This window comes from Sodalis sp. RH20 (assembly GCF_047324205.1).
GTDB lineage: Bacteria > Pseudomonadota > Gammaproteobacteria > Enterobacterales > Enterobacteriaceae > Acerihabitans.
In genome coordinates, this window is sequence record NZ_CP178733.1 from 805,335 (window position 1) to 1,036,020 (window position 230,686).

Genomic DNA, 230,686 nt, shown 5'->3' on the forward strand with positions numbered 1-230,686 from the left:
TCACGCCCGACAGCGAAGCCCGCCGGCCGGAAAATGCGCCCATTGCGCCCGCCGGCACGCCCGACCTGGCGCCGCACTCAGGATGGTCCTACGATATCGCCAGTTTAAAGGTGACCGACAGCCTGCTTATCTGGCAACGGGAGCCAAACGAACAAATCAACCTGCGCGATTTCAACCTGGATGTGGAGCAAACGGCGGCGCGGCTGGCCAATATCACCTTCTCCAGCCGCATTAACCGCGATCAGCGCGACGTGGCGGTCTCCCTCAGCGGCAAAGCTGACCTGAGCCACTACCCGCGCCAGCTGGCCGCCAGCCTTGACCGTTTTAACTATGAACTCCACGGCCAGGGGTTACCGGCCGAGGGCATCAAAGGGCAGGGTAAATTCAGCGCCGACTATTCCGCCACCAACCAGACCGTCGAATTAAGCAACATGTCCTTCAGCGCCAACGACAGCGAGCTGGCGGGCCAGGCCAGCGCCAAACTGGGCGACGCGCCGGTTTATCAGCTCGACCTCACCGCCAAGCGCCTGAACCTGGACACGCTGCTGGGCATCAACGCCGGCGGCGGCAATGACACGCAAAGCCATCGCCACAGCGCCAAGCCGGTCATCGCCGCCATCGGTAAAGAGGAACAGCCGCTGGCGGTATTGAATGATTTCAACGGCCAGCTTAACCTCACGGCGGATCAGGTTATCTACCACGGGCTCAATATCACCGGCTTTAAAACCCAGGCGGATAACCGCCGCGGCCATCTGTCGATCAATACCCTGGGCGGAAAACTGGGCGACGGCGAATTCAGCCTGCCGGGCACGGTGGATACCACCGGCGCCAGGCCCCGTTTTGAATTAAACCCAAGCTTAAAACAGGTGGCGCTGGGACCGCTGCTGCAGGCATTTGCCCTGCCGCAGACCCTGACCGGACGGCTATCCGTGGACGGGCAATTGACCGGGCAGACCTTCAGTTTCCGGGATTTTGCCGAAAACTGGAGCGGCAAAGGCCGGATGCAGCTCGATGATGCCCGCCTGGAAGGATTGAATATCCAACAGCTGATTCAACGGGCTGTCGAGCGCACCAATAATAATGTCACGGCGCAAGAGCGCAACGAGACCTACTCAGCGGTAAAACAGCTTACCGCCGACGCCACGCTCGAGCGGGGCAATCTCCGGCTGAACAATCTGGCGGGAGACTCGGACCTGATGTCGCTGGCCGGCACCGGCGTGCTCGACCTGCCCGGCAGGCAGTGCGACGTAAACCTTAATATCCGGGTGCTCAAGGGCTGGCAAGGCGAGCCGCAGCTGACCGAGGCGCTGGTCAATACCGCCATCCCGCTGCGCGTCTACGGCCCCTGGGATAGCCTCAGCTATCAGCTGCACGTCGACCAGTTGCTGCGCGACCGCTTGCAGGACGAGCTAAAGAAACGCCTGGACGCCTGGGCGCAGAAAAACCAGGATCACCCGCAGAACAAAAACGTGCAAAAACTGCTGGATAAGCTGTAACGGGGCAGGGGACTAACGGAACGCGGGGGCCTAAGGCTTGTCATGGCTAAGCCCCCGCGCCGCCGCGTATTCTCAGACTTCGTATTCAGGTAACGTTTCGGGGGTGATGCGTACCTTTAATATCCGGTGGCTCTCTACTTCCAGAATCTCAAACAGATAATTATCAATACTCAAGGTATCGCCTTCCTTGGGGATCGCCTGCGTATGCTCCATCAGCAATCCCGCCAGCGTATGGTATTCCCGCCGCTCTTCCAGCGGAATACCGATATAGCCGACCAAATCCTCCAGCGGCAGGTACCCATTCACCGTCAGGGTGCCGTCATCATGCTGCACGATATCATGACGCGGGTCGATCTCTTCGTTTTCCAGCGGCAGGTTACCGGCAATGGTCTCCATCACATCGCTCAGGGTGATAATACCTTCCACCGACCCGAACTCATCGACGATAAACGCAAAATGGGTATGCGCCTCGCGAAACTGCTCCAGCGCCAGCAGCAGCGAGAGCTGTTCGGGAAACACCAGCGGCTGGCGGATCAGCGCGCGCAGATTCAGCGGCTCATTGCGCAACTGCTGGGTTAGCAGGTCGATAACGTGCACCACGCCCAACGGCTCATTGGACGCGCTGTCCTCGGTAATCACCAGCCGCGTATGCTGGTTATTTTCCAGCAGCGGGATTATCACCTCGGGCGGATCGCGCAAATCGATATGCTCGATATCATGACGCGAGGTCATCACGCTGCTCACGGTGCGCTGGGCCATGCCCAACACCCGCTCAATCATGCGCCGCTCCTGTTCGTTAAACACCTCCTGACCCTCGCCGTCACTGTCGGCAATCAGGGAGGACGTCTGCGCGTCCAGCTGCGCTTCTTCGTGTTTGCCGTTCAGCATGCGCAGCACCGCCTCGGCGGTACGCTGGCGCAACGGCACGCTGGAGGATAAAAACCGCCGCCGGTTAAACTGCGCCAGCTGGTTCAACGCCTCTATGGCCACCGAGAAGCCGATGGCGGCGTACAGATAGCCTTTGGGAATATGATAACCAAAGCCATCCGCCACCAGGCTAAAACCAATCATCAGCAGAAAACTTAAACACAGGATCACAATGGTGGGATGGGCGTTGATAAAACGGGTCAGCGTCTTGCTGGCCAGCATCATCACGCCAATGGCCACCGCCACCGCCGCCATCATCACCGCCAGCTGATCCACCATGCCCACCGCGGTAATCACCGAATCTATGGAGAACACCGCATCCAGGATCACGATTTGCGTGACGACCGGCCAAAAGCGCGCGCCCTTGCGCTGTGTCTGCGTCTCTTCATCCTTGCCTTCCAGACGCTCGTTAAGCTCCATGGTGGCTTTGAAGATCAAAAACACACCACCGGCCAGCATAATAAGGTCGCGGGCGCTGAAAGGGTGTCCGGAGACGCTAAACAGCGGTGCGGTCAACGACACCAGCCAGGACATCGACGCCAGCAGCACCAAACGCATCAGCAGCGCAAACGCCAGGCCCACTATTCTTGCCCGATCCCGCAGGCTCGGCGGCAGCTTCTCCGCCAGGATGGCGATAAACACCAGATTGTCGATGCCCAACACCAGCTCCAGCACGATAAGCGTCGCCAGGCCTGCCCAAATCGTCGGATCGGCGATCCATTCCATAATCGTTACTTTACCTATATCAAAGACTGTCTCAGGGGAATGATGGGAGGTAACGCGGCAAAACTCAACCGATCATTACATCCGGCGGCGATAACAGAGAGGTGATGGAGCTACAAAAGGATAAAAATGATATATGGACAAAACATTAGCGTCATTAATTAATATGCAACACCTATCACTGACTTGCAGGTTGAACTAACTCAAACTGGTTATTATCTAGTTGCTTTATTAATGTTAATAAGCTGCTAAATGGATGCGCTTCGCTTAAAGAGTATGCTGGATAAGAAATTGTTATTTCTCAAGCAGATCGCAAGCATAAACCGCGGAAGTGGTGAAATTATAGGCAATTGTCGTCTTGGCGCAACAAACCTGAGGGTAGTCTTATTCCTAAAACGTGGCGCAGGGGTCATCGAAACCTTGTAAAGAGATAATTAATAATTAGTATAACAATGATGAGGCATATGTTGTGCCAATTATATTGTTTTTGGTCAAAAGATAGGCATGGAAAGTGCGGTTTTGTGACTGACCGCGCACAAAGATACGTGAACCACTGCAGATTTTGACCTAAAAACGACCGGAACCCGATAAAAAAGACCACCAGTGCATTGGTAGCTACAAGCCAAGGGCGGTAGCGTGTTTTTACGTAACCAAGGCACAAGTATATCCCCCAGCCTCAAACGGACCGGTAATCAAACTGCGCTCTGGTCAGTCAACCGGTAAACGTGCGCGCCATGTCAATGTCATCAATAGGCAATGTGCCTATGGCTTCGGTTTAGCGGTAGTACTTAAAGACACAATATTGGCTAAAAAATGACCTGTCCTTTGACTGGAATTGAATGTTCATGGGTATCGGCCGATGGGATAAAAGCTTTAGCGATAAATAAATTTGTTACTCAGAAGAAATTCTGCTGTTTTTTGCTGACAAATCCAGCATTCCTCAAAAGAAGCGGCTATTCTCTATGCTGAACAGGGACAAGTGTAGCATCTGGCGGTTCGTAATTGATTACCGGATCAAATTTGAGTTAGAGAATAAGGTTTATAGTTGAATTTATCTGCTATTTTTGGTCAATTAGTTGTACCGCTATTTAAGTGCTGTGCGTTTCAAAGTGAGGCCGTGATAGCGAACAGGCAGGGCATAGTAAGTGAAAAGAGGAACAGCGCTAAGTTTTGGGGCTTTTTGGCATTAACATCCTTGCGTAAGGCGATAACCAAAGACATGGATACGCTTTTTACCCGAGCAACAGCGATAGTGATGATAACTCAATGATGAAAACAAAACTTAAGTTGATGCCGCTTTTGGTGTCGGTTGTGCTGATCAGCGGATGTACAGTTGTACCTGGTTCAAATATGACAACGCGTGGCAAAACAGTAATAAAATCAGATGATTCAGATTTTGATATCGGCAAGTACGTGAATGTTTTTCCCATGACCCCCTCTTTGATTGATCAGTTACGATCAAAGCCGGTCATTGCGCAAAACAACACTTCACTTGATCAAGAACTACAAAACTATGAGTATCGGATTGGCGTCGGTGATGTCCTGAGCGTAACGGTATGGGATCATCCTGAGCTAACCACCCCCTCCGGGACATATCGTAGCGCGAGTGATGCAGGGAATTGGGTGCATTCAGACGGCACAATCTTTTACCCTTATATTGGGAAAGTAAAAGTCGCTGGTAGGACAGTAACAGAGGTCAGAACCGAGATATCAGGAAGGCTTGCTCAGTACATTGAGAGCCCCCAGGTTGATGTAAATATTGCTACATTCAGGTCGCAAAAGGCCTACGTTACGGGTGAAGTAAGCAAATCAGGTGAGCAGGCTATTACTAACGTGCCATTGACTATACTTGATGCCGTTAATAAAGCTGGCGGTTTAACTACTGATGCTGATTGGCGAAATGTTGTATTGACTCATAACGGCAAGGAGCAAACGATATCTCTGCAAGCGTTAATGCAGAATGGGGATTTGAAACAAAACCATCTGCTCTATCCTGGAGATATCCTGTTTATCCCTCGTAATGACGATCTTAAAGTGTTCGTTATGGGAGAAGTGGGCAAACAATCCACGCTGAAAATGGATAGAAGCGGGATGACCCTTACTGAAGCTTTAGGCAATGCTAACGGCTTAAGTCAAACGACTTCAGATGCGACGGGAATATTCGTTATTCGCCCTATTCGATCTGGGGGACAAAGTACAAAACTGGCAAATGTTTATCAACTTGACTTATCAGATGCGACATCATTGATACTCGGCACTGAATTTAAACTGCAGCCTTATGATATGGTATATGTTACAACAGCGCCAATTACTCGCTGGAATAGAGTTATTGGGCAACTAGTGCCAACAATCAGCGGCGTTCGTAGTGTTTCCGATGGCACTCGCAATGCAGGTGTATGGTCTGAATGATATATGTTCGATAAAATACTGGTCGTTTGCACAGGTAATATATGCCGTTCGCCAATGGGTGAAAGATTGCTTAAAAAATACTTGCCTGATAAAACAATAAGTTCAGCGGGTGTTCAAGCATTGACCGGACAGGGAGCAGATGGAGTCGCAATTGAAGTGGCTTTCACTCAACAGCTTTCATTGGAGGGGCACTCTGCACGTCAACTTACCCAGAAGCTTTGTCAAGATTATGATTTAATTCTAGTTATGGAAAAAAGGCACGTAGACGAGGTTTGTAAAATAGCTCCTGAAGCGAGAGGCAAAGTGATGCTATTCGGTCATTGGGTTTCGAAAGAAATCCCTGATCCATACAAAAAAAGTCGAGAAGCTTTCCAGTATGTCTATCAACTGCTTGAGGATGCTGCACAGAAATGGGCTCAGGCACTAAATCGCTAATCAAGGACCGCAATGATTGATAAAAATAAACCCGCGTTATCAATTGGTAACAGCGATGAAATAGATATAGGACGTATTGTAGGTACTCTGGTCGATGGTAAGTGGCTAATCGTTGCTATCACGCTTCTATTTGCTGCGCTTTCCCTCATCTACATCTTAATTACTCCTCCTACGTATAGATCAGACGCCGTAATTCAAGTAGAAAAGGATCCCCAAGCTTCATTACTTGATTCTATCAGTGCAGCCTTACCTAACGCACCACCCACCTCAGCAACTGAAATCCAATTAATGTTATCCCGCATGGTCATTGGTAAGACAATTAATGATTTAAACCTTGACACTACGGTAACAAAAAATTACTTACCTGTCATTGGGTATGCTTACGCAAAAATCGCAGGAGATACCAGCACGGGACCGGCAATAAGTATATTCCAAGTGCCTGATACTTTGCTAAATAAACCGTTTACACTTAAAGTTGCTAACGATAAAGAATATATTCTTACTGATGGTAAGGGGAGTACCGTTATTCATGGTATTGCGGGTCAAGCAATAAGCGGCCAAGGAATAACTATTCTGGTCGATTCGCTAAATGATAGTCCTAATACTGAATACACAATTACTAAACGGCCTTTTCTAAGCATTTACAATGGCATTGTAGGCGTTCTGAATATAGCGGATAAAGGGTTAAATACAGGAGTATTAGGTTTAAGTTATGATAATACTGATCCTGCTCGCGCGACTGTTATTTTAGAAAGTATTTCGGAAAACTATGTTCTTCAGAATATCACCCGTAAGACCGAGGTGGCAGCAAAGAGCTTAGCCTTTATAAACCAACAATTACCTCAAATCAGCGATAAACTGAATACTGCTGAAAATAAATTAAATGATTTTCGGCGTAGTAATGATTCTGTTGACCTATCAATCGAAGCAAAATCTGTTTTAGATACTATAGTCCAGCTTGATGGGCAAATTAACGAACTTACTTTCAAAGAAACTGATATCTCTAAGCTTTATACGCCAGATCATCCAGCTTATCGCGCTTTACTTGAAAAGAAAGCTGTTCTTCTTAAAGAGAAAGAAAGACTTAATAAAAGAGTTGAGTCATTGCCTCAAACTCAGCAAGATATTTTGCGGTTGAATCGTGATGTGCAAGTCAATCAGCAAGTTTATATGCAGTTATTGAATCGGCAGCAAGAGCTCAATATAGCGAAAGCCAGTGCAGTTGGCAGCGTTAGAATAATCGACCCTGCGGTAACCCGTTTAAGTCCGGTTGCGCCACAAAAAATGATTATTTTGCTCGTCTTTATAATCTTAGGTGCTTTTCTATCTTCAGCATATCTCTTGGTGAGAAGAGCATTGCACAAAGGAATAGAAGGTCCAGAGGCTCTTGAAGCTAATGGAATAAATGTTTATTCAAGTATTCCTCTTTCAGAATGGCAAAAAAATGCGGATAAGAAGGTTTTAAGTCGCGGGAATAAAGATATAAAAAGTAGCGAACTTCTCGCAACCGGTAATCCTACAGATCTTGCCATCGAGGCCATAAGAAGTTTGCGAACAAGCCTACATTTCGCGATGATGGAGGCAAAAAACAAAACTCTGATGATATCAGGCATCAGCCCTGGAATTGGTAAGTCCTTTATTAGCAGTAATTTGGCAGCTGTTTTAGCGCAAGCGGGACAAAAAGTATTGCTGATTGATGCCGATATGAGAAAAGGCTATCTGCATTCGATCATGAATGTTGGCAGTAATAATAAAGGGCTTTCAAATTTGCTATCAGGTCAGTTTGCGCATACTGAGGTCCTTTACGATGTACCAAAAGTGCCAGGCCTAAGTGTTATACCACGAGGACAAATACCACCTAACCCTTCAGAGCTATTGATGAATAAACGCATGCAGGAGCTTTTGGAGTGGGCGGATAGTCGATATGATATCGTCATCGTCGATACCCCTCCAGTTTTAGCTGTGACAGATGCTGGAATTATTGGGAGTCATTGCGGAACAACATTGCTCGTTGCGCGCTTTGAAGAGAACACTGTTAAACAAGTAGAAGTTAGTATACGCAGGCTAGAGCAGAATGGCATTGAAACGAAAGGGGTCATCCTTAACGCAATAGTTAGGCGCGCATATGCATCATATGGAAATGATAATTACGGATATTATCAGTATTCATATGAAAGTAAAAAAGATTGATAAGCATGATATTGGCGGCCTATTGGCCGCTACAAACTCAGGTGCTAATCAGGTTACCGATCTGGAAATCGGACCGGTTTCATCAGATGATGAAAAGGAATTAGCGTGACAAATATAATTAAAATCATAGTTTTGCTTTCGGTAATTTTTTCGATAACAAATTATGTACCTGTCAGTGTTGCCGTAATTTTACTACTCCCCTTGGCGTTAATTACACTTTTTTATAAAAGCAACTACCCACAAATTTCAAAAATAGAATTATATTTAATTCTATTGTTTGTTTACGTTCTTTTATCTACTGCACTTTATGATCCAACCTCTTTTACAGACTTTGACTTTTATAGACGTGATGGAAATTTTATAATCAGCTATCTAGTCCTATTCGTTTTTATTTTTATGCCAATGAATATCAATTTTGATTTATCAAAAATCAAAAGGTTGATATTCCCCTTTTTTACCTTAATATCAGCTATAGCGTACGTAATTATGCCAACCGAAATTGGCGGAGTACATCACCTGCTATTTATTTCCCATAATGCTGCGGGCGGTTTTTACTCAGTGGTTGGTGGGCTGGCAGTTGGCTTTTTTCTTACAGAACGTAAATGGCCATATGCATTTTATACGCTAGTTTTTTTATTTTTGCTTAATGCAACTGATTCTCGAGGAAGTATTCTAGCCCTGATTTGTGCGGTGGGGTATTATTTTATAAAATTCAAAAGGCCAGCAGTTGTTTTTATAGCATTTTTATTCGTGCAAATTGCAATAGTAATGTATACCTATGATAGTTGGCTTTATACCGGGCAAGTTTATGCCAGCGACCAAGTCCCAGTGCAAGGATTAATGATTGATTTCCAAAGGGCTAATACTTTTATCACGCGGATATTTTATTTATGGCCAAGGGCATGGGACAATTTTTTACACTCTCCCATAGTTGGTACAGGATTTGGCAGCTATGACGATCGATATTATCAATATGTGACTGTAATACCACATTTTTTATCGATAAAGGAAGGCCAAGTTATTGCACACTCTGACGCCCATGCACACAACTCTCTGTTTAATATTTTAGGAGAATTAGGTATTGTAGGTCTGGGCTTGTTTATTCTTTTATTTAATGAAATAAGAAAAAAAATCGTAGAGATAACAATAGCTGATAATAAATTAGGTAATGCCTTAGCAATTGCTTTTTGGACATGTATTTTTTCGTCAGCGACAGAACATAGAATAACAACACCATCGCAAATGCTTCCTTTCTTTTTATTTTTCGGGATGGCATATGTTAAATACTGTAAAGAGAAAAGTATTAACTGAAGGTGATCAATTAATATTTAGAGGAGGGTTAATATGCAAGAAGCTGTCAGTGTCTATATACCAACGCATAACAGACCAGATTTCCTTGACCGCGCTTTAAATTCTTTGTGTGAACAAAATTATAAAAATCTACAGGTTCTTGTTTGCGACGACGGTTCTCAAAAAAGCTATTATCAAGTAATCGAAAAATATAAAAATAAATTCACTGACTTTATATGCGTTAAAAATGAAGAACCTAAAGGTGCATGTTTTTCTCGAAATCGTTTAATTGAGATGGCTGATGGAAAATATATAACTGGCCTAGATGATGACGATGAATTTTTGCCAAGCAGAATAGATATATTTGTTAACGCAACGGAGAAAAGTAAATATGCTTTCCTGTGTGCCGGACATGTTACTAAAACCAAGAAAGGAAAATTCAAACAACCAATGAAAGCGGGAGTTATTACATTAGATGACATGTTAAATAGGAATTATGTTGGGAATCAGATATTTACTGAAACTTCCTTGATAAGGGAATTAGGTGGTTTTGATGTATCCCTACCTTCATGGCAAGACTATGATGCTTGGTTAAGAATGTGTAAAGAGTATGGCAGCGGTTTTAAACTTGAGGCTTATACATATCAATTGAATATAGATCATGAAGAAGGCCGTATTAGCGACTCTCCAAAGGCCAAACAGGGTTATGAAATGTTCATAAAAAAACATGGCTACTTAATGAATGAAGCGAACCTTGCTAGCCTTTTTTTCCAAGATAAAGTAAATCGAAAACAAGATATCACCATTTCAGAACTATTATCGCATTTTAATGGCGATACATTCAAAATGTATTGTAAAAATAAAATTAATACTACATTTCCATTTATAAAGCAGATAATTTACCGGCCTTAATATGATCAAAAAAGATGAAACTATGAAAATAAAAATTCTTCATATTGCTGATTCAATTAATGGGGGTGGGGCTGAAGCAGTATTGAGGGATACCATTAAAGCAGCAAATAATTTAGGCTTTGAAAACAAGCTATTTATATCTAATGGCAAAACTTCTCCACTCAGCTATATATTTTCATTTAATAATTTTTTTAAGCTATATAAAAATCTCAGCGTCATTAAACCAGATATCATACACTTGCAAAACTATTATCATTATTTAAGTCCAAGCATTTTATTCGCGATTAAAAGATATAAGAAAAAAAACAATTGCAAAATAATATTCACTGCCCATGACTATCATTTAATTTGCCCAAATAGTGGCTTTCAGCACTTTAGGAACCATAAACGAATTAATATGAATGAAGAAGTGAAGGAACAAAATATTTTTTTTCGATATGATCATCGTTCAATTTCACATTCATTGCTTAAGATATTGCAATTTTATATAAACTATAAAATATTTCATTTGCAAGAAGTAATTGATGTCATAATTTCTCCCAGTAATTATTTGATTAAGTTATTTAGAAATTATGGAATTAAGCAAAATACATATTTGATAAGAAATCCAATTGATTTTTCATCCTATATTAGGAATGATAAAGATAATTATACTTACCCTACAGCATCAAATGTAACTACCAAATTTGTGTTTATGGGCAGAGTTACTGAAGAAAAAGGGATTTCAGCGTTCATTGATTTATTGAATGAAAATTCTGCTGGTAACTATGAGTTACACATATTTGGTGAAGGAGAAGAATTGCATTTGCTCAAGGAGAAAGGTTTAAGGCGAGGCGTTAAACTTTTTTTCCATGGCTTTAAAAAAAGAGAAGAATTGCCAACATTAATTACCCTCTACGATATATTTGTATTGCCTTCGCTATGGGTTGAAAATGCTCCTTTGTCAATTATCGAATCAGCAAAAGCCGGTCTGCCGATATTAGTTCCAGAATACGGTGGTATGAAAGAGATGGCTGCTCTTACCAAATATTATGCTTTTTTTTCTTATCAAAATAGTGACTTGATATATGAGTTTGATAACAAAATCGAAAATCTTAAGAATAATACTGGTAAAAATTATATTTTACATGAACAGGAGTTTATGTTCTGTACCTTCCAAAAGAAGCTGAAAGAAGTATATATGTCATAATAATTAGGGGAAGAAATGATTAATAAACGTAAAATAGCAATAATTCATGATTGGTTAGTAAATCCTGGTGGGGGAGAAAAAGTTTTAGAAAAAATAATAAGTATATATCCACATGCAGATTTATTCAGTTTGGTAGATTTTTTAGATGATAAAAACCGCGCATTAATTAGTAATAAAATCGTCAAAACATCTTTTATTCAGAGACTACCCTTTGCTAAGAGTAAATATAGAAGTTACTTACCTTTAATGCCATTAGCGATTGAGCAATTTGATATGAATGGATATGACCTTGTAATAAGTAGCAGTCATGCTGTTGCTAAAGGTATTATTACAGGTCCTAACCAATTACATATTTGCTATTGTCATACTCCAATACGCTATGCGTGGGACATGCAAGGACAATATCTAAAAGAAAGTAAGCTTGAAAAAGGATTGAAAAGCTGCCTTGCTAGATGGATATTACATAGAATCCGATTGTGGGATTACCGTACTGCTGCTGGGGTAGATTATTTTATTGCAAACTCAAAATATATCGCCAGACGAATTCATAAAGTTTATAACAAAAAAGCTGATGTTATATATCCCAATGTTGCAGTTAATGATTTTGAAAGCATCAATGAAAAAGAAAATTATTATTTCACAGCATCACGAATGGTTCCGTATAAAAAAATTGATTTAATTGTCAGAGCGTTTAACAAAATGCCGGATAAAGCGCTAGTGGTTATTGGTGAAGGGCCACAGTACGAAATGGTAAAAAAAGTTGCGGCTAAAAATATTACATTGCTAGGTTATCAAGATTTTGAAATTTTGAAAGAAAAAATGTCTCATGCTAAAGCATTTGTATTTGCTGCAGAGGAAGACTTTGGGATTATCCCTGTAGAAGCGCAAGCATGCGGAACGCCAGTTATTGCCTTTGGTAGAGGTGGGGCGCTAGAAACGGTAATCCCGGTTGGCCGTGAAGATCCTACGGGGATTTTTTTTGATGAACAAACAGAAGATTCGATTATAGATGCCGTTAACCGCTTTGAAATAGTGAGGCCAGAGATAACGTCTGAAGCATGCAGAAAAAATGCTAATAGATTTTCTGATGAAAGATTTATAAATGAATTTAAAGATTTTGTAGAAGATAAATGGGCGCAATTTGAAAATATGAAATTTACTTAAAATTAATTGTAAAACCATGACAATCCTTGCCTTCATAAGTTTAAATAGCTTATAACACAAAGAGATATAAAATGTCTGCAAAATATATAAGCCTAAAAACATATGGCTCCAAAGCGTTTTTGGCTGCGTCTGATTTCATATTTTTTAATCTTTCTGCTTATATAGCCATATGGATAATTCATCAGTTTTTTAAAAAAGATAATTTCCTTGAAGCATTTGAAGTTAAAACGTTTACCTCAATCCATTTACTCCTCTCAGTAGTTTGTGTTGGGTGGTTCTGGGTGCGCTTAAGACATTATACCTACCGAAAACCATTCTGGTTTGAGTTAAAAGAAATCTTTCGGACTTTGCTTATTTTTTCAGTTATCAGCCTAGCATTAGTTGGATTTGCAAAAGAAGAATTATCAAGATATATATGGTTGGTTGCATGGCTATTGGTAATGGTACTCGTCCCCTTAGGCAGATCTCTGGTTAAACGAGTTTTAAATATATTCGGTTGGTGGCTTAAACAAACTATTATTATTGGTAACGGAAAAAACGCTTATGAGGCATATCAAGCTTTGCAAAGCGAGGAAGTATTAGGCTTTAGGGTAGAGGGGTTTTATAGTATTGATGATAGCAAATCCTCGCCTGTGGATACTATCCCTCTTATTAAATCAGAAGAAGCATTATGGAATGCCACTGACCCCGCTAACACTCAATTCATCGTTGCCTTAGAATATGAGCAAAATTTAGTGAGGGATTATTGGCTTAAATTTTTAGCAAAAAATAACTGCCGTTCTGTATCTGTTATACCCACATTACGTGGAGTGCCGCTTTATGGCACAGATATGTCATTTATTTTTAGTCATGAGGTCATGATATTGCGAGTCAGCAATAACTTGGCCAAAAGGACATCGAGATTCATAAAAAGGGCCTTTGATATTTTTGGTTGTGTCCTAATACTTCTTTTTTTAGCACCAATACTATTAATAATAATGAAGATGGTGGCAAAAGATAAAGGGCCAATATTTTATGGACACGAGCGTGTAGGTATGAATGGCGCCAAATTTAAATGCTATAAATTTCGATCTATGGTCGTTAATTCAAAAGAAGTTTTAGAAAAACTTCTGGCGTCAGATATCAATGTCAGAACTGAATGGGAACGAGATTTTAAATTAAAAAATGATCCGCGTGTAACCAAAATAGGTGCTTTCCTGAGAAAAACTAGCTTGGATGAACTACCACAACTCTGGAATGTTTTAGAAGGTAATATGAGTCTTGTAGGGCCTAGGCCAGTAATTGAAGAGGAGCTGGAACGTTATGCAGGAGATGTTGACTATTATCTTATGGCTAAACCTGGAATGACTGGACTTTGGCAAGTCAGCGGGCGCAGTGATGTAGATTATGAAACGCGTGTCTATTTTGATGCATGGTATGTCAAAAACTGGTCATTATGGAATGACATTGCCATATTATTTAAGACTGTAAAAATAGTGCTCAAAAAAGACGGGGCTTATTAGATGTTTTAAGGAAGTATCTAACACAAATAAGAGATATATTATGCCTATAAAAAAATGGTTATCAATTAGTCTTTTTGCATCACTGATGTGCACTACAATACTCAGTCATTCTGCGGAATTATTCCTTAGAGATGCATCTGGCGTAAATTATATCCCGCCAGATGGACAGGCGAAAAAAATGGGCATCGGATGGGTCAGAATGGATTTATCCTGGTCTAATATTGAAAAAGAAAAAGGAACATATAACTGGGCTAAGTTTGATACATTTGTGACTCAGGCTAATAAGCAAGGTTTACAAGTTTTGCCGGTCCTTGCATATACGCCTGCTTGGACACAAAGCATTTCAAGAAAAATATCCTCTCCTCCAAATGATTATGATGCATGGTTGAAATTTGTTGATGCTGCAGTTACCAGATATTCTAACCCTTCATATGGAATTAAATTTTTTCAAATTTGGAATGAACCAACAATTAAAGCCAGCTATTGGTTAGGCTCAACAAATGATTTTATTGATAAAATTTATATCCCGGCTGCCAAAATTATACGCGGAAAAAATGCCAAAGTCGTTTTCGGTGGATGGCCATTATCAAATCCGATCCATGAATTCAAAAATGCCTTAAATCACAACGATGCATGGAAATATACTGATATTATAGATTTTCATTATGGCACAGATAAAGAATTTCAGTATTTATATGATAATTTTATTCAGAATAAAAAAGTTTATGGAATTTGGCAAACAGAATTTGGCTTTAGAACGACTCCTCTCTTTCTGTCAAAAAATTATATTCGTATGTTGGATTGGGCTCTCAAACATGACATGTCTGATAATCGATATAAGGTTTTTTGGTATCCAGCATGGGCAACAGGGAAAGATGGGGGAAAAGCTTTATTCACTGTTAACTCTAATAAACAAAATGTTTTGACTAGTCATGGTCAGGAGTTAACTGCGCTATATCAGGTTTTTGGAGATAATAAAATAAAATTATCAGAAAATTATCCGGTTGATAATTTATCACGAAGTAATTCTGGCCATAACAAAGCATCGCTTTTTGCTTTTAGTGTGGGGGAGAATAAACAAATTATAATACCTTTTATAAATGATAATACTGTAAATGATAAAAAATTCTCATTCAAAATGCCATATAAAGGCGCAATAAATTCTCTCACTGTAATGACAGCTTTAGGCGACAAATTGGACTCTTCGTTCAAATTGACAGGAACCGAATTGGTAGTGAATGTTGCTAACTATAATCCGCAACAAATTTGTCAGGTTTGCACGAAAGATAAGCCTGTTTTTATCATTATAAATTGAACGCCGACATTATTTTGCTTCAATGATCTATAACAACTAAATTTAGCTGATGATTATCCGTATACTATTTGTATCGTAAAAATATAAAATGACGATTTAAAGGTTTCTTAGGGGTAGTATAATAAGCCGTCTTTGACTATGTGCATAATTCATCACCCTAAGTTTGTAATGATGTTTTAAAATGCATATTCCTGCAAACTTGTATGCTAAAAGTAATATAAATGGGATTTTTTATGGATTTCAGAATTGCTTTTTATCCAAAAGCTAAAGGTGTAAATGACTATACAAAAAACTTTAGCAACATTCTTTCCTCGATAGGAAAAGTTTACGAATACGACACTAAATTCGAGATTTTCTCATTTCTAAATTTCAATCGCAATCGTTATAACTTAACCATAGTTAACTGGCTTGAATCAGATTTAATTGACATGGAAGGTAAAGTAACTGTCAAAAACATATGCAAAACATTTATTAAATTATTACTTATTAATATTAGATCAGAAAAAGTATTTTATGTCAAACATAACTTTTATCCGCATGAAATTAATGTAACTAATATTGAAAAAGCAAAAAAATGGATGCATATTTTAGTAAAGTATTGCGACTACGGGATAGTTCATTCTCCAATCGCTGCAGATGAGTATTATAAATATGTTCCGCATCCACTATATTCTAAGCCACTTGTTTCTGTTGCCTCACCCCATATGCAGACAAATACATTCATTGCTTTTGGAAGGATTGTACCTTATAAAAGACTTGAACGATTAATTGAAATCTTTCCATTAGGAAAAAAACTTTTAGTAGCTGGTGGCTACGAAGATACGCGTTACATTGATGAATTAAAGGAAATAAGTCCTTCTAATGTTACTGTTATGGCTGGTTTTATCAATGACGATGATGCACGTAAGTTAATTGCTTCCACTGAAGGTGTAATAATTTCTCATTCTGATCCAGATATGATAGTAAGCGGAAGTTTTTTTTATGCTTTATCAATGGGTGCTAGAGTGATTTCTGTTCAGACACCATTTTTAAAATGGGCTGAATCGGTTCTTGGTAAGAATGTAGTTGTATGTTTTGAATCAGTAACCGACATGTGTGAAGGTCTTTCGAAAATTCCAAATTTTATTCCTTATGATGAAGAGACCGTAAATAATATAATGAATCTTTTTGGCGATGATGTAATTAAAGAAAAATTAATTTCTTTTATAGATAAAAAGTAACGTTTCAATTTAGTATTACACACTAGTAACGATATTTTGAAAACTTGTTCCGAGTTTTTTCTTTTGTAAAATAAATATTTCAGCATTGATAATTCAATTATCTTATTGTTGGGGATTCTGGTTGAGATTGCGATGCCAAATTGCGCTTGTATCTTATCTAAAGTTAGTCATTTGGCATATTTTTTAGAATCATCTGGTATGAGAGAGTTAATCTTGAATAATAAAACCATAAAGATTGCTGCAATATGGGCAGCTATAGAAGCGCTATCCACCTCTCTATTGAGCATTCTTTCAATTGTCTTCTTGGCAAGGATTTTGCGGCCAGAAGATTATGGCCAAATAGCCACTGCGCAAATAATTGCATTCATTTTACAGCTGCTTTTAGGACTTGGCTTGACTGAAGCAGTTATTCAAAAGAAAGATATATCTAATTCACATATAGCATCTGCACTCAAAGGAAGTTTATTTTTAGCATTAATTACGTTTGTACTTTCTATTATTGTCGCAGTCTTTTTTTACTACTATTCTCATGAGAAAACGATTGCGCTAATATTGCCCTTCGAGGGGCTTGGCGCAGCTCTTAATATTGCCAGTACTGTTCCAACAGCATTGCTATTAAGAAATTTAGAAATGAGCGCTTTCACAAAACGAACAATTCTTTCGAGAATCCTTTTTTTTGCAGTCGCTATACCTTTAGCTCTGCATAATTATGGGGTTTGGAGTATTACATTTGCAAATTTATTCCAAGTGTCATTAGCGACAATTCTTATTTTTATTGCTGGGAAAAAATATATTCCAGCATTAACTAAATACTCTCATAAAGATTTTGTTGAGCTAATTAAGTTTGGGTTTTATGTGATGGTTGAAAACCTTTTGTGGATAGTCCTTTCTAGAGTATTTAGTCTTTTGATATTTACGTTTCATGGTACGTATGCGCTTGGATTATTTAACATGGCTTCACGTTTAACTGATGCTATCTTGAATATACTCAATACTGTTATAAGTCGGCTCGCATTACCAGTATTCTCTTCTGTTCAGCATGATTCCGAATTACTAAAAAAATCGTTTTGCAAGGTAACGGAAATTTTTAATTTGGTGTCCATGCCTGCGTTTGTTGGCGCTGCGTTTACTTGTTCTTATTGGACTCCATTAGTACTTGGTGAAAAATGGAACCCGGCAATACCTATAATACAAATAATATGTGTAATGAATGCAATCATGTTTAGCAGAAAATTTGTTGGTACGGCAATGAAAGCGGTAGGTGAATCTAAACGATTTATGTACCTTTCGGTAATTTCAGCTTCGACCACCCTAATTGCTGCCTTCGTTACTAAAGATCAAACGCTTCTTCTAACTCTTTTGGCTTGGTCTATTCTCCGAGTGATTGTTACCGTACCTGTCGGTGTTGGATTAATGAAACGGATCTTGAATATAAATATTAATGAACAATTCCGCCCAATATTTATACCTTCTGTTTCCACAATTTTAATGTCTTGTGTTATCTATTTGTCGATGAACTTTTTCAATAAACTTTTATTGCAGCCGATATATTCAGTTGTGTTCATGGTCATTGTTGGGACATTTGTATATTCAGTGTCAGCTTTATTTTTTATAAAGCGGAGATATGGTGGTATCCGTTCCTTTTTTTAACTTTCAAAGGGATAATTAATTGTATTAATTCCCAATTGTAAGAATAAGCAGTATTCTGTTTTTGTTTGATTGAATTGCTTTCAAAAATATATAAAATTATAAAATGCATTCTATCTTAATTGAAATATTATTAGTTAGCGCTTTAATTTTTTTTACGCATCTGAAATATAATAGAGGAATTTATTATCAAGATGGTCTGAAAGTATAATGGAAATATCTACTTGAGTAAGATGCACACTGATGCCTTAGAAGAAAGAATAAAATTTATAACTTAATTTTTTAGTTACATTGCACATTATCATTATGGAGAAAAGAAATGGCCCCGCAATCAAACCTGGATTTGATTAATAAACTCAAAAATATGACACATGATTGTCTAAGTAAATATATATCAAAAGAAGAACCGCTTGCAATTTTGGATTTCCCTGATATCAAAAACTGTGGCGATTCGGCAATTTGGCTGGGTGAGATGGCTTATCTCAAAGATAGATTTAATAAACGGCCTGATTATATTTCGCGCATGAAAGATTTTTCAAGAAGATCGCTTGAAAAATCGGTTCCTACTGGGCCCATATTCATTCATGGTGGTGGAAATTTCGGAGATATTTGGGAATCCCATCAGGATTTTCGAGAAAAAATATTGGAATTGTTGCCTAAAAGAAAAATTATTCAATTCCCGCAGTCCATACATTACAAATCTAGCGCAAGGATGGCTGAGACGGCAAAAATCATTAAAAAGCACGGAAATTTTGTACTTCTAGTTCGTGATGTCGAGTCGTTCGAATTTGCAAAAAATAATTTTGAATGTGAAGTGCACCTTTGTCCTGATATGGCTTTTTGTATAGGGGCAATTAAACCTGCCGCTCCTGAGTACCCGGTACTAGCAATGCTAAGGGAAGATAAAGAAAAAGTTGCTAATGTTGATACTTCTATACTTACTAATATACCTGTAGAAGATTGGATCACTGAGTCTGCGTCAAGTGTGCGTAATTCAAAAATTGAAGGTGCGATTACTGCTTTAAAAGGTCTAAAATTTAATGAATTAAGACTTAATACATTAGATGCCGCTGCTCATAATCGTTTTCAACGTGGAATTAGGCAAATATCGCGTGGTCAAGCTATTGTAACAGATCGACTGCATGTCCATATTTGCTCGTTGCTTATTGGTAGACCCCATGCCGTATTAGACAATAGCTATGGAAAAATTCAGCGCTTTATGTCTGCTTTTTCAGGCGGTACAGAATTATCTTATAAAGCAGAATCACTCAGTGATGGTGTCAATTGGGCACGCAAACAAGCAAAATCTTTCTCATGATTATTTCGTCAGTTTCATAAATTCAATTTATTTAGCAGAGCAAAATTATATGACTTTGGTAACATTTATAATCCCAGTTCGTCATCAAGATAATGCCCGAGACTGGCGGAGACTTATGGAGAATCTCTCACAAACCATACGCTCTATTTCTAATCAGAACCACCCGGATTGGCGGGGGATAATAGTTGCTAATGACGGAGCTAATCTTCCTCAACTCCCCGACAAGTTTGAAGTGGTTCGTGTATCGTTTCCTCCTAATGTTATGCATGAAAAAGCTGGAGGAGATAAAAATGATTTTTTAGATGCGTTTCGAGTTGATAAAGGGCGGAGAGTTCTTAAAGGCATGCTTCATGCGCGCGATAGCCGTTTTTTTATGATCGTTGACGATGATGATTTTGTGAGCTCCCATATAGTAGATCATGTCGCGAAACATCAAGATTCAAATGGGTGGACGATAGATAAAGGTTACGTCTGGGATGATGGTGGAAAATTTTTATATGAGCATAATGATTTTAACCACCTATGCGGTACATCTTTAATCATACGTTCTGACCATTATGGGTTGCCTGAAAGCTACGATGCAGCGTCAATTGAGTGGATTAAAACAATGTTGGGTAGCCATATTAGGATACGTGAGATTTTGAAAGATCGCCAAACCCCACTTTCTTCGCTTCCTTTTCGTGGCGCAGTTTATCGTGTTGCCCATGCAGGATCACATAGTATGACACCTAGTCTGCTCCACAAATATTTTCTAAACCGATCAGTACTTTTCCATCCATTTAGTTTGTTGAAAAATATTCTTAAGCTTAGATTCATTAGCGAGACCGCGAAACGCGATTTTTTTGGAAAAAAGTAATATTATAATTCTAAAATAATTATAAAAAATGTAAATATGATCTTTATTGACTCGTTTCTCTTAAAGGATCTTTTATTGAATGAGTTTTTGATTTAGTTGCATTTATAGTAACTATTCTAAGGTAATTATTAAATGGATTAAGGTTTTTTGTGCCAATTTATCACGGTTAAAATAATCATTGTCGATCGTTCTTCATTAAATTTTTAATATCAATCGGTTTTGTTTTTACATTAAATGTGTTTTATTTTTTTTTGATAGCATACATTCTATTTTTATGATTAATTTTTTTGCCCGAAGTGGAATTTTTGCTCTATATTACAATGTGTCGATAAGGTAATTAATGAAAATGTTTAAATTCAATTTCCATAGTAAAAATGATATTAAAAATAAAGTTTTTTGGTGGGAACCAGTAGATGGCCAGCAAAATGCTGGGGATCATTTGGCAAAAATAATTGTTCAACAAATGTTGATTCTCAAAGATAAGGAAATGATTGATAAAGTATCGGCCAAAAATAAACTTTTGTCGATTGGTTCCGTTATGCATTTTGCGCAAGATAATGATTGTATATGGGGAACGGGAATTAATGGGAAAATTCCCGCTAAAAATATTAAATTTTCGACATTAGATGTGCGTTCGGTACGAGGGCCATTAACTAGAAATTTTCTTATGTCTCGTGGGATACCGGTGCCAGAAGTTTATGGTGATCCAGGGCTTCTTTTACCACTATTTTTTAATAGAGAATTACTTGTTGATGAGACCAAGCGAAAAGACCTTTTGATTATTCCGCATATGAATGAGGATTTCAGTCGTTACTCTGCTTATAAAGATAATCTCTGTTCTCCGAGACAGGGTGCAATCAGTTTTACTACTGAAATTGTAAATAGTGGTTTTGTCATCTCAAGTTCGTTGCATGGTATTATCATAGCTGAAGCTTACGGAATTCCTGCAATATTTCTGAATTCTAACAGTGGTGAGTCAATATTCAAGTATAATGATTATTATAATGGCACATATCGCGAGGCGTATCCTATCGCTAAAACTATTGAAGAAGCATTCAAGTTGAATCCTTTACCTACCTTTGATTTTAGTAATATACAAAAGGGATTAATTAATTCTTTTCCATATGACTTGTGGTGAGCAAATTAGTTAAAATATGGTAATTATTTTTTTTCAAGTAAAAATAATAGCGGCTTTTTAACTTGCTTCTTCAAGTTATGATAATCTTAAAAAATATTAAATTATAATGTTAGTAATTTAGCCAGCCATTTAGATTTTCATTTTTTTATACTATTCATCAAAAATAAGCTTTTGTCTTTTTTCGCTAAAAAACCAATATTTGTTATGAATGTTTTTAATTCGCTTTTGACCATCTCTTTGATTCAGCAACATCTTCTTAGTGTGCTCTAAAGATGTTTATCTATCAATCGATTATAAGGAAAGTTAATGTTACTTCCTGTTATCATGGCTGGCGGTACCGGTAGTCGCCTTTGGCCAATGTCACGTGAGCTTTATCCTAAACAATTTCTAAAGCTGCATGGTAAACTTTCAATGCTCCAGGAGACGTTGACGCGATTGGAAGGGATGGATACTAGAGAACCGCTAGTAATTTGTAATGAAGAACATCGCTTTTTGGTTGCTGAACAGTTACGGCAGATTGATCACCTTGCAGGTAACATCATTTTAGAGCCAGTGGGCCGTAATACGGCACCAGCAATTGCACTAGCAGCTTTAAGCGCAACATCAAAAGGAGAGAATCCCTTATTGCTAGTGCTGGCGGCGGATCACGTAATTGAAGATATCGGCGCCTTTCATCAAGCGATAAATCTTGCGATTCCTTATGCGTTGGCAGGGAGTTTGGTCACTTTTGGTATAGTACCTACCGGGCCAGAAACAGGATATGGATATATTCAGCGCGGAGACTCAGTTAATAATGATGACCCGAATGCATATAAAGTTCATCGGTTTGTTGAAAAGCCTGATCTTACGACGGCACTTGAATATTTGGCTTGCGGTGAGTATTACTGGAATAGCGGAATGTTTCTATTCAGTGCAAAACAGTATTTGAGTGAGTTAGGTAAATACCGCCCCGATATTTTAGCTGCTTGTGAAAAAGCGATTGAAACACCCGAGCCCGATGTTGAACAAGATTTTATCAGGGTTAAGAAAGATGCTTTCTTAGCTTGTCCTGATGATTCGATCGATTATGCAGTAATGGAGAAAACGTCAGAGGCGATCGTGGTCCCGCTTAACGCTGGCTGGAGCGATGTCGGTTCCTGGTCCGCCTTATGGGAAGTGAACGAGAAGGATATCAATAGCAACGCCCTAACAGGTGATGTTTTTTTACATGACACAAATAATTGTTATATCAATACCGATGAAAAGTTGGTCGCAGCTATCGGTGTGGATAATTTAGTGATTGTTAATACTAAGGATGCTGTCTTAGTTGTTGATAAATCGAAAGTGCAGGATGTAAAAAAAATTGTTGAATATTTAAAAAGCAGCGCCAGAAGTGAATATAGGCGCCACCGGGAATCCTACAGGCCGTGGGGCCGTAGTGATATTGTAGTTAACGAAGCGCGATTCAATGTAAATCGTATTAGCGTCAAACCCGGCGGTATGTTTTCTCTACAGATGCATCATCATCGCGCAGAACACTGGGTAGTGTTGTCGGGTACAGCACGTATTACTCTCGATGAAAAAACTTATCTGATTACTGAAAATCAGTCTACCTTTATTCCAGTAGGTGCTATCCATATGCTTGAGAACCCCGGAAAGATTCCTTTGGAGCTCTTAGAAATACAATCAGGATCTTATCTTGGTGAAGACGACATTATACGAATAAAAGATCATTATAGTCTTTGATAAAAATTTGAGGGGATTTATGACAACACTTTCTTGTTTTAAAGCTTACGATATCCGCGGAAAACTCGGTGATGAACTCAACGAAGATATTGCCTACCGTATTGGCCGGGCCTATGGTGAATTTCTTAAACCTAAAACGATGGTAGTGGGCGGTGATGTGCGCCTGACCAGCGAGTCGTTAAAATTGGCATTGGCCAATGGCCTGCGAGATGCGGGTACAGATGTGTTGGATATCGGTGTCAGCGGCACAGAGGAAATCTATTTTGCCACTTTTCATTTAGGCGTCGATGGTGGCATAGAAGTTACCGCCAGCCACAATCCCCTTAACTATAACGGTATGAAACTGGTGCGGGAAAACTCGCGTCCCATCAGTGGTGATACCGGCCTGCGCGATATCCAACGTTTGGCGGAAGAAAATTCCTTTGCATCAGTCGAACCGGATACGCGTGGTAGCTACCGCCAAATATCCATCCTTGAGGCCTACATCGATCACCTGATGGGGTATATCGACCTGGCCAGTTTCACCCGCCCAATGACGTTAGCCATCAATTCGGGCAATGGTGCTGCGGGGCATGTGGTTGATGCTATTGAACAGCGTTTCAAGAGTGCCGGCGCGCCGGTTGATTTCATTAAGATTCATCACCAGCCTGACGGTAACTTTCCCAATGGTATACCTAACCCATTGCTGCCGGAATGTCGCCAGGATACTACTGATGGCGTTAAAAAAGCTGGCGCGGATATAGGCATCGCCTTTGATGGTGATTTTGACCGGTGTTTCCTCTTTGATGAACAAGGTAACTTTATAGAAGGCTATTATATTGTGGGCCTCTTGGCTGCCGCCTTCCTGGAAAAACACCCTGGTAGCAAAATCATCCACGATCCTCGCCTGAGCTGGAACACCATGGATATCGTGTCAAAGGCGGGTGGTACGCCTGTTATGTCTAAAACCGGGCACGCTTTTATTAAAGAGCGTATGCGTAAGGAAGACGCTATCTACGGTGGGGAAATGAGCGCTCATCATTACTTCCGCGATTTTGCCTACTGTGACAGCGGTATGATCCCCTGGCTGCTGGTTGCGGAACTACTGAATATCAAAAATAAAACCCTTGGCGAACTCGTCAACGATCGCATGTCGGCCTATCCGGCATCGGGTGAAATCAATAGTTCTATCAAAGATCCTAAAACGGCTATCCAACGCGTATTGGACGCCTATTCAAAAGAGGCGCTTAATGTCGACCATACGGACGGTATCAGCGTGGAGTTTGCGGACTGGCGCTTTAATCTGCGCAGTTCCAATACCGAGCCCGTGGTACGGTTGAATGTCGAGAGCAGGGGCAACCCAGGCCTTATGCGCGAAAAAACCGCAGCACTGCTCGATATTCTGAGAAGCGAGTAATCAGATCCTGGCAGCAGGTGCTATGATTGTTACTAACTTCAACGAGTGACGTCTCTTCTTATTCTGGGTAATTATTGAATGAAAACATTAAAAGCTGTTATCCCCGTTGCCGGTCTGGGTATGCATATGCTACCGGCAACTAAGGCCATTCCTAAAGAGATGCTGCCCATCGTCGACAAACCGATGATCCAGTACCTGGTGGAAGAGTGCGCGGCGGCAGGCATCAAAGAAATCGTCTTAGTCACGCATGCCTCAAAAAACGCCATTGAAAACCATTTCGATACCTCTTATGAATTGGAAGCATTACTCGAAGCGCGGGTAAAAAATACCTTGTTAGCCGAAGTACAGGCGATCTGCCCCAAAGGCCTGACCATCATGAACGTGCGCCAGGGGGAACCTCTGGGGTTGGGTCATGCCATCCTGTCTGCAAAGCCAATGTTGGGCGACTCGCCGTTTGTGGTTGTATTGCCGGATATCCTGCTGGATGACTCGACTTATAATAACCGTACTGAAAACCTGGCCTCAATGGTTAAACGCTTCCATGAAAACGGCCATAGCCAGGTGTTAGTGCAGTCCATACCGCGCGAACATCTGCCCGAGTATTCCGTTATCAGTTGCAATGAGGATGTCTCTGAACCGGGCGACCATGCGCTTATTCAGTCCTTCATTGAAAAGCCTCAAGACCTGAGCACGATAGATTCGGATTTGGCGGCGGTGGGGCGCTATGTGCTATCAGCGGATATCTGGCCATTGCTGGAAAAAACCGAGCCGGGCGCCTGGGGCCGCATCCAGTTGACTGATGCTATCGCCTCCCTGGTGAATCATCAGCCGGTAGATGCGCTTTACCTGACCGGTAAAAGCTTTAACTGTGGCAGAAAACTGGGCTATATGCAGGCGTTTGTTACCTATGGCCTGCGTAACGAGAAATGGGGCAAAGATTTCCGCGAGAAGATCAAAAGCCTGCTGTAGAATTTAGTGTTTAGCTGCACTTAAAGTTATCCAAGGAGATTGTATGGCGATTCTTGTCACGGGGGGAGCCGGCTACATCGGCTCCCACACGGTATTGTCGTTACTCGAGCGTGGGGACGACGTGGTGGTGCTGGATAATCTCTGCAACGCCTCCGAGATATCTCTGGATCGTGTGTCAGAACTGGCAGATAAAGATATTATTTTCTACCAGGGGGACGTGCGCGATCCTGATTGCCTGCAGCGCATATTCGATGATCACGACATTAGCGCGGTGATCCACTTTGCAGGTCTCAAGGCGGTAGGGGAATCATCTCGCATGCCGCTGGAGTATTATCAGAATAACGTCTCCGGTACGCTAGTATTGTTGGAAGAGATGCGACGTGCAGGCGTGCATAATTTTATCTTTAGTTCGTCCGCCACTGTTTACGGTGAAAATGCGCCGGTGCCTTATATCGAAACTACTCCGATCGGAGGCACTACCAGTCCATATGGTACCTCAAAAGTGATGGTGGAACAGGTACTAGCAGATTTTGCCAAGGCTGAACCGCAGTTTTCCATCATTGCTTTGCGCTATTTTAACCCGGTGGGCGCCCACGAGTCTGGGCGAATTGGTGAGGATCCAAACGGCATACCCAATAATTTGTTGCCCTTTATCGCCCAGGTTGCGGTAGGGCGCCAGGAAAAGCTCAAGATTTTTGGCAATGACTATCCCACCGAAGACGGCACCTGTGTACGTGACTATATCCATGTTATGGATTTGGCCGACGGGCACCTAAAGGCATTGGATCATCTGGCAGAGATTAAAGGTTATAAAGCTTATAATCTTGGCGGAGGGGTGGGGTCATCAGTGCTGCAGATGGTGCATGCCTTTGAGAAGGCCGCAGGCAAGACCATACCTTATGATATCGTGCCTAGGCGCGATGGGGATTTGGCGGCATTCTGGGCTGATGCATCGTTGGCTAAAAACGAGCTTGGCTGGTCGGTTGCTAGAGATCTAGATTGCATGATGCGAGATACCTGGAACTGGCAGGAAAAAAATCCTAACGGGTATAAACTCTGACTAAAATACGCCAAAACCATTGAGGCCTGTTTTTTTTGGCGGGCTTCAATTCCAATATTACTTTTTCTAAAATTCGTCGCCAAGAGAAAATATCGTTGAATATTATAATGAACGTATATGATAAAAATAATTTATATTAATGTTTTACTGTTTAAGTATTTTAATGAGTTCCATCCATTCTCTATTTTTCTAAAATAAGCATTCCCCTTTTTGTGATTTTGTTGACTATTTCTATTAAAATCAACCACAGTATTATAAATAAATGGTATCGGCATACAAATATTTATCTTCCTAAATGCTTTTCTTTCAAATAACTTCATGATAAATATCAGTATTTTTGTGTTTTGCTTATAGGGATATCTTTATAAAAGCTAGGAAATTCGAACAAAAACATGAAGTGATATTTTTTTGATATTTTATAAATAATTATTGGAATGACAATGCCTGCAAGCAACCCTAAGAGTAAATGAATATGGTAATTTGTTAGTGAAGTTAATTTTGTTAGCATAACTCTCGTTCCACTACCAGCAATAATATGGAGTAAATATATAGGCATGCTAAGCTCACCTATTAGAAGTAATGTTTTGCTCTCAAGAATTTCAGATAAGGATAATGAAATACTAATACAAGTGAAAATTCCAGCTAATGCTAAAATCAATGATGCTAATACGTCTCGTTCTAAATTTATATGGTTTATGTTATGAAAATAGTAACATAAAGCAAGGAATGCCAGCAAAGAAGTAAAAGCAACAACGAAGTTGATTTTAATTTTGGAAATATTTTCCCGATAATCTACTGCTACGATACCAAGGTAGAAGAAAAAAAGATTATTTGTGACGTAATTTAAATGATAATTGTTTGTGAGGTTGTTTTTTACTAAGTATAAACACAATGATAGTAATAATATAAATAAATCCACTCTTTTATTATTTGAGATAGATCTGAGTAACAGTGATACCATAAATACCATAAATAAAGCATAAAGAAACCAAAATTGGGCTCTTGGTTGAAAAAGATTAATTACATCCGAAATATCTGTTTTTGTATTTGTATAATGCGAAAGTAAAACTTCAATACCACCTTGTAATAAAGACCAAATAATATATGGGTACAATAGTACTTTGGCCTTATTAGCAACAAAACTGGACGGTCCACTTCTTTCGAATGATTTACTGAAAAAAAGTGCAGCTAAAAAGAAAAACAGCGGCATGTGGAATGAATAAATATAATTGTCAATCATTTTGCTTATATGCGTATTTGTATCAATTCTCGCGTTCATTAATCCTCTGTTTACATGGCCAATGACAACTAAGGTTATTCCTAAAGCCTTAGCATAATCGACCCAAATCTTCCGATTTTTCATTTGTAAGGATTCCGTCAAGAAATAGTTATACGCGAATCTTATACCCCCTGATTTATACGGTAAATAGTGTTTTATATAATTAAGAATAATCTTATGTTTTTTGGCGTCAATATGTGATTTTTTTGCGACTCTCAGTGTTAAGTAAAATTGATGACGATTCCAGACTAAATACTTAGAAGCTTTGGTTTTATTATCCTCTCAGTTTTTAGTAACATCTCCAATGAGGATTTCTGGCTAGCTTTTGCTGTGTGTAAATATCTGGTGGCATACCATATTTCTGTACGAGTAAGTAGTGTGGCCGTTCTTCATAATATTCTGTGCGCATGATTACGTTTAAAAATCAAACTTATGATATCGTCCGAAACAGATATAAATTAATTTTTTTTGCTTGCAGAATTTTATTAAATTGCTCGATAAATCCATCTCGCATTGGTCTGTCAGGCTGGGTAAAATCAAGCATAGCACTGTGATGCTCGGCCCATTCAGCTATGGTAACGGCGGTGAATTCTGGGACATCGTCACTTAGAATAAAGGCCAGATAACTTCTCTCACTGCTAAGTTGGTCCAACATTATACGTACGACACGTTGAGCCGGAATATTTGCATCATTTTCGATTGTCTGTGCCTCCCAATTTGAATCATCGACTACATTAAATCGACGGAACCTTCTCCCATTTATCAAGGCATTACGCATAAAATCAATTGGCCAGCAGTGGTTCATTTCTTGTCTTGTGTAATGACCAAATGTTGGAGATGCCTGTTAGGTAATCGTATTCTTTCCTTACGCCTGCGCCTAAGATTCAGCTTTAATAATCGGTATATCCGGTAAACTCTTTTAGACTTGCCAAGTCGACCTAAGTTCTTTTGTACAATATTAATCTTAATGAGATAAAATATACTCAGCAAATAAAGTTAAATAATTATGATAAATATGTGATTCGTGCGCTAAGAATTACACCACACCAGATAGTAAAGCTTTTCTTTTGGTCAACATGCGCATCAATGGTATTTCTATTTTTCGATAAAATATAGTGCCAGTTAAAAGAGCCGCCAACACTAGTAAGATTCCAACAATATCATGACTGATTCCAACAGTCGTTGTAAGTATTGGAAATAAAGGTTTGAATAAGTAATGAATTAAATATATACTATAAGAGGCATTACCTAATGTTATTAGAAATTTATTCATACCCATATCTATTTTACTTGTGTCAGATTTTATGAACATAAAGACAATTATAGATGCTGGTATTCCAAAAGTAAAAAATCTCCCAATCCCTGCCCCGGATAATAATGTCATTGATATGATTAGGGTTAATATAGCAAATATTACAGAATGTTGTATTTTGAAAACCACTCTGCTTGTTTTGTTTGCGATTATATACAAAACGCCTCCAATTATAAAATTTATGAGCAAGGAGTCCCCTAACATATAACTGAAGTTTACCCAATGTAGGCGCGCGCCTTTAAAACCAAAAATATTATCAAATGCAAATGTAAATAATATAAGAATTGAAGATATTAAGATAACGTCATTTTTTTTGCTTGATAATAAGATGGAAATTCCATATATTATATAAAAAAACATTTCATAACATAACGTCCATGCGACAGGAATTAACATTTTATAGTTAGGGTCATTTGTGAAAGAGGGTAAAAGCAAAATATTTCCAACTACCATATATAATGAAATTTCTGTACCGGATGTGATGCTTTTCAAAAAATATATTATAAGTAGAGGGATAGTTATCACCAAATAAATTGGATAGATTCGTGTGATCCTCTTTTTTATGAAATTTAAAGAATCTAATTTTTTGTTAACTATTTTTTCGCTTATAGTATGGCCCATTATAAAGCCGCTTATAATAAAAAATAAATCAACCCCTATGCCTCCAATATGGTTAAACCCAAGGGTTGACGATATTTTCCCCTCAGGCCATAAGTGATTTATTACTACTAATACTGCAGCTAACGCCCTTAAATATTGAAGACTGTCTATTTTTCTCAGCATATTCGTCTACCATAAGTTGATTGATGGTATATTATACTGCAACTTGCTACATATTTATGTTCTCTTGGTTAATCTCCTCTTGTCACTTGACAAAGTGAAGTTGATACGATTGTAGCCATAAAAAGTGAGATAAATAAACAGATAATTTACAATGTTTGACGTAAATTGACTTATTCGTTGATTTTGTTGAATAAAAATTTACATTTTCTCATCTGATCTTATGTATCTCGAAATCGAGGCGTTTTTTTTCCTCTTTATAAACAATGTGTTTCCCCATCTCAGGTAAGCATACGCCATTGCAGTCAGTTAATTATCCATCAGCTTGTTGAAGATGATCTCTGAATTGGATCTCCTCCCAGAGCATCTGAAGGAAATCCTGTTCCCCCTGGGCTTTTTGTCCACGTTAAAGCCCCTTGGTAGCTGTCAAGGAAGTTGTCACCCTTAATGAGTTTCCAGGCTGCTTTTTCTAATGATTAATGTGGTTTATACGGATTCAACATCACTACATCAACACGTTGGCATTGTCGGCATTGTTTTGACCATCTTCCAGATAGGTTTTCCTGGCTATCTTATCTCCTCATATACTGCTTTTCTGTTTGCCAGCAGGATAACTTCTTGTCCCCGAGGGCTTTATTTCGGCGTCAGATAGTCGGTGGCGCTATGCCGATGCTCTTGATTATACCATCGACTAAAGCGCCCGGCCCCGAACCATTGCCTGGCTTCTTCCCTATTGGCGAAGCCGGTTGACTGCCATGAGGGGGCGCATTTTAACGTTCTGAACAGCGACCCCACATACGGCTTAACGTTATTGACTGACGGCCGACTGTGCGAATTGGTGAGCAGTTCTTCCAGTTTTGTCTTTAACGTCTGAGACTTCATAGATGCACCGCTCGCGCAATACGGTACGATGCAATAAAACTAAGGCATGTTCGCCATTTCCTGTTCATGGACTTCGGAACCAACCATTTTTCTATTAAAAATGTCGTCTATCAGGGACGAATAAAAATAACGATCATGGACTCACGGCGCTGACCACGTCACATGTCAGGTTCAGACCTGGCATTCCGCTAAGACATGTGAGGGGGCGGCGTGCTGTTGATCACCGATGCTCGGCTACGGTCACGATTATAAATCTGAGCAGGGCGGAAAAATTGTTAATTCGCTAGCCTGAGATACTCCATTATCCGCCAGACACGGAGCGGTCCGCGCGGGTGTCGGGCTGGCATATTCCGGCTGGTTGCATACCGTCAGTATCTGCTGATCCTTTGGTCTGGTTGAATTTGTTAGCGGGTTACGGTCACGCGACGGTAAGCCACTGATTTTACCTGCCTGTGCCATCGTTTCCAGAGCATAAGGCTGATACTAACTTCATGACAGGCCGGAGTCAGATGCGCACCCAGATCCATCGCTTAACGTATCCCTTAGATAAATTGCATAAGTTTTCTGTCAGATGTTAGTCGTTCTCCATCTAGTCGTAGCGATTGAGCGTTTTTCGCAATACCAGCAAGGCTTCGACACCTCACAAGCTTTATCTTTTCGCTCCAACTTGCGTTTAAGTTTTTTGTTGTCTTTAGAGTATTGATTTTACTAGAGTTTATTTGTGTGGCTATCGCGATCCTGTGCAATTAAAGCCAGATTGTACTGCGCGATTTGCCGCGGATAGAATCCTTTGTGACGACAGAATTCTCCTAATTCTGCTTCACTTAGCGTTGCAATTTCAACAATGACAGCGAAACGGGGGCCGCTCAACTTTTATTCAGTGATTTTATTGGCTTCCGGGAACCAATTTTCCCGTCCAATCTAGCGTGATTACGCAAATTATACGTGGTTGCGTAAGAAACCCCTTCCTGTTGGGCCAAAGAGGAGACTGTCATATTGTAAGGCGACAGTAATTTTGCCAATACAACGGTTTTACCTTCCGGTGAATAACGTTTCGTATCAGCCTCCATCACCTTCATTCAAATTTTCAATATGGGGTGGCAATTGTTAATACATAGAGGAAAATGCTGAATAAGTAATTTATCCAGTCACTGAATCAGAGGATGGCTCAAAGCACCGATGATTGCTATTTTTGATCTTAAAAGAAAATCAATGATTTATTGATATATGAAAATTTTATATGATCAGGGATCTAATAATTTGTTTTTAGTGCGAAGTCTAAATTAGAAATTTTTATATTTGGTCATTATATATGGAATTGGCTGGTGCTCTTTTTTCGGTAATATAAACAAAATATTCCATTCCTCAAGTTAGTGTTTTTATGAGACACTTAAAACATGGCTAAAAAAATTAAATAATTCGATCACCCCCCAGAAAATAGGAATTATTGCATCCATGTTCTCAGGAAAAATAAAGGATAAGGCTCATCATCATCGCGTGGAGTATGTTCCAATCGGTGGTACATGTACCGCTTCTCTAGCGTTCACAATAGGTGGCAATGGCTCGCGGAATACGGATTTCTGACTGGCGATCAGATAATAGTATCGGTAAAATATGGGGTTTTGGTAATAAAATCTGCTCAATTATGTTCGGATATATATTGGCCTATCAGCCCTTTGTTATGGGAGAAAAGATACAAAGACTAAAATACCCAACAGCATACATTCCAGTCAGTTGCCCTTAAACGTCTGATCCAACTGCGCCATCAATGTCTCAAGCCGGCTGACGCTGCTGGTCGTCTGCTGATTGATCGCCGCAATCAAAATGCCATAACCATCGGGAGCATTGGTGACGTGGACCACGTAGCTTTTATCATGATCGTCAGTGCTGGTGGCGATGCCGGTCCAGTTTGGCAGGCCGCCCGTATGGCCGTAGGTGCCCTGATTGATAAAGCGTAAAGCTGATTCATTTGTCTTAAGATAATTAACCAGGGTATTTAAAGTTTGATTTTTGGCTTCGGCAACACTGAAATTGACCACCGCATTCTCGCTGACAAACGAGCTGGCGACGCTGCCTTTGCCGGAGGACAGGGGCCTGACCGTCCATCCCGCTAAATCGGCTTTTTTTAAAGTGACGGGGTTTTGCCATTGGGTGTCTTCCGTGGCCGCATCTGCAAACCCGGGTGTTTTGGCGGACGACGGGCCGTTGAGGGATGAGGTAAAGGTTTTGGCCCCAAGCATTATTTGGGTCATGCGCGGCAGCGGGAAAAAGGAGTATGCCGCAAGTGCTAAACAGCAGGCTGGCAGCGCCCAACTTAGCCAATGTCTGCGCTGACGTGTGCTGGGCGTAAGGGAAACATTGGACCGACCTGCTTGAGACCATGTTTTGACAGCGAGCGCCGTATTGTTTACCCGGGGCAGGGGCGGCGGAGTCGCCTTAAGCAAAGGTTTTAACTCAGGCGTGGCGTCCAACCGGGTCCAATGATTAAATCCCTCGCGCCAGACAATACTTTGCGCGCAAAGCACGTGGCGTTTTAACAGCCGTTTTAGCGTCGGTAAGGTTACCGGACCGTGCTGGATATCGTTTGCAATGTACCACCACCTGGTCATAACGATGTCCATGTAAAAAACGGTAGGGTATTTTATCACCAATCCAGACTGTTAAAAGTAAGAATCATATGGGGAATGATGTATTAAGGCTTACTTTTCAACATTTCAGAATTTCTGTATAGGTGAAGACGCAATGCATGATCGCTTTTCCGCATGCAGCTCCCTGGGAAACGCCATGGCGTAACATTAACCTGACTTCGGTGGGTATGATAATATTACGCATCCCGTTGCCGGGCTTTATGGAATGTTGCGACATGAAAATTTTAATTACCGGCGGAGCCGGTTTTATCGGTTCCGCCGTCGTACGGCAGATTATACGTCATACTCATGATCAGGTCATTGTAGTGGACTGCCTTACCTATGCCGGCAATCTTGATTCCCTGGCACCTGTCAGCAATGACTCGCGCTATGCATTTGAACGGGTAAACATCTGCGATCGCGCGGGCCTGGACCGGGTTTTTGCGCAATATCAGCCGGATGTGGTGATGCATTTGGCGGCGGAAAGCCATGTGGATCGCTCCATCGACGGGCCAGCTGCGTTCATACAAACCAATATTATCGGTACCTACACCCTGCTGGAGTCCGCCCGACAGTACTGGCTGGGATTGAGTGTTGCCCGCCAATCCGCTTTTCGCTTCCATCATATCTCTACCGATGAAGTCTACGGTGATTTGCCCGGCGGCGATGAGCCGTTTACCGAAACCACACCTTATGCCCCCAGTAGTCCCTATTCCGCCTCCAAGGCCTCCAGCGATCATTTGGTGCGGGCGTGGCATCGCACCTATGGCCTGCCGGCTCTGATCACTAACTGTTCCAACAACTACGGTCCTTATCACTTCCCGGAAAAACTGATCCCGCTGACCATTCTCAACGCTATTGCCGGCAAGCCCCTGCCGGTCTATGGCGATGGCGCGCAAATCCGCGACTGGTTATATGTGGAGGATCACGCCCGGGCACTGTATCTTGTGGTTACTCAAGGCGTGGTGGGCGAGACGTATAATATCGGTGGGCATAATGAGCGCAGGAATATTGATGTGGTGCGTACCATCTGCCGTTTACTGGATGAGTTAATGCCCGATAAACCGGCGGGGATAGGTCATTATGAAGAGCTGATTGCTTTTGTTGCCGATCGCCCCGGCCATGATCTGCGCTACGCCATAGATGGCGCCAAAATCATGCGCGAATTGGGGTGGCGCCCGCATGAAACCTTCGAGAGCGGCATCCGCAAAACCGTTGCCTGGTATTTGCATAACCAAACCTGGTGGCAGCATGTGCTGGACGGATCGTATCGCGGTGAACGGCTGGGATTAAGCAGATAGATAAGGAAAGGTGAGCTGATGAAAGGAATAGTGCTGGCCGGCGGTACGGGGACCCGGCTGTATCCCATTACCCGCGGCGTATCGAAACAATTATTGCCGCTGTATGATAAGCCGATGATTTATCATCCTATCTCGGTATTAATGCTGGCGGGCATTCGCGATATTTTGATTATCACCACGCCTGAGGATATGCATTCATTTCAGCGGTTGCTGGGGGACGGCGGCCGGTTCGGTCTTAATTTTTCCTATGCCGAGCAGCCAAGCCCCGACGGACTGGCCCAGGCCTTTATCATCGGCGAAAAATTTATCGCCGGCGGGCGGTGCGCCATGGTGCTGGGTGATAATGTGTTTTTCGGCCAGAACTTTGTCGCCAAGCTGGAGCATGCCAAGGCGCATGAAATCGGGGCCACGGTATTTGGTTATCATGTGGCCGATCCGGAGCGTTTTGGCGTGCTCGAGTTCGATGACCAGTACCGTGTGCTGTCGCTGGAAGAGAAACCCCTTAAGCCGAAGTCTAATTGGGCTATAACCGGGCTGTATTTTTATGATGAGCAGGTGGTGGAACTGGCTAAGCGGGTCACCCCCTCGATACGGGGCGAATTGGAGATAACCGCGCTGAATGAGTTCTACCTGCAAAAGGGACAGTTGAATATTGAACTGCTCGGCCGTGGTTATGCCTGGCTGGATACCGGTACGCATGAAAGCCTGATCGAAGCCTCGGCGTTTATCCACACCATTGAGAAACGCCAGGGGTTTAAAGTTGCCTGCCTGGAGGAGATTGCTTTTAATAAAGGCTGGCTGGATAAGCAACAGGTACTGGAGGAGGCGCGGTTAATGAGTAAAACCGAGTATGGGCAGTATTTGATTCAGATAGTCGGCGAACGAGGGGAGTGATGATACCCGTGACTTGTAACACGCCTGGCGGGTAAAACCAAAACCACTGTGAGCCTGAATAATTTACCTTGTTTATTGGTATTGTCATTAAGTAGTACTAATCATTATGATATTATTTATTATGAAAATATACTAACTTCCGGAGGGTGAATCCCATGGCGGCTGGTATGTTGGCACCAACTTTTGGCTTTCAATAAAGAATGACGTTGCCGCAGTTCTGTTACGGTAACTTACTGCATACTCTAGGGAAAAAAATGTTACTTCCAATTATTATGGCTGGCGGCACCGGCAGCCGTTTATGGCCAATGTCCAGAGAGCTGTATCCAAAGCAGTTCCTGACATTGCACGGTAAACAGTCAATGCTGCAAAGCACTGTGTCCCGACTGGCTGGCATCAATGCCCGCGAGCCGTTGGTTATTTGTAATGAAGAACACCGTTTTTTAGTGGCGGAGCAACTGCGCCAGATTAATCAGTTAGCGCGCAATATTATTCTTGAGCCCGTGGGCCGCAACACCGCGCCGGCGATAGCGTTGGCGGCCCTGAGCGCCGTGGCGAGCGGCGACGATCCCTTGTTACTGGTTCTGGCGGCCGACCATGTTATCGAGAATGTCCCGGCCTTTCATCAGGCGATAAAGAGTGCCATGCCCTTCGCCATCGCGGGGAAACTCGTCACTTTCGGTATTGTCCCCACCGGCCCTGAGACCGGTTACGGTTATATTCACCGGGGTGAAAAAATCGGTAGCGAAAGCGACAAGGTGTTCAACGTCCATCGTTTTGTTGAAAAACCCGATTTGGCTACCGCCGAGGAATACATTGGCACTGGCGAATATTATTGGAACAGTGGCATGTTTATGTTCCGGGCCCGGCAATATTTAGCTGAATTGGGTAAATTTCGTCCGGATATTCTGGCTGCCTGTCAAAAAGCATTTGCCGCGCCGGAACAGGATTCTGAGCAGGAATTTATCCGTGTTGATAAAGATGCTTTTTTTGCCTGCCCGGATGATTCGGTGGATTATGCGGTGATGGAAAAAACCAGTGAAGCTATCGTCGTGCCGCTGGATGCCGGCTGGAGTGATGTGGGCTCATGGTCGGCGTTGTGGGAAGTTAACGACAAGGACGAAAATAGCAATGTCCTGACCGGGGACATTTTCTTGCATAACGTTAACAACTGTTATATCAATACCGATGAAAAACTGGTCGCGGCCATAGGCGTCGAAAACCTGGTGATTGTCAATACCAAGGATGCAGTGCTGATTGTGGATAAATCGAAAGTGCAGGACGTGAAAAAAGCCGTCGATTATCTTAAAACACATGCTCGCAGTGAATATCGTCGCCACCGGGAGTCATACCATCCGTGGGGACGTAATGACAATGTGGTCAGCCAGCCGCGTTATAAGGTCAATCGTTTGACAGTCAAGCCAGGCGGCGTGTTTTCGCAGCAGATGCATCATCATCGGGCCGAGCATTGGGTGATCTTAGCGGGCACCGCCAAGGTTACCCTTGATGATAAGACTTACCTGATAACTGAAAACCAGTCGACCTTTATTCCCATCGGAGCCACGCACATGCTGGAAAACCCCGGCAAAATTCCCTTGGAATTACTGGAAATCCAGTCCGGCGCCTATTTGGGTGAGGATGATATTATTCGTATTAAAGACCTGTATGGCCGTTGCTGAAGTTTGTTTCGGTAACATTATGAGATTGCCAGGCCGTTAAGGCAAACGTCACTGCGCGATCCATTAGGGTCGCGCAGTGCGTATCTGAGACAAATCAATGTGCGGGCAAGGGCATCAAAAGCTTTTTTGTAAACCCGCAACCGGTTTCCCCGCCAAGATTTCGCTACTACGACAAGAAATAACGCCGCCTTTGCCGGTTAAAACCCATCGGTCCGTGCAGGTTAACCAGCGTTTATGGCTATAATTTAATCATTCGTGCTTATTCTCCGGAGGAAATGCGATATCACTTCCTGTTATCATAGGCCGCTGAATTACGGCCGGGCATTTTCATAAGGATTTCGCAGCCCGGGATACTTCTTCGGAACTATCCGAAGTTAGCTTTGATAAGCGAGGTAAGGTTAGCCCGATTTGACGACTGATGTATAATTTGCCCCCTGAACTGTGTCCGCGTCGCCTGGACCGGCCTATGAGCCGCAGACCGCCGTTGGTTGCCTGGGGGCGAGAGGGTGCTCATCCCACAAGTTTATTTAACTAAATCAAGACCATAATCAATGGCCGATCTGGAAATTTGAGGAAAACATGTCTGCTCTATCTTGTTTTAAAGCTTATGACATCCGCGGGAAACTGGGTGCTGAGCTTAACGACGACATCGCTTATCGTATCGGCCGCGCTTATGGCGAGTTTTTGCACCCCCGCACCATGGTTCTGGGCGGCGATGTACGCCTGACCAGCGAATCACTTAAACATGCGTTGGCCGAAGGGCTGCGGGACGCTGGTACGGCAGTGCTGGATATTGGTGTGAGCGGTACGGAAGAAATCTATTTTGCGACCTTCCACCTTGGCGTAGACGGCGGTATCGAAGTGACAGCCAGTCATAATCCCATGGATTATAATGGCATGAAGCTGGTGCGCGACAAGGCTAAACCGATTAGTGGCGATACCGGTCTGCATGATATCCAGCGGCTGGCCCAGGAGAATAAATTCCCGCCGGTGGATGCGGCAAAAAGGGGCGGCTATAAAAAAATCGATATCCTTAATGATTATATATCGCATCTGATGGGTTATATCGATCCGAAAAATTTTGTTCGTCCTATGAAGCTGGTTGTTAACTCAGGCAATGGCGCAGCAGGGCGCGTTATCGACGGTATCGAAAACCGCTTCCGCCTCGCGGGTGTCCCTGTGGAATTTATTAAAGTTCATCATCAGGCGGATGGCAATTTCCCTAATGGGATCCCCAACCCGCTTTTACCTGAATGCCGTCAGGATACAACCGATGCGGTCAAACTTTCTGGTGCTGATTTTGGCATAGCGTTCGACGGTGATTTCGATCGCTGTTTCATGTTTGACGGCGATGGACGTTTCATAGAGGGCTATTATATTGTCGGCCTTCTGGCTGAGGCTTTCTTGAAAAAACAGCCTGGGGCGAAGATCATTCACGATCCGCGTCTCACCTGGAACACTATTGATATTGTTACCGGAGCCGGTGGCAAGCCGGTCATGTCCAAGACCGGCCACGCGTTCATTAAAGAGCGCATGCGCAAGGAAGACGCTATTTATGGCGGAGAAATGAGCGCCCATCATTATTTCCGCGACTTCTCATATTGCGACAGTGGTATGATCCCCTGGCTACTGGTGGCGGAGCTGGTGGCGGTAAAAGGCCAGTCGCTGAGCGAATTGGTGAGTGATCGGATGCGGGCCTATCCGGCTTCCGGCGAGATCAATTTGAAATTGAATAATTCTCAGGCGGTTATTGCCGGCATTGAACAAAAATACGCTCCGACCGCGTTGCATATTGATAAAACCGATGGCCTCAGCCTGGAGTTTGCCCAGTGGCGTTTCAATCTAAGAACATCTAATACTGAACCCGTGGTGCGTTTGAATGTGGAAGCCAGAGGTGATGCGGCATTGATGGAAGCGAAGACCACTGAAATCATGACTTTGCTCAATGGTGACAGCCAATGCTGAACGGTCTGATCGGTGGCGTCGCCCGCTATCGAGGGTTCATTATAGACAGTATCAAGCGCGACTTTCAGTCCCGTTATCAGCGCAGTTTTTTGGGCGCGCTATGGCTCATTTTACAGCCGGTAGCGATGATTTCTGTTTATACCCTGATCTTTTCCGAATTGATGAAAGCAAAACTGCCGGATATCAGCGGTCCTTTTGCCTACAGTATTTATTTATGCTCAGGGGTGTTGACTTGGGGTTTATTTACCGAAACTCTGAATGGGCTGGTTAACATATTTCTTACTAATGCTAATATTTTAAAGAAGCTTAGCTTTCCACGTATTTGCTTACCGATAATTGTCTCGGCATCCGCTTTTATTAACTTTTTGATTATTTTCGGTTTATTTATTATTTTCTTGGTTTGTACAGGCAATTTTCCTGGCCTGGTATTTTTTAATGTTATCCCCATATTACTATTGCAGATGGTGTTTGCCGTCGGGCTTGGTGTTATCTTGGGGGTCATGAATGTTTTTGTGCGCGATGTCGGTCAGTTTGTTAACATTATTTTGCAATTCTGGTTTTGGTTTACCCCTATCGTTTATGTTAGTAAAACCCTACCGGATTGGGTTAGAGAGGCATTGGTGTATAACCCTATGGCGGTGATTATCGGGTCTTATCAAAATATACTGCTCTATCATAAAAGCCCTGAATGGTTGACGTTGCTACCGGTAACGATTGTGTCTTTAGTGCTGTTTTTTATCGGTTGGCGTATGTTTAAGAAGCATTCGGCCGATATTGTGGATGAGTTATAATGACCATTATTTCCGTACATAATGTAGGCAAGGCCTACAAATATTACTCTTCCAAATGGTTGCGGCTGATAGAGAAACTTGATCCGGCAGCTAAGGAACGCCACCAAAAAAAATGGGTGCTCAAGGATATTTCTTTTTCTATTGAAGCCGGAGAGGCTGTAGGTATCGTTGGGGTTAACGGCGCCGGCAAAAGCACGCTGCTAAAATTACTAACCGGCACAACGCAGCCGACCTGCGGAGAGATTAACATCAATGGCAGAGTTGCGGCCTTGCTTGAATTAGGCATGGGCTTTCATCCAGACTTCACCGGACGCCAAAATGTCTATATGTCAGGTCTTATGATGGGGTATAACCGCAACGATATCAATAATCTGATGCCGGAAATCGAGAAATTCGCCGATATTGGCGAATATATCGATCAGCCGGTACGCATCTACTCAAGCGGCATGCAAATGCGATTGGCCTTTGCCGTAGCCACCGCATCCCGTCCGGATATTTTGATCGTTGATGAAGCGCTCTCTGTCGGCGACTCGCGTTTCCAGGCGAAATGTTATGAACGTATTGCCGGTTACAAAAAGCAAGGTACCACGTTGCTGTTGGTCTCCCATAGCGCGGGGGATATCGTTAAACATTGCGACCGCGCTATTTTTCTCAAAAATGGTTCCATTGAAATGGATGGACCTTCCCGCGATGTCACCAATCGTTATTTCGACGAATTGTTCGGCAAATCTGTTGCCAAAAATGGTGTCCCTGAGACTGCAGCAGATAGCCCCGAGACGCTGTTTAGCCTCAATACGCCCACTGGCGATAACTTAGCCGATCTGTTTTCATCCCGTCACGGTTACCGCGCGGAAGAATACCGCTGGGGGCAGGGTGGTGCCAAAATCATAGATTACGATATTCGCGCGGGGGGTATTAGTTATCCCTCTAGTATTGAAAGCAATACTCAAACCGACTTTTATTTCAAAGTCGCTTTTGAGCAAGATTTTGATAATGTGGTTTTGGGTATTCTGATCAAAAGTCTCGAGGGGTTGTTTTTATATGGTAGCAATTCATATTTGAGTTCCCGCGGGCGCGTAACTACGATTTCAGTCAAAGCCGGCGATGTCAGGGTTTATAAATTCAGCTTTCCGATGAACCTGAATCAAGGTGATTATCTCTTATCCTGCGGCGTATCGTCCGGTCATCCTCAAGGGGAGGTCGTTCCCCTTGACCGTCGTTATGATTCGATAATACTGCATGTTGGACGGAATATTGAATTTTGGGGCGTAATTGACCTTGAATCAACATTCGAAATTTGTTAATTGGATCGAACCAGATGACAACGACAGATAAACGCATACAGCTACTTGTGTCTGAGCTCCCCGAAGTATATCAGGCAATTTATGGTCACCCGGAATGTGCTCAGGAAGCGTCCAGGAATTGTTTTGATCGTTTAAAGGTTATCGATGGGGTGTATGAACACTTATCGGCAAAACTGGGGCGTCCGCTGCGGGTATTGGATTTAGGCTGTGCCCAGGGATTTTTCTGCTTAAGCCTGGCCGCCAAAGGCGCCAGTGTGAAGGGGATTGATTTCCAGCAGCAAAATATCGACTTGTGCCGCGCCCTGGCCGCGGAAAACCCTCAACTCAAGGTGTCGTTCGAGGTAGGGCGTATCGAGGATGTTATTGATGCGCTCTCGCCCGGAGATTATGACCTCGTTACCGGACTGAGCGTCTTTCATCATATCGTACATTTACACGGTGTGGATAAGGTCAAGGCATGGTTGAAACGGCTGGCGGATTGCTCCGAGGCCCTTATACTGGAGTTGGCGCTGCGCGATGAACCGTTGTACTGGGGTCCCTCTCAGCCTGAAGATGCACGCGAACTCATCGCGGATTGCGCTTTTTATCATCAGTTGACAAGTTTCGATACTCATCTTTCGAGCATCACCCGTCCTTTATATGTTGTAAGTAACAAATATATCATCCTGGATGATATTTTTGCCCTCTTTACTGAGTGGCGCGACTGGCCCTATAAAGCGGCGCAGGGGGCCCATAAAGGAAGCCGGCGTTATTATTTTGGGCATGATTTTGTTTGTAAGGTTTTTAACTTTGATATTAAAGGCAGCAAACTTTCCGCTATGGAAAGCCAACGCAATCGTGATGAGATAGCCAGCGAAAGCGCTTTTTTAAAGCAACCGCCGGCGGGTTTTCCCGCACCGGAATTTCTTGGCGGTGGCATCAGCGAATACGATGGCTGGCTTATGATGGAGCGATTGTCTGGAGAGCTGTTGCTGGATTTATTGAGCCGCCGTGCGCCCCTCAATCATGAGACGCTGCTCAATTCTCTTTTGGTTCAACTTACCGCCCTCGAACAGGCCGGTTTGTATCATGATGATGTGCGTAGTTGGAATATACTGGTTAACGATAACAGTGAAGCGCGTCTGATCGATTTGGGTTCAGTCGCGACTGAAAAGACCGATTGCGTCTGGCCCCATGATCCTTTTCTGGCGTTTTTTATTCTGGTTAATGAAATATTTAACCCGCCGGAAATTAAAATTAATTTTTCCCGGCCCTTTGCGCTAAGCCCTTTTAACCTGCCGGAGCCGTATGATAATTGGCTGTACGCAGTGTGGCAGTTGCCTAAAGCACAATGGTCCTTCGAGACTATGCTGGCATTACTGCAATCACGCGTGTCTTTGCCTGCACCCACAACGGATAATTACGGTTTTAATCAATGGATTGCTGCGGTTGAAAGAGGGATGCAAATGTATCAAATACATTTACACGATATGGAACTATCGTTAGCGGAGCGCATTGATCAACAGGATGTCCGCGTCGAATTGCTGGCACAGGAAATGCGCAAGGGGATCGCCGAGTGTAAAACGGCTTTGGATGAACGGATCCCATTTGTTGATGAAATACTTGCTACGCTTCACAGTAATGGTGAAATGTCGGAGCAGAAAATTTTCGATTTGAGTCAAGAATATGCTTATATCCAACAGAAACTGGCCGAGAAAGAAAGCCTCAACGCAGCGCAAAGCGGCAAAGCCAGCGACAGTCTGCGCGATTTATTGACTGAAACACAAAATATCAACATGCGCTTTGCTGAGATGCTTACTGCTGCAGGGGAACGCAACGACAAACTAAGTGATATCATTGCTGGCGAAGAACAGCAAATCAAACAGTTATCGGCGATCAATCAGGATTTGGCCCATCGCCTTGAAGCGATAACCCAAAGTAACTCCTGGCGTTTCACATTCCCTTATCGCTACGCCGGCAACCAGTATCATTTGTTGCGCCAGTATGGCGCTAAGCAACGTAGCAAGCATGCCATCAGACGAATACTGAAAGCGGCATTTTACCGTATTCAACAGCGGCCGGTCATGAAATCCCGCTTGAGAATAATGCTTAATAAAATAGGAGCATATAATGCAGCGCTCCGTCTTTATCGCCGTATCTACCCCGAAGCTATCGAGCCGGTGATCGTTGAGCAGGCAATTAATAATGAAATCGTTAAAACGCAACTACAATCGCAGTTAATCGATCTAAAAAACGTGCCGCGGCAGGTACAAATTATATTCAATAAATTAAAAAACGATAATAAAGAAGGTTGATTAAATGCATATTCTTATTGACGTGCAGGGATTGCAAACACAAAGCAAATTTCGGGGTATAGGACGCAGTACTTTGGCCATGAGCCGGGCAATCATACGCAATGCCGGTGAAAATCGAGTAAGTATACTGGTTAACGGTATTTTTCCTATTGATAACATTGAAGAAACACGGCATCTTTATCAAGATATATTACCTGCCGAGGAAATATTTACTTTTTCAGCCCATGGACCAGTGGTCGCTTGCCATGCTGAAAATCAATGGCGTCATCAAACGGCGGAAGAGTGCCGTAATATTGCGATTGCCAACATTAATCCTGATATTGTTTTTGTTATCAGTTTCTTTGAAGGCCATGTTGATGACTATATTGTCTCTATTCCTGACTTTCCGGTAAAATGGCGTACCATTTGCGTTTGCCATGATTTAATACCATACCTTAATAAAGAAGTGTATCTTGCTGACGCTAATTTCAGAGGCTTTTACCTTGAACGTTTGCATGAATATGAATATGCGGATGCGATTTTTGCGATTTCTAATTCTGCAGCTGATGAGGTTAAACGCTTCACGTCCATCGATCATAAACGGATTTTTAATATTTCATCAGCGGTTGAACCTGAATTTTGCCGCCTGGAGTTAGATAGCCAAGCCAGGGCCCGATTAAAAGAACGTTATAATTTACCCGATGAATATCTGCTTACGCTCGCTATGATCGAGCCGCGTAAAAACATTAATGCATTACTTCAGGCATTTGGCATGTTGTCCGAGGAATTGCGAGATCGTTATCCCTTGGTGATGGCGTGTAAGATCCGCCCCTACGATTTAGAACGTACGCTTGAGATGGTGGAAAAATATGGTATCAAGCCTAACCAAATTGTATTTACCGGCTATTTGCCTGATAGTGATTTGATAGCCTTATATAACACCTGTAAATTGTTTGTTTTCCCGTCGCTGCACGAAGGATTTGGGTTACCTCCCCTGGAGGCCATGAGTTGCGGTGCGGCCACGCTGAGCTCTAACGCTACCAGTTTGCCGGAAGTGATCGGCTGGTCAGAGGCGATGTTTGATCCAAATGATGTCAATGCCATTAAGGCAGTAATGGAACGCGCTCTGACGGATGAGGATTTTTTCTTGGCGCTTAAAAAGCATGCCCTGACCCAGTCTGGCTTGTTTTCATGGGATCGTACCGCCCATATTGCCTGGGACAGTTTTGCGCACATAATGAATACGCCAAAAATGTTTCGAGTCTTTGACGGCACGCCTGAGCAATCGACGGATGATATCCTTAATCGCATGATGTCGAAAACGCATCACCTCAGTGATACGGATAAACTCGGCACGGCATGGGCTATTGCACGCAATAATTTCAGCCAGCACCAGCGGCAATTAGCGATAGATGTATCACGCTTTTTGCAACCGCTTACCACAGCTGCAGCGCCGGCGCCGTTAGAAGCGCTGACGGCAAGCTTGCTGGCCGGCAATGTCCCTGGTTATCAGGTCAGGGCCATCAGTTGCAATGAGGCGGGATACTATCATTATGCAAATCGCTACCAGGCTGCTCATCAGGGGCATGATTGGGGGGATGATGAGCCCATTTTATTAAAAAAAGACGATATTGTGCTGGTCAACGTGCCGACCAACGGCGTTTTTCCCCTGAATACTCAACAGTGGGATACGTTGAGGCGCGTCGGCACAACGGTTTATTGCCTTCTTCAGGAACAAGAGATTTTTATCAACGCTGCGGATGCCGATGCCGACCGGCAGACGAACAACCGCCCTGTATTGAGCGCCCTGGCGAGGCATACCGACGGTATCATTTGTGCTTCTGATCATCAGGCCGATCAACTGCGGTTGTGGTTAAAGGAATGTGCTGAAGAGGTGATGGCAAACCCTTACCTTAACGTTTGCGCGTTGAATGCTGCCGGGCTTAACCTTCCGCAGGACACACGGCTGTTATTAAATAAACTGCCATTATTACGACCGGCTGGAAAATAAACAGCCACTGTACTGTCCCGCCAGTGGCTTAGGGCGCAGGCGGGAGTACGTTTAAATTCTATAGGGTGCGGGTATAAAGCGTATCGCATCGGTTTTGTATCCATAGATGAGAATGGAAATAATCATAGTGAAAATTATGTTTTCCACCGATGCCATCAAGTACCCCCTTACCGGGGTGTGCCGTTACGCGTTGGAATTACTGAAACAATTGCAACAAAGCAGTGCTATCAGTGAATTGAAATATTTCAACAACCTGAAGGTGGTCGATGCATTGCCCGATCATGCCGATAAAGCGCTGCCGTCGAGTCCGCTGAAAGAATGGCTAAAAAAACGTGCAACATTGATTGAAGTCTACCAGCATCTTTACCCTTTGATGCAAAAGAGAGCGTTGCGCGATTACCGCGATTATATTTATCATAGCCCGAATTACTATCTGCCCGCCGGCCTTGACCGCGCAGTAACCACGTTCCACGACATTTCGATTTTTACCTGCCCGCAATACCATCCCCGCGAGCGGGTTCGTTACATGCATAAAGCTATGCAGGCCAGCCTAAAGCGCGCCAGTCGCGTCATCACTGTGTCTGATTTTTCCAAACATGAACTAGCCAACTATTTTAATTACCCCAGTGAAAAAATCGATACGACCTATTTGGCCTGTAGCGCGGAATTTTATCCCAGGGAAAGCGCGCAGTTGCAGCCGCTGCTGACAAGGCTTGGCCTGACCGAGCAGGGATATACCCTGTTTACCGGCACCATCGAGCCGAGGAAGAATATCGCCACGCTGCTTACCGCCTATGAACGGTTGCCGCAAGAGGTAAGGATGCGCTATCCGTTGGTGCTTTGCGGCTACCAGGGCTGGGGCAGCGAGGAGGTGCATCGGCGCTTTGAACGTGGCCAGCGCCAGGGGTGGCTGCATTATTTAGGTTATCTCCCTAACCACGACCTGCCCTTATTATTTGCGGCGGCGCGGGTGTTTGCCTTTCCGTCACTATACGAAGGTTTCGGCCTGCCGGTGCTTGAGGCAATGGCCTCCGGGGTTCCCGTGGTCTGCTCCAACGCCGCCTCTTTGCCGGAAGTGGCCGGCGACGCCGCCAGTATGTTTGACCCGCTGGATGTGGACGCATTGACTCTGGCTCTTGGCACCAGCCTTGAAGATGAACATCAACGCGCGAGTGCGATAGCCGCCGGCCTGGCGCGCGCGCGGCAATTTTCATGGCAGCGTTGTGCTGCGGAAACGATTGAAGCCTACCGGAAGGTCTGAATCCTGTTATGTTGAAAATACTTCACCTTTATAAAACCTATTATCCCGATTCTTACGGGGGAATTGAACAGGTGATCTTCCAATTAAGTGAAGGGGCGTTTGCCAGCGGCATATCATCAACCGTTCTGGCGCTTAGTCCAAACGGGTCCAGTGATAGCAAGCCGTTTTACCGCCACCATGTCGCCTATAGCGCCATCAGCTGGCAGTTCGCTTCCACGCCTTTTTCCTATAAAGCGATTGGTCATTTTAAGGCCCTTGCCGCCGGGGCGGATATTATTCATTACCATTTTCCCTTTCCATTTATGGATATAATGCATTTTGTCGCCGGAATTAAAAAGCCGACTGTCGTGACCTACCATTCCGATATCGTCAAACAAAAGGCGATGCTGCAGCTTTACCGGCCGTTAATGAACCGTTTTCTGACCAGCGTTGACCGTATCGTGGCGTCATCGCCAAACTATGTGGACAGTAGCCCTGTTTTGCAGCGCTTTTTGCCTAAAATAAGCGTTATCCCCTTTGGTTTGGATCCGGCGTCGTATCCGCCGGCCAGGGATGAGCTGCTTGAGGCATGGCGATCCCGTATCGGCGGGCCTTTCTTTTTGTTCATCGGTGCGTTTCGTTATTACAAGGGCCTGCAAACTTTGTTGGTCGCGGCTAAAATCAGCGGTTATCCGGTGGTGCTGGTCGGCGTCGGTCCCATGGAAGGCGAGTTGAAGCAACAAGCGGCGCAACTGGGGCTGAGAAATATTCATTTTCTCGGTGCGCTGCCGGATAAGGATAAGATTGCTTTGCTTACGTTATGCTACGGTATCGTCTTTCCATCCCATCTGCGCTCAGAAGCCTTCGGTATTACTCTGCTGGAGGGGGCAATGTTTGCCAAGCCTATGATTACGTGCGAGATTGGTACCGGCACCACGTTTGTTAATATTCACCATGAGACCGGCTTGGCGGTTCGTCCTACCGATCCCGAGGAGTTGGCCGATGCCATGCGGCAGCTCTGGCATAATCCTGTACTGGCGCGGCGTTATGGCGACAACGCCCGGGAGCGTTTCGATGCGATGTTTACCTCGGCGAAAATGGTCGAGAGTTATATCAGTTTGTATCGTTCTTTACTGTAGACGTTTTCTGGCATGTCATACACGCTCGCGGCGGCAAGCCAGCCGCACCGTTATGTTGGCATGGAATGCGTAACGAACAGTGACTATCGCACCAATAACTACCCGTCGCCCGTAAAGCTGGGTTAACATATCATCCACATTTTATAACCTGCCGGCCAACGTGCGGCCGCAGGTGGTTCATACTTAAGACACATACTTCAGACAGGAGTTGCTTAATGTCCACACAACAGATCGGCGTAGTCGGTATGGCGGTAATGGGGCGCAATCTGGCGCTGAACATTGAAAGCCGCGGTTATAGCGTGTCCATCTTCAACCGTTCGCGCGAAAAGACGGAAGAAGTGATCGCCGAGAATGCCGATAAGAATCTGGTGCCTTACTACAGCCTGGAAGAATTTGTCAATTCACTGGAAAAACCGCGGCGCATCCTGCTGATGGTCAAAGCCGGCGAAGGCACCGATAAAACCATCGACTCGCTGAAACCCTACCTGGAAAAAGGCGATATCCTGATTGACGGCGGCAACACTTTCTATCGCGATACCATTCGCCGTAACCGCGAGCTGTCCGCGGAAGGGTTCAATTTTATCGGCACCGGCGTTTCCGGTGGTGAGGAGGGCGCCCTGAAAGGCCCTTCCATCATGCCCGGCGGGCAAAAAGCCGCTTACGACCTGGTGGCCCCGATACTGGAAAAAATCGCCGCGCGCGCCGAAGGCGAAGCCTGCGTGGCCTATATCGGTCCGGACGGCGCCGGTCATTATGTTAAAATGGTGCATAACGGCATCGAATATGGCGATATGCAGCTGATCGCGGAGGCGTATGCGCTGCTTAAGAATGCCCTGGGCCTGAGCAATGACGAGTTGGCCGCCACCTTCAGCGAATGGAACAAGGGCGAGCTGAATAGCTATCTGATCGACATCACCAAAGATATCTTCACCAAGAAAGATGAAGAGGGTAACTACCTGGTCGATGTTATCCTTGATGAGGCCGCCAATAAAGGGACCGGCAAATGGACCAGCCAGAGTTCGCTGGATCTGGGCGAACCGTTAAGCCTGATTACCGAGTCCGTGTTCGCCCGCTATCTGTCGTCGCTAAAAAATCAGCGCGTCGCCGCCGCGAAAGTATTATCCGGTCCCGCGCCGCAAGCCTTTAGCGGTGATAAAAAAGAATTTACCGAGAAAGTCCGCCGGGCGCTCTATCTGGGTAAAATCGTCTCTTATGCCCAAGGGTTTTCCCAGTTGAAAGCCGCGTCGCAAGAAAATAACTGGAACCTGAACTACGGCGAGATCGCCAAGATCTTCCGTGCCGGTTGCATTATCCGCGCGCAGTTCCTGCAGAAAATCACCGACGCCTATGCCGAAAACGCCGACATCGCCAATCTGCTGCTGGCGCCTTACTTTAAAAAGGTGGCCGACGATTATCAGCAGGCGTTGCGCGACGTGGTGGCCTATGCGGTACAGCACGGCATTCCGACCCCGACCCTTTCGGCCGCCATCGCCTATTACGACAGCTATCGCTCGGCGGTATTGCCCGCTAACCTTATCCAGGCGCAGCGCGACTATTTCGGCGCGCATACCTATAAGCGCACCGACAAGGACGGCGTGTTCCATACCGAATGGCTGGAATAAGACTGCCCGGCAAACCACTGTGCTGGGTGCCGGTGTAAGCCGTCTGTAACCCGGCGGTGTAGGGCATAGGCACCGTCGTGATGTCATCGTAAACCGTCCGCGAAACCGGGCGGTTTTTTTATGTTTGCTTCCTGAAGAATCGAGGGGGGTTCAAGAATTAACTTCTGTCGCGCAGGCCGGATGCAAAGCACCGCCGCATAGCGTAAATATACCTGCCGCTACCATAAAAAACGGGCTAACCTTGCCAATCATAAAGAGGAACATGCCATGCTGCGTTCGCTATTATGCTGTCATTCCCCAAGTGAGCCTGAATCTGTTGCCCCGCCGGGCGTTGCCAACGCGTTTTCATCCGGGAGCTGCATTCCCGGCGCGCTGGCACGGGGAATCAATGCCGTTGCCAACCGATGCTCCCAGGCGCTGCGCATGGCGCCGCCGCTTGAGGCCGCAGGCGAGGCGCGCCCGCAGGGCCTGGATACCTTATCCATGGAGCTTTTAATGCGTATCGGCCATTCTCTCTCGCCTGGGGATTTACTCAGATTATCCTGCGTTAATAAAACATTATATGAGCGGCTGAAAACGCAGCGGGATAGCATTAATCTAACCCGCAGCCTGGCGCGCCGGTGCGGTTATCCGCGTGTGAAAATGCTGATGGGCAGTGACGACACTCCGGGTGTCCTGGCCGCGTTTCCTCCTCACTGCCAGCTGGCGCCGGTTTTGCGTATCATTGAAAGGGTGAGCCCCCCGGACGAGGCGGCGGCGGAATGGCTATATCAGCGTCTTAGCCAGATTATCGACGCCTGGCCGGATTCACTACAAAACCAGGGCTGGACGGCGCTCAGTTATTACCGCCTGCGGGGATTATCCGCCTGCGCCCTGGCCGATGCCTGCAAAGACCTGTTACGTAAGGGGCCGGCGCTGTCGACGGTATGCCGTGAGCATGTCGGCGAAAATATCCTTTACCATTTCAGGCTATTGCGGCAGCGGGATCGAGGTGAGATTATGCTGGGGTTGCTGGCGCTGACGGTAAGCTATCGCCGGCGGACCCGGGAAGCCATACTGGCAGAGCTGTCGCTTGACGTTCTTCATCTCTGCCCGGGGCATATATTACCGGCATTGGATGCATTGCTTGCGGCGGTATTAACCCTGCCCCTGGACGGAAGATTGAGGATCTTCCGTGAACTTAAGTATCAACTGCCCCATATTCTTTTGCCCAGGCTTAATCATCAGGTGGCAATCCGATTGATTAACGCATGGCGGTGTACTTAGGTATAAATGAATAATTAACCTATTCTACCATTTTTATGTCAAGAATACGCGAAAAGGTTGCCCCTTAATAAAGCCCTAAATGCAGTATCAATAGGTCGTGATAATGAAGTGAAAATACCTTAATCATTTTTCAACAAATTCATTAAACCGGATGAAAAAGAAGTGAATATTCAGGATAATTTTACTGCTTCCTGATAATTCGGAGTTATATTGCCACGGACTAATGAATAATAAAATTAATCGCAATAATCTGCGGTTTTTTGACGAAATAGCTTGTAAATATAATCCAAAAATGACGGAAGCATTACCCGTGGCGGCGGCCCGGTATCATAAATTCAAACCGATCGCGGTCGTTGTGCTCGGTGGAAAATAACACATCCGTAATGTTCTTAGACTGTGTTTTTTTGTGTCTCAATCATCAGGAGTATCAGATGCCAAGTTGGTTATACTGTTGCGGTTTTGGCCCCATCACGCGAAAGACGGATAATACCCCGATAGCCGGGCCGGCGCCAACGTCAGGGGGGTTCAGCGCGCTGTCGTTCGCGTCGAACCGCCATGGACCGCCGCTCAGTTTAGTTCCTTCTTATCCACACCCTTTGGATGCGGGATTCCCGGCCGTTCCTGAACTCAAGAACATTAAGGGCGATTCACCGCCTCCCAGCTACACACCGCCTCCCAGCTACAAAAAACTGTTCCCAGCCTCGCCTTCGCTGCGCGGCAGTTCAGAATCGGGCAGCGCCGCGCCATGAAGGCTAACGCCGCAGCCTTAACCATCGTAGCCGGCGCTGAAAGTGAATCTAGCCCGGTCACGACGGCGATGTTATCCATGCAGCAATGGCGCCGCCAAGGGATAAAGAGGCGTTTCATATTTGATTCAGATTTACCTGTCATATTGACGATTTGTTTAAAGTTAGCGCCGGATAATCATGCTGATAATGATTCAATTAACGAACGTATTTGCTCTAAGCATGCCAGGTAAACTTATCAGCAATATTTTTAGTTTAATATATTATAAATAAGGAGTTTACAATGATTTATGATAGTTTAGTTCCTAAAAGTAATGATGCACCTATTCAGCACAGTGTATCAACGAATTCAGACAATAATGCATTTTTTTCATCTCTGCGCGATAAGCTGACCGGGGTCGCCAATGCTTCCCAGCGGCCGTTGCCCGAGGGTCTGCTTGCGCGTATAGATAATAGCCGGGGAGGCGAAGATATCGATGAAGCATTATTTAATGATATTGGCGCTTATTTGCAAAGGGTAAGGAACGAATACCCGGATGACGCCACCCGTCCTGAAGCGGCCGCAGCTAATGATGCCGGCAATAAACCGGCCGGATCAGCGACCTCTTTTTCTTTGGGGCAAAAGGTATTGCGGGAAGCCTCGCGTATTCATGGTCAAATAAAATCGCTGGATAAAGAGAAGTTAAAACATGAAGCTAACCGTATTTTAGAGCAGATAGGGAAGGAAGCTGCGCGTATTGATGCATCGAAGATAGAAGGTGAAGCTAAGCGGTTTGAAAAACAGATTAGCAAGTTTTTTAAAAAGTGGTAACGATTCACCGCGGTTTTACATACCCCCGATCAATGAGCGGGGGCACATAATACGCCTTATCTGCCGCCGGGCGGCTTGCTGGAGCGGTTATTGATGCCGCTCGCGCAGCCGGCCGATAACCCGGCTTAAATCCAGATCCTGATCCTGCAGCAGCACCAGCAGGTGATAAACCAGGTCCGCCGCCTCGTTGGTCAGTTCTTCACGGTCGTGCACCGTGGCCGCCAGGGCGGTTTCCACGCCTTCTTCTCCCACCTTCTGGGCGATGCGTTTGGTGCCGCTGGCATACAGCCGGGCGGTGTAGGAGCTTTCCGGGTCGGCGGTTTTCCTTTGCGCCAGCAGGGTTTCCAGGTTATGCAGGAAACCCCAGTCGGTGGCGGCCGGATAAAAGCAGCTGCTGGCGCCGGTATGGCAGGTGGGGCCGTCGGGGTTGGCCAGGATCAGCAGGGTATCCCCATCGCAGTCGGGATAGATGCCCACCACGTGCAGGACGTTGCCGGAGCTTTCGCCCTTGGTCCACAGGCGCTGCTTGCTGCGGGAAAAAAAAGTCACCTTGCCGGTGTCCTCGGTTGCCTGCAGGGCCTGGGGGTTCATATACCCCATCATCAATACTTCACCGGAAATGGCGTGCTGGACAATGGCGGGCATCATTTGATTTGTTTTATCCCAATCCAACTGGTCGCGCTGCTGTGTGGTTAACATCTGATCTCTACTCCCTGTTGTGCGAGAAAGGTTTTTAACTCGCCAATATTAATTATCTGCTTATGGAATACCGAGGCCGCCAGCGCGCCGTCCACGTCGGCGTCGCGAAACGCCTCAAGGAAGTGTTCGGGCGCGCCCGCGCCGCCGGAAGCGATCAGCGGCACGTGGCACAGCCCGCGGATCAGCCGGAGCTGTTTCAGGTCATACCCGTTGCGCACGCCGTCCTGGTTCATCATATTGAGCACAATTTCGCCGGCGCCGCGTTTTTGCGCTTCCGTCACCCAGTCGGGCGTTTCCCATGTCGTCACCCGGGTGCGGGTTTCGTCACCGGTATATTGATTGACCAGGTAACGATCGGTGCCGCTGTCATGCCAGGTGTCGACGCCGACCACGATGCACTGTACGCCGAACCGGTCCGCCAGGCGGCTTATCAGGTCGGGATCCGCCAGCGCCGGCGAGTTAATGGAAATCTTATCGGCGCCGAACGACAGGATACGGCCCGCCTGCTCCAGGGTTTTAATGCCGCCGGCGACGCAAAACGGGATATCAATCACTTCCGCTACCCGTTCCACCCAGCTCTGGTCCACCACCCGATCGTCCGCGGAGGCGGTGATATCGTAAAATACCAGCTCGTCCGCGCCTTCCTCGGCATAACGCCGGGCCAGGGGCACGATATCGCCGATAATTTCATGATTACGGAACTGTACCCCTTTCACCACCTGGCCGGCGCGCACGTCCAGGCAGGGAATTATACGTTTTGCCAGCATGCGATAGCCTCCTCAACGGTAAATTTGTCTTCCAGCAGCGCGCGCCCGACGATCACGCCCTGGACGCCGGTGCCGCGCAGCCGGGCGATATCCTCCAGGCAGCCGATGCCGCCGGAGGATTGGAAGGCGATAGCGGGCCAGGCGCGGCAGATATCCTGGTAAAGCGCCACGTTCGAGCCGCCCAGGGTGCCGTCGCGGGAAATATCGGTACAGAGTACGTGCTTGAGGCCGAAGGGCTGATACTCGCCAATCGCCTGCTCCAGGGTCATGCCGGAATTTTCCTGCCAGCCGCTGACCGCCACCTCGCGCTGTCCGTCACGGTCGATGCGTACGTCCAGGGCCAATACCAGGGCATCGGGACCAAAACGCTCAAACCAGCGCTGTACCTCGCGCGGCTGGCGGATGGCGGTGGAGCCCACCACCACGCGGGTGGCGCCGGCATCCAGCAATGCCGCCACATCCTCCGCCGTGCGGATGCCGCCGCCAATCTGCACCGGCGTGGGCCGAACGCCGGCCAGCAGGGTTTTCAGCAACGGGATCTGGCGGGCCGCGGGGTCTTTGGCGCCGGTAAGGTCCACCAGATGCAAAAGCTGCGCGCCCTGCCCGACATACTGCTGCAGACGGGCGAGGGGATCGCCGCCGTATTGGCGCTGGCGGCCGTAATCGCCCTGATGCAGCCGCACCACTTCGCCATTTATTAAATCCAACGCGGGAATAATCACCGTTTACATCTCCAGAAAATTCTTCAGCAGTTGAGCGCCCGCGGCGCCGGAGCGTTCAGGATGGAACTGCACGCCGAAAAAATTATCCTGCTCCACCGCCGCGGTAAACGGCTCGCCATAATGGGTCTGGGCTATGGTGGCGGCGCACAGGGGCATGGCGTAGCTATGGACAAAATAGAAGTAGCTGCCGTCGCCGATGCCGCGAAACAGCCGGTTGTCATGATGGGGATGCACCTGGTTCCAGCCCATATGGGGCAGGGGCAGGCCAAAATCGGTCATTTTGTCGATCGGAGCGTCGATAATGCCAAGCGTCGTGATGCCGCCGTTCTCGGCGCTTTCGCGGCCCAGCAACTGCATGCCGAGGCAGATGCCCAATACCGGCTGGGTGCAGGCCTTGATAAGCTCAATCAGGCCGCGCTCACGCAATTGATCCATCGCCGCCCGGGCGGTGCCGACGCCGGGCAGGAACAGCTTGTCCGCATGCAGCACGATATCGGTATCGCGGCTGACCACGGGCTGGTAGCCGAGCCGGCGCACCGCGGCGGTAACCGAGAACAGATTGGCGCAACCGGTATCAAGTATCACGACCTTCATCACAGCACTCCTTTCGAACTGGGCAGGGTGTTGCCTTGCACGCGGATAGCCTGGCGCAGCGTGCGGCCAAAGACCTTGAACAGGCTTTCGACGCGGTGATGATCGTTTTTGCCTTTAGTTTTCAGGTGTAGGGTGCAGGCCATGGCATAAGACAGCGAGCGGAAAAAGTGCTCGACCATTTCAGTGCTTAAATCACCGACGCGCTGATAAGTATACTCCGCTTTATATTCCAGGTGCGGGCGCCCGGAAATATCCAGCGCGCAGCGCGCCAGGCATTCGTCCATCGGCAGCATATAACCGAACCGGCCGATGCCGCGTTTATCCCCCAGCGCCTGGTTAATCGCCTCGCCGAGCGCCAGGGCGGTATCTTCCACCGTATGGTGATCGTCGATATACAAATCGCCCTTGACCGCGATATTCATGCGAAAACCGCCGTGGGTGGCGATCTGATCCAGCATGTGGTCGAAAAAGCCGACGCCGGTATTGATCTTGCTGCCCCCCTCGCGATCCAGCCAGACCTGCACATCGATATCCGTCTCCTTGGTGACGCGCTTGACGTGGGCATGGCGATCGCGGCGGGTGAGCAGGTCGGCAATCGCCTGCCAGCCCAGGGTCTCGGGGTGATAGCGCAGCCCATTGATACCCATATTATGCGCCAGCGCGATATCGCTTTCGCGATCGCCAATCACGTAGCTATTGGCGGTATCGATGCGGCCGTCCTCCAGGTAGCCGGTTACCAGGCCGGTGAGCGGCTTGCGGCAGTCGCAGCCGTCAGACGGCAGGTGGGGGCAAATCAGCACGTCGTCAAACACGATGCCCTGGGAGCGGAAAATCTGCATCATCAGGTTATGCGGCGCATCGAAATCCGCCTGGGGAAAGCTGGCGGTGCCCAGGCCGTCCTGGTTGGTGATCATGACCAGGCGAAAGCCGGCCTTTTGCAGATCCAGCAGCGCGGGAATAACGTTGGGTTCCAGGGCCAGCTTATCCAGGCGATCCACCTGGAAATCTTCCGGCGGCTCGCTTATCAGGGTACCGTCGCGATCGATAAACAGCAGTTTCTGGCTCACATGGCCTCCTTGCGAGAAACGTCGACGTCGCTGCGCAGCGCGCGCAGGGCGTTAACCACCCGCTCGCATTCGCCGCGGGTGCCGATGGTAATGCGCAGACAGTCCCGCAGGCCGGGCTGGGCGCTCTGGTTGCGCAGGATAATGCCCTGATCCCACAATGCCTTGAAGGCGCCGCTTGCCGGGTCAAAGCGCGCCAGCAGGTAGTTGCTGGCGCTGGGATAGACTTCCAGCACGCAAGCGCATTCCAGCAAGGCCGCGGCCAGCCATTGGCGGGTGGCCGCGATCTCCGCCACCCGGGCGCGCATCAGCGCCAGTCCGTCGGCGCTGAGCGCCTGTTCGGCGATATCCGCCACCGGCAGCGGCAAAGGGTAGGGGGCAATCACTTTTAATAGCAGCTGGATCACGTCCGCGCCGGCCAGGGTGAAGCCGCAGCGCAGCCCGGCCAGGGCAAACGCCTTGGACAAGGTGCGCAGGATAACCAGATGCGGGTAGTCGGCCAGCCAGCCGGCCAGCGTCGCCTGCGGGCAAAACTCGATATAGGCCTCATCGGCCACCACCAGCGCGCGTCCCCGGGCCGCTTCCAGCAGGCGCTTGATATCGTCCGGGCGGATAATATTGCCGGTGGGATTATTGGGGCTGCAGATATAAACCAGCTTGACGCCATCCATCTGCGCCTCGATGGCCGGCAGATCCAACTGCCAGTCGTCGCGCGCCGGCACGGTGCGCCGGGCTACGCCGAAGGTTTCGGCGCTGACGCTGTACATGCCGTAGGTGGGCGGACAAAACAGGATGGCATCCCGGCCCGGCTCGCAAAACGCGCGGATCAGCAGTTCGATGGCTTCATCGGCGCCGCGGCAGGCCAATACCTGATCCGGCTGCAGCCCCGCATAGGCGGCGTAACTGTTAATGACCCCCGCCGGCTGGCAGGCGGGATAGCGATTGAGGTTGCCGGGACGCGGTTCAATCGTCGGGGGCAGCGGATATTCATTGGCGTTAAGCCAGACATCCCCTTTGCCGCCGAGGCGGCGCGCCGATTGGTAAGGCTCGAGCGCCAGTACATTGGCGCGCGCCAGTTGGCTGATGGACATTATTGCTCCTTATCGGCCGTTAACGGCGCAGGGGTGGATGAGGCGGCCTGGGCCTGGTTAAGCGCGGCGACGCGCAGCGTAACGGCGTTTTTATGCGCGGTGAGCTGCTCCGCCTGCGCGAGGATCTCAATGGTGGGGGCCAGCCCCAGCAGGCCCTGCGGCGTCAGCGCCTGTACCGTCATGCGTTTTTGGAAGTCCGCCAGGCCCAGGCTGGAATAGGTGTTGGTATAGCCATAGGTCGGCAGGACATGATTGGTGCCGGAGGCATAGTCGCCGGCGGATTCCGGCGACCAGTCGCCCAGGAACACCGAGCCGGCATTGGTGATGTCGGCCACCAGGCTTTCGGCGTCCCGGGTCTGGATAATCAGATGCTCCGGCCCGTAGCGGTTGCTGATGGCCACGCATTGGGCCAGGTCGCGGGCTATGATCAGGCGGCTGGCGCTGAGCGCCTGACGGGCGATGGCGGCGCGGGAAAGCAGGGCAAGCTGTGCGTCCGTTTCCAGCGCCACGGCTTCGGCGATGGCCGCGTCGGGGGTCAGCAGGATCACCTGCGAATCCGGGCCGTGCTCCGCCTGCGAGAGCAGGTCGGCGGCGATAAACGCCGGCGTGGCGCCGCTGTCGGCGATAACCAGCACTTCGGACGGACCGGCGGGCATATCGATGGCGGCCCCGCCCGCGCGCTGGCTTATCTGGCGCTTGGCCTCGGTCACCCAGGCGTTGCCGGGACCGAAGATTTTATCCACTTTCGGAATCGATTCGCTGCCGAACCCCATGGCGGCGATGGCCTGGGCGCCGCCCACCTGGAAGACGTCCTGCACGCCGCACAGTTGCGCCGCATAGAGGATTTCATCGGCAATCGGCGGCGGCGAACAGAGGATCACCCGGCGGCAGCCGGCGATGCGCGCGGGCGTGGCCAGCATCAATACCGTCGAGGGCAGCGGCGCGGAGCCGCCGGGAATATAGAGACCCACCGACGCCACGGGACGGGTGAGCTGGCGGCAGCGCACGCCGGGCTGCGTTTCCACATCCACCGGCGGCAGCTGCTGGGCGCGGTGGAAGCAGTCGATATTGGCCACCGCCGTCGCCATGGCCTGTTTTACCGCGGGCGACAGGCGATCGGCGGCCTGGCGGATGGCCAGATCGCTGACGCGTAATTCCGCCGTGGCGATATGGTCGAACCGCAGGTTAAACGCTTTGATGGCCTGGTCGCCGCCCTGGCGGACGCTATCGATAATCTCGCCGACGGCGCTGCTAATGCGATCGGACTCCGCCACCGCGGGACGGGCCAGCAACGCGGCCTGTTGGCCGGCCGAGCAGTCGTCCCAGCGTACCGGCGTGGAAAAAGGGGAGGTGGTCATCGGCCGCTTACTCCATCATCTTTTCAATCGGCAGCACCAGGATTGAGCTGGCGCCGAGGGCTTTCAGGTTTTCCATGGTTTCCCAGAACAGGGTTTCACTGCTGACCATATGCATGGCGACGCGGTGTTTATCGCCGGCCAGGGGCAAAATGGTGGGGCGTTCCGCGCCCGGCAGCAGGGCCACGATCTCGTCCAGGCGTTCGGCCGGGGCGTGCAGCATAATATATTTGGATTCGCGCGCCTGGATAACCCCCTGGATGCGGATCATCAGCTTATCGATCAGCGCCTGTTTGGCCGGCGGCAGTTCGACGTCGCTTTGAATCAGGCAGGCCTTGGAGCGGTAGATCACTTCCACTTCCCGCAGGCCGTTGGCCTCAAGGGTTGCGCCGGTGGAGACCAAATCGCAAATGGCGTCCGCCAGGCCGGCGCGCGGCGCGACTTCCACGGAACCGTTGAGCAGACATGACTTAAAGTTGATGCCGAGTTTGTCCAGGTATTGCTTAAGCAGGTGCGGATAGGAGGTGGCGATGCGTTTGCCCTGCAGGCATTGGGGACCCGTAAAGGGTTCATCCAGCGGCAGGGCCAGCGACAGGCGGCAGCCGCCGAAATCCAGGCGCCGCAGCATGTAATAATGCGGATCCTCGCCCTGGGCGCGGCGATTAAGCAGCTCTTCCTCCAGCACGTTTTCACCGATGATGCCCAGATCCACCACGCCGTCCATCACCAGGCCGGGGATATCGTCGTCGCGCACCCGCATAATATCTATGGGCATATTTTCCGCAAAGGCCAGCAGGCGTTGTTGCTGCAGATTGATTTTAATGCCGCAATGTTCAAGCAGCTGCTGCGTATCCGTGCTCAGCCTGCCTGATTTTTGCATCGCTATCCGTAACCGTGATTTGTCCAAGATACTGTCCTCTGCCTGAAATAAAATGTGTTAAGCCCAAAAAAAAACCCTCGGAAGATATCTTCCGAGGGCTCTCTCTTACATTCTGCGCCACTGGAAGATATTATGTCTTCCAGCACCAAACGCCTGAAAGACTAGTCAGGGTGATGGTGATGATGGTGGTTAAACAGAACGTTGTTCATCATAATTTCCGTTGTACTGGGTTGAGCAGTCTAGGTTGTACTGTCGCGCTGAAAATTACATACGTAGTATTACATTTGTAGCGAGTACAGTAGTAGCATGGCCAGGGTAAGCCGTCTTTAAATCAAAACTAACGATCTTTAGTGGCAAATGCAACTATTTTCTTTCTGTGGGGCGCGGGCCCGCGCGGTCGGTTTTGCAGAAGATCACGCCTTAACGTACCAGACGCCTGAGGGAGAAGCATATATGAAAAAAATCGCCATAGTGGGTTTAGGCTGGCTGGGAATGCCGCTGGCGTTATCGCTGCTTGCCAGGGGATATCGGGTGGCCGGCACTAAAACCACGCCGGACGGCGTCGAGGCGGCCAGGATGTGCGGCGTGGAGTGCTATCCGCTGGTCCTGACGCCGGAAATCAACGCTGAGCAGGACGACCTGGCGGCGCTGTTCCAGGTGGACGCCTTGATTATTACCCTGCCGGCGGGCCGCACTATGGAACGCGCCGACGACTATTTGCTGGCGGTGCAGCAGGTGGTGGACAGCGCCCTGGCGTTTGCCGTGCCGCGCATTATCTTCACCAGCTCCACCGCCGTGTATGGCGATACGGCGGGCCTGCTGCGCGAAGACAGCCCGCTGGCGCCGGTAACGCCCGCGGGCGCGTGCCTGGTGGAGCTGGAGCGCTGGCTGCATCGCCTGCCCAATACGTCGGTGGATATCCTGCGCCTTGCCGGGCTGGTGGGACCGAGCCGCCATCCCGGCCGGTTCCTGGCGGGCAAGACTGGGTTGCCGGGCGGGTCGCACGGCGTTAATCTGGTGCATCAGTCGGATGTCATCGCCGCCATTGAGCTGCTGCTCAAGCTGCCTAAGGGCGGGCATATCTATAATATCTGCGCGCCGCGCCATCCGGCAAAGCGCGATTATTATCCGGCCAGGGCGCGGGAACTGGCATTGACCCCGCCGGAATACCTGGCCGACGAGGCCGGCGATGGCCGGGCGCAGGATAGCGGTAAAACCATCGACGGCAGCCGGATTTGCCGCGAGCTGGGGTTTGAATACCTGTATCCGGATCCGGCCCTGATGCCGATGCGCCTGTCGTGAGCCGGGCGGGGGCGTCAGGGCCTGATTGGCTAAAGACTGGATGTGGTCAAAAGCCGGATTTGCCAAAAAACGGCCTTGGCGCTATGTTTTTAGAGCAGGCGCAATATCGCGCCTGCCGGTTTGCTGTCCGCCAATGTTATGCAAAAGGGATGTTTCAGCGGGTAAACTATGCACAACCACGTAGCAATAGATGTTCTCAGGACGCGGCCCGCGCAGCAGATGGATACGCAGGCGCGGCGCGCAATGCTCGCCGACGGGCAGCGAACCAGCGCGTTCCAGCGTGAGATCGCCGCTTACCTGGCACGCCACCCCCAAACTCAGCAAGTCGATATTTTTCTCACCGATCTTAACGGCGGTTTCCGCGGTAAACGTATCCCGCTGACCGAACTTTCCACGATTGAAAACGGATGCTATTTCCCCGCGTCGCTGTTTGCCATCAACCTTTACGGCCACACGGTGGAGGATGCCGGGCTGGGGCAGGAAAAAGGCGAGCCCGATCATGTCTGCGTGCCGGTCGCCGGTACCCTGGCGCCATCCGCCGCCGATCCCGATTCAACCGCCCAACTGCTGCTGACCATGCTTGATGAGGACGGCGCGCCTTTTGACGTCGAGCCGCGCAATGTTCTCAATCGGGTGTGGCAGCAGTTGCGCGCGCGCGGCTTTAGCCCGGTGGCGGCGGTGGAACTGGAATTCTACCTGGTGGATCGCGCGCGCGACGCGGCGGGCCGGCTGCAGCCGCCCTGCGCGCCGGGAACCGGCGATCGCCATACCCAAAGCCAGGTGTATTCGCTGGATAATCTCGACCTTTTTGCCGCGGTGCTCAACGATATCGACCGGCTTGCTTGCCTGCAGGGCTTGCCCGCCGCCGGCGCCGTGGCGGAGTCCAGCCCCGGCCAGTTCGAGATTAACCTTCACCATGGCGATAACCCGCTTACCGTCTGCGACCAGGCCCTGCAGTTAAAGCGGCTGGTGCGGCTGGTGGCGGAAAACCATGGCATGCAGGCCACGTTTATGGCCAAACCCTACGAGGCGTTTGCGGGCAGCGGATTGCATATCCATCTGAGCCTGCGCGACGGGCAGGGTAATAACGTGCTGTCCGACGGCTGCGGCCGCCATGCCGGCCTGATGTGCGACGCCCTGGCCGGCATGCTCGATTTGATGCCCGCTTCCATGGCGCTGCTGGCGCCCAACGTTAACGCATTCCGGCGCTTTCAGCACGGCATGTATGTGCCTGTGCGGGCCAATTGGGGCTATAACAATCGTACCGTGGCGCTGCGCATTCCCTGTAGCGATGGCGATAACCACCGGGTGGAATACCGGGTGCCGGGCGCGGACGTCAATCCTTACCTGGCGCTGGCCGCGGCGCTGGCGGGCATGCTGCACGGCCTGGATAACCAGCCGCCGCTGCCGGAGGAAATTACCGGCAACGGCGGCGATGAACACCAGGGCGCGCCGCTGCCGCTGCGGCAAAGCGAGGCACTGCGGGCGTTTCGGGAGAGCACGCGCCTGCAGGAATTACTGGGCGCGCGTTTTTGCCGGGTTTATCATGCCTGCAAGCACGCCGAACTCAGCCATTTCGAGCAGTTGGTGACGCCAACGGAAATCGACTGGATGCTGAAGAACGCCTGATTGTTAATCAAACTGATAACTTATCCTGTTAACGGCCAGACCCAGTTTTTCCCGTTCCCGCCCGGTACCCAGGTCGCGTGGACTTTTCAGCGCATCGAATGCGATTTTAATAGCGATATTGCCGTCATCGCTGTCAATATTATCAATGGCAAACTGAATGCGCTGATCCCCTGGCGGTAAATCGAGGTCTTTGATTTTTTTATCACGGTAGTAAATTGCCCCTTTGACCGGTTGATTGGTTGATGCCGCTAGGGTAAAAACGCCTCGCCGCCAGGGTGCCGCTTTATGAAAGGCCATCCGCGCCGTTAGTCCTTCGGTCCAGCGATAGTCCGGCTCCGAGGATTTTCTCCAGCCTTGCCAAATATAATCACTGTGTTTCCAGCCGAAACGAAGTTCGCCGGCGGAGGCAAGCTCCGGCGCGGAGTAGGTGATGATAGGGCGGTTGTACACATAAAATAACAGGTTGTTAAAGCTGAGTTTTTCCTCAGGCTCACCGAATTGCCTGACAATGCCGTCAAGACATAGCTGCAAATCCGGACATTCCTCGCCGCCTTTGGCCACGGCGATAAACTGTCTTTGCGGCTTATCGTTGGTTTCAGGTATATACCAATAGTTAAACGTTTGCGACCGGCCGCCGCGCAGCATCAGTCCGGTGGCCTTATCAAAGCTGACAGGGCGTATCAGTATTTTCCACTGGGTATCCCAAGCGAGCGCCAGCGTTTTGGCGTCCCAATAGGGGCCGAAACCGTAAGATAGATCGTTTTTTTCCAGAAAAGCGCGCAATTCGCTCATGGACCGATCCTGTCCATTAGCGGCAACCTGCCAATGGGAGTAGATACCAGACAAAAACAGAATGCCTAGGAAGCCCAACAGCGGTTTGTGCATGCGATACACCGCGCTGGTGAAGATAGCGATAATGGCCAGATAGACAATGTTGACAAAAAAACGCGCGCTATAGGAGGCCCCGGGGACACTGCTTAAAATAAAAGCCGAGGTAATGCCAGCCAGGGAAAGAAAGATAACCCTATCTAGACTATCATGCTTGGCCATAGTGATAAGGGTATAAAAGTAGAGGAGAATAAGGATAATGGCCGAAATTATCTTTAGATTATCTGTCTGGATAAAAAAGACATTCAGGCTGCCCCCCACGCCCACCAGAAACCAATAGGCATTTGCCAGCATCTGTTCAGGCGCGCCCAGCGTGAAACGGGCCACCGGTAAATGAAGAAGTCGTTCAATAATATGTGTAAAAAGGATAATGCCGGTAATAAATAACGGAATAACATATTTTTTGGGCTGCGTCCTGGCGATAAAACCAGAATAGAGACTGGTCAAAAATAATGGCAGAAAATAGGCCGCCTGAAACCAGGGATCCGAAACAGAGGCTATAATTATCAGCGCACAGAGTCCAATCTCATAAGGAAAACTAAATTGTTGCGGTTTAACAATATACAGATAAACGCATGCCAGCCCATACAAATTAGTCAGGTTATGGGAAAAAGGATGTGAAATATAGGCTACACTGTAAGCAAATACGGATAAACCGCAGAAGAATGGAATCAACAAAAAGGCGTAACGGCTGCGGGTTTTGTGAAAACAGATTAAGGATGATATCACCGCGGCTAAAAAAACTTGGGAAATTTCAATAAATTTAATAATGGATATTGAAGTGGATCCTGTAAGTTTAAACAGCAGGAAATGAATAGGGTAGGTGGATAAGTACCAGTTATCCACCGTGGGCCGCCACTGGGATAACACCGAAAAACCATGAAGCTGGATTTCATGCCAAACGATAATTGAATTGGCGACATCATTGTCCGCACTGAAGTTAATCATCACAAAATGATAACTTAATATCATACCCAATATAATATTTATTGCAAAAAAGGAAGGGTGCAGCCAAATGCTGTAACCCCGTTGCCCACTTTTTTTCATTCCTAATCTCTCTGGTGTTTATACTTCAGGCTAGGGTGAAACATAGCCGGTTATAAAGTTAATGTCAGTTTATTAAAGCTGTTGCATATAATCAAACAGCACCTTCAGGAGGCGGGTTTTTTGCTCATCGCCGGCATGTTCGGCATAGAGCCGTTCCAGGTTTTCCACATAGGCTTGCAGCGTTTCCGGGGTAAATAATCCTTTGCGGTATGCCAGCCAGCGTTGCTGTTCACCGTCATCGAGGGTGTGGGGAAAGTTACGCGCCCGATAGCGAAACAGCAGCGGGGCAAGGCGCGGGTCGACAAAACTGATATCCAGCGCCGGCAGGTTAACGGGATCGGTTGCCAGGATAATATCCATGGCCGCGCGGTCGGCATCGCTGAAAAAACCATCGTACAGCTGGGCGTCGACGTTATCGGATCCGGCAAAGGGCTCGGCTTCGGCATACAGCGCCACCACTTTTTCCCGCACGCCGGCGTGCCGGCGCAGCACCTGCAGGTTTTGCAGGCAGCGCTCGCGGTCAATCCCCAGGCGTTCCGCATCCTCCGGGCGCAGGGTACTGGCGGGCGCCAGCACCGGGCATTTATTGATATGCACCAGTTTAATCGGCACCGCGGACAGTTCGCCGAGCTTATCGCGCCGCGTATAAAGGCGGGTACGCAATTCATCGGCGCTGAGATCCAGAAGTACCTCCATATCGCCGGCCAGGTCGCAGACGATCAGGGCGTTTTGGTTCTCCGGGTGCCAGGCCAACGGCGCAATCCAGCTGGTATTGCCGCGCCCGGCGCCAAACATGCCCGAAACATGGACCAGCGGTTTCATGGCGGCGATATCCACCAGGCTTTTCAGCTTTTGCTTGCCGCGATGCTGGTAGAGATACTCGAACAGCTTCGGCTGCGCCTGTCGGGCCAGCTTCGCCATGGCAAGCGTGGCGTGGACATCGGCCATGGCGTCATGGGCGTTGGCGTGTTCAACGCCGTTGGCGCGGGTAAGGTGCTCCAGGCGAAAGCTCGGCAAACCGTCATCATTAAGCGGCCAGTTGATGCCCCCGGGACGCAGCGCGTAGCAGGCGCGCATCACGTCCAGCAGGTCCCAGCGCGTATTGCCCTGGCGCCAGCTGTAGGCGTAGGGATCGTAGAAATTGCGGTAAAAAATATTGCGCGTCACTTCGTCATCGAAACGGATATTGTTGTAACCGAGAATGCAGGTATCCGGCACGCTGAACAACCCATGGATCCGCCTGGCGAATTCCGCTTCGCAGACGCCCTTGCGGGCGGCCTGCTGCGGCGTGATGCCGGTAATCAGCACCGCCTCGGGATCGGGCAGGTAGTCGTCGGCCGGTTTGCAGAAAAATACCTGGGGCTCTTCCAGCGGTTCGAAGTCCAGCCCGGCGCGGATCCCCGCGAACTGGGCGGGCCGATCCAGCGCCGGATGTTTGCCGAAGGTTTCGTAATCATGCACCAGAAAGCTCGGTTGCTTGGGAGTAGTAGCCACGATGGTCAAAAGTCCGGTTGGGTGGATAGCGCCGATCGTTATCATCGGCTTTATCGGCGTATTATGTCATGATTAACCGCTAAACCCTACCGGGATGACCGGCGAATCACCGCGTTTGGCACTGGAAACCGCTGTGGCAGCCGGGATGGTGCGGCTCGGTTAACGGCGCAAGGGCGATACAGTATGGGGTCACCGGCACTATTGTACCCAAGATGCTTTAATAGCGAAACTTCACGTAATTGTGGTGCCGGGGAAATCAATAGTAGGGCTTGTCCCGCCAACCCAAGACACGGCAATCACTTATGAGGCCGTGGTAACACCTGTAGTCCCCCTGAATTTAGCCTTCCCGCGTAATGGCGTTCTCTGGTTAAAATACAATTAACGGAAGGCTCCTCATGAAAAAACGCGTTTCACCGAATCTCAGATCCTGCGGGTCTTGGAAGAGTTTGTCAGTATGCTTCATGTACCTCTGCTGTACTGTTACGCTTATACCACGGTCCGGAACTGATATTGCTTACGCTGGCGCACTGGACGGCAGAGCATAGCGTGATACTGGAATTTATCAGGCCGGGCAAGCCGACACAGAATGCGTTTATCGAATCGTTTAACCGGACGTACCGGACAGAAATACTGGATTTTTATTTGTTCAGGACACTGAATTAAGTACTGAATATAATAGCGAGCGGCCTCATGAATCCCTGAACAACCTGGCGCCGGAAGAGTACCGGCTGATGGCTGAAGATCCTGAAATCTCAAAAAATGCGTGAAACTAAAAACGATCTACTTACACTACAATTCAGTGGCTTATCAGAACAGCTTGCGGAAAGTCTGCATGTCACATCAGAGAAAAGTAAAGATAGGCGGCCCTCCGCAAAGGAGAACCCGCCTGATTCGTAATTATTTAAGGCTAATTACATGATTCCATACCATTATTTTACAGTCTCTGACTTCAATCACGCGATCGGGCATGCCAAATTTTTGCCGGGCAATTTGTTCTATATGATTATTTTCAGCTATGACGAAGTTATTCCCGGCGTCATACCATGAATTTTTTGTCAGCCATAGATAGGGATCAATATTATCATTTACCGGCGCAATGATAATATCACCTAGCGCCGCCGTTTCAGAAGCATACCAGAAAGTCGCAAAACCACGGGTTAGGCCATTCTTCTGAAGCGTTTCACGTATTTCGACTTGTACTGTACGGGCAGCATGTTGGTGCCTGTATCCATGTAGGGTGTTTATCGCCAAAACGATGGTGATAAAAATAAACAGCGCTTGCCATCGTTTAGTCAGGACGATGTTTCGCCCGACCAGTATCGACATAAACACATAGACAGGGAATAAATAGCGGCCTGAGGCTAAATCAATAGGCATATTGCTTGCGAGAAAGGCAACACTAAGCGTTATTCCTGCCACCATAAGTGAACAATCGACAAAAGACAATGTTTTGATATTCTTTGCAACTTTTACAACGCCTACTACTAATGCTAAAAATAATAAAAAATGCAGTAAGTTAAAAATTGCGCTTGTGTCTTGTATGGGTTTGCCGAAAAACATCGCATCAAAAAAGTGAAGCGAGCATAATACAAATAAATAAATATTATTAAAAATTTTATCAAATTCAACAAACGCAGGCAGTGTCGTGCCGGGAAGATGAAATCCATTCATTAGCAGGAATAATTTTGCTATTACCTTGCTAAAAAAGTAGCCGATCAGTGCGAAAATTAGAATGTCAGCATTACGCCATTTTTCTCCCTTAAGCACATCTACAATAAAGGAAATAAAAACAGGTATAAATAAAAGGTATAGGGAAATTCTGTCACTGAATAATATCAGTGCAAATGCAAAAGGCAGGATGATTTTCAGCGTAATGCTTTTTTTGCCGGGGCGCTGATAATGATCAATTAACAAATATGTGATTAATATGGCTACATAAGTGCCGATATGTATACAAGGTCTTACTGCTATTGTGGCGATAAAGCCACCGGGAACAGCGAATACTGCAAAGGGCAACCAAATATTTGATTTCGCTTTTACCTTTATCAAATTTATTGCGGCGATACTTGTTGCAGCGTACAGAATACCGGGTATAACATACCATTGCCAAATGTGATAACCAAAAATCTTAGTGAAAATACCATAAAAAATAACATCAGTAAAAAAATAGGTTTCGGTAGAAAGATGCCAGTCTTGTAAAAAGAAATTACCCTGGCCTAAATCTTTACCTTCCAGAAGAATAGAAGCTCCATCAGAATTTAAAGGGATTATTTTTGCAATATATGCATAGATGACTGATAATATAATAAATGCTAATAGGTTCAGTATTAAACATTTCGTTTTATTATTTAACATCGTTATAACCTTTTTCCTCAGAAATAAAGAACTTTGGCCTGCGTTTGGTCTCGACGTATATTTTTCCTATATATTCCCCAATAACGCCAAGAGATAGCATCTGTACGCCGCCAAGAAAAAATACCCCTATCATTACTGACGCCCAGCCATCAACTGTACGACCTAATAATTTTTCAGTGATAGCATAGATACCTGCCAGGGTTGAAAGGGCCGCTATAAATAATCCAAACACTGCAATCATTCTTAAGGGCGTTATAGTTAATGAAGTAATGCCCTCAACAGCAAGAGATAGCATTTTTTTCAATGGATACTTAGACTCGCCCGCAACTCTACTACTTCGTGAATAAAAAACTTGTGTCGAAGGAAAACCAAGCATTGGGATTAAACCCCGGATATAAATATTTTCTTCGCGGTAATCCAGTAAGGCGTTAAGGGCCACTCTGGATAATAGCCTAAAATCAGCATGATTTTGAATTTGATTAACACCCATGAATGACATGAGCTTATAAAATAGTAACGCAGTATTTTTTTTAAGAAAAGTATCTGATTGTCGATTGTTTCTGACACCGTAGACTACATCGAATCCTTCATGGTACTTAACTACCATATCCTCAATAGCATTAGTATCATCTTGCAGGTCGGCATCGATACTGACAACAATGTCTGCCTCAGATTTTCCCAAACCTGCGATAAGGGCAACCTGATGTCCTTTATTGCGGGATAATTTTATACCTTTTACGTTATCATGACCTTGGCAAGACTCAGAGATAAGACGCCAAGTATCATCTTTACTGCCATCATCGACAAATAAAATGCCACTTTGTGATGAAATTAACTCTCTGTTTTTTAACCGATTGATGATATTTCTTAATTCAGCCAGACAAAAAGGGAATGCCTCGGTTTCATTATAGCAAGGCACGACTATATCTAGTGAGGGACATTTTCTAAAGGTCTTCATTTCATAACCCAAATTTTGTTAATGATAAAACCAGTAATAGTATATGCAATCATCCCAAATAGTTGTACAACATAAATAGAATCCGGAATGATGAAAAGTACAAGTTTGATGATAACAACATTGACGATATACGATAACAAACAACCGAGGGCGAATTTTAGCATCCTGTAGCCAGTTATTTGTTGACTGAAAGTGAATATGCTATTGATAAAATAACTGAAGAGAATACCCACAACATAGCCAGAAAAATTGGCCAGGTACATATTTGTGCCTATTGCCATTAGGGCAAATATGACAACAGCAGTGACTGCAGTATTTATTAATCCTACCAAGCAATATTTATAAAATTGAACTGATGAAGGTTCAAAAAAAAGCTTAGCCATCTCATCGATACCGTTACGCTTGATTAAATTAACATGTAACAATTATGGTATCACTTTATTATCAATAAATCATCAAAATGAAGAAGAAGAATGATGATTGATTTTTTATTTCAACAATATGAATGATAAGGATTTTGTTGGACAATGGTGTTTTTTTAACCATTGAAGGCGGCGTGTTAATTAGCGGCTATAACTTTGTTATCAATGCTGCATAAGTCTGGCAATGATCATTGGCTAGACCCTGACTGAAGCGTATGTAATAATGCGCCGGTGTTGATATTCTCTGGGCGTGCGGTAACTAACGCGCTATCCAGCGGGTTTTCTTTCGAGTCTTCCAGCATCCTTTCCAGAGTCAATACCGTTGCCCGGTTACCCGGGGTTGGCATTTTGCCGATATCATTATGCTCCATCATATTTATGGCGCTTTCCGCTCAAGCACACCCTGTTATTACGCAAATATCGCTACGCCCGTTTTGCATTCATCGGGGTGAGGCCTTCAGCCTCTGACTGGGGAGACTGGAGGACACATGCCCGGCGATAGCCGTAAATCGCATAGACCAACGCTTGCTGAATATGCGCCACCAGCATGCGCTTACCGATTGGATGAAGCCGTCGCCCAACCTGAAAGTTGGGATTATGGTGAACATGAACGGATAATTGCGCACGCGAGATGTCCTGCGATTGTCCCGCCTGCCGGGCGTCGTCCCAGGTCACCAAGCGCGCGCCATTCGTACCGGGATAGCCAGTATCATGGCGGTTTGCACCGGGAACCGAAGCGGTAGCCGCGATGGTGATTAAACAGTGCTTATGGACCTTTTATGGATAATACCGCATGCATACATTAATTATCGTGGTGGTTGGCCTGGCATTGCTCGGCCTGTTTACCTATAGCGCGCATTTTGTCGGCCGCCCGGCCATAGCGACGGCGGTAAAGGCTTTTATGGTGCTGTGGCTGGTCATCTCCCTGGCCAACCTGGGCGTGGGTGTGTTCCGCGCCGGTTATACGCTGCTGGAAGAACTGCCGGTGCTGGCGCTGGTGTTCGGCGTTCCGGCTATTGCCGCGTTATTGGTGCACAAGCGTTTAAACAATAAAAAATAGTCTGCCTGGGATAACGGCACGCCGGAGTGGGAATAGATTACCCCGCCATGGCTGCCGCCGGCTGGGTGGCGCCTGGACTTTTCACGGCCCTTGCGTACGGTTTAACCGCTGCGACATATCTTAATTACGTCATGCCGCCATGCCGCCATCAGCCCCCCGAGTAGGTTTATCACCAGCGCCGCCAAGGCGCGCCGTGCCGCCGGTGGCGGGGGCCGGGTGATATTTGGGCGCGCACAATTATAGCCGATGTCTGATTTTCAGTAAGAGATAGTTCAAGCTTTCCTGGCGGATCACATTTATGAAAATTGCGTCTGTCAAAACGGTTTAAGCAATGTTATGAGAAATAGTAATAAAACATTTCAGTCATTCCTGCACAGCGTTTTATTCAGTTAGCTAATACATTATCAAGGAGCGGGTGTATGCGAAACATTGCTTCCCATCTGGTTTGGGTGTTGGTTGCCGTTGCGGGCGCTTTTGGGATGGGCGTTATCGCCTTGCATAACGGCGAAAAAATTAACGCGTTGTGGATCCTGGTGGTGGCGGTGGCGGTTTATCTGATTGCCTATCGCTATTACAGCCGCTTTATCGCCAGCCGCGTGCTGCGGCTGGACGCGACGCGCATGACGCCGGCCTATCGCCATAACGACGGACTGGATTACGTCCCCACGAATAAATATGTGCTGTTTGGGCATCACTTTGCCGCCATTGCCGGCGCCGGTCCCCTGGTCGGTCCGGTTCTGGCGGCGCAGATGGGGTATCTCCCCGGCATGATCTGGATCCTGGCGGGCGTGGTGCTGGCGGGCGCGGTGCAGGATTTCATGGTGCTGTTTGTGTCGACGCGGCGGGACGGACGATCGCTTGGCGACTTAATCAAACAGGAACTGGGCGCGGTTCCCGGGGTGATTGCGTTATTCGGCACTTTTATGATCATGATAATTATCCTGGCGGTATTGGCGCTTATCGTGGTTAAAGCCCTGACCAACAGTCCGTGGGGCGCGTTTACCGTGGGCTGTACCATCCCGCTGGCGATTTTCATGGGCATCTACCTGCGTTTTATCCGGCCGGGTAAAATTGGCGAGATCTCGATCATCGGCTTTATCGTGCTGATGGCCGCCATTATCTACGGCGGCGATATCTCCCGCAGCCCCACGCTGGCGCCTTTCTTTACCCTGGACGGTAAACAGCTGACCTGGACCTTGATTATCTACGGCGGCGTGGCGTCCATCCTGCCGGTCTGGCTGCTGCTGGCCCCGCGGGATTATTTGTCCACGTTCCTGAAAATCGGCACCATCGTCGGGCTGGCGATCGGCATCGTGTTTATCGCCCCGACGCTGGAAATGCCGTCCATGACCCGTTTTATCGACGGCACCGGGCCGGTATGGTCGGGTACGCTGTTTCCTTTCCTGTTTATTACCATCGCCTGCGGCGCGGTGTCGGGCTTCCATGCGCTGATTGCCTCGGGCACCACGCCCAAGATGCTGGAAAACGAGACCCAGGCGGCTTTTATCGGCTATGGCGGCATGTTGATGGAATCCTTCGTCGCCATCATGGCGCTGATTGCCGCGTCGGTTATCGATCCGGGCATTTATTTTGCCATGAACAGTCCGGCGGCGGCGCTGGGCGGCACGACGGTGGAAGCGGCGGCGGCGGCGGTCAGCGGCTGGGGATTTGAGATCACCCCGCAGATGCTGACCGACTACGCGCAATCGGTGGGCGAAACCAGCATCGTGTCCCGGGCGGGCGGCGCGCCTACCCTGGCGGTCGGCATGGCGCATATCCTCAGCCAGGCCGTGAGCAGTATCAGCATGGCGTTCTGGTATCATTTCGCCATTCTGTTCGAAGCGCTGTTTATTCTCACCGCGGTGGATGCCGGCACCCGCGCCGGACGGTTTATGCTGCAGGATCTGCTGGGCGTGGCGGTGCCGTCGCTCAGGCGCACCGATTCGCTGGCGGCCAATATCATCGCCACCGCGCTGTGCGTGGCCGCCTGGGGGTATTTCCTTTACCAGGGCGTTGTGGATCCGCTGGGGGGCATCAATACCCTGTGGCCGCTGTTCGGCATCGCCAACCAGATGCTGGCGGCCATGGCGCTGACCCTGTGTTTTGTCGTGCTGTTCAAGATGAAACGTCATGTCTACGCCTGGGTGGCCGGCGTGCCGATGGCGTTCTTATTGGTGTGCACCACCACCGCCGGGCTGATGAAAATCCTGTCCGGCGACCCGCGGGTGGGGTTTCTTGCGCTAGCGCGTAAATACCAGGCGGGCATCGACCAGAATCAGATAATCGCACCGGCCAAAACCATGGAGGAAATGGGACGGCTGGTATTCAATAATCAGCTGAACGCCGGGCTGACCGCGCTGTTTATCTTTGTGATGATCAGCATTTTGTTATTCGGCTTACGTTCGGCCTACCAAGCCTACCGGCTGGATAAACGCAGCGATACGGAAGTGCCTTATCAGGCCTTGCCGCTGATGAAATAACGGGGCCGGCCCGCGCCGATCGCCGGCGCGGGCGGTTTCGTCCGCTATTTAAATCCAGGCGAACAGGCCGATAACACAGAGCCAGAATAAACCACTTAGCAGGAAAACTAATCTCCAGGCTAAAGAACGTGAGATGTTTATCATATATCCAGGTATATCATTTAAGAGGTATAAATAAAGGCGACAAAACCTATTTCGTGAAAAATGGGCCAGATAATCGGCTTTACCAAGAACTATTCGTTATCTTAGCCCATAAATAAAAACTATCACAGTGGGGTCTGAAAAAAAGGATCTATTTTATCGTTAACCTATTAATTAATATGAAATTAAAATAGCGTTAAAATTATTTTATTTATAATTTAATATTAATATGAATTTATACGGATAAGAGTTATCAGTAAATAAGTTGTTTTTTGACAAAATAAACCTGGCACATTAGTTTGTTATTCAATTAATGCAAATATGAATAAAGAATTAAGTAATTAAATAAGATTAACAAGCATTGCCATGAAATGGGCGAAGCCGGCGCTGCGGCCGGCTCTGCCTGTACGATGAAGGGCGCCGCGCCTCAGGGCCGCAGCGTTTTGCGCATCTCCTTGACGTCGTCGGCGTTGACCGGCGCCGCGGCGTTGCCCCAGCTGTTGCGGATATAGGTCAGGACATTCGCCACCTGGGCGTCATCCAGGTTCCAGGCGAAGCTGGGCATGGCGGGCGCGGTGGGACGGCTGTCGGTGGCGCCCGCGCGGCTGCCGGCCAGCACCACGTTTATCAGCGAAGCGGCGTTGGGCGCGCGGATGAGCGGATTTTCGGCCAGGCGCGGGAAAATATTGGCCTCGCCGGTGCCGGAGGAGTTATGGCAGGCCGAGCAGCGATCGAAATAAATGGCCTTGCCCGCCACCATCCGGCTGTCATCGGCGGCCAGGGCCGCGGGCGCCTTGTCCGTTGAGGCCTTGCCCGCCTTCAGGTAGACCGCCACCGCCTTGAGGTCCGCGTCATGCCAATGCTGGGAAGAGTGTTCCACCTCTTCCGCCATCGGGCCGGAGGCGATATCGAAACGGTTGACGCCGGTGCGCAGGTAGGCTATCAGATCCTCTTCGCTCCATGCGCCGATGCCGGTATGCGCGTTATTGGTAATATCGGGGGCCCACCATGCCCCCAGGCTGTTGCCCTGCAGGAAATTGTCGTTCTTGTCGCCGCCCAGCAGGTTCTTGGGCGTATGGCAGGTGCCGCAGTGACCGGGGCCTTCCACCAGATAGGCGCCGCGATTCCATGCGGCGGATTGGGTCGGGTCGGGGGTGTAGACGCCCTTAGTGAAATTCAGCCAGTTCCAGGCAATCAGGCTGGTGCGAATGTTAAACGGAAACGGCAGCTGATTGGTTTCCACGGGGTGGTAAATGGGCTGGAGGGTTTGCAGGTAGGCCCACAGCGCCTGATTGTCCTCGCGGCTCATTTTGGTATAGGCGGTAAACGGCATCGCGCCGTAGAGACGTTTGCCGCCATGGCCTATCCCTTCCGACATGGCCCGCTGGAAATCATCAAACGTCCATTTGCCGATGCCGGTTTCCACATCCGGCGTGATATTGGCGCCCAGCAGGGCGCCGAATGGCGTGTCGATACGGAACCCGCCGGCAAAGGGTTTGGCGGCATCCGTGGTATGGCAGGCGGTACAATCGCCCACCACCGCAAGGTAGCGGCCCTTTTCCACCTGATCATACTCCGGCTGCGCCTGGGCATGTCCCGTCCAGGCGGCCAGCGCCAGCAGGCCGGCGTAAAATGAAATCAGCTTTTTCATGCGGTGATCATCTCCCCGGGGCGTTGCAGGTAGTAGTGGCGAATGGCGTAGGCGGCCTTGAAGGCCAGCGCCCCCACGGTGCCGGTGGGGTTATAGCCGGGATTCTGCGGGAAGGCGGAAGCGCCGACCACAAACAGGTTGGGCACATCCCAGACCTGCAGGTGTTTGTTTACCGAGCTGTTGGCGGGATCGCTTCCCATAACAAAGCCGCCGACGATATGGGATGACTGATAGGGCGCCGAATTCCAGTGGCCCTTCATTGGGCGCATATAGTATTCCCGCGGATTCATCGCCTTGGCGATCTCGCCGACTTTGCCGGTGCAATACGCGGCCATCTTCAGATCGTTGGGGGAGAAATCGAAAGTCACGCGCAGCAAGGGCCGGCCCAGGGGATCTTTATAATTGGGATCCAGGGACAAGTAATTGGTGCGCGTGCTGTAGCTGCTGGCCTCGCAGCCAATGCTCATGCTGCTCAGGTAGTTTTTCTTGACCTGGCGCTTGAACTCGCTGCCCCAGGTCGGCGCGCTGGGCGGGGTGGGGTGATAGGCGATCGGCGCGGCGCCGATGGGCGTGACGCGGATGCTGCCGCCGCCGAAAAAGCCCAGGCCGGTATGATCGAAATTGTCGTTATTGAAATCATCGATGCCCATGCCGACCGCCCCGGCGCCGATAAACGGATTGAAGTTTTTATTATCAAAAAACAGCTGTACCGAATTGGCGGTTTGGTAGGCGTAGTTGCGGCCGGTGGTGCCGGTATTGGTCACCGGATCGTAGGGTTTTCCCACGCCGGATAACAACATCAGGCGCACGTTTTCAAAGGTAAATGCCGTGACGATGACCAGGTCGGCGGGTTGTTCCCATTCATCGCCGGAGGAATCAATATAGACCACGCCGGTGGCACGTTTGCCCGTGGAGTCGAGGGTGACTTTCATGACTTCGCTGTTGGTCAGGGCGGAGAAATTGTCCTTGCGCACCAGTACCGGCAGCACGGTGGTTATGGCGCTGGCCTTGGAATAGTTGGCGCAGCCGTAGTTGGTGCAAAAACCGCAGTAGGTGCAGGGGCCCATGGTCACGCCCAGTGGGTTGGTATACGCCTGCGATACCAGGGATGAGGGAACCGGAAAGGCTTTATAGCCCAGGTTTCGGGCGGCTTCGGCAAACAGCGTCGGGCCGTAGGGCTGCTTCATCGGCGGCGTGGGATACTCGCCGGAGCGCATGCCCTCATAGGGGTTGCCGCCGTCGCGCCGGGTGCCATTGACATTGGACGCATAGCCCGAGGTGCCCGCCAGCCGCTCGAATTGCATATAAAACGGCTCCATCTCCTGCCAATCGGTGCCCCAGTCCTGCAGGGTCAGTTCTTTTGGCATGGCGTCGGCGCCGTAGCGTTCCAGCAGATGGCTTTTCAGGCGGAATTCTTCCGGCTGGAAGCGGAATGTGATGCCCGCCCAATGGTTGCCTGCGCCGCCGGTGCCGTTACCGGGATGAAACGATCCCCAGCTGCGCATGGGCAGGGCGGTTTGCGAGGGATCGTTGCGTACGGTAATGGTATTTTGTTTGGTGCGCAGCATCAGCTCCTGGCTGCGGTTATAGCGCAGCTCGTCGGTCACCGAGGCGACGTTGAAATCCCGCGCGGTATCGCGCCACGGGCCGCGTTCGATGGCAATGACTTCCAGGCCGGCGTCGGTCAGTTCATTGGCGATAATCGCCCCCGCCCAGCCCAGACCAATCACCACCACATCGGTTTTGGGGAGTTTCTTTGCCATAATGGTGTTATCCCTTGGTTTTCCATTGCTCACTGCCGCCAATGCTTACCGGCGTTAAATGAAGATCCTGATTATGCTGTTCGATAAGATCGCGGTAGTCGTACCGCGCGCCCGGAAAACCAATCATTTTCCATGACACCATATCGCGGTTGCCGCCGTACATCGGGTCGGCGAAAAAGCCTTCCATGGTGTTGTCCAGCACCTGTTTGAAAAACAGTTTGGCGTCGATATTGGCCAGTTTGATATCCCCTTTTTCCAGGCCGGTCAGAATGTTATCGCGCTGTTCGGGCGGAAGTTCGTGAAAGGCTTTCTGAAAGGTGCTGCGGCAATACTCATCCAAATCGGCCAGGCCGATGCGGTAACGCTGCTGGGGCACCAGGGGGGATTGGTCGCCCTGCTCGGGGGTGCCCTCCTGAAAAGGGCCTTCACGGTAAAGCCGGGAGAAGGTGCCGTAAAACCCTTTCATCTGACGGTCGATGAATACCACGCATCCGGCGTCTTTGCCGCTGACGCTGAGCTCGTCGGCGGGGATAAACCGCTCGACCATGGCTTCAAGCGTCGCCACTTCCTTATCGTTAAAAAACAGCCAGCCCTGGTCGGCAAAGGTTTCCGTCGGGTTGTGCGCGAAGGGCTGCCAGCCCGGCGCGCCGGCGAGGGTGGCCGCCTTGGCGCTTACGCCCGCGCCGATAGCCAAGGTCGCGGCGGAATAGGAAAGAAGCTGCCTGCGGGTTACCCCCGGCAGCGTTTTTTTTCTTTTGCGCATATGTGCTTCCCGTCTCTTATTGTGGCGTGCCTGTGCAGGCTCCGCACTGTTATCTGCGGTAAACGACCGGCTAAGCCGGGGTCGTAAACCCCATAACTATAAAGGATTCTTCCTGCTAGCAAATTATGAATATGTTGCTAACAATTACGTAACTTTGCAATGGTACCGGTTCCTACCGCTCCGGCAACACAGGCCGGCTGCGGAGCAGCAATGTGAGCATTAGATTTATCTGCTTGAATTAACGCATCAAAATCCGACGGGATGCGTTTAGCCCCCCGGTAAAAAGATGTAAGTGAATTAGACAGGCTCCTTGACGCCGCGGGTTTTGCCTGGCGGCCTGACCGGATGCCGGGGGCGTCTGCAAAACCGCTCGCCACACGGCGTGCGTCGAGACGAACCTTATGATTAATAATATTTTTATGTTATGTAGCATTATAGCGGGATAACCCTGCCCTTAGAGAAAAGAGTTGTTTATAGCGCCATGGTTACAATTTGAAATATGGAAGACTAATTATTGATGTGAAAAGTAGTTAATTTCATTAAACTACCTATCCCGCTTCGTTTTTGCCAGGTCGATTTCCCGTGCGTTTGGACAGACAGATTTCCTCACTAGAACATACCATTTACCAGCATTACCGCATTGCCCACGGCCTGCGCATCGGCCTGGCTTTTGTGCTGACCTTTATGATTATCCGTCTGCTGGATATTCCGGAGGGCACCTGGCCGCTGATCACGCTGGTGGTGGTAATGGGGCCGATTTCCTTTTGGGGCAATGTCCTGCAGCGGGCGGTTCAGCGCATTATCGGCACCGTTTTTGGCGCCGCGTCGGGGCTTATCGGCCTGCGGCTGGAGCTGTATTCCCTGCCGCTGATGCTGATATGGTGCGGCCTGGTGATGTTTATCTGCGGTTACCTGACGCTTGGCAAGCGTCCCTACCTGGCGTTGCTTATCGGCATCACCCTGGCGGTGGTATGCGGCGCCGGGGCGGGGGATATGCAAACCGCCTTGTGGCGCAGCGGGGATGTGATTATCGGTTCGCTGCTGGCGCTGTTGTTTACCAGCATCTACCCGCAGCGGGCGTTTATTCACTGGCGCATGAAGATGAGTTTCGGCCTGATTGCCCTCAGCAAAATCTACGCCGCCTACCTTTCGCCCAATATCATCGAACGCCCCCGCCTGGACGGGCGCCTGAAAAAACTGCTGGCCGATGTCAGCAAAACGGGCACCCTGGTGACGCCGGCCAGCAAGGAAAGCGCGGTAGCCAAAGAGGTGTTCGACGCCATCCAGGATCTCAGCCGTAATATCGTCTGCGTACTGGAACTGCAAATCGACGCCTGGTGGGCCTCGCGCGAGAGCCACTTTATCCTGCTCAACGCCACCACCCTGCGCAGTACGCAAAGGGTAACCCTGCGCGCGCTGGTGACCCTCGCCGAGGCGCTGCGCCAGGGCAATCCGGCGCCGATTGTCGCCAATAGCGGCGAACTGGCGGTCATCGCCGCCGAGCTCAAATTATTAATGGAGCAGGCCAGCCAGCGTAACGAGGTGGAGGCGCCGATATTCGGCTACGTCTGGCTGAGCCTGAAGCTGACGCAACAGCTGGAGCAGTTGGCGCGGCTGCTGTGTCAGGCGTTGCGTAAGCCATTGCCGCAACAGGAAGAATGAATTATGGCCCGGCGGTAAAAACGGGTAACATAGTGAAATGCCATTGCACCGGATAGCTGCTACTCTGTAAGGTAATGACTATGCGTTTGCGCACCGTTTTCAACCTATGACTTCAGCAAGGAAATTGACATGGATCACATCAAGCCTTCATTCCAGGATGTCCTGGAGTTTGTGCGAATGTTTCGCCGTAAAAACAAGTTGCAGCGTGAAATAGCCGATAACGAGAAAAAAATCCGCGATAACCAGAAGCGTGTCCTGCTGCTGGACAATCTGAGCGACTATCTCAAGCCGGGCATGACCATCGAGGAAGTGCAGGCCATCATCGCCAGCATGCGCACCGACTATGAGGATCGCGTGGATGATTACATCATCAAAAACGCCGAGCTGTCGAAAGAGCGTCGCGAACTGTCCAAAAAATTAAAAGCCATCGGCGAAGTCAAGGCTATGGCCGCAGGCGCCCCTGAGGCGGGTAAACACATCTGATCGTTCTGATGCCGGTCCGCCCGTGGCAACCTGAATCGCCGCCGGCGGACCGGCTTTTTTTACCGCCGGCAATAAAAAATTGAAACAACGTATTCATTCAATAAAAAATAATAATCCTCGTTCAATAAATAAAATTCCTAAGAATAAAAAATATAATGATAACATACGCTCAATTTTATGATTGTCGCTGAGGAAATGCGCCGCTTCACCATTGCAAGGTTCCCCTAGCCTGAATAATATTGTAGATTAACGGGATAATAGTATAACAGATTAAACATAATCATATATACAATGGTTATGGTGTGTATGATTGACCTTGTTTTATTATAAAGACCGTATGCTTAATGATAGTTACTTAATGATGGTTACTTAATGATAGTTAATTATGATCCATTAACAGTGGCGAGCTATTTACCAGCAAAGGATGGAAGAAGCATCTCCCGCAATCAGAGCCTGTTTCTGACGGAAAGGGAGCCGACAACGGCATACGCAAAACGCAGGTAAGTTATTTCATGACTATCAGGAAATATCAAATCGGTATTATTATTCGCCCGATTTTATTATTATTTACAATAATAATATTATTTCAATCCATGGAGAATGCCAGGAAATCAGCACCGCTGATCCAACCCGTTTTACCTGTTTATTACCAAGGGCCATGGTCCCCGGCGGCGCAGACGGCAAATCCGTTTTGCCCGGTCCCGGATTGCGCCACGAGCGGTTTAGCCGTGCAATGTCCCTGTGCGTATCATCAGCACGCTTTTGGCGCCGGCAATATCAGGGCGGTAAACAAGGATAAACTGTGCCAACGTCAGGAGCCGGGCGATCGCAGCGTTTACCGCTTTATCAAGAGCGATATAAAACAACGGGTAAAGCGGGCAATCAGGCGCTTGCTGCGCCTGGGCCAAAAATAAACGCCGCGCCCAAAGCCGCGTTGCAAGGCAAGCGCACGGGGCGCGCCCGCCATCGCCAGGTTTTAGGCCGGCGTGTGGCAGGGCGCGCCCCGTCAATGGTGCACCACCGCCAGCCGCTGGATATTCTTTTTGATCGCCGCCGCCGAATCATCAAACTGACGCTGCTCCACTTCATTTAAATCCAGCTCGATAATCTGCGCCACGCCGCGCTGCGCCAATACCGCCGGTACGCCGATCGCCAGGCCCTGCTTGCCATATTCGCCGTCAAGCACGCAGGAAACCGTCAGGGCGCGATGGCTGCTGGTGAATACGTTGCGGCAAATTTCGGTAATGGTGCCGGCGACGCCATATTCGGTGCAGCCCTTTTGGGCATAGATTTCAAAACCCAACTGACGCGTCCGCTCGCCGAGCGCCGGGAAATCCAGCTCATGACCGGTTTTCAACCGGCTGTATTCATTAAGCGGCATGCCGTATACCGAGCAGTGCGACCACACCGGGAATTGCGTATCGCCATGCTCGCCAAGGATAAAGGCGTCCACGCTTTGCGCGGCGATATCCAGTTGTTCCGCCAGGATGCGCCGTAAACGCGTGGTGTCCAGCCAAACGCCGGTGCCCAGCACCTGGTGCCGCGGCAAGCCGGACAGCTTCCACACCTGATAGGTAATGATATCGCACGGGTTGGTGGCGATGAGGAAAATTCCCTTGAAGCCGTTGCGCATCATCTCCGGCACGATGTTGCCGACGATGCGCGCGGTGCCGTCCAGCTCGTCCAGCCGCGTTTGCCCCGGTTTCAGGCCGCCGCCGGACACGGTAATCACCGCGATATCGACATCCGCGCAGTCGGTTGCCGGCCGGGTGCTGATAACGATACGGCTGGGCATATACGCCGCCGCATCCGCCAGATCCTTGCGATGGCCTTCAACCAGCTGTTGGTTTAAATCCACCAGGATGATCTCTTCGCAAAACTGCTGGTTGAGCAGGGCATACGCGGCGGAAGAGCCGACATTGCCCGCGCCGATGATCATCACCTTACGTGGTTTCATGCATTTTACCTCGAGAAAAAGGGTTACGTGACCCGGCACACGCCGTCGATGCCGCCGCAGTTTAACAATTTTAAATGAATTATGGCCTGATTAACAAAATGGTATTCTTATACGCGACCCTGTTTTCCTCATCCAGACCTATTGAGCGACGTTATGGCTAAATTTGAATACGGCACCAAAGAGCTGTCCTGGCTGGCAAAAAGGGATAAACGCATGGCGCAGGCCATCGAGCGCGTCGGGATGATTGAGCGGCCCCTGATGCCGGACCTGTTCGCGGCCCTGGTCAGGAATATTGTCGACCAGCAGATTTCCACCAAGGCCGGCCTGACGGTAAACGCCCGCCTGGCGCTGCTGGCGGGCGCCATTACCCCCGCCGCCATGGAAAGCCTGACCGCGGAACAAATCCAGTCCTGCGGCATGACCATGAAAAAAGCGCTCTATATCAAGGGCGCCGCCACCGCCGCCATGAGCGGCGAGCTGGATCTGGCGGCGCTGCCGTCCCGCCCGGACCCGGAAGTGATCGCCACCCTGTCGCGCCTGCCGGGCATCGGGGTCTGGACGGCGGAAATGCTGATGATTTTTGCGCTCGGCAGGCCCGATATCCTGAGCTGGGGCGATCTGGCCATTCGACGCGGCATGATGAATCTGTACCGCCATAAGGAACTGCCCCGCGAGCGCTTCGAACGCTATCGCCGCCGCTATTCGCCTTACGGCACCACCGCCTCGCTGTATCTGTGGGCCTGTTCGGCGCCGGGGTTCAGCATACATGCTCCGATTGTCCCTGGCGATGCGCGCAGCGCCGAACCGGCAACGGCGGCGAAATAATGCCCAGGCGGGCCGAATCACGGCAAAAAAATACCCCGCGGGCGGGCGCCGGCGGGGTAGAGGGAAGACGATAATCAGGCGCTGAGCCAGCCCAGCTTAATCACAAACAGAATTGACAGCACGATCAGCGCCGCGTTCAGGTCGCGGGTGCGTCCGGCCAGCAGTTTTACCACCGTCCAGGTGATAAAGCCGAAGGCGATGCCGTTGGCGATAGAGTAGGTCAGCGGCATGGTCAGCGCGGTAACGGTGACGGGCGCCGCGACGGTGATGTCCTTCCAGTCGATTTCCGCCAGGCCCGAGGTCATCAGCACCGCGATAAACAGCAGGGCGGGCGCGGTGGCGAATGCCGGCACGCTGGAGGCCAGCGGCGCGAAGAACAGGCTGAGCAGAAACAGGATGCCCACCACGATCGCGGTCAGGCCGGTACGGCCGCCGGCGCTGACGCCCGCTGCCGACTCGATATAACTGGTGGTGGTGGAGGTGCCGAGCAGCGAGCCGAACAGCGCGGCGGCGCTGTCGGCGATGAGCGCTTTACCCATGCGCGGGATATTGCCCGCCTCGTCGGTCAGGCCGGCGCGTTTGGTTACGCCTATCAGGGTACCGGAATTATCGAACACGTCCACGAACAGGAACGCGAACACCACGCTTACCAGGGAAATATTCAGCGCGCCGCGAATATCAAGCTGCAAAAAGGTCGGCGCAATGGACGGCGGCATGGAGATCACGCCGAAAAATTGGCTGTAACCCATGGCGATGGACAGGAACGTCACCGCCAGGATGCCGATCAGCACCGCGCCGGGCACCCGGCGGGCTTCCAGCACTACAATCAGCACAAACCCCAACATGGCGAACAGCGGACCCGCTTTGCCTAAATCGCCCAGGCCCACCAGGGTGGCCGGATTGGCGACCACGATGCCGGCGCCTTCAAGGGCGATAATGGCCAGGAATAACCCAATCCCGGCGGCAATGCCCGAGCGCAGCGGCAACGGAATGCTGGTGATGATCCACTCGCGGATCTTGAAAATCGACAGCGCGAAGAAAATCAGCGCCGATAAAAACACCGCTCCCAGCGCAATCTGCCAGGTATAACCCATATGTAAAACCACGGTATAGGTAAAGAACGCGTTTAGCCCCATGCCCGGCGCCAGCGCGATCGGGTAGTTGGCGATAAAGCCCATCAGCGCCGAACCGATGGCGGCGGCCAGACAGGTGGCGACAAACACCGAGCCTTTATCCATACCGGTGGCGCTCAGGATCGACGGGTTAACAAACAGAATATATGCCATTGCCAAAAAGGTGGTCAGCCCGGCCAGAATTTCGGTTCGTACGTTGGTACGATGGGCCTTTAATTGAAATAGTTTTTCTAACATGGGAGTTTTCTCATTGAAGTTGTCTGCACAGCCAAAGCAATCGCTATGCCACTATTGCAACCGCATGCCAAAGGCGGCAATGGGTGAAGCAGGCGCATTATATAGGTAATTCTAAATTTGCCGCAGCAAAAACGTAATCGGTTGCGCGGACGGCGGCACCATAAGCGTGCCGTCGCCTCACCATTAAGGTGCGTGGGCGCCTTTATGGTGCGCGGCGCGGCCGCTCCGGTGTGGCGCCAGGGTCGCGGCCACCCTCGGCAGGCTTGCGTGACATCACATTTCCGCACGTCTTTTTGACCTCTCTCACGCTTCGCGCATCAGAAATCAACCCTTTCTTGAACATTTTTTTCACATTATCTATACATAGCGGTGTAATTTATTTCTTTATTATGAAATAAATTACAGCGATTCCCGGGCTCGTGGTTCCGTTGTTGTTTCGCCGTCGCGGCTGAGCCAGGCCAACCCATCGTTTTCCGGGGAAATACCATGATAAAACACCTGCTTGCGTTGACCCTTTTTCTTGCCGCCCTGGTCGGCGGCGCCCAGGCTGCGGCCGACGACGGCCCCCAGTTTCGCTGCAAGCCGGGCGAAACGTATTATATGAATGTGATGGTCACCGGCGTGGAGTATTGGTTTCCGGTGTATGAGATGTTCAAACAGGCGGCGCACCAACTGGGCTGTAAAACGGTGTATGGCGGCACGCCGGCGTATGACGTCAATCAGCAGTTGGCCAGTTTTGAACAGGTACTGGCGCAAAAACCGGCCGGCATTTTTTTGCATCCGATGAACCCCGATCCCTTTATCGAGCCGATTAATCGGGCGGCGGAGGCCGGCATCCCGGTGGTGACCTTTGCCGCCGATTCGCCCAACAGCAAACGCGTCGCCTATATTACCTCCGATAACTTTCGCGAAGGCCGCGCCGCCGCCGACCTGATGGGCAAAGCCATTAACGGCAAAGGGGAGTACGCGGTGCTGGAAAATCCCGGCCAGGACAATCACGACCGGCGGGTCAGCGCCTTTATCGACGAAATGAAAACCCATTACCCGGATATCAAACTGGTGGGCCGCGCGGCGACCAATCAGGATCCGTCGAAAGCCTACAATGCCGTACTGTCTATCCTGCAGGCGCATCCCAACCTGTCGGTGCTGTTTATGCCGGAAGCCAGTTCCGCCATCGGCGCCGCCCAGGCGGTGGTGGAAAACGGCGGTAAGGTTAAGGTGATAACGGTGGACGTGAACGCCAAGGTGCTGGATATGATCAAGGCGGGCCAGGTGTTCGCCGCCATCGATCCCAACCAGGGGGTGCAGGGCTATATGGGATTTATGACGCTGTTCCTGGCGGCTCATCCTGACCTGATCGATCCGATGAATGATGCCAAACGCACCGGCGCCAACCCCTTTTCCTTCCCCTTGCTGGATAACGGCTATGCCGTGGTCACCAAAGATAACGCCGATGATTTCCGCTGGGACGGCTATTTGAAACGCCGGGGCACCAAAGGAATTAATGAGTAGGGTACCCGCCACGCCGGCGCGCGGCGCGCCGGTTGTCTGCGGCGCGTTCACGCGCGGGAAGTTCGCCATGTCATTACATTTAACCCTGAGGGAGAGGCCATGTCAGCACCCCTAGCTTTACGGCTTAGCGGCATCAGCAAATCCTTTGGCCCCGTCAAGGCATTGGATAACGTCGAGTTTGCCCTGGCGGCCGGGGAAATCCACGCCCTGGCGGGAGAAAACGGCGCGGGAAAATCCACCCTGATGAATATCATCGACGGCATCATCAAACCCGATGCCGGACGCATCTGGGTGAATGAGCGGCCGGTTGCGATCCACTCTCCCGCCGACGCCCAGCGGCTGGGCATCGGTCTGGTTCACCAGGAAATCGCCCTGTGCCCTGATATTTCCATTTATGAAAATATTTATATGGCCCATATCAACGGGTCGGGAAAGTCCTGGATCAATCATGGCGCATTGCGCCGCCAGGCCCAGGCGGTGATGGACAGGCTGGCGCCGATCCCGGTAACCGCCCGTGTCGGTAGCCTGCCCTTATCGCAGCAGCAGCTGGTGGAAATCGCCAAGGCGCTGACGCTTGACTGCCGCATTCTGATTCTGGACGAACCGACCGCGGCGCTGACCGAGCCCGAGGCGCAGCGGCTGTTCGCCATCGTTCGCCAACTGCGCACGCAGGGCATGGCGGTGATTTACATCAGCCACCGCATGGCCGAAATCTTCTCGCTGTGCCAACGGGTCACCATTATGCGCGACGGCCGGACTGTGGGCTGTGAAAACCTCGACGCACTGACGCCGGACCAGGTGATTACCCGGCTGGTGGGGCGCGAACTGACCCGCCTGTACCCGCCCAAGCGCGCGGACTGCCGGCATCTGGCGCCGGTGCTGGCGGTCGAGGGGCTCTCCGACGATCGGCGGTTCTTTGATATTTCCTTCCAGCTGCGGCCAGGGGAAATCCTGGGCATCGGCGGCCTGATGGGGTCCGGGCGCACCGAAATCGCCCAGGCTATTTGCGCCATCGATGCCCTCAAGCGCGGCACGGTGTCGGTAAACGGCGGGGCGGTTCGGCTGCGCCATTATGCCGATGCCGTGCGCCTGGGCATGGCTTATCTGTCGGAAGACCGCAAGGCGGCGGGATTGTTTGTCGATATGCCTATCGATTGGAATATTTCATCGCTGGATATCGCCGCCGTCTGCGGCCGCTATGGCCTGCTCAGCCGGGACGCCGAACGGCGGCAGGCGGAGAGGCTGGGGCGGGAGGTGTGGCTGAAAAAAGGCCGGCCCGGCGATCCGGTGTCCTCGCTTTCAGGCGGCAACCAGCAAAAGGTGGCGCTGGCCAAAGTGCTGTCGGTCAAGCCCGCCATTCTGTTTCTCGATGAACCGACGCGCGGGGTGGATATCAGCGCCAAGGCGGAAATTTACCAGATTTTGCATCTGCTGGCGGAAAGCGGGGTGGCGCTGGTGGTGATTTCATCCGAACTGCCGGAATTAATCGGGCTGTGCGATCGGGTGCTGGTGGTGCATGAGGGCCGTATCGGCGGCGAGGTCGCGGGCAATATGCTGACGGAAGAGAATATCATGCGTCTCGCCGCCGGCGCGGCGGCTTAACGACAGGGTAGCGCGGTAACGTAAGAGGTAACGCCATGACCATTAACACGTTTTTATTATCGGCAAAAGGCGTCAAAGCGCCCCTGCGCTGGTTCGGCGCGGTTTTCCGGCAGCGGGAAGTGGGCCTGACGGTAATCATCATGCTGATTTTCATGATTATGAGCTTCACGTCGCCCTATTTTCTGACCTGGGCCAATATGAAGGCGATGCTGCTGTCGTTTTCCATCGAGGGTATCGTGGTGGTGGGCATGACCATCCTGCTGATTGTCGGCGGCATCGATTTGTCCGTGGGGTCGGTGGTTTGCCTGTCGATGGTGGTGGCGGGGCAGTTGTTCCTGTCGGGGCTGGACCCCTGGACGGCAAGCCTGGCCGGCATCGCCGCGGCGGCGCTGGTGGGCCTGCTGATGGGACTGACCGTCACGCGGATCGGGCTGAGCCATTTTATCGCCTCGCTGGCCGCCATGGTTATCGTGCGCGGGCTGTGCATGATTATCACCCAGGGCACGCCGCTGTCGCTGTTTACCTTGCCCGCCACGTTTAAGTTTGTCGGCCAGGGCACGGTATCGGGCGTTCCGTTTGTGATTATCCTGTTCTTTATCCTGGTGGTGGCGTTCGATTTCCTGCTGCGCAAGGCCGCGGCGTTCCGCAAGGTGTTTTATACCGGCAGCAATGAGCGGGCCGCGGCGTATTCCGGTATCCGCGTGAATAAAATCAAGCTGCTGGTGACGGTGCTGACCTCCACCCTGGCGGGTCTTGCCGGCATTATCTATATGGCGCGCCTGGGTTCCGCGACCCCGACCTTTGGCGTGGGCATGGAGCTGAACGTGATAGCAGCGGCGGTGATCGGTGGCGCCAGCCTGAAGGGCGGCACCGGCTCTATCCTCGGCGCGGTGTTGGGCGTGGCCCTGCTGTCCATCGTCACCAGTTCGTTAATCCTGATCAATGTCTCGGTTTACTGGCAGGATTTGATTAAAGGCCTGATATTGCTGGCGGCGGTGTCAATGGATCATATTATGAATAAATACCGCAGCGCCTGATCGTTTCTCTACTTCGCGATTCCGGGAGTGATGTTAATGGATAATTTTATCGAGCCGCCGTCGTTTACTCTGACGCGCCAGATCTACCGGGTACTGGTGATGTATTACCTGGACGGTAAAAAGCAGTCGGAGATAGCGGAACACACCCATTTATCGGTGGCCACCGTTAACCGGATGATCCGCCAGGGCAGGGACACAGGCATGGTGGAGATTACCATCCGCTCGCCGTTTCTTTCCGCCCATCAGCTGGAGCGGGATCTGGCGCGCATCGGCGGGCTGCAGGACGTGGTGGTGGCGCCCAACGTGACAGGCGGCGACGACGCCGATTTGCACGTGGTGGGCGCGGCGGCGGCGGATTTCCTGCTCAGCCGCGTCAAGGACGGCGATACCATTGCCCTCACCGGCGGCAAGGGCGTCAGCGCCATGGTGGACGCCCTGTCCACGCCGCGCCGGTTTCGCGTCGACGTGGTGCCCGCCCTGGGCTGCGTGCAGGGCAAACACTATACCGACGTCAACCATGTGGCGTCCGAACTGGCGGCCAAACTTGGCGGCAAGGCGTATCAAATCCACGCGCCGCTCTTTGCCGATACGCCCGCGCAGCGGCAAATGCTGATGGAGGTCAGCCAGGTGCATCAGGTGTTGCAGCAGGCGCGCGAAGCCGATATCGCCATCGTCGGCCTGGGATCGATCCATGCCTCCAGCTCCAGTTATTATGATTTAAACCCATCGGTGCGGCATGCTCAAGCCAGCGTCGAGACCAGCGGGGCGCGCAGCGAGGTGCTGGCGCATCTGCTGGACGCGCAGGGACAGCCCGCCTGTTTTGCCGATAACCAGCGGCTGGTGAGCCTGACCCTGGAAGAACTGCGGCATATTCCCTTTTCGTTTGCCGTGGCGGCGGGCAGCGATAAAATCGAACCGGCCAGCAGCGTGCTGCGCGGACGCTATCTCAAGGGCATCGTCACCGATGAATCTACCGCCGCGGGCATTATCGAACTGTCGTCGCCGGATCCTCAACAGGAGGCAGCATGTTAAACAGCACGAATTCCACGGAAGACCCGCAGGCGGCGACCCTGTCCGACCGCGCCGGGCGCCTGGCCGAGCTGCGCCGCCGCCGCGCGACGCCGGTGCTGATCGTCGGCGGCGGCATTAACGGCATCAGCACCTTCCGCGAACTGGCGCTGCAGGGCATTCCCGCCATTCTGGTGGAGCAGGGGGACTGGTGCCAGGCGGCCAGCGGAGCGCTGTCGCGCATGATCCACGGCGGGCTGCGTTATCTTGAGACCGGTGAGTTCGCCCTGGTCAAGGAATCGGTGGTCGAGCGCGACCGGCTGCTGAAAAACGCCCCGCACTATGTGATGCCGCTGCGCACCACCGTGCCCATTGATTCCTACTGTTCGGGATTGGTGAACGCCGGCAAGCGCTTTGTCGGCCTGACCGAGCGGCCGTCGCGCCGGGGGGCCATGGTGATCAAGGCCGGCCTTTCGCTCTACGATCTGTATACGCGCGCGCAGGGCGCCATGCCACGCCATCGGCTGACGGGCGGCGGCGAAACCCGTCGCCAATGGCCGGAATTCAACGATTGGGTCAAATGCAGCGCCACCTATTATGACGCCTGGATCAACTATCCGGAGCGGCTGGGGATCGAACTTATCGAGGACAGCGAACGGGCCAATCCGCAGGCGCTGGCGATCAATTATCTTAGCCTGGCGGGCATGGACGACGGCGTGGTGACCCTGCGCGACGGCCAGAGCGGCGAAACCTTTACCCTGGCGCCGGAACTGGTGATCAACGCCACCGGCGCCTGGATTGACCGGCTTAACGGGGTGCTGAGCCCCGCGGCCGCGGCGCCGCGGCTTATCGGCGGCACCAAGGGGTCGCATCTTATCGTGCGCAACGCCCGGCTGCTGGCGGCGTTAAACGGCGGCATGGTGTATTACGAAAACCAGGAGGGGCGGGTATGCATTCTGTTTCCCTACTTCGGCAATGTACTGGTCGGGTCCACGGATATCCGCACCGACGATCCGGACGACGTGATTTGCGCGGAGGATGAAAAGCGCTATATCCTCGACTCGCTGCGCTTTGTCTTTCCGCGTATCGCCATCGCCGACGAGGAGATCCTGTATACCTTTTGCGGCATCCGTCCCCTGCCGGTGAGCGATACCACCGTGAACGGCCGCATTTCCCGCAATCACTCCCTTAAGGTCATTCCCCCGGCGCCCGGGCGGCCGTTTACCACCCTGTGCCTGGTGGGCGGAAAGTGGACCACTTTCCGCGCCTTCGGCGCCCAGGCGGCGGATCTGGCGCTGCGCCACCTGGGCGAGCGGCGCCGGGTGACGACGGAAGACCTGGCCATCGGCGGCGGCCGGGATTTACCCGGCCAGGCGGAGCGACCGGCCTGGATCGGGGAACTGGCGGCGCATTATCATAGCGATGCGGCGCGGGTGGCCCAATGGGTATCCCGTTACGGCGGCCGCGTGACCGCGCTGCTGGATTTCGTCACCCGATCGCCCGATCGTCCGCTGCGCCATCATCCCGGCTATACGGTCAATGAGCTGCGCTTCCTGATCGCCCGCGAGCAGGTGGTGAGGCCGGAAGATGTGCTGGTGCGCCGCACCGCCATGGCCATCGCCGGCGAACTGACCCCTGAGCTTGTCGCCGAAGTCACGGAAATCGTGGCGCGGGCGCTGGGCTTAAGCGACGATGAACGGCGCGCCAGCCTTGCCGCCGCCCTGGAGAGCCTTGCCGAGCGTCACGGCCTGGCGCGGCTGGCGGCGCCCGCGCCGCAACCCATCCCCCATCCATCCGCCCAAGGAGCGCCCGATGTCATTCAATCCTAAAGCCCGCATGAGCCGTCTGTTCCGTCAGGGGCGTTGCCTGGACGTGGCCATCGATCACGGTATCGCCAACGAGCCGGATTTCCTCGTCGGCCTGGAGGATATGCCCGCCGTGATGGCCAGCCTGGTCGCCGCCGGGCCGGACGCCATCCAGGTTAATTACGGCCAGGCCGATCTGCTGGCCGGGGTCGACCAGCCCGGCAAGCCGGCGCTGGTGATGCGCGCCGACGTGGGCAACGCCTACAACAGCGCGCGCCATCGCGAGATGTGGGCGGTGCTGCACAACCCGGAGGAGCCGATCCTGGCCGCGCTGCGACTGGACGCGGCGGCGGTGGTGGTTAACCTGTATATGATCCCCGACGAACCGGGCATTTTCCGCCAGTGCGTGGAAAATATCGGCCGCCTGCGCCATGCGTGCGATAAATACGCCATGCCGCTGATGATAGAGCCGCTGGTGATGGCCCCGGCCGGGCAGGGCGCCGCCTACGCCTCGATTGGCGATGTGGAGAAAATCGTGCCGCTGGTGCGCCTGGCCCGGGAACTGGGGGCCGATATCGTCAAGGCCGATCCCACCGACCGGGTGGAGGATTTCCACCGCGTGGTGCAGGCCGCCCGCTGCCCGACGCTGGTTCGCGGCGGCGGCAAGGGCCGGCTGGAGACGGTGCTGGAAAAAACCGCCGGCCTGATGGCCCAGGGCGCCAGCGGCATGGTCTATGGCCGCAACGTGTACCAGCACAGTAATCCCGCCCAGGTGGTCAGGGCACTGATGGCCATTATCCACCAGGGCGCCGACGGTCCCACCGCGTTTGAGATCTACCGGCGCGGCCAGGCCGGTTCCGGCGCTTAAGCCGTGCGCCATCGTACCCTTCTCTGTGGAGACGTTATATGGACGCATGTCTGTTAGGTATAGATGCCGGTAATACCATGATCAAAGCCGTGCTGTTCGACCTGCGCGGCCGGGTGCTGGCGGTGGCGGAGCGCGGCGGCGCCACACATCAACCCCGCCCCGGCTACGCCGAACGTCCGCTGGCGGATATCTACCAGGGCGCAACGCAGGCGATCCGCGATTGCCTGGCGCGCGCAGCCGTTGACCCGCGTAAGGTTATCGCCGTGGGCGCGGCGGGTCACGGCAACGGCCTGTATGCGCTGGATCAGGCAGGGGAGCCGCTTATCGGCATTCAGTCCATCGACAGCCGGGCCGCCGGCCTGGTGCGGGAACTGGAACAGGCGGGCCTTGCCGGGGCCATTTATCAATGCTGCCTGCAAAAGCCCTGGGCCGCGGCCACGCCGGTGCTGCTCAGCTGGCTGAAGCGCCATGCCCCGGATCTGTACCGGCGCATCGGCACGGTGCTGTTTGCCAAAGACGTGATCGGCCATTTCTTAAGCGGCGTCGCGTCGGGCGAGGTCTCGGACGCGGCGGGATCGGGCCTGCTCAATTACCGCACCCGCCAATATGATGCCGAACTGATGGCGCTTTATGATCTGGCCGATGCGCTGCCGCTGCTGCCGGCGCTGCGTGAATCCTGCGATATCAGGGGACATGTCACCGCGCGGGCGGCGCGGCTTACCGGCCTGCCGCGCGGCATCCCGGTGGTGGCGGGCATTTTCGACGTGGTGGCCAGCGCCATCGGCTCTGGGGTGGTGCATACCGGCGAGGCGTCCATAGTCGCCGGCACCTGGAGCATCAACCAGGTGGTCGTGGACGCGCCAAATTACCGGCGCCCGGTATTTATGAATTCCATTATTGAGCGGGACCGCTATATGGCCATCGAAGCCAGCGCCACCTCCGCCGCCAACCTGGACTGGTTTATCCGCGAGTTCGACGACGGCCGCGACGGCGGCGGCGCGGCGCGCTGCAGCGCCAGCGTCGCGGCGGTCAAGCCCAGCGTCCAGTTGCCGTTATACCATCCCTATCTCTACTCCGGGCGCAAGGACGGCCCGGCGAAAGCCGGTTTTTACGGCCTGAACGGCTGGCATACCCGCGCCGATATGCTGTTTGCGCTGTTTGAAGGCGTCACCTTCGCCCATCGCGCCCATATCGACCGGCTGCGCGCCGCGGGTATCCCCTTTACGCGGGCGACCCTCTCGGGCGGCGCGGCGCGCAGCTGCATCTGGCCGCAAATGTTCGCCAATGTGCTGGGCATCCCGATTCGGGTGGCGGACTGTAGCGAAACCGGCGCGCTGGGCGCGGCGATTTGCGCCGGGGTCGGGGTGGGAGTCTATGCCGATATGTCGGCGGGCGTGGCCCACGCGGTCACCCTTACCCCGACCGGCTACCTGCCGGACGAGGCTTTGCACGCTTTCCATTCCACCCGCTACCGGTTGTTTAAACGCCTGGAGCTGGCCATGGGCGATCTGTGGGACGAGGAAGCCGACGGGCGGGAAACGCCGTCCGCGGCCGCCACCGCCGCGCCATCCTGACGCGGACGCGTCCGGATCGGGCGGAGCTGTTTGTCGCCGGGGCGCGCTCAGGCCGGGAGCGCCGCCCGCTTTCCTGGCGGCGACACCGCGCGTCCGATCATATCGTCTCGTGAGCGCGGGGACACCGGCGGTAAACTTGTGCGCAGGCAGGGACAAATCTGCTAATCTTGGGGTACCGATTCATACGGGATGCCCATGCCATGTTTAATAATCTTGCAGTCTGCCAGGCGGTATTGAACGCGCTGCCTGACGCCACATTCCTGAAAGATGAACAGCAGCGGGTAGTGTTCCTGAATCGCAAAGCCTGCGAATTATTCGGTAAATCGCCGGGGGAGATGCTGGGGCATTCTCCGCTGGCCGGCCTTGACGATAAGCTGGTGGACATCATTACCGAGCGGGATCGTTACGTTCTGGAAACCGGTGAAGATGTGGAATACGAGCATCAGATGCTGAACCGGAACAATGGGCAGACGTCGATGATGGTGCGCTGCTCGCGCATTATCTTTCATGACGTGCCCTATGTGCTGGTCTCGCTCAATGATATTACCATCCTGCGGGAATCCGAGGCCCAGACCCGTTACCTGGCCTACCATGATATCCTGACCGGACTGCACAACCGCACCGCGCTTTATGAACAGCTCAACCAGGTGGTGGTGCCCGGGGTCGGCAAGCATGCCGGCGGCCTTCTGCTGCTGATGGATCTCGACGGTTTTAAAAATATTAACGATACCTACGGCCACCAGGCCGGGGACTTTGTGCTGTGCGAATTTGCCCGCCGGCTGCAGGGCGTGGCGCCGCAGGCAAGCCTGGTCGCCAGGATGGGTGGCGACGAGTTTTCCCTGCTCACCGATAACCCCCTCGCGAGCGCCCAGGCGGAAGAATTGTGCCGCCGGATCGTCAACCTGACGCAAACGCCGTTTACGCTGACCGGCGCGTCGCCTTTTGTCACGGTATCGGTGGGCGTGACGGTGATTACCGAGGCGGTTATCACCGCCGGCGAACTGCTGCGCAAGGCGGACGCCGCCCTGTATGAGGCGAAACGGCAGGGTAAAAACGTGCACTGTTTCTATTCCGAGTCGCTCGACGCCAGCCTGAGCAGCAAGCGGCGCATGGAAAAGGCGCTGGCCAACGCCCTGTCGTCGGGCCGGGATATTACCTGCGCCTACCAACCGCTGATTCGCGCCGCCGACAACCATATTATCGGCGTAGAGGCGCTGGCGCGGTGGCATGACGAGGAGCTGGGCGAAATTTCCCCGGTGCAGTTCGTGCCCCTGGCCGAGGAAACCGGGCTGATTATTCCCCTGGGCAAGTTTATTCTGCGCCAGGCGTGCCGCGAGATGCTGCGCTGGGGCGATTTATCGCTGTCGGTCAACGTGTCGCCTATTCAGCTGCGCGACGGCGGATTCGCCCGTATGGTGCTGGCGCTGCTGGCCGAGCTGCGTTTCCCGCCGGAACGCCTGGAGCTGGAACTTACCGAAACGGCCATCATGAATTCCGATGCCAACAGCAAACATCAACTGGTCCTGCTGCGCGAGGCGGGGGTGCGGATTTCCCTGGATGATTTCGGCACCGGTTATTCCAGCCTCAGCCTGCTGAAAGATATCGTCGTCGACAGCGTAAAAATCGATCGTTCCTTCGTGCAGTTCGTCACCCAGTTAAAGGACACCGCCGCCATCGTCACCGCCGTCTCCCACCTGGGGGTAAAACTGAACCTCGAGGTGATTGCCGAAGGGGTGGAGACGCCCGAGCAGCAGCAATTTCTGGTGGACGCCGGCTGTACCCAGCTGCAGGGGTTCTTATTTTCCAAACCGCTGTCGGAGGAAAAACTGGAGCAACTGCTTGGCGATATCTCCCGCAGCGGCCAATTGGACGGGGACAACGAGCGGGAAATCAAAGGCTAGGATGCGCCCTCGCCGAAATTGCCACAATACGCGAGTACCTGGGGCACGGCGCGCTTCACCCGCGTAATGACGGCGACCTGCATTTTATTCGCGCCAGGCGCGGTATTGGCCGGCGAAAACCAGGCTTATGGCCAGCTTTTGCCAGTTATCCGCCGCCATGCCCGCGCGGACGCAAACCCTCCGCCGGGAGAGAATAATTATTGGGCGGGCGGAAAAAAAACGGCCCGCAGCGATGCGGGCCGTCGATAATGCGATACCTGAATCAGAACTGATAAACCAGGCCCAGGGCCACAACGTCGCCGCTGTTGACGCCAAGGGAGTTATCATCGTCGATGCGGTTGATAATGTAATCAACATAGGTCGACATGTTCTTGTTGAAGTAATAGGTGGCGCCGACTTCGTAGTATTTAATCAAGTCAACGTCTCCGATGCCTTCAACGTCCTTAGCCTTGGACTGGGTATAGCCGATGGACGGACGCAGACCGAAGTCGAACTGATATTGCGCCACCAGCAGGAAATCCTGGGTTTTGTTGGCAAAGCCCACCACATCGACGCCGGCCGGGGTCGTGCCGTCGATATAGGTGGCGTTACGGGTTTCGCCATAAGTGGCGGCCAGATAAAGGTTGTTGGCGTCATATTTCAGTGAGGTCGCCCACTGTTCGGCACGGTCGCCCTGGCCAACGGTGGCCAGGTTCTGGCTATCGGTGCGATCCGAGGAAGAGTAAGCGCCGACAACGCCGACACCGATGGGCGAAATATACGAAATTGAACCGCCGTAGCCGTCGCCGTTCGAGCGGGCGATATCCGACCGATCGTTTTTACCCTGGTACTGCAGGGCAAAACCCAGGCCGTCGACCAGGCCGAAGAAATTGGTATTACGGTAGGTGGCAACACCCGTGGTACGGCCGACCATAAAGTTATCGGTGTAGGCGGTTTCACCACCGAACTCCGGCAGCATATCCGTCCAGCCCAGGGCATCGTACACCACGCCGTAATTACGGCCGTAGTCAAATGAACCGTAATCGGCAAATTTCAAGCCGGCAAAACCCAAACGGGTTTTGGTGCCGTCGGTGGCATCGTCGCCGCCCTCGGTTTTGTTAGCCTGGATGTTATATTCCCATTGGCCATAGCCGGTCAGCTGATCGTTGATTTGTGTCTCGCCTTTGAAGCCGAAACGCACATAAGACTGATCGCCGTCGGACGCGTAGCCATCGTCATCGGCAAAGTAATGCAGACCGTCCACTTTGCCGTACAAATCCAGTTTATTGCCGTCTTTATTATACACCTCAGCCGCGCTGGCTACTCCCGACGCTAACAAAGCCGGGATCATCACTGCAAGGATGCTATATTTCATCGAAATGATACCTTATAAAGTATTTTTATTTAATACGGGCCTGTGCCCGCGCCACTGCCTGAACACTGGAGATAAGGATTTGTTGCCTTGGCCTTTTTCATCCCGTGGCCAAGGCGGAAGCGCATCGAGTAGACACAGGAAGCACCAATGGGAGAAGAAATATTAACGCTATTTATTTAAAAAGCGAAACGCAAAATATGAAATTTTGTGATCGGTGTTTAACTATTGTAATCAAAGACGTTGGTTTGCAATTAATATATAAAAGTTATATGACACTAAATGTCAAAAATAACACTTACGGCTAAAAATGACATTTTTATACAGGCTGGTTTTTCAATATATTATAAAAAGTAACTATTTGTTATTATGCGGATAATAGCATCAAACGTCAAAAAAGGCACCTGAGGATAATTTTGGCACAATATGTCAAAAAGATTTCTAATAGTATGGCAATTGCCATTTAAGGTCAAAAATAGCATTTATAGTTCAAACGGAAGATTTAACACGGCTTATATCTCAGGCGAGAATTGTCATTTTATGTAAAGTCGCTGCATGTTGCGTCGAAAAAAGCATTAACTGTCATAACAGCATGATTAATGAATAAAATAATAGATAGAATCTTAGGATTAAACAGGGAATAATCGCTTTAGTTATTTCTTTTTTATCGGGGATTCTACCGCGATATAAAGATTTTGAGGCATAAGGTTTTTTATGAACCGATCCGGGATTATTGGCGATTTGCTGGCCTGGCTGGAAGAGCAGTTGGACAAACCCCTATCGCTGGACGACGTAGCCGCCAGGTCGGGTTATTCCAAATGGCATTTGCAGCGAAAATTCAAAGAGACGACGGGCCAGGTGCTCGGCGCGTATATCCGCGCCCGGCGCCTGTCCCATGCCGCCATGGCGCTGCGTCTCACCAGCCGGTCGCTGGCGGACATTGCGCTGCAATATCATTTTGAATCACAGCAAACCTTTACCCGCGCGTTTAAAAAGCAGTTCCAGCAAACGCCGGCCTTTTACCGGCGTTCGTTGCGCTGGGATTTTTTCGGCATCCAGCCGCCGATAGGCCGCGCCTCCTGCGCCTATGCCCCGGCTGAAATCGTTATGCTGCCGGCGCTGAGGCTGGAAGGCATTACCCGCAGCTACACCTGCACGCTGGAGCAGTTAAGCCGTCACCGTGCCGAGCTGCGCGCGCAGTTCTGGCGCACTTTCCTGGAAGAGGCGCAAAGCAGCCCGCCGGTGGTTTACGGCCTGTGCTACTCGCGTCCCGCCGTTGATAAGAACGGTGAAAACGAAGTGTTTTATACCACCGCCGCCGAACCGGCGTTTTTGCCGGTCAAAAGCGATAATCTGCAGGAACTTTCATTGAACGCCGGCGATTATGCCTTGTTTACCTACCTGGGGCCGGCCGGGGGGCTGCAGGGATTTATTATGGATCTCTACAGTGTCTGCCTGCCGCTGATGCGCATGGTGCGGCGCGACGGCTATGATATCGAACGTTTCCACCGCTGGCCGTCATCCAGTAACGATGACGGCAGCGGCGAAATCCACTGTGATTACCTGATCCCCATTCTGCAGACTGCCGCCGCCGACGTCATGCCAGTACAGGGACCGGCGGCGTAACCGGATGTGCGTGTCTTACGGGCCGGCTAGAACTGATATACCAGGCCCAGCGCCACGACGTTGCCGCGGTTACGGCTTAGCTGGTTGTCCTCGTAAATACGGTTAATGATATAATCGACATAGGTCGACATGTTCTTGTTGAAGTAATAGGTGGCGCCGACTTCATAGTATTTAATCAAGTCAACATTGCCGATGCCTTCGACGTCCTTCGCTTTGGACTTGGTATAGCCGATGGACGGACGCAGACCGAAGTCGAACTGATATTGCGCCACCAGCAGGATATCCTGAGTCTGGTTGGCAAAACCCGTCACCCCGACGCCGGCCGGGGTTGTGCCGTTGATATAGGTGGCCCTGCGCGTTTCGCCATAGGTGGCGGCAAGATAGATATTATTGGCGTCATATTTCAGCGACGTCGCCCACTGTTCCGCGCGCTTGCCCTGGCCGTAGGGAGCAAGATTCTGGCTATTGGTGCGATCCGAGGAGGAGTAGGCGCCGACAATGCCGACACCGATGGGCGACATATACGAAATTGAACCGCCGTAGCCGTCGCCGTTCGCGCGGGCGATATCCGACCGATCGTTTTTACCCTGGTACTGCAGGGCAAAACCCAGGCCGTCGACCAGGCCGAAGAAATTAGTATTACGGTAGGTGGCAACACCCGTGGTACGGCCGACCATAAAGTTATCGGAGTAAGCGGTTTCGCCGCCGAACTCCGGCAGCATATCCGTCCAGCCCAGGGCATCGTACACCACGCCGTAATTACGGCCATAGTCAAATGAACCGTAATCGGCAAATTTCAAGCCGGCAAAACCCAAACGGGTTTTGGTGCCGTCGGTGGCATCATTGCCGCCCTCGGTTTTGTTAGCTTGTATATTATATTCCCATTGGCCAAAGCCGGTGACCTGATCATTGATTTGGGTTTCGCCTTTAAAACCGAAACGCACATAGGACTGATCGCCATCGGATGCATAGCCGTCATCACCGGCGAAATAATGCAGGCCGTCGACTTTACCGTACATATCCAGTTTATTGCCGTCTTTGTTAAATACTTCGGCCGCGCTTGCGGCCCCCGACGCGAGCAGGGCCGGGATCATCACTGCTAGTAGGGTATATTTCATCGGAGGGATACCTTATAAAATATTTTTATTTAATACGGACGTGAGCCCGCGCCACTGCCTGCATACCGGAGATAAGGGTGTGTTGCCCGGGCCTTTTTCATCCCGCGGCCAGGGCGGAAGCGCATCAAGCAGACACAGGAAGCACCATTGGGAGATAAAATAATAACGCCTTTTTTTTAATAAACGGAACGTTAAATATTAGGTTTTGTGATCTCGTCATAAATATTATAATTCACTGCTTTAAAGGAAATTAATAAAAAAAACTTAAGCGGCATTCAGCAAGGTATTGGATATTACGGCAATAATCAGATTTTTTCACTGAATAGGTAGTTACTGGTATCCATAGGGTAATCAATTGTAATTGCGCTATTAATGGTATTAAAACTTTACTGCGGGCATGCCGATATAGGCTGCCTGGTCCGGGGGGGATTATTTTAACGCATTTATTCATGGGTATCTTAAGCCGAAACAAGCAATGAATTTTAAATAACAATTTTTTTTAATGAATATATTCTTGTGTTATCAAATCATGGGATGCAAAGCCGGCGGTAATCGGCCGGCGGTGACGTTGTCAGCAACCGGCTGCGGGAATATATGCGCCTGGCCCAGAGGCGGGAAGGCGCCGCCCGCAACCGCCCGGCATGCGGCGATCGGTTGCGGCGGCCATCGGTAACCCCCCGATCCCCGGCGCGGCCGGGGAGGTTAGGCCAGAGCGCGGGCCAGCAGCGTTATCGGATGCTCGCAGGGCTTGCCGGTGGACATCTCGATTTGCCACTTGCAGGTTTCGCAGTCGGTCACCACCAGGTCGACGCCGCTGCGTTCGATCTGCTGGAACAACGGGGCGCCGATATCCTGCGCGGTGGCATAATTCTCCGATTTGAAACCGTAGGTGCCGGCGATGCCGCAGCACTGCGAGTCCAGCACCACCAGGTCGAGGCCGGGGATGCGCCTGAGCAGTTCCAGGGTATACAGCGCCCAGCCCATTTTTTCCATATGGCAGGGGGTGTGGTAGGCCACCCGCAGCCGCAGCGGCTTCAGGTCCAGCGTTTTGCCCGCCTCGAGCCGGCGGTAGATATAGCGGGTGGCCAGCTCGACACGCTCGCGCACCGCCGACGTATCCACGTCCAGCAGATGGGGATACTCCTCGCCCAGGGCATGGATGCAGCTGGACGAGGTGCCCACCACCGCCATGCCGTGCTCCAGCACCGCGTGTTCAAGCGAGGCGGCGTTGACCCGCGCCTGTTTTTGCGCCTGGGCGATAAAGCCGTTGGCGATAAGCGGCACGCCGCAGCATTTCTCGCGTTTTAACAGCTGCACCCCGATATCCATGGCGTTCAGCACCTTGATCAAATCCTTGCCCAGCTGCGGGTGGTTGTAATTGACGAAACAGCCGTGGAAAAAAGCCACCCGTTCGGCATACTGCCGCTGGATATCGGCCTCCTGGCGGTACCAGCGGCGGAAGGTGCCGAATGAGTATGTCGGCAACTGGCGGCGATGGTCGATTTTTAACGTTTTATCCAGCAGCCGCCGCACCGGTTTCAGTCCGGTGGCCATATTCACCACCGGCGCCAGGGGGGTGGAAAGGGACCCCATGATGTCGGTATGGCTGAGAATGGCGTCGCGCAGGCTAGGTTTGTGCGCGCTGTAGCGGGCCTTGGCCCGCTGGATAATATCGCCGATGCGTACCTCGGACGGACAGGCCACCTCGCAGCGCTTGCAGTTGGAGCAATATTTCAGCGCGTCGTCGTACAGCGTCGGATCCTTCAGGCGCAGCCGTTCGCCGTCCGGCCCCGCCTGCTTCGGCCCGGGATACAGCGGATTGACCCGTGATACCGGGCAATAGGTGGTGCAAACGGTACATTTCAGGCAGCTCTCAAAGCTGTTATCAAAGGGCAGGCTCATGATTTTCCTCAAGCGTAACGGCGATCCTTCCCGCGGCGTGCAGCGCGCTTACCAAAGAAACCCCCGCGCCGCAGCCCTGGCTTAACGGGTCATAGCCGCCAAGCACCGCGCCTGCGGCATACAGGTTTTCCAGCGGTTCACCGCCAAGCAGCGCCCGCAGGCGGTCATCGGTTTTAACCCCGAACTGCAGATAGGGCTGGGGGGCGAAAAAATCGGCTCGGCTCCAGGTATCCCGCTCCCCGTCGCCAAACATGTCCAGACCAAACACCGGTTCATAGACCCGCTCATGGGTGGACGCCAGTCCATTGCTGAAAAAACTGCCGCTGGCCAGCACCACCTGGCGCGCGCGCACCGGGATATCGGCGTGGTTGCGGGTGGAAACGCTGATGATGCGCCGGCCCGCGAACCGCGCCTTCAATACCTTGTCGCCCGGCATAAAGACGCCGCCCAGCCGGTTAAGGCGCCGGCGCAGCGCCTGGAACAACCGGATGCCCAACAACGAGGGCGGCAGGGTCGGCAGCAGGTAGATTGGCCGATTGACGAGTCCGCGCAGCCGTTCAAGCGGCTGCGGCGAGTCCAGTCCGATACAGGCCGGCAGAATAAGGCATTGCGCGTCCCCCGCCAGGCGTTCAAGCTCGGCGGCCAGGGCCGGGATATTCTCAGGCAAATCCAGTACCCTGGCGATATTAACCGCGCGAAATTCACTGGGATTGGCGCGCAGCCGGTCGAGCGCGGGCAGGCGCAGGCAGGCCACAACGGCATGTATGCCTTGCTCCGCCGCGAGGGAGGCGGCGGCGATGCTGGCCTCGAAATCCAGAAAACCCTCGATGTCTATCACCGCCACCCTTTGCCAGGGCAGGATGCCGTCCCAGGGCGTTACCGGCACCTCTTCGGGACTGAGCCAGCTCGCCTTGCGGGTGCCCAGCGGCGTAATGCGCTGATGGTTATGCTGCGCCCGGCCCGTCAGCGCAATGTCGCAACGGGCCAGCAGCGCCTGCGCGTCCGCGGCCCGGGCCATGACCTCGCGCGCGCCCAGCAGGCTATAGGGATGCTGCGGCGCCTGTTCCGCCAGCGCCGCCAGCGCGTCAGGGGGGGACGCCACCGGCGTGCCGTCCGGCAGGCGCGACAGCAGATCCAGCGAGCCGGAAGAGAAATACAGCGCGCTTTGCCCGGCGCTGACCACCGCCGTACGGTGGCCTTGTTCCGCCAGACTGACGGCGCAGCTAAGCCCGGCCAGGCCGCCGCCAATTACCACGGCATCAAATTCCATCATCGGCCTCCGTGTTCTTTTGGCTATCGTCCCGGGCGGCGTGACGGGCATCGCCGTCCAAACCGCACAGGCCACGATAGACCCAACTGGTAAATTCGCTTTCGCGCAGCGCGTCTCCCCAGGCCACCGGCCTGATGCCTTTCCAGCGCTCATTCAGGAACGCCGACAACTGGCCGATGGACTGGCGCGGGGTGGCGACGTTAAGACGGGTTAACAGCCCGGCGGCGCGGCAGGCGCACAGCTCGCCCTGGCAGGTGCCCATGCCGACGCGCGTGCGGCGGCGCAGGTCGGTGAGGTTATTGACGTTCAGGGCCTCCACCGCGTAGCGGACTTCTCCCGCCGTGACCGCCTCGCATTCGCAGACCAGGCTGTTGGCCTGGCGGTCGCCCCACAGTACCTGGTTGGCGCGATCGCCGTGGCGATAAACGGCGGAGCCGGAGATGCTGGCGGGCAGCGGGCCGGCGGCGCGCCCGGCCTCTTGCGCCGGTTTCCTGGATCCGGGCAGGGCGTGCTGCGCCGTGGTGCAGGGCACGGTGATGCCCAGCTTGGCGCAGACCGTATCCGTCGCCCATTCGGCCATCAGGCGATAGGTCATCAGCTTGCCGCCGGTAATGGTGATAAAGCCCTCCAAGCCGTCGCGTTTGGCATGGTCCAGCAGGACAATGCCGCGGCTGACGTTGCGCCCGGAAGGATCGTCGTCGCTGGCCACCAGCGGCCGCACGCCGGCGTAGGCGCGCAGTACGCGCGTGTGCGCCAGGCGCGGCGCCAGCAGCGCGCCTTCGCGCAGCAACAGGTCAACCTCGTCGGGGGTGACCGTCAGCCGGTCGATATCGCCGTAATCGACGCGGGTGGAGGTGGTGCCGATGAGGGAAATGGTATCGCCCGGCACCAGGATATCGGCATCGGCCGGGGCGCGGCAGCGGTTAATGACCAGGTTGTTGATGCGGTGTCCGAGGATCAGCAGCGCGCCTTTGGCCGGGAACATGCGGATGCGCAGGTCGGCGTATTCGGCGATATGCTGTCCCCAGATCCCCGCGGCGTTGACGACCACCGGCGCGTAAATATCATGTGTCTGGCCGCAGGCATGGTCGAACGCGCGCACGCCGCGCACCCGATCGCCCTGGCGGATAAGCCCCGTGACGCTGTGGTAGGTTAAAAAACGCGCGCCATGCTCGCGCGCGTCGATCATATTGGCGGTGGTCAGGCGAAACGGATCGACGGTGCCGTCCGGCACCCGCACCGCGCCGATAAGCGCCGGATTGACCGCCGGTTCCTGCCTGAGGGCCAGCTGCGGATCGATGGCCTGCGCCTCGATGCCGGCATCCAGGCAGGCAGCGATAAATCGTTGCTGATACGCCAGCGAATCCTGCGGCAGGGTGATAAACAGGCCGTCGGTGGCCTCGACGCAGTGATGGGCGATACGTTTGAGGATGCGGTTTTCCTCGATGCATTCGCGGGCGGATTCGCTGTCTGTGACAGCGTAACGCGCACCGCTGTGCAGCAGGCCGTGGTTGTGGCCGGTGGCGCCGGCGGCGATATCGTCGCGCTCGAGCAACAGGCACCGCAGCCCACGCAGGGCGCAGTCGCGTGCGATCCCCGCCCCGGTGGCGCCGCCGCCGATGATAATGACGTCCGTCTCCTCATGGGAATAACGGTTGCTCATATTCTCTCCCATAGATTAATCCCCTAGTGAGCGGATGGTTATAGTAGGATTAACGCATAAAATGGACAGGATTTGTGTGATAAAGAACAATAACGAACAATAAACGAAAATAAAAAGCGCGATTACTTACTTTATTGGCTCGTTGGCTCGCGGCAATGTCGGCGGCCGTTTAGCGCGGACCGGAAGCAGGGACGCGGGGCAATGCGGCGGGGGTTTCGCTTGTGGCTGGCGGGGCAGTTTATGTGGCTACGGCATGGGGTTCGTTTGTGGCTTATGGGGCGGTTTATGCTGCCGTGGCGTGGGTTTCGCGTGCCGTGCGTTAGGGTGCGCTAGGGCATATGTCGCCTCGGCGAAGGTTTCGCTTGCCGTACGTGAGGTGTTCATATGTAGTGCCGGGCGCCGGCAAACGACAAGGAGGCCGTACCGCGACGGCCTCCTTGACCTCCGCGCGTCCGGCAGATCGTGCGTCGCTGCGCGGTTCCCGGCATCACCCATCCCGGCTTTTGGACCGCACGGGACGCGCTCCCGGCGCGGCCCTTAGCTTTCGCCGCTCCCGGCGGCTCATCCAGCCGCGATGTGCGCCGCCGGCGCACTCTATGCCGGCACCAGGTCAACACCATCGCCTGTGAGTAAAATAGCGTTTTTGGGTTTCTTGCGGCATGCACTTACCGGGAAAGGTATCAGTATTCATTTTGCGCTAACGTTTACAGCCTGATGGTTAATGGTTAATGGTTAATGGCTGATGGTTGAAAGCGTAATGCGTACTGTTAAAACTTAAGCTTAAAGTTGAATGATGATGGCCTTACTGCATGACTGCATGACTGCATGACTGCATGACTGTATGACTATATGTCCAACTTTTCGTTGTGTCAGATACATTCCATACCCGGTGTATTTCATAACGGTCAATCGCATTCCGACGCCAGACCTTATACAAAACAACAGCGCCGCTATTGCTACATAATATGCCGTGCGAACAGCGACATGTGGACCGGCATAAAGCGCGCTGACGGCGCCTGTGCCCGCGGCATGAGCCGCTGGGAGCGGCGAAAGGCCCGTTGCGCCGGGAGCGCATAACGGGCCGGTGCATAACGGGGGAACGGGCGTCGGAAGGTATCGCGCAGCGACGCGCGATCTGCCGGGCGCGCGGAGGTCAAGGAGGCCGTCGCGGTACGGCCTCTTTGTCGCTTGCCGGTGCCCGGCATTCCATATAAGCGCCGAACGCACGGCAAGCGAAACCTGCGCCGAGGCGACATAAATCTCCCCGCAAGCAGGTTAACCGTATCCCGACGCCAGACCTTATCCAAAACAACAGCGCCGCTATTGCTACATAATATGCCGTGCGAACAGCGACATGTGGACCGGCATAAAGCGCGCTGACGGCGCCTGTGCCCCCGGCATGAGCCGCTGGGAGCGGCGAAAGGCCCGTTGCGCTGGGAGCGCATAACGGGCCGGTGCATAACGGGGGAACTGGCGTCGGAAGGTATCGCGCAGCGACGCGCGATCTGCCGGGCGCGCGGAGGTCAAGGAGGCCGTCGCGGTACGGCCTCTTTGTCGCTTGCCGGTGCCCGGCAATACATATAAGCGCCGAACGCACGGCAAGCGAAACCTTCGCCGAGGCGACATAAATCTCCCCGCAAGCAGGTTAACCGTATCCCGACGCCAGATTCTATCCAAAACAACAGCGCCGCTATTGCTACACAATATGCCGTGCGAACAGCGACATGTGGACCGGCATAAAGCGCGCTGACGGCGCCTGTGCCCCCGGCATGAGCCGCTGGGAGCGGCGAAAGGCCCGTTGCGCCGGGAGCGCATAACGGGCCGGTGCATAACGGGGGAACTGGCGTCGGAAGGTATCGCGCAGCGACGCGCGATCTGCCGGGCGCGCGGAGGTCAAGGAGGCCGTCGCGGTACGGCCTCTTTGTCGCTTGCCGGTGCCCGGCAATACATATAAGCGCCGAACGCACGGCAAGCGAAACCTTCGCCGAGGCGACATAAATCTCCCCGCAAGCAGGTTAACCGTATCCCGACGCCAGATTCTATCCAAAACAACAGCGCCGCTATTGCTGCACAATATGCCGTGCGAACAGCGACATGTGGACCGGCATAAAGCGCGCTGACGACGCCTGTGCCCCCGGCATGAGCCGCCGGGAGCGGCGAAAGGCCCGGTTGCGCCGGGAACGCATAACGGGCCGGTGCATAACGGGGGAACTGGCGTCGGAAGGTATCGCGCAGCGACGCGCGATCTGCCGGGCGCGCGGAGGTCAAGGAGGCCGTCGCGGTACGGCCTCTTTGTCGCTTGCCGGCGCCCGGCATTCCATATAAGCGCCGAACGCCCGGCAAGCGAAACCTTCGCCGAGGCGACATAAATCTCCCCGCAAGTAGGTTAACCGTATCCCGACGCCAGATTCTATCCAAAACAACAGCGCCGCTATTGCTACACAATATGCCGTGCGAACAGCGACATGTGGACCGGCATAAAGCGCGCTGACGGCGCTGTGCCCCCGGCATGAGCCGCTGGGAGCGGCGAAAGGCCCGTTGCGCCGGGAGCGCATAACGGGCCGGTGCATAACGGGGGAACTGGCGTCGGAAGGTATCGCGCAGCTACGCGCGATCTGCCGGGCGCGCGGAGGTCAAGGAGGCCGTCGCGGTACGGCCTCCTTGTCGCTTGCCGGCGCCCGGCATTCCATATAAGCGCCGAACGCACGGCAAGCGAAACCTTCGCCGAGGCGACATATGCCCTAGCGCACCCTAACGCACGGCAAGCGAAACCCACGCCCCACAGCATCAGCCGCAAGCGCAACCCTCCGCGGGTTTAATCATTATCAGGGGAAGATCCGCCACCCGGACGCCGGGCGGCGGAAACATCAGTTTAAACGCTTTACGGGGAACGCGTTGCGCGGGCCTATTTAACGGAGCTGCCGATCATCGCCTCGGGCCGTACCCATTGGTCGAACTCCGTCTCTGAGACATAGCCCAGTTTCAGCGCCGACGCTTTTAGCGTCAGCCCCTCTTTATGGGCTTTTTTGGCAATCTCGGCCGCTTTGTCATACCCGATATGGGTATTGAGCGCGGTGACCAGCATCAGCGATTCATTCAGCAGTTGGCTGATGCGTGCCCGATTGGGTTCGATGCCGCCGGCGCAGTGCCGGGTAAAGCTGCTGATGCCGTCGGCCAGCAGGCGGATGGATTGCAGCATATTATGCGAGATAAGCGGCCGGAAGACGTTCAGTTCAAAATTGCCCGACGCGCCGCCAAAGTTCACCGCCACATCATTGGCCATAACCTGGGCGCACAGCATGGTCATGGCCTCGCATTGGGTGGGGTTGACCTTGCCGGGCATAATCGAGCTGCCGGGCTCGTTTTCCGGGATGGCGATTTCGCCGATGCCGCAGCGCGGCCCGGAGGCGAGCCAGCGCACGTCGTTGGCGATTTTGAACAGCGACGCGGCCAGTCCTTTGAGCGCCCCGTGTCCTTGTACCAGGGCGTCGCAAGAGCCGAGCGCCTCGAACTTGTTCGGTGCGGTGACAAACGGCTGCCCGGTCAGCTCCGCCAGGGCCTTCGCCACCCGTACGGCATATTCCGGATGGGTGTTAAGGCCGGTGCCCACCGCCGTGCCGCCCAGCGCCAGTTCGCTCAGATGCGGTACCGTCGCCTCGATATGCCGCGCGCTGTGGCCGAGCATTGCCGCCCATCCGGAAATTTCCTGTCCCAGGGTCAGCGGGGTGGCGTCCTGCAAATGGGTGCGCCCGATTTTCACCACGTCGCTGAATGCTTCGGCCTTTTGTTCCAGGCACGCCCGCAGCGTAGCCAGCTGCGGCAATAATTGAGTGCGCAGGGCAATCACCGCCGCCACATGCTGCGCGGTGGGGAACACGTCGTTCGAGCTCTGGCTTTTATTGACATCGTCATTGGGATGCACCAGGCGCGTATCGCCGCGCTCCCCGCCCAACAGTTCGCTGGCGCGGTTGGCCAGCACCTCGTTCATATTCATATTGGTCTGGGTCCCCGAGCCGGTTTGCCAGATGGACAGCGGAAACTCCTGCGGATGCTTTCCCGCCAGCACTTCGTCGGCGGCGGTGATAATGGCCTGCGCCTTGTCGCGGGCCAGCAGGCCCAGGTCCAGGTTCACCTGGGCGGCGGCGCGTTTGGTCATGGCCAGCGCAGCGATAAGCTCCGCCGGCATCTTTTCCTGCGAAATGCGGAAATGCTCCAGCGAGCGCTGGGTCTGCGCCCCCCATAGCCGGTCGGCGGGCACTTCGACGGCGCCCATGGAGTCTTTTTCAGTGCGGATATTTTCCATAATGTGATCCTTATGCGATAAACAAAAATAAATCGCGCGGCGGGTGTTCCATCCGCCGCGCCGCGCGATGCGAGTCGTGTTTATAAAAAGCCGTAGGCGGCGGCCAGGATCCAGCCGACAAGGCTTGAGACGCCCACGCCAAGCAGGCCCACCAGGATAAAGCTGTGGTTGATGACATACTTGCCGATATGGGTGGTGCCGGAACGGTCAAACTGGATAGCCGCCAGGTCGCTGGGATAGGTCGGCAGGATATAATAGCCGTAGCAGGCGGGCGCCGAGGCGACGATATAGGCCGGGTCGACGCCGATGGCCAGGGCCAGGGGCACAATCGCCGCCAGCGCCGCGGCCTGGGAGTTGACGAACTTCGAGACCACCAGCAGCGCCAGCGCGTAGGCCCAGGGATGGACCTTGATAATGGCGCCGAGGCTGGCTTCGATTTCGGCCAGGTGCGCGCCGAAGATGGTTTCCGCCATCCAGGCGATGCCGTAGACCGCCACGATGGCAATCATGCCGGAGCGGAAGACTTCGTTTTTCGAGATGGCCGCCGGGTTGGTCTTGGTGGCGATGATAATCAGGGCGCCGGAAAACAGCATGCACATCTGGATAACCAATACCATCGACAGCCGTTTGCCGCCGAATACCGGCAGCAGCTGCGGCATCGCGCCCAGCAGCGCGACGACGGCGATGGTGGCGAGGAAAATCCACATCGCCACCCAGTTGCTGCGCGGCAGCTTCTGGTTGAGCAGGGTGGCGGTATCGCCGTAGACATAGTGGCGGTTTTCGGGGTCGGCGATAAATTTCTGGAACACCTCGTCCTTATCCAGGTCCTTGCCGCGGAACCAGCTGAAGATACCGATGGCCAGGATGCCGCACAGGGTGGAGGGAACGGTGATGGCCAGCAGGTCGAGGAAGTCGAGGTGGCGGCCGTTAAAAGACACATTGCCGAGCATGGCCACCAGGGAGACCACCGCGACCGACACGGGGCTGGCGATAATGCCCATCTGGGCGCCGACGGAGCTGGCGGCCATGGGACGTTCTGGGCGGATATTATTTTTAATCGCCACGTCGTAGATGATGGGCAAAATGGTGTAGACCACATGGCCGGTGCCGCAGAGGATGGTCAGGCAGCAGGTGACGAAGGGGGCGACGATGGAGACGTATTTGGGGTTGCGCCGCAGGAGTCGCTCGGCGATTTGCAGCATGACGTCCAGGCCGCCGGAGGCTTGCAGGGTGGCGGAGGCGGCGACCACGGCGATAATCACCAGCATGACGTCGACCGGGGGTTTACCGGGTTCGAGATGGAAGACGAAGACCAGGATAACCAGCCCGATACCGCCCAGGAGGCCGAGGGCGATACCGCCCTTTCTGGCGCCGTATAACAGACAGGCCAGAATAACGGCCAGTTGAATAAAAAATGCCATTTGTACTTTTCCTTTGTTTAATAACTTTATTTAAATTCACTGCTTAACAAATAACTCCGTTTAAAACCACAATGATTGTGCTGAATCACATACCGACGCTTTTTTTAGTTAATAATATGATTTAATATTTTTATGTTATAGCCAATCTTATTTAGGCAAATCATATTGTTGTTTAGATGTTAATGCTTATGATGTGAAATAATTAATTTGATTTAAGGGCGGGAATTAAACACTATTGCTGGCGAAACCCGCCGCCGCCGCACCGGCATGATGCGGCGGGCGGCATTTACTGGAAACACTGGCGCAGCGCCTCCAGTTTTTCCGGTAATAAGCGGTAAAAATAGACCGGGCGCCCCATGGAGCCGTAAAAAATGGTGGTGGTAAGAATATCCGCCTCCGCCAAATATATCAGGTATTTGCGGCAGGAGACCTTGGAGATGTTGATGGCGTTGGCCAGCATCTCGGTGGAAAATTCCCGATCCTTGCTTTGCTCAATCCACTCGCCGATGGTGCGCAGGGTAATAACGGTCAGGCCTTTGGGCAATTTTTTATGGCCGTGATCGGCGTCGGCGGTTTTATGGTGAATTAAATGGTCGATATCGGACTGCGCGCAGTTTTCGCGCAGGTCGAGTAAATTGACCTCCTCGCGGTAGCTGACCAGCGCCTGTTCAAAACGGGCGAACTGAAAGGGCTTGATAAGATAATCCACCACGCCGTATTTGAACGCTTTTTTCACCGTGCCGACATCGGTGGCCGAGGAAATAATCAAGACATCGGTTTGCTCGCTGATTTCACGGATGATGGGCAGCAGATCCAAGCCGTTATCCTGCTGCATATAAATATCCAGCAGCACCAGATCAATTTTATCCCCGGCCGCCATCAGCAGCGACCGCGCCTGCTGCAGGGTGGAGGCGGTGGCGTGGTATTGAAACCCGCTGACCTGGCTCAGGTAGCATTTGTTTAATTCGGCCACCATGGCGTCATCGTCGACAATCAGAGTATTTATCATAGGGTTACCCCGTTTTTATCCGATATGGCAAAGTGATGTCGAAGCGGGTGCTCACCCCCGGTTCAGACGTAAATTCCATCCATCCGCCCAGCCGTTCCACGCCTTCCCGGGCAAGATAAAGGCCGATGCCGCGGCCGGTGCCTTTGGTGGAAAAACCGCGCTGGTAGACCGTGTTCCCCACGGCCGGGTCGATACCGGGGCCGTCGTCGCTCACCGTGCACTGCAGCAGCATATCATCCCGATAGAGGAAACTGACGGTGATCGTGCCTTTTTCGCTCTCGGACAGGGCATCCATGGCATTTTCAATCACATTGCCCAATACGGTGATAAGGCAGGCGGTGGTGTCGTTATCATCGGTATCGGGCAGCCAGCTGTCCTCGGTAATCACCAGGCCGATATCAAGGTCGCGGGCGCGGTTAATCTTACCGAGCAGGAAACCGGCGATCACCGGCGATTTGACGATACGAATCAGGGTGCCGATTTCATTTTGATAATTATTGGCCGTTTTCAGGATATAGGATTCCAGCGCCTGGTAGCTTTTTAAATGCAGCATGCCGAGAATCACATGCAGCTTGTTCATAAATTCGTGGGATTGCACCCGCAGGGTATCGGCATAGGCCGACATGCCGTCCAGACGCTCGAGCAGGCGCGCCACCTCGGTTTTATCGCGAAACGTGGCAATAGCGCCGACGATGTCCTCGCCCACGATCACCGGCACGGTATTGGTCAGCAGCACGCTGCCGTTGATATGGCTTTCCCGGTCGCGCTGGGGCTTGCCGGTTTGCAGCACGTTGCGTAAATAGAGCTGCGCCGGCCAATTCTTGCTTGCCGCGTCCAGCAGCAGGTTTTCCCAGGGGCCGTGCTGTTTGAACAGCCGTTTGGCCTCGTCGTTGATAAGCGTAATCTGGCCGTCGGCGTTGACGGCAATCACCCCTTCCTTGACCGATTGCAGCATGGCGTTGCGCTCCTCGAACAGTTGCGCGATTTCATGGGGTTCGAATCCCAGCATGATGCGCTTGAGCGCCTTGACCAGCAGCCAGGTGCCGATACCGCCCACGGCGGCGCCGATAAGCGCGGTCCACAGCAGGTTCCAGCGGTTGCCGTTGACGATGGTCTGTACCGTATCCAGTGAAATGCCAATCGCCACCACGCCGATTTGCCGCTGCGCGGCGTTATAGACCGGGGTATAGATACGCAGCGCCCGCCCCAGCGTGCCCTGGTTAATCGCCTGGTGTTCCCGCGCCTGGAGCGCCGGCAGTATATCGTCGCCGACATAGAGTTTACCCAGCAGTTCGGCATTCGGATGCGAATAACGTATCCGGTTCATATCGGTGACCACGACAAAAAACAGGTCGTTGCGTATCCGCGCGGCTTCGGCCACCTGCTGAATGGCGCCCGGATTGCCCTGGCCGCCCAGGCCCTGCACCACCTCGGGATCCTGCGCCAGGGTGCGGGCGATGGCGAAGGCTTTATCCCGCACGTTGTTCTCGGCCAGTTCGCTTATCTGGCTGAAAAACAGCATATGGACCACCACCAGCACGGAAACGATGACACCCGATACCATGAGAATGACGGAGGTGCTCAATGTCAGCGGCGCTTTGCGGGTGTCTCTGGCCATGTGTTCTCCGTGTTCGCCAATCGTCTTGCCCGGGATGATACGACAAAATAAGGCTGAAGGAGGGGTATTTTGCTGCCGTTATCATTACGCCGCGCCATGAATAAGATGGTAAAGACTCTGCTTGCTTCTGACGCGGGTCTGCTTCACACTCCCGGCAAAAATAGCGGCGGGCGCGCATAAAACCAGCGCCTGATTATGCCGTGGCTGAAAATAATCTCCGGTAGAGGATTATTTTACTTAATAAAATAACAGAATAGTTATTTAATGGCGTGCGTCGTGGAAATATAATGCATAGAGGTCCAGCCTAACAAAAAACAAATAAAGTAAAATTTTAGAGTAAACATTTTGAAATAATATTGGTTAAAAATGTTCTTGGTCACAAATAATAAAAATATAAATTGTCATTTGGCCCTAAATTGATAGAGATCAATTTAACCCTCTCATAATAATTTCAGGGTCTCAATGACGCAGCCGTGCTTGAGCAGCGTTGCCATGTAAGAGGCCCAAAACCACTATGAATACCCGCATTACTCCCCCGGGGGTTGATCGCCGTACCTTTTTAAAACTGTGCGCCGCCCTGGCCGCCACCATGGGCCTGAGCAGCCGCGCGGCCGGCGAAATGGCCCGCTCCCTGGCGCAGCCGACGCGGCCGCCGGTTATCTGGATCGGCGCCCAGGAATGCACCGGCTGCACCGAGTCCCTGCTGCGCGCGACGCATCCGACGCTGGAACACCTGCTGCTTAACGATATTTCCCTGGAATACCATGAGGTGCTCTCCGCCGCCTTCGGCGCCCAGGCCGAGGACAATAAGCAGCGCGCGGTGGAGCGGTACCGCGGCAAATATGTGCTGGTGGTGGACGGTTCCATCCCGCTCAAGGACGGCGGCGTGTACTGCATGGTGGCCGGCAAACCTATTGTCGAGCATATCCGTGAATGCGCCGAGGGCGCCGCCGCCATTATCGCCATCGGGTCCTGTTCCGCCTGGGGCGGCGTGCCGGCCTCGGGCAGCAATCCCACCGGGGCGGTCAGCCTGCAGCAGGCCCTGCCGGGCAAAACCATTATCAATATCCCGGGCTGCCCGCCCAATCCACATAATTTCCTGGCGACGGTGGCCCATATCATTACCTGGGGGCGCGCGCCGGCGCTTGACGCCGCCGGGCGGCCCACCTTTGCCTATGGCCGTCTGATTCATGAAAACTGTGAACGGCGGCCGCATTTCGACGCGGGGCGTTTTGCCCGGGAATTCGGCGACGAGGGGCATCGCCAGGGGTGGTGTCTGTACCATCTGGGCTGTAAAGGACCGGAGACCTACGGCAACTGCCCGACCCTGGAGTTTTGCGATGTGGGCGGCGGTATCTGGCCGGTGGGCATCGGCCATCCCTGTTATGGCTGCAATGAGCAGGGCATCGGCTTTACCAAGGGGATTTTCCAATTGGCGAATGTGGAAAACCCCACCCCCAGGGCGGAAAAACCCGCCGTCCATCAGCCGGAAGGGGCGCCGCGCTCCGCCACCGCCACCGGCCTTATCGGCGGCGTGCTGGGGGTGGTGGCGGGCGTCGGCCTGATGACGGTGCGTGAACTGGGCCGGGCGCAGAATAAACAGCGCCGGGATCGGACCGACGCTTCGTCCCGGGAGGAGTGAGCCGTGAACCGACGTCATTTTTTTAAACTGACCTGCGCCGGGGCCTTGCTGGCGGGCGTACCCGCCGCCGCGCTGGCGCAGGCGCAGAATAAACCGCCCATTCCGGGCGCGCTGGGCATGCTGTACGATTCCACGCTCTGCGTGGGCTGCCAGGCCTGCGTGACAAAATGCCAGCAGGTCAATCATTCTCCCAGGCCAGCCGCGGGGAAAACCTATGCCGGCGGCGCGGCCACCTGGTCGGATAATGACAAGCTCAGCCCGTATACCAACAATATTATCCAGGTATGGACCTCCGGCACCGGCAAAAATAAGGATCAGGCCCAGGACGGCTACGCCTATATCAAAAAGCAATGCATGCACTGCGTAGATCCGAACTGCGTATCGGTCTGTCCGGTGTCCGCGCTGAAAAAACACCCCACGACCGGCGTGGTGCACTACAACGCCGATATTTGCACCGGCTGCCGTTATTGCATGGTGGCCTGTCCGTTTAACGTGCCGAAATACGATTATGACAATCCGCTGGGCCAAATCCATAAATGCGAGCTGTGCAACCAGCCCGGCGTCGCCCGGCTGGATAACGGCGGCTTGCCCGGCTGCGTCGAGGTCTGTCCCACCGGCGCGGTGATTTTCGGCACCAGGGAAGCGCTGCTGGCCGAAGCCCGCCAGCGTCTGGCGCTGACCCCGGGCGTTGAATATCTGTATCCCCGCCAGACCCTTGGGGATGGGGATCGCTATGCGCGCGCCCTGCCGCGGTATGAACCGCATATCTACGGCGAGAAAGAGGGCGGCGGCACCCAGGTGCTGGTGCTGGCCGGGGTGCCGTACCAAAATCTCGACCTGCCGGCGCTGGCGGAGTTGTCCACCGGCGCGCGCTCGGAGCATATCCAGCATTCGCTGTATAAAGGCATGGTATTGCCGCTGGCGGTATTTGCCGGGCTGGCGCTGCTGGTGCGGCGCAATACCCGCGACGGACACGACGGCGACGATAAGGCCGCCGGACCTGACCTATCCGGCGCGGCCGGCGACGATGCCCCGGGCGGGCGGGAGGCGTCAGGCGCCAAAACGACGCGCGTAGCGCCACCAGGAGAGAATAATCATGACGATGCATAAGGCCAGCCCGCTGGGCGGACGTCTGTTCGCCAGGCCCATTATGTACCTGGCGCCGCTGGTGATACTGTGCGCGGGGCTTATCCTCAGGCGACTGCTGTTCGGCATCGGCTCGGTGGCCAACCTGAACGGCGGTTATCCCTGGGGCCTGTGGATTGCCTTCGACCTGCTGGTGGGCACCGGCCTGGCCTGCGGCGGGTGGGCGCTGGCCTGGGCGGTCTACGTCTTCAACCGCGGCGAATTCCACCCGCTGATGCGTCCGGCGCTGCTGGCCAGCCTGTTCGGCTATTCGCTGGGCGGGTTGTCCATCACCATCGACGTCGGCCGCTACTGGAACCTGCCGTACTTTTATCTTCCCGGCTATTTCAATACCTCGTCGGTATTGTTTGAAACCGCGGTATGCATGACCATCTACATCGGCATCATGGCGCTCGAGTTCGCGCCGGTACTGTGTGAAAAGTGGGGATGGCACGCCCCGCGCAAATGGCTCGATAAAGGGATGTTCCTGATCCTGTCGCTGGGCGTTCTGCTGCCCACCATGCATCAATCCTCCATGGGGTCGCTGATGATTGCCGCCGGCATCAAGGTGCATCCCCTGTGGCAAAGCTACGAAATGCTGCCGCTGTTTTCGCTGCTGACCGCCTTTATCATGGGGTTTTCGATGGTGGTGTTTGAAGGTTCGCTGGTGCGGGCGGGGCTTGCGGGCCGCGGAGCGGACGAAACGCCGCTGTTCACGCGCCTGACGCGCATTATCGCCGTTTTCCTGACGATCTTCATCCTGCTGCGCTTTGCGGAAGTGATCTGGCGCGGCAAGACCGGCTATTTATGGGCGGGCGATCGCTATGCCGCGCTGTTCTGGGCGGAAATCGGCCTGATGCTGGCGCCGTTGCTGATGCTCTGCCTGCGACGCTGCCGCCGGGACGCCCGCGCGCTGTTTATCGGCGGGCTGTGCATGCTGTCGGGCGCGGCGCTGTGGCGCCTGGATTATTCACTGATCGCCTTCAATCCCGGCGGCGGTTACCGCTATTTCCCCGCCGTGGGTGAAATCCTGATTTCAGTGGGCTTCGTCGCTATCGAAGTCTGTGCTTACATAATGTTGATTCGCCTGTTGCCGGTCCTGTCCGGGACGGCGGACCGCCATCACGATCGTCCGATTGAGGTAGAGCATGAGCCAACGCATCACCATTGATCCTGTTACCCGTATCGAGGGCCACCTGCGTATTGATTGCGAAATTGAACAGGGAAAAGTGGTCAAGGCCTGGTCGTCGGGCACCATGTGGCGCGGCATGGAAGAAATTCTCCAGGGCCGCGATCCGCGCGACGCCTGGATGATTGTCCAGCGTATCTGCGGGGTGTGCACCACGGTGCACGCCATCGCCTCGGTTCGCGCGGTTGAACACGCCCTGGGCATGAGCGTGCCGGTGAACGCCCAGTATATCCGCAACCTGATCCTGGCGGCCCACAGCATCCACGATCATATCGTGCATTTTTACCAGTTGTCGGCCCTGGACTGGGTGGATATTACCTCGGCGCTCAAGGCGGATCCGGTGAAAGCCGAAACGCTGCTCAAAGGCCTGTCCACCTGGTCGCTGAACAGCGCGGCGGAGTTCGCCAGGGTACAGCAAAAGATCAAGGATCTGGTGGCCAGCGGTCAACTGGGCATTTTCGCCAACGGTTATTGGGGGCATCCGGCCATGGCGCTGCCGCCGGAAGTCAACCTGATTGCGGTGGCCCATTACCTGCAGGCGCTGGAATGCCAGCGCGACGCCAACCGCATCGTCGCCATGCTGGGCGGCAAAACGCCGCATATCCAGAACCTGGCCGTCGGCGGCGTCGCCAACGCCATCAACCCGGATATGCCCAGCGTGCTGAACCTGGAACGGCTGATGTATGTCAAAACCTTTATCGACCGGCTGGGCGACTTTATCGAGCAGGTGTATAAAGTCGACTGCGTGGTGATCGCCGCCCACTATCCGCAGTGGCTGACGCTGGGGCGCGGGGCGCGGCATTACCTGAGCGTGCCGGAGCTGCCGCTGGATGGCAAGGGCGAGACCTTTTGGCTGACGGGCGGTTATCTGGAGGACGGCGACGCCGCCCGTTTCCGCCCCATCGCCAGCCATACCGACCCGTTCCTGATGGACGGCATCCAGGAAAGCGCCAAACACGCCTGGTACCAGGACGACGAGCCGCTGGCCCCCTGGGAGGGCCGTACCCGGCCACAGTACACCGGCTGGCAGGAGGACGGTAAATATTCCTGGGTAAAATCACCGATATTCTACGGCCAGACGGTGGAGGTCGGTCCGCTGGCCTGGCTGCTGTGCGGGCTGGCGGCGGGCCACGAGGGCGCGCAAACCCACTTTTCGCAGCTTGGCGCCGCCTATCGCCATCTTACCGGCAACACGTTGCGCGAGGCCGATCTGCATTCCACCCTGGGGCGGGTCATCGGCCGCACCGTGCACTGCTGCGTGCTGAAAGACTCGCTGAGCGTGATGTGGCAACTGCTGGTGGACAATATCGGCCGGGGCGATCACCAGACCTTTATCAAGCCGGACATTCCGCTGGATAAGGAACTGCGCGGCGTAGGCTTCGGCGAAATGCCGCGCGGCATGCTGTCGCACTGGGTGGTTATCAGGGATGGCAAGATTGCCAATTACCAGGCGGTGGTCCCCTCCACCTGGAACGCCGGCCCGCGCAACGGGCAGGACGTGCCGGGGCCTTACGAGCAGTCGCTGGTGGGCACGCCGGTGGCCGACGCCGCCCGGCCGCTGGAAGTGGTGCGCACCATCCATTCCTTCGACCCCTGCATGTCATGCGCCGTGCACCTGGTGGACGCGACCGGCCGGGAAGTGAACCGGGTAAAGGTGCTGTGATGCGTATTCTGGTGCTGGGTATCGGCAACCTGCTGCTGAGCGATGAAGCGGTGGGGGTGCGCATCGTTGAAGCGTTGGCGCGCCGTTACCGGTTCACGCCCGCCATCGACATCCTGGACGGCGGCACCTCGGGCATGGAGCTGCTGGAAACCCTGTCCGGCCGCGATCATCTAATCGTGGCCGACGCGGTGCTCGCCGGCCATGCCCCCGGCGCGGTGGTGGTGCTGCGCGACGATGAGGTGCCCGCGTTCCTGACGCAAAAGCTGTCGCCGCATCAGCTGGGACTGGCCGATGCGCTGATGGCGCTGCGCCTGCTGGACGCGTTTCCGCGCCGCCTGACCCTGGTGGGCGTGGAGCCGCAAGCGCTGACCATGCGCATCGGCCTGACCGATTGCGTGGCGCGGGCGGTGGAACCGGCGCTGGGGCAGGTGATTGCCGCGCTGGAGCAAAGCGGCGTGACCGTGTCGGCGCGGGAAGCCAGCGACGCGCCCCCCGGCGCTGACGCCGGCCCCTTTTCCCGGCCCGACGATAATGACCCTTCTGATAAGGGAGACACCCATGCCGCGGTATGAAGATCCTCCCGCCCGGACAAGGGCTAATGAGGCCGCGGCTGCCGTCGGCGACGCGCCCGCGTCGTGGCTGGAGCCGCTGTTCCGGCGCATCGCCGATGAGCGCATGCGCGATTTGCCGTTTTTCCGTCCGGCGGTGCCGGTGCGCGCCTGCGGTTTCACCCTGTTTGAACAGCAGTGGCTGGGATGCCTGCTGACCCCCTGGATGCTGAGCCTGTGGGTATTGCCGGGGCCGGGCCAGGAATGGCCGCCGATGGAAAACGGCGCGCGGCGGGCGCTGGCGTTGCCGTGCGGCAATGTCACCTTTATCAGCGGCGAGCTGGCGGGACGGGGGCCCTATCTCTCCTGTTCCCTGATGTCGCCGCTGGATGCCGGGCTGACCGGCGCCGGGGCGGTCGCCCTGGCGGAACACTGCGTGAAAATGGCGTTGTCGTTGCCGGTGCGTGACGGCGACTGCCCGCCGGACGCCGATCGCCGCGCCTGGCTCACCCGCGGCCGGGGCGGCGCCCCGGATGCATGAGCTTTCCCTGTGCTACGAGGCGCTGGCGCTGATTGACCAGCAGGCCCGCTCGCACGGGGCGCGGCGGGTGACCGGGGTCTGGCTGGAACTGGGCGCGCTGTCGTGCATCGAGGAAAGCGCCCTGCGTTTTTCGTTCGGCACGGCGTGCCGCGGCACGCTGGCCGAAGGCAGCGCGCTGCACCTTGACGTGCGGCCGGCGCCGGCCTGGTGCTGGTCATGCGGCGCCGCCGTCGAGATAACGCACCATGGCGCGGGCTGCCCGCGCTGCGGCGGTCACGCGTTGCAGGTTAACGGCGGCGACAGCCTGCGCGTCAGGCAGCTGGAGCTGGAGTAACATCCCTTGGAGAGAGTATGTGCATAGGCATTCCCGGTAAGATCGTGGCCGTCGGGGCCGATATTCACCAGCCGGCCTGTATCGAGGTCTGCGGCGTGCAGCGCGCGGTAAATATCGCCCTGGTATGCGAAGGCGAACCCGCCGCGCTGGTCGGCCAGTGGGTATTGGTCCATGTGGGATTCGCCATGAGCCTGCTCGATGAGCAGGAGGCGCGCGAGACGCTGGCGGCATTGCAGTCCATGCAAATGGTCGGCCTGGAGCTCGACGAAATGAGACAGGATGGGAAGCGGCGGGTAGTGGGCTAAAAACAACGCCCGATAACGGCAACGCCCCGCCACCCGGGATACGGGTGGCGGGGCGTTGCTGATTAACGTGCGGATAGGGGGTAGGTTAACTTGCCCTGGTTAAAAAATGCCCACCAGCGTCACCACGGTCAGGATGGCGGCCAGTCCGTAAAACACCCATTTGCCGGCCGGCACATGAATTTTCAGGTCATGCGTGCAGTGATAAATGCGATGCAGCCCGCACCACAGCGGCAGGACAATCATCAGCAGCCAGAACAGGCGGCCTATCAGGGTATGGCTGAACGCGAGCACCCGCGGATAGCTGAGCGCCTCGCCCGGATACCAGCCCAGCGGCAGCAAAAAGGCCACCAGCAGGATTATCACCGGCGCGACGATGGCGCTCCACATGCCGCCGGCGCCGAACAGGCTCCAGAAAACCGGTTCATCGGCGCGTTTCGGATTTTGATTCATAGCGTTCTCCTGATTAAACGACAAGGGCCACGGCCAGTATCACCACCGTCACCACCAGCGTAACGCCCCAAAGCGTGGCGATAAACGGCGCCGGACCGACCTTTTCATCCTTGACGACCAGCACAGTGGCCTTGGGCGCCAGCTCAAACCAGGTTTTGGTATGCAGCAGCGCCGCCAGCAGCGTCAGCAGGTTAAGCGCCAGCACCACCGGGTTTTGCAGGAAATGCACAAACCCGTCCCAGTTCGCCTCGCCGGCCTTCAGCGCATACAGTCCGTAGATCAGTTCCAGGCTGAACCAGACCGCCGGTACGGCGGTGCCTTCGCGCAGCATATAAAAACGGTAGAACCCCAGCTTCTGCCACCAGTTGGCCGGCATGCTGCGAACGTAGGGCTTGCGTTTGGTTGTTATCATGTTAATCACTCCCTTAGCGAGGTTTCAGCATGGCGATCATAAAGTCCTGGGTGCTCGCCACTTTGCCCTGCTGAATGGCGGCGGCGGGATCCACATGTTTGGGACACACCTCCGAGCAGTAGCCGACGAATGTGCAGCTCCAGACGCCGTTTTCGCCGTTCAGCTGCGCCATCCGCTCCTTTTTGCCGTGGTCGCGGTTATCCAGATTGTACCGGTGCGCAAGCGTAATGGCCGCCGGGCCGATAAACTCCGGATTCAGCCCGAACTGCGGACAGGCGGCATAACATAAGCCGCAGTTGATGCAGCCGCTGAACTGATGGTATTTGGCCATCTGCGCCGGGGTCTGCAGGTTGGTGCCTTCCGACGGCTGGCGGTTATTGCCGATGATATAGGGCTTAATCGCCTCCAGGCTCTCGATAAAATGGGTCATGTCCACCACCAGATCGCGCTCGATGGGGAAGTGGCCCAGGGCCTTGACCTTCATGCCGTGGGGATATTCGCGCAAAAAGGTTTTACAGGCCAGCTTCGGCACATTGTCCACCATCATGCCGCAGGACCCGCAAATGGCCATCCGGCACGACCAGCGGAAGGACAGGTCCGGCTCCAGGTTATCCTTGATATAACCCAGCGCGTCCAGCAGCGAGGTTTGCGCGTCATAAGGCACGTCGTACACCACGGGATGGGGGGCCTGATCCTGCTCGGGGTTATAACGCATTACCTCAAGCTTCAGCGTGTTCATCTCAGCCATTGGCCTGCTCCTTATCCTTTTTATCCTGTACCGCGGCCGCGGCGCCCTCGCCGCCGTACATCCGTTTGGCCGGCGGCAGGGTGGTGATCTTCACGTCGCTGTATTCCAGACGCGGCGCGCCGTCGGGATTATAAAACGCCAGGGTATGCTTGAGGAAATTCACGTCGTCGCGCTCGGTACAGCCCTCATCGAGCCGCTGGTGGGCGCCGCGCGATTCCCGGCGGTGGAACGCCGAATGCGCCATGCAGTCGGCCACCTCCAGTCCGTTGCCCAACTCAATGGTGTAGAGCAGATCGGTATTAAACACGCTGGAGGTATCGGTAATGGTAACCCGTTTAAACCGCTCTTTCAGCTCGGCCAGCTTATCCATGGTTTTTTGCATCAGCTCCGGCGTACGGTAGATGCCGCAGCCTTCTTCCATCGACAGGCCCATCTCGTCGCGGATGGCCGACCATTTTTCATTGCCCCGCTGGTCCATCAGGCGTTGCAGGGTGGTTTCCACGTCCCGCGCCTGGGCGTCGAGGACGGCGTTATTGGCGGCCGGCGCGGCCGCCGCGCTGGCCGCGGCCTGTTCGCCCGCCAGGCGGCCGAACACCACCAGCTCGGCCAGGGAATTGGAGCCGAGACGGTTGGCGCCGTGCAGGCCCACCGAGGAGCATTCGCCGACGGCAAACAGACCGCGGATGCGCGTTTCGCATTGCTGATCGGTTTCAATGCCGCCCATGGTGTAATGGGCGGTGGGGCGTACCGGGATGGGATCCTTCACCGGATCGACGCCGACATAGGCTTTCGACAGTTCACAGATAAACGGCAGCCGTTCCAACAGCTTTTTCTCGCCCAAATGGCGCAGGTCGAGATAGACCACGTCGCCGCGCGGCGTGGCGATGGTGCGCCCGGCGCGCCATTCGTGCCAGAACGCCTGGGACAGCTTATCGCGCGGACCCAGTTCCATATATTTGTTTTCCGGATGGCCCAGCGGCGTTTCAGGCCCCATGCCGTAGTCCTGCAAATAGCGATAGCCGTCTTTATTGACCATGATGCCGCCTTCGCCGCGGCAGCCTTCGGTTATCAGGATGCCGGAGCCGGGCAGGCCGGTGGGGTGGTACTGAACAAACTCCATATCGCGCAGCGGCACGCCGTGACGCAGGGCGATGCCCATACCGTCGCCGGTGACGATGCCGCCGTTGGTGTTATAGCGATAAACGCGGCCGGCGCCGCCGGTGGCCATGACCACGGCGTTGGCGCGGATGCAGATGCGCGTGCCTTCCATCATATTGATGGCCACCAGTCCGCGCGCCTGGCCGTCGTCCACCAGGATATCCAGCACGAAGTGCTCGTCGAAGCGCTTGATCTGCGGATATTTCAGCGAGGTCTGGAACAGCGTATGCAGAATATGGAAACCGGTTTTATCGGCGGCGAACCAGGTACGTTCGATTTTCATCCCGCCGAAACGCCTGACGTTCACCCGGCCGTCGGGCTTGCGGCTCCAGGGGCAGCCCCACAGTTCAAGCTGGGTCATCTCCTCCGGGCAGTGGCGGACAAAATGATCGACCACGTCCTGCTCGCACAGCCAGTCGCCGCCGGAGACGGTATCGTGGAAATGGGAGTCAAAAGAGTCATGATCCTGGGTGACGGCGGCGGACCCGCCCTCGGCGGCCACGGTATGGCTGCGCATGGGGTATACTTTCGATACCAGGGCGATAGTCAGGTTGGGATGGGCCTGCGCGGCGGCAATGGCGGCGCGTAAACCCGCGCCCCCCGCCCCGACGATGACGATATCGGCATTAAAGGTTTGCACTTTATTCTCCTGCTCATCGGACATTGCATTAAAATCAACAAAACGCAGCGGGATATTTAATTGACTTTAATAATTAAAATAACTGAAAATTTTTAATTAACTAAATTAAGCACACTAATTAATTTGATTCTTCTAATGATGCCATACATTCAGATAATAATAATATATTCCGTATGGGCAATAATGCGAGTGTGGATGAATACAGGTATGATGTAGATCAACAAAAAAAAGAGAAGTGAAATCATTTTGTTAAATTGACGGCAAAGCGGAATAATTGGCATTCAGCTATTGATGTCGCGCGCGGACAGGGAACGGCAACTGCCCGCCGGGACGCGCCGCCGTCCCGGCAGGGTTATTTTGACGTCAGGGCCGCCGGCGGTTAAAAACCACAACGGATGGCGTCCTTGCTTTGCTGCATCAGCGCATCGATTTTCTGGGAAAACGCCTCGATGCCCGCGCTGTCGCCGCGCTCCGAGCACTGGCGCCGTTTCAGGTTGTAGGCTTTCATCAGCTGCGCCTGGGCGGGGCCGGGCTTGCCGTAGCACGCGACGCTCTTTTCCCAGCAGGCGATGGCGGCGTCCGTGTCCTGCCGCTCAAACAGCGTCTTGCCCAGTTCGTTAAGCGCTTTGGCGCATTCTTTCGGCGCCAGCCCCTGCGCCAGGATAGTATCAATAGACGAGACCATGGATCCTCCGCGTACGGTTAATGGAAAAAGTTAAGAATATGACCGAACACCAGTCCGACGCTGATGACATCCGAATCACTGAACGTGACGTTGGAAAACCCATACTGGCCGAGCAGGGGCAATAGCAACGCGGGCAGCAGGGTAATAAACAACCCATGGAACACGCCGCCGATGATGGCGCCGCGCCGTCCGCCGACGGCATTGCCGAAAATACCCGCGGTGCCGCCGGCAAAAAAATTGGTCAGCATGCCCGGCAGGATCATCGCCAGTCCCATGCTTGGGAACAGGAACATGCCGATAACCGAGCCGATGGTGGTGGAAATAAAACCGATAATCACCGCGTTGGGGGCATAGGGGAACAGCACCGGGCAGTCCAGCGCCGGAATGGCGTTGGGCACGATGCGCAGCGCGATGCCGCGAAACGCCGGTACGATTTCCGCCAGCAGCAGCCTGACGCCCGCCAGCAGGACATAAACCCCGACCACGAACTGTACCGATTGCAGGAAGGCATAGACCAGGTAGTTAACGCCGTGGGCATAAGGGGCGATCACCAAGGGGCCCGCGGCGATGGACGGAATCAGGTAGATCGGGATCATCACCACCATCATGGAGAGATACGTGTCCTGGAGAAAGGAAAACGACTGGGGCAGCTCCAGATCCTCGGTACTTTTGCCGACATCGCCGGTAAGCTTCGCCACGCCCGCCTGCACGATATAACCAATAGTGCAGAAATGGCCCAGCGCAATATCGTCCGACCCCGTTATCTTGCGCACAATGGGCTGCGCCAGCACCGGCATGCCGACCGCCATGACGCCGGCGATAACGCCGCCGATAAGGATTAATTCCGTCCCCCGCAGCCCGCCCATGTAACCGATAACCGAGCATACCGTGGCCATCCAGAGCGAGGCCTGGCCGGTGAGGAAAATATATTTATAGCGAGTGAAACGGGCGATAAGAATATTAATTACAAACGCCAGAACCATGATCAGGGCGGTTTCCCGTCCCAGGGTTTGTTGGGCGATGCCGGCAATGGAACCCACGTCGGTGACCACCCCGCGCATATGGAATCCTTTCTGGAAAACATCGCCGAGGAAGTTTAACGCAGTGACGATAATATTGGCGCCGGACAGCAGGACTAAAAATCCTAATAGCGTTTTAAGCGTGCCGGTAATAACCTGTCCGGGGCTCTTTTTTTGCGCGATAAGCCCAATCATGGCGATCAATGATATCAGTATCGACGCCTGGCCGAGCACATCGTTGACAATAAAATGGAGGAAAGACATAATAAGTCCCCTGTAGGGTTTGCAACAATCGGATTATCAATCAATCAATATCAAGCCAGGTAGCCTTTTTCCTGTAATACTGGCGTTAGTTTTTCTTTTATTTCGTTTTTATCAACCAATCTTTTAAGGTAAATAATAGTGGCATTTATCGTATAATGCTGGAACTGTGATCGGAAGTTTTCGCCGGTCATTATTATATCCGCCCTGCTTGACGTGGCGCTGGAAATATCACAATGAGACAAATCGGCATCCACGCCCAGATCTTTCAACGCGGCCTCAATACTCATTTCGCACGCAAAACTGCTGCCCAGTCCCGCCCCGCATACCGCCAGAATTGATAATTTTTTCATAATACAGGTTCCTTAAGTGATTCATCTGTAGGGTAACCGCCGCCATCGGGCCGGCATGACGCCGATGACGATAGCTCAATACCGCTTCCGGCGGACAGCCTGCGGCCTGCCCATCCTGAATAGCCATTAACCGGCCATGCGCCTGGCCCACCGGCGTTGATGGCCGCCTGGGTTGATGGTTATCGCCCCTTAGGGTGATACGTTAAAAATGGCGCAGTATGGCCAAAATCTCTTGTTCATCCCGCGCATGTTTTAAGGTATTTACCGCCTCCTCATCGCAAAATAATTTTGACAGGCTCGCAATCATTTCAATATGTGAATGGCTGTCGACGGCCGCCAGGGCAAAAATAACGTACACCGGATCGTTATCTTCGCTGCCGAAGGTCACGCCTTGCGAAACGATAACCAAGGACAAGGCGGTTTTAATTACCCCTTCCTCCGGCCGGGCATGGGGCATGGCAATGCCTTCGCCCAAGACATAGTAAGGGCCTATTTGTTCATGCATGGCGTAAATAGCCTGGAGATAACGGCTCTCAACCGCATGCTGATCGATAAGCGGCTGCACCGATAACGCCACTGCGCTTTGCCAGTCTTTCGCCTGATTAATTAAGCGAACGTTACTTTCGTTAATCCAGTCCGTTAACATAAAGACCCTTTTTAGCTAGGTATAGATATATACTAGTATGTTTCTGTTTCCTTATAAAAACTGTGATCCATCTTTATCTATTTCTACAATATTGTAAATAATAATAAAGAGTTGTTTTGAAAAATAATGCCAAATACTATTACGGGCTTTCTTTATATATGAAGAAGGCCTTTTTAAGCAGCAATGTTCTATTATATTCGGTCAGGTGTGAGTTATCTCCTTACAGTTTGTGGTTATATCACCGCGGCGCGCGGCAATGTTTGCATTATCCAGTCGTAAATAACGCGCGTATCCTGCGGTTGGTCCTGGTCGACGCTAAAGACCGGCCCTAATGCCATCGGTCCGGCGCGTTCCGCCAGCGCCCGCAGTTCGGGTAGATATTCCGCGCCGGGATGGCCGGGCAATCTGTCCGCCAGGCGCGCGGCATACCGGGCGGCCGCCAGTTGCGCGGAAATCCGGCACCACACTTCGACCAGGCGCGTCACGCCAGCGTGCGCCAGATAATGCGCTAATAGCTCCCGGGGCTGGAAGCCAAACCAGGCGTCTATGATAAAGGTGCTTCCCGCCGGGGCCTGCGCCACGATGGACCAGACGGCCTGGTAACTGGCTTTGCCAAGGGTACGGTTCATCGTGCGGTCGACACCGCCCAGATGCTGCAGAAACGGGTTTTTGATCCCGTCCAGGGATAACGAAAGCCAGCCGGACTGCCGGGAGAGGCCTGCGGCGAGGGTGCTTTTACCGGAGGCGGGGATACCGTTGATCATGATAATCCGCTTGCCGTTGTCACTTTCCGGCCGGTCCTGATGCGACGCCTGGGCGCCATTAGCAGGAGAAAACCGGATGCTGTCGGTCGCCGCGCCCTTGTCAGACATGTTTTACCTGCTCCGTTAACGCGTCTCTCGTCGGCCGGGTCGCGTGAAAATATTGTTTAATCACGGCCTGAATTTCGTTCAGCCGGGGAATAGCCAGCGTTTCCAGTTTTTGCCGGGTGGCCTCACGGTCCAGGGAAATACAATCTTTCCATAACGAACGGCCCGCAATGACGCCGGAGGCGCCCTCGCTCATGGCGTCCGCCACCTGGGTCAGGAAGGTGGCGTGATCGACGCCCGCCGAGAGCACGGCCCAGGGCACGTCGCCGGCAAGCCGGGTGATGTCCGCACAGGCCTGCGGCGAACCGGGATAGGGTAATTTCAGCACCTTGGCCCCGCATTCCAGGCAGATTTTCGTGCCGCCATAGATAAGCTCCGGGATTTTCTGCTTATATTCCTCGTCCGTTTCATCATCGAGTTTATACGTCAGGAACTCAACCACCAATAATAAATCCTCGCGGGTGAAATCCTCGATGCATCGGCGCAGTATAGCGATATTGTGCTGGTTCGCCCCGGCGCGATCCGAGCGCAGATACACCATGATTTTGCCTCCGGTGGCGCCGAGCTCGCGCACCCGCCGGGCGTTGATATGGTCAACCAGCCGCGACAGCCGGTAGCCTTCGGGCGTGGTGTCGAACCCGGAGGCGTCGAGGCCTATCAGCAGCGCCGTGTCGCGCGCAATGATGCCGTCGTCCACCAGCTGCGGCACGGCGCAGACCGGATCGACCAGCACGCATGACGCCTTGCTTGCCAGGTAACGGGTGATATCGGCCTTGATCAGTCCCAGTTCGTGTTCGGAAATCTGCGCCTGCCGGGCGGGATCGTTGGATAGCAGGCTGCGCATGGCACCTCGCTGATCGCAGGCGATAACCAACATGGCGCCGTTGCTGCCACAGATTTGTTGATAGCTGCGTAATTCTGAGGTGGACATTTTTGACATGAATTTCTCCTTTACCTGAAATTTATTACAGACAAAAAACGCGGTGATACGTTGTTACCCTTTGTCATCATCGTCCTTGATTAAATGGGAGAAAATGGTCCCAATGCTGCGGTTTATAAGGGGTTTCTCCCTGGGGAACGATTGCAATTTCCCGCATATTGCGCAATAATTCCCCATCGACAGAGGTGAGTGTAATACATTACAGAAAGGAATTTCAAGCTGAAAGAGCCAATTTTGCAAGATCTTGCAGCTACTCGCGCCATGATGCATATGGTGGCGAAGCTGCATTACGAGTCCGACATGCCCCAGGTGGAAATTGCGCGCAAGTTCGATGTCTCCACCGCCACCATTTCACGGCTGCTGAACAAGGCGCGCGCCGCCGGCATCGTGCGCATCGAGGTGGTGGCGCTCTCTTCGCCCGAGAATATGACGGCGGACCTGATTAAGCGCCTGGGATTAAAGAAGGCCTTTGTCGTCGACGCGCCGCCGGCCAATGTCCTGGGCTCGCTGGCAGCGCCGCTGGCGTCGCTGCTGGAACAGGCGGGGCTGGGCGCCGGATCGGTGCTGGGCATCGGCTGGGGCAGGGCGGTGCGGGAGGTGACCCTGACGGGCATGCCGCGGTTGCCGGGCATCCTGACCGTGGCGCTGAACGGCGGTATGCAGCAGGCCGCCCCCCATTTCCAGATTACGGAGTTCGTCCGGCGCGCCGCCGAGCAAATGGAAGGCAAGCCCTATTTCCTGCATGCGCCCTATATATCGTCCGCCGAACTGCGCGACGCGTTTCTCGCCGATCGCAGCGTGCAGGATATTATTTCGTTATGGGATCGGCTGGATGTGGCGATTGTCGGCATCGGTCTGACCCATGCGCCCAAACCCGGCGAATCCACCACCGCCATCGCCGATGAAAAGACGCTGAGCCGGGCCGCCGGCGACGTGCTGCGCCATTACGTGACCGAGACCGGCGAGGTGCTGCACTGGGAAGGGGAGGCGCGCATGATCGCCGCCTCGCCGGAACAGCTCAGGCGCACGCCGCTGACCATCGGCGTGGCCGCGACGCCGGAAAAGGCCGCCGGCATTATCGGCGCGGTGCGATCGGGGATGATCAATTCCCTGGTGACCGATGTGAACACCGCCCAGGCGATACTGGACCGGCTGCCGGCGGGTTAACCGGCCTTTGCCGGGACGGGGACGGGGGATAAAAGCCAGCGCTCGGCGCAACGGGGCGCTGGCAAGGAGGACGACGCGCCGAGTCTTCAGCGTAAGGCGCGGCACGCGCGGGTAATGCGTTCGCAGGCCTCGCTCAGGCGGCTATCGTCGATGGCGTAGGCGATGCGCAGGTAAGGCGACGCGCCGAAGGCCGAGCCTTGCAGGGTAGCGACATGGCCGGCGTCCAGGAGATAGGCGGCAAAATCGCTGTCGCTGGCGAGGGTGGCGCCCGCCGGTGTTTTTTTGCCGATCATGCCGGCGCAGTTGGCGAACACATAGAATGCCCCCGGCGGTACCGCCGCCGCCAGGCCGTCGATGGCATTGACGCAGGCCATGATGACGGCGCGGCGCCTGGCCAGGGTCGCCATCCAGGCGTCCATAAATCCCAGGCCCTGCTCCAGCGCCGCCACCGTCGCGGCCTGTGAAATGGAGCTGGGATTGGAGGTGCTTTGCGATTGCAATATCTGCATGGCCGCCACCAGCCAGTCCGGGCCGCCGGCATAGCCCAGCCGCCAGCCGGTCATCGAATAGCCTTTCGATACGCCGTTTACCGTCAGCACCCGATCTTTCAGCCGGGGCTCTACCTGCGCCAGGGTAACGAATTCGCCCGCCGCATGGCAGATATGCTCGTAGATATCATCGGCCATGATCAGCACCTGCGGATTGTCGAGCAGCACCGCGGCCAGCGCCTTCAGCTCGGCGCGCGAGTAGACCGCGCCGGTGGGGTTGTTGGGGGAGTTCAGTATCAGCCAGCGGGTCCTGGCCGTAATGGCGGCGGCGAGATCGGCCGGGCGCAGTTTCCAGCCGTGGGCCTCGGCGCAGGGTACGATGCGGGCTTCGCCTTCGGCCAGCGCCACCATATCCGGATAGGATACCCAATAAGGGGCGGGGATGATCACTTCGTCGCCGGCCGAGACCGTCGCCAGCAGGGCATTGAAGATCAGCTGCTTGGCGCCGCTGCCCGCGATGACCTCCTGGGGCGCGTAGTCGACGCCGTTTTCGCGGCTGAATTTGGCGATGATGGCTTTTTTCAGGGCCGCCGTGCCGGGAACGGCTGTGTATTTTGTTTCACCTTGTACAATCGCATCTATGCCTGCCTGTTTGATGTGCGCCGGTGTATCGAAGTCGAGCTCGCCTTCACCGAGGTTAATCACATCCACGCCGGCGGCGGTTAGCGCGCGGACCTGATCGGAAATCGCCGCGGTCGGCGATGGTCTCACCCGGCGTAAGCGAGGCGCAAGTAATTCAGCTGACATCATTTCCCCTATCTATGAAATAATAAAATTGTATTATGTGATACAATAAAATCAATTTAAGCTATCACGTCTCCAGGCGGATTGCCCAGACTTTTTTTGCCGTGTTCCGACCATTAAGGACTTATCGCCATGACATTGCTCTTTGTTGCGCACGACACGCCGGAACCGGCGCTCTATGGGGCCATGGCCGCCATCCTGGCGCGTCGGCTGCGCCTGCCGCTGGCGCACCTGGCCATTGCATGGGATACCGCCCTCTATCCCGACGCCTGCCAGCACGCGATAGCCGCCGGCGCGCTGGTCACCAGCGGACTGATATGGCACGAACGCCTGAGCGGCGACACCATAGATACGCCGAAGCGCTGGTCTGAACTGGCCGCCCTGCCGGCCGGACGGGACTGGGTGATCCCGCTCGGTCCGGCGCAGCTGGCCGGGTTGCCCGGCCGGCTGCGGGCGCTAAGCCGTCTTGCCGTGGACTATCAGCTGATCCGGGTGGATATGTCGCCCCAGGGCCTGGTTTTTCGCCGCAACGGCGCCATCGAAAGCGCCTGGGGGCAATGGCGCCGCGACGGCTTTGGCCGCTGGCGGGAAACTTCCCCTGACGACGCTATCGCGATCGTGCCTGGCGTGGCCCCGACCGGGGCGTTACCCGCCGTCGACCCCGGCCTGGGCAACGGGCGGGATGCTCCCGCCGCCGCGCCCCACAGCCTGGCCGGGGCCGCCGCTTCGCCGCTGGCCATCGTTTTGCTCGGCACGCGGCGGGATCAGCTGGAGGCCTATCCCGCCGCCGTCGCCGCGCTCGGCGATGCCGCCGACGCCCTGGCGCTGCGGCTTAATATCCTGTTTGCCTCGCCGCAGGAGCCTTGCGGCGATATCCTCAAACGCGCGCACGGCGTCCTGTTGCCCGGCGGCGCCGCCATGGCCAACGTGGCCGGGCAGATAACCGCGGCGCGTTATACCCTGGATAACGCTGTTCCCACCCTGGGCTTATGCCTGGGCATGCAAACCATGGCGACGGCGGTGGCCCAGCGCATGCTGGGCTCCACCGGGGTGAATCTGGCCGAGGCCGATCCCCTGGCGCCGGTAAAATCCTTTGTTCCGCTGGCGGAAACGGCCGGTCTTCCCCGGCACCGCCTGGGCGACCATATGATGCTGAGCGAGCCCGGCAGCCGTATGCAGCAGTTGCTCGGCGACCGGTCAACCCTGCGCTATAACCACCGTTTCCACCTTAACCCGGCGCTGAAGCGGGATCTGGACATCGCCGGCCTGCGCCTCAGCGCCACCGATGCCAGCGGCGCCATTACCGACGGTATAGAATTTACCCGCCATGTATTTTATCTGGGGGTACAGGGCCACCCCGAGCTCTCGTCTTCCCGCCGCCGGCCGCATCCGCTGCTGATGGCGTTTTTAACCGCGGCGGCGCGGCGGCGGGAGGCGGGGCTATAACGCCGGCGATACGCCGGCGCGCGGGTCGGCGGCCAGGCGCGCCAGTTCAGCCGCCACCTGGGCGATGACGTCCGCTTCCAGATCGAGTAGCGGCGCGCGCACATGGCCGCCGTCGAAGCCGCGCAGGTTCATGGCGGCCTTAACCAGTTGCGGCTGGCCGTGGCGGCGGGCCAGGGCGCGGTAGGGATACCACAGGCTATGCAGATCGCGGGCGGTGGCGGCGTCGCCGCGCTCAAGCGCGCGATAGGCGGCCAGAATGATTTCCGGCAGCGCGCAGCTGTTGGTGCTGCTGATGCCGTCGAAGCCGCACATCATCGGCCCGAGGAACGCCAGATCGGAGGCGCAGAACAGCCGCAGGCGGCCGGAGAGGCGGTTGGCGATCTGGTCGATGGCGGTCGGATTCAGATCGCCTTGCTTAATGCCCACCACTCCCCCGATATCCGCCAGCTGTTCCAGTACCGCCGGCGGCAGCGTGATGCCAATGCCCGGCGCGTTATACACCAGGATGCCGGTGCGTGAAAGCGGGGCCATTTGTTTAAAAAAACTCACGATCTGCGCGTCGGTCACTTCGGAGACAAACGGCGGCGTCACCATCGGCAGGCCGCCCAATTCGCCGGCAAGCGCCGTTAAATCGCGCACCGTGCGCGCGTCGGAACCGGCGCTGCACAGCATCACCGGCACCCGGTCGCCCACCACGTCCATGACGTGGCGAAATAACCGGGCGCGCTCATCGGCGCTCATCGCCGGGAATTCACCGTAGGTGCCGCCGATCAGCACGCCGTCGTAGCCCAGCCCGATGACCCGCTCGATATTGCGCGCCAGTCCCGCGAAATCAAATGCGCCGTCGGCGGTAAACGGGGTAACGGTGATATTAAAAATACCGCGCAGGCGTGCCTGGCTTTCACTGATGTCTTTCATAACTATGCTTTCCTGTCTGACCTGATAACGAAGAACCGATACCGCAGCCCGGCCATGCGGCCGGGCGCGTGGGAGAGGTTGCGCCGCCGGGGCGGAGCATTGCCGGCGCGGCCTGGCCGCCTTGGCGGGCGCCTGCCTGGCCGGCGGGCGCATACAGCGCCCGGCTAAAGCCGGTATAACGGCCGGTCCACCGCCCCGAGGGCCCGGCAGCCGGTTTCCGTCACCACGATGGTTTCGCTGACGCCGACGGTGAATTCACCGTAGATTCTCAGCGCGGGCGGAATATGGAAGGTCATGCCCGGTTGCAGTTCGGTGGTGATGCCGCTGTAAAGACTGAGGATTGCGCCTTCGCCCCAGTCCGGTGCGAACGACACGCCGATGGAATAGCCGGTGCGTTTTTTAAAGTTATCGGTATACCCGGCGCGGTCGATCACTTTCTGGCAGGCGAGATGCGGGGCCTCGCAGGTGGCGCCGGGGCGGATGGCGTCAAGGGCCGCCTGCAGGGCTTCCTGACAGGTTTTTTCCATTTCCAGCGCCACGGCGGGCGGTTTGCCCAGCCACGCCGAGCGCATCAGCGCCGCGTGATAGCGATCGTGGGTGGCGGCCATTTCCAGGAAGATAGGATCGCCGTCCTGGATTTTGCGCCGGCGCCAGGTGCCGTGCGGCACGCCGGTACGCGGGCCGGAGGACACCAGCGGTTCCATGCCCATATATTCGGATCCGGCGGCGATGGCCGCGCCCATCATGGCGGCGACCAGGTCGTTCTCGGTGGCGCCGGCCCGGATGGCCGCGCGCCCGGCCAGCATGCCCGCGTCGACATAGCGGGCGGCGTGGGCCATTTTTTCCAGCTCGGCGGCGGATTTCACCGCGCGCAGCTGTTCAATCACGCCCGCCGCGTCGTGGATAACGCCCAGCTCGGCTTGCAACGCTTCGTAAACGGCAATCGGCAGAAACCAGCCGCGTTTATCAATGCCGATGCGGCGCCGGGTCCAGCCGCGGTCCTTCAGCACGCCCAGCAGAAAATTCACCGGATTATCGCCGTCGGTATAAATGGCGGCGTCGCGGATAAAGGTGTTGGAAATAAAGTTAAAATATTCCAACTGGCGGATAACGAATACCGGATCGCCCTCCACCGGCAGCACCAGGGCCTGAAAGGTGTAATATCCCGGCGTCTGCTGGCCGGTGAGATAGAAAATATTTTCCGGACCGGTGATGACCATGACGTCCAGCCCGGCCTGGGTGAGCAGGGCGCGCGCGCGCTCGACGCGTCCGCGGTATTCCTCTTCGCCAAAGGCGGATTCGCCGCCCGGCGTCACGCGGCCCAGATCGGGCAACGGGGTCTTGTTTACTGCGCTTGGGTTTGTCATTTACAGAACTCCTGGATGAATTCCGCCCGGGCGGGGTCAAAACCGACCCCCAACCCGGACGCGCAAGGGCTGCAGACCAGCCCTTGCTGATAGATAAGTCCGGCGACCGGATCGTTGCCCAGCCCGTCGGCGCCATACAGTTCGGCATAGGCCGGGCGGGAGGCGCAGGCGACATGCAGCGCGGCGGCGGTGGCCGCCGCGCCTTCATTCATTTGGCCTATCATAAAAGGCACGCCGGCGGCGTTAAGCCGCCGCGCGGCGGCAAGGGCCGGGCCGATGCCGCCCATTTTCACCAGCTTCAGGTGCGCCCAAACCTTGCCGCCCAGGCCGATGACGCGGGCCAGATCCGCCTCGCTGCTCATGCTTTCGTCGAGCATCAGCGGGATCGGGCTGGCGGCGGCCAGCGCCGCGTAGCCGTGTTCCGGGTCGTCGGCCGCGCCATCGGCAATCGGCTGCTCCATATAACGTAAATCGTAGGCGGCCAGGGCCCGCAGGCGCGCCAGGGCCTCGCGCGCCGGCCACTGGCCGTTGGCGTCCGCCGCCAGGCTGATGCCGGCGCCAAAACGGCGGCGCAGGGCGGCGACGCGGTCCAGGTCCTGGTCAAATCCGGCCACGCCGACCCGCAGTTTCAACTCGGTGAAACCCCGGTCCACATACGCCTCGGCCTGTTGCAGCATTTGCTCGCGCGAGGACCAGAACAGCGTCTGGTTAGTGCGATAGCTCACCACCGGCGAAGACGCGCCGTCCTGCGCCGGCGCAATGGCCACGGGGTGCCGCTCCCGCGCCGTTTCCCCGCCTGGCGGCACGGCGCCGCCCGCGTCCCGGGGACGCGCCAGCAACCCGGCGACGCTGATGCCTTGGCGCCGGGCAAGCAGGTCATGCAGCGCCACATCAAGCAGCATGCGCGTCGGCGCCAGAATTCCTGCCGCCCAGGTATCCAGCCCGGCCAGCAGTTGCGCGGGGTCCAGGGCAAGATCCAGCCGGCGCAGGCAGCGGAGGACGTCGTCCAGCACCTGCTGCGGGCTGTAGCCGTTCAGGTAGGCGATATTCACCCGCACCTCGCCCAGGCCCTGGAAGGCCTGATCCTCCAGCAGCAGGTAAAGCTCGTCCAGCGCCGCCACGCTGCCCGAGGAGGCGGTATACAGCCGTAGATGCGGGTAGCGCAGCGCGGCGCGATACAAAGTGGCTTTCACCCGGGCTCCTTAGCGGCTCATCATCGCCAGCGCCACGTCGCGATAGATCTCGCTGGCGGCAATAAATTCATCGATGGGCACGAACTCATCGGGTTTGTGCGCGTCGGCAAGGGATCCCGGGCCGATAACGATGCCCTTGGTGCCGAGACTGCGAAAATGCACCAGATCGCAGCCGCCCTGGAAGCCGAACGGCCCCGGCTCCGCATTGCCGTGGGCGCGACAGGCATCCAGGCCCGCCAGTACGATGGGATCGCCGGAGTCGGTTTCCGTCGCGCCGCCGGTGGTCGGTTTAAAGGTGACGATGTCGCTGCGCACGCCGAACTTTTCCCGCGCCAGCGTAAGCAGATCGCGGATCTCTTGTTTAACCTGCTCTTCGTCTTCCCCCGGCACCATGCGCCGGTCCAGCAGCAGCTCGCAGCTGTCCGGCAGCACATTATCCGCATGGCCGCCGTTGATGCGCGTCACCGTCAGGCTGGCGGATCCCACCAGCGGGTGGCAATGGCAGCGCACGCTGTGTTCGTGGGCATGTTCCACCAGACCCAGCAGCTGCGCCGCGCGGAAGATGGCGTTTTCGCCCAGCTCCGGCGTGCCGGAGTGCGCGGTAACGCCGTGCACCCGCACCAGCGGACGCAGGCTGCCTTTATGGGCGGAATAAGTGCTGTTAGAGGTCGGTTCGCCAATCACCGCGTAGTCGATTTTCGCCGGCGCTTCGCGCACGTAGAATTTGGCGCCTTCGCTGGCCACCTCCTCGTCGGCGACGAAAATCCCCATCAGGGTGCCGCGCCAGCCGTCGCGATGCGCCGCCAGCATGCGCATCGCCTCAAGCATCGCCACCAGCGGCCCTTTGGCGTCGCAGGAGCCGCGGCCATACAATTTGCCGTCGCGCTCGGTAAGCGTAAACGGATCCTGGCTCCAGCCGTCGCCCGCCGGCACCACATCGATATGGGTGTTAAAGGCGAAGCAGGGACCGGCGCCATTTTCCAGGCGCGCAATGACATTGGTGCGGCCAGGGAGGTATTCGCTAAGCGTCAGGTCAAAACCGGCATCGGCCAGCAGCCGGCTGATATGTTCCGCCGCTTCGCGCTCGCGCCCCGGCGGGTTTTCGGTATTGATTGCGACCAGCGCGGCAAGATCGCGTTTCATCCTGCCGATATCGGGCGATGAAAGACTCATCGACATCTCCTGAGGTGAATAAACGCCCTGACGAGGGCATGCATGATTAGCACTATCAGTGCAATATCTGGTCGAGGAAGCGCTGCGCCCGCTCGCTCACATCGCCGCCGAAAAACTTCTCGCTCGGGGCGTTTTCAATGATTTCGCCGTTTTCCATAAAAACGATATGGTTGGCGGCGCGCCGGGCAAACCCCATCTCGTGGGTGACCACGATACTGGTCATGCCCTCGGCGCTCAGATCGGCCATGACGTCGAGCACCTCGCGGATCATTTCCGGATCCAGCGCCGAGGTCGGCTCGTCGAACAGCATCAGCTTGGGTTTCATCGCCAGGGCGCGGGCAATGGCCACCCGCTGCTGCTGGCCGCCGGACAGCTCGTCGGGAAACGCGTCGGCCTTGTCCGGTATGCGCACCTTGCCCAGCAGTTCCAGCGCCTGGGCCTGGGCCTCGGCGCGGCTGACGCCGCGCACCGTCATCGGCGCGAGCATAATGTTTTCCGCGGCGGTGAGATGGGAAAACAGCTCATAGCTTTGAAACACCATGCCGATGTCCTGGCGCAGCCGGTGCGGCTTGATATCGGCATGGGTAATATCCTGGTTGCGGAAAAAAATGGCGCCGCCTTCGATGGGCTCCAGCAGGTTGACGCAGCGCAGCAGGGTGGATTTGCCCGAGCCGGAGGGGCCTATCAGCACCACGGTGTCGCCCTCGGCCACGTTAAGCGAACAGTTTTTCAGCACATGCTGCGCGCCGAAATGTTTATCGACGCCGATGATCTCCAGAACCGGTTTTGTGCTTTTCATCATTTTTCCCTCAGTGTGTCGTGCCGGTACTGCCGCGCAGCAGGCGTTCGGTGAATGACAACGCCGGCTTTCTGCGTTTTTTCGGGTCGAGGTAACGCTCCAGCCAGGCCTGGCCCAACATAAAGAGGGTGGTCAGCACCAGATAATAGATACCGGCGGCGCACAGGGCCTCGAAATAGCGGAAGCTGGCGCTGGCGGTCTGGTTGGCGATAAGAAGCAGTTCCTGCACCGCAATCACCGAGACCAGGGCGCTGGACTTGAGCATGCTGATCATCTGGTTGCCCATCGGCGGCAACACAATCCGCGCCGCCTGCGGCAGCACGATCTTGCGCATGATCTGCCCGCCGGTCATGCCCAGCGCCATGCCCGCGGTGCGCTGTCCGCTGCGTACCGCCTGCAATCCGGAGCGCAGGATTTCGGCCATATACGCGCCCTCGTTCAGCGACAGCGCCAGGATCGCGCAGGTAAACGCCGAGAACCGCACGCCGAAACCGGGCAGGACGTTATAGACAAAAATGATTTGGAACAGCACCGGCGTGCCGCGAAACAGCCAGAGATAAAAGAAGGCCAGCCCCGTGCAGATACGTAACCGGGACTCCTGTAACAGGGCCAGCACCAATCCCATGATGATGCCGAAAAACAACGAGCACACCGTCAACAGCAGGGTCATTAACGCGCCCTGGAAGAACGCCGGGGAGAGCAGGTACTGCCAAACAAGATCAAGGGACATGGACTTTCCTTAAACGCCGGGACCGGTCGGAAAACGTGGTGATGATCAAAAAATAGCCACCGACGCGGGGAACTGCCATTTCGCGATCAATTTCTGGTAGGTGCCGTCGGCAACAAGTTCTTTCAGGCCGGTTTCAATCAGGGTTTTCATCTGCGCGTCGCCTTTGCGCAGCGCAATGCCGATATGGGTATCGGCCTCGAATTCATCGCCGGTGGTTTCGAAGGTATCGCCTTTTTCGCTCAGCAGCGCCACGGCGCCCGGGGTGGAAAGAAATTCAGCATCGGCCCGCTTTTGCGCCACCGCCACCGCCGAGTCGGTGGCCGCCGGGAAGGTCATGACGTTAATGGCCGCCTTGCCGCCGTCCTGGCACGCTTTGCTGCTCACGCGCGCCTGGCTTTCCTCAATGCCGCCGAGGGTCACGGCAATGCTCTTGCCGCACAGCGACAGGTCGCGGCCGGTAATCTTCTCCGGATTGCCCTTGGCGACCACCACCCGGCTGCCGATTTTCAGGTAAGGCACAAATTCCACCTGCTCGGAACGCACCGGGTTGATATACATCGCCGAGTTGATGATATCCAGACGCTTACCCTGCAATGCCGGGATCAATCCCTTGAACTCCATGGACATCGGCTGCGGTTTCAGCGCCAGCTTGGCCGACAGGGCGTTGATCAGGTCGATATCAAAGCCGGTCAGCTTGCCGTCCTTCATGTATTCAAACGGCATAAAGGTGGCGGCGGTGCCATAGGTCAGCTCGCCCTTACTGACCAGCTCAGGCGCCGCCTGGCTCATCAGGGGGGCGCCCAGACATAACGCGGCCAGGGTAACGACGGCATAGCGACGCAAAAACAAGTTTTTAGACATGTCAGGCTCCGGGGGTGATGAGCGTAATTGCTCTTTGTGTATCATTAAATACAATTGAAAGGGGTTGTCAAGGCTCTTTTTTGGTGCACATTCTGCACTATATAAGGGCTTGCACGCTATTTGAAGGTGTTATTGTTTAATGGGTTATTGTATAATAGTATGCAACAAATACTTTTTGGATGCGGCACTCCATGACTCAAACGGCGACGGCCAGCGGACGGCGACTGGCAAATCAAATCCTGGATCTGATACGCGAGGCGAAATTCGAGCCGGGGCATCACCTGCGCGAACAGCAACTGGCGGATATGGCGGGCGTCTCCCGCACCCCGGTGCGCGCGGCCATGAAACTGCTGTGCGAACTGGGCATCATCGAAACGCGGCGCAACCAGGGATTTTTCCTGGTTAAGCCCTATGATGAAATCCAGCGCATCAGCATTGATGTACCCGCCAGCAGCGATCAGGACCTGTATGAACAGCTGGTCCGGGACCGTATCGCCGGCAAACTGCCGGAATCCCTGACCCAAACCGAGATCTCGCAGCGCTATGACGTCGATCGCAATGTCCTGGCGCGCACGCTGCTGCGCTTGTCCGAGGACGGACTGATTGCGCGCAATAAAGGCCACGGCTGGTCGTTCCTGCCGACGCTCAATACCGACGTGGCGTTCAGCAACGGTTACCGGTTCCGGCTGATGATTGAGCCGGGCGCGCTGCTGTCCCCCGGCTTCCAGACGGATAAAAACACGCTCAGGCGCCTGCGCCAGCAGCATATGTTCCTGATTTCACACCCGGATATCTTAAGCGTCGACGGGCGGCAGATTTTCGACACCGACGCCAGCTTCCATGAAACGCTGGCGGAATTAAGCGGCAATATTTTTATCCTGCAGGCCATCGTACAGCAGAACCGCCTGCGTCGTCTGCTGGAATTCGGCAGCTATACCAATAAGCAGCGGGTGCGCGAATGGTGCGGCGAACATGTGGCGATCATCGACGCCGTCCTGGAAGGACACATGGCCGAAGCCGCGGAAATCATGCGCCGTCATCTGCAATCCGCCTACGAAAACGGACGCACTAAGGTCAGTAAAAGCAGTAAGCCGGATTAAGGCGGCCCGCCAACACCGGGCTTAAAGCAGACATGTTCAAGGGAGAGCGTGCCAATGGGGTCAAATCGGGCGTGGTGTTCCCGCCAAACCGAGCCCCATGGCACGGTATGCCCGCCAACACCGGGCTTAAAGCAGACATGTTCAAGGGTGACCGTGCCAATGGGGTCGAATCGGGCGTGGTGTTCCCGCCAAACCGAGCCCCATGGCATGCTAGGCCCGCCAACACCGAGCTCAAAGCAGACGTGTTCAAGGGAGACCGTGCCAATGGGGTCGAATCGGGCGTGGTGTTCCCGCCCGACCGAGCACCCCATGGCATGGTAGGCCCGCCAACACCGGGCTCAAAGCAGACGTGTTCAAGGGAGACCGTGCCAATGGGGTCGAATCGGGCGTGGTGTTCCCGCCAAACCGAGCCCCATGGCACGGTAGGCCCGCCAACACCGGGCTCAAAGCAGACGTGTTCAAGGGAGAGCGTGCCAATGGGGTCGAATCGGGCGTGGTGTTCCCGCCCGACCGAGGCCCCATGGCGCGGTATGCCCGCCAACACCGGGCTCAAAGCAGGCGTGTTCAAGGGAGACCGTGCCAATGGGGTCGAATCGGGCGTGGTATTCCCGCCCGACCAAGCGCCCCATGGCACGCCAACATTGCGCTAACACCAGGCGGAATACACCGCTGTTAAATCATTATTTCAATCAAACAGGAGTCGGTAATGGATTTTGGCATTCAGGGGCGCGTAGCGCTGGTCAGCGGCGCGGGCGGCGGCCTCGGGCGCGCCATCGCGCTGGCATTGGCGGCGGAAGGCGCCAAGGTGGCGGTCTGCGGACGCACGCAAAACACGCTTGATGAAACCGTGGCGCTGATTAACGCGCAGGGCGGCAGCGCCCGCGCCTGGACACTGGATCTCACCCGCCAGGACGCCTTTGACGCCATCCTGGCCGATATCCGCGCCGCCCTCGGGCCGGTAGCCATCCTGGTCAATAACTCCGGCGGCCCACAGCCCAGCGGGGCCGCGGGCGTGGCGCCGGAACTCTGGAACGCCCAGTTTTCCGCCATGGTCGGATCGCTCATCCTGCTGACCGACAAAGTGTTGCCGGACATGCGCGCGGCGGGCTGGGGCCGCATTATCACCAGCACCTCGTCCGGCATCGTGGCGCCCATTGCCAATCTCGGCATCTCCAACACCCTACGCCTCGCGCTGGCCGGCTGGTCGAAAACCCTCGCCGCTGAAGTGGCCCGCGACGGCATCACGGTAAACGTCATGGTGCCGGGCCGCATCGCCACCCGACGGGTAGGGCAGCTGGACGCCGCCCGCGCCGCACGGGAAGACCTCAGCGTCGAACAGATAGCGGCTAAAAGCGCGGCGACGATCCCGGCCGGTCGCTACGGCAAACCCGAAGAATACGGCGCGGTGGCGGCATTCCTCGCCAGCCGCCAGGCCTCTTATATGACCGGCGGCGTAATCCGCGTCGACGGCGGCATGATCCCCGCCCTCTAAGCCACGCTTCCCGCCGGCCCGCACCTGGCCGGCGGTCTCCTCCGTCCGCGATCTACGCCCCGCCGGCGCGCCTCAAAATGGTGCAGTCCCCCCTCACCGCCGCGCAATTTTTTTATATGCGCCTACTCACAAATTAAGAAGATAACGAAAAGGCGCTATTGCGCCGGTGGATTCTTTAACTATATGTTAATTTTTCTTACAATAATTGTTATGGGACATAACGCATGTCGACGAAATTCAGTATTCCTATGGTCGGTATGGCTGTTTTACTGGGCGCAGCCGCCCCGGCACTGGCGCTGCCGGCGGGCTACCCGGCCGGCTACCAGCAAGTGGTGGACGGCGCGAAAAAGGAAGGCAAGGTTGTTATCTATTCCACAACCGATACCCAGGCCGCGGGGCCCCTGATCCAGGGATTCGAGGCGGCGTATCCCGGAATAAAAGTGGAATATAACGATATGAACAGCACCGAACTGTATAACCGGTATATCAGCGAGCAGGCGGCGGGCGGCAACAGCGGCGACGTTATCTGGAGCTCGTCCATGGATACCGCGCTCAAACTGGCCACCGACTATGCGCTGCAATACGCCTCGCCGGAAGTGAAAAACCTGCCCAAATGGTCGGTATGGAAGGAAAATGCCTATGGTACCACCTTCGAACCGCTGGTATTTATCTACAACAAACGGCTGATTGCGGCCAATGAAGTTCCCGCGTCCCATGCCGCGCTGGCCAAATTAATCCAAAGCCAGCCGGATCGATTCAAAAACAAGGTCACCACCTACGACATCGAAAAATCCGCCCTCGGATTCATGCTGTCGGTACAGGATATGAAGGCCGACCCGCATTACTTCGACACCCTGGCCCAGACGGCCAAAGGAGGATTGTCGGTACAGTCGTCCACCGGCACCATGCTGGAACGGGTCTCCTCCGGGGAAAACCTGATCGGCTATAACATCCTCGGATCCTATGCCGACGCCCGCATCAAGACCGACCCCTCCATGGGCGTTTCTTATCCCAACGACTATATCCTGGTGCTCTCGCGGGTCATGTTCATCAGCAGCGAGGCGCAAAATAAAAATGCCGCCAAACTCTGGCTGGATTATGTCCTGTCGCCGCAAGGGCAGGACGTACTGGCCAATAAGGCCGATATTACCTCGCTGCGCAATGATATCGCCGGCGACAACGATCTTGACGGCATGACCAAAAAATTGGGCGGCGCGCTCAAGCCGATCCCGGTAGATGAAACCCTGCTGGAATACCTGGAACAAAATAAACGGCTGGAGTTCATCAAACAATTCCGCGCCGCGGTGAACAAATAACCGGCCGTCAGGGATCATTATGAAGACATTGCGCACTACCTGGCGGCGTTTGCCGAGAGGCGTGGTCGTGCTGTTAACCGCGCTGGTTATCTATGTACCGCTGTCATTTATCATTATCCAAAGCTTCCTGTCCGCCCCGTTCTTTTCACCCTCAAAGGTGTTCAGCCTGGGGGCGTTCCGCTTTATCTTCACCGATCCCGACTTCTATAAAGCCCTGCGCAACGGCTTTATCCTGGCCTTCGGCCTGGTGGCCATCGCCATCCCGCTCGGCGGCATCCTGGCGTTCCTGATGATCAGGACCGACCTGCCGGGCCGCCGGTTTATCGAGCCGCTGATCCTGGTGCCGGTGTTTGTCTCGCCGATGGTGCTGGCGTTCGGATACGTGGTGGCGGCGGGGCCGGTAGGCTTTTTCTCGCTCTGGGCGCAAAGCCTGGTGGGCTTTATTCCGTGGGATATCTACGCCATGAGCAGCATCGTGGTCATTGCCGGTCTGACCCACGTGCCGCACGCCTATCTGTACATTTCCTCGGCGCTCAGGAGCGTGGGATCGGATGTGGAGGAGGCGGCGCGCACGGTGGGCGCCACCCCGCTGCAGGTGATGCTCTCGGTCAGCCTGCCGATGGTGCGCCCGGCGATCCTCTACGCCTGCGTGCTGCTGTTTTTCCTCGGGCTGGAAGTGTTCGGCCTGATGCTGGTGCTCGGCGATCCCGAAGGCAACCTGGTGCTGGCCACCTATCTGTTCCAACTGACCAATAAGCTCGGCACGCCGTCCTATCATCTGATGGCGGCGGTGGCGGTAGTGCTGATTTGCCTCACCGTGCCCCTGGTCATGCTGCAGCGGCGGCTGATGCGCACCGCGAACCGCTTTGTCACCGTCAAAGGCAAAGCCGCGCAGGCCAGGCTGCTGCCGTTGGGTAAATGGCGCTGGGTGGCGGGCGTGGTGGTGGTGGCGTGGCTGACGGTCACCATCGGCGTACCGCTGGCGGGCGTCATGCTGCGCGCGTTTATCACCAACTGGGGGGTGGGGGTGGATATTTGGGCGCAGCTGTCGCTCAAGACATTCCGCCTCATCCTCGGGCAGACCAATCTGATGCGCGCCATTGTCAATTCCATCAGCATCGGCGTGATTGGCGGCGCCATCGCGGTAATGTGTTATCTGTTTATCGGCCTGGCGCTGCATCGCAAACCGGACGGCGTCACCCGTTTTATGGATTACAGCGTGCTGGTGCCCAGGGCCGTGCCCGGCCTGCTCGCGGGGCTGGCGTTTTTATGGGTGTTCCTGTTTATTCCCATGTGGCTGGATCGCTCCCTGAAAGACGGATTATTATCGGCGCTGCCGTTTGCCGACGGGCTGCGCGAGCATTTTATCGTCTGGCTGCGATCCTTGCGCAACACCATTTTCAGCGTATGGCTGGCATACACGGTGGTTTGGATGGCGTACGGGCTGCGGCTGATCTCCTCGACGCTGCTACAGGTGGGGCCGGAGCTGGAAGAAGCCGCGCGCAGCACCGGCGCGAGCCAGGGCCAGGTCACCCGCCATGTCACCATTCCGTTATCCCGCTACGGCCTGATCGGCTCCTGGCTGCTGATGTTCCTGATCTTCGAGCGTGAATATTCCACCGGCGTATACCTGCTCTCCCCCGGCACCGAAACCATCGGTTCGATGCTGGTGTCGTTGTGGGCGGCGGGGGCCATCGACATCGTGGCGGCGCTGTCGTTTATCAATATTTTGATTGTCGTGCTCGGACTGGGCGTCGCCTTACGTTTTGGAGTGAAAATGTATGATTGAGCTGTCGGTGGAGAACCTGCACCTGAAGTACGGCGATAATTCGGTTTTGCGCGGGGTATCGATGCAGCTGGCGCAGGGGGAGGTGGTGTCGCTGCTGGGGCCTTCAGGCAGCGGCAAGACCACCCTGCTGCGGGCGGTGGCCGGGCTGGAAAAACCCACCGAGGGCCGCATCGCCATCGGCGATACCCTGCTGTACGACGGCGCCGCCGGCGTCGAGCTGCCGGCGGAGGAACGCAACCTGGGGCTGGTATTCCAGTCCTACGCGCTCTGGCCGCACAAAACGGTATTCGACAACGTCGCTTACCCCCTTAAACTGCGTAAGGTGCCGTCCGCGGAGCTGACCCGGCGCGTGCAGGCGGTGCTCGATCAGCTGGGCCTGGGGCATCTGGGCCAACGCCACCCCCACCAGCTCTCGGGCGGACAGCAGCAGCGGGTGGCCATCGGCCGCGCGCTGGTCTATAACCCGCCCATTATCCTGCTCGACGAACCGCTCTCCAACCTGGACGCCAAGCTGCGCGAGGAGGCGCGGGTGTTCCTGCGCGAGCTGATTATCCGGCTCGGCCTGTCGGCGCTGATGGTCACCCATGACCAGCACGAGGCGATGGCCATTTCAGACCGGATTTTATTGCTCAATAACGGCAGGATAGAGCAGCAGGGCACCCCGCAGGAAATGTACGGCGCGCCGGCGACCCTGTTTACCGCCGAGTTTATGGGCAGCAACAACCGCCTGAACGGCCGCGTGATGGAACTGCGCGAGGGGCGGGCGCGCATCGACGGCCAGGACTGGTCGCTGTGGGGCGGCGCCGGCGCGGGGCTGGCGGTCGGGCAGGAGGCGGCGGCCGTTATCCGGGTGGAACAGGTGCGCTTTGCCGACGGGGCCGCCGATGCCGGGGATAATACGCTTTCACTGCCGCTGCTGACCCGCATGTACCTTGGCAACCGCTGGGAATACCTGTTCCGCACCGCCGCCGAGGGCATACCGGTGCGCGCCTATGGCGATACCGCCGCGCGCGACGGGCTGTGCCGGCTGTCATTGCCCGCCGGACAGGTCTGGATCTTTCCTTTATAGACGTTGAACGCCGGCCGGCCCCGGGCCGGATTAAAAAGTGACACCCTGTCACGTCAATATCGCCCGCCAGCGTTCCCGCTGGCCTTTCTCGTTACCACCCTTCGCAGGCCATTGACCCGGCGCTTACCCCGCCGGCGACAAAATGATTGTTTGTGATTATATAAAATCATAATTGATTAAATGTGAGCATGATCAAGGTAATCATGGCGCATATAACCTATAAAATAGCCAAGACAGGCAAGAGTAATGCGGTCAAAATGACAAAATATAATCAATATAACGACATCAGAACAGGGCGTCGGAGGCGAGGCGGGATTAATGAATATCAATAGCACCGTTATCAGCGGTTACCAGGCGCTTAGCGACATCGGCTACATTATTAAGGATAAGCGGCGCGTGCTGCTGGTGACGGATAAAAATATCGCCGCCATACCCGCGGTGCGCGCGGTGATGGCACAGGCGCGCAGCCCGGACCGCCGGGTGGATATTATCGACAGCGTGCCGCCGGAGCCGAGTCAGCATGACGTCGCGCGCATCCTGGCGTCGCTGGAGGTGCGGGACGTCGATATGGTTATCGGCATCGGCGGCGGCAGCGTGCTGGATGTGGCGAAACTGTTGTCGGTGCTGTGCGTGCCCGGCGCGCCGACGCTTGACGCGCTGCTGGCCGGCGAAAAACCGCGCGCCCGCGTCGCCTCGATGCTGATCCCCACCACCGCCGGCACCGGCTCGGAAGCCACGCCCAACGCCATACTGGCCATTCCGGAACAAGAGACCAAAGTCGGCATCATTTCGCCGATCATGCTGCCCGATATCGTGGCGCTGGCGCCGGAACTCACCACCAGCATGCCCGCGCATATCGCCGCCTCCACCGGCATCGATGCGTTATGCCACTTAATCGAATGTTTTACCGCCACCGTCGCCAACCCGGTCAGCGATAACTATGCCCTGATCGGCCTGAAAAAACTGTTCGCCAGCCTGGAAACCGCGGTGGCCGAGCCCGCCAACCTGGGAGCGCGTCTGGATATGCTGTGGGCATCCTATTACGGCGGCGCGGCGATTGCCCACGCCGGCACCCATTTGGTCCACGCCATGTCCTACCCGTTGGGCGGCAAGTACCATATTCCGCACGGCGTGGCCAACGCTATCCTGCTCGCTCCCTGCATGCGCTTCGTACGGCCGGCGGCGGTAAAGAAATTCGCCCGGGCCTACGATCTGCTGCCCACGGCCGATACGTCGCTTAACGAGGAAGAGAAATCACACGCGCTGGTGGACTATTTCGCCGCGCTGGTAAAACGTCTGCGGCTTCCCGCCAGCCTGGATGAGCTGGGGATCGCCGCCGATAATCTCTCTTATCTGGTGACGGCGGCGCTGGATGTACAGCGGCTGATGAAAAATGTCCCCGCGCCCGTGAGCGCGGCGGATGTCCGCGGCATCTACCTGGCGTTATTTCCGCAAAAGAATTATTGATTAATCAAGAGGATATTATGAGCCACACTATTCAAGGCGTACTGACCGCCATCGTCACCACCTTCGACCCTCAGGGCGAATACCATCCCAAGGCGATGCGCGCGCAGATCCGGCGCCAGCTGGACGCCGGCAACGGGATTTTCTGCGGCGGCACCAACGGCGAGTTCTTCGTGCTTAACGAGCGTGAAAAGCTGGCGGTTACCGAAACCTGCGTCAATGAAACGGCGGGCCAGGCGGCGGTGGTGGCCCATATCGGTGAAATATCCACGCGCGATACCATTCGCCTTGGCCGGCAGGTGGCCAAACTGGGGGTCGACGCGGTTTCGGTGATCACGCCGTATTTTGTGCCGCTGAAACAGGATGAATTAATGTCTCACTACCGGGCGGTGGCGGACGCCCTCGAGGTGCCGGTATTTCTCTACAATATTCCGGCGCGCACCGGCAATACGTTACAGCCGGATACCGTGCGCGCCCTGGCGCAGCACCCCAATATTATCGGTATCAAGGACAGCGCGGGCAGCTACGAAAGCCTGAGCGGTTTCCTGGCAGTCGCCGCGGACATCGACGGTTTTAACGTGCTGAACGGCCCTGACTCCCTGATTCATCAAGGTTTTGTCGACGGCTGCACCGCCTGCATTTCCGGGCTGGCCAACGTCGCGCCCCGTGAAATCAACGCCATCTGGTCATTGTTCCATACCGGCGATATCGCGGGTTCGCGCCGGGCGCAGGAAAACGTGACAGGGTTGCGCACCGATCTTTACAGCGTGGCCTTTTCTCCGGCGGCGGTGAAAAAAGCGGTGGCGCTGATGGGCCATGACGTGGGCGAAAGCCGTTACGCCGTCCGGTTCAGCGCGGAACAGGAGCAGAAGATTCGCCAGATCGTGAATCAATATCTGCAGTGATGGCGGCGCGGCACCCGGGTGCCGCCTTGTGACCTACCAGGACGCTACGATGAAAGTGATCTGCACCTCGCCCTCGTTTGCCAAATACGATGCTTCCCCCATCGACCGGCTGCAAGCACAGGGTTTTGAACTGATAATGTTACCCGCGGACGCGCCCCTTGCCGCCCTTGAGCCGCATCTGGCGGACACGGTGGCGATGATCGTCGCCTTTACCGAGGTCAACGCCGCGTTGCTCGACGCGGCGCCCGGCCTGAAGATCGTCTGCAAACATGGCGTCGGCGTCGATAATATCGATCTGGACGCCACGCGCGCGCGCGGCATTTACGTCACCAACGTACCCGACGCCAATAAGCATGCCGTCGCCGACTTTGCCTTTTCCCTGATGCTGAGCGGCGCGCGCCAGGTGACGCAGGCGGTGGCCGGCACGCGCGCGGGCGATTGGCCGCGTATTTTTGCCACCGACGTCTACGGCAAGACCTTAGGCATTGTCGGCCTGGGCAATATCGGCAAGCAGGTGGCCCTGCGGGCGCGGGGATTCGCTATGCGCGTGCTGGCGTTTGATTTTTACCCGGACGAACGTTTTGCCGCCGAACACGGCGTCGAATTCGTCACGCTGGACAGGCTGACCGCCGAAAGCGATTTTATTACCCTGCATACGCCGCTGACCGATGAGACGCGCAATTTATTCGACGCGGCGCGCATCAAGCGCATGAAGTCCTCGGCGTTCCTGATCAACGTGGCGCGCGGCGGCGTGGTTAACGAACAGGACTTGTATGCGGCGCTCAGCGACGGGGTCATCGCCGGCGCGGCCGCCGATGTGTTTACCCAGGAGCCGCTGGCCGCCCATCCGCTGTTTACGCTGGCTAATTTCCTGCCGACATCCCATATCGCCGGCTATACCGACGGCGCCATCAGCGCCATCGGCGAACGCTGCGTACAGCAGATTATCCAGTGCGTCTGCCAGCATGAGCGGCCGGTGAATATCATGAACGCGCTATAACGGCGTCGAAAAATAACGGGCGCGGCCGCCGCCTGGTATGCAATGCCGGATAATACGTTATCCGGCGACTTAAACCTCTCCTCTACAGGCTCGTTGACGATGAATACAATAGCTGCTAAATCGCGCATTCGCTGGTGGGTCGCCGGACTGATGTGGCTGGCCATTGCCATTAACTATATTGATCGCACCGTACTCTCCGCCGCCGCACCGCACCTGATCAAAGAACTCAGCCTGAACGCGGAAATGATGGGCTTTATCATGGCCGCGTTTTTCTGGTCCTATTCGCTGCTGCAAATTCCGGCCGGCTGGTTTGCCGACCGCTTCGGCCAGAAAAAGGGGCTCGGCCTGGCGGTGGCCTGGTGGTCCATCGCCACCTCGGTCATGGGGCTGGCCACCGGGTTTAAATCCCTGCTGGCGCTGCGCCTGGCATTGGGCGTCGGCGAGGCCGCGGCGTATCCCAGCAACGCCGGCATTACCGCGCGCTGGTTCCCCGACACGGAACGCGCCACCGTCTCCGGCCTGTTCGACAGCGCCTCGAAGTTCGGCGGCGCCGTGGCCATGCCGCTTATCGTATGGATGATTTATATGGTGGACTGGCGGCTGACGTTTATGATCATCGGCGGCATCGGCATACTGTGGGTGATCGCCTGGTATTTCATCTATACCGAAAACCCGGCGGATCATAAACGCATCAGCGCGCAGGAAGTCAGCTATATCCTGGACGGACAGGTGCAGAAACACGGCGACAAATCCGTGCTGCCGATGCGGTGGTACAAGCTGCTGCGCTATCGCAATATCTGGGCCATGTGCCTGGGCTTTTTCACCATAAACTATACCTCCTATTTCTTTATCACCTGGCTGCCGACCTATCTGGTGCAGGAAAAGGGCATGGATTTTATCAAGATGGGCATGGTGGCCGCGCTGCCGCTGATCTGCGGCATGGTGATTGAAGTGGTCGCCGGCTGGGCCTCGGATCGCGTGGTGGAGAGCGGGCGCCTGTCATTGACCGCCACGCGCAAGCTGTTCCTGACAGTCGGCCTGCTGATGGCGCTGTGCATCGGTTTCGCCCCGTTTACGGATTCCATTTTCATGACCGTGCTGCTGCTGTGCGTGGCGAAATCCGGCACCACCGTCGCGGCTTCGCAGGTCTGGGCGCTGCCCGGCGATGTGGCGCCGAAAAACAGCGTCTCCATCGTCGCCGGCCTGCAAAATACCGTCTCCAACCTCGGGGGCGCCATCGGTCCCATCGTGACCGGCGCCATTGTGGCGGCCACCGGCTCGTTTACCTTTGCGCTGGTGTTCTCCGCCGGGCTGGTGGTGCTCGGCATTATCAACTACTTGTTCCTGATGGGGAAGGTGGAGCCCATCGTCGAGGACGCCCCGGCGGGCAAACGGCCGGTGTCCCTGCGCAGCCGTGCCTAGCCTGCCGCACATCATCGCGCCGGCGGCGGCCGGGCGATGATGTGTGTTCGGATACCTGCCGTTAACCATCATGTTATGGAGGCTTTATGTCGCTTGATTCCAATAACAGCGCGGCTATGCCCGAGACCGTCGTTAACGCGAGGGCTATGGGAAAAATGCGCTTTCTTATTCTCACCGTACTGTCCGTCGGCATCGCGATCAATTATATCGATCGCGCCGCCATGAGCGTGGCGATGCCGTTTATGTCGGAGGAATTGCATTTATCCAGCACCGACAGCGGCCTGCTGTTGTCCGCCTTTTTCTGGAGCTATGTGTTATTTCAACTGCCCGGCGGCTGGCTGGTGGATAAGTGGGGACCGCGGGTAACCTTCGCCATCAGCAGCCTGGGCTGGGGCCTGGCTACCGCCGCCTGCGGCCTGGCGCACGGCATCGGCGCCCTGGTGGGGTTCCGTTTTGTGCTCGGCGCCGTCGAGGCCCCCAGCTATCCCGCCAGCGCGGCGACCGTCACCCGCTGGTTTCCGCGCCAGGAGCGCAGTTTTGCCGCCGCCACCTTTAATAACGGCAGCAAAATCGGCGGCACCCTGGCTATCCCGTTGATCTCGTTCCTGATAGCCGGGGTGGGCTGGCGCATGACCTTTGTCATTTCCGGCCTGGTGGCCGTCATCTGGGCGGCAGGCTGGTACCTGTGGTATCGCGACCCCCGCCAGCACGGCACGGTGTCGCGGGAGGAGGTGGCGTTTATCGAGGCCAACCAGGAGCAGGCCACCGGCGCGCCGATGAGCGTGCGCCAGCTCATGGCGCAGCGTACCGTGCAGGCCATGATGGCCGGCTTTTTCTGTATCAACTTTGTTTCCTATTTCTTTTTTACCTGGTTTCCCACCTATCTGGTGGAAACCTTCCATCTTTCGCTGATGAAGTTCGGCCTGCTGGGCATGTTGCCCGGTATCGCCGCCATTGTCGGCGGCTGGTGCGGGGGGCTGCTATCGGACAGCCTGGTAAGGCGCGGCGTTTCGCTGTCGGTGGCGCGTAAAATTCCGCTGGTGGGCGGTATGCTGGGCAGCTCGGTGATTGGCCTGGCCGCTTTTTCACCTACCGTCACCCTGGCGCTGTCCGCGCTCTGCTTCGCCAACTTTGCCGCGACCTTCGCCTCGGCGGCGCTATGGGCGCTGCCCTCGGACGTGGCCCCCAACCGCGCCAATGTCGCCACCATCGGCGGCATCCAGAATATGGCGGCCAATCTCGCCGGCATTATTTCACCGATACTGATAGGCGTGCTGATGCAGTTTACCCATTCTTTTGTGATTCCCCTGGTGCTGGCGGGGATCGTGGGGCTGTTCGGCGCGTTGATTTATGCCGTGTGGCTGCCCAGGGTCGAGCCGATGCGCTTAACCCCGCAGGCGTAAGGAGAGGACGATGAGCGAACAAACGCGCTGGACCCGGCGTCCGGAATACGCCACCTGGGGCGATTTTGGCCCCGACGATCAGTTGGGCCGGCTTAATTTGCTGACGCCTGAGAAAGTGCGCGAGGGCGTGGCCGAGGTAAAAACCGGTCGCACCTTTTGCCTGAGCCTGCCGCTGGATCTGCCCGGCGGCACGGCGATGAATCCCAGGCGGCCGCCGCCCAGGCTTGACGCCACGCGGCGCGGCGAGCATCCCAACATGACCTATCCGCTGTCGCGCGATGACGCCCGCCTGACCGATATTATCTGCGACGACAGCGTGACGCTGGCGCTGCAATATTCCACGCAGTGGGACAGCCTGGCGCATATGGGCCAATGGTTCGACGTGCGCGGCGACGGCACGCCCGAAATGGTGTTCTATAACGGCTACCGCGCCGGTGTGGATATCATCGGCGAGCGTGATTTCCGGCCCGGCTGCGGCTGCGGCTGCGGCCAGGGCGGCCACCAGGGCGCAAAGCGGCTGGGTATTGAAAATATGGCGCGGCATGGCGTCCAGGGCCGGGCGGTGATGATCGACATCAAAAAGCATTTCGGCATCCGGCGCTTTGCCTTTGGCTATGCGCAGCTGCAACAGATCCTGGCGGCGGACAATATCGTCATCCGGCCCGGGGATATGGTGTGTTTCCGTACCGGTATGGATGAGGCTATATTTGCCATGGGCGGCGCCCCGGACGCGGATTATCTCGCACATCATTTTGCCGGCCTGGACGGCGGCGATCCGGCGCTGCGCCAATGGGTTGCAGAATGCGGCGTGGTAGCGTTAATTGCCGACAATCCGGCCGTGGAAATATTGCCGGCGCGCCCGTTGCACCAGGATTTTTATCCCTCGCATCCCCTGCACGATCTGTGCCTGTTCCGGCTGGGCGTTTACCTGGGCGAGCTGTGGCATTTAAGCGAACTCGCCGATTGGCTTTGCGCCCATCAACGCCACGCGTTCTTGCTGACAGCGCCGCCATTGCGGCTGCCGGGCGCGGTAGGCTCGCCCGTCACGCCGGTTGCCACGGTGTAGGCCGTGATAAAAAGAGGTCCCCGTACCGACGTCCCGGCGACGCGGCCGGGAGGTCAGCGAAAAAGGGGCCCGGACGTCACAGCGGCACCAGATAGGCGGGAATTTGCACCTTGGGCAGCCCGAAAGCGCTGCTGAACCGCTGCAGCCAGCGTTCATCCGCACGCTGGAGATGGCGGCACAGGGTATCCGCCGCCCCCTGATGGTCATGGGCCAGCAGCAGATCGTAGATGTGCAGGTGCTCGTGCAGGGCATCCTCGATTAACGATAGCGGGATTTGCAGCACCGGATCAAATAAATAGCGGGTGGGAACAAATAAAATCCGCGTGCGCGCCAGCGTCTGCAGGATCTCTTTATTGGGGCAATACGACAATAAAATGTCGTGCAAATCGTTTTCGACCACATCCATGTTAAACCCGTCGCGCGGAAAGCCGCCCAGCGATTGTTTTACCCGGTTGCGCGCCTGCTCCATATGAAGCCTTGGCGCCCGGGGCGCGGCCTGCAGTAGGGCCGGCGGCTCGAGCAGCCAGCGGATTTCGTAGAGATGATGCGTTCGTTCCGGCGTCACCTGGGGCGCAATCCAGCGGCCGGGCGCGTCTTTGCTGACCAGCCCGACGCTGTGCATCCGGGCCAGCACATCCCTTACCACCGTGCGGCTAACGTTAAAATGTTCCGCCACGCGTTCTTCGATAATACGCACGGACGTGAAAATAATACTGGCGCACAGCGCCTGTTCCAGCTGGCCGTACATGCTTTCCCAGCGCGCTACGGCCGGGATTTTGATCATATCCAGATTGGCATGGTGCGCCACGCCGTCCGTCGCGCGCGCGCCGGCCACTTCATAACCGCGTCCCTCGACTTCCTGGATAAGCTGTTGCTCGCAGAGTCTTTTCAGCGCATGGCGCGCCGGGGAACGGCTGATGCCGAACGCCTTGGCCACATGCACCTCCAGCAGTCTTTCGCCCGGAGAGAGCCGGCCGTCGTCGATCATGGATTTCAACAGCTGATAGGCGCGATGCTGAATAGAGTGTTTGTCCGTAGATTCCGACATAGCTTAATCATTTCAATGAGTACCTGTTTATCAGCATATCACAATCAAATCGCCGCCATCGGCTAGCGGCATCGTTTTTCATTATGCCGTCCCAACGCATCAAACTCCTTACGTGATCGTTCTCACATCCAGGGCATAAAAAGTGACGAATTTATCATTTCGTTTACTTTTTTTTGACATGTTGATGCATTTCGCCTTAAGTAAATGTGTTTTGTATGCAAAGTACATATTAATGCCTGCGCCGTCGCCAGCCGGTGATGGCCGGGCAAGGGGAAGACGGATGAAGATATTTCGGTGGGGAGACGCCGGGCGGGAACGGCCCGGCATGATTGACCGTCAGGGAGAGCGGCGCGATCTGGGCGGCGTAATCGACGACTGGCGCGGGGCCGCGCTTTCCTCCGGCCAGCTGCGGCGGCTGCACGGCCTGGATGCGCGCACATTGCCGCGGGTTCCGGCGCAGGCGCGTTTGGGGCCCTGTATCGCCGGGGTGGGTAAAATCATTTGCGTCGGACTGAATTATCGCGACCACGCCCGGGAGGCCGGGATGGCGTTGCCCACCGAGCCTATCCTGTTTTTAAAAGCGGCCAGCGCCATCACCGGTCCTTTTGACGCCATCGAAATTCCTCCCGGGGCGGCCAAGGTCGACTGGGAAGTGGAGCTGGGGATTGTTATCGGCCAGGACGGACGTTACCTGGAGCCGGGGCGGGTGATGGAACACGTGGCGGGCTACTGCCTGTTCAACGATGTGTCGGAGCGCGCCTATCAGCTGGAGCGCGGCGGCCAGTGGGATAAAGGCAAATGCGCCGATACTTTTGCGCCCCTCGGGCCGTATCTGGTGACGCCGGATGAGATTACCGACGTGCAGGATCTCCCGCTGTGGCTGGAGGTGGACGGCGTGCGCCGCCAAGACGGCTCCACCCGCGATATGATTTTCGGCGTGGCGGAACTGCTGGCCTATGTCAGCCGGTTTATGAGCCTGCAGGCGGGGGATATTATCGCCACCGGCACCCCGGCGGGCGTGGGCATGGGATTACGGCCGCCGGTCTATCTGGCGCCCGGCCAGCGGGTAAGGGCGGGCATTGGCGGGCTGGGCGAGCAGGATAATCCCGTCGTCGCGGCCGGGGCGGGCTTATGAAGCCGGTCATCACCTGCGTGGACGATCTCCGCCGCCTGGCACGGCGGCGCGTGCCGGGATTATTTTACGATTATGTCGACAGCGGATCCTGGACCGAGTCCACCTACCGCGCCAATAGCCTCGATCTGGCGCGGCTGCATTTCCGCCAGCAGGTCGGGCGCAATGTCGCCGATATCAGTACCCGCGCCACCATTTTGGGTCAGCCGGCCGCGCTGCCGCTGGCGCTGGCGCCCGCCGGCCTGACCGGCATGATCTGGCCGGATGGCGAAATTCTGGCCGCCCGCGCGGCGGCGGCGGCCGGCGTTCCCTACACCCTGTCCACCGTCAGCATCTGCAGCATCGAGGATCTGGCCGCCCGGCTCGCGCAGCCGTTCTGGCTACAGCTGTATATGATGAAGGATCGGGGGTTTATCGCCGATCTGATCGCCCGCGCCCGCGCGGCAAGCTGTTCCGCCCTGGTGCTGACGCTGGATTTGCCGATCCAGGGGCAGCGCCATAAGGATATCCGCAACGGCCTGTCGGTGCCGCCGGCGCTGACCGCGTCCGGCATCCTGTCCATGCTGTCGCGCCCGCGCTGGTGCGCCGCCATGCTCAGAACGCCGCGCCGGACGTTCGGCAATATCGTCGGCCATGCGCGGGGAGTCACCGATACCCTGGGTTTTGCCGAGTGGGTCAGCCGTCAGTTCGACCGTACCGTTACCTGGGACGATATCGACTGGGTGAAGCAGCGCTGGGGCGGCAGGCTGATTGTTAAAGGCATCATGGACGCCGGCGACGCCCGCCGGGCGTTCGGCGCCGGCGCCGACGCCATTGTCGTTTCCAACCACGGCGGCAGGCAACTGGACGGCGCGCCGTCCAGCATCAGCGCGCTGCGGGCGATTGCCGACAGCGTCGGGGATGCCGGCGAAATCATCATGGACGGCGGCATCCGCAGCGGCCAGGACATGCTGCGCGCCCTGGCATTGGGGGCGGACAGCGTGATGATCGGACGCGCTTTTCTGTACGGTCTCGGCGCCCTGGGCGAGCAGGGCGTGGCCCTGTGCCTTGACATACTGCGCAAGGAGCTGGAAGCGACCATGGCGCTGTGCGGCGTCACCGCCCTCGAGCAGCTTGGTCCGGACGCCATTGTCGATTATCCCTGGCCTGCCGTCGCCTCCGCGCCGGCGCCGCGTACCCCCGCGCTTCGGTCCATCGCCGAGGCGCCCTGAACATCAACCCTGGATCCTGGAAAGGAGTGTTATATGTTTGGCGATTACAAAATGCATCCCGACAGCGGCGTCAATCCTCCCTACGCGCCGGCCTACCCCGTGGAATGGGAATGTCCGCTGCGCACGCTGGAAGTGGTGACCCGGGTCGAACGGCGCAAGGTAGAGGCGTTGCTGCGCGATACCCCTTTCGAACTGGTCAACGACCGGGTGGCGTTCCGCTTTATGCTTTCGCCCGGCCATACCCTGGCACTACACAGCGGGGAAATGTTTGATTTGATGGTCACGGTGCCGGTGCGTTACCAGTCGTTGTTTACCCAAACCCATATCTTCATGTATTGCAGCGACCCGATGGGCATCTGCGCCGGCCGCGAGCTGTTCGGCTACACCAAAAAGGATACCCACTACGCCTTCCGTGAAACCGACGACGGCCGAATCAGCGGCTGGGTGCGGCGGCGCAACGTGCCGCTGGCGGATTTCCATTTTACTCCCGACGCCGCGGCGCCGCTGGTGCTGCTCACCGACGAGGCGGAACAGCCGGCGGGCGAAATCCATGTGCGCCGCCTGCCCGATCCGGAAAAACCGGCCACCGCCTATGCCGATGTGGTCTATCGCCGCACGCCGCTGCGCTATTCGGCGCCGGTACGCGGCCATATCGACTGGACATTGCACGCCAGCCCGTTTGATCCCATCGCGGCGCTGGAGCCTGAGGTGCTGAGCGCGCATTTCATGACCTCGGATGTGTATGGCGGCGGGTTCGCCGTGGAAGATCGCCGCCTGCTGGCGCGTCTTTATCCCTGATCGCGGAGAGCACCATGATGACAGAACCGGTGGCGATTATTACCGGCGCGGGCGGCGGCATCGGCCGCGCGGTGGCGTTAACCCTGGCGCGGCAGAGATGGCGCCTGGTGCTGGCGGAACAGGAGGCGCAGGCGCTTGAGGCGTGCCGGCGCGCGTGCGCGTCGCTCGGCGCCGAAACGACGGCTGTGGCCGGCGATATCGGCAGCGAGCGCGATGTGGCGGCGCTGGCCGGCGCCGCCGCCCGTCTCTACGGCGGATGCCAGGGGTTTGTCAGCTGCGCGGGCATGGCGGGCGCCGTGCGGGAGATAAGCGACTACCCCGGCGACATGTTTCGCCAGGTGCTGGCGGTAAATACCTGCGGCACCTTTTATTGCCTGAAGTACGCGTTGCCGCTGCTGCGCCGGCAGGGCGGCAGTTTCGTGGCCATCGCCTCCACGTCGGCGATACGCGGCCGTGCCAACATGGCCGGTTATGTCGCCAGTAAACACGCGGTGCTGGGCCTGGTCAGGAGCAGCGCGCTGGAATGCGTCGGCAGCCAAGTGCGGGTCAACGCCGTACTGCCCGGTCCCACGCAAACCGCCATGATCGAGGCCATCGATCGCATGGCGGCCGAACAGGCGCCGGGCGGCGGCATCAAACGGGCGACGACGGCGCCGTACGGCACCCCCGACGATGTGGCGCAGATGGTGTCGTTTTTACTGTCACCGGCGTCCAGTCATATTAACGGCGCGTCGCTGGTCGTAGACGGCGGCGGCACCGTGGCCTGATCCCATCCCCCTGGAGGAGATGCACCATGAGTTCAAAAATTATCACGGCGCAGTATGCGCCGCGGGTGACCGCGCAGCATAAACGGGCGCTGGTCGCCGCCTGCATCGGTAATTTCATCGAGTATTTTGACTTTGTGATTTACGGCTATTTCGCCTCGGTGATCGCCCGGCTGTTTTTCCCGGCGGAAAACCAGGCCGCCAGCCTGCTGCTCACCTTTGCGGTGTTTGCCATCAGCTACGCCTCCCGTCCCCTGGGCGGTATTATCTTCGGCCATCTGGGCGATCGCTACGGCCGCAAAATACCGCTGTCGATTGCGATTATGCTGATAGCCGGCTCCACCACGGTCATCGGTTTAATGCCGACCTACGACACCATCGGCCTGGCCGCGCCGGTGATCCTGACGCTGGCCCGCTTGATCCAGGGAATCTCGGTGGGCGGCGAATACGGCGGCGCCACGTCGTTTATTTCCGAATACGCGCCGCCGCACCGGCGGGGGTTATATACCGGCTGGCAAACCTTCACCATCGGCCTGGCGCTGCTGGCCGGCGGCGGGGTGGCGACGGCGCTGACCGCCCTGCTGTCCGCCGAAGACCTGCATGCCTGGGGCTGGCGCCTGCCGTTCCTGGCGGGGCTGCCCCTGGGGTTCGTCGGGCTTTATCTGCGCCTGAAGCTGGAGGAAACGCCGCATTTCGCCAAGGTGAAAAAATCCGCCGGGGTGGAAAAAGCCCCGCTGCTGACGGGATTACGCCAGGAATGGCGCGCCATCCTGATCGGCATGGGGCTGATCGCGGCGCCTTCCGCCTGTATTTATATCTATTATATTTATTCGCCCACCTATCTGTCGGTGGTGCTGGGGTTCTCCCTGGCGCAGGCGCAGCGCGCCAATCTGTACAGTCTGGCGTTCTATTGCTGCCTGCTGCCCGGGTTCGCCTGGCTGAGCGATATCATCGGCCGGCGCCCGCTGATGATCGCCAGTTCGCTGGCCATTGCGCTGGTCACTTATCCGGCGTTTCATCTGCTTAACGCCGGCAATTTTAACCAGACGGTGCTGGGGCTGTGCCTGATGAGCCTGGCGTTTGCCCCGCATTCGGCCACCGCGCTCTGCGCCATGGCGGAAATCATGCCTACCCGCATCCGCTATACCGGGCTGTCCGTCAGCCTGAATATTCCCGTCACTCTGCTGGGGGGTACCGCGCCTTTTATCGCCACCTGGCTGGTGAGCGCCACCGGGGATTTGCAGTCGCCCGCCTGGTTTGTCATCGCCGCCGCCGGCGCGTCGCTCATCGCCGCGCTGGCCTATGGCGAAACCCTGCGCAGCGGCCTGCGCCATCATTAGCCCTGGAGAAGAGGACGATAAAACCCAGCGGCAAAGCCGTACGGGTCAGCGGCGGCGGTCTTGGCCATGCCGTCGCCGCCATCGCGCGGGCGCTTGCGCCGTTCTCACTCACACCGGTATGGAAATGTGATGCAGAGTACGTTATAGATATCCGTCATCACCCACCCGCTCTCCCGGACAGGAAACCGACCCATGCCAACTCCCTATGACTACCTGCAACGACACGCTTGCGAACTCCTTGGCGATATCAAGCGCCTGGTACAGGCGCAGTCGCCGTCGTTAAATAAAACCGCGGTGGACCGGTGCGGCGCGGTGCTGCAAAGCATGGCGGTCGAGCGCCTGGGCGCGGACGCGCAGGTATACCGGCAGGAGACGCTGGGCGATCACCTGTCCTTTTCCGTCGGCGAGGGGCCCGGGCTGACCTGCATTCTCGGCCACTTCGATACCGTGTGGGAACTCGACGAACTGGAGATGGCTGAACGGGACGGCAAGCTTTTCGGTCCCGGCGTGCTGGATATGAAAGCGGGACTGGTCCAGGCGATCTGGGCGGTGCGCGCCTTGCAACAATGCGGCTTGCTGCACGGCCAACGGGTCGTCTTTATATGCCCGTCGGATGAGGAGCTGGGCAGCCCCAGCTCGCGTCAATGGATAGAGCGGCAGGCGGCCGGCGCCGATCGCGTGCTGGTGGCGGAACCAGCCGTCGCCCATACCCATGAGGCGAAAATCGCCCGCAAGGGCGTGGGCCGCTTTGATATCAGAATTACCGGACGCGCCGCCCATGCCGGCAATAATCCGGAGGAGGGCGTCAGCGCCATCCAGGAAATGGCGCATCAAATCCTGTATCTGCACAGCCTGAACGCGCCGCAGATGGGCACCACGGTTAACGTCGGGGCGGCGCAGGGCGGCGGCAAAATCAACGTGGTGGCCGACCAGGCCTACCTTGGCGTGGATTTGCGCGTCACGCATATGGCGGAGGCGGAACGCCTGCTGGCGGCGATTCACGGCATCAGCGCGACACTGCCGGGGATCAGCATCGAGATAACCGGCGGCATGTCCAGGCCGCCGATGGAACAAACGCCGCAAAACATGGCCTTGTTTAGCCAGGCGCAACGCGCCGCGCAACGGCTGGGCGTCGCGCTGGCGGGCAAGGCGGTGGGCGGCGGCAGCGACGGCAATTTCACCTCCGCGCTGGGCATCGCCACCCTTGACGGCCTGGGCGCCACCGGGGCCGGCATCCATGCCCGCCATGAACATATCATTATCGCCGATATCCCGCTGCGGGCCGCGCTGCTGGCCGAAATTATCCGCGGAGAAATCGACTGAGGCGCGGCCGGCATGGCGCCGGTAGCGCCTCAGTGGCTAGGGCTAGCGACCGAGCAGCTCGACGAATTTTGCCAGCCATTGCGGGTGGGCGGGCCAGGCCGGCGCGGTGACCAGGTTATCGTCCACCCAGGCCTGATCGACGCCGATATCGGCATACTGGCCGCCCCCCAGGCGAATCTCGGGCGCGCAGGCCGGGTAGGCGCTGCAGGTGCGGCCCTTCAGCACGCCGGCCGCCGCCAGGATCTGCGGTCCGTGGCATACGGCGGCAATGGGTTTATCGGCGGCGTCAAATTCCTGCACCAAGGCGATCACCGCGGGATTGAGCCGCAGATATTCCGGCGCCCGGCCGCCCGGGATCACCAGGGCGTCATAGTCCTGCGCCCGCGCGGCGGCAAAATCGGCGTTAAGCACAAAGCGATGGCCCGGTTTCTCGCTATAGGTCTGCGCGCCGTCAAAATCATGGATCGCGGTCAGCACGTATTCGCCCTTGCCTTTATCGGGGCAGACGGCGTCCACGCGATGGCCCAGCATCTGCAATGCCTGGAACGGCACCATGGCTTCATAATCTTCGACGTAATCGCCGACCAGCAGCAAAATCTTTTTTGTGGTCATGATGAAAACTCCCTGGAGAGGTGGAGGAGAAAGGCACAAGATTCAGCCCATGTCAGCGCAGGGCCAGCCGGGCATTCACTGCCCTGATGACGCTATTTTAGCTTAAAAAGCGCCTGAATAATGGCATTTGGCTAACAAAACAGTCCCGGGACGGCCTGCGCCGCAGCGCCGGCGGGGGCTTATCGTAATGCGCGCGCTAAGAGAGGTTTTGTCATAACCGGCGCCGCGATAGGGATATTTTGCCGCCTGCCCAAGAAGTGTGACTGCGTTCAAAACACCGTGTTGAACCATCTAGTATGGTAGTGCGCATTGTTTATCATCAGCAGGTGTGAAATGGCATTTATCGACCGGGATTTTTTGTTAAAGAGCGATTGCGCGCGCGAGCTTTATCATCAGGTCGCCGCGCTTGCGCCTATTATCGACTACCACTGCCATCTTGATCCCCGGGTTATCGCCGAGGATCGTCCTTTTGCCAACCTGACCGAACTCTGGCTGGCCGGGGATCATTATAAATGGCGCGCCATGCGCGCCAACGGCATACCCGAGGAATTCATTACCGGCAACGCCTGTGCGATGGAAAAATTCCAGGCCTGGGCGCAGACCGTCGAGGCTTGTGTCGGCAATCCGCTCTACCACTGGACCCATCTGGAGCTTAAATTCTATTTCGGTATCACCGAGCCCCTGAACGGTCAAAACTGGCGGGGCGTTTGGGATCGGGTCAATCCGCTATTGCAACAGCCATCGTTTTCACCGCGCGGATTGATACGTCAATCCAATGTCGAGGTCATTTGTACCACCGATGCCCCGACCGATTCCCTGGAATACCATCAGGCGTTGCGCGATGACGCGGATTTTGCCACCCGGGTGCTGCCGACGTTCAGGCCCGACGAGGCGCTGGAGGCCGACGGCGACGTCTTCCGGCGCTTTATCGCCCGTCTTGAGCAACTCAACGGCGCCGCCATTCACCGTTTTGACGACTACCTGGCGGCGCTGGATGCCCGCGTCGGCTATTTCCACCAGCATGGCGGCAGGCTTTCCGATCACGGCCTGACGCGTATTGCCTATTTACCGTCCACGCCAATGGAACAGGAAGCGCTGTTCCAGCGGAAAAGGGCGGGCGACGCGCTCGCGGGCGACGACCAGGTCCGTTACCAATCCGCGGTGCTGCTGGCGCTGGCCGGCTTTTACGCCAAACGCGGCTGGACCATGCAGATCCATTTTGGCGCGCTGCGTAATGCCAATACCCGCATGTTCCAGCAGCTCGGCGCGAATGTCGGTTACGATTCCATTTGCGATCAGTCCGACATCGCGCCGCATCTTAACCGGTTGTTCGACGCCATGGCGCAACGGGACGCCCTGCCGAAAATCATCGTTTATAACCTGGATCCGTCGCTCAATGACGTGGTGGCCTCCACGCTGGCCAATTTCCAAACCGGGGACGGGGTTAAATCGAACATGCAGTTCGGCGCCGGCTGGTGGTTTAACGATACCCGGCGCGGCATGATCCGCCAGCTGACCACGCTGGCCGACCACGGGTTGTTAATGAATTTTGTCGGTATGCTTACCGACTCGCGCAGCTTTATTTCCTACACCCGGCATGATTATTTTCGCCGCATTTTATGTGATCTGATTGGCGAGTGGGTCACGGCGGGACATATTCCCGCCGACCAGGCCTTGCTGGAAAAACTTATCGGTAATATTTGTTATCAGAATGCCAAGGTTTATTTTGATTTTTAGCGATCGCTGTTATTGCATGAGTCAGATTTAATATTTGAGACATAATATTATTTTTGACTTTATCGTCATTTTTTAAATGCAGCGAATAATTATCTATTGTCTCGCCGCATAAAATTTAAAATAGAGGCTTAACGTTATGTCGAGGAAAGTCACAATACCTATCGGTATCGGCTATGGCCTTACCGATATCATGGGCGGGGGGGCGTTTACCGTTATCGGCGCCTGGCTGTTGTTCTACTATACGACCTTTGTCGGCCTGTCGCCGATACAGGCGGCGTCGATTGTGGGTATCGCGCGTATTGTCGATGCTATCGTCAGCCTGTTTATGGGAAGTTTTACCGACCATTTTTACAAAAACTATTTTGGTAAAAAATTTGGCCGCCGGCGCTTCTTTTTATTAATCGGTTCGCCGCTCATGCTGGTCTATGCCTTATTGTGGCTTAACGGCATGAATTATTGGTTTTATCTGTCGGTGTATTTATTGTTTGAAATCATTGCCGCGATGGTGCTGATCCCCTGGGAAACCCTGCCGTCGGAAATGACCAAGGACTTTAACCAGCGCACCAAATTATCGACCTGCCGCATGTTCCTCTCGGCGATGGGCACGTTCCTGGCAACCTTCATTCCGGGATTGTTGATTGGCCATTTCGGGGAAAACAACCCTACAGCCTATTTGGTTAACGGCCTGTTTTTTGCCGTGCTGTTCGCGGTATGCATCATGGTCTCGTATAGCGTGACCTGGGAGCGGGCGCTGACGCCGGCCATGCTGGCGGATCTGGATCGCGCCAAATCCACCGATAAACACAGCGTTGGCGATCAATTAAAGCGCTTTGGCCGGCTATGGATAGAGTATGGCTCGACGCTGAAAATACGCGCTTTTCGTAAACATATCGCCATTTACCTGCTGTCTTTTACCGCCAAGGATATCTTTAATACCGTCTTTGTCTTTTTCTGCGTGTATTGCCTGAGCGTCTCCGCCTCATTTGCCGCGGGCCTGCTTTCCCTGAGTATTATCGGCCTGCCGGTGACGTTATTGGCGGGCATGGCGATTATTAAATACGGTCCCTCCCGCCTGTATATTTGCGGCTATACCATTATGCTGGTTTGCCTGGGGGCGCTGCTTGCGGTGTACCTGAATAATCCGCCGGCCAAGGTCCTGATGCTTTACGCTATCGCCATCACCTACCAGATAGGACGCTGCCTGTTGGAATTTACCCCCTGGAATGTCTTTCCGTTTATTCCCGATATCGACGAGATGGTGACCAAAAAACGCCGCGAAGGGCTGTTTGCCGCGGTGATGACCTTTTCCCGCAAGACAAGTGTTGCCATCGCCACCTTTTTTGTCGGCGTGATTTTGCAGGAAGGGGGGTTTATTACCGGCAGCGCCGTGCAGTCCCCGCAGGCGGTAACGACCATCGCCATGCTGCTGTTTATCGGTACCGGCGGCCTGCTGGTGCTGGCGCTGTGCGTCGCGCTGACGTTCAGACTGAATAAACGCACCCATACCATTCTGGTGCAGGACATCGAGCGGCTTAAGAACAACGGCGATAAACGCCAGGTCGACCCGCGCACCCGGGCTGTCGTCGAAGACCTGACCGGCTATAGTTATGATAGGGTCTGGCCGGATACCGTGCCGGAAGTGGCGCCGGCGGCCGCGCCGGAGACGGCGTAAAGGGCTAATGCGCCGCGGCGGCCGGGCGGATTCCCGGCGCCGCGCGCCGCTGTTTCTCACTCCGCCATCCCCGCGGCCGGTAGCACCGGCCGCGTTCCGTACGCCCATGACGCGCTATTCAGTCATCCTCAAACCATTCGCCGTTGCGCTCGCTAATAGGCGTAATGGAGAAAATCATTTCCTGCAAATGGAGGCGCATCGCCTGTTCGGCGGCGTCGGCGTCTTTGGCTTTAATGGCGCGGAGAATATGATGATGCTGTTCGATAAGCCGGTCCGGCGGCGAGACTTCGCTTAAGGTCAGAAAACGCACCCGGTCCATCGCCGCCTTGATATTTTCCACCGTTTCCCAGGCCAGGGCGCAATCAATGCTGCCGGCGATAAGCCGGTGAAAATCATCATCAAGCCGCAGGAACTCAAAGCTATCGTTTTTTTGCGCCGAGCGCGATTGCAGCTCCAGATTATATTCCAGCCGCTCAAGATACTCCGGGCGGGCCTGCCTGGCGGCGCGGCGTACCACGGCGCTTTCCAGCGATTCACGGATAAAACGCCCGTCCTCAACCAGCCTGGCGGAGATTTTACGCACAAAGGTGCCGCGCTGGGGCAATACCTGGACCAGCCCGGTTTCCGCCAGTTTAATAAAAGCTTCGCGCACGGGTTGGCGCGAGACATTAAACCGCGCGGAGATTTCTTTTTCGGAAAGCAGCGAACCCGGCGGGATTATGCAGGTGACAATCTCCTGGCGCAGGAAACGGTAAATCTGCTGATTTACCGGCTGACCGGCATGGAGGATATGGGTGAGCGACATAGGATATTGACCGTTTTATCAAATAGCTTAGCTGAATATATTACAATTGCCGGTAAGTCTAAAGGGATGATGCACCCGCTATTGCCGTTATGTCGGCTGGCGCCGGCTTATAGTAATACGATAAGCTATAGCGGTAATAACGGCGGGCAAACAGTAGGGGGGATCGTGGGATGCAAAAACGGCTCGACCTGGGTATCGGCGGTCAATCTCTATCACCAGGCTACGCCGGGGCCTGCCGCGCCTTGCGGCGTGCGCCGTCTATCGCGCCCGGGCGGTATCCCGGCCAGGCGGGCTGACGATGGCGCCGTTATCCCGCCGCCGGCTCTTGCGCCTCGGCGCCGGATGGGCGGCCTGGAGCACCCTGGGCGCCAGGGTTTCATTCGGCGCGCCGCCGGTATCCCCGCGGCCGTCTGCGCCAGGAGCATCGCCTATGCCGACCCGTCCTATCCCTTCCTCGCGCGAAGCGCTGCCGGTTATCGGCCTTGGCACCTATCGCGGCTTTGATGTCGCGCCCGGCGACAGTCAGTATGCGCGGCTTCCCGCGGTGCTGGATGCGTTGTTTGCCGCCGGCGGCACGGTTATCGACAGTTCGCCCATGTACGGCCGGGCGGAGCGCACCACCGGCGAACTGCTGGGGGCGCGGCGGCTGCGGCCCCGGGCCTTTCTCGCCACCAAGGTATGGACCTCCGGACGCGAGGCCGGCATCCGGCAAATGGAGGCGTCGTTCCGTTTACTGCAAACCGATCGCATCGATCTGATGCAAATTCATAATCTGCTGGACTGGCAAACGCACCTGCCCACCCTGCGCGCGATGAAAGCGGCGGGACGCATTCGCTATATCGGCGTCACGCACTATACCCCTGCGGCGTACGATGCGCTGGAGAGCGTCATCAACGCCACGCCGCTGGATTTTTTGCAGATTAACTATGCCCTGGACGATCGCGCGGCCGAACAACGGCTGCTCCCCCTGGCGCGTGACAAAGGGGTGGCCGTTATCTGCAACACGCCGTTTGGCGGCGGCGGGCTGCTCAGGCGCCTGGGGGCGACGCCGCTGCCCGGCTGGGCCGCAGACGCCGGCGCCGTGTCCTGGGCGCAGCTGGCGCTGAAGTTCGTGCTCGCCAATTCCGCCGTCACCTGCGCCATACCGGGCACGGGCAATCCCAGGTACATGGCGGAAAACGCGGCGGCGGCGACCGGACCGGCGCTGACGCCGCGGCAGCGGCGCGAACTGATCGCCCTGGTCTGATGGCGGCGGGCAAACCGGCGTGACGTCCACCCGCGGCAGTCCAGCCGCGCGCCGCAGCCCCCTTGCCGCGAAAATCGCGGCGAACTCCTGCGCGGCTGATCCTCACTCAGCCAGGCTGTGGCCGGCAATCGGCGCCGGCCGCCTTCAGCACGCTGGCGATATTATGCCGGTGCACCGCCTCATAGGGCTCGAACCAGGCCACCGCGCCGGTCGCCAGCGAGGCGGCGGCAAACTCCACCAGCGGCAAAGCGGCTAATTCCGGGTGTGCCGGCAGCCGGAGCAGCTGTTCCACATACCGCTGCGTGGCGGCGATCAGGTCGCGCGGGTAGCTGCCGGCGGCAATCATCTCTAAGCGGCCGTGGTTCGGCAGGATCCGCTGGAAATCCCACTGCCCGAGGCGGGCCAGCTCGCGCAGGTGTATCGCGAGCCGTCCGGGTTCGGCGACATAGGTCAGGGTATCCTCCAGCGTGTCGCCGGCCAACAGCAGCCCCAGCGAAGGGATGCGCACCACCAGGCCGTCCGCGCTGTGGATATCGTACTGGCGCAGCTCCAGGGAGAGGGCGCCGACGGTCAGGTCCAGGCTATCGGTAAAGGTGGTGGTGGGCAGGACCAGCGGCGTAATGGGTGGGGCGCCGTTTTCCAGCTCTTCGCGGTGTTCGATCAGCAATTGCCGGGTCAGGTCGCAGGCGATGATTTCGCAATCGGCGAACGCCGCGTTGCCCGCGACATGATCGGTATGCCAATGGCTCATGATCACCCTGATGGCGGTGACGCCCTCTTCTTCCAGGATGGCGCGGATCGCCGCGGCGTGATCGAGCGTCATGTGGGTATCGTACACCACCGCCTCGTGGCCCGCGATGATGGCGTAGGTGGCGGTGCCGAGAGAGAAGGCGCCGTCATCGAGCCAGTTAGCTTGCGCGCCGTAAAGTCTCTTATGGGGGATGCGCCCGTCGTAAAAGGCCATGATCCCGGGCCAGGGGCGGCAGACGCGCAGGGTGGCGGCTTGGGAAACGCTATGCTGATGATCTGACATGCAACACCTGCCTTGATTGAGAATGCCGCGCCGGCGGCCGGTCAAAAACCCTACGCGCGGCATGCGGCGCGAGAGTGCCCGCTTTGACTATACCCTATGGGCCTTTTTTTAGGCATACACTTGCATAATGATAGTCACTGGCGGTATGCTACTTTCAACTTGATAGTTACCAGCCGGAGCGCCCGCCCATGACCAAGACCGATTTCAGCGCCATGCCCTGTCCCATCGCCCGCAGCCTGGGACGGGTAGGGGAATGGTGGAGCATGCTGATCCTGCGCGACGCCTTCTACGGCCTGACGCGGTTTTATGAATTCGAGGCCAGTCTGAAGATCGCCCCCAATATGCTGACGCGCCGGTTAACCGAACTGGTGGAAAACGGCCTGCTGGAGCGCAGGCAGTACAGCGATAAGCCTCCCCGCCACGAATATCACCTGACTGAGGCCGGACGCGATTTCCAGCCGGTATTATGGGCGTTGCTGGCCTGGGGCAACGCCCATTTCGCCCCCGAAGGCATCGCGACACAGCTGGTCAACCGGGAAACTAACGTGCCGGCGCAGCCGATACTGGTGGATGCCGTAACCGGTGAAAAAATGACCGACGCGGCCTATCGGGTAGGCCCGGGACCGATGGCCAGCGAGCAAATGCGCTACCGCATGGCATTTTTGCAGCTAAAAGAAACGACCGGGGATGACAACCTGCGTTTTAACCCGCCCGCTAAAAAATGTGCTTAACAGGATAGCCCGATGAACACGCCTCTCAGCGCAAGCGACGCGCCGCCGCGCGGCATGAAAAAAAGCCGCGTCCTGATGCTTATGGCCTTGACGGCCGGCGCGGCGATACTTACCGGTTACGGCTATTTTTGGTGGACTCAAAGCCGCTTTATGCAGACCACCGACGATGCGTATATCGGCGGCGACATCACCACCATCAGCGCCAAAGTGGCGGGATATGTCGCAAGCGTCGAGGTCACCGATAACCAGGCGGTGCATGCCGGCGATGTGCTGGTGCGCCTTGACGATCGGGATTACCGGGCCGAACTGGCGAAAACGGAAAGCGAAATCGCCGCGCAGCAGGCCGCGCTGGTCAATCTGGCCTCGACGCGCAGTTTAAAGGAAGCGCTGATCGAGCAGGCCAAGGCCGCCATCGCCGGTTACGACGCGCAAACGGAACGCACCCGCCATGACCTGGATCGCTACCAAAAACTGCAGATGTCCGCCGCCGTCTCCGTGCAAAGCCTGCAAAAAGCCGAGGCCGACTACCGGCAGGCGGTGGCCGATGGCCAGCAGGCCCGCGCGGCGCTCCTGGCGGCACAGCGTCAGTTGGCGGTCACCGATAGCGAAAAAGGCCAGATCAAGGCCGCGCTGGATCAGGCCGTTGCCGGGCGCGATCTCGCGCGGCTTAATGTGGAGTACAGCCAGATCCGCGCGCCGATTAACGGCGTGGTGGGCAACCGGCGGGCCAGGTTGGGCGCCTGGGCCGGCGCCGGCAGCCAGCTGTTGGTCATTATCCCGGCCACGGGCTTGTGGGTGGACGCCAATTTTAAAGAAGATCAGCTGGCGGATATGCGGCCGGGACAGCGCGCCACGGTGCGGGCCGATATCCAGCCCGGGCGGGTGTTCCACGGTACGGTCAGCAGCCTGGCGCCGGCGACCGGCGCGCAGTTCAGCGTGCTGCCGACGGAAAACGCCACCGGCAATTTCACCAAAATCGTCCAGCGCGTCCCGGTGCGCATCAATCTTGATCGCGACGACGGCACGCTGGGCCTGCTGCGCCCGGGGCTGTCGGTAACCGCCGCCATCGACAGCCGCGAAGCGGAACGCCCGTGAGCGCCGCCGCCGCGCCGGCCGCGCATTCATCGGTGGCGGCCCTGCCGGCCGGCATGACGCTGCCCACCCGTATCTTCGCCTTTGCCACCATGTGCGTCGGCATGTTCATCGCCTTGCTGGATATACAAATTGTCTCGGCGTCGTTAAAGGATATCGGCGGCGGCCTGTCGGCGGGCACCGATGAAACCGTCTGGGTCCAGACCGCCTATCTGATCGCCGAGATCATCGTCATACCGCTTTCGGGCTGGCTGGCGCATGTGATGTCGACCCGCTGGCTGTTCTGCGTTTCCGCCATTGGCTTTACCTTATCGAGCCTGCTGTGCGGCTGGGCGTGGAATATCCAGAGCATGATCCTGTTCCGGGCGATGCAGGGTTTTCTCGGCGGTTCGATGATCCCGCTGGTGTTTACCACCGCCTTTATCTTTTTTGCCGGGCCGCAGCGGGTGTTCGCCGCCGCCACCGTCGGCGGCATCGCGTCGCTGGCGCCGACGCTTGGGCCGACGGTGGGCGGCTGGATTACCGAAAACTATTCCTGGCACTGGCTCTTTTTTATCAATTTAGTGCCGGGGATTTTTGTTGCCGTCGCCGTGCCGCTTATGGTCAGGATTGACCGCGCCAACCTGGCGCTGTTGCGCGGCGCCGATTACCTTGGCATTGTGCTGCTGGCGCTCTGCCTGGGCTGCCTTGAGTACACTTTGGAGGAGGGGCCGCGCTGGGATTGGTTTGGTGATGGCGTTATCCTGGCCACCGCCTGGATTTCCGCCGTGGCGGGCGTATTGTTTCTCTGGCGCTCGCTAACCTTTGCCCGGCCGATTGTCGATCTGCGCGCGTTAAAAGAGCGCAACTTCGCCCTTGGCTGTTTTTTCTCCTTTATCACCGGCGTCGGCATCTTCGCCACTATCTACCTGACGCCGCTGTTCCTCGGCCAGGTCCGGGGATTCAGCGCGCTGCAGATCGGTATGGCGGTATTTTCCACCGGCATCTTCCAGGTCTTGTCCATTCCGGTTTATTCCTTTTTTGCCAACCGTATCGATCTGCGCTGGCTGCTGATGTTCGGCCTTGCCTGCTTTGCTTTCTCCATGTGGAATTTTATGCCGATTACCCATGACTGGGGGGCGCGGGAACTGCTGATACCCCAGGCGTTCCGCGGCATGGCGCAGCAGTTTTCCGTCGCCCCGGTCGTCACGCTGACCCTGGGCAGCCTGGCGCCGGAACGACTGAAAATGGCCTCGGGGCTCTTCAACCTGATGCGCAACCTGGGCGGCGCCATCGGCATTGCCTGGTGCGCGACGTTGCTCAACGATCGCACCAACCTGCATTATTCCCGCCTGGCGGAATCCCTGACGGCGTCCAACGAGGCGATGAACGCCATGCTGGATACGCTGGCCGGGCAATTTACCCGGCTCGGCTACGATCCGTCCGCCGCCGCTGCCGCCGCGTTGCGCCAGCTGTGGTCGCTGGCTTACCGCGAGGCGCGCACGTTAACCTTCAGCGATACGTTTATGGCGATCATGTGGTGCTTTATCATCGCCACCGCCATGGTGCCGCTGATGAAGAACATAACCAAGCCGGCGGCGGCGCCCCCGGCGCATTGACCGCGGCAAAGGCTGGGGGCGCGGCCACGTTATTGCGCGCTCACGTCCGTGCGCTGGATTTTGGTATAAAGATAGACGGCCAGCCCGCCCAGGATGGCTACCGCGCCGATAACGCTGAATCCCGCCAGATAGGAGCCGGTGTTGCTGTACAGCACGCCGACGACAAAACCGGCGGTGGTGCCGCCGCCGCCCGCGCCGATGCCGTTAATCACCCCGGCCGCCGGGCCTACCGCTTCGGGCTGGACGCTTGAGGTGATAATCGACCAGATATTGGTGGTGTAGCTGCTGGTGAAATAAGCGATGGCCAGGGTAATCAACGCCATTTTCGCCACCGGATTATCAATAACGGGCAACATGACCAGCAGTATGCCGGCGACGGCCAGTCCCGAGGCGGCGATCAGCCCGCGTTTCTGGGTACGATCGCTGATATAGGCCATCGGAATGGCAAACACAATCGCCAGCATATAGGGCAGGGAACTGGCAAACCCCTGCCACAGGCCGGTAAAGCCCAGCGAATGAACCAGCATCGGAATAAACAGCGTAATGCCCCAGAACAGCATGCCGTTGGCGAAATAACTGAATATCAATAACAGGAAAGGATAACCGCCGAGCGCCTGGAAAGTCAGCTTCCCGGCGGGACGCGCCTCTTCGGCCGCCGCCCCGCTGCCGCCCTCCGGTGCGTTTTTCAGGAAAAGCAAAAATAACGGCACCACGATCGCCAGGCCCAGTCCGCCGGTGATATAAAAAATCCATTCCCAGCCCAGGGCGTCGTAAATGGGCGTCAGGATCAGGAACCCCAGCGCCAGCGCCAGGAACTGGCCGTAAAACTGGATAAGATTGGTGCCGCGCGTGATTTCATCTTTGGTAAACCAGGCGCGGGCGAAACGGAATTGCTGCGGCCAGTAAATGCCTTCCGCGATGCCGAGAATAATGCGGTAGATAATCAACAGCGTGGGCGAGGTGACCCAGGCGGTCATCACCTGGGCCAGCGACCAGATCAGCACCATGCTGACGATGGTGGTTTTGGGGTTCAGTTTGTAGGTAAGGAAGCCGCCGAAAAAATTCGCCACCGCATAGCCGATAAGAAAGCCGGTTAATGCCAGGCTTTTGGTCGCCGCGCCGGAAAAACCCAGGTCGCGTTCCATGCCGGGCAGCGCAATGGAGAGGTTTGAACGATCGAGATAAGCGACAAATAGTCCAATCATCAATGTGCCGCCGATCCGGTACCATTTTGCATGACTCATATCCTGTCCCATTCTGTGTTTATTTTAATGATTCCATCGTAGGGTGACGTGGCCTGGCGAACGTGCCGGCCGTGTTATTGCGCGTAGCGCCGGATAAGGCTCCGGTCGATTTCAATGCCCAGCCCCGGTTTATCCGGCACCGGCATCGACGGCCCGATGACTAAGTCGGAAAGCTGTTCGCGAAAGACGTTGGGCGCCCGATCCAGCTCCAGCAGCGGCCGCGCCTTTACCATCGAGGGCACCGCCACCGGAATGGCGGAGATTAAATGCAGCGTGGCGGCCAAGGAGATGGCGGAACCCCAGAGATGGGGATAACAATCAATGCCGAAGGCGGTGGCCATCACGGCGATATGCCACGCTTCGCCCAGGCCGCCGCAGGCGGCGACATCCGGCTGGGCGATGTCCACGCAGCGTTGTTCCAGGAACGGCCGGAAGCCAAAACGGGTAAATTCCGATTCGCCGCCGGCGATGCGCATATGCAGCGCGCTTCTCACCTCGCGATAGCCGGTGAAATCATCCGGCAGCACCGGCTCCTCGAACCAGGAGATGTCCTGTTCTTCAATCATCCTGCCCAACTGGATGGCCTCGCGCGCGGTATAGGCGCGATTGGCATCCACCGCCAGGCCGGCATCGGGGCCGATCAACTGCCGCACCCGCGCCACCCGTTGCGCATCCTGGCGAAGCCCCAGGCCGCCCACTTTCATTTTAAAGGCCCGGAATCCCTGGTTCAGCGCCTCTTCAGCGTCTTTTTCCAGCGTATAGCGCGCGTCGCCGGAATAATAAAAAGACGACGCATAGGCGGTGACCGGCACCGCGGCGGCGCCGCCCAGCAATGCCGCGATAGGCTGCCCCATGATTTTGCCGGCGATATCCCATAGGGCGATATCGATACCGGACAGCGCGGAAACCGCGATGCCTTTGCGGCCGAATTCTCGGGTGCGGTTGTAGAGGGTTTCCCATAACGGCGCGCGCTGCAGCGGATCCTGCCCGATCAGCAGCGGGGCGAATAATTCATTGATCAGCGCGGCATTGGCCCTGGCCGGGCCAAAACACTCGCCCCAGCCGATCACGCCCTCGTCGGTGATGATTTCCAACAGGCAGCTGGCCCGGCTATCCCATAACCACTGGGACATGCCGAACTGCGTATCCAGTTTTTGTACCACCACGTAAGTCTTGATATCTTGAATGTGCATCGCTGCCTCCGGTCCAGCAGGGTAATCGATTACCCTGGCGGTAAAAATTAAGTCAGGGTTGAGTCTCTCGGGATCAGTTTCACCGGTAATTCAATGGCGTCCGGTCCATTTTGCGGTTCTTTTTTAATCAAATGGGCGATCAGTCTTTTCGCCGCGGCGGCGCCGACCTCGTAGGTCGGTTGCGCGACCACCGTCAGGCTGGGATCACTGACCGAGGCCCATTCGGTATCGTCAAAACCGATAAACAGGAAATCGGCGGGAATGGCATATCCCAGGACCTTGGCGGCCTTGAGCACCGCCAGCGCCAGCATGCCGTTGGTGGCGATAATGCCCAGCCGTTGCCGCGGGTCGCGCCGCGCCATGATATGTTGCAGGGCGTCGGCGACCGGCTCGACCTGGACACGGCCGATAATCTGGATAGCGCTGATGATGCCGTCGGCCCCGGCGCGGGCGGCGTGCGCGCGGAAAGCCTCAACGCGTTCCATGCGCGGGCTGATCCCGGTGGTGGGCGGGCTGAGCAATGCCAGGGAACGGCAGCCCTGCGCCCGCAAATGGTCCACCGCCAGGGCCATGCCCTGCGCGTTATTCACGGTAATGGCCTGCACCGCCCCCTGGCTGATTTTACGTCCAACCAGCACCACGGGGGTCCGCTCGGCCAGGCTGGCGATAAGACCATCGTTGCCGCCGGTGGTATTTATCACAAAACCGTCGACCCGTTTCGCCAGCATCATCTCGATAAATTCTTTCTCCTTTACCGGCAGTTCCCTGGAATTGCAGACGAATATGGTATAGCCGAACGCCGCGCAGGCTTCCTCGATCCCTTGCAGGATGGCGATGGAATAGGGATTGAGGATATCGGACACGATCACCGCGATGGTGTTGCTTTTGGTGCTGCGCAGCGTGCGCGCCACATCGTTCGGTTTATAGCCCATAGCGTCAATCACGTTTTCAATGCGCAATCGGGTGTCCGCGCTCATCGCATGAAACTTGCCGTTCATATAACGTGATACCGTGGCGGTGGAGACGCCCGCCGCCTGGGCGACATCACGGATAGCTATGGGTTTTTGCATGTTTATTCGCATTAGGTAATCGATTACCTAATGTTAGATTCTCACTGCGAAACCATACTGTGATCCAGGGCGCAAAAATGATTTTCAGCCGGTAGAAACGACCCGGTGGAGTGGGGAAACCGGGCGGCGGGGATGTCTCCCCGCCGCGCCGGCCAGGTGTTTACCGGGACGGCGAGGAGGGATTAGAAGATGGCCTGATATAACGCCTTGATATCCTCCAGGCTGGTTTGCCGGGGGTTGCCGCCGGTACAGACGTCGTCAAGCGCCGCCTGCGCCAGCGCCGGGATGTCCTGTTCCCTCAGGCCTACTTCGCGCAGCCGCGCGGGAATGCCCACTTCGCGGCAAAGCGCCTTCACCGCATCGATGGCCGCCGTCCTCGCCTGCTCAAGCGGCATGGCGGCCGCGTTTTCAACGCCCATCGCCACGGCGATCGCCCGGAATTTTTCACCGGTTTGCGCCGCGTTGTATACCATAATATGCGGCAGAAGAATGGCATTGGCGACGCCGTGCGGGGTGTTGTAATACGCCCCCAGCGGATGCGCCATGCCGTGCACCAGCCCCAGGCCGACGTTGGAAAATCCCATGCCGGCGATATATTGCCCCAACGCCATGTCGTCCACGCCCCTGGCATCGCCCTGAACCGACGCGCGCAGCGAGCGGGCGATGATTTCGATGGCTTTCAGGTGAAACATATCGGTGAGTTCCCAGGCCGCCCGGGTGGTGTAGCCCTCAATGGCGTGCGTCAAGGCGTCTACGCCCGTGGCGGCTTTCAGGGACGCGGGCATGCTGGACATCATGTCCGGGTCGATAATCGCCACCAGCGGAATATCGTGGGGATCGACACAGACGAATTTACGCCGTTTGTCCTCATCGGTAATCACGTAGTTAATCGTCACTTCGGCCGCGGTGCCGGCCGTGGTGGGTATGGCGATCACCGGTACGCTGGCCGCGGTGGTGGCGGCCACGCCTTCCAGGCTAAGCACATCGGCGAAGCCGGGATTAGTGATGATAATGCCGATGGCCTTGCTGGTATCCTGCGGCGAACCGCCGCCGATGGCGATAAGAAAATCCGCCTGGGCCTCTTTAAAGGCGCTTACGCCGCGTTTGACGACGGAGACCGTGGGGTTTGGCATCACTTCATCAAAAACGTCGAAGGCAAAACCCGCCTGATCAAGTAACGCGAATACCCGGGTGGCCACCTTAACGCGGATTAACTCCTGGTCGGTAACAATCAGCGCCTTTTTATAACCGTGGGCCTTTGCTTCATCGATAATATGCGAAATAGCGCCCCGGCCAAAATAGGCGGTTTGATTTAAGATCATACGATTAGTCATAATGATAACCTTCGGTTGATTTCAGAATTGTTAGTAAGAAGTAACACGTCTTGTTTTATGCGCATGGCGTAATAACAGGCGAAATATCGCCTGTGGATTGATCTTTGCCGGTATCGTAACGCAAGCGCCGCCCCAGGACCTTCCGCCCATTGCCAGTACCGGACAAAAGATGGCAATCATGTAAAGATGCCGCGGGAGTGGTAAAAATCGGTTATAGGTGTGAAAAATTTAGCCTTAAAAAAGAACGCTTTTATTATTTTTAGATTTAAAAACAACACATTAATTTAAATGAGCATGGCATAAATTATGTACTTTATTTTACGATAATTAAGATTGTTGTCGATAAATGAGCGCGAATAATAAAAAAAATGAAACGTCGTGCCGATTTTTTTATTAATAATACATTGTTTTTTGAGCGATAAAAAATAAGCTTATGAGAACCTGCCGCAAATAAATCAATTATGTTTTTGTGATACTCATCACATCCCTCTTTATATGCGTGCCAGGGTAACGATCTGAATGGCGTAGATATGAAGGTAAGGCTTATTCCGATGCTTAGAATACAAAATTACATTGGCATTCATTTTCCGGCATGTGTCCCTATCACTTTATGCAAATTATTTTCTAAGGAATTGTAAATGGGCAGCTCAATTTTCCTCGGTATATTATGGCATTTCGTCGGCGCCGCTTCCGCCGCCTGTTTTTACGCGCCGTTCAAGCAGGTCCGGCGCTGGAGCTGGGAGACCATGTGGTCGCTGGGCGGGTTCTTTTCCTGGGTGGTGTTGCCCTGGACCGTCAGCGCCATCCTGCTCCCCGATTTCTGGGGCTATTTCGGCGCGTTTTCCTGGTCGACATTGCTGCCGGTATTTCTGTTTGGCGCCATGTGGGGCGTGGGAAATGTTAATTACGGCCTGACGATGCGTTATCTCGGCATGTCCATGGGGATCGGCATTGCCATCGGTATCACCCTGATTGTCGGTACGCTGATGACCCCTATCCTGCAAGGGAAGTTCGGCGCCATGGCCAGCTCGACCGGCGGCCAGATCACCTTGCTGGGCGTGTTCGTCGCTCTGATAGGCGTCGGCATCGTCAGCTATGCCGGGGTAATGAAGGAAAAAGCGCTCGGCGTCAGCGCCCAGGAGTTCAGTCTTAAGAAGGGCCTGATCCTGGCCGTGCTGTGCGGGATCTTCTCCGCCGGCATGTCCTTTGCCATGGATGCCGCGGTGCCGATGCATATCGCCGCCAAAAATATCGGCATCAGCCCGCTGTACGTGGCGCTGCCCAGCTATGTGATCATCATGGGCGGCGGAGCTATCGTCAATCTGGCCTACTGTTTTTTCCGGCTGGCCACCAGGCCCGAACTGTCGATAAAAGCGGATTTATCCGTGGGGAAATCCCTGCTGATAGCCAATGCGCTGTTCGCCATCCTCGGTGGCGTCATGTGGTATCTGCAATTTTTCTTCTATGCCTGGGGACACGCCAATATTCCGGAACAATACCGTTATGTCAGCTGGATGCTGCATATGAGCTTTTATGTGCTGTGCGGCGGCATCGTCGGCCTGCTGCTCAAAGAGTGGCTGGCCGTGGGCAAAAAACCGGTGCGGGTGCTGAGCCTTGGCGCGATGGTGATTATCCTGGCGGCCAATATCGTCGGCCTGGGCATCGCCTCCTGAACGGGGCGGGCCGCCGGTGATACGGCACCCGGCCCGCCATTTACCGCCTGAGCGCCGTGCCCAGCCCCGCAAGCGTGGGCGTCACGCTGGCCCCGTTCGCCGGGCGCGGGAAATCGGGGGCCGCCAGGCGCCAGAAGGCCGGCGTTTCATCAAATTGATGCTCCAACTGCTCAATGTCCTCGCTGATGGCGCAGGCCACCAGGCTGGCGGCATGCGCAATCGGTCCGCTGGGGTTATGCGGCGCGCAGCCGGCGCCGTGGGCGGCCGCAAGCGTTGCCACCTCCAGCACGCCGGTGATGCCGCGCGCATATTTGACATCCGGCATCACCACATCGTAAGCGCCGGCGGCGAGCCAGGGAAGAAACGCGGCGGGATGCGTCAGCTCCTCCAGGCCGGCCAGGCGCATGCCCAGGGTATTGGCCGCGCCGCGCAGCTGTTTCAGGGCGGGGATATTTTCCGGCGTTTCCGCCAGCGGGCACTCGAACCAGCTGACGCCAAGCGCCGCCAGTTCCGGTAATACCGCCGACGCGCCCGGCGGGTCGAAGCGCCAGTGGCAATCCACATACAGCTCGGCGGCGGGTCCGATGGCCGCGCGGGTGGCCGCCACGCGCGCCAGCCCATCCTCCAGCCGCCGCCGGCCCAGCGGCGTCAGGCGGATATCGGGGGTCAGGCCGTCGAAAGGCGCTATCTTGATACGGTTAAATCCCGCCGCGCGCGCACGTTGCGCCGCCCGGGCGAAACCCGCCCCGTCGCGCTGGACGATGCTGCGATTGATATTGGCATACAACGGGATGCGGGTGCGGTAGCCGCCGCCCGCCAGCGATGCCGCGTAGTCGCCCCTATCTTTGCCCCGGATATCCCACATCGCCTGTTCCAGGGCGCTGGCCATCGCCGCCTGGGGTACGCCGCGGGTTTCCCGGGCAATATAGGCGGCAAGCGCCTCCCAGGGCTGTCCCAGCAGATATCGCCGGGCGGCGTCATGGCAGGCGTCGAGCGCCCCCGGCTCGCGCACCCAGCTGGCCTCGCCCCAGCCGCATGCGCCGTCCGCCCGCGCCAGGCGGATAAATGACCAGGTGGTTTTGGTCGTGACCGGACAATGCACCAGTTCCAGCGCGGCGATGCGCGAATTATTCATGGGGTTCCTTCGTGGCGGCGTCAAAGGTTTGCGACCCGTCCGCATGCGGGGCATGCTCACGCATCCGGTTGAGCAGCACCAGCTTTGCGCGCGCGGTATGGGCGGCGGTTACGGCCGCCGCCGCTTCACCGTCGCCGGCGGCGAAGGCCGCCAGCAAGAGCCGGTGATCGGCCACCACGCCGGCAAAACGGTCGGCTTGATAACCGTAGCGTTTCCACAGGGCGCGGATCAGCCGCCAATGCCGCTCGAGAATCAGGCTGGCGTCGCGGTTGGCGGCAATGTGGTGAATGGCGGCGTGAAAATCGCGATTGGCGGTAAGCGCCTCGGCGGCGTCGCCGCGGGCAACCGCCTCTTCGTGCCGCGCCCGCAGCGTTTCCAATTGTTCCAGCCACTGCGGCGTCATGCGCCCGGCGGCGCGGCGCGCCAGGTAGCTTTCAATCAACATGCGCACATCCAGCAATTCGGCCACGAAGGTCTCATCCACCGCCGCCATCCGCGCGCCCTTATTGGGCTGGGCGACGATCAGCCCTTCGCTTTCCAGCCGCTGCAGCGCCGCCCGTATCGGCATATGGGACACGCCGAAACGCGTGGCCAGCGCGTCGATGCGCAGCGGCGCCCCGGCGTCGAACTCCTGCCGGTTGATGATGGCGTCCCGAAGCCGGTCGGTAATGTCCGGTTCGCCGTCGTGGATGGGCTTATCTATTTTTCGCATAACGATATTTGATCAAATCATATGAGATGTGGAGTTATTTTCTGTTATAAATCGGCTTTATTCAATAGTATTCGGACAACAACAGACAATAATTTGATCAAATAACGCATTGCCGTTGGTTGGTCCATCGTTGAAGCGAGTATGAGGGATAGTATGACGTTAAAGATGTTCAGCGGCCGTGCCCGCGCCGGCGGCCTGCTGCTGGCGCTGCTGTTAAGCTTGGCATTGGCGGGCGGCAAGGCCCTGGCGGCGGCGCGCGATACCCTGGTGATTGGACAAAGCGCCGATATCACCTCCTTTGATCCGACGGAACTGCGCATGGGCACCTTTGTGCTGACGCACCTGCTGTATAACACGCTGATCCGCCTGGATGCCGACGGCCGTCCGCAGCCGGAGCTGGCGCGGTCCTGGACCCGCTCCGACGACGGCAAAACGCTGACGCTTAAACTGGCGGACGGCGTGACGTTCCATGACGGCCGGCCGTTTACCGCCAGGGATGTGGCGTTCAGCCTGAACTATGCCCGCGATCCGGTTAACGGCGCCAATATCCTGCCGCTGGCCAAAATGATCGGCAGTATCGATACGCCCGACGATCGCACCGTGATACTGCATTTTGCCGGCGCCTCGGACGCAATCTTCGATTTACTGGATCTGGCGTTTATTATCGACGGCAGCGCGCCTAAAAAAATCAAAACCGGCGGCAACGGCACCGGTCCGTTTAAACTGAGCCGCTACCTGCCGGGCGAGGACGCGGTGTTTGTGCGTAACGAGGCCTACTGGGGGCCGCGTCCGGCGCTAAAGAAAATCACCCTGAAAGTGATTCCCGATCAGCAGTCCGGGGTGATGCAGCTGCGCGCCGGCACGGTGGATTTTTTGCCGTCTCTGGACCGGGAAGCCGCCGAACAGCTGGCCGCGGCCGGTTTCGCCACCGGCGCCGCCACCGTGGAGGGACGGGTGCTGGATATTACGCTGAATACCCGAACCCCGCCGCTGGATAAGCCCGAAGTGCGGCGCGCCATCGGCCTGGCGCTGGATCGCGCGCGTATCGCCCATGATATCGCCGGCCCGGACGCCCGGGTGAAATGCCTGCCCTGGCCGCATTTTAGCCAGCGCGAGGCGGCGGGGCATGAAAACGCCTGTACCTTCGACCTGGCCCAGGCTAAACAGCTGATCCAGCAGGCGGGCGCCGCCGGGGCGGAAATATCGCTGATGTCGCGCAGCCAGTCCGAGCCGCAGATTGGCGCCATGGCGCAGATGCTGCAAAGCGCGCTGCGCGACATCGGCCTGAAGGTGAATATCGTCGAAATGTCCGAGGCCGCCTATATATCGCGCCTGCGCAAAGGGGATTTCCAAATGGCGGCCCATGTCTACGCCCGCGCCGGCCGCGGTCCGTCCACCATCCTGATGTCGGCGGTGATTTTCCGCGCCACCGATAACCTGGCGGGCGTCAAATCCCAGCAGTACCAGGACGATGTGGCCCTGGTGACCTCGCGGCCGCCGGATGAACAAACCGATCGCGCCTGGCAGCGCATCGACAGCTTTATGCTGGAGCAAAACTGGGTATTGCCGGTGGCGACGCTGCCGGTGCTGTGGGCCTCCGCCAAGGGGCTGACGGGCGTGCGTTTTAATCTGGACGGCATGCCGATCCTGAGCGCGGCTTCCTTCCAGCCATGAGCCGGACCAGGAGAAACAGACGATGACCGCCTATCTGCTACGCCGGCTGATGCAGTGGATCCCGGTGCTGCTCGTCTCAAGCATTATCGTGTTCGCGGTGGTGCGCGCCATGCCGGGCGATCCGGCCGAACTGATTGCCGGGCCGGACGCAAGCCGGGAGGATGTGCAGCGCATCCGGGTGGAATATGGCCTCGACCGGCCGTTGCCGGTACAGTATGCCGCCTGGCTGGGGCATATGGCGCGCGGCGATTTCGGCGTCTCCTATATCTATCATCGCGATAACAGCGAGCTGATTTTCAGCCGCCTGCCGTATTCCCTGCTGCTGGCCGCCACGGCCCTGTTCAGCGCGCTGGCGGTGGGGGTGCCGTTGGGCCTGGCCGCCGGCCTGTGGCAGGGCAAAGCCGTCGACTGGCTGGCGTCGGTCTTTTCCTCCGTGGCGGTGGCCACGCCTAATTTCTGGTTCGGCATGCTCGCCATCCTGCTGTTCGCCGTCACCCTGGGCTGGCTGCCGCCGGGGGGATTTGTCAGCCTTGATGAATCGTTCGCCGGTTTCGCCCAGGCGCTGGTGCTGCCTACCCTGACGCTTGGGCTGCACGGCGCGGCGGTGCTGGTGCGCTCGACCCGCGGCGCGGTGGTTGACACGCTGGGAGAGGGATACATCCGTACCGCGCGGGCCAAGGGACTGAGCCGCGGGCATATCATTTATTGGCATGTGCTGCGTAATTCACTGCTGCCGATTGTCACCATGACCGGCATTCTGCTGGGCCGCATGCTGGGCGGGGCGGTGGTTATCGAGTCGGTGTTCGCCTGGCCGGGCATCGGGCGCCTGCTGGTACAGTCCATTATCAATCGCGATTACGGCATGGTGCAAGGGATCCTGATCGTGCTGGTGCTGTTTTTCCTGCTGCTGAACCTGGCGGTCGATGTATTGTACGGCGCCGTTGACCCGCGCATCCGCCTGGTCAAGGGGGCGGCGTGATGAGCGCAGACGCTGTGGAAACGAGCGGCGCGGCGGCGGCCGGACCCGGCCGGCTGCGGTTGCTAAGGGCGCTGCTCGCCACGCCCTCCGGCCTGTTCGGCCTGTGCGGCGTGGCGATGATTACGCTTGCGGCATTGCTGGCCCCCTGGCTGGCGCCTTGCGATCCGGATGTCCAGTTTGCCGGGCTGCGGCTGGTGCCGGCCGGTACCGGCGGCCATTGGCTGGGCACCGACGAGCTGTCGCGGGATCTGCTCAGCCGGGCGCTGTTCGGATCGCGCATCTCCCTGCTGGTGGGGTTTATCAGCGTGAGCGCGGGCGCGGGACTGGGCATCGTGGCGGGACTGGTTGCCGGCATGGGGCCGCGCTGGCTGGACGCGCTGCTGATGCGGGGCTGCGATATCCTGCTGGCCTATCCCGGCATTTTGCTGGCGGTCATGACGGTGGCCATCCTGGGCGCCGGGCTGGCGCAAATCTGTATCGCGGTGGCGCTGGTGAACATCCCTATTTTTGCGCGCCTGATGCGCGCGTCGGTGCTGCGCGAGCGCGAGCTTGACTATGTGAAGGCGGCGGTGGTGCAGGGCAGCGGCCCGTGGCGCATCATGCTGCGTCATGTGCTGCCCAACAGCATCGGCGTGGTGATAACGCAGCTGGCGTCGGCGGCAGGCCACGCCATTTTGCTGGAGGCGTCCTTATCTTTTATCGGCCTGGGCATCAAGCCCCCGGCCGCCTCGTGGGGAACGATGCTCAGCAGCAGCCGCGATTACCTGGCGACGGCGCCGCTGTATGCCGTGGTACCCGGCCTGCTGTTACTGGTGCTGGTACTGGCGCTGAATCAACTGGGCGACGCGCTGCATAAGGCGCTCGACCCGCTGGGAAGGTCCTTATGACAAGCCATGAACTCCCGGCGCCGCTGCTGGAGGTGACGGGGCTAAGCGTTGATCTCGCCACCGGCCGGGAACGTTGCCGGGCGATCGATAATATCTCCTTTAGCGTCGAACGCGGCGAAACCCTGTGCATCGTCGGTGAATCCGGCTCGGGCAAGACGCTGACGGCGCTGGCGCTGATGTCGCTGTTGCCGGCGGGCATCGAGGTGGCCGCCGGCAGGATGCGCTTTGACGGCCGGGATTTACCGGCGCCGGAGGCGGGGCGGGGCGCCGGGCCGTACGGCGATGAGATCGCCATGATATTCCAGGATCCGATGTCCTCGCTTAACCCGGTGCTGACCATCGGGCGGCAGATTACCGAAAGCATCCGCCGCCACCAGCCCTCGCTTACCCGCCGGCAGCGCGCCGCCCGGGCGGAAGAGGTGCTGGCGCTGGTGGGTATCCGCGACGCCGCCGACAAAATGAAACGTTATCCCCACGAAATGTCGGGCGGGCTGTGCCAGCGCATCCTGATCGCCATCGCGCTGGTAAACCATCCGCGGCTGATTATCGCCGACGAGCCGACCACCGCCCTGGATGTTACCGTGCAGGCCCAGGTCATGGCGAGCATGCGCGCCGCCTGCCGGCTGACCGGCGCGGCGCTGTTGCTTATCACCCACGATATGGGCCTGGTGGCGCAGTATGCCGATCGGGTGGTGGTGATGTATGCCGGCCGTATCGTCGAACAAGGGCGGGCGGGGCGGATATTCCGCGCGCCGCGCCATCCCTATACCCGGGCGCTGCTGGGGAGCATTCCCCGCCTGGACGGCGACGTGGACCGGATACTTGCGGCTATCGCCGGCGAGCCGCCGCTGATATCCCGCCTGCCCGCGGGCTGCGCCTTCCGCCCGCGCTGCCAGCTGTGCCGGCAGCGCCCGATCTGCGCCGGCCAGATACCGCCGCTGCGCGCGGACGGGGCCGATCCCGCGCATGCCAGCGCCTGTCATTTTGCCCATGAACTGGCCGCGCCGGTCCTCATGGAGAGGAACTAATCGCCTATGTCAAGCGCAGGTATACCGCTCGCAAGCCCCACCGCGCCACCGCCGCTGCTGCGGGTGGAGGGCATCGAAAAACATTACCCGCCGTCAGGCGGCGGTTTGCGCCGCGCCGCCGCCGTCAAGGCGGTGAGTGGGGTGGATTTGACGCTGAACGCCGGTGAAACCCTGGGCCTGGTGGGCGAGTCTGGCTGCGGCAAATCCACCCTGAGCGCGGTGCTGGTGGGGCTGACGCGTCCGACCGCCGGGCGCGTCTGGTTCGACGGCGAGGATATTACCGCCCTGCCCAGGCGGCGCAACGCCAGGCTGTGCCGGGAATTTCAAATCGTCTTCCAGGACCCTTACGCATCCCTCAACCGGCGCATGACCGCTTTTGATATTATCGGCGAGCCGCTTACCGTGCATCGCATCGGCAACGCCGCCGAGCGGCAAAAACGGATTTATGCGCTGATGCGCCAGGTGGGGCTGGATCCGGCGCTGGCGCAGCGTTATCCGGCGGAGTTTTCCGGCGGCCAGCGCCAGCGCATCGGCATCGCCCGCGCGCTGGCGCTGAGACCGCGGCTGCTGATTCTGGACGAGCCGGTCTCGGCCCTGGACGTGTCGATACAGGCGCAGATCCTTAATTTACTGAAGCAGTTGCAGCGGGAGCATGGGCTGGCCTACCTGTTTATCTCCCATGATTTGCGCGTGGTGCGTTATATGGCGCCGCGTATCGCCGTGATGTACCAGGGGCGCATAGTCGAAACCGGCGGGCGGGAGCAGATTTTCTCCGCCCCGGCCCATCCCTATACCCGGGCGCTGCTGGCGGCGGTGCCGCCGGCCGAACCGCAGTGATGTGGGTAGCGCCGCAACACCGGCGGGTTGCAGTGAAACCTGCGCCCGGCGCGGGGCTTCCCCAGCGCCGGGATGACGGTACGGCCGTAGGATCACAGCGGCGGCAGTATCCCCGGGTCCCCCACGCTGTCAATCAACGCGCCGGAGGCCACCAGCTGCGCCGCGGCGGCGATATCGCCGGCCATATACCGATCCACCGTCAACGGCGCAATCTGCTCCCTGACGCGGCGCGCCGCCATCGCCAATGGCGCGCTGGTCCGCAGCGGCAGCCTGAATTCAAGGCCCTGTACGGCGGCCATCACCTCAATGCCGAGGATGGCGTACAGATTATCCAGCATCCTGCCCAGCCGCATGGCGCCGTGGCAGGCCATGGAAACATGATCTTCCTGATTGGCTGACGTCGGGGTGGAGTCTACCGATGCCGGATGCGTCATCTGCTTGTTTTCGCTCATCAGGGCGGCGGAGGTGACCTCGGCTATCATCATGCCGGAGTTCAGTCCGGGCGCGGCCACCAGAAAGGCGGGCAACCCAAAGCTCATGGCCGGGTCGACCAGCAGGGCGATGCGCCGCTGGGCGATAGCGCCTATCTCGGAAATGGCCAGCGCCAGGATATCGGCGGCGAAAGCCACCGGCTCCGCGTGGAAATTACCGCCGGACACCACGCTGTTATCGGATAACAGCAGCGGGTTGTCGGTAACGGCGTTCGCTTCGCGCGCGAGCGTGACGGCGACCTGGCGGATCAGGTCCAGGGCCGCGCCGGCCACCTGCGGCTGGCAGCGGATACAATAAGGATCCTGCACCCGCTCGTCGTTTGCCAGATGGCTTAAGCGGATTTCCGACCCGCGCAGCAGCCAATTGAGGGCCTGCGCCGTATCAATCTGACCGGGATGGCCGCGCAGCTGGTGAATCTCGTCATGGAACGGCGCGGTGGAGCCCATGACCGCATCGGTGACCAGCGCGCCGGAAATCAGCGCCGACTGTAGCGCCCGGTGCGCCCCGAACAGCCCTTTCAACGCCAGCGCGGTGGACGCCTGGGTGCCGTTGATCAAGGCCAGTCCTTCTTTGGCCGCCAGGATGATAGGCCGCAGGCCCGCCTGCTCCAGCGCCTGCGCCGCCGGCATGCGCTGACCGCGCAGCTCCGCGTCGCCTTCGCCCATCATGGCGGCCACCATATGCGCCAGCGGCGCCAGATCCCCGGACGCGCCAACCGATCCCTGGCTTGGGATCACGGGCATGATATCGTGGGCCAGCAGGGCTTCAATCAGGCCGATAACCTCATAACGCACGCCCGAGGCGCCCCGGCCCAGCGAAATCAGTTTCAGCGCCATGATCAGACGCACCACCGGTTTGGCCAGCGCGTCGCCCACGCCGCAGCAGTGCGACAAAATCAGGTTGCGCTGCAGTTTTACCACATCGTCAGCGTGGATACGCACCGAGGCCAATTTGCCAAAGCCGGTATTGATGCCGTAGACCGCCGCTTCGCCCTGCACGATTTCCGCTACGCGCGCCGCGCTCTTGCGAATGGCCGGCTCCATCGCGGGATCCAGCCGTACGGGCTCGTCGGTCCGGTAAATACACTCAAGTTCAGCCAGCGTGACGGCGCCGGGTTTTAACATAATCGTCATGGTTTTTTCCTGCCAATAAAAACATCAACCGCGCCGCGGCTAAAGCGCGGCGGCCTGGTCAGCCGGCAAACGCCGGCGCAAGCCGCCCTGTCGCCCCTTGCTCAGACCAGCTCGACGGTCAGCCAGATGGGGGTTTTGGTGTCAAAGGTGCTTTTCCATACCTCGGCGCCGACCTTATCCAGGCGATCGGCATGCTCGGGAATGACCTCTCCCAATACCGGTTGGGCCAGATCCTCGGTGGTCGGTCCGTACTGCACGATAAATTTCTGGCCGGTGGATTGGGAAAAACGCAGCCGCCCCTTGGGCGCGTCGCAGATCCGCTCGCGCACCTGTATCGGCGCGGTGGATACCAGCGGGCACCAGGCGTACATGGATTCGCCGGTGACCACGGCGTGATCTTGCAGGACGGTAAAAGGCAGGGCCGCCATCAGGTCCTGGCATAACTCCGGATTTTCATGGACCGCCAGATAGGCATCCACGGTAATATCCAGCGGTTGCCAGGTCAGGCGGATCTTGCGGCCCGGCTTGATATGCACCCGCCGGGATGCATCGGCAATGGCGGGCGCGGCCACCTCGGGGTTGGCGTAGGTAAACTGCTTGCCCAGTCCCCACGGGAAATAATGGAACGACCAGGCGGCAAACGTATCGGTATAGATGCAAAACGCCCGGATCGCCTCTATCGCCTGCTGGCGCGATGTCGCCCGCGGCAGCCATTCGCGCAGGGACAGCGCCAGTTTGCCCAGCTGCGGGAATCCGCTGTAGCGCAGGTAGTTGCTGTACGGGTGATCGAAACTGTCGAGGATAAAGCAGAACTGCGGCAGCGTGATATCCGGGTTTTCAATGATTTGCAGCAAGGGATAATAGGTATACATGGAATAATCGCGCATCATACCGGCCGCGATATCCCAGGTACCGAAATACTGGCCGTAGCTGCCCGCCTGGTTCTCCAGGGTTCCGGTGCGAAAGGCGTAAATCTCCGCGGGCTCCTCGCGGGCCATGGCCGCGGTTTGGCTGCGAACGTGATCGATCACATCCCCCAGGCTGGTATAGCTCATTACGTTCTCCTGTCATGGTTTTCGCTAAAACGTGCGCTGGCGGCCCTTATGGCGCGACGGCGCGGACAGGTTATTGTATATACAATTAATATTTATGTATATACAATTAATAATAAGCACGAGACTTTTCTTCAGCGGGCGTGGCCATACTCCCTGACAAAGTGGCCCGGGGTCACCTCTTTCATAAAACCGGGAGCCCTGCCGTCAAGCTGGCCGGCGTCGAAAAACAGACGCGCTTTACTCCGTTCCCGCGCGGGGTCGGCTTCCAGGGTGGCGCTCAGCAGCGCCTGGGTATAAGGGTGGCGGGCATCGTGAAAAATGGCCTCGGCGGGGCCGGTTTCCACGATCAGACCGCGCAGCATGACGGCCACCCGATGGCAGATATGGCGCACCATGCCCAGGTCGTGCGAAATAAACAGATACGCCAGCCCCTGTTCGTCCTGCAGCTGTTGCAGCAGGTTGATGATTTGGGCCTGGATGGAGACGTCCAGGGCGGTTATCGGCTCATCGGCCACGATCAGCTGCGGCGACATGGCCAGCGCCCGTGCAATGCAGACGCGCTGGCGCTGGCCGCCGGAAAATTCATGGGGATAGCGGTCGAGATGACGGGCGTCCAGGCCGACTTTGGCAAACAGGGCCCGCACGCGCTGCATAAGCGCCTCACGGGGTATTTTGCCCTCATGGATCACTATGGGATCCGCGACAAAACGGCCGACCGTCATCCGTGGATTGAGGGAAGAATAGGGATCCTGGAAAATAATCTGCATCACCTTGCGCAATGGCCGCAGCGCGGACTGGCTCATACCGACCAGGTCGCGGCCGTTAAGCAATACCCGGCCGCCGGTCGGCCGTTCCAGCTGCATCACGCAGCGCGCCACCGTGCTTTTGCCCGAGCCGGACTCGCCCACCAGCCCGAGGGTTTCCCCCCGCGCCAGGGTAAAGCTGACGCCGTCAACCGCCCTGAGCACGGCGCGCGCGCCCAGTAAAGACGCGCCGGCGGGATAGTCTTTGCATAATCCTTCCACCTGCAGCAGCGGCGGGGCGCTCGGGGGCATGCCGTTCATGTCGCGTTATCCTTATCAAGATCCGCCAGGCAGCGGGGCAAATCGTACCAGGCCGCCACCCGATGGCGCGGTTCATCGGGCGAGACGGGACGCAGCGGCGGCGCGTCAAGAAAACACCGCGCGGTGGCGAACGGATTGCGCGGCGCAAAGGGGTCGCCGGGCGGTCGCCGCGCCGGATCCACCGGCTGGCCGGCAATCTGGAACAGCGGTTGCCGGGGTCGCTGTCCCCGGCCGGGGATCGATTGCAACAGCGACCAGGTATAGGCGCTGTGGGGTTGGCTGAACACCCGTTCCACCGGTCCCGTCTCCATGATCTTGCCGGCATACAGCACCTGCATGCTGTCCGCCATCGCGGCCACCACGCCCATGTCATGGGTAATCCAAATGATGGACATCTTCATTTCGTCGCGCAGATCGCGGATAAGCGCAATAATCTGCGCCTGGATAGTCACGTCCAGGGCGGTGGTCGGCTCATCGCCAATCAGCAGTTTGGGTTTGCAGGCAATCGCCATGGCGATCATGACCCGCTGGCGCATGCCGCCGGAAAACTGAAAGGGATACTGCCTGACGCGCCGCGCGGGGTCGGCGATGCCCACCAGGCCGAGCAGTTCTACGGCGCGCCGGCGCGCCTTGGCATGGCTCATCCCCAGGTGATGCACCAGGGGTTCCGCCAGTTGCCGGCCAATGGTCAGCACCGGATTAAGCGAGGTCATCGGCTCCTGGAAAATCATGCCGATCTGCGCGCCGCGGATGGCGCGCAGCGCTTTATCCGACAGGCTCAGCAGGTTGTGCCCCTGGAACATGACCTCGCCGTGGACCAGGGCGCGGCTGCGCGGCGGCAATAATCCCAGCATCGCCAGCGCCTGCATGCTCTTGCCGCTGCCGCTTTCGCCGACGATGCCCAGCGTCTGGTTATCCTCCAGGCTATAGCTGATATCGTCGATAATCCTGACCGGCGGCGCGCCGCGTCCGGCCGGAACAGCCACGGTTAAATTACGCACGTCGAGCAAAGGCTGCATGGCGCTACTCCCCGGCGGACTTCAGTTTGGGATCGAAATAATCGCGCAGCCAGTCGCCGGTAAAGTTGGCGCCCATCACCGTCACGACTATCGCCAGTCCCGGAAAGGTGGTGACCCACCAGGCGGTGGCGATATACGCGCGCCCCTCCGCCAGCATCCGGCCCCAGCTCGGCCAGGGCGGCTGCACGCCCAGCCCGAGGAAACTCAGGCTGGCCTCCAGGAGAATCACGCGCGAAAACTCCAGGGTGGCGATCACCAGGATGGGCGTCAGGATATTCGGCAAAATGTAATAGCGCAGGATATGCCAGGGCCGGGCGCCGACGGCCACCGCCGACAGGACGAATTCCCTCTGCCGCAGGGCCAGCACCTGCCCGCGCACCATGCGGGCATAACGGATCCAACTGGTCAGGGCCAGGACGATAATCAGGTTGCCCAGGCTGGGACCGGTGGCGGCGATAATGATCAGCGCCAGCAGAATCAGCGGTATCGAGAGCTGCATATCGACAATACGCATCAGCAGGCGATCGATGAGGCCGCCGGCGTACCCCGAAATCATGCCCACCGCCACGCCGACGAGGCCGCCAATCAACACCGCGTTAAACCCCACCATTATCGAGACCCTGCTGCCGTACAGCAGCCGGCTCAACATATCCCGGCCCAACTGATCGGTGCCCAGCGGATGGGCGTCCGGCGCAAAAAAGCGGTACGTGGGCGGCGCCAGCCGCAGGGCCAGATTGCCGTGTACCGGGCTGGGCAGGGGGATCACGAAGGTGGCCAATACGCCCAGCAGCAATAACGCCATGATAAGCCAGCCGACAGCGCCGATGGCGCTCGACCCAATACGCCGTCCCACGGCGCGCATCACGTTCATGCGGTTCATCGCGTTTGCCTCACGCGCGGGTCCAGCAGGCTATAGAGCAAATCCACCCCCAGGCTGACCAGCAGGAACAGGCATGACACCACCATGACTCCCGCCTGGATCACGGGAAAATCACGGTTCGCCACCGCCTCGACAATCAGCCTGCCGACCCCCGGCCAGGAAAAAATGGTTTCGACCACCACCGAGCCGCCGAGCATTTCGCCCACCAATAGCCCGCTCATGGTGACCACCGGCAGCATGGCGTTACGCGCCATATGCCAGGTCATGATCACCCGCGGGGGCAGGCCCTTGGCGTGCGCCGTGCGGATATAATCCTCGCTCATGACGTCAAGCAGGCTGGAGCGGAACAGGCGGGTGATATTGGCGGCGACGAAAATAGACATCACGGCGGTGGGCAAAATCAAATGCAGCGGGCTGCCGGTGCCGCCGGTGGGCAGCCAGCCAAGATCGACGCAGAACACCAGGATCAGCATAATCGCCAGCCAGAACGCCGGCGTGGCCTGTCCGAGCATCGCCAGGGTCAGCACCAGAAACTCCCATACCGAGTTACGGTAAAGCGCGGCAATCAAACCGGCCAGGCAGCCCGCCAGGATGCCGGTCGCCGCGGAAAGCGCCGCCAGCAGCAGCGTGGCCGGCATCCGTTCCAGCACAATCCCCAGCGCCGAATGCTGGTAAAAAAAGGATTGGCCGAAATCGCCGGCCAGCGCATGGCCGAGAAAACGCAGATATTGCTCCAGCAAGGGACGCTGCAGGCCGAGCTGCTCGCGCAGGGCCTGCAGGTCGGCGGCGCTGGCGCCCTGGGGAAGCAATAAAGAAACCGGATCCCCCAGTAACCGCGACACCAGGAAAATAAGGGTCACCAGGCCGAATACCGCCGCCAGGGCTTCCAGCAGTCGGGACAGAATATATTTCGCCACGCGCCACCGCCTGTTTATTTCGCCACTAAATCGAAAACCCGCACCCAGTCGTCGCCGCGCGTTTGCCAGGTGAATCGCTTCGACGTGGCATAGGTCAGCGGCTGGTTAAATAAAAACACCAGCGGCGCCTGTTCACGCATCCGTTCGGTTGCCTGCTGGTACCAGGCGGCGCGTTTTTGCTTATCAACCGTTGAGCGGCCTTTCATCACCAGGCCGGCAAAAACGTCATCCTTCCAGTAAGCGCCGGGGTCGGTGGGCAGGTACAGGCCCAGCAGGCCGTCGGCGTCCAGGGTCGGCCAGGCCTGGCCTAAAAACGCTGCCTGCCCCATATCGCCGCGGGTATAGGCGTTGGACCAGTTGGCGTATTCCATTTCCTTGATGCTGACGTTCAGACCCACTTCCTGCAACTGGGCGGCGATCACCTGGCCGATTTCCTGGCTTAACAGATAACGTCCCAGCGGTACCTGCAGTTCAAAGGAAATGGGCTGCGGCAATCCCGACTCGGCGATAAGCTGACGCGCCTTGTCCGGATCGTAGGGGTAGGGCTGCAGTTTATCGTTGTAGCCGAAATACATGGGCGACAGCAGCTGGCCTTTGCTGATGGCGCCGTGACCGTTATAAATGGCGTCGATAATACCCTGGCGATCGATGGCGTAGTTCATCGCCTGGCGCAGCTTGAGGTTGTTGGCGAAGGGCGGCTTGAGGTTATTCATTTTAATGATCATCGCGCGGCTGCTTTCTCCCCAGCCGGCATGGGCGATGCCGCTGCTGTTGATGCGCGCGATATCCGTGGGCGGAATATCCAGCGCCAGATCCAGCTCTCCGGCCAGCAACGCCGATACCCGTACCGCCGGTTCGCTTATCATGCGCAGCACGACTTTGTCATGCGGCGCCGGCGTGCCGAAAACCTGGGTGCCGAAATACGTGGGGTTGGGCGTCAGCACCACCCGTTCGCCCGGCACGTATTCCGCCAGCTGATACGGGCCGCTGCCCATGGCTTCGCGGCTGGGATCGTGCGTCGCGGTCCATGACGGCTCCATCATGAACAGCATGCTCAGCTGCGCCACCAGCCCGGGGAAGGGCATGCGCGTAATGATTTTCACCTCGTCGGGCGCCACGACGTCGACATGATCGATCAGGCTGTACCATTCCTTGACGCGGGTTTTATGCGCGGGATCGAGTAAATGATCGAAATTCCACTTTACCACCGCGGCATCCAGCGGCTTGCCGTTGGCAAAGGTAATGCCCGGGCGCAGCTTGAAGTCCCAGGTGTTATCGTCGATAGCCTGCCATGATTGCGCCACGACGCCGGTAATGCCGAGGTCGGGATTGCGTATCACCAGCGGCGAGTAGATATGGCTGATGACGCTTAAATCCGTCTGCACCACGGTGGCCTGCTGCGGATCAAGCGTCGTCACCGCGGCGGAAAAGGCAATATTGACGGTATCCGCCAGCGCGACCGCCGGCAGGCCGCCGGCAACGGATAATAACGCGGCGCAGCCCAGCAGTCGTAATTGGCGCGCTTTGCCTGACAAGGCAAGCCTGAGAACATGACACATGGTTGATCTCCAGTATGAGAGAACGGAGCGATGGGGAAAATCAGTGCATCCTGAGGTACTGCAATTCTTCCGCGATGACCGCGGCCATCATCGTCAGGCTGACCGGCCGGTTTTCCGCCGTCAGGCGTTTAATGACCGCCAGGCGCAGCGGCTGGCGCAGGCGGCGCTCCTCACGCATCAGGCTCATGGCCAGCGCCGCCCGGATTTCGCGCGGCCAGACCCGATCCAGGCGATCGCGCGCGCTCCCAAGCGTAAACAGGCCGTGCGCGACGCTGCTGTGACCGGCGCGCAGCCGCGCGGTGGCATCGGGGTCGAGCCGGCCGCTGTCGTCCACCGCCACGCCGTAACTGGCCCGGGCGTTGTAGACGGACACCAGGCCGCGCCGCACATCGTGGGCAACCTGGCCCGGATCGCGCAGAAAAGGGTCGCCAAAGCCGCCGCCCGAGGGCGAGGTCAGGCGCACCACGTCGTGGCGTTGCATCTTCAGGACATCAATCTTGCCCAGATTGCGCTCATCATCGGTGCCGGGATTGAGCAATACGGATCCCAAATGGCCGCATTGCCCACCCCGCGCGCCCCAAGACTGAAAATAGAAACGATTCATGCCGCGCACCGTCATCACCGCCTCGGGACCCGTATTTTCCAGCTCCAGGGCAATGGCGGCGCCGCTCTGCCAGCGGCCGGGCGCCTGGCTGTCGGTCACCAGGCCATACCGTTTCACCCGCATCACCGTTTCGGCCTCGATGGTTTCGGCGGGCACCGTGCGCAGATAACCGGAGCGTGAGTCCACCCCGTCGGTGCCGTCGAGGCCGAAACGTCCGCCGCCGCCGCCGCACAAGGGATTGATCACGCTGACGCGATTGCCCTCGCCATGGGGATCTTTGGCGGAAACCACAATCACTCCCGACATGCCGGGACCCGCCGCCGTGAGACCGTCGGCCAGGGCGGCGTTCAGGCAGCCCAGGATGACGTCGTAAACGCGGGTGCTGGTGGTGACCCGCGAACCGCCGGCCGCCGGAAATTCGGCGTTCATCACCGTGCCGCGCGGGGCGATGACCTCAAGGGCGCGCAGCAGGCCCGCGTTACGCGGCGCTTCCGGCTCCCGGGTCAGGATATAATAGATAAACGCCTGCAGGGTATAGGGGTGGGCGCGCGCGCCGGTGACGTAGTTAAAGGCCGCAGCCACCTGCGGGTCGGTGCCGCTGAAGTCGAATACGATGCGCTCGTCGCGCACGCGCATCACGGCGTGGATATGGATAAAATCTCCTTCGCTCATGCCTTCGACATAATCGGCGAAGGGATAATCCCCGTCGGGGATGCGGCGTATAACCTGGCGGGCCTTGGCATCGGCCAGGGCCATGGACGCTTCCATGCCCGCGCGCACCGCCGCCACGCCATAGCGCTGGCACAGTTGATTCAGCCGCTTATCCATACTGGCCAGCGCCGATATCATGGCCTGGAAGTCGCCCCACAGCTCATCGGCGATGCGGCTGTTATCGATAAAGATATTGCGGATGGCGGTATCCAGTTGTCCGCGTTTGTAGAGTTTGGTCGGCCTGACGCGCAGGCCTTCCTGGAACACCTCGGTAAACGCCGGCGAAATACTGCCCGGCACCGCGCCGCCGATATCGGAGGCATGCACGAACGACCAGGCCAGGGCCACCAGCTCGTTGCCGACAAAGACCGGCCGCACCATGGAAACATCCATGATATGCGTCACCATTCCGTCGGTACTGAAAGGGTCGTTGGTGATAATGCAATCCCCCGGCTCAAGATGTTCTACGCCGATGCCGTGCAGGCCGCCGGCTATCGGCAGGCCAATGAAGGCGTTAACGCCGTTGTGGCTGGGATAGGCGAACATTTCGCCCGCCGGCGTGGCCAGCCCGCATTGAAAATCCTGTACCAGTTTGACGAAGGTGGTATGGGCGGTGCGATACAGGGTGACGGAGGCTTCTTCGACAATGGCGTTAAAGCGATTATTCATGATGACCGTTTGGATGGGATCCACAATCAATGCTCCTGCGTCAGGATAATGTCGCCGCCGGCATGCACCCTGGCGGTAAAAAAGGGCGGGACCAGCACGGTGGCGTCGCTCTGGCTGATAATGCACGGCCCCGGTACCTGGGCATCCACTCCCAATACGGTGCGGTCATAAACCGGGCAATCCTCCAGCAACGCCGCGCCGATATGCAGCCGCCGGAAGCCGCGGGGGCGGGGTCGGCCGCCGCCCGCCGGCCGCGTCGCCGCATTGCTTTCCGGCGCGGCCAGCGCGCCGCGCACCCGCACCCGCAGTTCGATAAATTCAACGGACGCCTCCGTGTCGGCATGGGTATGCAAGCGTAAATGTTCCGCGTGAAACGCGGCGACGGCGAGCGTGGTGCTGATGCCGTCGGGGGCGGCCGCCTCAATGCGCACCGGGATCTGGAACGACTGGCCGCGATAGCGCATATCCGCCCAGTACTCCAGGGCGATCGCGACCACGTTGCCGGGGTCGGTCTGCCGCGCCAGCCAGGACCTGGCCGCGTCCGCCAGCCCGGCAAAGGTCTGTTGCAAGCGCGCCGTATCCATCGCGCCCTGCTGTACGATGGCGATGGTGTCGTGGGTCAGTTCGGCGACCACGCCGCCCACGGCGCAGAACACCGACGGATTGTTGGGCACGATAACCCGTGGGATGCCGATTTCCGCCGCCAGCAGCGGACCGTGGATGGCGCCGTTGCCGCCGAACGCCACCAGGGTCACGTCCTGCGGATCGACACCGTGACGGGCCAGATAAGGCAATACGCTGGCGACCATATTGGAGGTGGCGATGGCGATGGCGGCGCTGGCCGCGTCCGTCTCCGTCGCGGCCATGCGCGCGGCCAGGGGAGCGAAGGCGGCGCGGGCCGCAGCGGTGTCCAGGGGCATCTCGCCGCCGAGAAAAGTGGCGGCGTCCAGATAACCGCATAATAAATAGGCGTCGGTAACGGTAGGCTCGGTGCCGCCGCGCGCAAAACAGGCGGGGCCGGGCCAGGCGCCGGCGCTTTTGGGGCCGACGCGGAACACCGGCCCGTCGAAACGGCCGATGGAACCGCCGCCGGCGCCTATCGCCTCGATGCCGGTAACCGGCATGGTCAGAGGGAACTCGCCGACCTCGGTTTGCTCCACCACCGTCGGCATGCCGGCGCGGATCAGGGAAATATCGGTGCTGGTGCCGCCCATATCCATTGTCAGAAAATGCTGCTCCGGCGCCGCGCGGGTAATCAGCTGCGCCGCCGTTACCCCGGAAGCGGGGCCTGACAGGAGCGTATGCACCGGGAAATGGCGCGCCTCGCGCGCGGACATGGCCCCGCCGTTGGAGCGGGTGATAAACAGCTGGACGTGGCGCAGACGGCTGGTCAGGTAGTGTTCAATCTGCCCCAGGTATGAGGACATCCGGGGCTTAACATAGACATTAAGCAATGCATTGACCGCCCGCTCGTATTCGCCGGGGCGCGGCCACACCTCGCTGGACAGGCAGACATCCAGGGACGGCGCGAGCCGCCGGATCAATGCGCGCGTTTCCCGCTCATGGCGGGGATCCTGATAGCTGTTGATATAGGCGACGGCGATGCTGTCGAGCCCGGCGGCCACCACCTGCGCCACCGCGCCGGCCACCGATTCCGCCGACAGCGCGTCGATAACGCCGCCGTCAGCCGCCATGCGTTCGCGTATTTCAAAAACCTGGTGCCGCTCGATCAACGGCAGGCCGCGCGTGCCGCGCAGATTGGTGGGATCGAGCAGACGCAGGCGCTGCAGTTCCAGGATATCGCGAAATCCCTGGGTGACGAACAGGGCGACCGGCGGCTGTGAACGCTCGATCACGGCGTTGGTGCTCACAGTGGTGCCGTGCATGACCACCACCGGTTCTTCCGGCCCCACGGCCAATGCCGACAATAACCGCTCGAAGCCCTGTTTAAAACCCTCGGCAAAATGGGGCGGAGTGGAGGGCACTTTAAAACAATATAACGGCGCCTGCCGCGCGTCGCTGCGCCAGACGACAAAGTCGGTGAACGTGCCGCCGATATCAACTCCCACTCTTATCATGCGATTTGCCCTTGTGCCGCCGACGCCGCGTCCCGGCGAAAATGGCGCCCTGATGAAGTCTATTGGTATATACAATATAATAAAGAACTGGGATGTAAATATCATTATGATGAAAAACAGATCAATATTCATACGAATATCCTATGATAAAGCAGCGTTAAAACAGTAAATTAATGTGTTTGTCGGGGTGGAAACGCCGTGTTCATATAGGCTTATTTTATGTATATACATAAAACGAAGATAAAAATGAATAAGAAAAAATGATAGCGCGAATTTGCTTTTTGTTTTGTATATACTTAATCGCTGATACTTTGGGAAAACCACCATTATGAGCAAAAACGAGTCACCGCTACACCAAGCCCCGCCCGCTCACGCCGAGCCAAGTCCGCTCATCCCTAAGCGTTCGCGGGTCAAACCCCTGCCCATCCATCAGGGCATCCAGAACGATATTAAAAACAAAATCCTCAGCAACGAGTGGCATCCCGGCGATCGGGTGCCCACCGAACAGGAATTGATGGCGGTCTATCAATGCTCGCGAATGACGGTAAATAAAGCGCTGTCGACGCTGGTGGCCGCCGGGATGATTGTGCGCAAGCGCCGGAAAGGGTCTTTCGTCGCCATGCCGCGTGTCGATGAGCCGTTGCTGGCCATTCAGGATATTCGCGCCGAAGTCCTGGCCAGCGACAGCATGTACAGTTTTTCGCTGCTGTCGCGCGGCATCCGCACTATTACCGACGCGGTCGAAGCGGAACATATCGGCATACCCGTTAACGCACGCATGCTATGTATCGATGTCATGCATTACGCCGATAACCTGCCTTTCGCCCTGGAGGCGCGCCAAATCAATCTGGCGGTAGTGCCGGAAGCGGCGCAGGAGGAGTTTATCGAGATGCCGCCCGGCAGCTGGTTGTTAAGCAATATCCCCTGGTCGGAAGGCGAGCACTCCCTGCGCGCTATTTCCGCCGACGATGTGCTGGCGCGGCAATTATCGGTATCGCCCGGCACGGCGTGCATTTCCATTGCCAGGCGCACCTGGCTGTCGGGGGAGCTGATCACCTTTGTGCGCTTGATTTATCCGGGGGAACGCCACCGCTTTTTAGTGCGTTTCGGGCCCAGCCCGGCGAATTTGCAGAGGGATACGCCCAACCCGGGCTGAAACCCTCCCGGTGTTTTTGGCTCACATCCGTATGGGCACGAGATTGCCGCTAAACACGCCGGCGCGTTTTGAATACTGGCGTATTGCGCTAAGGGGTTTCGACGCTATGGCCGCTTTATGGATGAGTTCGCGCCGGAGCCGGCGGAGGGGCTTGGGGCAAGGATTAGGTTGTGCCGGTGGGGGTTTGGTTTGCGGTTGGCGGTAAGCTTTATGTTGCCGTGGCGCGGGTTTCGCTTGCCGTGCGTTAAGGTACCCTGCGTCAGGGTGCGCTAGGGCATATATCGCCTCGGCGAAGGTTTCGCTTGCCGTGCGTTAAGGTACCCTGCGTCAGGGTGCGCTAGAGCATATATCGCCTCGGCGAAGGTTTCGCTTGCCGTGCGTTAAGGTACCCTGCGTCAGGGTGCGCTAGGGCATATATCGCCTCGGCGAAGGTTTCGTTTGCCGTGCGTTAAGGTACTCTGCGTCAGAGTGCGCTAGGGCATATATCGCCTCGGCGAAGGTTTCGTTTGCCGTGCGTTAAGGTACCCTGCGTCAGGGTGCGCTAGGGCATATATCGCCTCGGCGAAGGTTTCGCTTGCCGTGCGTGAGGTGTTCGTATGTGTTGCCGGGTACCGGCAAGCGACAAAGAGGCCGTACCGCGACGGCCTCCTTGACCTCCGCGCGTCCGGCAGGTCGTGCGCCGCTGCGCGGTTCCCGGCATCACCCATCCCGGCTTTGTGGACCGCACGGGACGCGCTCCCGGCGCGGCCCTTAGCTTTCGCCGCTCCCGGCGGCTCATCCAGCCGCGATGTGCGCCGCCGGCGCACTCTATGCCGGCACCACGTCAACACCATCGCCTGTGAGTAAAATAGCGTTTTTGGGTTTCTTGCGGCATGCACTTACCGGGAAAGGTATCAGTATTCATTTTGCGCTAAAGTTTACAGCCTGATGGTTAATGGCTAATGGCTAATGCCAAACGATAAATGCTCAAAGCCAAATGGCTAATGCTAAACGTTAAATGCCCAAAGCCCAAAGCCCAAAGCCCTATGTCTAATGTCTAATGCCATATGCTCGCTTCCGGCTTTAAATTAAAAGCGCCAGGTGCGATGTATCTAATACGCTTACAGATTCGGGGGACTAGGGCATAGGCCGGGTTTGGCGGGCTGTAATTTCATGCTGCGGCTGTTTACCTCAATGATTGTCAGCTTCCCGGCTCACTCTTCCTTCTCCTTATCAACAGCGGCGCTATTGTTTCTTACTATTTATTACTGACAGCGATAGTCGGGCCGGCATAGAGCGCGCTGACGGCGCCTGTGACCCCGGCATGAGCCGCCGGGAGCGGCGAAAGGCCCGGTTGCGCCGGGAGCGCTAACCGGGCCGGTGCATAACGGGGGAACTGGCGGCGGAAGGCATCGCGCAGCGACGCGCGACCTGCCGGACGCGCGGAGGTCAAGGAGGCCGTCGCGGTACGGCCTCTTTGTCGCTTGCCGGCACCCGGCACTACATAAAACAACCAAACGCACGGCAAGCGAAACCTTCACCGGCGCAACATAGTCCTTACCACCAGCCGTAAACCAAACCCCCACCGGCGCGGCAGATCCCCCCGCAAACGATATAAATCTATCCGTCCTGAAGTCAATCCGGTCAAAAGCCACTACATTTGATATCTTATGTATATACTCTAATAATAATATAATATTTATAAAAATCAAATATTTAACTTAAATCTATCTAGAATAGCGCAAAAATCATCCATATAATTATCTTATTTGTATATACATAACTTGACGCCCCGTTTTGCTGGCGGTATGTTCAATTTCATCGGGTTAAACAGATGTTAACGGCCTGGATATCATTCTCGTGTGACGACGTTATCAACAGCAACCAAGGTGTCGGGAGAGCAGGGTGAATAAAAAACAATTGATTATCGGTACCGTGTTAAGCCTGTCGTTCGGCATCGCGCCGGGGTGGGCAAACGCCGCCGTCGCCGCACCGGCGGATATCAAGGCGAAAGGGCAACTGACCTTTTGCTCCGACCTGGAAAACCCCCCGGCGGAAGGCATGGCCGAGGACGGCAAAACACCCAGCGGTGCCGCGGTGGATATTATGAATGCGCTGGGCAAGACCCTGGGGGTGAAAACCCAAATCGATAATTATCAATTTTCCGGTATTTTTGCCGCGCTGGATACCGGCAAGTGCGACCTGGTCATGGCCAGCCTGGGGAAAACCCCGGAACGCGCGGAGCGCTATGGGCTGGTGGATTACTGGCGGGTAAAGTCCGGCCTGCTGGTGGTCAAGGGAAATCCCCTGCATCTGGCGTCGTTTGCGGATCTCTCGGGCCGCCGGGTGGCGGCGTTGATGGGCAGCCGCAATGAGTCGGTGGTCAAGCAGGAAAGCGACAAACTGGTGAGCGAAGGTAAACCGGCGATTACCCTGGTGTCGTTGGGCACCAACGTCGCCGCGTTCCATGATTTGCTGCTGGGCCGCGCCGATGCCATGGTCGGCGATACGGTGGTGATTAATTTTTACATGTCGAAGGCCAAAAATAAATTCCAGACCGTCGATATGCCGGTGCCCGCCAAAACGTGGGTGGTGGCCATGGTGAAAAACAATACCGACCTGCGCCAGGCGATCCAGGCGGCAATGGATGAACTGAATACATCCGGCGCCATGACGAAAATCGTCCAGAAATGGGGTATTGAACATGGCGTAGCCCTGTGCGACAGCGAGCACCCCTGCGATTGACGGGGCGGGGCGACCATGCTGTGAGGAGCGTACCTTGCTAAATCAAATTCATATGCAATTTAATCTGCCATTTTTCCTGAATTTTGTGTTTCATCCGCAAGCCGTTTTATTTCAGGGGCTGATATTAACGATTGTTTCCGCTGTACTGTCCCAGCTTATTGGCACGGTATTAGGTATTACATTGGCAATGGCGGGAATAAGCCGCTTATGGATATTAAAGGCGTTTAACCAGCTTTATATTTGGTTTTTTCGCGGCACGCCGGTATTGGTACAATTGGTACTGATTTATTTTGGCCTGCCCTATTTACTGGGTTTTGATATTTTCCCCGCCGTGATGCCGTTGGGGCCGTTCATGATTTCCGGGGCGGTGGTCGCGGGTATTGTGTCTTTCGCCCTGCACGAGGCGGCGTATATGAGCGAAATTACGCGCGCCGGCATTATATCCATCGACAGCGGCCAGGCCGAGGCCGCCAAAGCGCTGGGCATGCCGCCGCGGTTGCTGATGCGGCGCATTATTCTGCCGCAGACCATCCCGGTGATTGTCCCCGCGCTGGGCAATCAATTTAATAATATGCTCAAGACCACGGCGTTGCTCAGTATTATCGGTGTTTCAGAAATGTTTCGTGTCGCGGAGCAATTACAGGCCGCCACCTTTATGACGTTTGAGGTTTATCTCGGCATCTCTATTTATTATTTGCTGCTGACCGCGTGCTGGACCGCCATCCAAATGCTGTTGGAAAAAAATCTCAACCGGCATTTAAAAGGGGCGAGCATAAAGCGGCGCGCCAAAAAATCCTCATCTCTTTTAGCGGAGCTTGCCGATGAGCGTTAATCAATCAGATAGCCTACCGGATGCGGTCGTCTGCCGTGACGTAATGAAATTCTATGGCGAACTGCCGGTACTGCGTAATGTGTCGTTGACGGTGAAAACCGGCGAAACCACGGTGATTATCGGCCCGTCCGGTTCGGGAAAAACCACGCTTATCCGCTGTATCAACCGGTTGGAGAAAATTCAGCAGGGCACCATCCATGTCGGCGGCGCCCTGATGGGATACCGCATGAAAAACGGCCTGATGCAGGAAGACAGCGAGAAAAATATCGCCAAGCTGCGCCAGCGCATCGGCATGGTTTTTCAGCGCTTTAATTTGTTTTCACATATGACCGCGTTGCAAAACGTCATGGAAGCGCCGGTAAGCGTCCTGAGAATGAATAAAAAACAGGCGCGCGACAACGCCGCGGAATTATTGGCCCGGGTGGGCCTGGCGGATAAATTAGCCTATTACCCCACGCAATTATCCGGCGGGCAGCAGCAGCGCGTAGCGATTGCGCGCGCGCTGGCGATGAACCCGGAGGTCATGCTGTTTGACGAACCCACCAGCGCCCTTGATCCCGAAATGATTGGCGAAGTGTTAAGCGTAATGCAGGACCTGGCGCGCCAGGGCATGACCATGATCGTGGTGACCCATGAGATGGAATTTGCCAGGAATGTCGCCGACCGGGTGGTCATCATGGACGGCGGCGAAATTATCGAGCAGGGACCGCCGCAAAAAATATTTATTGCGCCGGAGAATCCAAGAACAAGGACCTTTCTGAATAAGGTATTACACAAAATATAAACATCGCCCGGCGGTGGATTATAAGACAACGTATTTTTACCAACGAGGAATAAAGATGGGACGTTTAATTGATATAAGCTGGCCCGACCTGGGCGTTACCGTGGTCGCTGAATTAAATGATGAAAAGAACCCCGAGCTGTGCGAAGAGTTCTGGCAGCACCTGCCGTTTAAAGTGCTGCAGGCGCATCCGGTTGTGTCCGGCGCATCCATGTATGCCTGGACGCCCATCGTCAGCAGCGCGCCGGTGCACCATCGCGAAATGATTACCGATTGCCCGGTGGGCCGGCTGCGTTATTCCCAGTCAACGGGCAATAAAATGTCGATTCAATATGGCGTCGGCCTGGAGCCTTTGGCCCAGCCGGTATTGGGACAGGTGCTGGCGGAATATTGTCATTTACTGCCCGATGTGGGCAAGGCGGTGTGGAATAATCTCTTCTGGCAAAAGGATAAGATTTTTGTCGAGGTTTCCGCTCATGATAAGCAGGCCCACCCGGGCGTACCGCGCCAGCCCGCGGCCACCACGGACGCGGCCAAACGCTTCCTGGCGGAAGCCGACAGGATCCAGTTGACGGAGCCCGAGGACCTGCGCGCCATCCGTTTGGGACAGGTGGAGTCCACCGGCACCTACGGCCAGTATTTTACCGCCTGGGATTTCGCCAACGGCATGCTGCGTGATTATATTATGTATACCATGTACCCGTTACTGACGCTGACCAATACGCTTTCGGTGCAGGATTTTAATAAAACGCTGCGGGAATTCGACGTGCCTTACTCCAGCTATTTAGGCGTCAGCGGGTTATATCAGTTGGAAGAATACGCCGGTATCTTGCGCGAGGCGGTAGCCGCGGCGCAAACCAAAGAAGAACTTCAGGAATTGCTGCGCGCTTTTCTGAAATATGGCAATCGCCTGTGCGCCTGGTCTTATCACTATTTCCCATGGTATCTGGGCATGTTCTATAACCGCCAGCTCGGCGGCCAGGAATTTCCGGGCCGTTGGAATCCTGAAAAAGTCTGAGAATAATGGCCACGCGCCCGCGTTAAGCCTGCCGGAACGCTTTTGCCGGCGCAAACGGCCTGCGGCGGGTCGCGCGCCGCATTCAGCCGGGAGGCAATATGTTGACTATCACACCCCAGGATAAAGCGGCGTTTCAGCGCGATGGCGCCGTTATTATCCGCCAGGCCTTTTCCCGCCAATGGCTGGAGAAAGTGGAGCAGGGCATCATGGCTAATATCGCCGCGCCCAGCGATCACGGCCGCTATACCGACCCCGAAACTAAACTGTTTTTCCAGGACAGCGATAACTGGCGGCGCATTGCGGCCATCAAACAATTTGTTTATGAATCGCCCGCCAAGGAAATCGCCGCCGGCCTTCTAGGGTCCGACAAAATCAATTTCCTGCATGATCATGTGCTGGCTAAAATGCCCGGTGCCTCCCAGCGCACCCTGTGGCATCAGGATCAGCCGTATAGCCCGGTGGACGGCAATGACTTTTGCACCCTTTGGCTGCCCACCGGCGCCGTGACGCGCGCCACGGCGCTGGAATTTGTCGCCGGCTCGCACCGCTGGGGTAAATGGTTCCGTCCCCAGTGGTTCGCCACCGGCCAACTGCGCGAGGGCGACGACGACAGCTGGGACATCCTGCCGGATATTGAAGCGCGGCGGCAAGACTACCGGATTATCAGCTGGGCGCTGGAACCCGGCGACTGCCTGGTGTTCCATGGCCTGACCCTGCACGGCGCCGCCGGCAATTTCCAGGACGCGCCGCGGCGGGTGTTATCCACCCGCTGGACCGGCGATGACGCGGTTTTCCGCTACCGCAGCGGGAAAATGTCGCCTCCGGCGCCGCTACAGGACGCCCCGCAAGACGGCGGGGCGCTGGATTGTCCCTCCTTTCCGGTCGTCTGGCGGGCGCCGCGCCGTGGAGGGCATTAACCTCGCCATCGCACCGGGCGAGCGGCTGGTGCCCAGCGGCTGCGGTAAAACCACCACGCTGCGCATGGTGGTAGGGTTTATCCAGCCTGGCGGCGAGTTCCTGTTAAACGGCCGCCAGGTCGCCGACGCCCGTTTCTATGCTGCCGCAGTAATATTAAGTATTTCCCCCCGTCGGCCGATAACATTATACGTTGAATTATTCTTTATTTTCCGAATCAGTCAAACCGCCTTGTTTCCACGCATCAATCGCTATTTTTATTGGGGAAAGTATGGATAATTTTCAACAAGAGGTAGAGGAGAGAACCAATCTCACCTCATCGAACCGATTTGAACTGCTGTTATTCCGCCTGGGGTCGCCCCCCGATGAAGAACACGCCGAATTGTACGGCATCAACGTGTTTAAGCTGCGTGAAATAGTGCCGATGCCGAAGCTGACCAAAGCCGCCGGCATGACGTCGCCGCTGATGGGCATGGCGAATATCCGCGGCGAGATTATGCCCGTTATCGATTTGCCGGCCATCGTCGGTTGCGTGCCGAAAACCGGGTTGAATATCTTGCTGGTGACGGAATATGCCCGCAGCACCCAGGCTTTCGCGGTGGAATCCGTCGACGATATCGTCCGACTTGAGTGGAGCCAGGTCCTGGCGGCCGAGGCGGGCGTCAGAAGCCGCAATATCACCAGCATCGCGCGCCTGAACAATGATAAAACCGACACCCCGCTGGCGCTGGTGCTGGATGTTGAGCAGATTTTGTATGACATCATTCCCGCCAATCGCACGGCGCACCTGGAAAGCGAAAAGAAGCAGACCTTTACCCTGAAACCAGGGGCGGTGGCCATTGTGGCGGAGGACTCCAAAGTCGCCCGTTCGATGCTGGAACAGGGCCTGACGATGATGAAGATCCCTTTCCTGACGCACGTCACCGGCCTGGAAGCCTGGAAAAAAATCAATAAAATGGCGGAAGAAGCGCGGGCGGAAGGCATACCTGTCACGGATAAAATCGCATTTGTGTTAACCGATCTGGAAATGCCCGAGATGGACGGTTTTACCCTGACGCTGAATATCAAACGCGATGAGTTCCTAAAACACATTCCCGTTATTATCCATTCGTCCTTGTCGGGCAGCGCCAATGAGGACCATGTGCGCAAGGTCGGGGCGGATGCGTATGTGGCAAAATTCGATATCAACGACTTGGAGTCCGCCATCAAGCGGGTGCTGCCGTAAAGACGGCCGCGGTTCCCTTAGCCGTCATGGCGCGGCCGGAATCCTGCCCCCGCCCGCGCCGTTGCTGTCGCTCTTAGTTCAGCCTGGCCTTGGAAAAATCACTGCCGTTAAGGCTGACGCTGTAGCCGGTGACATTGGCGCGCGTGGCATAAAAGGTTTTACCGTTTGCCAGCGGCACCCACGGGGCCTGTTGATGGAACACGTCCTGCGCTTGTTTATACAGCGTGGCGCGCTGGGCCGGATCGCTGATGACCTTGGCCTGTTTTATCAGCGCGTCATACTGTTTATCACACCAGAACGCCGCGTTGGACCCGCTGTTGATACTGTCGCATCCCAGCAGGACATTGGCGAAATTATCCGGATCGCCGTTATCCGACATCCAGCCGAACAGCGCGGAGGCGTGTTCGCCCTTGCGGATGCCGGCAAGGTATTCACCCCATTCGAAAGTGATGATCTTTACCGTCACGCCCACCTTGGCCCAATCGCTCTGGATCATTTCCGCGATGCGGCGGGAGTTGGGATTATACGGGCGCTGCACCGGCATCGACCATAAATCCGTGGTAAAGCCCTGGTCAAAACCCGCCTGCTTCAGCAAGGCCTTGGCCTTGGCCGGGTCATAAGGATAATCGGCGAGATCCTTATCGTAACCGAGCATATTGGGCGGAATGGGCGATTTCGCCACCGTGCCGGAACCGAGAAATACCGCGTTGACAATCGCTTTTTTATCCACCGCATAGTTTAACGCCTGGCGCACCAGAACATTATCGAACGGCTTTTTCGCGGTATTAAAGGCCAGGTAGCCCACGTTCATGCCGTCCACGCTGTGCAGCACCAGATCTTTATTGCTTTTGATTTGATCAAAATTGACCGGATTCGGCGCGGGGATAATCTGGCATTCATTTTTCTCAAGCTTGGCCAGACGCGTGCTGACGTTGGGGGTAATAGAAAAAATCAGGCGTTTGGTGGGCACGTCGCCCTGCCAGTAATGCGGATTGGCCTCGTAGCGGATCAGGGAGTCGACTTTATAGTCTTTCAGGTTATACGGGCCGGTGCCGATGGGATCGGTGTCCACCCGCTCCGGCGTGCCGGCCTTCAGCATGGCGTCGGCATATTCCGCGGAGAGGATGGAGGTAAAGTCCATGCCCCAGTCGGCCAGGAACGTGGCGTCGGGTTTGCTCAGGATAAACTGGACATGCCGATCGTCCAGTTTTTTCACTTCCTGGATAAGGGTACCCAGGCCGACGTCGTTAAAGTACTCATAGGCGGCGTGGGACACGTTATGATAAGGGTGATTGTCGTCTTTTTGCCGCAGTACGGAGAAAATAACGTCGTCGGCGTTAAAGTCGCGGGTCGGGGTGAAATATTTATTGCTGTTGAACTTAACGCCCTGGCGCAGGGTAAACGTATAGGTTTTGCCGTCGGGACTGATGGTCCACGCCTCGGCCAGGGAAGGGATGGGCAGATTATCGCTTTCCCGGAAAGTGATCAGCCGGTTATACAGCACCTGCGAGCTGGCGACAAATGACGGGCCGGAGCTGGCAATCTGCGGGTTGAACGATTCAGGCGAGGCTTCTGAGCAATAGACCAGCACATCGTTGGCCGCCGCCAGCGCGCCGCCCGCCGGCAGCATCGCGGCGATCAGCAGTGCGAGAGAGGTTTTGCGTAAATCCATTTTTATTGCCTTAATAAGGTGATTAATAGGAAATGAATCCGTGGTTGTTCGTCTTGCCATTATAAGCGGCGGCAGGCGAAATGGAAAAAATCCTCTGCTTATAAATGCCCGGCTTTTAGGTATAAGCGCTGCCCTTTGGCAGTATTGCCTGGCGATCTGCCGCGGAATTTGCCGGCCGGGAGACATTCTTCTTGTAAAGAAGGTGTGATCTCTGCGGGAGGGCGGGCATTGGCAACGCCGGGTAGCGATACCCGCAACCGAATGCGGATTTATCCGCGGCCAGGCGCCGGTTACACTTTCCCCACGCGACCCTTCCCGGCAAGGCGGCCTATCGGCGGCAGGGAGAGGAGAGGGTGGGGAAGGATCCTTTCAGCCGCGCGGATATCAACTACATCCATTGGAAAACCTATGTTATATGAGCTAACGACACTGTCCGTGCCGGCGCTGGAACTTGATACGGCGTCAGCCCGGGCCTGGGCATGGGTGACGGCGCCCGGTGCCGGGGGAAGGGTGGTGGGTTTCTGGCGTACCGAACTTGGCGAGCTGTTCCAGTTACTCCTGCTGCGCGAGTTTCACTCAGAAGAGGCATTGTGGCGGGAGCGACGGCGGGCGCAGCTGGACAGCACGCCGTTTAATATCGTAAATGCGCAAACCGCCCTCAGCATGGAAAGCTATCAGCCTTTTCCTTTCCTGCCGCCCGCGCCGTCCCAACTGGCGCAGCCGGGGGCCTGTTATGAATTCCGCACCTATTGGCTGAAGCCCGGGGGATTGTCTCCCACGCTTGCGGGATGGGCGCAGGCGCTTGCGCCGGCGCAGGCTTACACCTCGCATCTGATCATCAATATGTACGCGCTGGACGGGCCGCCGCGCATCACGCATATCTGGACCTTCGCCAGCCTGGAGGAGCGCGCCCGTTTACGCGCGGAACACTATGCCGCGGGACTGTGGCCGCCAAAGGGCGGGCCGCAGCAGATTATCCGGGCTGCCTCGTTTATCTGCCTGGCGGAAAACCGCCGCGCCGGGGATGCCTGACGCCGGATTTGCCGGCGCCTGGCGCCGTGCCTGGCAGTCAGTCCCGGCGGCGAAAAGCGTTGTTTTGCCCGGCGGCGCTGGATTATGCTGTAGTTCTAGCCCCCCGCCAAGGAGACACCATGACCACCAGCCTGATGATCGCCAACCGGCAAACCTGGTTCGGCGCCGGCAGTATCAGCCAACTGCTTCCCCTGCTGCACGCCGACCCGCAGCCGACGCTGTTGTTCAGCTGCCGCTCGTTCCTTGGCGGGGCGATCTATGCCGGGATGGCGGATGCGCTGGCGCCCCTGCTGGCCGGCACCGAGATCGTCGGCCATGAGGCGTCGCCGCAGGATATTGACGGGTGGGTGGCGCGCTGGCGCGGCAAAGCGCGGCGCATCGTCGCCATCGGCGGCGGCAGCGTACTGGATGCCGCCAAGGCGTTCGCCGCCCTGGCGGAGCATCCTTTGCCGGCGCTGCGCTATATGGAAAAGGTGGGCGACGCCAAGGTGAGCGGCGCTACGCTGCCCTTAATCGCCATTCCCACCACCGCCGGCACCGGCAGCGAAGCGACGCAAAACGCCGTGATCACCGATACCCGCACCCATAAAGTCAAGGCGTCGCTGCGCCACCCGAACTTTGTGCCGCAGGTAGCCATCCTGGACCCGCAACTGCTGGCCGGCGCGCCGGATGCGGTGCTGGCCTGCTGCGCCATCGACGCGTTCACCCATCTGTTCGAGGCGTATCTGTCCAAAACGGCAAGCAGCCTGTCGCGCGAAATGTCGCTTACCGGTATCCGTCTTTTCCTGCGGGCCTGGCCGGCGTTAAACCGCAGCGCCGATGCCCGCGAGGCTATCATGCAGGCCTCCTACCTGGGCGGGCTGACGCTGAGCATGGCGGGACTGGGCGTGATCCACGGCATCGCCGGTGAAGCCGGCGCCTTGCGCAGCTACCATCATGGCCAAGTCTGCGGCCGGCTGCTGCTGCCGTTTCTGCAACTGCTGGCGGACAGCGACCACCCCCGGCAGCGGGCGCTGATGGCCGCATTGGCCGTCAGCGTCCTTCCCGCAGGTCGGGACGACCCGGAACGTTATCTGCTGGAATTTATCACCCGCAACGCCATTGTCCCTTTCTGGCGGGACGACCTGCCGCTCAGCCCGGAAGAACTGGCGGTGTGCCTGGAAAAATCCACCAGCAAAAATGCGCTGCTGGACTATCCGCCGGCACAGCTCCGGCACATGATTGTCACGGCGTTTCGCATCGAATAGCGCCATCAGCCCGGCGGTGACCGCCGGCATCACACGTCACGCGCTCTCCCGAAGCCCGCGCGGGGAAACATAAGAAGGATTTCCTATTCTGCTTATCCTCGCCGCTCAACCTTCCTGTCGCCAAAATCAAGATTACCGGTTTTGCCAATAGCACGTTTTGGTAATAACCCATGCCGCACAGCGATACCTGGGAAAAATAAGTATTTATATCAATCTATTAATTTTGCAAAAAGTAAAAGTGTTACCGGTAACTGTGTTTGAAGTTTACATAAGTTAACATTTTTATAACTTGTGCTGACAAAAATTCAGCTTATTCTGGCGATAAAATTATCATACAAATAATTATTAGCGCCCTACGTTACCGGGCTGGTGACGGTGGCGCTCAGCACATTGATTAACACCCTTAATGGAAGATCTATGAGCAAGCAAAACGATGAGGACATCCCCTCACGGCGGCGTTTTTTGCAACAAACGCTGTCGATTATTCCCCTGGCCGCGGCGGGGGGCGGCCTTGTTTCCTTCGCCGGCCAGGCAACCACCGCCACATCCGCTGGCGTTTCCGCCCACTACGTTCCCACCTTTTTTAATAATGATGAATGGCGCTTTATCCTGGCCGCCGTCGACCGGCTGATTCCCACCGATGAATATGGGCCGGGCGCGGTAAGTGAAGGCGTTCCGGTTTATATCGATAAGCAAATGGAGTTGCCCTACGGTTACGGCCATCTCTGGTATATGCAGCCTCCTTTTGCCGACGCCGCGCCCGAATTGGGTTATCAGTCCCCGCTGGCGCCGCGCGATACTTATCGCCGCGGCATCAAGGCCGTCAACGATCATTGCCGGCAGTTCTTTGCCAAAGAATTCGCCGCCCTGAGCCAGCAACAGCAGGAATCCGTGCTGCGCGAATTGGAAAGCGGCAAGCTGACGTTTGCTAACGTGCCGGGCGCGCTGTTTTTTGCCCAGTTGCTGGACAACGCCAAAGAAGGTTACCTGGCCGATCCCATGCACGGCGGCAATCAAACGCTGGCGTCGTGGCGGCTGATTGGGTTCCCGGGCGCGCGCGCCGATTACCAGCAGACGATGGACAACCCCAATAAGCCCTATCCATTGGGACCGGTCAGTATTTCAGGGAAAAGGAGCGTCTGACGTGGCGATAAAACAAGACCCGGTCGATATCGTTATCGTCGGTTTCGGCTGGACCGGTTCGCTGATGGCGATGGAACTGGCGGAAACCGGCCTGAATATCCTGGCCCTGGAGCGCGGCGAGCAGCGCGATACCTATCCCGATTTCGCCTACCCGCGCATAATGGATGAATTGACCTACGGTATCCGGTTAAAGCTCTTTCAGAATGCGTCAAAAGAGACGGTAACCGTGCGGCATACCACCAGCGAAACCGCGCTGCCTTACCGGCGTTTTGGCTCCTTCCTGCCGGGTGACGGCGTCGGCGGCGCCGGTGTGCATTGGAACGGCATGCTGTGGCGCCCCCTGGAGGCCGATCTCCGCATGCGCAGCACCGTGATTGAGCGGTACGGCGCGGATTTTATCCCCCAGGATATGACGGTGCAGGACTATCCCTTTACCTACGCGGAGATGGAGCCGTTTTTCGATAAGTTCGAAAAAATTTGCGGCACCGCCGGACAGGCCGGCAATCTCAAGGGCGAAAAAATCGCCGGCGGCAACCCCTTCGAGGCGCCGCGCCAGAACCCGTATCCGACCAAGCCGCTCAAGCAACAGTATTCCGGCATGCTGTTTAGCAAAGCGACGACCGAACTGGGCTATCATCCGTTTCCGCTGCCGGCGGCGCTGTGCAGCGAACCTTATACCAATCCCTATGGCGTTCAGTTGGGGGTGTGCAACTACTGCGGTTTTTGCGAGCGCTTCGGCTGCTTTAATTACGCAAAGGCGTCGCCGCAAAGCACCGTGCTGCCGGCGCTCTATCAACATAAAAACGTTGAGCTGCGCACCCAGTGCCATGTGCTGCGCGTCAATACCGATGCCGCCGGCACCCGGGCGACCGGGGTCACCTATATCGACGCTAACGGCCAGGAAGTGGAACAGCCCGCCAGCCTGGTGGTGCTGAGCGCGTTCCAATTGCACAACGTACGTTTGCTGCTGTTGTCGAAAATCGGCAAGCCTTACAATCCCGCCACTGGCGAAGGCGTGGTCGGGCGTAACTATGCCTACCAGATGAACGGCGGCGTCGCGTTGTTCTTCGACCCGGACACCCATTTCAATCCCTTTGCCGCCACCGGCGCCACCGGTACGTTTATCGATGATTTCAACGCGGAAAACTTTGACCACGCCGGGCTGGGATTCATCGGCGGCGCCACGCTTTCCGCCACCATTACCGGCGGGCGCCCCATCCAGCAGATGAGCATTTCCAACCAGGCGCCAAAATGGGGAACCGGCTGGAAGAAGGCGATCAAAGATAATTACCTGCACACCATGAGCGTCGGTTCGTCCGGATCGGTGATGCCGTATAAACAGTGCTACCTCGATCTCGACCCCACCTATAAAGATCATCACGGCCAGCCGCTGCTGCGCATGACCTTTGACTGGCAGCACAACGAGCTGAAAATGACCCATTTTATCGGCGGCAAGGCGGAGGAAATCGCCAAGGCCATCGGGCCTGAGCATTACGAAATGGGTTTTAAAGGCATGAACGCCCACTACGACGTGCGCCCCTACCAGTCCACTCATACCACCGGCGGCGCGGTGATGGGCGATAATCCCGCCACCAGCGTGGTGAACAAGTACCTGCAAAGCTGGGATGTCCCCAACCTGTTTGTGCTGGGCGCCTGCTGTTTCCCGCAGAACCTGTCGTATAACCCCACCGGTATTGTCGGCGCCACCGCGCTATTTGCCGCCAATGCGATTCGCACGCAGTATTTGGCCAACCCCGGACCGCTGGTCCAGGCTTAACAGGGAAGGGACTGAGATGAGCACTCTATGGAATGCAGCGCTTCCCTTGCTGGCGCTGGCGCTGTTGCCGGCCGCGGTCAACGCGGCAGCCGATAGCCAGCCGGCCGGCAAAGGACAATATCTGGCCACCGCCGGCGACTGCGTGGCCTGCCACACCGCCGCCGGCGGCAAGCCGTTTACCGGCGGGCTGAAAATGTCCACGCCGCTGGGGGCGATTTACTCCACGAATATTACGCCGGACAAAGACACCGGTATAGGCGACTACCGCTATGAGGATTTTGCCAAAGCGGTGCGCGAAGGCGTGGCGAAGGACGGCCATCACCTCTACCCGGCCATGCCTTATACCGCGTTCGCCAGGATTAATGATGAAGATATGCACGCGCTGTATGATTTTTTTATGCAGCAGGTGCCGGCGGTGAAGCAGGCCAATCGCGACAGCGATATCCCCTGGCCGCTGAATATGCGCTGGCCGCTGGCGGCCTGGAACTGGGTATTTCATGATGATGATGCGTTCAAGCCGGACCGCGGCCAAAGCGAAGAGTGGAACCGGGGCGCCTATCTGGTGCAGGGGCTGGAGCATTGCGGCACCTGCCATACGCCGCGCGGCATCGCGTTCCAGGAGAAGGCGCTGGATCAGTCCGACGACGCCTACCTGACCGGCGGCACGCTGGAGGGCTGGCATGCGCCCAATCTTACCGGTACGGGCAAAGACGGCCTGGGGCGCTGGTCGGCGGATGAGCTGGCGATGTTCCTGAAAACCGGCCATACCGATACCAGCGCGGCCTTCGGCTCCATGACGGATGTGGTGGAACACAGTACGCAATACCTGAATGACGCGGATTTGCGGGCGATGGCGGTCTATCTTAAATCGTTGCGGCCGTCCGCCGCGGCGCCGGCGCCGTACGCGGATGATGTCACTTCCGCGGCGCTTATCCGGGGCGATATGAGCAAACCGGGGGCGCAGGAATATATGGACAACTGCGCCGCCTGCCACCGTATCGACGGCCGGGGTTATGCCAAAACTTTCCCGGCGCTGGCGCGCAATCCGGTCGTGTTGAGCGACGATCCGTCGTCGTTAATCAGCATCGTTTTGCATGGCGGTAAAATGGCGGTCACCAGGGACGCCGTGACGGGCCTGACCATGCCGGACTTCGGCTGGCGCCTGGACGACAAACAGGCGGCGGATCTGCTCAGCTTTATCCGCGGCGCCTGGGGCAATGACGCGCCGGCGGTGAGTGCCAACGCGGTGGCAAAACTGCGCCACGCGACGTCGACGGTGGAGCGCAAGGACCCCAATAAGGCCAATGAGCCGAATACCGGACAGGCGCATCAGTAACGCGTTTAGCCTCCGCGCCAGGCGTACGCGGGTGCCGCGTACGCCCGTCCCTCCCGGCCGGCGGCGCGCCGTCAGACCCAGAAAATAAGCGCCAGCAGCTGCGGCGACAGAATGCGCAGGAACATCACCATCGGGTAAACCGTGGCATAGGAAAGCGCCGCCGCGCCGCTGGTGCCATGCAGGGCGTTGGCGAAAGCCAGCGCCGGCGGGTCGGTCATCGAGCCGGCAAGCATGCCGCAAAGGGTGAGATAGTTCATCCCGAACACCACGCGCGCCAGCAGGCCGACGCCTAGCAGCGGAACGGCGGTGATGATGATCCCGTAGCCCAGCCACGACAGGCCGTCGCCCTGGATCAGCGTGTGCACGAAACCGCCGCCGGATTTAAGGCCCACCACCGAGAGAAACAGCACGATGCCCAGCTCGCGCAGCGCCAGGTTAGCGCTGGGCGGCATAAACCAATAGAGTTTGCCGATACTGCCGATGCGTCCCAGGATAATCGCCACCACCAGCGGTCCCCCGGCCAGGCCGAGGCGCAGCGCGGCGGGAAAGCCCGGTACGTACAGCGGCAGCGAGCCCAGCAATACGCCCAAACCGATGCCGATAAACACCGGCAGCATCTGCACCTGCTGCAATTTTTGCCGTGCGTTGCCCACCAGCGCGGCCACGGCATTGATTGCCTCCGCCCGGCCCACCAGGTTGAGGATATCGCCGAACTGCAGACTGGCATGGCTGCCGGCCACCAGTTCCACCCCGGCGCGGTTCAGGCGGGAAACCACCACATCGTATTTCTGTTTAAAATTCAGGTCGCGGATCTTTTTGCCCAGGACTTTTTCGTTGGTGACCACCACCCGCTCCATGCGCAGGTCGGTGCCCTGCATGGACAGCGACGTGTCCACCTGCTGGCCGATCACCAGGCGCGCTTTCTCCAGATCGCTTTTCAACCCCACCAGGTGCAGCAAATCGTCCTGTTGAATCAGGGTGGTCGGCAGCGGGACAATCAGGCTCTCGCCGCGCTTTAAGCGCGAACAGACGATTTCGCTGCTGTTGAGCACCGGTACCTCTTGCATCGCCAGCCCTTCGAGATTGGCGTTGACGACACGGATATTCATGGTCTGCAGCTGGGCGTGGCCGGCGCCGCTGGCGCTATCGAATTGTTCCGCCTCGCGCTCGACATTGATGCGCAATGCAAAGCGAATAAACCACATGGTCAGCAGGATGCCGCAGATGCCGAAGGGGTAGGCCATGGCGTAGCCCATGCCCATCTGGTTAATCTGGGCGGGACCGGTGCCGAGATCGGTGAGAATTTGCTGACCGGCGCCGAGGGCCGGCGTATTGGTTATCGCGCCGGCAAACACGCCGAGCACCACGGGCAGGGGGACGTTAAACGCTTTATGGATCAGGGCCGCGAGCAGCATCCCCAACACCACCACCAGCATGGCGAAAAGATTGAGCCGCAGGCCGGAGACGCGTAATGAGGAGAAAAATCCCGGCCCGACCTGGATGCCGATGGTATACACAAATAGGATAAGCCCGAATTCCTGGATAAAATTCAGCATATCGCCGTTCAGGCTCAGTCCCGCCGTATGGGCGAAATGGCCGACGATAATGCCGCCGAACAGCACGCCGCCGATACCCAAACCCACGCCGTATATACGCCAGTTACCTATCCATAACCCTATCACCGCCACCAGTGCCAGCATACTGACCGTCAGTGCTATATCGCTCATTGCCGCATCCCTGGAAAATCATGAGGTTGTTGTCGGGTATTCTGGCAGAGGCGTGGCGAAGGAAATGAGGTAAAGAGCACAAAACATCAAGCTATATGAACCACGGGTGATAGTTGCGTCTATTGATTATCGAGCTCATCTTCCAGCCTGCGGCAGCCTGGTTCATGACCTGATCGCATAGCGGTTCGTCTTATGAATTTGATTGCCCCGGATTGAGAAGATACATTAAGAGAAATATGTTCAGCGCTTGTCGGCCGCAGCATAGACATCATCGTTATCGCGCTTGCCTATAGCGATGACAGCAACAGGATTTCCTTATCATTAACTTCATAAACCAGCCGGTAGCCGCTGGCCCGGAGTTTAATTTTATAACGGTTGCTGCTGCAATGCAGCTGAGCTGAAGGTACATGCGGCTGCATAAGGCGCTCGGCAAGTTTCTTTTTAAACTGATCCCGCACGGTATTACCCAGTTTGTGCCACTCCTTTAGCGCCCGCTTTTCAAATTTTAATTCATAATTCATCGAGTTTTACGCTGATAAACGCAGGGTCAACCAAACGCTCATCAGCAATCCGGTTTAACTCGTCATCTTCCGCCAGTTCCCGATAATAAGCGTAAAGCTCGGGGGGGACGCAGTAAAACGCGGGCTCATTACGGTTTAGGATAGCCACTGCGTTGCCTCCGCCGTCGGCGACCGTCCCCATCGGGTTACGTTTTAGCTCAGTAATACTGGCGGCGGTAGAGGTCAAAATTGTAAAGGTCATTTTTAGTCTCCTGTTAGCTTCGCTTGTTTTAAGTCTTTTAAAGGTGCTTTTCAAGGCGCCTCTAAACACACTTCTAAGAGCGACCCTACCTGTTTAAATAAGGGTGGTTTGCATCAATTTCAATCTCATCCGCTTATACCGTCTTTGGGACTGGTGATATTGAAAACCCTGCGGGACAGTGGCGTGGTCCCGCGCATACGGACGTTCGTCGAGCGGGAATCGGCAAAGGTATCTGGACGCGTGATAGTGGTCTTTACCTGTACGGCAGGTCTTATCGCGTCAATTTGCTTGATTGATAACACCGAAGGGGATATGCACGGAGGGAACAACCGCGCTGGCGGTCAGAAGATAGGGAGACCGATCATCGAAAAAAATGTGTGGTTTCAGTACCCCCTCATACATTGACTTTTTCAATACCGCCGAGAAAGAATGCGTCATTCGCCATCACGCCCCAGCTCTTCAACGTGTTTAAGGCGCGTTCATGTGATGGCGCATTCCTGGCGGTGACTATGGAAATTCTCAGGCGATTTTCATAACCCGGATGTAGAATCTTATACTTTTCTTCCACGGATTGAATTTTCGCCATCCTGACAAGAAATTCCTTTAAGGGGCCAGGATTGTGCGGCTGCATGACGTTTTTGACTTTGGAACTCGTGAAATTTCCGGTATTCTTCCTCTCCCTGGCTTTTGAATACCGCGTTGGACCCTGTCAAATCAAAAACAGCGCTCGAGCAGACGCCAATAACATGACGATGCCCAAGATCGTAGGCCATTCAATTTTCCTCAGTTTTATTCTCCCCTGAGACTGCCTTTAAGCTTGCCGCCCGGCGCATCAGGATCTCGCGCCGGCGGTTTGCGCCACCAGTACCTGGATGCCCAAGGCCTCGAATGCGGCTTTTGCGTCGGAGGTAATGCCGCTGTCGGTAATCAGATAATGAATCTTGCGCCATTCACAGGGCAGGGCGAACATCGAGACCTTATCGATCTTGGTGGAGTCCGCCACCACAAATACCGTATTGGCCGAATTGATCATCGCCGTTTTCACCTTGATGTCCGTTTCGCTGGGATAGCTCAGCCCGGCGCGCGGTGAAATACAGGCGGTGGCCAGGAACAGTTTTTCCGCCAGCATATTTTCGAAAAAGCTGGCGGCTTTCTCGCCGGAGGTCGACAGGGTGGGAAATTTAAAGGTACCGCCGGTCAACAGGATATTCACCCCCGGCTCGCCGCCTAATTGCAGGGCGATATTGACGGCGGTGGTGATGACCGACAGCTTTTTGATATGGTTCAGATGATTGGCGATAGCCGTGGTGGTGGTGCCCGCATCCAGGATAATGGTGTCGCCCGGCTCGATAAAACTGGCCGCCAATTGCCCGATGGCGTCTTTTTCGCCAAGCTGGGTCTGGCGCGCCAGCAGCAGCGCGTGGGTATTCTGCTTGCCGTCCAGCAGCGTCGCGCCGCCGTGGTAGCGTTGGATATAGCCTTGCTGCTGCAGCACGCGTAAGTCTGAACGGATCGTCGCTTCGGTCAGGTCAAAGGTATCGGTAAGCATTTTCACCGACACGGTGCCGTCTTCTTTTATCATTTCCAGTATTTTGCTGCGGCGATGCTGCATATCAGCCCACTGCTCATTTTTGCTTTTCAATCATGATACTCCTATCGGTATTCCATCCCCCGAGGCTTACCGGCAAATAGTAACGTCGCGCGCAGGCGAAAGCGAGTTGCGTCGGTTGTCTTTTTTTTGATTTTCATTCGAAAATGAACAGGAAAAAGATAGCTAAAAAATCCTACATTTCAGCAGGTTAATCAGGGTCAATTTTGCCATCAAATTTATAACACGCTGAAAAACAAGCTTATGTCATCATATTCAGTTTTTGTTTGAAACCTGATCCTGGCCTCATAAATGATCAAAATGACAATATATAGTTTTATTCGAAAATGAATTAAAACACCCCCGCGCGCGAAAATCGCCATCATTTACCGGCTGTGACGACGGCCTTTCACCCATGGAGACCCGTGATGAACAATAATCAGTATGACGTCAATCTGCGCTATGGCGTGGACCCTACGCAATCGCTGGCCGGCAAGGTGGCGGTGGTCGCCGGCGGCCTGGGCGGCATCGCCATGGCCGCCAATCGCATGATGCTGGCGAAAGGCGCGACGCTGGCGCTGCTTTATCCGGCTTTCGACAGCGCGGGCAAAGCCGCGGCGGCGGCGGAATTGGGCGAGGACCGGGTCAGCTATATCGAATGCGATGTCGGCGACCCGGCGCAGGTCGCGCAGGCGTTTAACCAGGTGGAGCAGCGCCGGGGCCAGATCGATATACTGGTGAACTGCGCCGGTTACGTACAGCTGGAGCCGGCAATCGACACCGCCTTCGACCAATGGCAACAACATCTGGCGGTAAACCTGACCGGTCCGTTTTTGTGCGCGCAGGCCGCCGCCCGCAGCATGATAGCCCGCGGCCGCGGCGGGAAGATCATCAATATCGCCTCCCAGGCCGCCTCCATCGCCATCGATAATCATTGCGCCTATACCTCGGCCAAAGCCGGCCTGCTGGGCATGACCAAGGTGATGGCGAAAGAGTGGGCGCCGCACCGCATTAACGTCAATACCCTGTCGCCCACCGTCGTATTGACGCCCATGGGCGAGAAAGCCTGGCGCGGAGAGAAAGGGGAGCAGATGAAAAAATTAATTCCGCTGGGACGCTTTGCCTATACCGACGAAATCGCCGCCGCCATCGTGTTTTTCGCCAGCAACGGCAGCGACATGATTACCGGCGCGGATCTGATGATTGACGGCGGGTTTACCATTTGGTAAACGGCGCGCCGGAGGACGAATTCAGGCAAACCACGTTGTGCACCCGTTGTACCCACGGTAAAAAAAACAATGACCACGAGAGACCTTATCATGAAAAAATATCTTACCCTGTTCGCCCTCATGGCGGGTTGTTATCTGCCGCACGCCTTCGCCGCCGAGAAAGGCACCATCGCCATCTTGGTCAACTCCCTTGATAACCCCTATTACTCCGCCGAGGCCAAAGGCGCCGAAGCCAAAGCGCAGGCGATGGGCTACAAAACCCTGGTGCTGTCCCACGGCGAGGATGTGAAACGCCAGGGGGAGCTGATAAGCCTGGTTATCGGGCGTAAAGTGCAGGGCATCATTCTGGATAACGCCGACTCGCAGGCAAGCGTAGCGGCGGTAAAACAGGCTAAGGACGCCGGCGTGCCGGTGGTGCTTATCAACCGGGAAATCCCGGTGGATGGCGTGGCGCTGGCGCAGATCACCCACAATAACTTCCAGGCCGGCTCCGATGTGGCCAATGAATTCGTCGAAAAAATGGGAGAAAAAGGCAGCTATGCCGAATTGACCTGCAACCTGGCCGACAACAATTGCGTGACGCGTTCAAAATCTTTTCACAATGTCATCGACCAGTATCCGGAGATGAAAATGATTGCCCGCCAGGACGCCAAAGGCAACCTGCTTGAAGGGAAACGTATCATGGACAGTATCTTACAGGCCCACCCCGATATCAAAGGCGTGATATCCGGCAACGGTCCGGTGGCGCTGGGGGCGATAGCGGCGCTCAAAGCCGCGGGCCGTAAAGATGTCACCGTGGTCGGCATTGACGGCAGCAACGATGAACGCGACGCCATCAAGGCCGGTGATCTTTATGCCAGCGTCATGCTCCAGGCACAGGCCATCGCCTCCCAGGGCGTGGAAATCCTTGACCAGTATCTGCAAAAAGGCAGCTATAGCGGTAAGGAACGCATCATGTTCCGCGGCATTCTGATTAAACAGAACAACGCCGATAAAGTGAACGGTTTTAATTATCAGCAATAACGACGGCGATCGTCACCGATGTGTATCGCGCCCCGTGGCTGCGCGGGGCGCGTAAGGAGATAAAACGGATGTCAACGCGCATGCTATGGGCGGTGCTGGTTGCCGTGGCGTTATCCGGCTGCCGCATCGTGTCGGAGCGGCAGCTGGCGGAGCTGAAAAACCCGCCGAACGCCAATGTAGCCAAGGCGGCACAGTTATTCGACCAGAAAATCGCGCCCCAGGTGATCGCCTCCGCCAGGCCGTTGGGCAGCCTGCTGACGCAAATCGGCCATGCCAAGGATTTTGACGCCGCCTGCCAGCAGTTCGGCTACCGCAGCCAGGAAGAAAATCCCTGCGTGTTTGCCGTCTCGGTGACCGGCGCCATCAGCGAGGTGAATACCACCTCCCGCAACGGTCAGATAGTGATAAAGAGCGACGACGCGGCCGGGGAAGTCAACGTGCAGATTGGCCCGACCTTTCGCGGCACCGATTTGCGCGACAGCTATCGCGGGCTGAGTTATGCCGACTTTAACGATCAGAATCTGTTTGGTGATTTCAGCAAGGCCATTAACCAGCAGGCCATCAACACCGTGGCGAAACAGACCTTTGCCGTCGGCGGCAAAGTAACGGTGTACGGGGTGTTCAGCGCCTTTGATACGCCGCAACCGCCGCTGCTCATCACGCCGGTTAAGATTACGCAATAAGGAGAGCGCCATGGCAAACCCACGCACCGCCGCCGCCGCCGAACCCCGGTCCCATTATGTCAACGATCGGGTTACGCCGCGCGCCTCCCTGCGCCAGGGCGCGCCGGTCATTATCGAGACCCGCGGCGTATCGCGGCTCTATCCGGGCGTGGTGGCGCTCGATAATGTTGATTATCGGGTCTACCGCAACCAGGTTAACGTGCTGATCGGTGAAAACGGCGCCGGTAAATCCACCATGATGAAAATGCTGGCCGGCGTCGAAACCCCCACCAGCGGTCAAATCCTGCTCGACGGCCAGCCGGTGGCGCTCGGCTCCACCCATCAGGCGGAAAAACTGGGTATCAGCATTATTTTCCAGGAATTGAATCTGTTTCCCAACATGACGGTCATGGACAATATTTTTATCGGCAACGAGTTTTTCCAGCGCGGCCGCATCAATGTGGCTTACCAGTATCAACTGGCGAAGGCGCTGCTCGAACGCCTGGAACTGGATGTCGATCCGCTCACGCCGCTGGAGGAGCTGGCGATCGGCCACCAGCAGTTGGTGGAGATCGCCCGCGCGCTGTCAAAAGACACGCGGGTGCTTATCATGGACGAACCGACGTCGGCGCTGAGCCAGTCCGAGGTCAAGGTGCTGTTCAATGTTATCGAACAGCTTAAGCGCCGCGGCGTCACCATTATCTATATCTCCCATCGGCTGGAGGAACTGATGGCCATCGGCGATCGCATTACGGTCTTGCGCGACGGCAAATTCGTCGCCGAGCGCGCAATCGCCCAGGCGAGCATCCCCTGGATCATCGCCAGCATGGTGGGGGAAAAAGCCAAGCATTTTGATTACAGCCCGGCGGTGAAAGGGGAGGAGGTCCTGGCGGCCCGCGGCCTGACGCTGCTGCATCAAAATGGCGGCTACGCCCTTAACGGCGTCGGTTTGACCCTGCACCGGGGGGAAGTGGTGGGCGTGTATGGGCTGCTGGGCGCCGGGCGCACTGAGCTGTTCAAGACGCTGCTCGGCGTGTTTAAACCCGATGCCGGCGAGATAACCCTCGGCGGCCGGCGCATCGAACACCTTTCGTTCCGCCGGCGCCTGGCGCTGGGCATGGCGCTGGTGCCCGAGGACCGGCAGGCGGAAGGATTGGTGCAGTTGCTGTCGATCAAAGCCAATATGACCCTCTCCAGTTTGCGCAGCAAACGCTTTTGGCAAACGCTGCTGCCGATCCGCAATGACAAGGAGTCCGGTGCGGTGCGGCGGATGATCGATACGCTGGCCATCAAAGTCAGCGATGTCGATCTGTCGGTCACCTCCCTGAGCGGGGGCAACCAGCAAAAGGTGGTGCTGGGCAAAGCCTTGCTGACCCAGCCGCAGGTGGTATTCCTCGACGAACCCACCCGCGGCATCGACGTGGGGGCGAAAACCGATGTGTATCATTTGATCGGCGCCATGGCGCAGCAGGGACTGGCCGTGATGTTCTCCTCGTCCGAACTGGACGAAGTGATGCAACTGGCGGACCGGGTCATTGTCATGGCCGACGGTAAAATCACCGCCGACCTGCCACGCGCCGGGGTAAACCGGGAAACGCTTATCCGCGCTTCGACGCCTCATGATTAAGGACAGGTTATGCAAAGCCGAAAATATCTCGTTTATATGTATTTGCTCAAGGCGCGCACCTTTATCGCCCTGCTAATCGTCATCGGCTTTTTCAGCGCCATGGTGCCGAACTTTATCACCACGTCGAACCTGCTGATTATGACGCAGCATGTCGCCATCACCGGCCTGCTGGCGGTGGGCATGACGCTTGTGATCCTCACCGGCGGCATCGATCTGTCGGTCGGCGCGGTGGCCGGGATGTGCGGCATGATCGGCGGCGCGCTGCTCACCCTCGGCATCCCGCTATGGGGCGACAACCTATTGTTTTTAAACGTGGTGGAGACAATTATCGTGGTGGCGCTCGCCGGTACGGTCATCGGCGCGATCAACGGCGTGGTGATCACCCGGCTGGGGGTGGCGCCCTTTATCTGCACCCTGGGCATGATGTATGTGGCGCGCGGCGCGGCGCTGCTCACCACCGACGGCAAAACCTTTCCCAATCTCTCGGGCCTGGCGGCCCTGGGCAATACCGGCTTCGCCACGCTGGGTTCCGGCACCCTGCTGGGTGTGTATAACCCGATCTGGCTGATGGCCGCCATCGTATTGCTGGGCATGTACCTGACTAAAAAAACGCCGCTGGGACGTTATATCTACGCCATCGGCGGCAACGAGCCGGCGGCGCGCCTGGCCGGCGTGCCCATCGTGAAAGTGAAGATTTTCGTCTATGCCTTCTCCGGCCTGTGCGCCGCGCTGGTCGGACTGGTGGTGGCCTCGCAATTGCAAACCGCCCATCCGATGACCGGCAACATGTTCGAGATGGACGCCATCGGCGCCACGGTGCTCGGCGGCACGGCGCTATCCGGCGGACGCGGGCGGGTGTTCGGTTCCATTATCGGCGCTTTTGTCATCGTGTTTCTTGCCGACGGCCTGGTGATGATGGGCGTCAGCGAATTCTGGCAAATGGTGATCAAGGGCCTGGTGATCGTCACCGCCGTGGTAATCGATCAGTTCCAGCAGCGGCTGCAAAGCAAGGTCACGCTGATGCGCCGCCACGAAAAAAAGCAGCAGGCGGCGCAGCAGGCGATGTCTGAGGCGAGCCATGGCTAAGCGCCGCGCCGGCTGAACGCGCGGATCCATTCCGGCGCGCGGCGGATGTCGTCGCCAACAACGTGGAGATAACATGATGAAACGAGATTTCAGTGGTAAAACCGTGGTGATTACCGGCGCCTGTCGCGGCATCGGCGCCGGCATCGCCGAACGTTTCGCCCGCGACGGCGCCAATCTGGTGATGGTCTCGGACGCCGAACGGATATTCGCCACCGCCGATCGGCTGCGGCAACAGTACGGCGCGGACATTTTACCGTTGCGGGTCGACGTGACCGACGAGGCGCAGGTGCGGGATCTGTACCGGCAGGCGCTGGAGAAATTCGGCGCGGTGGAGGTGTCCATCCAGAACGCGGGCGTCATCACCATCGATTATTTTGATTCGATGCCGAAAAGCGATTTTGAGCGCATTTTGGCGGTAAATACCACCGGCGTATGGTTATGCTGCCGCGAGGCGGCGAAAATCATGGTGAAACAGCGGTACGGCAGCCTGATCAATACCTCCTCCGGCCAGGGACGGCAGGGGTTTATCTACACGCCGCACTATGCCGCCAGCAAAATGGGGGTCATCGGCATCACCCAAAGCCTGGCCCATGAACTGGCGCCGCATAATATTACGGTCAATGCGTTTTGCCCCGGCATTATTGAAAGCGAGATGTGGGAGTATAACGACCGGGTCTGGGGCGAAATCCTCAGTACCGACCAAAAGCGCTACGGTAAAGGCGAACTGATGGCGGAGTGGGTACGCGGCATTCCATTGAAACGGGCCGGGCAGCCGGCGGACGTCGCCGGATTGGTGGCGTTTTTAGCCTCCGACGACGCCCGCTACCTGACCGGGCAAACCATTAATATCGACGGCGGCCTGATCATGTCCTGACCGCGGCGGCGGCAGGGACAAAAATGTTCATGAGGTGAATTGATTGCATCACCAGACGGCGGCATGATGCTAAAGCCCGGCACCGGTGTTAACCGGGCGGTCTTTCAGCACAGGTGTCCATGCGCATGGCGAAAATCAACACAGCAATGATTGAACAGATACTGGCCCTGGTCGGCGGCCGGAATAATATCGCGGTTTGCGGCCACTGCATGACGCGGCTGCGGCTCACGTTGAAAGACAGCGCGCGCGTCGATGGCGCGGCGCTGAAAAAAATCGCCGGCGTGCTGGGGGTGATCGAGGGGGATGATCAGTTACAGATCGTGCTCGGCCCCGGCAAGGCGCAAACCGCGGCGGATATCATGAATGCTGCGCTAAGCCGCGTGGAGCCGCAGGCCGACGAGGGCGCAGGCGATCTCATCACTATCGCCGCGCAGAATAAAAGGCAGCTCAAATCGCGCCAGAGCGGCGCCCTGCATCACTTTTTCACCCGCTTCGCCACCATCTTCACGCCGCTTATACCCGGCTTTATCGCCGCCGGATTACTGCTGGGGATCGCCACCCTGCTGGAGCAAAGCCTGATTATCGGGGTTGCGTCGCCCAATGCCTGGCTTATCGGCATCATCGGTTATATGAAAGTATTCAGTAAAGGCCTGTTCGCTTTTTTGAGCATCCTGATAGGCCATAACGCCCAAAAGGCGTTTGGCGGCACGGGAGTGAACGGCGCCATTATCGCCTCGCTGTTTGTCCTGGGCTACGTCCCGGACGCCAGGGTCGGGTATTATTCCGGTATCGACAGCTTCTTTGGCCTGCCCATCGATCCCAGGGGCAGCATTATCGGCGTGCTGATCGCCACCATCATGGGCGCCTGGGTCGAGCGCAGGGTGCGCAGGGTGATGCCCGATAATCTGGATATGATTCTGACCCCCGTCATCACCCTGCTGATCATGGGGGCGGTGACCTTTGTGGTGATCATGCCGGCCGGCGGGGCGCTGTATAAGGGCATGTCATGGCTGTTTCTGCACCTGAACGGCAACCCGTTCGGCAGCGCCGTCCTGGCGGGCCTGTTTCTGCTTGCAGTGATGTTCGGCATTCACCAGGGTTTTGTCCCGGTTTATTTCGCCCTGATGGATGCCCAGGGGTTTAATTCGCTGTTTCCAATCCTGGCCATGGCCGGCGGGGGACAGGTGGGGGCGGCAATGGCGCTGTACGTCAGGGCGAAAACGGGTTCGCTGCTGCGCGCCCAGATCAAGGGCGCCATTATCCCGGGCATCCTCGGCGTTGGCGAGCCCCTGATCTACGGCGTCACGCTGCCCAGGGTAAAACCTTTTGTCACCGCCTGTCTCGGCGGCGCCGTCGGCGGGTTCTTCCTGGGCGCCGTCGCCTATCTGGGATTACCGGTCGGCCTCAATACCGTTTTTGGTCCTTCCGGTATCCTGACCATCCCGCTGATGACGTCCGCGCAGGGCATCTATGCCGGGATGATGGTCTATAGCGCCGGGCTGCTGGTGTCCTATGCCGCCGGCTTTATCATCACCTGGCTCTGCGGCAGCAAAAACGTTGATTTGAGTTAATTCCCCCGCCGCGGCGTCCCGCCGATGTGCGCTTTGTGACGAAACATTTGTCGGCAGGTGGGGGGAATGCGCGCATAACGCCCAGCATCGATAAATAATGTGGCATAATGGCGTCAATCTGGGCATAAAGAGATAATGGATAATGCTACTAATCAGTGCGGCAAAAGGTATCGGGCTGCGCAAGAATATTGCGCCGGTCATTCCCTCAAGCGCTGAAATAGGGTACAAGGCTGCATGAAAATTCCAAATAGAATCCAACCGCTGGTGGATGACGGTCTGATAGACACTGTGGTCCGTCGCCTGCGCAGCGGCAAAGAGGCCGACGTTTACACCGTGTTATGCGGTGAAGAGATTCGTTGCGCCAAAGTTTACAAAGAAGCCACGCAACGCAGCTTTAAACAGGCCGTGCAATATCAGGAAGGGCGCAAAGTCCGTAACAGCCGCAACGCGCGCGCGATGCAAAAAGGCTCGAAGTTCGGACGCAAACAGCAGGAAGACTCCTGGCAGACGGCGGAAGTCAATGCGCTGTTCCGCCTGGCGCAAGCCGGCGTGCGCGTACCTCAGCCCTATATTTGCCTGGACGGCGTACTGCTGATGGAGCTTATCACCGACGCCGAGGGCGTGGTCGCGCCGCGTTTGAGCGACGTGATCCTGACGGAAGAAGAGGCGGTGGCCGATTTCGCCGTCATGATCCGCAATATCGTGCGGATGCTGTGCGCGGGTATCGTCCACGGGGATTTATCCGAATTTAACGTGCTGATGGATGCCGACGGGCCGGTGATTATCGATCTGCCCCAGGCCGTCGATGCCGCGGCGAACAATCTTGCCGCCGCGATGTTCGGGCGCGATGTAAATAATATGACCGAATACTACGGACGGTTCGCGCCGCGGTTGCTGGAAACCCGCTATGCGAAGGAAATCTGGGCATTATATGAAGACGGTAAATTGACCCCGGAAACCCTCCTGACCGGGCAGTTCGCCGAAGATACCCATAAAGCCGACGTCGATTCGTTGCTTGATGAAATCATCGCCGCCGAATATGAATATTATGACCGGCAGCGGGCACAAAAAGAGCGCGATTTGTAGAAACAACGTGAACGGCCGCCAAAATACTCTGCGTAAATCACTTTTTACCCCTGTCTTTAGTTAAAGTATCAGTAACACTGATAGGGATGGGGAGTATCGCTACAAATGGATGTACTCAGATTCTTGCTGCGCCTGCCTTTTATACTGATAAAGGGCCTGTTGCGCGCGCTGACTTTTCTCCTGGGTCTGCTCGGCCGCATCATGAAACCGTTAGTCGGCAATATCCACTGGCGCGCCCCTGCCTGGTGGACGGCGCTGTCCCGTGGACTCAAGCGCGGCGTCGGGCATATGGAACGCGGGGCGGATAGACACCCGCTCGCCGTCAGCCTGTCGATTCTGGTCTTGCTGTGCGCCGCGGGCGCGGCCGTTTACGGCTGGCACTGGTGGCTGAACCGGCCGCAACTCATCGAATCGGCGCCGAGGGTGCCTGAGCAAACCAGCGTCAGCGTCAGCGGCCCGGAAGCGGTGAATTACGCGGCGCAAAAAGCCGCGCCGCAGCAGGCTATCTTCAATTTCAGCAACGCCGCCGCGCCGCTGAGCGATGTCGGCAAGGTCGTCGCAAAAGGCATTGCGCTCAAACCGGCCGTCGCCGGCGAGTGGCGATGGGTGAACGACCATAGGTTAGTCTTCACGCCGAAAAATCCGCTGCCGATGGGCGCCGGATATGAAGTGAATTTCACCCCGGACGTCCTGCTCGCGCCGCAAACCACGCTGGCGACCAGGCGGTACGCCTTCAGCGCGCCGGCGTTCGGCTATCAGCTTGGCGAAGCCGAGTATTTTCAGGACCCGCAGGATGCGCAAAAACGCAGCGCGATTTTTAACGTTCAGTTCAACGCGCCGGTGGATGCCGCCAGTTTCGAAACACGGATTGCCCTGGATCTGCTCGAAGGTAACGCCAAGTCCGGGTCGAAACTGCGTTATTCCGTGGTCTATGACCAGAAAAAGCTCAACGCCTGGGTGCACTCCGAACCGCTGCAACCCCTGGATCACGGCGGTTCGGTGCGTATCGCCATCGGCGCGGGCGTGAAAGCCGCGGTGCCGTCCAATGCCACCGCGCAGCCCGGCGGCGCGACGGTTTCCGTGCCGACGCTCTACAGCCTGGCGGTTAAAGAGGCCAGCGCGCAGGTTGTTGATGCCGATGGCGCCGGCAGCCAGCGCGCGTTGATCTTAGCCTTCAGCGATGCGGTAAAAGATAAAGACCTGCGCCGCGCGGTGAAAGTCTGGCTGCTGCCGCAGCACAATCCAAACGATCGGGATGCCGCCGCCGGCCCGGATGACTACGCCAACTGGGAGGTCGGGAACGTTGAAAATAACGTGCTCGCGCAGTCCTCGCCCGTGGATGTCCAGCTTAATGACGCCGAAAACGAGTTCCAGCCGCAGTTCAGCTTTCGTTTCGATGCCCCGGCGCACCGCGCCATGCTGGTGGAAATCGACAATGTTCTGGTTTCTGCCGGCGGCTATAAAATGCCGGAAAAAGTCTACCGTGTCGTACCGGTGCCGGAGTATCCCAAATCCCTGCAATTTGTGTCGCAAGGCTCGCTGCTGTCGGTGAACGGCGACAGGCAAATCAGCTTAGCTGCGCGTAACGTGCCGGGATTGCGTCTCGATATCAAACGGGTGATTCCAAGCCAGCTGCAGCACATTGTGTCGTTCAAGAGCCGGCAGTATTCATCGGCGGATTTCAACCGCCTGAATGATGAGTATTTTACCGAGCGCTTTACCTATCAGGCGGCGGTGAACAGCGGCCATCCGGGGGAGGTAAATTATCAGGGCGTTGATCTCTCCCGTTATCTTTCCACCGATCCGCGCTCGCATCGCGGCGTCTTCCTGCTGACGCTTACGGAGTGGGATCCCAACAAAAAGCAGGCGACGCCGGCCGCTGACGACGGCAACCCGTACCAAGACGATGACCAGCACGAAGAAGAGGCTGCGGCGGGGGATTCGCGCTTTGTGGTCGTCACCGATCTGGGCATTATCGCCAAGCGCGCGCAGGATAAAACCCGCGACGTATTTGTGCAGTCGATTCATAGCGGTACGCCGGTCGCCAACGCCAAGGTGTCGGTTATCGCCAAAAACGGCGTCACGCTGCTGACCCGGACCACCGGCGCCGACGGCCACGTGCGTTTTCCCGCGCTGGATGTCTACACCAGCGAGCGCGCGCCGGTCATGTTTCTGGTGGAAAAAGAGGGCGATGTGTCCTTCCTGCCGGCCGATAGCAACAATGACCGCGGTCTCGATTTCTCGCGCTTTGACGTCGACGGGGAAGAAACCCCGAACGATCCGCGTACGCTGAACAGCTATCTGTTCTCCGATCGCGGCGTTTATCGCCCGGGGGAGACCTTTCATATCGGCCTGATTACCCGTGCCGCCGACTGGGGCATCGGCTTGGCCGGCGTGCCGGTGCGCGCTGAAATCCACGATCCGCGCGACAAGCTGATGAGCACTATTCCGCTGACGCTGGGCGCCGGCGGTTTCAACGAGCTGAGTTATACCACCGACGATAACTCCCCGACCGGCGAATGGAATGTCTATCTGTATCTGATCGGCAAAGACGACGCGTCGTCGACGCTGCTGGGGCATACCGCGGTAAACGTGAAAGCGTTCGAGCCGGATCAGTTAAAAGTGAAACTGCAGCTGACGCCGGATCGCCGGCAGGGCTGGGTCAAACCCTCGGAACTGCGGGCCAATATCGATGTGCAGAACCTGTTCGGGACCCCGGCGCAGGATCGGCGCGTCACGTCGAAACTGACGCTGCGCCCGATGTATCCGAGCTTTGATCAATACCCGGACTACGCGTTCTACGAAGATCGCCAGAACAGCGATGGGTTTGAGACCGCGCTGGAGGACCGCCAGACCGACGCAAACGGCGCGGCGGCTATTCCGCTGGATCTGACGTCATACGCCGACGCGACCTATCAACTGCAGCTGCTAGCGGAAGCCTTTGTGGCCGGCGGCGGCCGTTCCGTCGCGGCCACGGCGCGCGTTCTGGTGTCGCCGTACGATTACCTGGTCGGGGTGAAGGCGGACGGCGATTTGGGCTACATCAATCGTGACGCCGTCCGTCACCTGAATATCATCGCCGTCGACCCTTCGCTCCGGCGGATCGCGCCGCCGGCGTTGAAAGCCGCGCTGATCGAGCAGAAATACATTTCCGTGCTGACCCGGCAGGATTCCGGCGTCTATAAATATCAATC

Annotated in this window: 188 protein-coding genes, 4 pseudogenes and 1 other annotated feature (2 of these 193 only partly in view); of the genes and pseudogenes, 111 read left to right on the plus strand and 81 right to left on the minus strand. The window is 56.0% G+C overall.

Features of this window, described 5'->3' with window-relative positions; translation table 11 throughout:
• Positions 1 to 1,496: the 3' portion of an outer membrane assembly protein AsmA gene (gene asmA / locus ACL2XM_RS03830; RefSeq protein WP_410014347.1), read on the plus strand. Its footprint begins 337 nt before the window's first position; only the last 1,496 of its 1,833 coding nucleotides appear in the window; the start codon falls outside the window, past its left edge; the stop codon is at positions 1,494 to 1,496.
• A 72-nt stretch (positions 1,497 to 1,568) separates the two neighbouring features.
• On the opposite strand, the gene ACL2XM_RS03835 is transcribed toward asmA, so the two are convergent.
• Positions 1,569 to 3,149 carry a TerC family protein gene (locus ACL2XM_RS03835; RefSeq protein ID WP_410014348.1) on the minus strand — a complete coding sequence of 527 codons (1,581 nt, stop codon included), beginning with the start codon at positions 3,147 to 3,149 and terminating at the stop codon, positions 1,569 to 1,571.
• Between the two features lie 1,263 nt (positions 3,150 to 4,412).
• Between ACL2XM_RS03835 and ACL2XM_RS03840 the strand changes: the two genes are divergently transcribed.
• The 18 genes from ACL2XM_RS03840 to galE all read left to right on the plus strand — a co-directional run bounded on the left by ACL2XM_RS03840 (position 4,413) and on the right by galE (position 26,881).
• The gene (locus tag ACL2XM_RS03840; protein WP_413732400.1) at positions 4,413 to 5,555 is read left to right on the plus strand and encodes a polysaccharide export protein; all 1,143 of its coding nucleotides are present in this window, start codon (positions 4,413 to 4,415) and stop codon (positions 5,553 to 5,555) included.
• Positions 5,556 to 5,558: 3 nt separating this feature from the next.
• On the plus strand, positions 5,559 to 5,990 hold the full coding sequence (locus ACL2XM_RS03845) for a protein tyrosine phosphatase (RefSeq protein ID WP_413732402.1): 432 nt from the start codon (positions 5,559 to 5,561) through the stop codon (positions 5,988 to 5,990).
• Between the two features lie 12 nt (positions 5,991 to 6,002).
• Positions 6,003 to 8,180 carry a polysaccharide biosynthesis tyrosine autokinase gene (locus ACL2XM_RS03850; protein ID WP_413732403.1) on the plus strand — a complete coding sequence of 726 codons (2,178 nt, stop codon included), beginning with the start codon at positions 6,003 to 6,005 and terminating at the stop codon, positions 8,178 to 8,180.
• A 105-nt stretch (positions 8,181 to 8,285) separates the two neighbouring features.
• On the plus strand, positions 8,286 to 9,491 hold the full coding sequence (locus ACL2XM_RS03855; RefSeq protein ID WP_413732404.1) for an O-antigen ligase family protein: 1,206 nt from the start codon (positions 8,286 to 8,288) through the stop codon (positions 9,489 to 9,491).
• A 33-nt stretch (positions 9,492 to 9,524) separates the two neighbouring features.
• A complete protein-coding gene (locus ACL2XM_RS03860; RefSeq protein WP_413732405.1) occupies positions 9,525 to 10,382 on the plus strand; it encodes a glycosyltransferase in 858 nt (285 codons plus the stop codon).
• 1 nt (position 10,383) lies between these two features.
• Positions 10,384 to 11,571, plus strand: coding sequence for a glycosyltransferase (locus ACL2XM_RS03865; RefSeq protein WP_413732406.1), 1,188 nt, complete (start codon positions 10,384 to 10,386; stop codon positions 11,569 to 11,571).
• A gap of 15 nt (positions 11,572 to 11,586) precedes the next feature.
• The gene (locus ACL2XM_RS03870) at positions 11,587 to 12,735 is read left to right on the plus strand and encodes a glycosyltransferase family 4 protein (RefSeq protein WP_413732407.1); all 1,149 of its coding nucleotides are present in this window, start codon (positions 11,587 to 11,589) and stop codon (positions 12,733 to 12,735) included.
• 71 nt (positions 12,736 to 12,806) lie between these two features.
• A complete protein-coding gene (gene wbaP, locus ACL2XM_RS03875) occupies positions 12,807 to 14,237 on the plus strand; it encodes an undecaprenyl-phosphate galactose phosphotransferase WbaP (RefSeq protein WP_413732408.1) in 1,431 nt (476 codons plus the stop codon).
• Positions 14,238 to 14,277: 40 nt separating this feature from the next.
• The gene (locus tag ACL2XM_RS03880; protein ID WP_413732409.1) at positions 14,278 to 15,552 is read left to right on the plus strand and encodes a GH39 family glycosyl hydrolase; all 1,275 of its coding nucleotides are present in this window, start codon (positions 14,278 to 14,280) and stop codon (positions 15,550 to 15,552) included.
• Between the two features lie 233 nt (positions 15,553 to 15,785).
• Complete coding sequence (locus ACL2XM_RS03885) at positions 15,786 to 16,772, plus strand: hypothetical protein (protein WP_413732411.1); 987 nt, start codon at positions 15,786 to 15,788, stop codon at positions 16,770 to 16,772.
• A gap of 198 nt (positions 16,773 to 16,970) precedes the next feature.
• Positions 16,971 to 18,422: an oligosaccharide flippase family protein gene (locus ACL2XM_RS03890; RefSeq protein ID WP_413732412.1), complete on the plus strand. Its 1,452-nt coding sequence runs from the start codon at positions 16,971 to 16,973 to the stop codon at positions 18,420 to 18,422.
• 316 nt (positions 18,423 to 18,738) lie between these two features.
• On the plus strand, positions 18,739 to 19,737 hold the full coding sequence (locus ACL2XM_RS03895; RefSeq protein ID WP_413732413.1) for a polysaccharide pyruvyl transferase family protein: 999 nt from the start codon (positions 18,739 to 18,741) through the stop codon (positions 19,735 to 19,737).
• Positions 19,738 to 19,852: 115 nt separating this feature from the next.
• Entirely contained in the window at positions 19,853 to 20,593 is a 741-nt protein-coding gene (locus ACL2XM_RS03900) for a hypothetical protein (protein WP_413732414.1), read from the plus strand.
• Positions 20,594 to 20,933: 340 nt separating this feature from the next.
• A complete protein-coding gene (locus ACL2XM_RS03905) occupies positions 20,934 to 21,731 on the plus strand; it encodes a polysaccharide pyruvyl transferase family protein (RefSeq protein WP_413732416.1) in 798 nt (265 codons plus the stop codon).
• A 306-nt stretch (positions 21,732 to 22,037) separates the two neighbouring features.
• Positions 22,038 to 23,456, plus strand: coding sequence for a mannose-1-phosphate guanylyltransferase/mannose-6-phosphate isomerase (locus ACL2XM_RS03910; RefSeq protein WP_413732418.1), 1,419 nt, complete (start codon positions 22,038 to 22,040; stop codon positions 23,454 to 23,456).
• A gap of 19 nt (positions 23,457 to 23,475) precedes the next feature.
• Positions 23,476 to 24,852: a phosphomannomutase CpsG gene (cpsG, locus tag ACL2XM_RS03915; RefSeq protein ID WP_413732419.1), complete on the plus strand. Its 1,377-nt coding sequence runs from the start codon at positions 23,476 to 23,478 to the stop codon at positions 24,850 to 24,852.
• Between the two features lie 78 nt (positions 24,853 to 24,930).
• Positions 24,931 to 25,821, plus strand: coding sequence for a sugar phosphate nucleotidyltransferase (locus ACL2XM_RS03920; protein WP_410014361.1), 891 nt, complete (start codon positions 24,931 to 24,933; stop codon positions 25,819 to 25,821).
• Between the two features lie 43 nt (positions 25,822 to 25,864).
• Positions 25,865 to 26,881: a UDP-glucose 4-epimerase GalE gene (gene galE / locus ACL2XM_RS03925; protein WP_413732422.1), complete on the plus strand. Its 1,017-nt coding sequence runs from the start codon at positions 25,865 to 25,867 to the stop codon at positions 26,879 to 26,881.
• A 328-nt stretch (positions 26,882 to 27,209) separates the two neighbouring features.
• Here galE and ACL2XM_RS03930 read toward each other — a convergent pair whose 3' ends face one another.
• From ACL2XM_RS03930 to ACL2XM_RS03955, 6 genes and pseudogenes are all read right to left on the minus strand, one after another.
• Positions 27,210 to 28,244 (minus strand): acyltransferase family protein, encoded by a 1,035-nt coding sequence (locus tag ACL2XM_RS03930; RefSeq protein WP_413732424.1) that lies wholly within the window; start codon positions 28,242 to 28,244, stop codon positions 27,210 to 27,212.
• Between the two features lie 205 nt (positions 28,245 to 28,449).
• Positions 28,450 to 29,108: pseudogene (locus ACL2XM_RS03935) on the minus strand (IS3 family transposase); the annotation flags it as partial.
• An 88-nt stretch (positions 29,109 to 29,196) separates the two neighbouring features.
• Positions 29,197 to 30,255: an acyltransferase family protein gene (locus ACL2XM_RS03940; RefSeq protein WP_413732426.1), complete on the minus strand. Its 1,059-nt coding sequence runs from the start codon at positions 30,253 to 30,255 to the stop codon at positions 29,197 to 29,199.
• 630 nt (positions 30,256 to 30,885) lie between these two features.
• Positions 30,886 to 31,134 carry an integrase core domain-containing protein gene (locus ACL2XM_RS03945; protein ID WP_413732427.1) on the minus strand — a complete coding sequence of 83 codons (249 nt, stop codon included), beginning with the start codon at positions 31,132 to 31,134 and terminating at the stop codon, positions 30,886 to 30,888.
• Between the two features lie 866 nt (positions 31,135 to 32,000).
• Positions 32,001 to 32,213: a transposase gene (locus ACL2XM_RS03950; protein WP_413732428.1), complete on the minus strand. Its 213-nt coding sequence runs from the start codon at positions 32,211 to 32,213 to the stop codon at positions 32,001 to 32,003.
• A 651-nt stretch (positions 32,214 to 32,864) separates the two neighbouring features.
• Entirely contained in the window at positions 32,865 to 33,755 is an 891-nt protein-coding gene (locus ACL2XM_RS03955) for a DUF4339 domain-containing protein (protein WP_413732430.1), read from the minus strand.
• A 242-nt stretch (positions 33,756 to 33,997) separates the two neighbouring features.
• Between ACL2XM_RS03955 and rfbB the strand changes: the two genes are divergently transcribed.
• The 14 genes from rfbB (at position 33,998) to ACL2XM_RS04025 (ending at position 52,800) form a co-directional block, all read left to right on the plus strand.
• The gene (rfbB, locus tag ACL2XM_RS03960) at positions 33,998 to 35,062 is read left to right on the plus strand and encodes a dTDP-glucose 4,6-dehydratase (protein WP_413732432.1); all 1,065 of its coding nucleotides are present in this window, start codon (positions 33,998 to 34,000) and stop codon (positions 35,060 to 35,062) included.
• A gap of 18 nt (positions 35,063 to 35,080) precedes the next feature.
• The gene (gene rfbA / locus ACL2XM_RS03965; RefSeq protein ID WP_413732434.1) at positions 35,081 to 35,956 is read left to right on the plus strand and encodes a glucose-1-phosphate thymidylyltransferase RfbA; all 876 of its coding nucleotides are present in this window, start codon (positions 35,081 to 35,083) and stop codon (positions 35,954 to 35,956) included.
• A gap of 254 nt (positions 35,957 to 36,210) precedes the next feature.
• A complete protein-coding gene (locus tag ACL2XM_RS03970) occupies positions 36,211 to 37,632 on the plus strand; it encodes a mannose-1-phosphate guanylyltransferase/mannose-6-phosphate isomerase (RefSeq protein WP_413723242.1) in 1,422 nt (473 codons plus the stop codon).
• Positions 37,633 to 38,211: 579 nt separating this feature from the next.
• Positions 38,212 to 39,597, plus strand: coding sequence for a phosphomannomutase CpsG (gene cpsG, locus ACL2XM_RS03975; RefSeq protein WP_413723241.1), 1,386 nt, complete (start codon positions 38,212 to 38,214; stop codon positions 39,595 to 39,597).
• Positions 39,591 to 40,388 (plus strand): ABC transporter permease, encoded by a 798-nt coding sequence (locus tag ACL2XM_RS03980; RefSeq protein WP_413723240.1) that lies wholly within the window; start codon positions 39,591 to 39,593, stop codon positions 40,386 to 40,388. The genes cpsG (ACL2XM_RS03975) and ACL2XM_RS03980 overlap by 7 nt, the downstream gene beginning before the upstream one ends.
• A complete protein-coding gene (locus ACL2XM_RS03985) occupies positions 40,388 to 41,692 on the plus strand; it encodes an ABC transporter ATP-binding protein (protein ID WP_413728019.1) in 1,305 nt (434 codons plus the stop codon). Before ACL2XM_RS03980 ends, ACL2XM_RS03985 begins: the two co-directional genes overlap by 1 nt.
• 14 nt (positions 41,693 to 41,706) lie before the next feature.
• Positions 41,707 to 43,986 carry a methyltransferase domain-containing protein gene (locus ACL2XM_RS03990; RefSeq protein WP_413732436.1) on the plus strand — a complete coding sequence of 760 codons (2,280 nt, stop codon included), beginning with the start codon at positions 41,707 to 41,709 and terminating at the stop codon, positions 43,984 to 43,986.
• A gap of 4 nt (positions 43,987 to 43,990) precedes the next feature.
• A complete protein-coding gene (locus ACL2XM_RS03995; protein ID WP_413732438.1) occupies positions 43,991 to 45,976 on the plus strand; it encodes a glycosyltransferase family 4 protein in 1,986 nt (661 codons plus the stop codon).
• Between the two features lie 127 nt (positions 45,977 to 46,103).
• A complete protein-coding gene (locus tag ACL2XM_RS04000; RefSeq protein ID WP_413723236.1) occupies positions 46,104 to 47,237 on the plus strand; it encodes a glycosyltransferase family 4 protein in 1,134 nt (377 codons plus the stop codon).
• Positions 47,238 to 47,245: 8 nt separating this feature from the next.
• On the plus strand, positions 47,246 to 48,355 hold the full coding sequence (locus ACL2XM_RS04005; protein ID WP_413723235.1) for a glycosyltransferase family 4 protein: 1,110 nt from the start codon (positions 47,246 to 47,248) through the stop codon (positions 48,353 to 48,355).
• Positions 48,356 to 48,570: 215 nt separating this feature from the next.
• Entirely contained in the window at positions 48,571 to 49,977 is a 1,407-nt protein-coding gene (gndA, locus tag ACL2XM_RS04010) for an NADP-dependent phosphogluconate dehydrogenase (RefSeq protein WP_413732440.1), read from the plus strand.
• 267 nt (positions 49,978 to 50,244) lie between these two features.
• On the plus strand, positions 50,245 to 51,243 hold the full coding sequence (locus ACL2XM_RS04015) for a hypothetical protein (RefSeq protein WP_413732441.1): 999 nt from the start codon (positions 50,245 to 50,247) through the stop codon (positions 51,241 to 51,243).
• Between the two features lie 745 nt (positions 51,244 to 51,988).
• Positions 51,989 to 52,222, plus strand: a complete 234-nt coding sequence (locus ACL2XM_RS04020; protein WP_413728025.1) for a hypothetical protein — start codon at positions 51,989 to 51,991, stop codon at positions 52,220 to 52,222.
• A 50-nt stretch (positions 52,223 to 52,272) separates the two neighbouring features.
• Entirely contained in the window at positions 52,273 to 52,800 is a 528-nt protein-coding gene (locus ACL2XM_RS04025; protein ID WP_413732443.1) for a hypothetical protein, read from the plus strand.
• A gap of 87 nt (positions 52,801 to 52,887) precedes the next feature.
• Here ACL2XM_RS04025 and hisIE read toward each other — a convergent pair whose 3' ends face one another.
• From hisIE to hisG, 8 genes are read right to left on the minus strand one after another with little or no spacing between them, the layout of a single operon-like run.
• The gene (hisIE, locus tag ACL2XM_RS04030; RefSeq protein ID WP_410014384.1) at positions 52,888 to 53,499 is read right to left on the minus strand and encodes a bifunctional phosphoribosyl-AMP cyclohydrolase/phosphoribosyl-ATP diphosphatase HisIE; all 612 of its coding nucleotides are present in this window, start codon (positions 53,497 to 53,499) and stop codon (positions 52,888 to 52,890) included.
• Positions 53,493 to 54,266, minus strand: a complete 774-nt coding sequence (gene hisF / locus ACL2XM_RS04035; RefSeq protein ID WP_410014385.1) for an imidazole glycerol phosphate synthase subunit HisF — start codon at positions 54,264 to 54,266, stop codon at positions 53,493 to 53,495. The genes hisIE and hisF overlap by 7 nt, the downstream gene beginning before the upstream one ends.
• Complete coding sequence (hisA, locus tag ACL2XM_RS04040) at positions 54,248 to 54,988, minus strand: 1-(5-phosphoribosyl)-5-[(5-phosphoribosylamino)methylideneamino]imidazole-4-carboxamide isomerase (protein WP_413728027.1); 741 nt, start codon at positions 54,986 to 54,988, stop codon at positions 54,248 to 54,250. The genes hisF and hisA overlap by 19 nt, the downstream gene beginning before the upstream one ends.
• Before the next feature lie 3 nt (positions 54,989 to 54,991).
• On the minus strand, positions 54,992 to 55,582 hold the full coding sequence (gene hisH, locus ACL2XM_RS04045; protein ID WP_410014387.1) for an imidazole glycerol phosphate synthase subunit HisH: 591 nt from the start codon (positions 55,580 to 55,582) through the stop codon (positions 54,992 to 54,994).
• The gene (hisB, locus tag ACL2XM_RS04050; protein WP_413728029.1) at positions 55,582 to 56,649 is read right to left on the minus strand and encodes a bifunctional histidinol-phosphatase/imidazoleglycerol-phosphate dehydratase HisB; all 1,068 of its coding nucleotides are present in this window, start codon (positions 56,647 to 56,649) and stop codon (positions 55,582 to 55,584) included. Before hisB ends, hisH begins: the two co-directional genes overlap by 1 nt.
• On the minus strand, positions 56,646 to 57,737 hold the full coding sequence (gene hisC, locus ACL2XM_RS04055; protein WP_413732444.1) for a histidinol-phosphate transaminase: 1,092 nt from the start codon (positions 57,735 to 57,737) through the stop codon (positions 56,646 to 56,648). Before hisC ends, hisB begins: the two co-directional genes overlap by 4 nt.
• Positions 57,737 to 59,095, minus strand: a complete 1,359-nt coding sequence (hisD, locus tag ACL2XM_RS04060; protein WP_410014390.1) for a histidinol dehydrogenase — start codon at positions 59,093 to 59,095, stop codon at positions 57,737 to 57,739. Before hisD ends, hisC begins: the two co-directional genes overlap by 1 nt.
• 7 nt (positions 59,096 to 59,102) lie before the next feature.
• Positions 59,103 to 60,002: an ATP phosphoribosyltransferase gene (hisG, locus tag ACL2XM_RS04065; protein ID WP_410016774.1), complete on the minus strand. Its 900-nt coding sequence runs from the start codon at positions 60,000 to 60,002 to the stop codon at positions 59,103 to 59,105.
• A 35-nt stretch (positions 60,003 to 60,037) separates the two neighbouring features.
• Positions 60,038 to 60,158, minus strand: a sequence feature (His leader region).
• A 267-nt stretch (positions 60,159 to 60,425) separates the two neighbouring features.
• On the opposite strand from hisG, the gene ACL2XM_RS04070 reads away from it, so the two are divergent.
• Together ACL2XM_RS04070 and ACL2XM_RS04075 are read left to right on the plus strand one after the other, a co-directional pair.
• Complete coding sequence (locus ACL2XM_RS04070; protein WP_413732446.1) at positions 60,426 to 61,274, plus strand: SDR family oxidoreductase; 849 nt, start codon at positions 60,426 to 60,428, stop codon at positions 61,272 to 61,274.
• A 219-nt stretch (positions 61,275 to 61,493) separates the two neighbouring features.
• Complete coding sequence (locus ACL2XM_RS04075) at positions 61,494 to 62,903, plus strand: glutamine synthetase family protein (protein WP_413733183.1); 1,410 nt, start codon at positions 61,494 to 61,496, stop codon at positions 62,901 to 62,903.
• 3 nt (positions 62,904 to 62,906) lie between these two features.
• On the opposite strand, the gene ACL2XM_RS04080 is transcribed toward ACL2XM_RS04075, so the two are convergent.
• Both ACL2XM_RS04080 and sbcB read right to left on the minus strand, forming a co-directional pair.
• Entirely contained in the window at positions 62,907 to 64,838 is a 1,932-nt protein-coding gene (locus ACL2XM_RS04080) for a hypothetical protein (RefSeq protein ID WP_413729824.1), read from the minus strand.
• Between the two features lie 72 nt (positions 64,839 to 64,910).
• Entirely contained in the window at positions 64,911 to 66,377 is a 1,467-nt protein-coding gene (gene sbcB / locus ACL2XM_RS04085) for an exodeoxyribonuclease I (protein WP_413732448.1), read from the minus strand.
• 432 nt (positions 66,378 to 66,809) lie between these two features.
• Here sbcB and ACL2XM_RS04090 point away from each other — a divergent pair.
• Positions 66,810 to 67,099 (plus strand): annotated as a pseudogene (locus ACL2XM_RS04090) (integrase core domain-containing protein); the annotation flags it as partial.
• Between the two features lie 130 nt (positions 67,100 to 67,229).
• Here the strand turns inward: ACL2XM_RS04090 and ACL2XM_RS04095 are convergent.
• The 4 genes from ACL2XM_RS04095 to ACL2XM_RS04110 form a co-directional block, all read right to left on the minus strand.
• Complete coding sequence (locus ACL2XM_RS04095) at positions 67,230 to 68,687, minus strand: hypothetical protein (protein ID WP_413732450.1); 1,458 nt, start codon at positions 68,685 to 68,687, stop codon at positions 67,230 to 67,232.
• Positions 68,677 to 69,645, minus strand: coding sequence for a glycosyltransferase family 2 protein (locus ACL2XM_RS04100; RefSeq protein ID WP_413732451.1), 969 nt, complete (start codon positions 69,643 to 69,645; stop codon positions 68,677 to 68,679). The genes ACL2XM_RS04095 and ACL2XM_RS04100 overlap by 11 nt, the downstream gene beginning before the upstream one ends.
• Positions 69,642 to 70,028 carry a GtrA family protein gene (locus tag ACL2XM_RS04105; protein WP_413723226.1) on the minus strand — a complete coding sequence of 129 codons (387 nt, stop codon included), beginning with the start codon at positions 70,026 to 70,028 and terminating at the stop codon, positions 69,642 to 69,644. Before ACL2XM_RS04105 ends, ACL2XM_RS04100 begins: the two co-directional genes overlap by 4 nt.
• 227 nt (positions 70,029 to 70,255) lie before the next feature.
• Positions 70,256 to 70,441: a hypothetical protein gene (locus ACL2XM_RS04110; RefSeq protein WP_413728035.1), complete on the minus strand. Its 186-nt coding sequence runs from the start codon at positions 70,439 to 70,441 to the stop codon at positions 70,256 to 70,258.
• A gap of 419 nt (positions 70,442 to 70,860) precedes the next feature.
• Between ACL2XM_RS04110 and ACL2XM_RS04115 the strand changes: the two genes are divergently transcribed.
• Positions 70,861 to 71,127, plus strand: coding sequence for a hypothetical protein (locus ACL2XM_RS04115; RefSeq protein WP_410014394.1), 267 nt, complete (start codon positions 70,861 to 70,863; stop codon positions 71,125 to 71,127).
• Positions 71,128 to 71,546: 419 nt separating this feature from the next.
• On the plus strand, positions 71,547 to 73,607 hold the full coding sequence (locus tag ACL2XM_RS04120) for a carbon starvation CstA family protein (RefSeq protein WP_413723225.1): 2,061 nt from the start codon (positions 71,547 to 71,549) through the stop codon (positions 73,605 to 73,607).
• A gap of 568 nt (positions 73,608 to 74,175) precedes the next feature.
• Here the strand turns inward: ACL2XM_RS04120 and ACL2XM_RS04125 are convergent.
• Genes ACL2XM_RS04125 through ACL2XM_RS04135 form a run of 3 tightly spaced genes read right to left on the minus strand, consistent with a single transcriptional unit; the run spans position 74,176 to position 77,925 of the window.
• Positions 74,176 to 75,399, minus strand: coding sequence for a c-type cytochrome (locus ACL2XM_RS04125; RefSeq protein WP_413732452.1), 1,224 nt, complete (start codon positions 75,397 to 75,399; stop codon positions 74,176 to 74,178).
• On the minus strand, positions 75,396 to 77,162 hold the full coding sequence (locus tag ACL2XM_RS04130) for a GMC family oxidoreductase (RefSeq protein ID WP_410014397.1): 1,767 nt from the start codon (positions 77,160 to 77,162) through the stop codon (positions 75,396 to 75,398). Before ACL2XM_RS04130 ends, ACL2XM_RS04125 begins: the two co-directional genes overlap by 4 nt.
• A 7-nt stretch (positions 77,163 to 77,169) precedes the next feature.
• Positions 77,170 to 77,925, minus strand: coding sequence for a gluconate 2-dehydrogenase subunit 3 family protein (locus ACL2XM_RS04135; protein WP_410014398.1), 756 nt, complete (start codon positions 77,923 to 77,925; stop codon positions 77,170 to 77,172).
• A gap of 582 nt (positions 77,926 to 78,507) precedes the next feature.
• On the opposite strand from ACL2XM_RS04135, the gene ACL2XM_RS04140 reads away from it, so the two are divergent.
• Both ACL2XM_RS04140 and ACL2XM_RS04145 read left to right on the plus strand, forming a co-directional pair.
• The gene (locus tag ACL2XM_RS04140; RefSeq protein ID WP_413732453.1) at positions 78,508 to 79,587 is read left to right on the plus strand and encodes an FUSC family protein; all 1,080 of its coding nucleotides are present in this window, start codon (positions 78,508 to 78,510) and stop codon (positions 79,585 to 79,587) included.
• A 129-nt stretch (positions 79,588 to 79,716) separates the two neighbouring features.
• On the plus strand, positions 79,717 to 80,070 hold the full coding sequence (locus ACL2XM_RS04145) for a DUF496 family protein (RefSeq protein WP_410014400.1): 354 nt from the start codon (positions 79,717 to 79,719) through the stop codon (positions 80,068 to 80,070).
• A gap of 722 nt (positions 80,071 to 80,792) precedes the next feature.
• On the opposite strand, the gene ACL2XM_RS04150 is transcribed toward ACL2XM_RS04145, so the two are convergent.
• On the minus strand, positions 80,793 to 80,978 hold the full coding sequence (locus tag ACL2XM_RS04150) for a hypothetical protein (protein ID WP_410014401.1): 186 nt from the start codon (positions 80,976 to 80,978) through the stop codon (positions 80,793 to 80,795).
• A gap of 98 nt (positions 80,979 to 81,076) precedes the next feature.
• Entirely contained in the window at positions 81,077 to 82,027 is a 951-nt protein-coding gene (locus tag ACL2XM_RS04155) for an L-lactate dehydrogenase (RefSeq protein ID WP_413723221.1), read from the minus strand.
• A gap of 153 nt (positions 82,028 to 82,180) precedes the next feature.
• Between ACL2XM_RS04155 and ACL2XM_RS04160 the strand changes: the two are divergent.
• Positions 82,181 to 82,774, plus strand: a pseudogene (locus tag ACL2XM_RS04160) (DNA-3-methyladenine glycosylase family protein); the annotation flags it as partial.
• Positions 82,775 to 82,926: 152 nt separating this feature from the next.
• Here ACL2XM_RS04160 and ACL2XM_RS04165 read toward each other — a convergent pair.
• On the minus strand, positions 82,927 to 84,222 hold the full coding sequence (locus ACL2XM_RS04165) for an NCS2 family permease (protein WP_410014403.1): 1,296 nt from the start codon (positions 84,220 to 84,222) through the stop codon (positions 82,927 to 82,929).
• A 486-nt stretch (positions 84,223 to 84,708) separates the two neighbouring features.
• On the opposite strand from ACL2XM_RS04165, the gene ACL2XM_RS04170 reads away from it, so the two are divergent.
• The 8 genes from ACL2XM_RS04170 to ACL2XM_RS04205 all read left to right on the plus strand — a co-directional run bounded on the left by ACL2XM_RS04170 (position 84,709) and on the right by ACL2XM_RS04205 (position 95,529).
• Positions 84,709 to 85,734: a substrate-binding domain-containing protein gene (locus tag ACL2XM_RS04170; protein WP_410014404.1), complete on the plus strand. Its 1,026-nt coding sequence runs from the start codon at positions 84,709 to 84,711 to the stop codon at positions 85,732 to 85,734.
• Positions 85,735 to 85,833: 99 nt separating this feature from the next.
• On the plus strand, positions 85,834 to 87,336 hold the full coding sequence (locus ACL2XM_RS04175) for a sugar ABC transporter ATP-binding protein (protein WP_410014405.1): 1,503 nt from the start codon (positions 85,834 to 85,836) through the stop codon (positions 87,334 to 87,336).
• 35 nt (positions 87,337 to 87,371) lie between these two features.
• Positions 87,372 to 88,373: an ABC transporter permease gene (locus ACL2XM_RS04180; RefSeq protein ID WP_413723219.1), complete on the plus strand. Its 1,002-nt coding sequence runs from the start codon at positions 87,372 to 87,374 to the stop codon at positions 88,371 to 88,373.
• A 36-nt stretch (positions 88,374 to 88,409) separates the two neighbouring features.
• Positions 88,410 to 89,405 (plus strand): sugar-binding transcriptional regulator, encoded by a 996-nt coding sequence (locus ACL2XM_RS04185; RefSeq protein WP_413723218.1) that lies wholly within the window; start codon positions 88,410 to 88,412, stop codon positions 89,403 to 89,405.
• Positions 89,399 to 91,210 (plus strand): glycerol-3-phosphate dehydrogenase/oxidase, encoded by a 1,812-nt coding sequence (locus ACL2XM_RS04190; RefSeq protein WP_413732455.1) that lies wholly within the window; start codon positions 89,399 to 89,401, stop codon positions 91,208 to 91,210. Before ACL2XM_RS04185 ends, ACL2XM_RS04190 begins: the two co-directional genes overlap by 7 nt.
• Positions 91,194 to 92,054, plus strand: coding sequence for a class I fructose-bisphosphate aldolase (locus ACL2XM_RS04195; RefSeq protein ID WP_410014409.1), 861 nt, complete (start codon positions 91,194 to 91,196; stop codon positions 92,052 to 92,054). The genes ACL2XM_RS04190 and ACL2XM_RS04195 overlap by 17 nt, the downstream gene beginning before the upstream one ends.
• 38 nt (positions 92,055 to 92,092) lie before the next feature.
• Positions 92,093 to 93,628, plus strand: coding sequence for an FGGY-family carbohydrate kinase (locus ACL2XM_RS04200; RefSeq protein WP_410014410.1), 1,536 nt, complete (start codon positions 92,093 to 92,095; stop codon positions 93,626 to 93,628).
• A gap of 200 nt (positions 93,629 to 93,828) precedes the next feature.
• On the plus strand, positions 93,829 to 95,529 hold the full coding sequence (locus ACL2XM_RS04205) for an EAL domain-containing protein (protein ID WP_413729832.1): 1,701 nt from the start codon (positions 93,829 to 93,831) through the stop codon (positions 95,527 to 95,529).
• 262 nt (positions 95,530 to 95,791) lie between these two features.
• Here the strand turns inward: ACL2XM_RS04205 and ompF (ACL2XM_RS04210) are convergent, their stop codons facing one another.
• Complete coding sequence (ompF, locus tag ACL2XM_RS04210) at positions 95,792 to 96,883, minus strand: porin OmpF (RefSeq protein WP_410014412.1); 1,092 nt, start codon at positions 96,881 to 96,883, stop codon at positions 95,792 to 95,794.
• Between the two features lie 711 nt (positions 96,884 to 97,594).
• On the opposite strand from ompF (ACL2XM_RS04210), the gene robA reads away from it, so the two are divergent.
• Entirely contained in the window at positions 97,595 to 98,506 is a 912-nt protein-coding gene (gene robA / locus ACL2XM_RS04215; RefSeq protein WP_410014413.1) for an MDR efflux pump AcrAB transcriptional activator RobA, read from the plus strand.
• Positions 98,507 to 98,532: 26 nt separating this feature from the next.
• Here robA and ompF (ACL2XM_RS04220) read toward each other — a convergent pair whose 3' ends face one another.
• The 8 genes from ompF (ACL2XM_RS04220) to ACL2XM_RS04255 form a co-directional block, all read right to left on the minus strand.
• Positions 98,533 to 99,624, minus strand: coding sequence for a porin OmpF (ompF, locus tag ACL2XM_RS04220; protein ID WP_410014414.1), 1,092 nt, complete (start codon positions 99,622 to 99,624; stop codon positions 98,533 to 98,535).
• Positions 99,625 to 100,326: 702 nt separating this feature from the next.
• Positions 100,327 to 101,526, minus strand: a complete 1,200-nt coding sequence (gene glpC, locus ACL2XM_RS04225) for an anaerobic glycerol-3-phosphate dehydrogenase subunit GlpC (protein ID WP_413732456.1) — start codon at positions 101,524 to 101,526, stop codon at positions 100,327 to 100,329.
• Complete coding sequence (gene glpB, locus ACL2XM_RS04230) at positions 101,510 to 102,796, minus strand: glycerol-3-phosphate dehydrogenase subunit GlpB (protein ID WP_413733185.1); 1,287 nt, start codon at positions 102,794 to 102,796, stop codon at positions 101,510 to 101,512. The genes glpC and glpB overlap by 17 nt, the downstream gene beginning before the upstream one ends.
• On the minus strand, positions 102,786 to 104,459 hold the full coding sequence (gene glpA, locus ACL2XM_RS04235; protein ID WP_413728046.1) for an anaerobic glycerol-3-phosphate dehydrogenase subunit A: 1,674 nt from the start codon (positions 104,457 to 104,459) through the stop codon (positions 102,786 to 102,788). Before glpA ends, glpB begins: the two co-directional genes overlap by 11 nt.
• Positions 104,460 to 107,364: 2,905 nt before the next feature.
• Complete coding sequence (gene fumC / locus ACL2XM_RS04240) at positions 107,365 to 108,762, minus strand: class II fumarate hydratase (protein WP_413723209.1); 1,398 nt, start codon at positions 108,760 to 108,762, stop codon at positions 107,365 to 107,367.
• Between the two features lie 80 nt (positions 108,763 to 108,842).
• The gene (locus ACL2XM_RS04245; protein ID WP_410014418.1) at positions 108,843 to 110,183 is read right to left on the minus strand and encodes an anaerobic C4-dicarboxylate transporter; all 1,341 of its coding nucleotides are present in this window, start codon (positions 110,181 to 110,183) and stop codon (positions 108,843 to 108,845) included.
• A 286-nt stretch (positions 110,184 to 110,469) separates the two neighbouring features.
• Positions 110,470 to 111,192, minus strand: a complete 723-nt coding sequence (dcuR, locus tag ACL2XM_RS04250) for a two-component system response regulator DcuR (protein ID WP_410014419.1) — start codon at positions 111,190 to 111,192, stop codon at positions 110,470 to 110,472.
• A gap of 4 nt (positions 111,193 to 111,196) precedes the next feature.
• Positions 111,197 to 112,810: a sensor histidine kinase gene (locus ACL2XM_RS04255; protein WP_410014420.1), complete on the minus strand. Its 1,614-nt coding sequence runs from the start codon at positions 112,808 to 112,810 to the stop codon at positions 111,197 to 111,199.
• 514 nt (positions 112,811 to 113,324) lie between these two features.
• On the opposite strand from ACL2XM_RS04255, the gene hybO reads away from it, so the two are divergent.
• From hybO to hybG, 8 genes are read left to right on the plus strand one after another with little or no spacing between them, the layout of a single operon-like run.
• Positions 113,325 to 114,452 carry a hydrogenase 2 small subunit gene (gene hybO, locus ACL2XM_RS04260; RefSeq protein WP_410014421.1) on the plus strand — a complete coding sequence of 376 codons (1,128 nt, stop codon included), beginning with the start codon at positions 113,325 to 113,327 and terminating at the stop codon, positions 114,450 to 114,452.
• Positions 114,453 to 114,455: 3 nt separating this feature from the next.
• Positions 114,456 to 115,562, plus strand: a complete 1,107-nt coding sequence (hybA, locus tag ACL2XM_RS04265; protein ID WP_413723208.1) for a hydrogenase 2 operon protein HybA — start codon at positions 114,456 to 114,458, stop codon at positions 115,560 to 115,562.
• The gene (hybB, locus tag ACL2XM_RS04270) at positions 115,549 to 116,748 is read left to right on the plus strand and encodes a Ni/Fe-hydrogenase cytochrome b subunit (RefSeq protein WP_413723207.1); all 1,200 of its coding nucleotides are present in this window, start codon (positions 115,549 to 115,551) and stop codon (positions 116,746 to 116,748) included. Before hybA ends, hybB begins: the two co-directional genes overlap by 14 nt.
• Positions 116,726 to 118,429 (plus strand): hydrogenase 2 large subunit, encoded by a 1,704-nt coding sequence (gene hybC, locus ACL2XM_RS04275; protein WP_410014424.1) that lies wholly within the window; start codon positions 116,726 to 116,728, stop codon positions 118,427 to 118,429. The genes hybB and hybC overlap by 23 nt, the downstream gene beginning before the upstream one ends.
• Positions 118,429 to 119,001, plus strand: coding sequence for a HyaD/HybD family hydrogenase maturation endopeptidase (locus tag ACL2XM_RS04280; protein ID WP_413732457.1), 573 nt, complete (start codon positions 118,429 to 118,431; stop codon positions 118,999 to 119,001). The genes hybC and ACL2XM_RS04280 overlap by 1 nt, the downstream gene beginning before the upstream one ends.
• A complete protein-coding gene (gene hybE / locus ACL2XM_RS04285) occupies positions 118,988 to 119,518 on the plus strand; it encodes a hydrogenase-2 assembly chaperone (RefSeq protein WP_413732458.1) in 531 nt (176 codons plus the stop codon). Before ACL2XM_RS04280 ends, hybE begins: the two co-directional genes overlap by 14 nt.
• Complete coding sequence (hypA, locus tag ACL2XM_RS04290; protein WP_413728050.1) at positions 119,511 to 119,852, plus strand: hydrogenase maturation nickel metallochaperone HypA; 342 nt, start codon at positions 119,511 to 119,513, stop codon at positions 119,850 to 119,852. Before hybE ends, hypA begins: the two co-directional genes overlap by 8 nt.
• A 17-nt stretch (positions 119,853 to 119,869) precedes the next feature.
• The gene (gene hybG / locus ACL2XM_RS04295) at positions 119,870 to 120,157 is read left to right on the plus strand and encodes a hydrogenase maturation factor HybG (protein ID WP_410014428.1); all 288 of its coding nucleotides are present in this window, start codon (positions 119,870 to 119,872) and stop codon (positions 120,155 to 120,157) included.
• A 99-nt stretch (positions 120,158 to 120,256) separates the two neighbouring features.
• Here the strand turns inward: hybG and frdD are convergent, their stop codons facing one another.
• The 10 genes from frdD to ACL2XM_RS04345 form a co-directional block, all read right to left on the minus strand.
• Positions 120,257 to 120,607 carry a fumarate reductase subunit FrdD gene (gene frdD / locus ACL2XM_RS04300; protein WP_410014429.1) on the minus strand — a complete coding sequence of 117 codons (351 nt, stop codon included), beginning with the start codon at positions 120,605 to 120,607 and terminating at the stop codon, positions 120,257 to 120,259.
• Between the two features lie 13 nt (positions 120,608 to 120,620).
• Positions 120,621 to 121,016 carry a fumarate reductase subunit FrdC gene (frdC, locus tag ACL2XM_RS04305; protein ID WP_410016777.1) on the minus strand — a complete coding sequence of 132 codons (396 nt, stop codon included), beginning with the start codon at positions 121,014 to 121,016 and terminating at the stop codon, positions 120,621 to 120,623.
• Between the two features lie 16 nt (positions 121,017 to 121,032).
• Positions 121,033 to 121,767 (minus strand): succinate dehydrogenase/fumarate reductase iron-sulfur subunit, encoded by a 735-nt coding sequence (locus tag ACL2XM_RS04310; protein ID WP_413732460.1) that lies wholly within the window; start codon positions 121,765 to 121,767, stop codon positions 121,033 to 121,035.
• Positions 121,760 to 123,565 carry a fumarate reductase (quinol) flavoprotein subunit gene (gene frdA, locus ACL2XM_RS04315; protein ID WP_410014431.1) on the minus strand — a complete coding sequence of 602 codons (1,806 nt, stop codon included), beginning with the start codon at positions 123,563 to 123,565 and terminating at the stop codon, positions 121,760 to 121,762. The genes ACL2XM_RS04310 and frdA overlap by 8 nt, the downstream gene beginning before the upstream one ends.
• A 379-nt stretch (positions 123,566 to 123,944) precedes the next feature.
• On the minus strand, positions 123,945 to 124,250 hold the full coding sequence (locus ACL2XM_RS04320; RefSeq protein ID WP_413732462.1) for a hypothetical protein: 306 nt from the start codon (positions 124,248 to 124,250) through the stop codon (positions 123,945 to 123,947).
• Positions 124,251 to 124,267: 17 nt separating this feature from the next.
• Positions 124,268 to 125,533 carry a PTS sugar transporter subunit IIC gene (locus ACL2XM_RS04325; RefSeq protein ID WP_413728053.1) on the minus strand — a complete coding sequence of 422 codons (1,266 nt, stop codon included), beginning with the start codon at positions 125,531 to 125,533 and terminating at the stop codon, positions 124,268 to 124,270.
• A 50-nt stretch (positions 125,534 to 125,583) separates the two neighbouring features.
• On the minus strand, positions 125,584 to 125,883 hold the full coding sequence (locus ACL2XM_RS04330) for a PTS sugar transporter subunit IIB (protein ID WP_410014434.1): 300 nt from the start codon (positions 125,881 to 125,883) through the stop codon (positions 125,584 to 125,586).
• A 202-nt stretch (positions 125,884 to 126,085) separates the two neighbouring features.
• A complete protein-coding gene (locus ACL2XM_RS04335; protein WP_410014435.1) occupies positions 126,086 to 126,529 on the minus strand; it encodes a PTS sugar transporter subunit IIA in 444 nt (147 codons plus the stop codon).
• Positions 126,530 to 126,762: 233 nt separating this feature from the next.
• Positions 126,763 to 127,293, minus strand: a complete 531-nt coding sequence (locus tag ACL2XM_RS04340; protein ID WP_413733187.1) for an AAA family ATPase — start codon at positions 127,291 to 127,293, stop codon at positions 126,763 to 126,765.
• A gap of 100 nt (positions 127,294 to 127,393) precedes the next feature.
• Positions 127,394 to 128,338, minus strand: a complete 945-nt coding sequence (locus ACL2XM_RS04345; protein WP_413723204.1) for a tagatose-bisphosphate aldolase — start codon at positions 128,336 to 128,338, stop codon at positions 127,394 to 127,396.
• Positions 128,339 to 128,572: 234 nt separating this feature from the next.
• On the opposite strand from ACL2XM_RS04345, the gene ACL2XM_RS04350 reads away from it, so the two are divergent.
• Positions 128,573 to 129,505, plus strand: coding sequence for a sugar-binding transcriptional regulator (locus ACL2XM_RS04350; RefSeq protein WP_410014437.1), 933 nt, complete (start codon positions 128,573 to 128,575; stop codon positions 129,503 to 129,505).
• Positions 129,506 to 129,591: 86 nt separating this feature from the next.
• Here ACL2XM_RS04350 and ACL2XM_RS04355 read toward each other — a convergent pair whose 3' ends face one another.
• Positions 129,592 to 130,800, minus strand: a complete 1,209-nt coding sequence (locus ACL2XM_RS04355) for an aminotransferase class I/II-fold pyridoxal phosphate-dependent enzyme (RefSeq protein WP_410016779.1) — start codon at positions 130,798 to 130,800, stop codon at positions 129,592 to 129,594.
• 129 nt (positions 130,801 to 130,929) lie between these two features.
• On the opposite strand from ACL2XM_RS04355, the gene ACL2XM_RS04360 reads away from it, so the two are divergent.
• Positions 130,930 to 132,243, plus strand: coding sequence for a glutamine amidotransferase-related protein (locus ACL2XM_RS04360; protein ID WP_413732464.1), 1,314 nt, complete (start codon positions 130,930 to 130,932; stop codon positions 132,241 to 132,243).
• Here the strand turns inward: ACL2XM_RS04360 and ACL2XM_RS04365 are convergent.
• The 7 genes from ACL2XM_RS04365 to ACL2XM_RS04395 form a co-directional block, all read right to left on the minus strand.
• The gene (locus ACL2XM_RS04365) at positions 132,238 to 133,161 is read right to left on the minus strand and encodes a dihydrodipicolinate synthase family protein (protein ID WP_410014439.1); all 924 of its coding nucleotides are present in this window, start codon (positions 133,159 to 133,161) and stop codon (positions 132,238 to 132,240) included. The two genes, ACL2XM_RS04360 and ACL2XM_RS04365, sit on opposite strands and share 6 nt — an antisense overlap.
• Positions 133,162 to 133,325: 164 nt before the next feature.
• Positions 133,326 to 134,528, minus strand: a complete 1,203-nt coding sequence (locus ACL2XM_RS04370) for a M24 family metallopeptidase (protein ID WP_410014440.1) — start codon at positions 134,526 to 134,528, stop codon at positions 133,326 to 133,328.
• Complete coding sequence (locus ACL2XM_RS04375; RefSeq protein WP_413728056.1) at positions 134,525 to 135,721, minus strand: mandelate racemase/muconate lactonizing enzyme family protein; 1,197 nt, start codon at positions 135,719 to 135,721, stop codon at positions 134,525 to 134,527. Before ACL2XM_RS04375 ends, ACL2XM_RS04370 begins: the two co-directional genes overlap by 4 nt.
• A gap of 9 nt (positions 135,722 to 135,730) precedes the next feature.
• Positions 135,731 to 136,894 (minus strand): M20 family metallopeptidase, encoded by a 1,164-nt coding sequence (locus ACL2XM_RS04380; RefSeq protein ID WP_410014442.1) that lies wholly within the window; start codon positions 136,892 to 136,894, stop codon positions 135,731 to 135,733.
• A 55-nt stretch (positions 136,895 to 136,949) separates the two neighbouring features.
• Positions 136,950 to 137,693 carry an amino acid ABC transporter ATP-binding protein gene (locus ACL2XM_RS04385; RefSeq protein ID WP_410016780.1) on the minus strand — a complete coding sequence of 248 codons (744 nt, stop codon included), beginning with the start codon at positions 137,691 to 137,693 and terminating at the stop codon, positions 136,950 to 136,952.
• Positions 137,694 to 137,703: 10 nt separating this feature from the next.
• Positions 137,704 to 138,423, minus strand: a complete 720-nt coding sequence (locus tag ACL2XM_RS04390) for an amino acid ABC transporter permease (RefSeq protein ID WP_410014443.1) — start codon at positions 138,421 to 138,423, stop codon at positions 137,704 to 137,706.
• Positions 138,424 to 138,468: 45 nt separating this feature from the next.
• Entirely contained in the window at positions 138,469 to 139,284 is an 816-nt protein-coding gene (locus ACL2XM_RS04395; RefSeq protein WP_410014444.1) for an ABC transporter substrate-binding protein, read from the minus strand.
• 191 nt (positions 139,285 to 139,475) lie between these two features.
• On the opposite strand from ACL2XM_RS04395, the gene ACL2XM_RS04400 reads away from it, so the two are divergent.
• From ACL2XM_RS04400 to ACL2XM_RS04450, 11 genes are all read left to right on the plus strand, one after another.
• A complete protein-coding gene (locus tag ACL2XM_RS04400; protein WP_413732465.1) occupies positions 139,476 to 140,384 on the plus strand; it encodes a GntR family transcriptional regulator in 909 nt (302 codons plus the stop codon).
• Positions 140,385 to 141,090: 706 nt separating this feature from the next.
• Positions 141,091 to 141,876 carry an SDR family oxidoreductase gene (locus tag ACL2XM_RS04405; protein WP_410014446.1) on the plus strand — a complete coding sequence of 262 codons (786 nt, stop codon included), beginning with the start codon at positions 141,091 to 141,093 and terminating at the stop codon, positions 141,874 to 141,876.
• Positions 141,877 to 142,124: 248 nt separating this feature from the next.
• Positions 142,125 to 143,192 carry an ABC transporter substrate-binding protein gene (locus ACL2XM_RS04410; RefSeq protein WP_413733188.1) on the plus strand — a complete coding sequence of 356 codons (1,068 nt, stop codon included), beginning with the start codon at positions 142,125 to 142,127 and terminating at the stop codon, positions 143,190 to 143,192.
• 19 nt (positions 143,193 to 143,211) lie between these two features.
• A complete protein-coding gene (locus ACL2XM_RS04415) occupies positions 143,212 to 144,981 on the plus strand; it encodes an ABC transporter permease (RefSeq protein WP_410014447.1) in 1,770 nt (589 codons plus the stop codon).
• A complete protein-coding gene (locus ACL2XM_RS04420; RefSeq protein ID WP_410014448.1) occupies positions 144,974 to 146,050 on the plus strand; it encodes an ABC transporter ATP-binding protein in 1,077 nt (358 codons plus the stop codon). The genes ACL2XM_RS04415 and ACL2XM_RS04420 overlap by 8 nt, the downstream gene beginning before the upstream one ends.
• 318 nt (positions 146,051 to 146,368) lie before the next feature.
• The gene (locus tag ACL2XM_RS04425) at positions 146,369 to 147,517 is read left to right on the plus strand and encodes an iron-containing alcohol dehydrogenase (RefSeq protein ID WP_413732466.1); all 1,149 of its coding nucleotides are present in this window, start codon (positions 146,369 to 146,371) and stop codon (positions 147,515 to 147,517) included.
• Between the two features lie 17 nt (positions 147,518 to 147,534).
• Positions 147,535 to 148,419 carry a dihydrodipicolinate synthase family protein gene (locus ACL2XM_RS04430; RefSeq protein WP_413732467.1) on the plus strand — a complete coding sequence of 295 codons (885 nt, stop codon included), beginning with the start codon at positions 147,535 to 147,537 and terminating at the stop codon, positions 148,417 to 148,419.
• Positions 148,420 to 148,468: 49 nt separating this feature from the next.
• Entirely contained in the window at positions 148,469 to 149,419 is a 951-nt protein-coding gene (locus ACL2XM_RS04435) for a phosphoglycerate dehydrogenase (protein ID WP_410014451.1), read from the plus strand.
• A gap of 99 nt (positions 149,420 to 149,518) precedes the next feature.
• Positions 149,519 to 150,841: an MFS transporter gene (locus tag ACL2XM_RS04440; RefSeq protein ID WP_410014452.1), complete on the plus strand. Its 1,323-nt coding sequence runs from the start codon at positions 149,519 to 149,521 to the stop codon at positions 150,839 to 150,841.
• A gap of 86 nt (positions 150,842 to 150,927) precedes the next feature.
• Positions 150,928 to 152,244: an MFS transporter gene (locus ACL2XM_RS04445; protein ID WP_410014453.1), complete on the plus strand. Its 1,317-nt coding sequence runs from the start codon at positions 150,928 to 150,930 to the stop codon at positions 152,242 to 152,244.
• Positions 152,245 to 152,254: 10 nt separating this feature from the next.
• Entirely contained in the window at positions 152,255 to 153,310 is a 1,056-nt protein-coding gene (locus ACL2XM_RS04450) for a cyclase family protein (protein WP_413732469.1), read from the plus strand.
• A 76-nt stretch (positions 153,311 to 153,386) separates the two neighbouring features.
• Here the strand turns inward: ACL2XM_RS04450 and ACL2XM_RS04455 are convergent, their stop codons facing one another.
• The gene (locus ACL2XM_RS04455; protein ID WP_410014455.1) at positions 153,387 to 154,358 is read right to left on the minus strand and encodes a GntR family transcriptional regulator; all 972 of its coding nucleotides are present in this window, start codon (positions 154,356 to 154,358) and stop codon (positions 153,387 to 153,389) included.
• A gap of 280 nt (positions 154,359 to 154,638) precedes the next feature.
• On the opposite strand from ACL2XM_RS04455, the gene ACL2XM_RS04460 reads away from it, so the two are divergent.
• From ACL2XM_RS04460 to ACL2XM_RS04485, 6 genes are all read left to right on the plus strand, one after another.
• A complete protein-coding gene (locus ACL2XM_RS04460; RefSeq protein WP_413723195.1) occupies positions 154,639 to 155,493 on the plus strand; it encodes a fumarylacetoacetate hydrolase family protein in 855 nt (284 codons plus the stop codon).
• On the plus strand, positions 155,490 to 156,701 hold the full coding sequence (locus ACL2XM_RS04465; RefSeq protein WP_410014457.1) for an alpha-hydroxy acid oxidase: 1,212 nt from the start codon (positions 155,490 to 155,492) through the stop codon (positions 156,699 to 156,701). Before ACL2XM_RS04460 ends, ACL2XM_RS04465 begins: the two co-directional genes overlap by 4 nt.
• A 33-nt stretch (positions 156,702 to 156,734) precedes the next feature.
• Positions 156,735 to 157,499, plus strand: a complete 765-nt coding sequence (locus tag ACL2XM_RS04470; RefSeq protein WP_410014458.1) for an acetoacetate decarboxylase family protein — start codon at positions 156,735 to 156,737, stop codon at positions 157,497 to 157,499.
• A 14-nt stretch (positions 157,500 to 157,513) separates the two neighbouring features.
• Complete coding sequence (locus ACL2XM_RS04475) at positions 157,514 to 158,266, plus strand: SDR family NAD(P)-dependent oxidoreductase (RefSeq protein ID WP_413732470.1); 753 nt, start codon at positions 157,514 to 157,516, stop codon at positions 158,264 to 158,266.
• A 26-nt stretch (positions 158,267 to 158,292) separates the two neighbouring features.
• Positions 158,293 to 159,603, plus strand: coding sequence for an MFS transporter (locus tag ACL2XM_RS04480; RefSeq protein WP_410014460.1), 1,311 nt, complete (start codon positions 158,293 to 158,295; stop codon positions 159,601 to 159,603).
• A gap of 192 nt (positions 159,604 to 159,795) precedes the next feature.
• Complete coding sequence (locus ACL2XM_RS04485; RefSeq protein ID WP_413732472.1) at positions 159,796 to 160,926, plus strand: M20 family metallopeptidase; 1,131 nt, start codon at positions 159,796 to 159,798, stop codon at positions 160,924 to 160,926.
• A 42-nt stretch (positions 160,927 to 160,968) separates the two neighbouring features.
• On the opposite strand, the gene ACL2XM_RS04490 is transcribed toward ACL2XM_RS04485, so the two are convergent.
• Positions 160,969 to 161,538, minus strand: a complete 570-nt coding sequence (locus ACL2XM_RS04490; protein ID WP_410014462.1) for a DJ-1/PfpI family protein — start codon at positions 161,536 to 161,538, stop codon at positions 160,969 to 160,971.
• A 333-nt stretch (positions 161,539 to 161,871) separates the two neighbouring features.
• Here ACL2XM_RS04490 and uxaC point away from each other — a divergent pair, with 333 nt between their 5' ends.
• Entirely contained in the window at positions 161,872 to 163,275 is a 1,404-nt protein-coding gene (uxaC, locus tag ACL2XM_RS04495) for a glucuronate isomerase (RefSeq protein ID WP_413732474.1), read from the plus strand.
• A 136-nt stretch (positions 163,276 to 163,411) separates the two neighbouring features.
• Positions 163,412 to 164,947, plus strand: coding sequence for an MFS transporter (locus tag ACL2XM_RS04500; RefSeq protein WP_413723193.1), 1,536 nt, complete (start codon positions 163,412 to 163,414; stop codon positions 164,945 to 164,947).
• Positions 164,948 to 165,065: 118 nt separating this feature from the next.
• On the opposite strand, the gene ACL2XM_RS04505 is transcribed toward ACL2XM_RS04500, so the two are convergent.
• Positions 165,066 to 165,752, minus strand: coding sequence for a GntR family transcriptional regulator (locus ACL2XM_RS04505; protein WP_410014465.1), 687 nt, complete (start codon positions 165,750 to 165,752; stop codon positions 165,066 to 165,068).
• Between the two features lie 430 nt (positions 165,753 to 166,182).
• Between ACL2XM_RS04505 and ACL2XM_RS04510 the strand changes: the two genes are divergently transcribed.
• Positions 166,183 to 166,998, plus strand: coding sequence for an aldo/keto reductase (locus tag ACL2XM_RS04510; RefSeq protein ID WP_413732475.1), 816 nt, complete (start codon positions 166,183 to 166,185; stop codon positions 166,996 to 166,998).
• A 106-nt stretch (positions 166,999 to 167,104) separates the two neighbouring features.
• Here the strand turns inward: ACL2XM_RS04510 and ACL2XM_RS04515 are convergent, their stop codons facing one another.
• Positions 167,105 to 168,031, minus strand: coding sequence for an MBL fold metallo-hydrolase (locus tag ACL2XM_RS04515; RefSeq protein ID WP_413732476.1), 927 nt, complete (start codon positions 168,029 to 168,031; stop codon positions 167,105 to 167,107).
• Positions 168,032 to 168,219: 188 nt separating this feature from the next.
• Here ACL2XM_RS04515 and ACL2XM_RS04520 point away from each other — a divergent pair, with 188 nt between their 5' ends.
• From ACL2XM_RS04520 to ACL2XM_RS04530, 3 genes are read left to right on the plus strand one after another with little or no spacing between them, the layout of a single operon-like run.
• Entirely contained in the window at positions 168,220 to 168,762 is a 543-nt protein-coding gene (locus ACL2XM_RS04520; protein WP_413723189.1) for a winged helix-turn-helix transcriptional regulator, read from the plus strand.
• Positions 168,763 to 168,774: 12 nt separating this feature from the next.
• Positions 168,775 to 169,857 carry an HlyD family secretion protein gene (locus ACL2XM_RS04525; RefSeq protein ID WP_410014469.1) on the plus strand — a complete coding sequence of 361 codons (1,083 nt, stop codon included), beginning with the start codon at positions 168,775 to 168,777 and terminating at the stop codon, positions 169,855 to 169,857.
• Between the two features lie 53 nt (positions 169,858 to 169,910).
• Positions 169,911 to 171,452: a DHA2 family efflux MFS transporter permease subunit gene (locus ACL2XM_RS04530; RefSeq protein WP_413733189.1), complete on the plus strand. Its 1,542-nt coding sequence runs from the start codon at positions 169,911 to 169,913 to the stop codon at positions 171,450 to 171,452.
• Positions 171,453 to 171,481: 29 nt separating this feature from the next.
• Here the strand turns inward: ACL2XM_RS04530 and ACL2XM_RS04535 are convergent, their stop codons facing one another.
• The 4 genes from ACL2XM_RS04535 to fucO form a co-directional block, all read right to left on the minus strand.
• Entirely contained in the window at positions 171,482 to 172,696 is a 1,215-nt protein-coding gene (locus ACL2XM_RS04535; protein ID WP_410014470.1) for an MFS transporter, read from the minus strand.
• Between the two features lie 74 nt (positions 172,697 to 172,770).
• Positions 172,771 to 173,889, minus strand: a complete 1,119-nt coding sequence (locus ACL2XM_RS04540; RefSeq protein ID WP_413732477.1) for a mandelate racemase/muconate lactonizing enzyme family protein — start codon at positions 173,887 to 173,889, stop codon at positions 172,771 to 172,773.
• 47 nt (positions 173,890 to 173,936) lie between these two features.
• A complete protein-coding gene (locus ACL2XM_RS04545; protein WP_413732479.1) occupies positions 173,937 to 174,959 on the minus strand; it encodes a LacI family DNA-binding transcriptional regulator in 1,023 nt (340 codons plus the stop codon).
• A 182-nt stretch (positions 174,960 to 175,141) separates the two neighbouring features.
• Complete coding sequence (gene fucO, locus ACL2XM_RS04550; protein ID WP_413723185.1) at positions 175,142 to 176,293, minus strand: lactaldehyde reductase; 1,152 nt, start codon at positions 176,291 to 176,293, stop codon at positions 175,142 to 175,144.
• 638 nt (positions 176,294 to 176,931) lie between these two features.
• On the opposite strand from fucO, the gene rhaT reads away from it, so the two are divergent.
• The gene (rhaT, locus tag ACL2XM_RS04555; RefSeq protein ID WP_413729862.1) at positions 176,932 to 177,966 is read left to right on the plus strand and encodes an L-rhamnose/proton symporter RhaT; all 1,035 of its coding nucleotides are present in this window, start codon (positions 176,932 to 176,934) and stop codon (positions 177,964 to 177,966) included.
• A 40-nt stretch (positions 177,967 to 178,006) separates the two neighbouring features.
• On the opposite strand, the gene ACL2XM_RS04560 is transcribed toward rhaT, so the two are convergent.
• Together ACL2XM_RS04560 and ACL2XM_RS04565 are read right to left on the minus strand one after the other, a co-directional pair.
• Positions 178,007 to 179,101 carry an enolase C-terminal domain-like protein gene (locus ACL2XM_RS04560; RefSeq protein WP_413729864.1) on the minus strand — a complete coding sequence of 365 codons (1,095 nt, stop codon included), beginning with the start codon at positions 179,099 to 179,101 and terminating at the stop codon, positions 178,007 to 178,009.
• Positions 179,094 to 179,813, minus strand: coding sequence for a GntR family transcriptional regulator (locus tag ACL2XM_RS04565; RefSeq protein ID WP_413732480.1), 720 nt, complete (start codon positions 179,811 to 179,813; stop codon positions 179,094 to 179,096). Before ACL2XM_RS04565 ends, ACL2XM_RS04560 begins: the two co-directional genes overlap by 8 nt.
• Positions 179,814 to 179,966: 153 nt before the next feature.
• Between ACL2XM_RS04565 and ACL2XM_RS04570 the strand changes: the two genes are divergently transcribed.
• From ACL2XM_RS04570 to ACL2XM_RS04590, 5 genes are read left to right on the plus strand one after another with little or no spacing between them, the layout of a single operon-like run.
• Positions 179,967 to 181,487, plus strand: coding sequence for an ABC transporter substrate-binding protein (locus ACL2XM_RS04570; RefSeq protein ID WP_413723182.1), 1,521 nt, complete (start codon positions 179,967 to 179,969; stop codon positions 181,485 to 181,487).
• A 22-nt stretch (positions 181,488 to 181,509) separates the two neighbouring features.
• Positions 181,510 to 182,466 (plus strand): ABC transporter permease, encoded by a 957-nt coding sequence (locus ACL2XM_RS04575; RefSeq protein ID WP_410014483.1) that lies wholly within the window; start codon positions 181,510 to 181,512, stop codon positions 182,464 to 182,466.
• Positions 182,466 to 183,353 (plus strand): ABC transporter permease, encoded by an 888-nt coding sequence (locus ACL2XM_RS04580; RefSeq protein WP_413728074.1) that lies wholly within the window; start codon positions 182,466 to 182,468, stop codon positions 183,351 to 183,353. Before ACL2XM_RS04575 ends, ACL2XM_RS04580 begins: the two co-directional genes overlap by 1 nt.
• Complete coding sequence (locus tag ACL2XM_RS04585) at positions 183,350 to 184,381, plus strand: ABC transporter ATP-binding protein (protein ID WP_413732482.1); 1,032 nt, start codon at positions 183,350 to 183,352, stop codon at positions 184,379 to 184,381. Before ACL2XM_RS04580 ends, ACL2XM_RS04585 begins: the two co-directional genes overlap by 4 nt.
• Before the next feature lie 6 nt (positions 184,382 to 184,387).
• Positions 184,388 to 185,218 carry an ABC transporter ATP-binding protein gene (locus tag ACL2XM_RS04590; protein ID WP_410014486.1) on the plus strand — a complete coding sequence of 277 codons (831 nt, stop codon included), beginning with the start codon at positions 184,388 to 184,390 and terminating at the stop codon, positions 185,216 to 185,218.
• A gap of 92 nt (positions 185,219 to 185,310) precedes the next feature.
• On the opposite strand, the gene hutH is transcribed toward ACL2XM_RS04590, so the two are convergent.
• From hutH to ACL2XM_RS04635, 9 genes are all read right to left on the minus strand, one after another.
• Positions 185,311 to 186,843, minus strand: a complete 1,533-nt coding sequence (hutH, locus tag ACL2XM_RS04595; protein ID WP_413732484.1) for a histidine ammonia-lyase — start codon at positions 186,841 to 186,843, stop codon at positions 185,311 to 185,313.
• Positions 186,844 to 186,944: 101 nt separating this feature from the next.
• Positions 186,945 to 187,898: a hypothetical protein gene (locus ACL2XM_RS04600; protein WP_413728078.1), complete on the minus strand. Its 954-nt coding sequence runs from the start codon at positions 187,896 to 187,898 to the stop codon at positions 186,945 to 186,947.
• 131 nt (positions 187,899 to 188,029) lie between these two features.
• On the minus strand, positions 188,030 to 188,962 hold the full coding sequence (locus tag ACL2XM_RS04605) for an ABC transporter ATP-binding protein (protein ID WP_413732486.1): 933 nt from the start codon (positions 188,960 to 188,962) through the stop codon (positions 188,030 to 188,032).
• On the minus strand, positions 188,959 to 189,981 hold the full coding sequence (locus ACL2XM_RS04610; RefSeq protein ID WP_413732488.1) for an ABC transporter ATP-binding protein: 1,023 nt from the start codon (positions 189,979 to 189,981) through the stop codon (positions 188,959 to 188,961). Before ACL2XM_RS04610 ends, ACL2XM_RS04605 begins: the two co-directional genes overlap by 4 nt.
• Before the next feature lie 4 nt (positions 189,982 to 189,985).
• Positions 189,986 to 190,861: an ABC transporter permease gene (locus ACL2XM_RS04615; protein WP_410014491.1), complete on the minus strand. Its 876-nt coding sequence runs from the start codon at positions 190,859 to 190,861 to the stop codon at positions 189,986 to 189,988.
• On the minus strand, positions 190,858 to 191,778 hold the full coding sequence (locus ACL2XM_RS04620; protein WP_410014492.1) for an ABC transporter permease: 921 nt from the start codon (positions 191,776 to 191,778) through the stop codon (positions 190,858 to 190,860). Before ACL2XM_RS04620 ends, ACL2XM_RS04615 begins: the two co-directional genes overlap by 4 nt.
• Before the next feature lie 14 nt (positions 191,779 to 191,792).
• A complete protein-coding gene (locus tag ACL2XM_RS04625) occupies positions 191,793 to 193,337 on the minus strand; it encodes an ABC transporter substrate-binding protein (RefSeq protein ID WP_413732490.1) in 1,545 nt (514 codons plus the stop codon).
• A gap of 40 nt (positions 193,338 to 193,377) precedes the next feature.
• Entirely contained in the window at positions 193,378 to 195,345 is a 1,968-nt protein-coding gene (locus ACL2XM_RS04630; protein ID WP_413732492.1) for a hydantoinase B/oxoprolinase family protein, read from the minus strand.
• A 2-nt stretch (positions 195,346 to 195,347) separates the two neighbouring features.
• Positions 195,348 to 197,399, minus strand: a complete 2,052-nt coding sequence (locus ACL2XM_RS04635; RefSeq protein WP_413732494.1) for a hydantoinase/oxoprolinase family protein — start codon at positions 197,397 to 197,399, stop codon at positions 195,348 to 195,350.
• Between the two features lie 328 nt (positions 197,400 to 197,727).
• Between ACL2XM_RS04635 and hutC the strand changes: the two genes are divergently transcribed.
• From hutC to ACL2XM_RS04675, 8 genes are all read left to right on the plus strand, one after another.
• Positions 197,728 to 198,555 carry a histidine utilization repressor gene (gene hutC, locus ACL2XM_RS04640; protein WP_413732495.1) on the plus strand — a complete coding sequence of 276 codons (828 nt, stop codon included), beginning with the start codon at positions 197,728 to 197,730 and terminating at the stop codon, positions 198,553 to 198,555.
• A 1,884-nt stretch (positions 198,556 to 200,439) separates the two neighbouring features.
• A complete protein-coding gene (locus ACL2XM_RS04645; RefSeq protein WP_413723169.1) occupies positions 200,440 to 201,279 on the plus strand; it encodes an ABC transporter substrate-binding protein in 840 nt (279 codons plus the stop codon).
• Between the two features lie 34 nt (positions 201,280 to 201,313).
• Positions 201,314 to 202,111 (plus strand): amino acid ABC transporter permease, encoded by a 798-nt coding sequence (locus ACL2XM_RS04650; RefSeq protein WP_410014498.1) that lies wholly within the window; start codon positions 201,314 to 201,316, stop codon positions 202,109 to 202,111.
• The gene (locus ACL2XM_RS04655; protein ID WP_410014499.1) at positions 202,101 to 202,895 is read left to right on the plus strand and encodes an amino acid ABC transporter ATP-binding protein; all 795 of its coding nucleotides are present in this window, start codon (positions 202,101 to 202,103) and stop codon (positions 202,893 to 202,895) included. Before ACL2XM_RS04650 ends, ACL2XM_RS04655 begins: the two co-directional genes overlap by 11 nt.
• A gap of 55 nt (positions 202,896 to 202,950) precedes the next feature.
• On the plus strand, positions 202,951 to 203,910 hold the full coding sequence (locus tag ACL2XM_RS04660) for a hypothetical protein (RefSeq protein WP_410014500.1): 960 nt from the start codon (positions 202,951 to 202,953) through the stop codon (positions 203,908 to 203,910).
• Between the two features lie 98 nt (positions 203,911 to 204,008).
• The gene (locus ACL2XM_RS04665; RefSeq protein WP_413732497.1) at positions 204,009 to 204,827 is read left to right on the plus strand and encodes a phytanoyl-CoA dioxygenase family protein; all 819 of its coding nucleotides are present in this window, start codon (positions 204,009 to 204,011) and stop codon (positions 204,825 to 204,827) included.
• On the plus strand, positions 204,814 to 205,104 hold the full coding sequence (locus ACL2XM_RS04670) for an ATP-binding cassette domain-containing protein (protein WP_410014502.1): 291 nt from the start codon (positions 204,814 to 204,816) through the stop codon (positions 205,102 to 205,104). Before ACL2XM_RS04665 ends, ACL2XM_RS04670 begins: the two co-directional genes overlap by 14 nt.
• Positions 205,097 to 206,050 carry a chemotaxis protein gene (locus ACL2XM_RS04675; protein ID WP_413732498.1) on the plus strand — a complete coding sequence of 318 codons (954 nt, stop codon included), beginning with the start codon at positions 205,097 to 205,099 and terminating at the stop codon, positions 206,048 to 206,050. Before ACL2XM_RS04670 ends, ACL2XM_RS04675 begins: the two co-directional genes overlap by 8 nt.
• A gap of 73 nt (positions 206,051 to 206,123) precedes the next feature.
• Here ACL2XM_RS04675 and ACL2XM_RS04680 read toward each other — a convergent pair whose 3' ends face one another.
• Entirely contained in the window at positions 206,124 to 207,722 is a 1,599-nt protein-coding gene (locus tag ACL2XM_RS04680; RefSeq protein ID WP_413732500.1) for an ABC transporter substrate-binding protein, read from the minus strand.
• Positions 207,723 to 208,130: 408 nt separating this feature from the next.
• On the opposite strand from ACL2XM_RS04680, the gene ACL2XM_RS04685 reads away from it, so the two are divergent.
• From ACL2XM_RS04685 to ACL2XM_RS04705, 5 genes are all read left to right on the plus strand, one after another.
• Complete coding sequence (locus ACL2XM_RS04685; RefSeq protein WP_410014505.1) at positions 208,131 to 208,754, plus strand: NIPSNAP family protein; 624 nt, start codon at positions 208,131 to 208,133, stop codon at positions 208,752 to 208,754.
• A 119-nt stretch (positions 208,755 to 208,873) separates the two neighbouring features.
• Complete coding sequence (locus tag ACL2XM_RS04690; protein WP_413732502.1) at positions 208,874 to 210,001, plus strand: iron-containing alcohol dehydrogenase; 1,128 nt, start codon at positions 208,874 to 208,876, stop codon at positions 209,999 to 210,001.
• Between the two features lie 417 nt (positions 210,002 to 210,418).
• Complete coding sequence (locus ACL2XM_RS04695) at positions 210,419 to 211,144, plus strand: gluconate 2-dehydrogenase subunit 3 family protein (RefSeq protein WP_413729871.1); 726 nt, start codon at positions 210,419 to 210,421, stop codon at positions 211,142 to 211,144.
• A gap of 1 nt (position 211,145) precedes the next feature.
• A complete protein-coding gene (locus tag ACL2XM_RS04700; RefSeq protein ID WP_413732503.1) occupies positions 211,146 to 212,921 on the plus strand; it encodes a GMC family oxidoreductase in 1,776 nt (591 codons plus the stop codon).
• Between the two features lie 16 nt (positions 212,922 to 212,937).
• On the plus strand, positions 212,938 to 214,257 hold the full coding sequence (locus ACL2XM_RS04705) for a c-type cytochrome (protein ID WP_413723163.1): 1,320 nt from the start codon (positions 212,938 to 212,940) through the stop codon (positions 214,255 to 214,257).
• 71 nt (positions 214,258 to 214,328) lie between these two features.
• Here ACL2XM_RS04705 and ACL2XM_RS04710 read toward each other — a convergent pair whose 3' ends face one another.
• The 7 genes and pseudogenes from ACL2XM_RS04710 to ACL2XM_RS04740 form a co-directional block, all read right to left on the minus strand.
• On the minus strand, positions 214,329 to 215,984 hold the full coding sequence (locus ACL2XM_RS04710; RefSeq protein WP_410014510.1) for a putative transporter: 1,656 nt from the start codon (positions 215,982 to 215,984) through the stop codon (positions 214,329 to 214,331).
• A 240-nt stretch (positions 215,985 to 216,224) separates the two neighbouring features.
• Positions 216,225 to 216,505, minus strand: a pseudogene (locus ACL2XM_RS04715) (type II toxin-antitoxin system RelE family toxin).
• The gene (locus ACL2XM_RS04720; protein WP_413728092.1) at positions 216,495 to 216,746 is read right to left on the minus strand and encodes a type II toxin-antitoxin system Phd/YefM family antitoxin; all 252 of its coding nucleotides are present in this window, start codon (positions 216,744 to 216,746) and stop codon (positions 216,495 to 216,497) included. The pseudogene ACL2XM_RS04715 and the gene ACL2XM_RS04720 overlap by 11 nt, the downstream one beginning before the upstream one ends.
• Before the next feature lie 279 nt (positions 216,747 to 217,025).
• Positions 217,026 to 217,184: a 5'-nucleotidase gene (locus ACL2XM_RS04725; protein WP_413723574.1), complete on the minus strand. Its 159-nt coding sequence runs from the start codon at positions 217,182 to 217,184 to the stop codon at positions 217,026 to 217,028.
• Complete coding sequence (locus ACL2XM_RS04730; RefSeq protein ID WP_413723575.1) at positions 217,141 to 217,332, minus strand: 5'-nucleotidase; 192 nt, start codon at positions 217,330 to 217,332, stop codon at positions 217,141 to 217,143. Before ACL2XM_RS04730 ends, ACL2XM_RS04725 begins: the two co-directional genes overlap by 44 nt.
• Positions 217,298 to 217,519: a 5'-nucleotidase gene (locus ACL2XM_RS04735; RefSeq protein ID WP_413732505.1), complete on the minus strand. Its 222-nt coding sequence runs from the start codon at positions 217,517 to 217,519 to the stop codon at positions 217,298 to 217,300. Before ACL2XM_RS04735 ends, ACL2XM_RS04730 begins: the two co-directional genes overlap by 35 nt.
• 59 nt (positions 217,520 to 217,578) lie before the next feature.
• On the minus strand, positions 217,579 to 218,388 hold the full coding sequence (locus ACL2XM_RS04740; protein WP_410014512.1) for a DeoR/GlpR family DNA-binding transcription regulator: 810 nt from the start codon (positions 218,386 to 218,388) through the stop codon (positions 217,579 to 217,581).
• Positions 218,389 to 218,762: 374 nt separating this feature from the next.
• On the opposite strand from ACL2XM_RS04740, the gene ACL2XM_RS04745 reads away from it, so the two are divergent.
• The 9 genes from ACL2XM_RS04745 to ACL2XM_RS04785 form a co-directional block, all read left to right on the plus strand.
• Positions 218,763 to 219,563, plus strand: a complete 801-nt coding sequence (locus ACL2XM_RS04745; protein WP_413732507.1) for a GolD/DthD family dehydrogenase — start codon at positions 218,763 to 218,765, stop codon at positions 219,561 to 219,563.
• Positions 219,564 to 219,653: 90 nt separating this feature from the next.
• Complete coding sequence (locus tag ACL2XM_RS04750; protein WP_410016783.1) at positions 219,654 to 220,586, plus strand: D-ribose ABC transporter substrate-binding protein; 933 nt, start codon at positions 219,654 to 219,656, stop codon at positions 220,584 to 220,586.
• Positions 220,587 to 220,654: 68 nt separating this feature from the next.
• Positions 220,655 to 221,269, plus strand: a complete 615-nt coding sequence (locus ACL2XM_RS04755; protein ID WP_413723160.1) for a DUF2291 family protein — start codon at positions 220,655 to 220,657, stop codon at positions 221,267 to 221,269.
• Between the two features lie 10 nt (positions 221,270 to 221,279).
• Positions 221,280 to 222,875, plus strand: coding sequence for a sugar ABC transporter ATP-binding protein (locus ACL2XM_RS04760; protein ID WP_413732509.1), 1,596 nt, complete (start codon positions 221,280 to 221,282; stop codon positions 222,873 to 222,875).
• 9 nt (positions 222,876 to 222,884) lie between these two features.
• Complete coding sequence (locus ACL2XM_RS04765) at positions 222,885 to 223,961, plus strand: ABC transporter permease (protein ID WP_413723159.1); 1,077 nt, start codon at positions 222,885 to 222,887, stop codon at positions 223,959 to 223,961.
• Positions 223,962 to 224,037: 76 nt separating this feature from the next.
• Positions 224,038 to 224,835, plus strand: a complete 798-nt coding sequence (locus ACL2XM_RS04770; protein WP_413723464.1) for an SDR family oxidoreductase — start codon at positions 224,038 to 224,040, stop codon at positions 224,833 to 224,835.
• Between the two features lie 125 nt (positions 224,836 to 224,960).
• On the plus strand, positions 224,961 to 226,406 hold the full coding sequence (gene murP / locus ACL2XM_RS04775; protein WP_413732511.1) for a PTS N-acetylmuramic acid transporter subunit IIBC: 1,446 nt from the start codon (positions 224,961 to 224,963) through the stop codon (positions 226,404 to 226,406).
• 234 nt (positions 226,407 to 226,640) lie between these two features.
• Positions 226,641 to 227,492: a PA4780 family RIO1-like protein kinase gene (locus tag ACL2XM_RS04780; RefSeq protein ID WP_413732513.1), complete on the plus strand. Its 852-nt coding sequence runs from the start codon at positions 226,641 to 226,643 to the stop codon at positions 227,490 to 227,492.
• Between the two features lie 105 nt (positions 227,493 to 227,597).
• On the plus strand, positions 227,598 to 230,686 hold the 5' portion of the coding sequence (locus ACL2XM_RS04785; protein ID WP_413732514.1) for an alpha-2-macroglobulin family protein. The gene runs 2,938 nt beyond the window's last position; the window shows 3,089 of its 6,027 coding nt (coding positions 1–3,089); its start codon is at positions 227,598 to 227,600; its stop codon lies beyond the right edge, outside the window.

Bases quoted from the DNA above. Each gene is read 5' to 3' on its own strand.
- ACL2XM_RS03835 (WP_410014348.1), bottom strand. From the start codon at position 3,149: ATGGAATGGATCGCCGATCCGACGATTTGGGCAGGCCTGGCGACGCTT.
- ACL2XM_RS03840 (WP_413732400.1), top strand. From the start codon at position 4,413: ATGATGAAAACAAAACTTAAGTTGATGCCGCTTTTGGTGTCGGTTGTG.
- ACL2XM_RS03845 (WP_413732402.1), top strand. From the start codon at position 5,559: ATGTTCGATAAAATACTGGTCGTTTGCACAGGTAATATATGCCGTTCG.
- ACL2XM_RS03850 (WP_413732403.1), top strand. From the start codon at position 6,003: ATGATTGATAAAAATAAACCCGCGTTATCAATTGGTAACAGCGATGAA.
- ACL2XM_RS03860 (WP_413732405.1), top strand. From the start codon at position 9,525: ATGCAAGAAGCTGTCAGTGTCTATATACCAACGCATAACAGACCAGAT.
- ACL2XM_RS03865 (WP_413732406.1), top strand. From the start codon at position 10,384: ATGATCAAAAAAGATGAAACTATGAAAATAAAAATTCTTCATATTGCT.
- ACL2XM_RS03870 (WP_413732407.1), top strand. From the start codon at position 11,587: ATGATTAATAAACGTAAAATAGCAATAATTCATGATTGGTTAGTAAAT.
- wbaP (WP_413732408.1), top strand. From the start codon at position 12,807: ATGTCTGCAAAATATATAAGCCTAAAAACATATGGCTCCAAAGCGTTT.
- ACL2XM_RS03880 (WP_413732409.1), top strand. From the start codon at position 14,278: ATGCCTATAAAAAAATGGTTATCAATTAGTCTTTTTGCATCACTGATG.
- ACL2XM_RS03885 (WP_413732411.1), top strand. From the start codon at position 15,786: ATGGATTTCAGAATTGCTTTTTATCCAAAAGCTAAAGGTGTAAATGAC.
- ACL2XM_RS03890 (WP_413732412.1), top strand. From the start codon at position 16,971: ATGAGAGAGTTAATCTTGAATAATAAAACCATAAAGATTGCTGCAATA.
- ACL2XM_RS03895 (WP_413732413.1), top strand. From the start codon at position 18,739: ATGGCCCCGCAATCAAACCTGGATTTGATTAATAAACTCAAAAATATG.
- ACL2XM_RS03900 (WP_413732414.1), top strand. From the start codon at position 19,853: ATGGAGAATCTCTCACAAACCATACGCTCTATTTCTAATCAGAACCAC.
- ACL2XM_RS03905 (WP_413732416.1), top strand. From the start codon at position 20,934: ATGAAAATGTTTAAATTCAATTTCCATAGTAAAAATGATATTAAAAAT.
- ACL2XM_RS03910 (WP_413732418.1), top strand. From the start codon at position 22,038: ATGTTACTTCCTGTTATCATGGCTGGCGGTACCGGTAGTCGCCTTTGG.
- cpsG (WP_413732419.1), top strand. From the start codon at position 23,476: ATGACAACACTTTCTTGTTTTAAAGCTTACGATATCCGCGGAAAACTC.
- ACL2XM_RS03920 (WP_410014361.1), top strand. From the start codon at position 24,931: ATGAAAACATTAAAAGCTGTTATCCCCGTTGCCGGTCTGGGTATGCAT.
- galE (WP_413732422.1), top strand. From the start codon at position 25,865: ATGGCGATTCTTGTCACGGGGGGAGCCGGCTACATCGGCTCCCACACG.
- ACL2XM_RS03930 (WP_413732424.1), bottom strand. From the start codon at position 28,244: ATGAAAAATCGGAAGATTTGGGTCGATTATGCTAAGGCTTTAGGAATA.
- ACL2XM_RS03940 (WP_413732426.1), bottom strand. From the start codon at position 30,255: ATGCTGAGAAAAATAGACAGTCTTCAATATTTAAGGGCGTTAGCTGCA.
- ACL2XM_RS03945 (WP_413732427.1), bottom strand. From the start codon at position 31,134: ATGAAGTCTCAGACGTTAAAGACAAAACTGGAAGAACTGCTCACCAAT.
- ACL2XM_RS03950 (WP_413732428.1), bottom strand. From the start codon at position 32,213: ATGAAGGTGATGGAGGCTGATACGAAACGTTATTCACCGGAAGGTAAA.
- ACL2XM_RS03955 (WP_413732430.1), bottom strand. From the start codon at position 33,755: ATGGACATCGTTATGACCAGGTGGTGGTACATTGCAAACGATATCCAG.
- rfbB (WP_413732432.1), top strand. From the start codon at position 33,998: ATGAAAATTTTAATTACCGGCGGAGCCGGTTTTATCGGTTCCGCCGTC.
- rfbA (WP_413732434.1), top strand. From the start codon at position 35,081: ATGAAAGGAATAGTGCTGGCCGGCGGTACGGGGACCCGGCTGTATCCC.
- ACL2XM_RS03970 (WP_413723242.1), top strand. From the start codon at position 36,211: ATGTTACTTCCAATTATTATGGCTGGCGGCACCGGCAGCCGTTTATGG.
- cpsG (WP_413723241.1), top strand. From the start codon at position 38,212: ATGTCTGCTCTATCTTGTTTTAAAGCTTATGACATCCGCGGGAAACTG.
- ACL2XM_RS03980 (WP_413723240.1), top strand. From the start codon at position 39,591: ATGCTGAACGGTCTGATCGGTGGCGTCGCCCGCTATCGAGGGTTCATT.
- ACL2XM_RS03985 (WP_413728019.1), top strand. From the start codon at position 40,388: ATGACCATTATTTCCGTACATAATGTAGGCAAGGCCTACAAATATTAC.
- ACL2XM_RS03990 (WP_413732436.1), top strand. From the start codon at position 41,707: ATGACAACGACAGATAAACGCATACAGCTACTTGTGTCTGAGCTCCCC.
- ACL2XM_RS03995 (WP_413732438.1), top strand. From the start codon at position 43,991: ATGCATATTCTTATTGACGTGCAGGGATTGCAAACACAAAGCAAATTT.
- ACL2XM_RS04005 (WP_413723235.1), top strand. From the start codon at position 47,246: ATGTTGAAAATACTTCACCTTTATAAAACCTATTATCCCGATTCTTAC.
- gndA (WP_413732440.1), top strand. From the start codon at position 48,571: ATGTCCACACAACAGATCGGCGTAGTCGGTATGGCGGTAATGGGGCGC.
- ACL2XM_RS04015 (WP_413732441.1), top strand. From the start codon at position 50,245: ATGCTGCGTTCGCTATTATGCTGTCATTCCCCAAGTGAGCCTGAATCT.
- ACL2XM_RS04020 (WP_413728025.1), top strand. From the start codon at position 51,989: ATGAAGGCTAACGCCGCAGCCTTAACCATCGTAGCCGGCGCTGAAAGT.
- ACL2XM_RS04025 (WP_413732443.1), top strand. From the start codon at position 52,273: ATGATTTATGATAGTTTAGTTCCTAAAAGTAATGATGCACCTATTCAG.
- hisIE (WP_410014384.1), bottom strand. From the start codon at position 53,499: ATGTTAACCACACAGCAGCGCGACCAGTTGGATTGGGATAAAACAAAT.
- hisF (WP_410014385.1), bottom strand. From the start codon at position 54,266: ATGCTGGCAAAACGTATAATTCCCTGCCTGGACGTGCGCGCCGGCCAG.
- hisH (WP_410014387.1), bottom strand. From the start codon at position 55,582: ATGAAGGTCGTGATACTTGATACCGGTTGCGCCAATCTGTTCTCGGTT.
- hisC (WP_413732444.1), bottom strand. From the start codon at position 57,737: ATGTCCATCAGCCAACTGGCGCGCGCCAATGTACTGGCGCTCGAGCCT.
- hisD (WP_410014390.1), bottom strand. From the start codon at position 59,095: ATGACCACCTCCCCTTTTTCCACGCCGGTACGCTGGGACGACTGCTCG.
- ACL2XM_RS04070 (WP_413732446.1), top strand. From the start codon at position 60,426: ATGAAAAAAATCGCCATAGTGGGTTTAGGCTGGCTGGGAATGCCGCTG.
- ACL2XM_RS04075 (WP_413733183.1), top strand. From the start codon at position 61,494: ATGGATACGCAGGCGCGGCGCGCAATGCTCGCCGACGGGCAGCGAACC.
- ACL2XM_RS04080 (WP_413729824.1), bottom strand. From the start codon at position 64,838: ATGAAAAAAAGTGGGCAACGGGGTTACAGCATTTGGCTGCACCCTTCC.
- sbcB (WP_413732448.1), bottom strand. From the start codon at position 66,377: ATGATAACGATCGGCGCTATCCACCCAACCGGACTTTTGACCATCGTG.
- ACL2XM_RS04095 (WP_413732450.1), bottom strand. From the start codon at position 68,687: ATGTTAAATAATAAAACGAAATGTTTAATACTGAACCTATTAGCATTT.
- ACL2XM_RS04100 (WP_413732451.1), bottom strand. From the start codon at position 69,645: ATGAAGACCTTTAGAAAATGTCCCTCACTAGATATAGTCGTGCCTTGC.
- ACL2XM_RS04105 (WP_413723226.1), bottom strand. From the start codon at position 70,028: ATGGCTAAGCTTTTTTTTGAACCTTCATCAGTTCAATTTTATAAATAT.
- ACL2XM_RS04110 (WP_413728035.1), bottom strand. From the start codon at position 70,441: ATGATGGAGCATAATGATATCGGCAAAATGCCAACCCCGGGTAACCGG.
- ACL2XM_RS04115 (WP_410014394.1), top strand. From the start codon at position 70,861: ATGCATACATTAATTATCGTGGTGGTTGGCCTGGCATTGCTCGGCCTG.
- ACL2XM_RS04120 (WP_413723225.1), top strand. From the start codon at position 71,547: ATGCGAAACATTGCTTCCCATCTGGTTTGGGTGTTGGTTGCCGTTGCG.
- ACL2XM_RS04125 (WP_413732452.1), bottom strand. From the start codon at position 75,399: ATGAAAAAGCTGATTTCATTTTACGCCGGCCTGCTGGCGCTGGCCGCC.
- ACL2XM_RS04130 (WP_410014397.1), bottom strand. From the start codon at position 77,162: ATGGCAAAGAAACTCCCCAAAACCGATGTGGTGGTGATTGGTCTGGGC.
- ACL2XM_RS04135 (WP_410014398.1), bottom strand. From the start codon at position 77,925: ATGCGCAAAAGAAAAAAAACGCTGCCGGGGGTAACCCGCAGGCAGCTT.
- ACL2XM_RS04145 (WP_410014400.1), top strand. From the start codon at position 79,717: ATGGATCACATCAAGCCTTCATTCCAGGATGTCCTGGAGTTTGTGCGA.
- ACL2XM_RS04155 (WP_413723221.1), bottom strand. From the start codon at position 82,027: ATGAAACCACGTAAGGTGATGATCATCGGCGCGGGCAATGTCGGCTCT.
- ACL2XM_RS04165 (WP_410014403.1), bottom strand. From the start codon at position 84,222: ATGTTAGAAAAACTATTTCAATTAAAGGCCCATCGTACCAACGTACGA.
- ACL2XM_RS04170 (WP_410014404.1), top strand. From the start codon at position 84,709: ATGATAAAACACCTGCTTGCGTTGACCCTTTTTCTTGCCGCCCTGGTC.
- ACL2XM_RS04175 (WP_410014405.1), top strand. From the start codon at position 85,834: ATGTCAGCACCCCTAGCTTTACGGCTTAGCGGCATCAGCAAATCCTTT.
- ACL2XM_RS04180 (WP_413723219.1), top strand. From the start codon at position 87,372: ATGACCATTAACACGTTTTTATTATCGGCAAAAGGCGTCAAAGCGCCC.
- ACL2XM_RS04185 (WP_413723218.1), top strand. From the start codon at position 88,410: ATGGATAATTTTATCGAGCCGCCGTCGTTTACTCTGACGCGCCAGATC.
- ACL2XM_RS04190 (WP_413732455.1), top strand. From the start codon at position 89,399: ATGTTAAACAGCACGAATTCCACGGAAGACCCGCAGGCGGCGACCCTG.
- ACL2XM_RS04195 (WP_410014409.1), top strand. From the start codon at position 91,194: ATGTCATTCAATCCTAAAGCCCGCATGAGCCGTCTGTTCCGTCAGGGG.
- ACL2XM_RS04200 (WP_410014410.1), top strand. From the start codon at position 92,093: ATGGACGCATGTCTGTTAGGTATAGATGCCGGTAATACCATGATCAAA.
- ACL2XM_RS04205 (WP_413729832.1), top strand. From the start codon at position 93,829: ATGTTTAATAATCTTGCAGTCTGCCAGGCGGTATTGAACGCGCTGCCT.
- ompF (WP_410014412.1), bottom strand. From the start codon at position 96,883: ATGAAATATAGCATCCTTGCAGTGATGATCCCGGCTTTGTTAGCGTCG.
- robA (WP_410014413.1), top strand. From the start codon at position 97,595: ATGAACCGATCCGGGATTATTGGCGATTTGCTGGCCTGGCTGGAAGAG.
- ompF (WP_410014414.1), bottom strand. From the start codon at position 99,624: ATGAAATATACCCTACTAGCAGTGATGATCCCGGCCCTGCTCGCGTCG.
- glpC (WP_413732456.1), bottom strand. From the start codon at position 101,526: ATGAGCCTGCCCTTTGATAACAGCTTTGAGAGCTGCCTGAAATGTACC.
- glpB (WP_413733185.1), bottom strand. From the start codon at position 102,796: ATGGAATTTGATGCCGTGGTAATTGGCGGCGGCCTGGCCGGGCTTAGC.
- glpA (WP_413728046.1), bottom strand. From the start codon at position 104,459: ATGAGCAACCGTTATTCCCATGAGGAGACGGACGTCATTATCATCGGC.
- fumC (WP_413723209.1), bottom strand. From the start codon at position 108,762: ATGGAAAATATCCGCACTGAAAAAGACTCCATGGGCGCCGTCGAAGTG.
- ACL2XM_RS04245 (WP_410014418.1), bottom strand. From the start codon at position 110,183: ATGGCATTTTTTATTCAACTGGCCGTTATTCTGGCCTGTCTGTTATAC.
- dcuR (WP_410014419.1), bottom strand. From the start codon at position 111,192: ATGATAAATACTCTGATTGTCGACGATGACGCCATGGTGGCCGAATTA.
- ACL2XM_RS04255 (WP_410014420.1), bottom strand. From the start codon at position 112,810: ATGGCCAGAGACACCCGCAAAGCGCCGCTGACATTGAGCACCTCCGTC.
- hybO (WP_410014421.1), top strand. From the start codon at position 113,325: ATGAATACCCGCATTACTCCCCCGGGGGTTGATCGCCGTACCTTTTTA.
- hybB (WP_413723207.1), top strand. From the start codon at position 115,549: ATGACGATGCATAAGGCCAGCCCGCTGGGCGGACGTCTGTTCGCCAGG.
- hybC (WP_410014424.1), top strand. From the start codon at position 116,726: ATGAGCCAACGCATCACCATTGATCCTGTTACCCGTATCGAGGGCCAC.
- ACL2XM_RS04280 (WP_413732457.1), top strand. From the start codon at position 118,429: ATGCGTATTCTGGTGCTGGGTATCGGCAACCTGCTGCTGAGCGATGAA.
- hybE (WP_413732458.1), top strand. From the start codon at position 118,988: ATGCCGCGGTATGAAGATCCTCCCGCCCGGACAAGGGCTAATGAGGCC.
- hypA (WP_413728050.1), top strand. From the start codon at position 119,511: ATGCATGAGCTTTCCCTGTGCTACGAGGCGCTGGCGCTGATTGACCAG.
- hybG (WP_410014428.1), top strand. From the start codon at position 119,870: ATGTGCATAGGCATTCCCGGTAAGATCGTGGCCGTCGGGGCCGATATT.
- frdD (WP_410014429.1), bottom strand. From the start codon at position 120,607: ATGAATCAAAATCCGAAACGCGCCGATGAACCGGTTTTCTGGAGCCTG.
- ACL2XM_RS04310 (WP_413732460.1), bottom strand. From the start codon at position 121,767: ATGGCTGAGATGAACACGCTGAAGCTTGAGGTAATGCGTTATAACCCC.
- ACL2XM_RS04320 (WP_413732462.1), bottom strand. From the start codon at position 124,250: ATGGTCTCGTCTATTGATACTATCCTGGCGCAGGGGCTGGCGCCGAAA.
- ACL2XM_RS04325 (WP_413728053.1), bottom strand. From the start codon at position 125,533: ATGTCTTTCCTCCATTTTATTGTCAACGATGTGCTCGGCCAGGCGTCG.
- ACL2XM_RS04330 (WP_410014434.1), bottom strand. From the start codon at position 125,883: ATGAAAAAATTATCAATTCTGGCGGTATGCGGGGCGGGACTGGGCAGC.
- ACL2XM_RS04335 (WP_410014435.1), bottom strand. From the start codon at position 126,529: ATGTTAACGGACTGGATTAACGAAAGTAACGTTCGCTTAATTAATCAG.
- ACL2XM_RS04340 (WP_413733187.1), bottom strand. From the start codon at position 127,293: ATGATCAACGGTATCCCCGCCTCCGGTAAAAGCACCCTCGCCGCAGGC.
- ACL2XM_RS04345 (WP_413723204.1), bottom strand. From the start codon at position 128,338: ATGTCAAAAATGTCCACCTCAGAATTACGCAGCTATCAACAAATCTGT.
- ACL2XM_RS04355 (WP_410016779.1), bottom strand. From the start codon at position 130,800: ATGTCAGCTGAATTACTTGCGCCTCGCTTACGCCGGGTGAGACCATCG.
- ACL2XM_RS04360 (WP_413732464.1), top strand. From the start codon at position 130,930: ATGACATTGCTCTTTGTTGCGCACGACACGCCGGAACCGGCGCTCTAT.
- ACL2XM_RS04365 (WP_410014439.1), bottom strand. From the start codon at position 133,161: ATGAAAGACATCAGTGAAAGCCAGGCACGCCTGCGCGGTATTTTTAAT.
- ACL2XM_RS04370 (WP_410014440.1), bottom strand. From the start codon at position 134,528: ATGACAAACCCAAGCGCAGTAAACAAGACCCCGTTGCCCGATCTGGGC.
- ACL2XM_RS04380 (WP_410014442.1), bottom strand. From the start codon at position 136,894: ATGAGTCTTTCATCGCCCGATATCGGCAGGATGAAACGCGATCTTGCC.
- ACL2XM_RS04385 (WP_410016780.1), bottom strand. From the start codon at position 137,693: ATGAAAAGCACAAAACCGGTTCTGGAGATCATCGGCGTCGATAAACAT.
- ACL2XM_RS04390 (WP_410014443.1), bottom strand. From the start codon at position 138,423: ATGTCCCTTGATCTTGTTTGGCAGTACCTGCTCTCCCCGGCGTTCTTC.
- ACL2XM_RS04395 (WP_410014444.1), bottom strand. From the start codon at position 139,284: ATGTCTAAAAACTTGTTTTTGCGTCGCTATGCCGTCGTTACCCTGGCC.
- ACL2XM_RS04400 (WP_413732465.1), top strand. From the start codon at position 139,476: ATGACTCAAACGGCGACGGCCAGCGGACGGCGACTGGCAAATCAAATC.
- ACL2XM_RS04405 (WP_410014446.1), top strand. From the start codon at position 141,091: ATGGATTTTGGCATTCAGGGGCGCGTAGCGCTGGTCAGCGGCGCGGGC.
- ACL2XM_RS04410 (WP_413733188.1), top strand. From the start codon at position 142,125: ATGGTCGGTATGGCTGTTTTACTGGGCGCAGCCGCCCCGGCACTGGCG.
- ACL2XM_RS04415 (WP_410014447.1), top strand. From the start codon at position 143,212: ATGAAGACATTGCGCACTACCTGGCGGCGTTTGCCGAGAGGCGTGGTC.
- ACL2XM_RS04420 (WP_410014448.1), top strand. From the start codon at position 144,974: ATGATTGAGCTGTCGGTGGAGAACCTGCACCTGAAGTACGGCGATAAT.
- ACL2XM_RS04425 (WP_413732466.1), top strand. From the start codon at position 146,369: ATGAATATCAATAGCACCGTTATCAGCGGTTACCAGGCGCTTAGCGAC.
- ACL2XM_RS04430 (WP_413732467.1), top strand. From the start codon at position 147,535: ATGAGCCACACTATTCAAGGCGTACTGACCGCCATCGTCACCACCTTC.
- ACL2XM_RS04435 (WP_410014451.1), top strand. From the start codon at position 148,469: ATGAAAGTGATCTGCACCTCGCCCTCGTTTGCCAAATACGATGCTTCC.
- ACL2XM_RS04440 (WP_410014452.1), top strand. From the start codon at position 149,519: ATGAATACAATAGCTGCTAAATCGCGCATTCGCTGGTGGGTCGCCGGA.
- ACL2XM_RS04445 (WP_410014453.1), top strand. From the start codon at position 150,928: ATGTCGCTTGATTCCAATAACAGCGCGGCTATGCCCGAGACCGTCGTT.
- ACL2XM_RS04450 (WP_413732469.1), top strand. From the start codon at position 152,255: ATGAGCGAACAAACGCGCTGGACCCGGCGTCCGGAATACGCCACCTGG.
- ACL2XM_RS04455 (WP_410014455.1), bottom strand. From the start codon at position 154,358: ATGTCGGAATCTACGGACAAACACTCTATTCAGCATCGCGCCTATCAG.
- ACL2XM_RS04460 (WP_413723195.1), top strand. From the start codon at position 154,639: ATGAAGATATTTCGGTGGGGAGACGCCGGGCGGGAACGGCCCGGCATG.
- ACL2XM_RS04465 (WP_410014457.1), top strand. From the start codon at position 155,490: ATGAAGCCGGTCATCACCTGCGTGGACGATCTCCGCCGCCTGGCACGG.
- ACL2XM_RS04470 (WP_410014458.1), top strand. From the start codon at position 156,735: ATGTTTGGCGATTACAAAATGCATCCCGACAGCGGCGTCAATCCTCCC.
- ACL2XM_RS04475 (WP_413732470.1), top strand. From the start codon at position 157,514: ATGATGACAGAACCGGTGGCGATTATTACCGGCGCGGGCGGCGGCATC.
- ACL2XM_RS04480 (WP_410014460.1), top strand. From the start codon at position 158,293: ATGAGTTCAAAAATTATCACGGCGCAGTATGCGCCGCGGGTGACCGCG.
- ACL2XM_RS04485 (WP_413732472.1), top strand. From the start codon at position 159,796: ATGCCAACTCCCTATGACTACCTGCAACGACACGCTTGCGAACTCCTT.
- ACL2XM_RS04490 (WP_410014462.1), bottom strand. From the start codon at position 161,538: ATGACCACAAAAAAGATTTTGCTGCTGGTCGGCGATTACGTCGAAGAT.
- uxaC (WP_413732474.1), top strand. From the start codon at position 161,872: ATGGCATTTATCGACCGGGATTTTTTGTTAAAGAGCGATTGCGCGCGC.
- ACL2XM_RS04500 (WP_413723193.1), top strand. From the start codon at position 163,412: ATGTCGAGGAAAGTCACAATACCTATCGGTATCGGCTATGGCCTTACC.
- ACL2XM_RS04505 (WP_410014465.1), bottom strand. From the start codon at position 165,752: ATGTCGCTCACCCATATCCTCCATGCCGGTCAGCCGGTAAATCAGCAG.
- ACL2XM_RS04510 (WP_413732475.1), top strand. From the start codon at position 166,183: ATGCCGACCCGTCCTATCCCTTCCTCGCGCGAAGCGCTGCCGGTTATC.
- ACL2XM_RS04515 (WP_413732476.1), bottom strand. From the start codon at position 168,031: ATGTCAGATCATCAGCATAGCGTTTCCCAAGCCGCCACCCTGCGCGTC.
- ACL2XM_RS04520 (WP_413723189.1), top strand. From the start codon at position 168,220: ATGACCAAGACCGATTTCAGCGCCATGCCCTGTCCCATCGCCCGCAGC.
- ACL2XM_RS04525 (WP_410014469.1), top strand. From the start codon at position 168,775: ATGAACACGCCTCTCAGCGCAAGCGACGCGCCGCCGCGCGGCATGAAA.
- ACL2XM_RS04530 (WP_413733189.1), top strand. From the start codon at position 169,911: ATGACGCTGCCCACCCGTATCTTCGCCTTTGCCACCATGTGCGTCGGC.
- ACL2XM_RS04535 (WP_410014470.1), bottom strand. From the start codon at position 172,696: ATGAGTCATGCAAAATGGTACCGGATCGGCGGCACATTGATGATTGGA.
- ACL2XM_RS04540 (WP_413732477.1), bottom strand. From the start codon at position 173,889: ATGCACATTCAAGATATCAAGACTTACGTGGTGGTACAAAAACTGGAT.
- ACL2XM_RS04545 (WP_413732479.1), bottom strand. From the start codon at position 174,959: ATGCAAAAACCCATAGCTATCCGTGATGTCGCCCAGGCGGCGGGCGTC.
- fucO (WP_413723185.1), bottom strand. From the start codon at position 176,293: ATGACTAATCGTATGATCTTAAATCAAACCGCCTATTTTGGCCGGGGC.
- rhaT (WP_413729862.1), top strand. From the start codon at position 176,932: ATGGGCAGCTCAATTTTCCTCGGTATATTATGGCATTTCGTCGGCGCC.
- ACL2XM_RS04560 (WP_413729864.1), bottom strand. From the start codon at position 179,101: ATGAATAATTCGCGCATCGCCGCGCTGGAACTGGTGCATTGTCCGGTC.
- ACL2XM_RS04565 (WP_413732480.1), bottom strand. From the start codon at position 179,813: ATGCGAAAAATAGATAAGCCCATCCACGACGGCGAACCGGACATTACC.
- ACL2XM_RS04570 (WP_413723182.1), top strand. From the start codon at position 179,967: ATGACGTTAAAGATGTTCAGCGGCCGTGCCCGCGCCGGCGGCCTGCTG.
- ACL2XM_RS04575 (WP_410014483.1), top strand. From the start codon at position 181,510: ATGACCGCCTATCTGCTACGCCGGCTGATGCAGTGGATCCCGGTGCTG.
- ACL2XM_RS04580 (WP_413728074.1), top strand. From the start codon at position 182,466: ATGAGCGCAGACGCTGTGGAAACGAGCGGCGCGGCGGCGGCCGGACCC.
- ACL2XM_RS04585 (WP_413732482.1), top strand. From the start codon at position 183,350: ATGACAAGCCATGAACTCCCGGCGCCGCTGCTGGAGGTGACGGGGCTA.
- ACL2XM_RS04590 (WP_410014486.1), top strand. From the start codon at position 184,388: ATGTCAAGCGCAGGTATACCGCTCGCAAGCCCCACCGCGCCACCGCCG.
- hutH (WP_413732484.1), bottom strand. From the start codon at position 186,843: ATGACGATTATGTTAAAACCCGGCGCCGTCACGCTGGCTGAACTTGAG.
- ACL2XM_RS04600 (WP_413728078.1), bottom strand. From the start codon at position 187,898: ATGAGCTATACCAGCCTGGGGGATGTGATCGATCACGTTCGCAGCCAA.
- ACL2XM_RS04605 (WP_413732486.1), bottom strand. From the start codon at position 188,962: ATGAACGGCATGCCCCCGAGCGCCCCGCCGCTGCTGCAGGTGGAAGGA.
- ACL2XM_RS04610 (WP_413732488.1), bottom strand. From the start codon at position 189,981: ATGCAGCCTTTGCTCGACGTGCGTAATTTAACCGTGGCTGTTCCGGCC.
- ACL2XM_RS04615 (WP_410014491.1), bottom strand. From the start codon at position 190,861: ATGAACCGCATGAACGTGATGCGCGCCGTGGGACGGCGTATTGGGTCG.
- ACL2XM_RS04625 (WP_413732490.1), bottom strand. From the start codon at position 193,337: ATGTGTCATGTTCTCAGGCTTGCCTTGTCAGGCAAAGCGCGCCAATTA.
- ACL2XM_RS04635 (WP_413732494.1), bottom strand. From the start codon at position 197,399: ATGATAAGAGTGGGAGTTGATATCGGCGGCACGTTCACCGACTTTGTC.
- hutC (WP_413732495.1), top strand. From the start codon at position 197,728: ATGAGCAAAAACGAGTCACCGCTACACCAAGCCCCGCCCGCTCACGCC.
- ACL2XM_RS04655 (WP_410014499.1), top strand. From the start codon at position 202,101: ATGAGCGTTAATCAATCAGATAGCCTACCGGATGCGGTCGTCTGCCGT.
- ACL2XM_RS04660 (WP_410014500.1), top strand. From the start codon at position 202,951: ATGGGACGTTTAATTGATATAAGCTGGCCCGACCTGGGCGTTACCGTG.
- ACL2XM_RS04665 (WP_413732497.1), top strand. From the start codon at position 204,009: ATGTTGACTATCACACCCCAGGATAAAGCGGCGTTTCAGCGCGATGGC.
- ACL2XM_RS04675 (WP_413732498.1), top strand. From the start codon at position 205,097: ATGGATAATTTTCAACAAGAGGTAGAGGAGAGAACCAATCTCACCTCA.
- ACL2XM_RS04680 (WP_413732500.1), bottom strand. From the start codon at position 207,722: ATGGATTTACGCAAAACCTCTCTCGCACTGCTGATCGCCGCGATGCTG.
- ACL2XM_RS04685 (WP_410014505.1), top strand. From the start codon at position 208,131: ATGTTATATGAGCTAACGACACTGTCCGTGCCGGCGCTGGAACTTGAT.
- ACL2XM_RS04690 (WP_413732502.1), top strand. From the start codon at position 208,874: ATGACCACCAGCCTGATGATCGCCAACCGGCAAACCTGGTTCGGCGCC.
- ACL2XM_RS04695 (WP_413729871.1), top strand. From the start codon at position 210,419: ATGAGCAAGCAAAACGATGAGGACATCCCCTCACGGCGGCGTTTTTTG.
- ACL2XM_RS04705 (WP_413723163.1), top strand. From the start codon at position 212,938: ATGAGCACTCTATGGAATGCAGCGCTTCCCTTGCTGGCGCTGGCGCTG.
- ACL2XM_RS04710 (WP_410014510.1), bottom strand. From the start codon at position 215,984: ATGAGCGATATAGCACTGACGGTCAGTATGCTGGCACTGGTGGCGGTG.
- ACL2XM_RS04720 (WP_413728092.1), bottom strand. From the start codon at position 216,746: ATGACCTTTACAATTTTGACCTCTACCGCCGCCAGTATTACTGAGCTA.
- ACL2XM_RS04725 (WP_413723574.1), bottom strand. From the start codon at position 217,184: ATGACGCATTCTTTCTCGGCGGTATTGAAAAAGTCAATGTATGAGGGG.
- ACL2XM_RS04730 (WP_413723575.1), bottom strand. From the start codon at position 217,332: ATGGCGAAAATTCAATCCGTGGAAGAAAAGTATAAGATTCTACATCCG.
- ACL2XM_RS04735 (WP_413732505.1), bottom strand. From the start codon at position 217,519: ATGGCCTACGATCTTGGGCATCGTCATGTTATTGGCGTCTGCTCGAGC.
- ACL2XM_RS04745 (WP_413732507.1), top strand. From the start codon at position 218,763: ATGAACAATAATCAGTATGACGTCAATCTGCGCTATGGCGTGGACCCT.
- ACL2XM_RS04750 (WP_410016783.1), top strand. From the start codon at position 219,654: ATGAAAAAATATCTTACCCTGTTCGCCCTCATGGCGGGTTGTTATCTG.
- ACL2XM_RS04755 (WP_413723160.1), top strand. From the start codon at position 220,655: ATGTCAACGCGCATGCTATGGGCGGTGCTGGTTGCCGTGGCGTTATCC.
- ACL2XM_RS04760 (WP_413732509.1), top strand. From the start codon at position 221,280: ATGGCAAACCCACGCACCGCCGCCGCCGCCGAACCCCGGTCCCATTAT.
- ACL2XM_RS04765 (WP_413723159.1), top strand. From the start codon at position 222,885: ATGCAAAGCCGAAAATATCTCGTTTATATGTATTTGCTCAAGGCGCGC.
- ACL2XM_RS04770 (WP_413723464.1), top strand. From the start codon at position 224,038: ATGAAACGAGATTTCAGTGGTAAAACCGTGGTGATTACCGGCGCCTGT.
- murP (WP_413732511.1), top strand. From the start codon at position 224,961: ATGGCGAAAATCAACACAGCAATGATTGAACAGATACTGGCCCTGGTC.
- ACL2XM_RS04780 (WP_413732513.1), top strand. From the start codon at position 226,641: ATGAAAATTCCAAATAGAATCCAACCGCTGGTGGATGACGGTCTGATA.